224 protein-coding genes, 5 pseudogenes and 1 riboswitch (1 of these 230 running past the window's edge) are annotated in these 230,686 nt (G+C 29.7%); of the genes and pseudogenes, 171 read left to right on the forward strand and 58 right to left on the reverse strand.

Annotation, left to right across the window (positions count from 1 at the left end):
* Window positions 1-150: 150 nt before the first annotated feature.
* The 3 genes and pseudogenes from DR024_RS09195 to DR024_RS09205 all read left to right on the forward strand — a co-directional run bounded on the left by DR024_RS09195 (window position 151) and on the right by DR024_RS09205 (window position 1,383).
* Window positions 151-822 (forward strand): annotated as a pseudogene (locus tag DR024_RS09195) (manganese catalase family protein).
* A gap of 38 nt (window positions 823-860) precedes the next feature.
* A complete protein-coding gene (locus tag DR024_RS09200; RefSeq protein ID WP_027099686.1) occupies window positions 861-1,076 on the forward strand; it encodes a hypothetical protein in 216 nt (71 codons plus the stop codon).
* A 4-nt stretch (window positions 1,077-1,080) separates the two neighbouring features.
* Window positions 1,081-1,383, forward strand: a complete 303-nt coding sequence (locus DR024_RS09205) for a spore coat protein (RefSeq protein WP_111918590.1) — start codon at window positions 1,081-1,083, stop codon at window positions 1,381-1,383.
* Between the two features lie 97 nt (window positions 1,384-1,480).
* Here the strand turns inward: DR024_RS09205 and DR024_RS09210 are convergent, their stop codons facing one another.
* Together DR024_RS09210 and pflB are read right to left on the reverse strand one after the other, a co-directional pair.
* Window positions 1,481-1,687 (reverse strand): alpha/beta-type small acid-soluble spore protein, encoded by a 207-nt coding sequence (locus tag DR024_RS09210; protein WP_027099688.1) that lies wholly within the window; start codon window positions 1,685-1,687, stop codon window positions 1,481-1,483.
* A 474-nt stretch (window positions 1,688-2,161) separates the two neighbouring features.
* Complete coding sequence (pflB, locus tag DR024_RS09215; RefSeq protein WP_034867045.1) at window positions 2,162-4,396, reverse strand: formate C-acetyltransferase; 2,235 nt, start codon at window positions 4,394-4,396, stop codon at window positions 2,162-2,164.
* A 235-nt stretch (window positions 4,397-4,631) separates the two neighbouring features.
* Here pflB and DR024_RS09220 point away from each other — a divergent pair, with 235 nt between their 5' ends.
* From DR024_RS09220 to DR024_RS09370, 32 genes and pseudogenes are all read left to right on the forward strand, one after another.
* Complete coding sequence (locus tag DR024_RS09220; protein WP_242829744.1) at window positions 4,632-5,393, forward strand: DeoR/GlpR family DNA-binding transcription regulator; 762 nt, start codon at window positions 4,632-4,634, stop codon at window positions 5,391-5,393.
* Window positions 5,394-5,395: 2 nt separating this feature from the next.
* Window positions 5,396-6,298: a 1-phosphofructokinase gene (pfkB, locus tag DR024_RS09225; RefSeq protein WP_027099691.1), complete on the forward strand. Its 903-nt coding sequence runs from the start codon at window positions 5,396-5,398 to the stop codon at window positions 6,296-6,298.
* A gap of 18 nt (window positions 6,299-6,316) precedes the next feature.
* Window positions 6,317-8,200, forward strand: a complete 1,884-nt coding sequence (locus tag DR024_RS09230) for a PTS fructose transporter subunit IIABC (RefSeq protein WP_027099692.1) — start codon at window positions 6,317-6,319, stop codon at window positions 8,198-8,200.
* Window positions 8,201-8,489: 289 nt separating this feature from the next.
* Window positions 8,490-8,981, forward strand: coding sequence for an LURP-one-related/scramblase family protein (locus DR024_RS09235; RefSeq protein ID WP_027099693.1), 492 nt, complete (start codon window positions 8,490-8,492; stop codon window positions 8,979-8,981).
* Window positions 8,982-9,168: 187 nt separating this feature from the next.
* A riboswitch (molybdenum cofactor riboswitch) is annotated at window positions 9,169-9,310 on the forward strand.
* A 98-nt stretch (window positions 9,311-9,408) separates the two neighbouring features.
* A complete protein-coding gene (locus DR024_RS09240; protein ID WP_034867048.1) occupies window positions 9,409-10,611 on the forward strand; it encodes a molybdopterin molybdotransferase MoeA in 1,203 nt (400 codons plus the stop codon).
* Window positions 10,612-10,634: 23 nt separating this feature from the next.
* A pseudogene (locus DR024_RS18000) lies at window positions 10,635-11,102 on the forward strand (molybdenum cofactor guanylyltransferase); the annotation flags it as partial.
* A gap of 120 nt (window positions 11,103-11,222) precedes the next feature.
* A complete protein-coding gene (gene mobB, locus DR024_RS18005; protein WP_027099695.1) occupies window positions 11,223-11,702 on the forward strand; it encodes a molybdopterin-guanine dinucleotide biosynthesis protein B in 480 nt (159 codons plus the stop codon).
* Window positions 11,703-11,715: 13 nt separating this feature from the next.
* Window positions 11,716-12,207, forward strand: a complete 492-nt coding sequence (locus DR024_RS09250; protein WP_027099696.1) for a MogA/MoaB family molybdenum cofactor biosynthesis protein — start codon at window positions 11,716-11,718, stop codon at window positions 12,205-12,207.
* Window positions 12,208-12,229: 22 nt separating this feature from the next.
* Window positions 12,230-12,982, forward strand: coding sequence for a molybdate ABC transporter substrate-binding protein (gene modA, locus DR024_RS09255; RefSeq protein WP_051196076.1), 753 nt, complete (start codon window positions 12,230-12,232; stop codon window positions 12,980-12,982).
* A 5-nt stretch (window positions 12,983-12,987) separates the two neighbouring features.
* On the forward strand, window positions 12,988-13,644 hold the full coding sequence (gene modB / locus DR024_RS09260; RefSeq protein WP_027099697.1) for a molybdate ABC transporter permease subunit: 657 nt from the start codon (window positions 12,988-12,990) through the stop codon (window positions 13,642-13,644).
* A gap of 13 nt (window positions 13,645-13,657) precedes the next feature.
* Window positions 13,658-14,671, forward strand: a complete 1,014-nt coding sequence (locus tag DR024_RS09265; RefSeq protein ID WP_111918594.1) for a molybdopterin-binding protein — start codon at window positions 13,658-13,660, stop codon at window positions 14,669-14,671.
* An 11-nt stretch (window positions 14,672-14,682) separates the two neighbouring features.
* Window positions 14,683-15,156: a cyclic pyranopterin monophosphate synthase MoaC gene (gene moaC / locus DR024_RS09270; protein WP_027099699.1), complete on the forward strand. Its 474-nt coding sequence runs from the start codon at window positions 14,683-14,685 to the stop codon at window positions 15,154-15,156.
* A gap of 18 nt (window positions 15,157-15,174) precedes the next feature.
* On the forward strand, window positions 15,175-16,137 hold the full coding sequence (gene moaA, locus DR024_RS09275) for a GTP 3',8-cyclase MoaA (RefSeq protein WP_027099700.1): 963 nt from the start codon (window positions 15,175-15,177) through the stop codon (window positions 16,135-16,137).
* A 4-nt stretch (window positions 16,138-16,141) separates the two neighbouring features.
* Entirely contained in the window at window positions 16,142-16,576 is a 435-nt protein-coding gene (locus DR024_RS09280) for an MOSC domain-containing protein (protein WP_027099701.1), read from the forward strand.
* A gap of 81 nt (window positions 16,577-16,657) precedes the next feature.
* Window positions 16,658-17,455, forward strand: coding sequence for a Tim44 domain-containing protein (locus DR024_RS09285; protein ID WP_051196077.1), 798 nt, complete (start codon window positions 16,658-16,660; stop codon window positions 17,453-17,455).
* 68 nt (window positions 17,456-17,523) lie between these two features.
* Complete coding sequence (locus DR024_RS09290; RefSeq protein ID WP_034867051.1) at window positions 17,524-18,099, forward strand: TetR/AcrR family transcriptional regulator; 576 nt, start codon at window positions 17,524-17,526, stop codon at window positions 18,097-18,099.
* 431 nt (window positions 18,100-18,530) lie between these two features.
* Window positions 18,531-20,603: a molybdopterin oxidoreductase family protein gene (locus DR024_RS09295; protein ID WP_027099703.1), complete on the forward strand. Its 2,073-nt coding sequence runs from the start codon at window positions 18,531-18,533 to the stop codon at window positions 20,601-20,603.
* Window positions 20,604-20,617: 14 nt separating this feature from the next.
* Window positions 20,618-21,034: a 4Fe-4S dicluster domain-containing protein gene (locus tag DR024_RS09300; RefSeq protein WP_027099704.1), complete on the forward strand. Its 417-nt coding sequence runs from the start codon at window positions 20,618-20,620 to the stop codon at window positions 21,032-21,034.
* A gap of 4 nt (window positions 21,035-21,038) precedes the next feature.
* Complete coding sequence (locus DR024_RS09305; protein WP_055183570.1) at window positions 21,039-22,271, forward strand: NAD(P)/FAD-dependent oxidoreductase; 1,233 nt, start codon at window positions 21,039-21,041, stop codon at window positions 22,269-22,271.
* 12 nt (window positions 22,272-22,283) lie between these two features.
* Window positions 22,284-23,234, forward strand: a complete 951-nt coding sequence (locus DR024_RS09310) for a TDT family transporter (RefSeq protein WP_027099706.1) — start codon at window positions 22,284-22,286, stop codon at window positions 23,232-23,234.
* A 126-nt stretch (window positions 23,235-23,360) separates the two neighbouring features.
* Window positions 23,361-25,379, forward strand: a complete 2,019-nt coding sequence (locus tag DR024_RS09315; protein ID WP_027099707.1) for a methyl-accepting chemotaxis protein — start codon at window positions 23,361-23,363, stop codon at window positions 25,377-25,379.
* 143 nt (window positions 25,380-25,522) lie between these two features.
* A complete protein-coding gene (locus tag DR024_RS09320; RefSeq protein WP_027099708.1) occupies window positions 25,523-25,846 on the forward strand; it encodes a DUF6572 domain-containing protein in 324 nt (107 codons plus the stop codon).
* Window positions 25,847-26,011: 165 nt separating this feature from the next.
* Entirely contained in the window at window positions 26,012-26,932 is a 921-nt protein-coding gene (yhfZ, locus tag DR024_RS09325) for a GntR family transcriptional regulator YhfZ (RefSeq protein ID WP_111918598.1), read from the forward strand.
* Window positions 26,933-26,980: 48 nt separating this feature from the next.
* Window positions 26,981-27,331: a PRD domain-containing protein gene (locus tag DR024_RS09330; protein WP_027099710.1), complete on the forward strand. Its 351-nt coding sequence runs from the start codon at window positions 26,981-26,983 to the stop codon at window positions 27,329-27,331.
* 19 nt (window positions 27,332-27,350) lie between these two features.
* On the forward strand, window positions 27,351-27,707 hold the full coding sequence (locus DR024_RS09335) for a DUF2620 domain-containing protein (protein WP_027099711.1): 357 nt from the start codon (window positions 27,351-27,353) through the stop codon (window positions 27,705-27,707).
* 34 nt (window positions 27,708-27,741) lie between these two features.
* Window positions 27,742-29,478: a serine hydrolase gene (locus DR024_RS09340; RefSeq protein WP_111918600.1), complete on the forward strand. Its 1,737-nt coding sequence runs from the start codon at window positions 27,742-27,744 to the stop codon at window positions 29,476-29,478.
* Between the two features lie 70 nt (window positions 29,479-29,548).
* Complete coding sequence (locus DR024_RS09345) at window positions 29,549-30,835, forward strand: YhfT family protein (protein WP_049179693.1); 1,287 nt, start codon at window positions 29,549-29,551, stop codon at window positions 30,833-30,835.
* Window positions 30,836-30,961: 126 nt separating this feature from the next.
* Entirely contained in the window at window positions 30,962-31,840 is an 879-nt protein-coding gene (locus DR024_RS09350; RefSeq protein ID WP_172458934.1) for a phosphotriesterase family protein, read from the forward strand.
* Between the two features lie 14 nt (window positions 31,841-31,854).
* Window positions 31,855-32,961 (forward strand): aminotransferase class V-fold PLP-dependent enzyme, encoded by a 1,107-nt coding sequence (locus DR024_RS09355; protein ID WP_027099714.1) that lies wholly within the window; start codon window positions 31,855-31,857, stop codon window positions 32,959-32,961.
* Window positions 32,962-32,975: 14 nt separating this feature from the next.
* Entirely contained in the window at window positions 32,976-34,136 is a 1,161-nt protein-coding gene (locus tag DR024_RS09360) for a YhfX family PLP-dependent enzyme (RefSeq protein WP_049179696.1), read from the forward strand.
* Between the two features lie 16 nt (window positions 34,137-34,152).
* Window positions 34,153-35,364, forward strand: coding sequence for a phosphopentomutase (locus DR024_RS09365; RefSeq protein ID WP_055183567.1), 1,212 nt, complete (start codon window positions 34,153-34,155; stop codon window positions 35,362-35,364).
* A gap of 50 nt (window positions 35,365-35,414) precedes the next feature.
* Window positions 35,415-36,485, forward strand: a complete 1,071-nt coding sequence (locus DR024_RS09370; RefSeq protein ID WP_051196078.1) for an amidase family protein — start codon at window positions 35,415-35,417, stop codon at window positions 36,483-36,485.
* Between the two features lie 56 nt (window positions 36,486-36,541).
* On the opposite strand, the gene DR024_RS09375 is transcribed toward DR024_RS09370, so the two are convergent.
* From DR024_RS09375 to DR024_RS09390, 4 genes are all read right to left on the reverse strand, one after another.
* Window positions 36,542-37,045 (reverse strand): hypothetical protein, encoded by a 504-nt coding sequence (locus DR024_RS09375; RefSeq protein ID WP_055253647.1) that lies wholly within the window; start codon window positions 37,043-37,045, stop codon window positions 36,542-36,544.
* A gap of 158 nt (window positions 37,046-37,203) precedes the next feature.
* On the reverse strand, window positions 37,204-38,316 hold the full coding sequence (locus DR024_RS09380) for a hypothetical protein (protein ID WP_099327746.1): 1,113 nt from the start codon (window positions 38,314-38,316) through the stop codon (window positions 37,204-37,206).
* A gap of 10 nt (window positions 38,317-38,326) precedes the next feature.
* Window positions 38,327-39,883: an MBOAT family O-acyltransferase gene (locus DR024_RS09385; RefSeq protein ID WP_055183566.1), complete on the reverse strand. Its 1,557-nt coding sequence runs from the start codon at window positions 39,881-39,883 to the stop codon at window positions 38,327-38,329.
* Window positions 39,884-40,012: 129 nt separating this feature from the next.
* A complete protein-coding gene (locus tag DR024_RS09390) occupies window positions 40,013-40,681 on the reverse strand; it encodes a helix-turn-helix transcriptional regulator (RefSeq protein WP_027099721.1) in 669 nt (222 codons plus the stop codon).
* Window positions 40,682-40,797: 116 nt separating this feature from the next.
* On the opposite strand from DR024_RS09390, the gene DR024_RS09395 reads away from it, so the two are divergent.
* Window positions 40,798-42,132 carry an MATE family efflux transporter gene (locus DR024_RS09395; protein ID WP_242983101.1) on the forward strand — a complete coding sequence of 445 codons (1,335 nt, stop codon included), beginning with the start codon at window positions 40,798-40,800 and terminating at the stop codon, window positions 42,130-42,132.
* Window positions 42,122-43,975, forward strand: coding sequence for a glycoside hydrolase family 13 protein (locus tag DR024_RS09400; protein ID WP_242829746.1), 1,854 nt, complete (start codon window positions 42,122-42,124; stop codon window positions 43,973-43,975). The genes DR024_RS09395 and DR024_RS09400 overlap by 11 nt, the downstream gene beginning before the upstream one ends.
* Before the next feature lie 82 nt (window positions 43,976-44,057).
* On the opposite strand, the gene DR024_RS09405 is transcribed toward DR024_RS09400, so the two are convergent.
* On the reverse strand, window positions 44,058-44,507 hold the full coding sequence (locus DR024_RS09405) for a hypothetical protein (protein ID WP_141668618.1): 450 nt from the start codon (window positions 44,505-44,507) through the stop codon (window positions 44,058-44,060).
* A gap of 155 nt (window positions 44,508-44,662) precedes the next feature.
* Here DR024_RS09405 and DR024_RS09410 point away from each other — a divergent pair, with 155 nt between their 5' ends.
* Both DR024_RS09410 and DR024_RS09415 read left to right on the forward strand, forming a co-directional pair.
* Window positions 44,663-45,019, forward strand: coding sequence for a nucleotidyltransferase family protein (locus DR024_RS09410; protein WP_027099725.1), 357 nt, complete (start codon window positions 44,663-44,665; stop codon window positions 45,017-45,019).
* Window positions 45,020-45,021: 2 nt separating this feature from the next.
* Window positions 45,022-45,417, forward strand: a complete 396-nt coding sequence (locus DR024_RS09415) for a HEPN domain-containing protein (protein WP_049179712.1) — start codon at window positions 45,022-45,024, stop codon at window positions 45,415-45,417.
* A gap of 135 nt (window positions 45,418-45,552) precedes the next feature.
* Here the strand turns inward: DR024_RS09415 and DR024_RS09420 are convergent, their stop codons facing one another.
* Entirely contained in the window at window positions 45,553-46,332 is a 780-nt protein-coding gene (locus DR024_RS09420; RefSeq protein ID WP_027099727.1) for a histidinol-phosphatase, read from the reverse strand.
* A gap of 191 nt (window positions 46,333-46,523) precedes the next feature.
* A complete protein-coding gene (locus tag DR024_RS09425; protein WP_055183565.1) occupies window positions 46,524-47,021 on the reverse strand; it encodes a hypothetical protein in 498 nt (165 codons plus the stop codon).
* A gap of 183 nt (window positions 47,022-47,204) precedes the next feature.
* Here DR024_RS09425 and DR024_RS09430 point away from each other — a divergent pair, with 183 nt between their 5' ends.
* Window positions 47,205-47,744, forward strand: a complete 540-nt coding sequence (locus DR024_RS09430) for a hypothetical protein (protein ID WP_055183564.1) — start codon at window positions 47,205-47,207, stop codon at window positions 47,742-47,744.
* Window positions 47,745-48,127: 383 nt separating this feature from the next.
* Window positions 48,128-48,502 (forward strand): hypothetical protein, encoded by a 375-nt coding sequence (locus tag DR024_RS09435; protein ID WP_055183563.1) that lies wholly within the window; start codon window positions 48,128-48,130, stop codon window positions 48,500-48,502.
* 285 nt (window positions 48,503-48,787) lie between these two features.
* On the opposite strand, the pseudogene DR024_RS18285 reads toward DR024_RS09435, so the two are convergent.
* Window positions 48,788-48,901 (reverse strand): annotated as a pseudogene (locus DR024_RS18285) (IS30 family transposase); the annotation flags it as partial.
* Between the two features lie 73 nt (window positions 48,902-48,974).
* Window positions 48,975-49,859 carry an NAD-dependent epimerase/dehydratase family protein gene (locus tag DR024_RS09440; protein WP_027099729.1) on the reverse strand — a complete coding sequence of 295 codons (885 nt, stop codon included), beginning with the start codon at window positions 49,857-49,859 and terminating at the stop codon, window positions 48,975-48,977.
* Between the two features lie 491 nt (window positions 49,860-50,350).
* Between DR024_RS09440 and DR024_RS09445 the strand changes: the two genes are divergently transcribed.
* The 6 genes from DR024_RS09445 to DR024_RS17705 all read left to right on the forward strand — a co-directional run bounded on the left by DR024_RS09445 (window position 50,351) and on the right by DR024_RS17705 (window position 54,419).
* Window positions 50,351-51,046: a response regulator transcription factor gene (locus tag DR024_RS09445; protein ID WP_055183562.1), complete on the forward strand. Its 696-nt coding sequence runs from the start codon at window positions 50,351-50,353 to the stop codon at window positions 51,044-51,046.
* Entirely contained in the window at window positions 51,046-51,981 is a 936-nt protein-coding gene (locus DR024_RS09450) for a sensor histidine kinase (RefSeq protein WP_055183561.1), read from the forward strand. The genes DR024_RS09445 and DR024_RS09450 overlap by 1 nt, the downstream gene beginning before the upstream one ends.
* Before the next feature lie 80 nt (window positions 51,982-52,061).
* The gene (locus DR024_RS09455; RefSeq protein ID WP_111918602.1) at window positions 52,062-52,970 is read left to right on the forward strand and encodes an ABC transporter ATP-binding protein; all 909 of its coding nucleotides are present in this window, start codon (window positions 52,062-52,064) and stop codon (window positions 52,968-52,970) included.
* Window positions 52,971-53,657, forward strand: coding sequence for an ABC transporter permease (locus DR024_RS09460; RefSeq protein WP_055183560.1), 687 nt, complete (start codon window positions 52,971-52,973; stop codon window positions 53,655-53,657).
* 10 nt (window positions 53,658-53,667) lie between these two features.
* Window positions 53,668-54,063, forward strand: a complete 396-nt coding sequence (locus DR024_RS09465; RefSeq protein ID WP_055183559.1) for a hypothetical protein — start codon at window positions 53,668-53,670, stop codon at window positions 54,061-54,063.
* A gap of 215 nt (window positions 54,064-54,278) precedes the next feature.
* Window positions 54,279-54,419 carry a hypothetical protein gene (locus DR024_RS17705; protein WP_155849331.1) on the forward strand — a complete coding sequence of 47 codons (141 nt, stop codon included), beginning with the start codon at window positions 54,279-54,281 and terminating at the stop codon, window positions 54,417-54,419.
* Window positions 54,420-54,668: 249 nt separating this feature from the next.
* Here the strand turns inward: DR024_RS17705 and DR024_RS09470 are convergent, their stop codons facing one another.
* On the reverse strand, window positions 54,669-55,541 hold the full coding sequence (locus DR024_RS09470; RefSeq protein WP_051196079.1) for a diacylglycerol/lipid kinase family protein: 873 nt from the start codon (window positions 55,539-55,541) through the stop codon (window positions 54,669-54,671).
* A gap of 186 nt (window positions 55,542-55,727) precedes the next feature.
* Between DR024_RS09470 and DR024_RS09475 the strand changes: the two genes are divergently transcribed.
* From DR024_RS09475 to DR024_RS09590, 24 genes are all read left to right on the forward strand, one after another.
* Entirely contained in the window at window positions 55,728-56,339 is a 612-nt protein-coding gene (locus DR024_RS09475) for a hypothetical protein (protein WP_027099735.1), read from the forward strand.
* 81 nt (window positions 56,340-56,420) lie between these two features.
* A complete protein-coding gene (locus tag DR024_RS09480) occupies window positions 56,421-57,899 on the forward strand; it encodes a glycoside hydrolase family 1 protein (RefSeq protein ID WP_055183558.1) in 1,479 nt (492 codons plus the stop codon).
* 85 nt (window positions 57,900-57,984) lie between these two features.
* Window positions 57,985-58,713, forward strand: coding sequence for a MurR/RpiR family transcriptional regulator (locus DR024_RS09485; RefSeq protein WP_027099737.1), 729 nt, complete (start codon window positions 57,985-57,987; stop codon window positions 58,711-58,713).
* 107 nt (window positions 58,714-58,820) lie between these two features.
* The gene (locus tag DR024_RS09490; protein WP_027099738.1) at window positions 58,821-59,675 is read left to right on the forward strand and encodes an alpha/beta hydrolase; all 855 of its coding nucleotides are present in this window, start codon (window positions 58,821-58,823) and stop codon (window positions 59,673-59,675) included.
* 326 nt (window positions 59,676-60,001) lie between these two features.
* The gene (locus DR024_RS09495; protein ID WP_027099739.1) at window positions 60,002-61,294 is read left to right on the forward strand and encodes a PTS sugar transporter subunit IIC; all 1,293 of its coding nucleotides are present in this window, start codon (window positions 60,002-60,004) and stop codon (window positions 61,292-61,294) included.
* 86 nt (window positions 61,295-61,380) lie between these two features.
* Window positions 61,381-62,796, forward strand: a complete 1,416-nt coding sequence (locus DR024_RS09500; RefSeq protein ID WP_027099740.1) for an L-fucose/L-arabinose isomerase family protein — start codon at window positions 61,381-61,383, stop codon at window positions 62,794-62,796.
* A gap of 3 nt (window positions 62,797-62,799) precedes the next feature.
* Window positions 62,800-64,077 (forward strand): glycoside hydrolase family 140 protein, encoded by a 1,278-nt coding sequence (locus DR024_RS09505; protein ID WP_027099741.1) that lies wholly within the window; start codon window positions 62,800-62,802, stop codon window positions 64,075-64,077.
* Between the two features lie 143 nt (window positions 64,078-64,220).
* Window positions 64,221-65,225: a LacI family DNA-binding transcriptional regulator gene (locus DR024_RS09510; protein WP_027099742.1), complete on the forward strand. Its 1,005-nt coding sequence runs from the start codon at window positions 64,221-64,223 to the stop codon at window positions 65,223-65,225.
* A gap of 155 nt (window positions 65,226-65,380) precedes the next feature.
* A complete protein-coding gene (locus DR024_RS09515; RefSeq protein WP_027099743.1) occupies window positions 65,381-66,199 on the forward strand; it encodes a transketolase in 819 nt (272 codons plus the stop codon).
* Window positions 66,200-66,211: 12 nt separating this feature from the next.
* Window positions 66,212-67,150 (forward strand): transketolase family protein, encoded by a 939-nt coding sequence (locus DR024_RS09520; RefSeq protein ID WP_034867065.1) that lies wholly within the window; start codon window positions 66,212-66,214, stop codon window positions 67,148-67,150.
* Window positions 67,151-67,164: 14 nt separating this feature from the next.
* A complete protein-coding gene (gene glpK, locus DR024_RS09525; protein ID WP_027099745.1) occupies window positions 67,165-68,664 on the forward strand; it encodes a glycerol kinase GlpK in 1,500 nt (499 codons plus the stop codon).
* A gap of 17 nt (window positions 68,665-68,681) precedes the next feature.
* Window positions 68,682-69,506, forward strand: coding sequence for a transketolase (locus DR024_RS09530; protein ID WP_055184866.1), 825 nt, complete (start codon window positions 68,682-68,684; stop codon window positions 69,504-69,506).
* Window positions 69,506-70,447, forward strand: a complete 942-nt coding sequence (locus DR024_RS09535; RefSeq protein WP_111918604.1) for a transketolase family protein — start codon at window positions 69,506-69,508, stop codon at window positions 70,445-70,447. Before DR024_RS09530 ends, DR024_RS09535 begins: the two co-directional genes overlap by 1 nt.
* A gap of 14 nt (window positions 70,448-70,461) precedes the next feature.
* Window positions 70,462-71,106 (forward strand): fructose-6-phosphate aldolase, encoded by a 645-nt coding sequence (gene fsa, locus DR024_RS09540; protein ID WP_027099090.1) that lies wholly within the window; start codon window positions 70,462-70,464, stop codon window positions 71,104-71,106.
* Window positions 71,107-71,213: 107 nt separating this feature from the next.
* A complete protein-coding gene (locus DR024_RS09545; protein ID WP_027099089.1) occupies window positions 71,214-71,552 on the forward strand; it encodes a hypothetical protein in 339 nt (112 codons plus the stop codon).
* Window positions 71,553-71,852: 300 nt separating this feature from the next.
* A complete protein-coding gene (locus DR024_RS09550; RefSeq protein WP_055254989.1) occupies window positions 71,853-74,687 on the forward strand; it encodes a sigma-54-dependent transcriptional regulator in 2,835 nt (944 codons plus the stop codon).
* Between the two features lie 145 nt (window positions 74,688-74,832).
* Window positions 74,833-75,255 (forward strand): PTS sugar transporter subunit IIA, encoded by a 423-nt coding sequence (locus tag DR024_RS09555; RefSeq protein ID WP_027099087.1) that lies wholly within the window; start codon window positions 74,833-74,835, stop codon window positions 75,253-75,255.
* Between the two features lies 1 nt (window position 75,256).
* Window positions 75,257-75,730 carry a PTS sugar transporter subunit IIB gene (locus DR024_RS09560; protein ID WP_027099086.1) on the forward strand — a complete coding sequence of 158 codons (474 nt, stop codon included), beginning with the start codon at window positions 75,257-75,259 and terminating at the stop codon, window positions 75,728-75,730.
* Between the two features lie 13 nt (window positions 75,731-75,743).
* The gene (locus DR024_RS09565; RefSeq protein ID WP_055254991.1) at window positions 75,744-76,538 is read left to right on the forward strand and encodes a PTS mannose/fructose/sorbose/N-acetylgalactosamine transporter subunit IIC; all 795 of its coding nucleotides are present in this window, start codon (window positions 75,744-75,746) and stop codon (window positions 76,536-76,538) included.
* The gene (locus DR024_RS09570) at window positions 76,538-77,338 is read left to right on the forward strand and encodes a PTS system mannose/fructose/sorbose family transporter subunit IID (RefSeq protein WP_027099084.1); all 801 of its coding nucleotides are present in this window, start codon (window positions 76,538-76,540) and stop codon (window positions 77,336-77,338) included. Before DR024_RS09565 ends, DR024_RS09570 begins: the two co-directional genes overlap by 1 nt.
* A gap of 18 nt (window positions 77,339-77,356) precedes the next feature.
* Complete coding sequence (locus DR024_RS09575) at window positions 77,357-78,622, forward strand: neutral/alkaline non-lysosomal ceramidase N-terminal domain-containing protein (RefSeq protein ID WP_055254992.1); 1,266 nt, start codon at window positions 77,357-77,359, stop codon at window positions 78,620-78,622.
* 13 nt (window positions 78,623-78,635) lie between these two features.
* Window positions 78,636-79,319, forward strand: coding sequence for an N-acetylmannosamine-6-phosphate 2-epimerase (locus tag DR024_RS09580; RefSeq protein ID WP_034866772.1), 684 nt, complete (start codon window positions 78,636-78,638; stop codon window positions 79,317-79,319).
* An 8-nt stretch (window positions 79,320-79,327) separates the two neighbouring features.
* Window positions 79,328-80,056 carry an SIS domain-containing protein gene (locus DR024_RS09585; protein ID WP_055254994.1) on the forward strand — a complete coding sequence of 243 codons (729 nt, stop codon included), beginning with the start codon at window positions 79,328-79,330 and terminating at the stop codon, window positions 80,054-80,056.
* Between the two features lie 290 nt (window positions 80,057-80,346).
* Window positions 80,347-82,809 carry a CoA-disulfide reductase gene (locus DR024_RS09590; protein WP_111918606.1) on the forward strand — a complete coding sequence of 821 codons (2,463 nt, stop codon included), beginning with the start codon at window positions 80,347-80,349 and terminating at the stop codon, window positions 82,807-82,809.
* Between the two features lie 70 nt (window positions 82,810-82,879).
* Here DR024_RS09590 and DR024_RS09595 read toward each other — a convergent pair whose 3' ends face one another.
* On the reverse strand, window positions 82,880-83,206 hold the full coding sequence (locus DR024_RS09595; RefSeq protein ID WP_055254996.1) for a hypothetical protein: 327 nt from the start codon (window positions 83,204-83,206) through the stop codon (window positions 82,880-82,882).
* A 340-nt stretch (window positions 83,207-83,546) separates the two neighbouring features.
* On the opposite strand from DR024_RS09595, the gene DR024_RS09600 reads away from it, so the two are divergent.
* From DR024_RS09600 to DR024_RS09610, 3 genes are all read left to right on the forward strand, one after another.
* Window positions 83,547-84,107, forward strand: coding sequence for a hypothetical protein (locus tag DR024_RS09600; protein ID WP_055183662.1), 561 nt, complete (start codon window positions 83,547-83,549; stop codon window positions 84,105-84,107).
* Between the two features lie 172 nt (window positions 84,108-84,279).
* Window positions 84,280-84,498: a hypothetical protein gene (locus DR024_RS09605; RefSeq protein ID WP_111918608.1), complete on the forward strand. Its 219-nt coding sequence runs from the start codon at window positions 84,280-84,282 to the stop codon at window positions 84,496-84,498.
* A 122-nt stretch (window positions 84,499-84,620) separates the two neighbouring features.
* Window positions 84,621-85,382, forward strand: coding sequence for an SDR family NAD(P)-dependent oxidoreductase (locus DR024_RS09610; RefSeq protein ID WP_027099077.1), 762 nt, complete (start codon window positions 84,621-84,623; stop codon window positions 85,380-85,382).
* A 51-nt stretch (window positions 85,383-85,433) separates the two neighbouring features.
* Here the strand turns inward: DR024_RS09610 and DR024_RS09615 are convergent, their stop codons facing one another.
* Complete coding sequence (locus tag DR024_RS09615) at window positions 85,434-86,180, reverse strand: MurR/RpiR family transcriptional regulator (protein WP_027099076.1); 747 nt, start codon at window positions 86,178-86,180, stop codon at window positions 85,434-85,436.
* Between the two features lie 237 nt (window positions 86,181-86,417).
* Here DR024_RS09615 and DR024_RS09620 point away from each other — a divergent pair, with 237 nt between their 5' ends.
* From DR024_RS09620 to DR024_RS09635, 4 genes are all read left to right on the forward strand, one after another.
* Window positions 86,418-88,010: a PTS transporter subunit EIIC gene (locus DR024_RS09620; RefSeq protein WP_055183664.1), complete on the forward strand. Its 1,593-nt coding sequence runs from the start codon at window positions 86,418-86,420 to the stop codon at window positions 88,008-88,010.
* Window positions 88,011-88,048: 38 nt separating this feature from the next.
* Window positions 88,049-89,377 carry a 6-phospho-alpha-glucosidase gene (locus DR024_RS09625; protein WP_027099074.1) on the forward strand — a complete coding sequence of 443 codons (1,329 nt, stop codon included), beginning with the start codon at window positions 88,049-88,051 and terminating at the stop codon, window positions 89,375-89,377.
* Window positions 89,378-89,441: 64 nt separating this feature from the next.
* Window positions 89,442-90,173 (forward strand): carbohydrate deacetylase, encoded by a 732-nt coding sequence (locus tag DR024_RS09630; RefSeq protein WP_111918610.1) that lies wholly within the window; start codon window positions 89,442-89,444, stop codon window positions 90,171-90,173.
* A gap of 5 nt (window positions 90,174-90,178) precedes the next feature.
* Window positions 90,179-91,318: a glycerate kinase family protein gene (locus DR024_RS09635; RefSeq protein WP_055183667.1), complete on the forward strand. Its 1,140-nt coding sequence runs from the start codon at window positions 90,179-90,181 to the stop codon at window positions 91,316-91,318.
* On the opposite strand, the gene DR024_RS09640 is transcribed toward DR024_RS09635, so the two are convergent.
* Complete coding sequence (locus DR024_RS09640) at window positions 91,315-91,713, reverse strand: (deoxy)nucleoside triphosphate pyrophosphohydrolase (RefSeq protein ID WP_055255002.1); 399 nt, start codon at window positions 91,711-91,713, stop codon at window positions 91,315-91,317. The two genes, DR024_RS09635 and DR024_RS09640, sit on opposite strands and share 4 nt — an antisense overlap.
* Before the next feature lie 161 nt (window positions 91,714-91,874).
* Between DR024_RS09640 and DR024_RS09645 the strand changes: the two genes are divergently transcribed.
* The 9 genes from DR024_RS09645 to DR024_RS09680 all read left to right on the forward strand — a co-directional run bounded on the left by DR024_RS09645 (window position 91,875) and on the right by DR024_RS09680 (window position 107,136).
* Entirely contained in the window at window positions 91,875-92,321 is a 447-nt protein-coding gene (locus DR024_RS09645; protein WP_027099070.1) for a GNAT family N-acetyltransferase, read from the forward strand.
* Between the two features lie 107 nt (window positions 92,322-92,428).
* Window positions 92,429-92,929, forward strand: a complete 501-nt coding sequence (locus DR024_RS09650) for a GNAT family N-acetyltransferase (protein ID WP_172458935.1) — start codon at window positions 92,429-92,431, stop codon at window positions 92,927-92,929.
* A 68-nt stretch (window positions 92,930-92,997) separates the two neighbouring features.
* Entirely contained in the window at window positions 92,998-93,420 is a 423-nt protein-coding gene (locus DR024_RS09655; RefSeq protein WP_111918614.1) for a hypothetical protein, read from the forward strand.
* A 19-nt stretch (window positions 93,421-93,439) separates the two neighbouring features.
* Entirely contained in the window at window positions 93,440-93,619 is a 180-nt protein-coding gene (locus DR024_RS09660; RefSeq protein ID WP_027099068.1) for a hypothetical protein, read from the forward strand.
* Window positions 93,620-93,977: 358 nt separating this feature from the next.
* The gene (locus DR024_RS09665) at window positions 93,978-98,852 is read left to right on the forward strand and encodes an NACHT domain-containing protein (RefSeq protein ID WP_111918616.1); all 4,875 of its coding nucleotides are present in this window, start codon (window positions 93,978-93,980) and stop codon (window positions 98,850-98,852) included.
* Window positions 98,853-99,475: 623 nt separating this feature from the next.
* Window positions 99,476-100,969: a hypothetical protein gene (locus DR024_RS09670; protein WP_111918618.1), complete on the forward strand. Its 1,494-nt coding sequence runs from the start codon at window positions 99,476-99,478 to the stop codon at window positions 100,967-100,969.
* Window positions 100,970-101,322: 353 nt separating this feature from the next.
* Window positions 101,323-101,487, forward strand: coding sequence for a hypothetical protein (locus tag DR024_RS17710; RefSeq protein ID WP_167539564.1), 165 nt, complete (start codon window positions 101,323-101,325; stop codon window positions 101,485-101,487).
* A 1-nt stretch (window position 101,488) separates the two neighbouring features.
* Window positions 101,489-102,055, forward strand: coding sequence for an ATPase (locus tag DR024_RS09675; protein WP_111918620.1), 567 nt, complete (start codon window positions 101,489-101,491; stop codon window positions 102,053-102,055).
* 479 nt (window positions 102,056-102,534) lie between these two features.
* Entirely contained in the window at window positions 102,535-107,136 is a 4,602-nt protein-coding gene (locus DR024_RS09680; RefSeq protein WP_111918622.1) for a dockerin type I domain-containing protein, read from the forward strand.
* Between the two features lie 209 nt (window positions 107,137-107,345).
* Here DR024_RS09680 and DR024_RS09685 read toward each other — a convergent pair whose 3' ends face one another.
* A complete protein-coding gene (locus DR024_RS09685) occupies window positions 107,346-107,741 on the reverse strand; it encodes an RrF2 family transcriptional regulator (protein ID WP_027099065.1) in 396 nt (131 codons plus the stop codon).
* 229 nt (window positions 107,742-107,970) lie between these two features.
* On the opposite strand from DR024_RS09685, the gene DR024_RS09690 reads away from it, so the two are divergent.
* Window positions 107,971-108,411, forward strand: a complete 441-nt coding sequence (locus tag DR024_RS09690; RefSeq protein WP_027099064.1) for a globin domain-containing protein — start codon at window positions 107,971-107,973, stop codon at window positions 108,409-108,411.
* A 520-nt stretch (window positions 108,412-108,931) separates the two neighbouring features.
* On the opposite strand, the gene DR024_RS09695 is transcribed toward DR024_RS09690, so the two are convergent.
* The 4 genes from DR024_RS09695 to DR024_RS09710 are packed head-to-tail and all read right to left on the reverse strand — an operon-like array spanning window position 108,932 to window position 113,923.
* Window positions 108,932-109,690 (reverse strand): ABC transporter ATP-binding protein, encoded by a 759-nt coding sequence (locus DR024_RS09695; protein ID WP_055183690.1) that lies wholly within the window; start codon window positions 109,688-109,690, stop codon window positions 108,932-108,934.
* A 4-nt stretch (window positions 109,691-109,694) separates the two neighbouring features.
* Window positions 109,695-112,013: an ABC transporter permease gene (locus tag DR024_RS09700; protein ID WP_111918624.1), complete on the reverse strand. Its 2,319-nt coding sequence runs from the start codon at window positions 112,011-112,013 to the stop codon at window positions 109,695-109,697.
* Window positions 112,006-113,289 carry an MFS transporter gene (locus DR024_RS09705; protein ID WP_111918626.1) on the reverse strand — a complete coding sequence of 428 codons (1,284 nt, stop codon included), beginning with the start codon at window positions 113,287-113,289 and terminating at the stop codon, window positions 112,006-112,008. Before DR024_RS09705 ends, DR024_RS09700 begins: the two co-directional genes overlap by 8 nt.
* Before the next feature lie 13 nt (window positions 113,290-113,302).
* On the reverse strand, window positions 113,303-113,923 hold the full coding sequence (locus DR024_RS09710; RefSeq protein ID WP_027099060.1) for a TetR/AcrR family transcriptional regulator: 621 nt from the start codon (window positions 113,921-113,923) through the stop codon (window positions 113,303-113,305).
* Window positions 113,924-114,165: 242 nt separating this feature from the next.
* Between DR024_RS09710 and DR024_RS09715 the strand changes: the two genes are divergently transcribed.
* The 23 genes and pseudogenes from DR024_RS09715 (at window position 114,166) to DR024_RS09830 (ending at window position 138,378) form a co-directional block, all read left to right on the forward strand.
* Window positions 114,166-114,741: a YeeE/YedE thiosulfate transporter family protein gene (locus DR024_RS09715; protein ID WP_055183692.1), complete on the forward strand. Its 576-nt coding sequence runs from the start codon at window positions 114,166-114,168 to the stop codon at window positions 114,739-114,741.
* A 13-nt stretch (window positions 114,742-114,754) separates the two neighbouring features.
* Window positions 114,755-115,315: a YeeE/YedE thiosulfate transporter family protein gene (locus DR024_RS09720; protein WP_111918628.1), complete on the forward strand. Its 561-nt coding sequence runs from the start codon at window positions 114,755-114,757 to the stop codon at window positions 115,313-115,315.
* Between the two features lie 596 nt (window positions 115,316-115,911).
* Window positions 115,912-117,289 (forward strand): annotated as a pseudogene (locus DR024_RS09725) (FAD-dependent oxidoreductase).
* A gap of 32 nt (window positions 117,290-117,321) precedes the next feature.
* Complete coding sequence (locus tag DR024_RS09730) at window positions 117,322-117,648, forward strand: winged helix-turn-helix transcriptional regulator (RefSeq protein WP_055183694.1); 327 nt, start codon at window positions 117,322-117,324, stop codon at window positions 117,646-117,648.
* 409 nt (window positions 117,649-118,057) lie between these two features.
* Window positions 118,058-118,945 (forward strand): PHP domain-containing protein, encoded by an 888-nt coding sequence (locus DR024_RS09735; protein WP_111918630.1) that lies wholly within the window; start codon window positions 118,058-118,060, stop codon window positions 118,943-118,945.
* An 88-nt stretch (window positions 118,946-119,033) separates the two neighbouring features.
* Entirely contained in the window at window positions 119,034-119,456 is a 423-nt protein-coding gene (locus DR024_RS09740) for a DUF3788 domain-containing protein (protein ID WP_027099057.1), read from the forward strand.
* Between the two features lie 108 nt (window positions 119,457-119,564).
* Entirely contained in the window at window positions 119,565-119,711 is a 147-nt protein-coding gene (locus DR024_RS09745) for a helix-turn-helix domain-containing protein (RefSeq protein ID WP_111918632.1), read from the forward strand.
* 165 nt (window positions 119,712-119,876) lie between these two features.
* Window positions 119,877-121,190: an ABC transporter permease gene (locus DR024_RS09750; RefSeq protein WP_055253390.1), complete on the forward strand. Its 1,314-nt coding sequence runs from the start codon at window positions 119,877-119,879 to the stop codon at window positions 121,188-121,190.
* A gap of 12 nt (window positions 121,191-121,202) precedes the next feature.
* Window positions 121,203-121,853 (forward strand): ABC transporter ATP-binding protein, encoded by a 651-nt coding sequence (locus DR024_RS09755; protein ID WP_008790772.1) that lies wholly within the window; start codon window positions 121,203-121,205, stop codon window positions 121,851-121,853.
* A gap of 23 nt (window positions 121,854-121,876) precedes the next feature.
* Window positions 121,877-123,253 (forward strand): ABC transporter permease, encoded by a 1,377-nt coding sequence (locus tag DR024_RS09760; protein WP_008790771.1) that lies wholly within the window; start codon window positions 121,877-121,879, stop codon window positions 123,251-123,253.
* 46 nt (window positions 123,254-123,299) lie between these two features.
* The gene (locus DR024_RS09765) at window positions 123,300-123,956 is read left to right on the forward strand and encodes a response regulator transcription factor (RefSeq protein WP_055253392.1); all 657 of its coding nucleotides are present in this window, start codon (window positions 123,300-123,302) and stop codon (window positions 123,954-123,956) included.
* Complete coding sequence (locus DR024_RS09770) at window positions 123,953-125,281, forward strand: HAMP domain-containing sensor histidine kinase (RefSeq protein WP_055253394.1); 1,329 nt, start codon at window positions 123,953-123,955, stop codon at window positions 125,279-125,281. The genes DR024_RS09765 and DR024_RS09770 overlap by 4 nt, the downstream gene beginning before the upstream one ends.
* Before the next feature lie 614 nt (window positions 125,282-125,895).
* Window positions 125,896-127,062, forward strand: a complete 1,167-nt coding sequence (locus tag DR024_RS09775; RefSeq protein WP_111918634.1) for a replication initiation factor domain-containing protein — start codon at window positions 125,896-125,898, stop codon at window positions 127,060-127,062.
* Window positions 127,063-127,717: 655 nt separating this feature from the next.
* Window positions 127,718-127,945, forward strand: coding sequence for a hypothetical protein (locus DR024_RS09790; RefSeq protein WP_027096702.1), 228 nt, complete (start codon window positions 127,718-127,720; stop codon window positions 127,943-127,945).
* A gap of 111 nt (window positions 127,946-128,056) precedes the next feature.
* Entirely contained in the window at window positions 128,057-129,670 is a 1,614-nt protein-coding gene (locus DR024_RS09795) for a recombinase family protein (RefSeq protein ID WP_111918638.1), read from the forward strand.
* Between the two features lie 94 nt (window positions 129,671-129,764).
* The gene (locus tag DR024_RS09800) at window positions 129,765-130,073 is read left to right on the forward strand and encodes a hypothetical protein (RefSeq protein ID WP_111918640.1); all 309 of its coding nucleotides are present in this window, start codon (window positions 129,765-129,767) and stop codon (window positions 130,071-130,073) included.
* 294 nt (window positions 130,074-130,367) lie between these two features.
* Entirely contained in the window at window positions 130,368-131,045 is a 678-nt protein-coding gene (locus tag DR024_RS09805) for an ABC transporter ATP-binding protein (protein WP_111918642.1), read from the forward strand.
* Window positions 131,045-133,552: an ABC transporter permease gene (locus tag DR024_RS09810; protein WP_111918644.1), complete on the forward strand. Its 2,508-nt coding sequence runs from the start codon at window positions 131,045-131,047 to the stop codon at window positions 133,550-133,552. The genes DR024_RS09805 and DR024_RS09810 overlap by 1 nt, the downstream gene beginning before the upstream one ends.
* Window positions 133,553-133,620: 68 nt before the next feature.
* Window positions 133,621-134,292: a response regulator transcription factor gene (locus tag DR024_RS09815; protein WP_111918646.1), complete on the forward strand. Its 672-nt coding sequence runs from the start codon at window positions 133,621-133,623 to the stop codon at window positions 134,290-134,292.
* A gap of 4 nt (window positions 134,293-134,296) precedes the next feature.
* Window positions 134,297-135,316 carry a sensor histidine kinase gene (locus DR024_RS09820; protein ID WP_111918648.1) on the forward strand — a complete coding sequence of 340 codons (1,020 nt, stop codon included), beginning with the start codon at window positions 134,297-134,299 and terminating at the stop codon, window positions 135,314-135,316.
* A gap of 364 nt (window positions 135,317-135,680) precedes the next feature.
* The gene (locus tag DR024_RS17715) at window positions 135,681-135,827 is read left to right on the forward strand and encodes a hypothetical protein (protein ID WP_156333954.1); all 147 of its coding nucleotides are present in this window, start codon (window positions 135,681-135,683) and stop codon (window positions 135,825-135,827) included.
* Between the two features lie 47 nt (window positions 135,828-135,874).
* Window positions 135,875-136,567 carry a DUF1287 domain-containing protein gene (locus DR024_RS09825; RefSeq protein WP_111918650.1) on the forward strand — a complete coding sequence of 231 codons (693 nt, stop codon included), beginning with the start codon at window positions 135,875-135,877 and terminating at the stop codon, window positions 136,565-136,567.
* A 14-nt stretch (window positions 136,568-136,581) separates the two neighbouring features.
* A complete protein-coding gene (locus tag DR024_RS09830) occupies window positions 136,582-138,378 on the forward strand; it encodes a hypothetical protein (RefSeq protein ID WP_111918652.1) in 1,797 nt (598 codons plus the stop codon).
* A 73-nt stretch (window positions 138,379-138,451) separates the two neighbouring features.
* Here the strand turns inward: DR024_RS09830 and DR024_RS09835 are convergent, their stop codons facing one another.
* Complete coding sequence (locus tag DR024_RS09835) at window positions 138,452-140,134, reverse strand: GH3 auxin-responsive promoter family protein (protein WP_111918654.1); 1,683 nt, start codon at window positions 140,132-140,134, stop codon at window positions 138,452-138,454.
* A 537-nt stretch (window positions 140,135-140,671) separates the two neighbouring features.
* On the opposite strand from DR024_RS09835, the gene trkA reads away from it, so the two are divergent.
* Together trkA and DR024_RS09845 are read left to right on the forward strand one after the other, a co-directional pair.
* Window positions 140,672-142,027 (forward strand): Trk system potassium transporter TrkA, encoded by a 1,356-nt coding sequence (gene trkA / locus DR024_RS09840; protein ID WP_027099051.1) that lies wholly within the window; start codon window positions 140,672-140,674, stop codon window positions 142,025-142,027.
* 5 nt (window positions 142,028-142,032) lie between these two features.
* Window positions 142,033-143,481 (forward strand): TrkH family potassium uptake protein, encoded by a 1,449-nt coding sequence (locus DR024_RS09845; protein ID WP_055183701.1) that lies wholly within the window; start codon window positions 142,033-142,035, stop codon window positions 143,479-143,481.
* A 51-nt stretch (window positions 143,482-143,532) separates the two neighbouring features.
* Here DR024_RS09845 and DR024_RS09850 read toward each other — a convergent pair whose 3' ends face one another.
* Entirely contained in the window at window positions 143,533-144,279 is a 747-nt protein-coding gene (locus DR024_RS09850; protein WP_111918656.1) for an EFR1 family ferrodoxin, read from the reverse strand.
* Window positions 144,280-144,447: 168 nt separating this feature from the next.
* Here DR024_RS09850 and DR024_RS09855 point away from each other — a divergent pair, with 168 nt between their 5' ends.
* Complete coding sequence (locus DR024_RS09855) at window positions 144,448-145,224, forward strand: nitroreductase family protein (RefSeq protein ID WP_111918658.1); 777 nt, start codon at window positions 144,448-144,450, stop codon at window positions 145,222-145,224.
* Between the two features lie 15 nt (window positions 145,225-145,239).
* Complete coding sequence (locus tag DR024_RS09860) at window positions 145,240-145,605, forward strand: ArsR/SmtB family transcription factor (protein WP_111918660.1); 366 nt, start codon at window positions 145,240-145,242, stop codon at window positions 145,603-145,605.
* Between the two features lie 47 nt (window positions 145,606-145,652).
* Here DR024_RS09860 and DR024_RS09865 read toward each other — a convergent pair whose 3' ends face one another.
* A complete protein-coding gene (locus DR024_RS09865; RefSeq protein ID WP_111918662.1) occupies window positions 145,653-147,599 on the reverse strand; it encodes an oxidoreductase in 1,947 nt (648 codons plus the stop codon).
* A gap of 156 nt (window positions 147,600-147,755) precedes the next feature.
* Window positions 147,756-148,823 (reverse strand): helix-turn-helix transcriptional regulator, encoded by a 1,068-nt coding sequence (locus DR024_RS09870; protein WP_027099046.1) that lies wholly within the window; start codon window positions 148,821-148,823, stop codon window positions 147,756-147,758.
* A 208-nt stretch (window positions 148,824-149,031) separates the two neighbouring features.
* On the opposite strand from DR024_RS09870, the gene DR024_RS09875 reads away from it, so the two are divergent.
* The 4 genes from DR024_RS09875 to DR024_RS09890 all read left to right on the forward strand — a co-directional run bounded on the left by DR024_RS09875 (window position 149,032) and on the right by DR024_RS09890 (window position 153,783).
* Window positions 149,032-149,850: a hypothetical protein gene (locus DR024_RS09875; RefSeq protein WP_242983102.1), complete on the forward strand. Its 819-nt coding sequence runs from the start codon at window positions 149,032-149,034 to the stop codon at window positions 149,848-149,850.
* 171 nt (window positions 149,851-150,021) lie between these two features.
* Entirely contained in the window at window positions 150,022-150,174 is a 153-nt protein-coding gene (locus tag DR024_RS09880) for a zinc-ribbon domain-containing protein (RefSeq protein WP_027099044.1), read from the forward strand.
* 475 nt (window positions 150,175-150,649) lie between these two features.
* Window positions 150,650-152,002 carry a PTS sugar transporter subunit IIC gene (locus DR024_RS09885; protein WP_111918666.1) on the forward strand — a complete coding sequence of 451 codons (1,353 nt, stop codon included), beginning with the start codon at window positions 150,650-150,652 and terminating at the stop codon, window positions 152,000-152,002.
* Entirely contained in the window at window positions 152,002-153,783 is a 1,782-nt protein-coding gene (locus DR024_RS09890; RefSeq protein WP_111918668.1) for a glycoside hydrolase family 35 protein, read from the forward strand. Before DR024_RS09885 ends, DR024_RS09890 begins: the two co-directional genes overlap by 1 nt.
* A gap of 149 nt (window positions 153,784-153,932) precedes the next feature.
* On the opposite strand, the gene DR024_RS09895 is transcribed toward DR024_RS09890, so the two are convergent.
* Both DR024_RS09895 and DR024_RS09900 read right to left on the reverse strand, forming a co-directional pair.
* A complete protein-coding gene (locus DR024_RS09895; RefSeq protein WP_055183708.1) occupies window positions 153,933-154,310 on the reverse strand; it encodes a hypothetical protein in 378 nt (125 codons plus the stop codon).
* Between the two features lie 138 nt (window positions 154,311-154,448).
* Window positions 154,449-154,682 carry a PF20097 family protein gene (locus tag DR024_RS09900; protein ID WP_055183709.1) on the reverse strand — a complete coding sequence of 78 codons (234 nt, stop codon included), beginning with the start codon at window positions 154,680-154,682 and terminating at the stop codon, window positions 154,449-154,451.
* A 257-nt stretch (window positions 154,683-154,939) separates the two neighbouring features.
* On the opposite strand from DR024_RS09900, the gene DR024_RS09905 reads away from it, so the two are divergent.
* Together DR024_RS09905 and brnQ are read left to right on the forward strand one after the other, a co-directional pair.
* On the forward strand, window positions 154,940-155,248 hold the full coding sequence (locus tag DR024_RS09905) for a hypothetical protein (protein ID WP_034866857.1): 309 nt from the start codon (window positions 154,940-154,942) through the stop codon (window positions 155,246-155,248).
* 347 nt (window positions 155,249-155,595) lie between these two features.
* Window positions 155,596-156,879: a branched-chain amino acid transport system II carrier protein gene (gene brnQ, locus DR024_RS09910; protein WP_055183710.1), complete on the forward strand. Its 1,284-nt coding sequence runs from the start codon at window positions 155,596-155,598 to the stop codon at window positions 156,877-156,879.
* A 26-nt stretch (window positions 156,880-156,905) separates the two neighbouring features.
* On the opposite strand, the gene DR024_RS09915 is transcribed toward brnQ, so the two are convergent.
* A complete protein-coding gene (locus DR024_RS09915; RefSeq protein ID WP_111918670.1) occupies window positions 156,906-157,343 on the reverse strand; it encodes a helix-turn-helix transcriptional regulator in 438 nt (145 codons plus the stop codon).
* Between the two features lie 197 nt (window positions 157,344-157,540).
* Between DR024_RS09915 and DR024_RS09920 the strand changes: the two genes are divergently transcribed.
* The 12 genes from DR024_RS09920 to DR024_RS09965 all read left to right on the forward strand — a co-directional run bounded on the left by DR024_RS09920 (window position 157,541) and on the right by DR024_RS09965 (window position 169,327).
* The gene (locus tag DR024_RS09920; protein ID WP_055183711.1) at window positions 157,541-157,738 is read left to right on the forward strand and encodes a helix-turn-helix domain-containing protein; all 198 of its coding nucleotides are present in this window, start codon (window positions 157,541-157,543) and stop codon (window positions 157,736-157,738) included.
* Window positions 157,739-157,752: 14 nt separating this feature from the next.
* Window positions 157,753-158,679, forward strand: a complete 927-nt coding sequence (locus tag DR024_RS09925) for a phage replisome organizer N-terminal domain-containing protein (protein WP_242868041.1) — start codon at window positions 157,753-157,755, stop codon at window positions 158,677-158,679.
* Window positions 158,624-159,355, forward strand: a complete 732-nt coding sequence (locus tag DR024_RS09930; RefSeq protein WP_242868042.1) for an ATP-binding protein — start codon at window positions 158,624-158,626, stop codon at window positions 159,353-159,355. The genes DR024_RS09925 and DR024_RS09930 overlap by 56 nt, the downstream gene beginning before the upstream one ends.
* 189 nt (window positions 159,356-159,544) lie before the next feature.
* The gene (locus DR024_RS17720) at window positions 159,545-159,712 is read left to right on the forward strand and encodes a hypothetical protein (protein ID WP_156333956.1); all 168 of its coding nucleotides are present in this window, start codon (window positions 159,545-159,547) and stop codon (window positions 159,710-159,712) included.
* A gap of 199 nt (window positions 159,713-159,911) precedes the next feature.
* Window positions 159,912-160,844, forward strand: coding sequence for an aminoglycoside phosphotransferase family protein (locus tag DR024_RS09935; RefSeq protein ID WP_242859671.1), 933 nt, complete (start codon window positions 159,912-159,914; stop codon window positions 160,842-160,844).
* A gap of 475 nt (window positions 160,845-161,319) precedes the next feature.
* Entirely contained in the window at window positions 161,320-163,146 is a 1,827-nt protein-coding gene (locus DR024_RS09940; protein ID WP_111918672.1) for a glycosyl hydrolase family 18 protein, read from the forward strand.
* A gap of 31 nt (window positions 163,147-163,177) precedes the next feature.
* The gene (locus DR024_RS09945) at window positions 163,178-165,049 is read left to right on the forward strand and encodes a glycoside hydrolase family 18 protein (RefSeq protein WP_111918674.1); all 1,872 of its coding nucleotides are present in this window, start codon (window positions 163,178-163,180) and stop codon (window positions 165,047-165,049) included.
* 818 nt (window positions 165,050-165,867) lie between these two features.
* Window positions 165,868-166,011: a DUF6440 family protein gene (locus DR024_RS17725; protein WP_167539555.1), complete on the forward strand. Its 144-nt coding sequence runs from the start codon at window positions 165,868-165,870 to the stop codon at window positions 166,009-166,011.
* Between the two features lie 49 nt (window positions 166,012-166,060).
* The gene (locus tag DR024_RS09950; protein ID WP_027098087.1) at window positions 166,061-166,639 is read left to right on the forward strand and encodes a hypothetical protein; all 579 of its coding nucleotides are present in this window, start codon (window positions 166,061-166,063) and stop codon (window positions 166,637-166,639) included.
* A 431-nt stretch (window positions 166,640-167,070) separates the two neighbouring features.
* Window positions 167,071-168,249, forward strand: a complete 1,179-nt coding sequence (locus DR024_RS09955; RefSeq protein WP_111918676.1) for a TraB/GumN family protein — start codon at window positions 167,071-167,073, stop codon at window positions 168,247-168,249.
* A 255-nt stretch (window positions 168,250-168,504) separates the two neighbouring features.
* A complete protein-coding gene (locus tag DR024_RS09960) occupies window positions 168,505-168,846 on the forward strand; it encodes a hypothetical protein (protein ID WP_055183716.1) in 342 nt (113 codons plus the stop codon).
* Between the two features lie 160 nt (window positions 168,847-169,006).
* A complete protein-coding gene (locus DR024_RS09965) occupies window positions 169,007-169,327 on the forward strand; it encodes a hypothetical protein (RefSeq protein ID WP_055255047.1) in 321 nt (106 codons plus the stop codon).
* Window positions 169,328-169,550: 223 nt separating this feature from the next.
* Here DR024_RS09965 and DR024_RS18145 read toward each other — a convergent pair whose 3' ends face one another.
* From DR024_RS18145 to DR024_RS09985, 4 genes are all read right to left on the reverse strand, one after another.
* Window positions 169,551-170,270 carry a GntR family transcriptional regulator gene (locus DR024_RS18145; protein ID WP_027098082.1) on the reverse strand — a complete coding sequence of 240 codons (720 nt, stop codon included), beginning with the start codon at window positions 170,268-170,270 and terminating at the stop codon, window positions 169,551-169,553.
* Window positions 170,271-170,364: 94 nt separating this feature from the next.
* Complete coding sequence (locus tag DR024_RS09975; protein ID WP_027098081.1) at window positions 170,365-171,675, reverse strand: PTS sugar transporter subunit IIC; 1,311 nt, start codon at window positions 171,673-171,675, stop codon at window positions 170,365-170,367.
* 16 nt (window positions 171,676-171,691) lie between these two features.
* Entirely contained in the window at window positions 171,692-172,618 is a 927-nt protein-coding gene (locus DR024_RS09980; protein ID WP_027098080.1) for a DUF7916 family protein, read from the reverse strand.
* 69 nt (window positions 172,619-172,687) lie between these two features.
* Entirely contained in the window at window positions 172,688-173,005 is a 318-nt protein-coding gene (locus DR024_RS09985; protein ID WP_027098079.1) for a PTS sugar transporter subunit IIB, read from the reverse strand.
* Between the two features lie 296 nt (window positions 173,006-173,301).
* Between DR024_RS09985 and DR024_RS09990 the strand changes: the two genes are divergently transcribed.
* The 6 genes from DR024_RS09990 (at window position 173,302) to DR024_RS17730 (ending at window position 177,276) form a co-directional block, all read left to right on the forward strand.
* Window positions 173,302-173,736, forward strand: a complete 435-nt coding sequence (locus tag DR024_RS09990) for a hypothetical protein (RefSeq protein WP_027098078.1) — start codon at window positions 173,302-173,304, stop codon at window positions 173,734-173,736.
* A 333-nt stretch (window positions 173,737-174,069) separates the two neighbouring features.
* The gene (locus DR024_RS09995; RefSeq protein ID WP_027098077.1) at window positions 174,070-174,579 is read left to right on the forward strand and encodes a hypothetical protein; all 510 of its coding nucleotides are present in this window, start codon (window positions 174,070-174,072) and stop codon (window positions 174,577-174,579) included.
* Window positions 174,580-175,155: 576 nt separating this feature from the next.
* The gene (locus DR024_RS10000) at window positions 175,156-176,187 is read left to right on the forward strand and encodes a helix-turn-helix domain-containing protein (protein ID WP_027098076.1); all 1,032 of its coding nucleotides are present in this window, start codon (window positions 175,156-175,158) and stop codon (window positions 176,185-176,187) included.
* 291 nt (window positions 176,188-176,478) lie between these two features.
* Window positions 176,479-176,685, forward strand: a complete 207-nt coding sequence (locus tag DR024_RS10005) for a hypothetical protein (RefSeq protein ID WP_027098075.1) — start codon at window positions 176,479-176,481, stop codon at window positions 176,683-176,685.
* Window positions 176,675-176,890, forward strand: a complete 216-nt coding sequence (locus DR024_RS10010) for a helix-turn-helix transcriptional regulator (protein ID WP_027098074.1) — start codon at window positions 176,675-176,677, stop codon at window positions 176,888-176,890. The genes DR024_RS10005 and DR024_RS10010 overlap by 11 nt, the downstream gene beginning before the upstream one ends.
* A 212-nt stretch (window positions 176,891-177,102) precedes the next feature.
* A complete protein-coding gene (locus tag DR024_RS17730; RefSeq protein ID WP_155849294.1) occupies window positions 177,103-177,276 on the forward strand; it encodes a hypothetical protein in 174 nt (57 codons plus the stop codon).
* Window positions 177,277-177,480: 204 nt separating this feature from the next.
* Here the strand turns inward: DR024_RS17730 and DR024_RS10015 are convergent, their stop codons facing one another.
* The 4 genes from DR024_RS10015 to DR024_RS10035 all read right to left on the reverse strand — a co-directional run bounded on the left by DR024_RS10015 (window position 177,481) and on the right by DR024_RS10035 (window position 180,093).
* The gene (locus tag DR024_RS10015) at window positions 177,481-178,698 is read right to left on the reverse strand and encodes a tyrosine-type recombinase/integrase (protein ID WP_001291561.1); all 1,218 of its coding nucleotides are present in this window, start codon (window positions 178,696-178,698) and stop codon (window positions 177,481-177,483) included.
* A gap of 81 nt (window positions 178,699-178,779) precedes the next feature.
* Complete coding sequence (locus tag DR024_RS10020) at window positions 178,780-178,983, reverse strand: excisionase (RefSeq protein ID WP_000814511.1); 204 nt, start codon at window positions 178,981-178,983, stop codon at window positions 178,780-178,782.
* Window positions 178,984-179,443: 460 nt separating this feature from the next.
* A complete protein-coding gene (locus tag DR024_RS10030) occupies window positions 179,444-179,674 on the reverse strand; it encodes a helix-turn-helix domain-containing protein (protein ID WP_000857133.1) in 231 nt (76 codons plus the stop codon).
* Window positions 179,671-180,093 (reverse strand): sigma-70 family RNA polymerase sigma factor, encoded by a 423-nt coding sequence (locus tag DR024_RS10035; RefSeq protein WP_000804885.1) that lies wholly within the window; start codon window positions 180,091-180,093, stop codon window positions 179,671-179,673. Before DR024_RS10035 ends, DR024_RS10030 begins: the two co-directional genes overlap by 4 nt.
* A 504-nt stretch (window positions 180,094-180,597) precedes the next feature.
* On the opposite strand from DR024_RS10035, the gene DR024_RS10045 reads away from it, so the two are divergent.
* On the forward strand, window positions 180,598-180,951 hold the full coding sequence (locus DR024_RS10045; RefSeq protein WP_001227347.1) for a helix-turn-helix transcriptional regulator: 354 nt from the start codon (window positions 180,598-180,600) through the stop codon (window positions 180,949-180,951).
* Window positions 180,952-181,010: 59 nt separating this feature from the next.
* Here DR024_RS10045 and DR024_RS10050 read toward each other — a convergent pair whose 3' ends face one another.
* From DR024_RS10050 to DR024_RS10130, 15 genes and pseudogenes are all read right to left on the reverse strand, one after another.
* Window positions 181,011-181,199: a cysteine-rich KTR domain-containing protein gene (locus tag DR024_RS10050; protein WP_012962334.1), complete on the reverse strand. Its 189-nt coding sequence runs from the start codon at window positions 181,197-181,199 to the stop codon at window positions 181,011-181,013.
* Window positions 181,200-181,296: 97 nt separating this feature from the next.
* The gene (tet(M), locus tag DR024_RS10055) at window positions 181,297-183,216 is read right to left on the reverse strand and encodes a tetracycline resistance ribosomal protection protein Tet(M) (protein ID WP_058948175.1); all 1,920 of its coding nucleotides are present in this window, start codon (window positions 183,214-183,216) and stop codon (window positions 181,297-181,299) included.
* Between the two features lie 15 nt (window positions 183,217-183,231).
* Window positions 183,232-183,279: pseudogene (locus DR024_RS18305) on the reverse strand (hypothetical protein); the annotation flags it as partial.
* Between the two features lie 313 nt (window positions 183,280-183,592).
* A complete protein-coding gene (locus tag DR024_RS10065) occupies window positions 183,593-184,525 on the reverse strand; it encodes a conjugal transfer protein (RefSeq protein WP_001224318.1) in 933 nt (310 codons plus the stop codon).
* A complete protein-coding gene (locus DR024_RS10070) occupies window positions 184,522-185,523 on the reverse strand; it encodes a bifunctional lytic transglycosylase/C40 family peptidase (RefSeq protein WP_000769868.1) in 1,002 nt (333 codons plus the stop codon). Before DR024_RS10070 ends, DR024_RS10065 begins: the two co-directional genes overlap by 4 nt.
* Complete coding sequence (locus tag DR024_RS10075) at window positions 185,520-187,685, reverse strand: CD3337/EF1877 family mobilome membrane protein (protein ID WP_430516984.1); 2,166 nt, start codon at window positions 187,683-187,685, stop codon at window positions 185,520-185,522. Before DR024_RS10075 ends, DR024_RS10070 begins: the two co-directional genes overlap by 4 nt.
* 14 nt (window positions 187,686-187,699) lie before the next feature.
* Complete coding sequence (tcpF, locus tag DR024_RS10080; protein WP_000331160.1) at window positions 187,700-190,147, reverse strand: conjugal transfer ATPase TcpF; 2,448 nt, start codon at window positions 190,145-190,147, stop codon at window positions 187,700-187,702.
* A complete protein-coding gene (locus DR024_RS10085) occupies window positions 190,131-190,637 on the reverse strand; it encodes a conjugal transfer protein (protein WP_000506270.1) in 507 nt (168 codons plus the stop codon). The genes tcpF and DR024_RS10085 overlap by 17 nt, the downstream gene beginning before the upstream one ends.
* On the reverse strand, window positions 190,612-191,109 hold the full coding sequence (locus DR024_RS10090; protein ID WP_000342539.1) for an antirestriction protein ArdA: 498 nt from the start codon (window positions 191,107-191,109) through the stop codon (window positions 190,612-190,614). Before DR024_RS10090 ends, DR024_RS10085 begins: the two co-directional genes overlap by 26 nt.
* A 116-nt stretch (window positions 191,110-191,225) precedes the next feature.
* The gene (locus DR024_RS10095) at window positions 191,226-191,447 is read right to left on the reverse strand and encodes a hypothetical protein (RefSeq protein ID WP_001009056.1); all 222 of its coding nucleotides are present in this window, start codon (window positions 191,445-191,447) and stop codon (window positions 191,226-191,228) included.
* Between the two features lie 42 nt (window positions 191,448-191,489).
* The gene (mobT, locus tag DR024_RS10100) at window positions 191,490-192,680 is read right to left on the reverse strand and encodes a MobT family relaxase (protein ID WP_191619837.1); all 1,191 of its coding nucleotides are present in this window, start codon (window positions 192,678-192,680) and stop codon (window positions 191,490-191,492) included.
* Window positions 192,681-192,872: 192 nt separating this feature from the next.
* Window positions 192,873-194,258 carry an FtsK/SpoIIIE domain-containing protein gene (locus tag DR024_RS10110; protein ID WP_000813488.1) on the reverse strand — a complete coding sequence of 462 codons (1,386 nt, stop codon included), beginning with the start codon at window positions 194,256-194,258 and terminating at the stop codon, window positions 192,873-192,875.
* Between the two features lie 28 nt (window positions 194,259-194,286).
* A complete protein-coding gene (locus tag DR024_RS10115) occupies window positions 194,287-194,670 on the reverse strand; it encodes a YdcP family protein (RefSeq protein ID WP_001234286.1) in 384 nt (127 codons plus the stop codon).
* A gap of 18 nt (window positions 194,671-194,688) precedes the next feature.
* The gene (locus tag DR024_RS10120; RefSeq protein ID WP_000420682.1) at window positions 194,689-195,003 is read right to left on the reverse strand and encodes a YdcP family protein; all 315 of its coding nucleotides are present in this window, start codon (window positions 195,001-195,003) and stop codon (window positions 194,689-194,691) included.
* A gap of 508 nt (window positions 195,004-195,511) precedes the next feature.
* On the reverse strand, window positions 195,512-196,987 hold the full coding sequence (locus DR024_RS10130) for a S41 family peptidase (protein WP_027098073.1): 1,476 nt from the start codon (window positions 196,985-196,987) through the stop codon (window positions 195,512-195,514).
* A gap of 438 nt (window positions 196,988-197,425) precedes the next feature.
* Between DR024_RS10130 and DR024_RS10135 the strand changes: the two genes are divergently transcribed.
* From DR024_RS10135 to bilS, 3 genes are all read left to right on the forward strand, one after another.
* The gene (locus DR024_RS10135; RefSeq protein ID WP_027098072.1) at window positions 197,426-197,620 is read left to right on the forward strand and encodes a helix-turn-helix transcriptional regulator; all 195 of its coding nucleotides are present in this window, start codon (window positions 197,426-197,428) and stop codon (window positions 197,618-197,620) included.
* 2 nt (window positions 197,621-197,622) lie between these two features.
* A complete protein-coding gene (locus tag DR024_RS10140; RefSeq protein WP_055255048.1) occupies window positions 197,623-198,108 on the forward strand; it encodes a DUF6773 family protein in 486 nt (161 codons plus the stop codon).
* 136 nt (window positions 198,109-198,244) lie between these two features.
* The gene (gene bilS, locus DR024_RS10145; RefSeq protein WP_027098070.1) at window positions 198,245-198,745 is read left to right on the forward strand and encodes a flavodoxin family protein BilS; all 501 of its coding nucleotides are present in this window, start codon (window positions 198,245-198,247) and stop codon (window positions 198,743-198,745) included.
* Between the two features lie 52 nt (window positions 198,746-198,797).
* On the opposite strand, the gene DR024_RS10150 is transcribed toward bilS, so the two are convergent.
* Window positions 198,798-200,843, reverse strand: coding sequence for a family 16 glycosylhydrolase (locus DR024_RS10150; RefSeq protein ID WP_111918678.1), 2,046 nt, complete (start codon window positions 200,841-200,843; stop codon window positions 198,798-198,800).
* A gap of 317 nt (window positions 200,844-201,160) precedes the next feature.
* Between DR024_RS10150 and DR024_RS10155 the strand changes: the two genes are divergently transcribed.
* Together DR024_RS10155 and DR024_RS10160 are read left to right on the forward strand one after the other, a co-directional pair.
* Window positions 201,161-201,382, forward strand: coding sequence for a hypothetical protein (locus DR024_RS10155; protein WP_027098069.1), 222 nt, complete (start codon window positions 201,161-201,163; stop codon window positions 201,380-201,382).
* A 165-nt stretch (window positions 201,383-201,547) separates the two neighbouring features.
* On the forward strand, window positions 201,548-201,748 hold the full coding sequence (locus tag DR024_RS10160) for a hypothetical protein (protein ID WP_027098068.1): 201 nt from the start codon (window positions 201,548-201,550) through the stop codon (window positions 201,746-201,748).
* A 77-nt stretch (window positions 201,749-201,825) separates the two neighbouring features.
* On the opposite strand, the gene DR024_RS10165 is transcribed toward DR024_RS10160, so the two are convergent.
* Window positions 201,826-202,665: an AraC family transcriptional regulator gene (locus tag DR024_RS10165; protein ID WP_111918680.1), complete on the reverse strand. Its 840-nt coding sequence runs from the start codon at window positions 202,663-202,665 to the stop codon at window positions 201,826-201,828.
* Window positions 202,666-202,847: 182 nt separating this feature from the next.
* On the opposite strand from DR024_RS10165, the gene DR024_RS10170 reads away from it, so the two are divergent.
* Genes DR024_RS10170 through DR024_RS10190 form a run of 5 tightly spaced genes read left to right on the forward strand, consistent with a single transcriptional unit; the run spans window position 202,848 to window position 209,183 of the window.
* Entirely contained in the window at window positions 202,848-205,871 is a 3,024-nt protein-coding gene (locus DR024_RS10170; protein ID WP_242966624.1) for a glycoside hydrolase family 2 TIM barrel-domain containing protein, read from the forward strand.
* Window positions 205,872-205,885: 14 nt separating this feature from the next.
* Window positions 205,886-206,983 (forward strand): DUF871 domain-containing protein, encoded by a 1,098-nt coding sequence (locus DR024_RS10175; protein WP_027098066.1) that lies wholly within the window; start codon window positions 205,886-205,888, stop codon window positions 206,981-206,983.
* 18 nt (window positions 206,984-207,001) lie between these two features.
* Window positions 207,002-207,322 (forward strand): PTS sugar transporter subunit IIB, encoded by a 321-nt coding sequence (locus tag DR024_RS10180; protein WP_027098065.1) that lies wholly within the window; start codon window positions 207,002-207,004, stop codon window positions 207,320-207,322.
* Window positions 207,323-207,341: 19 nt separating this feature from the next.
* Window positions 207,342-208,670: a PTS cellobiose transporter subunit IIC gene (celB, locus tag DR024_RS10185; RefSeq protein ID WP_027098064.1), complete on the forward strand. Its 1,329-nt coding sequence runs from the start codon at window positions 207,342-207,344 to the stop codon at window positions 208,668-208,670.
* A 15-nt stretch (window positions 208,671-208,685) separates the two neighbouring features.
* Complete coding sequence (locus tag DR024_RS10190; protein WP_111918682.1) at window positions 208,686-209,183, forward strand: GrdB-related putative oxidoreductase; 498 nt, start codon at window positions 208,686-208,688, stop codon at window positions 209,181-209,183.
* 138 nt (window positions 209,184-209,321) lie between these two features.
* On the opposite strand, the gene DR024_RS10195 is transcribed toward DR024_RS10190, so the two are convergent.
* Complete coding sequence (locus tag DR024_RS10195; protein WP_055183723.1) at window positions 209,322-209,540, reverse strand: DUF2922 domain-containing protein; 219 nt, start codon at window positions 209,538-209,540, stop codon at window positions 209,322-209,324.
* A gap of 43 nt (window positions 209,541-209,583) precedes the next feature.
* Window positions 209,584-209,814, reverse strand: coding sequence for a DUF1659 domain-containing protein (locus DR024_RS10200; protein WP_027098061.1), 231 nt, complete (start codon window positions 209,812-209,814; stop codon window positions 209,584-209,586).
* A gap of 153 nt (window positions 209,815-209,967) precedes the next feature.
* On the opposite strand from DR024_RS10200, the gene DR024_RS10205 reads away from it, so the two are divergent.
* Both DR024_RS10205 and DR024_RS17735 read left to right on the forward strand, forming a co-directional pair.
* The gene (locus tag DR024_RS10205) at window positions 209,968-210,369 is read left to right on the forward strand and encodes a DUF1259 domain-containing protein (RefSeq protein WP_027098060.1); all 402 of its coding nucleotides are present in this window, start codon (window positions 209,968-209,970) and stop codon (window positions 210,367-210,369) included.
* A 277-nt stretch (window positions 210,370-210,646) separates the two neighbouring features.
* On the forward strand, window positions 210,647-210,823 hold the full coding sequence (locus DR024_RS17735; protein WP_172458936.1) for a hypothetical protein: 177 nt from the start codon (window positions 210,647-210,649) through the stop codon (window positions 210,821-210,823).
* 103 nt (window positions 210,824-210,926) lie between these two features.
* Here DR024_RS17735 and DR024_RS10210 read toward each other — a convergent pair whose 3' ends face one another.
* A complete protein-coding gene (locus tag DR024_RS10210; RefSeq protein WP_065254719.1) occupies window positions 210,927-211,352 on the reverse strand; it encodes a hypothetical protein in 426 nt (141 codons plus the stop codon).
* Window positions 211,353-212,069: 717 nt separating this feature from the next.
* Here DR024_RS10210 and DR024_RS10220 point away from each other — a divergent pair.
* The 5 genes from DR024_RS10220 to DR024_RS10240 all read left to right on the forward strand — a co-directional run bounded on the left by DR024_RS10220 (window position 212,070) and on the right by DR024_RS10240 (window position 216,123).
* Complete coding sequence (locus DR024_RS10220; protein WP_111918684.1) at window positions 212,070-212,747, forward strand: hypothetical protein; 678 nt, start codon at window positions 212,070-212,072, stop codon at window positions 212,745-212,747.
* A 231-nt stretch (window positions 212,748-212,978) separates the two neighbouring features.
* Complete coding sequence (locus DR024_RS10225) at window positions 212,979-214,211, forward strand: sensor histidine kinase (protein ID WP_172458937.1); 1,233 nt, start codon at window positions 212,979-212,981, stop codon at window positions 214,209-214,211.
* On the forward strand, window positions 214,208-214,945 hold the full coding sequence (locus tag DR024_RS10230) for a LytR/AlgR family response regulator transcription factor (protein WP_027098056.1): 738 nt from the start codon (window positions 214,208-214,210) through the stop codon (window positions 214,943-214,945). Before DR024_RS10225 ends, DR024_RS10230 begins: the two co-directional genes overlap by 4 nt.
* Window positions 214,946-215,237: 292 nt before the next feature.
* Window positions 215,238-215,570, forward strand: a complete 333-nt coding sequence (locus DR024_RS10235; RefSeq protein ID WP_027098055.1) for a putative quinol monooxygenase — start codon at window positions 215,238-215,240, stop codon at window positions 215,568-215,570.
* 67 nt (window positions 215,571-215,637) lie between these two features.
* Entirely contained in the window at window positions 215,638-216,123 is a 486-nt protein-coding gene (locus tag DR024_RS10240; RefSeq protein WP_055183730.1) for a hypothetical protein, read from the forward strand.
* A gap of 130 nt (window positions 216,124-216,253) precedes the next feature.
* On the opposite strand, the gene DR024_RS10245 is transcribed toward DR024_RS10240, so the two are convergent.
* A complete protein-coding gene (locus DR024_RS10245) occupies window positions 216,254-216,517 on the reverse strand; it encodes a hypothetical protein (protein WP_027098053.1) in 264 nt (87 codons plus the stop codon).
* A 61-nt stretch (window positions 216,518-216,578) separates the two neighbouring features.
* Here DR024_RS10245 and DR024_RS10250 point away from each other — a divergent pair, with 61 nt between their 5' ends.
* Window positions 216,579-216,917 (forward strand): hypothetical protein, encoded by a 339-nt coding sequence (locus DR024_RS10250; RefSeq protein WP_027098052.1) that lies wholly within the window; start codon window positions 216,579-216,581, stop codon window positions 216,915-216,917.
* Window positions 216,918-216,999: 82 nt separating this feature from the next.
* On the opposite strand, the gene DR024_RS10255 is transcribed toward DR024_RS10250, so the two are convergent.
* Window positions 217,000-217,188 carry a YvrJ family protein gene (locus DR024_RS10255; RefSeq protein ID WP_027098051.1) on the reverse strand — a complete coding sequence of 63 codons (189 nt, stop codon included), beginning with the start codon at window positions 217,186-217,188 and terminating at the stop codon, window positions 217,000-217,002.
* Between the two features lie 188 nt (window positions 217,189-217,376).
* On the opposite strand from DR024_RS10255, the gene DR024_RS10260 reads away from it, so the two are divergent.
* From DR024_RS10260 to DR024_RS10270, 3 genes are all read left to right on the forward strand, one after another.
* Window positions 217,377-217,559 (forward strand): hypothetical protein, encoded by a 183-nt coding sequence (locus DR024_RS10260; protein WP_027098049.1) that lies wholly within the window; start codon window positions 217,377-217,379, stop codon window positions 217,557-217,559.
* 139 nt (window positions 217,560-217,698) lie between these two features.
* Entirely contained in the window at window positions 217,699-218,067 is a 369-nt protein-coding gene (locus tag DR024_RS10265) for a hypothetical protein (protein ID WP_111918688.1), read from the forward strand.
* Window positions 218,068-218,311: 244 nt separating this feature from the next.
* The gene (locus DR024_RS10270; RefSeq protein ID WP_027098047.1) at window positions 218,312-219,481 is read left to right on the forward strand and encodes a hypothetical protein; all 1,170 of its coding nucleotides are present in this window, start codon (window positions 218,312-218,314) and stop codon (window positions 219,479-219,481) included.
* 41 nt (window positions 219,482-219,522) lie between these two features.
* Here DR024_RS10270 and DR024_RS10275 read toward each other — a convergent pair whose 3' ends face one another.
* Window positions 219,523-220,092, reverse strand: coding sequence for a hypothetical protein (locus DR024_RS10275; protein ID WP_055183732.1), 570 nt, complete (start codon window positions 220,090-220,092; stop codon window positions 219,523-219,525).
* Window positions 220,093-220,219: 127 nt separating this feature from the next.
* On the opposite strand from DR024_RS10275, the gene DR024_RS10280 reads away from it, so the two are divergent.
* The 10 genes from DR024_RS10280 to DR024_RS10325 form a co-directional block, all read left to right on the forward strand.
* Window positions 220,220-223,225, forward strand: coding sequence for a hypothetical protein (locus DR024_RS10280; protein WP_111918690.1), 3,006 nt, complete (start codon window positions 220,220-220,222; stop codon window positions 223,223-223,225).
* Between the two features lie 265 nt (window positions 223,226-223,490).
* A complete protein-coding gene (locus DR024_RS10285; RefSeq protein WP_027098044.1) occupies window positions 223,491-224,003 on the forward strand; it encodes a flavodoxin family protein in 513 nt (170 codons plus the stop codon).
* Window positions 223,991-224,593: an NADPH-dependent FMN reductase family protein gene (locus DR024_RS10290; protein ID WP_027098043.1), complete on the forward strand. Its 603-nt coding sequence runs from the start codon at window positions 223,991-223,993 to the stop codon at window positions 224,591-224,593. Before DR024_RS10285 ends, DR024_RS10290 begins: the two co-directional genes overlap by 13 nt.
* A 42-nt stretch (window positions 224,594-224,635) precedes the next feature.
* Entirely contained in the window at window positions 224,636-225,220 is a 585-nt protein-coding gene (locus DR024_RS10295) for a sugar O-acetyltransferase (protein WP_027098042.1), read from the forward strand.
* 71 nt (window positions 225,221-225,291) lie between these two features.
* Window positions 225,292-225,792 carry a kinase gene (locus tag DR024_RS10300; RefSeq protein WP_027098041.1) on the forward strand — a complete coding sequence of 167 codons (501 nt, stop codon included), beginning with the start codon at window positions 225,292-225,294 and terminating at the stop codon, window positions 225,790-225,792.
* Window positions 225,793-225,945: 153 nt separating this feature from the next.
* Entirely contained in the window at window positions 225,946-227,274 is a 1,329-nt protein-coding gene (locus DR024_RS10305) for a S41 family peptidase (protein ID WP_027098040.1), read from the forward strand.
* A gap of 245 nt (window positions 227,275-227,519) precedes the next feature.
* On the forward strand, window positions 227,520-227,900 hold the full coding sequence (locus DR024_RS10310) for a hypothetical protein (RefSeq protein ID WP_055183734.1): 381 nt from the start codon (window positions 227,520-227,522) through the stop codon (window positions 227,898-227,900).
* A 91-nt stretch (window positions 227,901-227,991) separates the two neighbouring features.
* Window positions 227,992-228,744 carry an N-acetylmuramoyl-L-alanine amidase gene (locus tag DR024_RS10315; protein ID WP_055183735.1) on the forward strand — a complete coding sequence of 251 codons (753 nt, stop codon included), beginning with the start codon at window positions 227,992-227,994 and terminating at the stop codon, window positions 228,742-228,744.
* A gap of 344 nt (window positions 228,745-229,088) precedes the next feature.
* Window positions 229,089-229,928 carry a BglG family transcription antiterminator LicT gene (gene licT, locus DR024_RS10320; protein WP_027098037.1) on the forward strand — a complete coding sequence of 280 codons (840 nt, stop codon included), beginning with the start codon at window positions 229,089-229,091 and terminating at the stop codon, window positions 229,926-229,928.
* Between the two features lie 152 nt (window positions 229,929-230,080).
* Window positions 230,081-230,686 carry the start of a beta-glucoside-specific PTS transporter subunit IIABC gene (locus DR024_RS10325; protein ID WP_027098036.1) on the forward strand. 1,293 nt of this gene lie beyond the right edge of the window, so only the first 606 of its 1,899 coding nucleotides appear in the window; it begins with the start codon at window positions 230,081-230,083; the stop codon falls past the right edge of the window.

Below are 230,686 nucleotides of genomic sequence, written 5' to 3' on the forward strand. Positions count from 1 at the left end.
CTTTTTAATTATTATTAGATTATAAGAATAATTCTTTTACTATATTTAATTAATTTATATGTAAAATATTCGGAGAATATGAATTTATTGAATAAATCTAATTTGGTAGGAAACAATAAGCTAGAAAAATAAAAAATAGAGGTGATAATAATGTTTGAACATAAAAAACAATTATTACATGAAGTGAAAGTAGAAAGACCTAATCCACAATATGCAGTGTTAATGCAAGAGCAACTAGGAGGAGGCAATGGAGAACTTAAGGCGGCAATGCAATATATTTCTCAAAGTTTTAGAATAAAGAACCCTGAAATTAAAGATTTATTTCTAGATATTGGAGCTGAAGAATTAAGTCATATGGAAATGGTCGCGCAAACTATAAATTTACTGAATGGACATGATGTGAATAATAGCGAAGTTACCAATGGTGAAATTCAAACACATGTACAATGTGGATTATCTCCAGTACTAATTAATTCATCTGGAGCACCATGGACAGCAGATTATGTAACCGTTACTGGCGATTTGGTTGCTGATTTATTATCTAATATAGCCTCAGAGTAAAGAGCTAAGGTGGTTTATGAATATTTATATCGTCAGATAGATGATAAGGAAGTAAGAGCAACTATAGATTTTCTTCTTAATAGAGAAGAAGCGCATAATGCTTTATTTAGAGAAGCACTTAATAAAGTTCAAAAAACAGGTTCTAATAAAGATTTTGGAGTAACAGAGGATTCTAAATTATATTTCAATTTATCAAATCCAGGGCCAGAACATAGTGCACCAAATCCAACACCACCATCTTTTGAAAATCCAAGACAATAATTTAGTTCAAAATAAAATATATAAAGGTAGGTATAAAAATGAGAAAACTTTCAGAAATTGAAAAAATATCTTTAGCAGCAGCTTTAAAAATGGAAACTGATGGATTAATTATGCAAAGAGCAATAAATTCTTTAATTTCAGATGAAGATTTAAGAAGACAATCAGAAACCAGTATTTTAGCAGCAGAAGGAAGAATTAAAGGTATACAACAATTTATTAATGAAAATAATATATTAGATATTAAAGGGGAATAATGATATGAAGAATATGATAGGAAATTTAATAAAAAATAATGTTGATCTAAAGGATTCTATTATAGTGGCAAGTATGCTTTCAGCAGCTAAAGAAGCAGCAGACATGTATCTTAATTCTACATTAACAAGTAGTACACCTGAGCTAAGAGCTATATATTCAGCATCAATGGGACAAATCGTTGAAGGTCATACAGCACTTACAGAACTAAGTATCAGTAAGAACTGGATTAAACCATATAGTGCACCTGTTGAACAATTAACTTGTTCTTATGATGAATCAAAAAAAGTTATTGGTAACAATAAGTAGTATCATAAGTAATAAGATAAATAAAACACTGTGTTTTGGTATAAAAAAATAATTAGTAGAGCATAAAATTCTCTACTAATTATTTTTAGGACATTAATTATTTAAGTCCATTTTCATATTGTTCTACCATTCTTTTAACCATTTCTCCACCAACACTTCCATTTTGTTTAGAAGTAAGGTTTCCTTTATCGGTATTTTCATAATCTTGTAGTCCAAAGCTTGAAGCTATTTCATTTCTTAATGAATTTAGTCCTTTCTTTGCTTCTGGAACTAAGTTTCTGTTACCACTATTGTTTGAAGACATATCTGCATCCTCCTTATAATTTAATATACTTGCACAAATATTGTACAATCTTATATTAACCAAATATGAAAAAAGTAAACTGGAAATAAATATCTATTATGTAAATATAAATCTATAATTCCTAATTTAATTATTATATAGAAAAATTGTAGATTAATTAAAGTATTGATTTTAATAATTAATTTATTTATATTAAGAATTAATATGGAGGGAGTTTTTATAAAAAAATTAAATCATTGAACTATATGCTAGACAGAAATAATAGTTAGATAGTATAATAAAAATGTGTCTTAAATTGCTAATTAAGTAAAAATACAGCAGGTTGATATAAATGTACTTGCTGTATTTTTTTGTTTAATGTATAAGAAAGTATAAAATTTTAATTAGATATAACTCAAAGATATTGTGGACTAAATAAAAAGCTAGCAGGTAGAAATAAATCTACTTACTAGCTTTTACTTTCTTATAATAAAACTACATTTTTTCGTGGAATGTTCTGTTTATTACATCAAGTTGTTGTTCTCTTGTTAACTTGATGAAGTTAACTGCATATCCTGAAACTCTAATAGTTAATTGAGGATATAATTCTGGATGTTCCATAGCATCAAGTAATGTTTCTCTATTAAATACATTAACATTTAGATGGTGAGCATCTTGTCCAAAATATCCATCCATCATGCAACTTAAGTTGTTTATTCTATCTTCAGGAGTCTTTCCTAAAGCATCTGGCACGATTGAGAATGTGTTAGAGATACCATCTTGAGAATGTTCATATGGAAGCTTAGCAACTGAGTTTAAAGATGCTAATGATCCTGAATTATCTCTTCCGTGCATTGGGTTAGCACCTGGAGCAAATGGTTCTCCCTTCTTTCTACCACATGGAGTAGTTCCTGTCTTCTTACCATAGACAACATTTGAAGTTATAGTTAAGATAGATTGAGTGTGGTATGCATTTCTGTAAGTCTTGTTTTGTCTGATTTTGTTCATCATGTTTTCAACAAGGTATACAGCTATATCATCAACTCTATCATCATCGTTTCCGTATTTAGGGAAGTCGCCTTCAACTTCAAAGTCTACAGCAATTCCATTTTCATCTCTTATAGGCTTAACCTTAGCGTATTTAATAGCAGAAAGTGAGTCAGCACATACTGAAAGTCCTGCTATACCACAAGCCATTGTTCTAAATACATCTCTATCATGTAAAGCCATTTGTAAGCTTTCATAAGAGTATTTATCGTGCATATAGTGGATAACATTTAATGTGTTAACATAAAGGTTAGCTAACCAATCTGTCATTTGTTCAAATCTATCCATTACTTCATCATATTCTAAGTATTCAGAAGTTATTGGAGCTAATTTAGGTCCAACTTGCATTCCTAGCTTTTCATCTTTACCACCGTTTATAGCATAAAGAAGAGTCTTAGCTAAGTTAACTCTAGCACCGAAGAATTGCATTTGCTTACCAACTTTCATTGCAGATACGCAACAAGCTATAGCATAGTCATCTCCCCAGTAAGTAGTCATTAAATCATCGTTTTCGTATTGAACAGAGCTTGTATCAATAGAAACCTTTGAACAGAAGTCCTTAAATGCTTTAGGAAGTCTTGTTGACCATAGAACTGTTAAGTTTGGTTCTGGTGAAGGTCCTAAAGTGTAAAGTGTATTAAGTATTCTAAATGAGTTCTTAGTAACTAAAGATCTTCCGTCTAATCCCATACCAGCAATTGATTCAGTTACCCAAGTTGGATCTCCTGAGAATAAATCGTTATATTCAGGAGTTCTTAAGAATTTAACTAATCTTAACTTCATTACGAAGTGATCCATTAATTCTTGAGCTTCTTTTTCTGTTATAACACCATTTCTTAAATCTCTTTCTATGTATATATCTAAGAAAGTAGAAGTTCTACCAAGTGACATTGCAGCACCATTTTGTTGTTTTATAGCTGCAAGGTAACCAAAGTATAACCATTGGATAGCTTCTTGAGCATTAGCAGCTGGTCTAGATATATCATATCCATATGAAGCAGCCATTTCTTTTAATTCTTTAAGTGCAACTATTTGATCAGATATTTCTTCTCTTAATCTAATTATATCTTCATCAATAGTTCCTACTTCAAGGCTTAATTTTTGTTCGTTTTTATCTTCTATAAGTCTATCAACACCGTATAAAGCAACTCTTCTATAGTCACCTATGATTCTTCCTCTACCATAAGCATCTGGAAGTCCTGTAACTATACCAGCTTTTCTAGCTAATCTCATATCTGTAGTATAAGCATCGAAAACACCTTGGTTATGAGTTTTTCTATACTTTGTAAATATTTCAGTTATTAAAGGGTCTATTTCATATCCATAAGCTTTAGCTGCATTTTCAGCCATTCTTATACCACCTTCTGGCATAACAGCTCTCTTAAGTGGTGCATCAGTTTGTACACCAACTATTTTTTCTAAAGCTTCATTTATATATCCAGGTTTGTAAGCGTTGATTTTAGATATAGTCTTTGTATCGATATCTAACATTCCGCCATTTTCTCTTTCTTGTTTGCTTAATTCGCAAACTACATCCCATAATTTAGTTGTTTCTTCTGTAGCACCTTCAAGGAAACTAGCATCACCTGTATATTCAGTGTAGTTAGTTTGGATGAAGTTTCTAACATCGATATGTTTTGTCCAACGACCTTCGTTGAAGCTTGTCCATTGTTCTTTAATCATTTAGTCCACCTCATTGTCTTTTTGTAAACGTTAGATAATTAGATTGTAAATTATTTAACAAGTTGAATATATCATAGAAGTATATATAAAGACAATAGAAAATTCTAGAGTTTAAATATTCTAAATATTTGAAAGAGTGAGATTAGGTAAGAATATTAAAAGTATTTCATAAATATTCATGGATGGTTTTGAATGAAAGTGATTGACTTTGAATTATTTGAGGGGTAATATTTAGATGAAGGAAGTGTTGAAAATGTTAACAGAAGAAAGATTTCAAAAAATTTTAGGGGTTTTAAATGAGAAAAAAGCAGTTACAGTCAGTGAACTGGTAAACTTGTTAAATACCTCTGAATCAACAATAAGAAGGGATTTAAATGCCTTATCAAATTTGGGTAAGTTAAATAAGGTTCATGGTGGAGCAGTAGGTATTGATAAAAATTTAACAACGGAAGAAAAAGACGTCAAAACCAAGCATGATTTAAATAGAGAAGATAAGACAAGTATTGCAAAATTTTCTGCTTCCTTAATAGAAAAAGGAGACTTTGTATATATTGATGCGGGAACTACTACTGAAATTTTAGCTGAATGCATTGAAGAAAAGGAAGCAACTTATGTTACTAATGGTATTGTGCATGCTAAAAAACTTATTGAAAAGGGATGTACAGTTTATATATTAGGGGGAGAACTTAAGTTATCAACAGAGGCAATTATAGGGGTAGAAGCTATAAAAAGTTTAAAAAAGTATAATTTTACCAAAGCCTTCTTTGGATCTAATGGAGTAAGTATAGAATCAGGATTTACTACACCAGATGTTAAAGAGGGGCTTGTTAAGGAAGAGGCTATAAATAGAAGTAAAGTATCTTACGTATTAGTTGATAATAGTAAGTTTAATAAGATATTTCCAATAACATTTGCAGAAATAAATAGAGCAAAAATAATAACTAAGGAAATAGGAGAGAATAAATTTAAAGATTATACAGAAATATTGGAGGTATAAAAATGATATACACAGTGACTTTTAATCCCTCACTGGATTATGTAGTTAAAGTTAATGATTTAAAGTTGGGGAGAGTTAATAGGACAGAAGAAGAAGATGTGTATCCAGGTGGAAAAGGCATAAATGTATCTATAGTATTAAAGAACTTAGGGTATGATAGTTCTGCTTTAGGTTTTATAGCTGGCTTTACTGGGGATGAAATTGAAAGAAGAGTAACAGAATTTGGCTGTAAATCAGACTTTATTAAGTTAAATGATGGATTGTCTAGAATAAATGTAAAGATTAAGTCTAAGGAAGAAAGTGAGATTAATGGTGGAGGGCCACATATTAATGAAGATGCACTAAATTCTTTATATAACATTCTAGATAACTTAAATAATGATGACATATTAGTCTTAGCAGGAAGTATACCTAAGTCTCTTCCAGAAGACATATATGAAAAAATTATGGAAAGACTACAAAAGAAAGAAATTAAAATTATAGTAGATGCAACAAAAGACTTATTAGTAAATGTACTAAAGTATAAACCATTTTTAATTAAGCCTAATAATCATGAGCTTGGAGAAATATTTAATGTAGAGTTAAAAACTGATGAAGAAATAATTGAATATGCTAAAAAGCTACAGAATAAAGGAGCAAGAAATGTACTTATATCCATGGCTGGAGATGGAGCAATTTTCATATCAGAAAGTGGAGAAATTATAAAGAGTGGGGTGCCAAAGGGAAAAGTTAAAAATTCTGTTGGTGCAGGAGATTCAATGGTAGCTGGATTTATTGCAGGATATTTAAAGAATTATAATTTTAATGAAGCCTTTAAAATGGGAGTAGCCACTGGCAGTGCTACAGCCTTTTCAGAAGGATTAGCAACAAAAGATGAAGTACTAAAATTATTAAATAAAATTTAGTTTTTAGGAGGAGTAAAAATGCGTATTACTGATTTGTTAAGTAGTAATTCAATAGAGTTAGATGTAAAAGTATCAAACAAACAAGAGGCTATTGATAAGCTTGTTGAATTAATGAATAATTCAGGGAAGTTAAATGACAAAGAAGAGTATAAAAAGGCCGTTTTATCAAGAGAAGAATTAAGTACAACAGGAATAGGGGATGGAATAGCTATTCCTCATGCTAAAACAACAGCAGTTAAAAATGCGGGATTAAGTTCTATGGTAGTTAGGGATGGAGTAGATTATGATTCTTTAGATGGTGAACCAGCTCATCTTTTCTTTATGATTGCAGCTCCAGATGGTGAAAATAATCTTCATTTAGAGGTGTTAGCAAGACTATCTACTATTTTAATGGATGAAGAATTTAGGAAAAAACTTATAAATGCTGAAAGCAAGGAAGAGTTTTTAAAGCTTATAGATCAAAAGGAAACAGAAAAGTTTGATGAACCAGTAGAAGATAAAAAGGAAGATAAAAATGGATATAGAGTCTTAGCAGTAACAGCATGTCCTACTGGAATAGCACATACTTATATGGCAGCAGAAAGCTTAGAAAATAAAGCTAAAGATATGGGGATTTCTATAAAGGTTGAAACAAATGGTTCTGGTGGAGCTAAAAATGTTTTAACAGATGAAGAGATAAAAAATGCAGATTGTATAATAATTGCTGCTGATAAAAATGTTTATATGGATAGATTTAATGGGAAAAGAGTAATTCAGACTAAAGTGGCAAATGGAATTCACAAGGCAGAGGAACTTATAAATGAAGCAGTTAGTGGGAAGGCGCCTATATATCATGCCTCAGGTGAAAAGTCTGAAGGTGGAGCGTCTGATATAGAGAAAGAAGGAATAGGACATAAAGTTTATAAGCACTTAATGAATGGTGTTTCTCATATGTTACCATTTGTAATAGGTGGAGGTATTCTTATAGCATTATCATTTTTAGTTGACTCAAGAGCAGCAGGAACTCCACAATTTGGAACAAGTACAGAATTCGCAGCTTTCTTTAACTCAGTAGGAAATTTAGCATTTGGGTTTATGTTACCTATACTTGCTGGATATATTGCAATGTCTATTGGTGATAGACCAGCATTAGCAGTAGGTTTTGTTGGGGGAGTTATAGCTAAAGATGGTGGCTCTGGTTTCTTAGGTGCATTACTTGCAGGATTTATAGCTGGTTATTTAGTTGTGGGATTAAAGAAAATATTTGATAAGTTACCAGATAGCTTAGAGGGATTAAAACCAGTTTTATTATATCCTTTCTTTGGAATATTGCTTATTGGAGCTATACTAATATTTATTGTAAACCCACCAGTGGCTGCTCTTAATGGTGGTATAACTAATTTATTAAATAGCATGGGATCTACAAGTAAGGTTCTTTTAGGATTAGTTTTAGGTGGTATGATGGCTATAGATATGGGGGGGCCATTTAATAAGGCAGCATATGTATTTGGAACAGCTTCCTTAGCAACTGGCAATAACGACATTATGGCTGCTGTTATGATAGGTGGTATGGTTCCACCATTAGCAATAGCTTTAGCTACAACTTTCTTTAAGAATAAATTTACATCAAGAGAAAGGCAATCAGGTATAACAAATTATATAATGGGAATTTCCTTTATTACAGAAGGTGCAATACCTTTTGCAGCAGCGGATCCATTAAGAGTAATACCTTCATGTGTAATAGGGTCAGCTGTAGCTGGAGGACTATCAATGTTCTTTGGATGTCAAACATTAGCACCGCATGGTGGTTTATTTGTAGTACCAGTTATGACAAATCCATTTATGTTTGTTGTATCCCTTATAATTGGGGCTTTGGTAGGAATGGTTCTATTAGGAGTATTAAAAAAACCATTAGATAGATAATCATTAGAAATAGTTATTGTAAATTTTATTTTGCAATAACTATTTCTTTTTTACTGTCTAGTAAATTATAAAATTTCAATTAGCTATAAATCAAAGGTATTATTACATTTTCATATTAAAAAATATAAAATAAAGGATAGTAATTTTATAATTTCCTTACCTTAAGTACGAAGGGAATAAATATCTATTCTTAAAATAAACTTAAAAGTTAAGAGTTATATTGCTTTTTGTTATATAGTATAATATACTGCATATAAAGATAAAAAATATTATATAAGGGGAGATTATTATGTCAAAAAACTACTTTATTAAGGAAAGACTATTAGCTTTTGGAGCTAAATTCGATGTTTATGATGAAAATAGAAACGAAGCATTTTTAGTAGAGGCTGATAAATTTGATATAGGGAAGAATATAAATATCTATACACCAGATAAAACAAGTAAATTAATGTATTTTAGGCAACAGCTAAGAATTGGCGCACATAAATATAAGGTATATGATTCAAATGGTATGGAAATAGCAACAATAGAAAAGGAATTTATGGTGCCTAGATATAATATATCAGGGAGTCTTGGTAGATTTGTAATGAGTTGTGATTCTGCAATTTTAGGTAGAAATTATACAGTTGAAAAAGATGGATTTAAAATTGGTGAAATAAATAAAGAGTGGACATTTGGAAGAGATAGATATACTTTAAAGGTAATAGATGAAGATTATACTGTATTTTTAGTTGGGTTATTAATTATGGTAGATATGGTAAGGTTTCATTCAGATAACTAGAAGAAAGGGTGATTATTAATAATCATCCTTTTTTAAATACAAAATTTATATAATTAAAAAATATTATAAAAACATCTAATCTATTGTCAAATAATATCTAATAGTGTTAAAATAATAACATTAATAAAGTGACTAAATCATTTTATTAAGTGGAATATTTATATAGAGAGTATTAATAAGAATATAAAGAATATAAGATTTCCAGAGCATAACACTCCTAAGGAAGAAATTCTAAGGGATTATGCCTGAATTACATTGTTAATTCGCAGGGTAATATTCGAAAGGGTATTATCTCCACGTTTTTGGGAAGGAAATAAGTTTTTGATTTTAAATAGAAATATTTAAAGCTTATTACTTATGCCCCAAAATGCATTAAGTAATAAGCTTTTTTTAGATACTAGGAAATTAAAAAATTAGGAGTGAGAGTATGATTACCTTAGAAGAGGCTCAAGGGCTTTTGTTAAAAGAAACAAAGGTAAATGATATAGAAGAAGTAAATATTTTTAATAGTCTTGGAAGGGTTTTAGCAGAGGATATTTTATCACCTATAGATAGTCCTCCTTTTAATAAATCGCCTCTTGATGGATATGCTGTTATAGCTAAAAGTTTAGAGGGAGTATCAAAGGAAAATCCAAGAATTTTAAAGGTAATAGATAAAGTGTTTGCAGGAGAGGTATCTTGTAAGAAGGTTGGAGATGGTGAAGCTATTAGGATAATGACAGGAGCTAAAATTCCAAAGGGAGCAGACTGTATAGTAAAGCAAGAAGATACAGAGGCTTTAAACGAAAATGAAGTGAGAATTTTTGTATCACATAAAGCTTATGACAATTTTATTTATCAAGGTGAAGATTTCAAAAGAGGAATTAAGATAATAAATAAAGATAAGTTCTTAGCTTCATCAATAATAACTGCCATTGCCTCTTTGGGTATCAGTAAGGTTAAAGTTTATAAGAAGCCTATAGTTGGAATAATTACAACAGGTGATGAACTACAAGAACCAGGTGAAGAACTTAAAGAAGGAAAGATATTTAATAGCAATAAAGCCTTTCTTTATACAAGATTGTTAGAACTTGGAGCAGAACCGAGGATTTTTGATATTGCCAAGGATTCTATTGAAGGAATAGTAAGTGTAGTAGAAAAGGCAGAAAAGGAATGCCAAATAATTATTTCTACTGGAGGAGTTTCTGTTGGAGAAAAAGATTTGGTTTTAAGGGCAGTAGAGTCCATAGGATATAGAAGATTATTCTGGAAGATTTCTATGAAGCCAGGTTCTCCTATGTTTAGTGCAGTAAAGAATGGAGTTATATATATAGGTCTTTCTGGTACTCCAGTAGCAGCAGCAACTACCTTTGAGCTAACAGCTAGAAGAGTAATTGCAAAGATGTTAAACTGCAAGGATATTGATATAAGGAAAGTAGAAGGTATTCTTCAAGATGAGTTTAAGAAAAAGTCTCCTAAGAGAAGATTTTTAAGAGTAAGAGTTAGTGAAGACCTTGAAAACAAGGTTTATATAAATAACATTTATCAAAGTCCAGGACAAATAAACACAATGATTAAAAGTAATGCTTTATTAGAAGTTGAAGAAAACAAAACTTTAGAAATTGGAGAAAAGGTTTGGGTTATTAAATAATAAAACTAAGGGATGAAAAAGAGATGAAAGTAAAAACAAGTGCTGTGATTTTAAGTGGTGGTAAAAATTCTAGAATGAATTATAATACAAAGGCCTTTTTATCATTGGATAATGAAAGGTTTATAGAAAGGATAATTAAAAGATTAAATTTAATAGATGATATTATTATCTCTTGTAATAATTTATCCTTGTACCAAGAGTTTTTAGATATATGCAGGTTAGTAGAGGATGAAATTAAAGATATTGGACCAATTGGAGGAATATATTCTACTTTAAAATCTATAAAAAATGATAAAGCATTAATTATTGCTGCAGATATGCCATTTATAAGTGAGTATGTAATCAATTCGCTAATAAATATTGATTTTAAAGGAGATGCACTTATACCTGTAGTAGATGGGAAAGAGCAGCCTTTATGTGGAGTGTATAGAAAGTCAGCTTTAGATAAGATAAAAGAGAACATAGACAATAAGAATTATAAGCTAAAGAGTTTAACAAAAAGCTTAGATGTAACCTACATTTTAATGAATGATGAGCGTGCAATGACAAATGTAAATACTCCTGAGGAATATAGGGAGATACTAAAGGATAGTAAAAAAGGAAGTACAATAATTAATATAGTAGCAAGCTGTTCAAATGTAGGAAAAACAACCTTAATTGAAGGGCTTATAAAGGAACTAAGAAAAAGAGGATACTCCGTTTCAACAATTAAACATGATGTTCATGGATTTGATATGGACAAAGAGGGGAAAGATACTTGGAGACATAGAAAAGCTGGAGCGGAACAGGTATGTATTTCTTCAAAAAATAGATTTGCCATGATAAAAGAAGTGGAAGAAGAATTAGCACTAGATAGTATTATTAATGATATAAGTGAAACTGATTTTATAATTGTAGAAGGTTATAAAAAGAGTAATTTGAGAAAAATTGAAGTGGCAAGAGAAGAAAAAGGAAGAGATATAATTACTCCAAGGGATAAACTTATAGCTGTAGCAAGTGATTTCAATCCATTAATTAATGGAATAGAGTGGGTTGATATAAATAATTACGAGAAATTAGCAGACATAGTTGAAAAAGAAAGATACTTATAAAGGAAGTGTATTTATGTATACAGTAGCAATAGTAACAAGCAGTGATAAAGGCTCAAAAGGTGAAAGAGAGGATAAAAGTGGAGCAGTAATTAGAGAAATAGTTGAAAAATCAGGGTTTCAAGTTAAAAGATACGTTATTTTACCAGATGAAAAAGAACTTTTAAAGGAAGAGTTTATATATTTAGCTGATGAATTAGGAGTTAATTTAGTATTAAGTACAGGGGGAACAGGGTTTTCTCCAAGAGATATAACTCCAGAGGCTACTAAAGAAATAGTTGAAAGAGAAACACCTGGTATTTCAGAAGCTATAAGAATGTTTAGTTTAAACATAACTAAGAGGGCAATGCTTTCAAGAGCTGTATCTGGTATAAGAAAGAAAACTCTTATAGTAAATTTACCAGGAAGTCCAAAGGCATGCAAAGAAGCATTAGATTTTGTTCTTGAAGATATAAAACATGGAATTGACATTTTAAATGAAACAGCTAAGGAATGTGCTAGAAAATAATTTGTTAAAGGATTGAAAAGAAATGAAAAAGGTTTTAAGTATATTTCTTTCACTAGGATTACTTTTTACATTTGTAGGATGTGGAAGTGACAATAAGGAGGCTAAGGAAATTACCATTAGTGCGGCAGCTTCTTTAGAAGATCCAATGAACGAGATAATAAAAAAATATGAAGCTGAAAATTCTAACATAAAGATAAATACAAATTACGGTAGTTCAAGAAGCTTAAGAAAACAAATACAAGAGGGAGGAAAGGTAGATTTGTTTTTATCTGCTAGTAAAGATGAAACAGATGAACTTATATCTATTGGAAGTGTTAAAGAGGATGAAGTTAAAGAATTCTTAACTAATGGTTTAATGCTTGTAAAGAGCGGTGGAAGTAAGGAAGATATAAATTCAATAAAAGACTTACCATCAATAACTGGAAAAATTGCATTAGGTGCAGAAGGAGTACCTATAGGAGATTATTCAAGGGAAGCCCTAAAAAATAGAGGTGTATGGGATAAGATTCAAAGTAATATTGTCTTTTGTAAAGATGCAAAACTAGTATTAAACTATGTGAAAAGTGGAGATGTTGATTATGCTATAGTTTATGCTAATGAAATAAATAACTTAGGTGATGCAAAGCTAGTAGAAAAAATAGATGGAAGTCTTCACGACCCAACTATATATACATTTGCTAATATCAATGTAGAGAATAAAGATGTACAAAACTTTAAAGATTTTATAAACGAAAATATAGATATATTTGAAAAATATAATTTTGAGAGGAAATAAACTTTATGTATGAAGGACCAATAATAATTTCACTAAAAACTTCAATAGTTTCAACTATAATAGTAAGCATTTTAGGAATATTGTTAGCTAATTTGCTATTAAGAAGAGAAGGGAAACTAAAGAATTTTTTTGAAAGTGCAATTATGCTTCCTTTATTTATGCCTCCATCATTAATAGGATATATTTTATTGATGATAATAGGAAAGAGAAGCTTTATTGGATCCTTTTTATATGAGTATTTTGATTTTACATTTATATTTACATGGTATGGAGCAGTAATAGCAGCAGTTATTACCTCCCTGCCAATAATGTATGGAAGTGCAAAAGGTGCTTTATTATCCATAGATGATACTTATAAAGAGGTAGCAGCTGATTTAGGAGCAACTAAATTTCAAACATTTTATAAGGTAACACTTCCATTAGCTTCTAAAGGAATTTTAAGTGGAATGGTTTTAAGCTATGCAAGGTGTTTTGGTGAATTTGGTGCAACAATGATGATAGCTGGTAATATACCAGGGAAAACACAAAATATACCTATGGCAATTTATTATGCTGTAGAAAGAGGGGATTCCTCAAATGCAAATTTTTTTGCTGTGGTAGTGATAATTATAAGCACAACATTAATATTTATATACAACAGGTTATTAAAAGAAAATAAGTAGGTGAGTTTTTGATATGAAAAAAATAAAAACTGTTGATGCAGTAGGTAGAGTACTTTTACATGATATTACTAAAATTGTTCCAGGTGAATTTAAAGGAAGAGCTTTTAAAAAAGGTCATGTAATAAAGGAAGAGGATATAGATGTTTTACTTTCTCTAGGGAAGGATAATATATATGTTTGGGAAGAGACAGAAGGATTAGTTCATGAAAATGATGCAGCTATAATTCTTAAGGATATCTCCTGTGGAGATGGATTAGAATTTGGTGAAATAAAAGAAGGTAAAATAGATTTCTTTGCTTCTTATGATGGGGTATTAAAAATTGATAAAGATGCTCTTTTAGAGCTTAACATGATAGATGATATTATGATGGCAACAATACATAATAATACACCAGTTAAAAAAGGTGAAAAGCTTGGTGGAACAAGAGTTATTCCATTAATGGTTGAAGAAGAAAAACTTAATGAAGCAAAAAAAATAATAGAAAAGCCATTTATAAGTGTTGAAAAGTTTAAAAAGAAAAAAGTTGGTATAGTTACTACAGGAAATGAAGTGTTCTATGGAAGAATTAAGGATGCCTTTGGACCAGTTGTTAAGAGTAAGTTTGAATATTATGGTTCAGAGATACTAGGGCAAGTAATACTGCCTGATGATAAAGAAAAAATTACAGAAGCAATAAAAATGTGGATTGATAAAGGTGCTGATATAGTGGTGTGCAGTGGAGGCATGTCTGTTGATCCAGATGATGTTACGCCATCAGCTATAAAGGATTGTGGAGGAGAAGTAGTAACTTATGGTTCTCCAGTATTACCAGGAGCAATGTTTTTACTTGCTTACCTTGGAGATACTCCTATAATGGGGCTTCCAGGATGTGTAATGTATTCAAAAAGAACAGTATTTGATTTAGTTTTACCTAGAATTTTAATAGATGAAAAATTAACAAAAAGAGATATTGCTTTATACGGTCAAGGTGGATTATGTTTAGACTGCAAAGTTTGTACATTCCCATATTGTTCATTTGGTAAGTAGGAGGAAAATATATGTCAGGTTTAAACCATTTTGATGAAAAAGGAAATGCAGTAATGGTGGATGTTTCAGAAAAGAGTGAAACTAAGAGAGTTGCTGTAGCTAAAGGAAGCATAAAGGTTAGTAAAGAAATAATGAATCTTATAAAAACAGGAAATATAAAAAAAGGTGATGTTCTTGGTGTTTCAAGAGTTGCTGGTATTATGGCAAGTAAACAAACTAGTAATTTAATACCTATGTGTCATCCTTTAATGATAAATGGAGCTAATATAGACTTTGAATTAGATGAAGAAAACAGCAGAGTTATAATATATGGCAGTGTTAAGACAACTGGGAAAACAGGAGTTGAAATGGAAGCACTTACAGCAGTTTCAGTTGCTGCATTAACTATATATGATATGTGTAAAGCGGTAGATAAGAGAATGGTTATTGAAAATATACATCTTGTATCAAAGACAGGTGGTAAAAACGGAGAGTTCCATTTTTAAATAAGAGGTGAATTTTACTTGAAAGATAAGTTTAATAGAGAGATAGATTATTTAAGAATTTCTCTAACAGAGGCATGCAACTTAAGATGTGTATATTGTATGCCTGAGGGAGATGTTTGCTTTAAAAATGATAATGGATTAACAGATGATGAAATAAAGTATTTAATTGATATATTTGGAGATATTGGATTGAAAAAAATTAGATTTACAGGTGGAGAGCCTCTTCTTCGAAAGAATATAGTAGAGTTAGTTTCAAAGGCAAAAGAGAAGGAAATAGGAAAAATTGCATTAACAACTAATGGAGTTCTATTGCCTAAGTACCTTGATGGATTAATTAATGCTGGATTAAATGAAATAAATATAAGTTTAGACTCTTTAAAAGAAGATGTATTTAAGAAAATTACCAGAGGTGGCAACTTAATTAGTGTAGTAGAATCAATAAAAAAAGCTGTAAATAAAGGAATTAAGGTAAAGATAAATGCGGTAATTGTTAAAGGAATAAATGATAATGAGTTTTTAGACTTATGTAAGTTAAGTGTCCACCATAAGCTAGATATAAGATTTATAGAATTAATGCCTATAGGGGAAGGTACTAAATACACTGGAGTAAGTGGTAAAGATTTAGAGAAAATATTAAAGAAAAACTTCAATATAAAAGAAGCAAAAAGTGATAAGGATAATGGACCAGCTTTTTATTATAGAATTGAGGGGGCAGAAGGAAGAGTTGGATTTATATCTGCTTTATCAAATCATTTTTGTGAAAGCTGCAATAGAATAAGAATTACCCCAGATGGTGTACTTAAGCAATGCTTACATTTTAAGAGTGGACTAGATCTTAAAAATATTTTAAGAGAAGATACTACAAGGGAAGAGATTAAAGAAAGAATAAAAGAAACAATATATAATAAGCCCAAAGGACATAGATTTATAGAAGATAGAAAAACAGAAGATGATAGATTCATGTTTCAAATAGGAGGATAATAAAATGGCTAATATAGTTGCAATATGTATAAGTGAGAAAAAAGGTGTAGGTAAGACTCAAATAGAAGAGATTAATTTAATTGAAGAATTTGGTTTGGAAAATGATGCTCACGGTGGAAAATGGCACAGACAAGTTTCTTTATTAGAGAAGGAAAAGATAGAAGATTTTATAGCTAGAGGTGGCAAGGTTAAGTATGGAGATTTTGGTGAAAATTTTGTTACTGAAGGGCTAGATTTAGAAAAAATCCAAGTTGGTGATAAGATTACTATAGGAGATTCACTTTTAGAAATAACTCAAAAGGGTAAACAATGTCATGTTAAGTGTAATATATTTAAGATGGTAGGAGATTGTATAATGCCAAAGAACGGTGTATTTGCAAGGGTTCTTAAGGGTGGTCATGTGAAAATTGGAGAAGAGATACAACTAATAAATGAATAGAAATATATATTAGGAAAACTTTGCTAATGGCAAAGTTTTTTTGTTAATTATTATGATATAATTCATATGGGGGGGATTATAGTGAGAATAAAAAGAGGAATATTTGTAATTATAATTGCGCTTGTATTTTTAATTTCAACTCCAATAGTTTCGTCAGCTAGAGCTGGTGGAGGAGGCGGAGGAGGAAGTTCAGGAGGGGGCGGCGGCGGTGGAAGTCACAGTTCTTCAAGTAGTGGTAATGGAAATAGCAGTAGTCCAATTTCTTCTATTGTAACAATTTCTATATTTGCTTTAGCTTCAAGTGGAGGAATTATTGCATATAAGGTAAGAATCTATAAAAAGAATAGAGTTAGTAAGAAACTAATAAGAGAGTTAGAAAGAATAGATAAAGATTGGAATTATAGTGAATTGAAAAACAGGGTAGAAGAATCCTTTTATAAGATTCAAGAAGCCTGGAGTAAAAGAGATATAGATATAGCAGAAAATTATATTAGTAAAGATTTATATGAACTTCACAGAAGTAAAATTGAATGGATGAAAGTAAGGCATGAGATTAACGTACTTAAGGGCATAAAGTTAATTAGTACACTTCCAATTGGAGTTATTGATTTGGAAGATGAAAGTGAAGATTTAATATGGTTTTATGTAAAAGGAGCTATGGTTGATTATTACATTGATGATAGGAACGGAAGGTATATAAAAGGAAGCAGGAGAAGAGAAAGTTTCGAGGAATACTGGAAGTTTGTAAGAAGCTGGGATACCTGGGTTCTTGATGAAATTAGACAAATTGAGGATGTAGATGAAAGTTTCTTCGAAGCTATAACAGATGGCTCCCAATATGGCTTCAAAAAAGAGGAAGACAATCAAAAGAAATTGTGATGTGACAAAGTTAATAAATATGGGGATAAGTATTTAACTTATAAAAATTGGGAAGTGTGGGATATTTGTTGAATGATATAAGAAAAGTTGATAAAAAAGAAGATTTTATATTGGATAAGTCATTAAGGTTATTTGTAAAAAAAGGATTATTAAATGTAACTTTAGAAAATATAAGTGAAGAGTGTGGATATACTCTAAAAGAAATAAAAAAATATTATAGTGATATTAGTTTGATTATTGATGAGCTTATAAAGAGGGCAACAACAACTAGTAATGAAAGTACTATAGGAGTATTAAATGCTAGAGTACCAACAAAAGTTAAATTTAAAATATTAGTTGAAGGTACTATGGACGGTATAAATAAGAACTATGGGTTAAAGGAAGAGTTTGCTTTCATGCTTATGATTCAAATGGTTGAAGGACAGAACTCTAGAGTTAATTCATATTCTTCAACACCTAATATGGTATTAGCTAAGATAATTGAAGATGGGCAAAGAGAGAATATTTTTATAGATGGAAATCCAAGGCACCTATCTGCAATGTTTTGGAAGTTTTTTCAGGCAATGTGTGTAAACTTAGTAAGATTTGAAGGTGACATTGAAATGCCATCATCAGAAAATATTTGTAGAATACTATTAAAGTAAAAGGAAGCTATTAAAGGTAGCTTCTTTTTTTAATGTCTAGGAAAGTATAAAATTTCAATTGGCTATAACTCAAAGGTATTATTATAATTTCATATTAAAAAAATATAAAATCAAGGATAGTAATTTTATAATTTCCTTACCTTTAGTACGCGTGGGGTGGATATTTGTTTTGAGGTGACTTGGAGCGTAGCGACGGAACAAACAAAATAAATATCCACTCCACCTTTTTTATATAAATTAAATCTATATAGACAAAAAAGTGTGAAACTGTGATAAATATCACAGTAATATATATAAAAATTAATTATATTAGTGATAGATGAAAAAAGAAGGTATTTCTATGCATATAATTGTTAAAAAAATATCGTAAATGAGAAGATTTTAACAATTAAAATGAATTTTACCTAAGCAAAAGAGAAAAGAGGGAAAGTATGAAAAAGGTTCAATCTACTTGTAACTATTGTGCGTTAGACTGTAATTTAGATTTTTATGTGGAAGATGAAAAGATAGTAAAAGTTATTCCAACAAAGGGATATCCAGTTAATAATGGATTCTCATGTATTAAAGGACTTTCGTTAGATAAACAACAAACAGTTGTTAAAACATCTAGTTTACCAAAGATAAAGCAGGATGATGGAACATTTAAGAGGGTTTCATGGGAAGAAGGATATAAATATGTAGCTGATAAGTTCTTATCAATCCAAGAAAAATATGGGCAAGAATCAGTTGCAGGTATTAGTACAGGACAATTAACCCTTGAAGAGTTTGCAATATATGGACATGTAATGAGAAATTTTTTAAAGGCAAATGTTGATGGTAATACAAGACTTTGTATGGCAACTTCAGTTGTAGCTCATAAACAAAGCTTTGGATTTGATGCTCCTCCATATACATTAAAGGATGTAGAATTATCTGATACAGTTATATTAATTGGGTCAAATCCAGTGGTAGCTCATCCTATATTATGGGATAGAATAAGATCTAATAAGAATAAGAAGTTAATAGTAATAGATCCAAGAAAATCAGAAACTGCAAAGCATGCAGACTATTGGTATGGAATAAAAGGTAAGTCAGACTTAATTTTATTATATACAGTAGCTAATATTCTAATAGAAAAAGACTACTTAAATCATGAATATATAGAAAAGTACACTGAAGGATTTGAAGAATTTAAGGGATTTGTTAAAAAGTATACTATAGAAAAGGCTGTAGAAGCTACTGGAATAGAAGCTGAAAGAATTTTAGAATTAGTAGAACTGATTAATAAAGGTGAAAGAGTATCTATTTGGTGGACAATGGGAGTTAACCAAGGATATGAAGCTGTAAGAACTGCACAAGCTATAATAAATATTGCACTAATGACAGGAAATATAGGTAGACCAGGAACTGGAGCTAACTCATTAACTGGACAATGTAATGCTATGGGGTCCCGTGCATACAGCAATACAGCAGGATTATTTGGTGGTGGAGATTTTGACAACCCAGTAAGACGTAAGAGAATAGCAGAAGTTTTAGGTGTTGAAGATGAAGTTTTAGCAACAAAACCAACTAAGCCTTATAACGTAATAGTTGAAGAAATAAATTCAGGAAAAATAAAGGCGTTATGGGTAATTTGTACAAATCCACGTCATTCTTGGACTAACAATAAGACCTTCCAAGAAGCTGTAGATAAGTTAGAGTTATTTGTAGTACAAGATATTTATGATGATACAGATAGTGCAAAGGAATGTGATGTATATCTTCCAGTAGTTCCTGGAATAAAGAAGGAAGGAAGCTATATAAATACAGAAAGAAGAATTTCTGCAATGAGACCAGCTCTTACTAAGGGAGAGGATGAACGAACAGATTTTGAAGTTATATATGGAATAGGTAAAGCCCTTGGTATGGGAAGTTTACTAGATAAGTGGAAAACGCCAAGAGATGTATTTAACTTAATGAAGGAATGTTCTAGAAATATGCCTTGCGATATGACTGGAGTGGATTATGATGGATTAGTTGATTCAAAAGGAATTCAATGGCCATTTAAAGAGGGAGAAGTATTAAAGGAAGATGAAAGACGTTTATATGAAGATAACCTATTCTACACTCCATCAAAGAAAGCAAAGTTTATGTTTGAAGATGTTCGTGAGAATCCACTACAAACTACAGAGGAATATCCTTATGTTCTAAACACGGGAAGGGGAACAGTAGGACAATGGCATACTCAAACTAGAACAAGAGAAGTAAGATTTATAGAGGATGTATCTTCTGAAAAAGCTTATATTTATATAAATATGGCACTGGCAAAGGAATTGGGAATTAAAGAAAATGATATGATTAAGGTTTCATCTATTAATGGACAATCTTCTGAATTTATGGCTAAGCCTACAGAAGATGTAGGATATGGTGAATTATATGCTCCAATGCATTATATAGAGTGTAATAATTTAACTCCATCTCTTTATGATCCATATTCAAAAGAACCTTCATATAAGACTACACCAGTAAACATTTCTAGACTTTAGGAGGAATAAGACAAATGAAGAGAATAATAATAGATAGAAGTAAGTGTATAGGATGTTTAACATGTGTTACTGCTTGTGTTGTAAGTCATGAAAGTCCAGATTCAAGAAATAGAGTAACTATTGATAGTGAAACAAAGGCAGCTCCAATATTCTGTCGTCATTGTGATAAACCTGAATGTGTCTATACTTGTATGACTGGTGCAATGTCTAAAAATAAGAAAAATGGATTTGTAGAATATGATAAAGAGCGCTGTGCAAGCTGTTATATGTGCATTATGGCATGTCCTTATGGAGTTTTAAAGAGCGACAGATTAAAGCATAAAGAAATTATGAAATGTGATATGTGTACAAGTTGTAGTGAAAAAGATGGAAGTAAGCCAATGTGCGTAGAAAAATGTCCAATGGGTGCTATTACATTAGGGGAGGTATAATCTTATGAAATATGTTGTATTAGGTGCTTCAGCAGCAGGAATTAATGGGGTAAGACAACTTAGAGCTTTAGACAGCAATGCTCAAATCACTTTAATATCTAAGGATGATAAGATTTATTCAAGATGTATACTTCATCACTATATGGAAGGCATTAGAGATGTTAAAAAGTTAGAGTTTGTTGAAGATAATTTCATAGAAGAAAATAAAATAGAGTGGATTAAAGGAATTGGAGCAGCTTCTTTAAATGCTAGAGAAAAAGAGGTTGTATTAGAAGATGGAAGAAAGGTTTCATTTGATAAGTTACTTATAGCAACTGGTGCTAACACATTCTTCCCGCCAATACCACATTTAAGAGAGGCTAAAAATGCTATTGGTTTCCGTAATTTTGATGATTGTGAAAAGATTATGGAAATGTCAAAGGTATGTAATAATATAGTTGTAATGGGAGCAGGTCTTGTTGGAATAGATGTTATCTCAGGGCTAATACATACTGGAAAGAATATTTCTTTAGTAGAAATGAAAGGTCATATGTTATCCATACAGCTTGATAAAAAAGCAGCATCAGCCTATGAAGAAGGATTTAAAAAACATGGTGTAAATCAATATTATGAAAAAGGAATTAAAGAATTAATAGTTAACGAGAATGGAGAAATAATAGAAATAATATTAACTAGTGGAGAGGTTATTCCTTGTGATTTGTTAATAGTTGCTGCAGGTGTTCGTTCAAATGTAGCCTTTTTAGAGGGAAGTGGAGTAGAAGTAGATAGATTTGGATTGGTTATAGATGAACTTGGGAGAACAAATGTGGAAGATATTTATGGTGCAGGAGATGTAACAGGAAGAAATCCAATTTGGCCAACTGCAGCAAAGGAAGGGATAATTGCAGCAAGTAATATGACAGGTGTAAAGGCTGAAATGACTGACTTTTTTGCAAGTAAATCAACCATGAACTTTTTAGGAATTCCAACTATGTCATTAGGAATAAATGAACCTGAAGATGATAGCTATACAGTTGTAATGGAAAATGATGATGAGGGGAATTATAAAAAGATAATCCATAAGGATGGAAAGATATATGGAGCAATTATTCAAGGTGATTTATCATATTCAGGAATACTTACTCAATTAATTAAGAATAATATAGATGTATCAAAGATTAAAAAGTCATTATTTAAGATAGATTATTCTGATTTCTTTAATATGAAAGATAACTTTGAATTTACATATGATAATTAAGGGGAGAAACAAATGAAAAACAATAGTTTTGTAGATAAGTTTAAAAACATACCAGTACCATTACTTCCAACAATGGTTGGTGCAGCAACACTATCAAATGTATATTTAACACTGGGATATACATGGATTAGACATATAACAATGATGTTATCAGCAATAATTTTAATAGCTTATATAATAAAGATTGTAACTAATTTTAATGTAGTTAAAAATGAATATTCTAATACAGTTCCAGCAAGTTTATATGCAGGATTTACAATGATTACTATGATCTTAGGAAGTTATGTATTTGACTTTAGCCCTACAATTGGTAAAGCAATGTGGTTTGTTGGGTTAATATTACATGCAATTCATATAGTTATATTTACATATAGAAACGTAATTAAGGGAGTAAATATAGATACTTTTCTTCCAAGTTGGTTTGTTACTTATAATGGAATAATGGTTTCAACTGTAGTTGGTGGTGTGATGAATGAACCAACAATAGGAAAGATAGTTGTTTATTATGGTATAGCAGTTTTAATTATTATAATGCCTTTTATGTTATATAGGCTAGCAACAACTGATATTAAAGATGCAGTACATCATACTCAAGCAATACTGTTGGCACCATCAAGTCTTTGTTTAGTAAGTTATTTAAACTTTATTAAGGAACCTAATAAGTTTGTAGTATATGCATTATATGCTTTAGTTTTCTGTACATTATTATTTATAATTGTAAAGCTACCAAGGTTTTTCTCATTTGATTTTCATCCGGGATTTGCTGGAATGACATTCCCTATGGCAATAGGTATTGTTGCTTCAATAAAAATGTCGGGATTTTTAAAAGGTCAAGGATATGATGTTTTAAGTAATATGGTTAAAGAAATAAGTGGTATACAAATATACTTAACAACTGCAATTGTTTCAATAGTTGTATTTGGAATTTTAAGAATAGTAATTAGAAAATTTAAAGAAAAATAAATATAAAATGTATCTTGAAAAAAATCAAGATGCATTTTTTTAACTTTTTTAAAAATTATTATTAATTTTTTTTAAAATCCTCCGATATTATTAATTGTACAGGAGAAAAAAGGAGGATAGTAGCAAATGAAGAAAAAAATATTTAATAGAAAGAGTATAGGGTTTAAGATTTTTAAAGTAATTATTCCTATAATTATGATTACTACTATATTATTAGCATCACTAACTTATTTAAAGTCAAAGGAAGCGATACTTAAATTATCTAAAGACCTTTTATCACAGGTGGCAAAGGATACATCACAATTAGTACAGAAGGAGATTCGTGGTAATGCACAACTTTCTGAAGATATGGCAAAACTTATAACATTAAAGAATATAACATCTAAAGATGAGATAATGAAGCTATTAGGAGAGGAAAAAGAAAAATCATCATTTAAGACCCTTGCTTTTGCAGATAAGGAAGGAAATTATACTGATACCAATGGAAAAATAACGAATATAAAAGAAACATCACATTTTAAAATGGCTATAGGGGGAACAAGAGCAGCCTCTGAACTATACATATCAAAAATTGATGGCAAATTAGAAGTAGCATATTGTGCTCCTATTAAATCTGGAGAGGAAATAATAGGTGTAGTAGTTGCTACAAAAGATGGATTAGAATACAGTAATATTGTAAACTCTTTAGAAATAGGATATGAAGGACAAGCATTTATACTAGATAGAGAAACTAAGCAAATTCTTGCATTCCCAGATAATGAGATAGTTGAGAAGTTAACATTATTACCTGATTTAGTAAATGGTGACAGCGACTATAAGGACTTTGGTAGAGCTGCAGAAGAAATGATGGAAAATATAAACGGTGTTACATCTTATAAGGTAGATGGAAAGAACTATATAACAGTTTATACAGGAATTCTTTCAGATTATTGGGTTCTTGGAGTAACTGTAAGCGAAAGTGAAATATTAAAGGGTGCTAAAGAAATAGGAGTTTTCTTAATAGCAATAGGATTATTATTGATTATTGTATCATCAATAATAGTAATTTTAATTTCAAGAAATATTTCAAATGGTGTAGTTAAGTTAAAAGAGTCAATTGGTAAAATAGCTGATGGAGATTTTGCTAGTGAAATAGAAGAAAGCTTAATAAATAGAAATGATGAGTTTGGAGAAATAGCTATTGATGTAGAAAAAATAAATATTAGTATGTCAAGTATTATAGAGAAGTTAAAGATAGTATCAGCTAAGGTGGATTCTACTTCTGGAGAGTTACATTCTTTATTCCAAACAATAAATACTAATAATGAAAATATATCTATATCATTAAATGATATAGCAGGAGGTACATCAACTCAAACGGATAATCTTTCTAGTATCACTTTAAAACTAGATAACTTTAATTATATATTAAATGATATGAACTCATGCATACAAGCTATAAGCCAAGTAGCTGAAGATATAAATAAAAATGCTAAAAATAGTAATACTGATATGATAAGTGTAACAAATTCTATTAAGGATCTTACTTGTAAATTTGAAGATTTTATTAACATGATAAATAGAATGGGAAGTAAATTCGATGGAATAACTAATATAACATCATTGATTCAACAAATATCTGAAAATACAAACTTACTTTCTCTAAATGCAGCAATAGAATCTGCAAGAGCTGGGGAAGCAGGAAAAGGATTTAGTGTTGTTGCAGAAGAGATAAGAAAGCTTGCAGTTGAAAGTAGTACTTCAACAAAGAAAATTAATGAGGCTGTAGGCGAGATACTACAAGAAATGAATGTTTTAATTTTAGAATCTAAGGGGATGAGTGAGTATATAAATGGACAAAGTCAATCAATAAATAAAGCAATATCAAGCTTTGAAAATATATCTAAGTCTATTGATAACATACATCCAATGATTAGTGAAGTTATAGATAAATCAAACAAAGTGAATGATGAAAAGAAAGATATTTTATCAAGTATAGATGAATTACTTGCAATATCAGAAGAGGTTACAGCATCTTCTGAAGAAATTGCATCATCTTCAAAGGAAGTAACATTATTAAGCAATGATGCAGTTAAGGAATCTGACTCTTTAGTAGAACAAACTTCTAATATGAAATGTGAATTAGAAAAATTTAAAACACGATAGAATATTTACATTGATTTTTAGGAAGAAACGCTATTTATTATAGTGTTTCTTTTCTTTTATGAAAGTATATGTTTAAACATACACATCTTAAGAATCTTTAAATATATTATTAATATATTACTAGAATTAAAGGAAGGAAAGTAATGAGTATAGTTGATAGAGAAAAGATTGATAGTATAGGTATAGATAATAAATTTGGAAATGTCATTTTAACAATAAATGATGATTCATCATGGAGAGATGAATATCAACATTTAACTATTTTACAGGATAAAATTAATTCATACTTAGAGTTTATTGATAATGGAGAGTTATATAAGAATTATCCCAATGCAGAAGGAAAGAGAATAGAAATATTAATTAATTTCAAAAATGGAATTACACCAAAATGTGAAGCATATTTAAATAGGATAAGAAATAAACTTGTAATTTTAGGGATAAATGTTGTTTATAAAATTGAAGATTAAAAGGGAGATTGTATAACAATTTCCCTTTTTAACATTTTAAATACAAAATGGTACTAAGTAGTAATAAAAATAAAATTTAAAAAATTATTAAAAAAGTGTTGAAAACGAAAACACGATATGCTATATTATGAATATACAAAATAATGTATATTGAAAGGGAGAAATATGGAGATTAAAAGTAAATTGATGCAGAAGATTGGTATCATGTCAGCAAACCTTTCAAATGAATTTATTCAACTGGATGTAGATGATAGAATTCCAACAGTTGCATTTTTATCTGAAAAGTATGAAACTGCAAGAGGTACAGTTCAAAGTTCTCTTAAGTTATTACAGGATTATGGTGCAATAAAGTTAGAATCTAGAGGACATTTAGGTACATTTATTACTTATATAGATTATCTGAAATTATTAGAAGTAGCAGGGATAAATTCATTAGTTGGAGTTATGCCATTACCATACTCAAAAAGATATGAAGGTTTAGCTACAGGGATATTCAATACATTAAACGATAGACACCTATCAGTAAATTTAGCCTTTATGAGGGGTGCAAATCATAGATTAAAAGCCTTGTTAGATGGAAGATATGATTTTGCAGTTACTTCAAGATTAACAGCAGATTATTATTTAAAAAATAATGAACCTATAGAAATAGTGGCAGCATTTGGCGATTATTCTTACGTAAATGAGCATGTTCTTGTTGTAAGAAATGATAATGATGGTGTTATAAGAAATAATATGAAGGTTGGTATAGATAGGTCTTCAATAGACCAATCATCACTAACGTTATCATATTTTAATGATTTTAATGTAGAGTATGTTGATATGTATTACAGTTCTCTTAAAAATGCCATAAAGAACAAAGAAGTAGATGCGGCAATATGGAATAAAGATGATATTGATGGCGATGAAGTAAAGGTATTAAAGCTTGGAAGAGAGAATTTGGGAATATCAGATACAGAAGCAGTAATTATTACATCAAAGAAGAACGCAATATTACCAAAGTTATTCTCTAAAAATTTAGATAGAAAAGAAGTTTTAAGATATCAAAGAGAAGTATTAGAAGGTTTAATCATGCCTAATTATTAGGCTTGATTTTAAGTTAATATACAAAATTTTGTACATTGAGGTGGAAAGATGGATTTAACAATAAGATTAAACATTCTTAGGGATGCAGGTCAAATTACAGAAAAAACTTATAACCAAATACTTAAGGTAATAGCATTTTTTAAAGAAAAACTAGGAATTGAATTAAAGGAAGAAAATGGAGCAATGTTTATAACTCATTTATCTTCAGCATTAACTAGAATAGAGCAAAACAAATTAGTTGAAAATATAGATGAATTTATATTTGAACAAGTAAAGTCTGATATTAATTATAAAAGGGCTGTGGAGGTTACAAATTATTTAGAGGAAATATTAGGAGAGTTACCAAGACAAGAAAGAGATTTTATTGAGATGCATATTTGCACTCTATTAAATAAATAAGATTTAGGAGGAGAATTTCATGAAAAGAATAGTTATTGGTGGACAAATAGACAAGCAAAAAGTGGCTGATATAACAGCAAAGGTAGCAGGAGATAGAGCAACGATTGAAATCAAGAGTGATATAGAGGCAGCTATGGCAATAAAAACAGGTATGGCTGATATATATCTTGGTGCATGCAACACTGGTGGAGGTGGTGCATTAGCTATGGCAATAGCGCTACTAGGAATGGGAGAATGTGCAACAATATCAATGCCTGGACATATTAAAAGTGAGGAGGAAATAAAGGCAGAAGTTGAAGCAGGTAAAAAAGCGTACGGTTTTACAGCTCAACATGCTGAGGAAGTAGTTCCAATAATTTTAAAATACTTACTATAAGTTAGTATTAAATTATAAAAGGGGATGTATAGTTATGAAAAGAAAGCTTGTTGTAAAAATATTGGTAGGAGCAGTTTTATTTGGTCAATCAATATCGATAGCTAGTCCTGTAATTGTAAATGCAAAGGAGGTAAATAGTACTTATAGTATCAATTATATGCAAAAAGATAATGCTAGTATAGTTAATATTGATAAGAATGATTTAAGTAAAATTGACGATTTAGTAAATGAGAATATTAAAAATGGAACTTTCCCAGGGGGAGTAGTTTTAGTTGCTAAAGATGGGAAGATAGTATATGAAAAGGCTTTTGGAGATTCTCAAAAATATGATATGGGAAAAGAATTAGAAAAGCCAAGAAAGACATCTGTAGAAACTATATATGATTTAGCATCAGTAACAAAGGTAATGGCTACAACACAAGCAATAATGAAACTATCATATGAGGGAAAGTTAGATGTCAATGATAAGGTTATAAAGCACATTCCTGAGTTTGGGAAAAATGGTAAAGAGAATGTGAAAATAAAAGATTTACTTACTCATACATCTGGATTAACACCATGGAAACCAACTTTTTATTATGCATCTACTCCGGAAGAAGAATTAAAATTTATATGTGACTTACCACTTGAATACGAAACTGGAACAGATAGAAAATATAGTGATTTTAGTTTTATGACTTTAGGTTTTATTGTTGAAGCAGTAACAGGTGAAAAGCTAGATGAATATGTAGAAAATGAAATATATAAGCCTTTAGGAATGGATGACACAATGTATGTACCTTTAAATAAAAATGCTTCATTAAAGGATAGAATAGCAGCAACTTCATGGGGAAATCCATACGAATATAAGATGGTTGACGATGATAATTTTGGATATGTATGTGAAGAAGAAGCAGAAGACTTCAAAGGATGGAGAGATTATACATTAATTGGTGAAGTTAATGATGGTAATGCATGGTATGCAAATAAAGGTGTAGCTGGTCATGCAGGAGTTTTTTCTACAGCTAGTGACTTATCTAAATTAGGGCAACTTATATTAAATGGTGGAACATACAATGGAGTAACATTATATGATCAAGCAACAGTAGATGAGTTTACATCAATCCAAAGTAAATTTGGTCATGGATATGGTTGGGAAATAAATAGAGGTGGAGAAAATAGCGGCTACATGGGTAAATATGCTAACGATAATGTGTTTGGCCATACAGGATTTTCAGGTACACAAGTAATATTTGATAAAGAAAATGACTTACAGATTATTTCGTTAACTAACAAACAAAATAATGGAGTGAATGAGTCAGGTAGTTATCCTAGTACTTTTAAATTTAGTAGAGAGTTATGTAATATCGTATATGAATCTATAATGCCAGAAATAAATATTACTGGAGTTGAGAATGGAAAAGTTTATTCTAAATCAGTAAAAGCAGAAATAGCAGTTGGAGAAAATGATACTTTATTAGAAGTATTACTTGATGGAAAAGAATATAAAAATGAAGAGATATCAGAAGTTGGAGAGCATACATTATTGGTTAAAGCTCAAGGTAGATATGGTAAGGAAACTGTAAAAGAAATTAAATTTGTTATAGAAAAGAATTCTGCTACAAATCCGTCTGATAAAGATGAAACTGATAAAAATGAGTCAGAAAATGATAATGATAAGATTGAAAGTAGCCAACCTGTAAAAACTGGAGATAGTGCTGGTAATATAGGAATGCTAGTGGTTGGAGCAATAAGTTCTTTAGGAGTTATATTTAAATTATTAAAAAAATAGTTAATGTTATTAAATTAAGATAGAGCTTTATAGAAATATTTAAGAACTAATTAGATAAGGAGAGATATTAATGCAATATTTAGTAATAGCACTTCTAGGTGCATTATCAGCAATTTTAGTTAACCAAGGAATAGCAGTTTTTAACGATGGTTTTAGAGCAATTGTTCCAGAATTTTTAGAAGGTAGAATGAATAGAAAAGCCTTAGCAGCAACTTCTTTTGCAATTAGTTTTGGACTTGTTATAGGTTTTGGTATTCCTGTATCAATAGCAGCATCAATTATTTTAGTGCATAGTATATTACTTGGTACAGATATCATTGGAACTTTCTGTCCTAGTGGAAAGAAGGGAATTGTATTATCAGGAGTTGTTGGGGCTATATATGGAATAGGTATCGTTTATGGACTTCAATTTGTTGTAGATTTATTTGCTAAATTACCAGTAAATTTCTTAGAACCATTAAAAATGGTTGGAACTCCGATTACAGTGGCTTTTGCGGTTTTTCCAGCACTAGTTGTAGCATATCAATTTGGATATAAAAAAGGATTAATTACAGGAATTATAGCATTATTAGTTAGACAAATTACAGTTATGTATGGAACATTTAAAATTGGAGAAAACACAATTAAGCTAGATCAAGAAGGTATGGCATTACTTGCAGGTATGATTATTATGATAGCTTTTGCAATGAAAGAAAAGCCAGATGAAAACGCAACCAAAGTAGATTTAACAGCAATATTTGCAGAAAGAGTAAAGAGAATAAAAAAGAATTTACCTATATTAGCAGTAATGGGAGGATTAATTTCAGCAGCTACAAGTCTTTGTTTGTTAGCAGGAGATCCTATAAGTTTAAATCTTTTAGCTGAAGGTAAAAATGTTGAAGCTGCTATGACAGCATTTGCTAGAGGTATAGGGTTTATTCCACTAGTAGCTACAACAGCTATTTCAACAGGTGTATATGCACCAGCAGGTATGACGTTTGTATTTGTTGTTGGATTATTAATATCTAATCCTTTAATTGCATTTATAGCTGGAGCAGCAGTAATGGCTATTGAGATTTTATTATTAGATGTATTAGCTAAGCTAATGGACAAGTTCCCAGGTGTAAGAAAATGTGGTGATAATATAAGAACAGCAATGAGTAAGGTGTTAGAAGTAGCATTACTTGTTGGAGGAATGATGGCTGCTCAAGCTATGGCTCCAGGATTTGGATTATTTATGGTAGTAGGCTTATATGTTTTAAATAAGACTTCAAAGAAGCCAATAGTAGATATGGCTGTTGGACCAGTTGGAGCAATTGGAGTAGGTATATTAATTAATATTTTATATTTAATAGGATTATATCAAATACCAGCTTAAATTTAACAATTATAAAGTAAAAGATTATGTTTTGATATTTTGATAAAGTAATTGGGTGGAATCTAATCTATGATTGGATTTCACCCATAAGTATCAATAAATTATTATTAGTTAGGATGGATATTTATGAATATAAATAAAGAAATAATTTATGCTCATGAACATACTACTATAGATTTGTCAGGAATAAAAAAAGATAAAGATTGTCATTTAGATAATAAGGAGCAAACGATTGAAGAGTTTAGAAATTTAGTTTCTAAAGGAGTATCAACAATAATTGACATGACTAATAGAGGTATGGGTAGAGATTTACAATATGTAAATGAAGTAAGTAAAGAAAGTGGGATTAAGATATTAAGTGCAACGGGATATTATAAAGAACCATTTTTGCCACAAGAGGTTTACAATCTAGATGAAGTAGAATTATCTAAAATTATGATTAATGAAATATTATATGGGATAGAAGATACAGGGATTAAGGCTTCGGTTATTGGTGAGATAGGAACAAGTTTAAATAGAATTGAAGATATGGAGCATAAGGTTCTAAATGCAGGATGTAGGGCTCATATTGAAACAGGATGTCCAATAGTAACTCATACAACATTGGGAAAGTTAGGACATGAACAAGTTGATGTATTTAAGAAATATAATGTTGATTTAAATAAAGTGATTTTAAGTCATATTGACTTGAGTGGGGATTTAGAATATATGAAATCTCTTTTAGATAAAGGTGTAAATATAGCATTTGATACTATTGGTAAAAATAATTATCAACCAGATGAAAATAGAGTTAAATGGTTAAGAGAATTATGTTTATCAGGTTATTCAAATCAAATAGTTATGTCTGTTGATATAACTAGAAAATCTCATTTTAAAGAAAATGGTGGAATAGGTTATTCATATTTGATAGATACATTTGTACCAATGTTACTTAAATCAGAAATCAAAGATAAATATATTGAAAATATGTTAGTTAATAATATAAAAAGAATTTATCAATTATAGTAGGGGGAAGAGGTATGAAGACATTTCCGTTAAACTCAATTTCATTACAAGAAGCTATGGAATTACAATTTAAAATTATAGATACAGTAACAAAATATTTTGATGGAAGAGAAGTTCTTGCCCTAGGAGATTTAGGTGTAGTAAAAGGCTTAAATAAGCCAACTTATACACAAAAGGTTGAAAAAGTATTTGCAGACGTATTTGATGCAGAGGCATCAATTTTGGTAAGAGGTGCAGGGACAGGTGCAATAAGATGGGGCCTTATAAGTTTTATGAAGTCTGGAGAAAAGATTTTAGTACATGAAGCACCAATATATCCTACGTCAAAAGTAACAATAGAAACTATGGGTCTTAAGGTTGTAAAAGCTAACTTTAATAACATTAATGATATAAAAAGAGTTATAAATGAGAATCCTGACATAAAGGGGGCATTAGTGCAAAATACAAGGCAGCAGATAGAGGATTGTTATGAATTACAAGAGGTAATTCATACTATAAAAAATGAAAATCCAAATATAAGAATTATAACTGATGATAATTATGCTGCATTAAAGATTAAGAAGATAGGAAATCAATGTGGAGCAGATCTTGGAAGTTTTTCATGTTTCAAAATATTAGGACCAGAAGGTGTTGGTGTACTTATCGGAAAGAAAGAACTTATTGATAAAGTATATTCATTAAATTATTCTGGTGGAAGTCAAGTTCAAGGATTTGAAGCAATGGAAGCTTTAAGAGGTTTAGTGTATGCACCTGTGTCATTAGCAATACAGTCACAAGTTAATGAGGAATTAGTTGAAAGATTGAAAGCAGGTGAAATACCTGAAATAAAGGATGCATTTTTAGTTAATGCTCAATCAAAAGTATTAATTGTTGAACTAAAAGAAAATATAGCAGAAAAGGTTCTTGAAATAACACCTAAATATGGTGCTGCATCTCATCCAGTAGGATCTGAATCTAAGTATGAGTTTGCTCCAATGATGTATAGAGTTTCAGGAACATTTAGAGCTGCTGATCCAACATTAGAAAAGAGAATGATAAGAATTAATCCGATGAGAAGTGGAGCAGATACTATAATTAGAATATTAAATAGTGCAATTAAAGAAGCAATGAATGAAGCATAAAAGGAGGGAGTAAGGTGTTTCTAGAAAAGACGGTCGAAAAAAATAAAGAATTAATAAATGTAGCCTTTGAACTCCATAAAAAAGGTGTAATTGAGCCTGATACTTATGTAATTGATTTAGATAGAACTATTGAGAATGCAAGAAGAATTAAAGAAGAAGCTGATAAGTATAATGTTAAATTATATTTCATGTCTAAACAAATTGGTAGAAATCCTTTAGTATGTAAGGAACTTATGAAATTGGGTTATGAAGGTGCAGTTGTAGTAGATTTTAGAGAAGCAGAAGTTATGATAAATAATGGAATAAAGATAGGTCATGTTGGACATCTTGTTCAAATTCCAACTTCATTATTAAAAAAGATAGTTTCAAGTAAACCAGATTATATAACAGTTTATTCTATAGAGAAAGCAAAACAAATAGACCTAGTTTGTAAGGAGCTAGGCATAACTCAGAAGATAATGCTAAGAGTATTAGATGAAAATGATAGCCTTTATTCAGGACAGTATGGTGGTTTTTTCTTGAGTGAGTTAGAGGAGAAGGTTAGTGAACTAATTAGTTTAAAAAATGTAAGGATAGCTGGAATAGCATCTTTTCCATGTTTTTTATATAAAGAATCAGAAAATAAAATTGAGGCAACAAATAATATAAAAACTATTAAAAAAGCAAAAGAAATACTTGAAGAAAAATTTGATTTGAAAATTGATCAATTAAATATGCCTTCAGCTACATGCACAGAAAGCGTTAAGCTAATAAGTGAAAATGGAGGTACTCATGGAGAGCCAGGGCATGGGTTAACTGGTACAACTCCTTTCCATAAATATAATAATACAGCAGAAATCCCAGCTTTAATTTATGTATCGGAAGTATCGCATAATTTACAAGAAAAGTCTTATTGTTATGGTGGAGGACACTATAGAAGATCACATGTAGAAAAAGCTTTAGTAGGAAAGTCATTAGAGGATTCTAAGAAGGTTAAGGTGATTCCACCAACAGATGAAAGTATAGATTATCATTTTGAACTAAGTGAAAATTCAAAAGTTGGAGATACAGTTATTATGGCTTTTAGAAGTCAAATATTTGTTACTAGAAGCAATGTAGCGGTCGTGAAAGGAATTTCAACTAATAAACCTGAGGTAGTTGGATTGTACAATTCACTAGGTATGGAAATTAAATAGTTTTGGAAGTGATAGTATGAAAAAGTTTATAGTTGTTGTGTTAGATGGATTTGGAATTGGTGAAATGGATGATGTAAGCAAGTGTAGACCTACAGACATTGGTTCTAATACATGTTTACATATTTTAGAACAGAGAAAAGATTTAATACTCAACAATCTAGAAAAAATAGGATTAATGAATGTATTATCCAAAGAAGTGAATGGTATGAAGTTCAGTAATACTGCAACATGGGGAAAAGGGAAGTTAACTCATTTTGGTGCTGATACATTCTTTGGACATCAGGAAATAATGGGTACAAGACCTAAAAAGCCATTTACTGAACCTTTAAAGGTTAAGATTGATGAAATATATAAAGTATTGGTGAAAGCAGGATACAAGGTAAGATACTCAGAAGGATTTAGTGAGAAATTATTAATTGTAGAAGAAGCCTTAACTGTGGCAGATAATATAGAGTGCGATTTAGGACAGGCTATAAATATTACATCAGCATTGGATATAATACCTTTTAAAGAAGTTTTAAAAATAGGAAAATTAGTTAGAGAAGTTGTAAAAGTTCCAAGAGTTATTACTTTTGGAGGCAAAGGAATTACTTTAGATAATATATTAAATGCTATTGAAGAAAAAGATGGTGGATTTATTGGAGTGAATGCGCCAAAGTCAGGTGTGTATGATGATGGATATGAGTGTATTCATTTGGGATATGGTGTAGATCCTCAAACACAAGTAACTACTATTTTATCTGAAAATAATATACCTGTATATTTACTTGGAAAAGTTGCAGATGTAGTTATCAATGAAAGAGGAAGAAGTATTTCAATGGTAGATACTAAATCTGTTCTAGAAAGAACTATTGAAATAGCTAAAGAGATAAATAATGGGTTTATTTGTTGTAATGTGCAAGAAACAGATCTAGCTGGACATAGTGAAAATGTAGATAGATATGCAGAAAAACTAAAGATTGCAGATAGTCTTATAGGAGAACTTATTAATACTTTAAAAGAAGAAGATATTCTTATAGTTATGGCTGATCATGGGAATGATCCTACAATAGGACATTCAAAACATACTAGAGAGATGGTCCCATTAATGATAACAGGGAAGAATATAAAAACAGGTGTAAATATAGGAGAAAGAGAAACTCTTTCTGATGTAGGTGCTACTGTTGCAGAATATTTTAATGTTGCTTCACCTGAAAATGGAACTAGTTTTTTGAGTAAAATAATATAGAATAGATAATCTCAGTAAATTTTTACTGAGATTATTTTATAGGAGGCCTTATGAGAAAGATTGATAAAGCTATCGTTTTAGCTAAAGATAATTTAAATAAATCTGTAATGGAAATTAATCCTAATATTTTAGAAGAAGTTAAAGAGAAAGATGAAGAATATTTAACTTTTGGAGTTAAAAACACAGGGGATATTCCTAGAAGCTTAATAGATAACATTAGAAATAATAAAAAGTTTTTATGGACAACTATAGATAGGATGTCTCATTTAGGAAGAAGTATAGATACAGAGTTAATAAATCCATTAACTTATAGAGCAATGACAGGATCTTCTTCAGGAACTGCAATAAATGTTTTTAAAGGGATAAATGATTTTGGCATAGGAACAGATGGAGGAGGATCTGTTTTAGCACCAGCACTAAGTTTAAACTTATTTTCATTCTTAGGAAAAGGTGCAGGGTTAGAAATAAGTAAAAAAGGAGTTTCAACAGATAACATTGCTTTTAAGCCAGGAATAGGATTGATTTCAAAAGATCTTCCTACTCTTAAATGTGTAGTTAATGAGTTGATGTCGCTAGAGGAATATTCTTTAAAAGAAGTGAGGGTTGTTATATCTAAGAAGAATACATGTAAAACAATAGAGGGGGAAGATATTTATAATAAAGTTATTAATATTTTAAATAAAATAAAGAGCTATCATAAATTAACTATAGTGGAATATAGATTTCAGGATATATATAATAGGGAAAGTTCCATTAAAGATATTAATAATATTTTTAGTAATGATATTGGTGATATTATCATTAATTTTGAGGGGCCTATAGATTTATATGGATATGATGAAACAATTCAAAAGAGCTTTTTGGGTAATGGGGCAAAAGAAATAACTAAAAATGGAGGAAAAGCATTAGTAAAATCAGCTAATATATGTAGATGTTCGGCTATTACATTACCAGTAAATGAAATTGCATCTGGAATAGTCTTGTGTTCAAAGGAAGGAAAAGAAAAAATACATGGATTATTTGCTTTAGCAGAAGAAATAAATGAGGTTATAAAAAGACCAGATATATATGAAAAATATTTTATTAGAAAAGAAAAGTTCGTTAATTCATTAGATTTTTAAATATAACAAATCATGAAGTTATAGAGAAAGTTAAGAGGCTGTCTTAAGACAGCCTCTTAATATATAAATTCTATATTTTCATTTAATAAAGGCTTTAAGCTTTCAATAAGTTTTTCTCTTCCGTTACTATAAATAGTTTCTACATAGGTTGATTTTCCTTGAGTAATAAGTAAGGAAAACTTATTAGGTCTTTTTGTAGGTTTAATTTCTATCTTAGATATATCACTAAGTTTTATAGTGGTATTACTTGAGATAATTCTATCCTTAAAAAAATATATAGTGGTATCAGATAGCAAAAATAGGATGTATTGTGGTAAATACATAAAAGCAAATAAATAATAAAAATTAAATGTGCTGAAATTCATTATTTCATTTATTAGAAGTAAGATTATTATTGCTGAAAATACTAAGAAAAATATTGAAGTCCTTGAGGAGCATCTTACTTTACATATAAGTGATTCTTTATTTGTTTTAGCATAATAAATTGATGAGTTTTTATAAATATAGTAAGTAAGAATTAAAATTAGTAGAATAAAAAGTAAGGCAAAGATAAGTTTCATTATAAAAACCTCCCACACAGCTATAGTAAAATTATACCATATGCTTAGAGTCGGCAGGTTAATATTTTTCTTAAATAAACAATAAGAAGTTATTAGTGAATTTTATTTAGAAGATTAAAAAGAGAAATCGCTATGGGATTTCTCTTTTTTACCTTTAGTTACCTTTTAGAGTATTCTCTTATTTCTTTTAATGTAGCATTTTGCAATTGATTTGATAGATTTTCAATCTTTTGAAGATAGTTATCATCTGTAAGCAAATCAGTCTTTGTTGCCATTCTTTCAATTAGTTTGTCACATACTTCCTTTGAGTAGTGAGAACTATCTTTGTAATATTCAAGGTTAAAAGTTATTTGCTTTACATCTTGGAAATCATATATTTCAACATTAGGGTATTCTCTAAGGGTTTCATACATATATTGCTTAAATCTTAATAATCTTAGGTGCTGATCACCACCAACTGTTCTGTTCCAATATAGGATTGAATTTGGTGGGTAGTATAACTTAAAGTTTACATCAGGATTATCCTTTATTATTGAAAGAAGGTTAGCTTCAAAGTTTTTTTGCATAAGGATATAGTGTTCATTGTCTTTAGGGAAGCTTAACATTCTCTTAAAATCATTCTCTAAAGTATTATCTCTTATGTCAGAATAAATTGGAACCTCATAACCATCTAACACTCTGTCATAAGAATAGATTGTATTAGGATTATCTAAATAAAGATTATTTATATCAAACCCTTCAGGAGTTGATTTATTATTAGTATATAATTGTACTGCATCCTTAAAAATAACAAGATTTAAAAGGTATCTTAAGTCATTAAAAGGATTGTTATCATATAAGTATTCAGGGTATGGAGTTCTATGAAAATCTATTTCATTCTTATACATATAACCATCTACACAAACTATTGCATTTTTTACTTTTCCAGTAGAGATTGCTTTTTTTAACACATTTTTTATCTCATAAGGGGTTCCTCCAGAGATAGAAAGCTTAGCTGATTTTGTGTCAAAAGCTTCATCCATTTTGTTAACAGTCATGTTTTCACTCATAGAGCTTCCAACTAAAATAGTTTCATAATCCAAGTTCTTTGCAAATCCAGCAGCTAGATATCTTTGAATATATAAAGACCTGGATTCCATAAATTCTTTTGATGGATTGTTAAAGTTATATATTTGATAAGGGTCTATAGAGTATATTGCAAATCCCATTGTAAATAAGCTTACTAGCATTATACCTAAAAAACCTATACACCATTTTTTATGCTTATTCATTTTGCACCTCCTAAAAGCTCTTGTAAATAAAGTCACTAACTTTATCAAAGTTTAATGTTGAAATGAAAGTAAGTAATGAAGCTAGTACTAAATTTACAAAAGTAGGATTAAAGTCCTCAGTTGAAATAATATTTTTAAAGTCTACACATATAAGTATAAAACCTATAATTGCAATCTTTAGAGCCATAACAAAATCAGAACCAAAGTCTAAGTTTGCTAGAGCATCTTTTAAGAAATTAAAGTTTCCATTTATAAAGAAATCTGCTCCAAATAATATAATTAATATGGAAAGAGATATTTTTATTATCAATTTATTGTTAATCTTATTAAGTTTATTTATCTTACTTAAAGTAACTAGAAGGACTGCAATTATTAATATTGTAGTTATAACCTTAAAGTTATCCTTAAATAAAGGAAGTATTTCTGGGATAAATGAGAAGTCAAACATTGCTTTTAAAACTTTAAATGCAGACTTTAAATCAGTTGCTCTAAAAAATACCCAAGCAATATTTACAAAGTTAAATGTAATAAATATAGATAAATATTTATTTACATGTATTTTTTTATCTATAAATATTTGATTAATTACACGTGCAATTCCGTGTAAGATACCCCATATAATAAATCCCAAGCCTGTACCATGCCATATTCCACTTATTAAGAAGATAATAAATAAGTTTAAGTATGTTCGTGCTTGTCCTTTTCTATTTCCTCCTAAAGGAATATAAAGATATCTAGTAAAGAAGGTACCTAAAGTTATATGCCAACGCTGCCAAAATTCCTTTATAGACCTAGATTTGTAAGGAGTATTAAAGTTCATTGGTAAATTTATATTGAACAGTGCAGCTATTCCTATTGCCATATCACTATATCCGCTAAAGTCAAAATATATTTGAAGAGTATAGCTTAATGCTGTAATCCACCCCTCAAGAAAATTTAAATTTGAACTTAGATCAAATCCATTAGTAACTATTAGTGCAATTGTATCTGCAATAATTACCTTTTTAAATAATCCAATGGAAAATAGGAATATTCCTTTAGAAATACTAGCATAATTTACTTCACTTTTACTGCTTTTATCTAGCTCTTCAGTTAATGAATTATAGTTAACTAAAGGGCCTGAAATAACCTTAGGGAAAAATGTTATGTAAAATAGATAATTTAAAAATGAAAAATCATTAACATTTCCTTTATAGCTATCATAAAGTAATGATATTTGCTGGAATGTAATAAAGCTTATTCCTAGCGGGAATACAATATTTTTAAAGTTAAAGTATTTAAAGAAACATAAAAATAATATGTTTAAAGTAATTCCTAAAATTAAGAAGCTTTTGGTGAGGCTTGTATTATTTTTAGATAAAATTACTTTGGTAAATATATAATTAGTTATTATAGATAAGAAAAATATAAGAATAACTTTTGGGTTATTAGCTCCATAAAAGAAAAGGGAGGCTAGACATAACCAAAATACAAGAGATTTCTTATTATTTAACTTATGTAAACCATAATATCCAATTAAGGATATTGGTAAAAAGAAAATTAAAAATTCATAAGAGTTAAAGCTCATAATTTATCCTCCATAAAATAAGATGTCATGAAATATTATATCTTATTTTATCAATATTTTTCCAAAAAATAAGGGAATCTTAAGAAAATATTTTAATATTTGTAAGATTAGGGGGATACAAATAGAAACTTAAAAACCATTATTATTTCTATAAGATATAGGTGATAGCCCTTCCTTTTCTTTAAATTTCTTAGAAAAATGACTTGAATCTGAATATCCAAGCTGTTGAGCTATTTCAATCATAGTTTTAGAGGTGGTTTTTAAGAGAATTTTAGCTCTATTTATCTTAACTTCATGTACATATTCATTAATGGATATACCCATAGTTTTTTTGAATAATGTACTAATATATGAAGCAGAAACGTTAAGTTCATTAGCCATTTTATTTAAGGAAAAGTAGTTTTCTATATGCATGTGTATATATCTTAAGGAACGGTTAACAGTTAAGCTATTTGTAACCTCCATATTAGATATAATTCTAGTAATATATTGTTTAAATATCTCTATTTCTAGCTCCTGCAAATCTTTTAGTGAAGTACATTTTAGTATTTCTAAATAAAATTTATTATAAATATCGTGAAGAGCTGTTTTTATTATCCTATCCTTAATTACTTCCTTTGATAAAAAAGCATTCCAAATAATAAGGTCATGTTTTTTTTCTAAGATATCCTTATCTATTGAATTTTCATATTCATGTTTCTTTTTTAATCTCTCTAAAATTTGAGGAAAGTTATTTGTCTTTATCAAAATAAAGAAGTCAGTATAAAAGAAATCGTCATCTCCAATAAACTTATCCATATCATCACTCCTAATATATTATATAAAAATTATACAAAAAAACTAAAAAATATAAAAGCTATAAAGTTGTATGGTGCTATAATTCAAGTGAATTTAATAATTTGAGAGGTATTTATATGAAAGAGATAAAAAGCAAGCTTCTTTCAATAACTTGGCCAATAATGATAGAGCTTATACTAATGTATTTATTAGGTAGTATTGATATATTCATGCTTGGTAAATATTCAGATGAAGCAGTAGCAATAGTTGGAGTATCTAACCAAATAATATGGATGGTAAACCTTATGTTTGTAGTAATTACATCTGGGACAACCATTTTATTAACTCAATACTTTGGCTCCAATAAGGATGAAAAAAATATAGTTGAAATTTGTGGCTTATCAATAGGAGTAAATGGAGTTCTTGGTATAGTTTTAAGTATAGTAATAATTCTTGGTGGGGAGTTTATGTTTAAATTGTTAAACACTCCAAGTGAATTAATTTCTATGGGTAATACTTATATGGGGATTGTTGGTGGAGCAAGTTTTGTTGCAGCAATAATGATGACATTTACAGCAATATTAAGAGCATATGGACTTACAAAAACCTGTATGAAGATAACTATATTAATGAATGTAGTAAATGTAATAGGGAATTATATATTGATATTTGGTAATTTTGGATTTCTACAGCTAGGGATTGCAGGTGCAGCTATATCAACTACATTAAGTAAGGTTATAGCTTGTATTTTTTTAGGATATAGAGTTTATAAGGTGGTTATGAATAAGTTTAAATTGGATTTATTTAAAATATTTCCTGTTAATCATTTAAAAAATATAGTTTCAATAGGACTTCCAACATTAGGAGAACAACTTTCATATAACTTAAGCCAATTAGTTATAACAAGCATAATAAATACCATAGGTATAGCCAGTATGGCTACAAAAACTTATGTTGGAAATATTGCTTTTTTAGCCTATCTTTTTGCACAAGGGGTTGCCCAAGGGGGAAGTATTTTAATAGGAAGGCTTATTGGTGAAGGTGAAAAAGATAAAGCATTTAACTTATTTAAATACTGTGTTACTAGATCTCTAATTGTAACAATTAGTATGAGTATTTTACTTGCTATAGTTGGAAAGTATATATTGGCAATATTTACAACTAATGAAGAGATATTATCCTTAGGAAGTCAGGTTTTATTTGTAAATATATTTCTTGAGTTTGGAAGGACAACGAATCTTATAGGTATTAATGGTTTAAGAGCAACTGGAGATGTAAAGTTTCCTGTATATATAGCAATATTTTCAATGTGGACTTTTGCTGTTGGAATTTCTTATGTTTTAGGTATAGGGCTAGGACTTGGGTTAATTGGAGTATGGATAGGATTTGCATTAGATGAAATCATAAGAGGAGTTTTAGTGGCATTAAGGTGGAAATCAAGAAAGTGGGAAGAAAAATCATTTGTTAGATAGAGAAGGAGAGGATAAAATGTGTGGCAGAATAACAAGAGAAGGAATTTTTCATCTTCCAAAGAGTAATTATTCTTATGGATATGATAGTGAAACCTTACATTTAAGGATTAGGACCAAAAAAGGAGAAGTAAAAAAAGCTTATTTAAGAATTGGAGATCCTTATATATGGGAAGTTGGGGGAGCAGATGGTGGTAACTTAGGTGCTGGAGGTACAGGATGGAAAGCTGAAACTCTTCCTATGAAAAAAGAGGTTGAAACAGAGTATTTTGATTATTGGATAGGAGAATATAAGCCAGAAAAAAAGAGGTCGAGATATGCATTTATATTAGAAGGGAAAGAGGAAAAAATCCTTTTTACTGAAAAGAAGATATATGAATTAGGAAAAAATGATGATATCTATATATTAAGCAAAGTCTCTGATTTCTTTTGTTTCCCTTATTTGAATAATATAGATGTTCCTAAATCACCAGAATGGGCAAAAGATATGATTTGGTATCAAATATTTCCTGATAGATTTAATAATGGAGATCCATCTATAAATCCTGAAGGAGTGGAGCCTTGGGGAACAGAGCCAACAGGTAAAAACTTCATGGGAGGGGACTTAAGAGGAATAATAGAGAAACTTGATTATTTAGAGGATTTGGGAATTACAGGATTATATCTATGTCCTATTTTTAAAGCAACATCTAATCATAGATATGAAACAATCGATTATTTCCAAATTGATCCAGCCTTAGGAGATAAAGAAACTTTCAAAGAATTAGTTGATGAGTTGCATAAAAGAAATATGAAAATATTATTAGATGGTGTGTTTAATCATATGGGATATTTTTCACCTCAATGGCAGGATGTAATTAAAAATGGTGAAAAATCTAAATTTAAGGATTGGTTTCATATAAATAAGTTCCCAGCAGTAGATAGGCCACTAGAAAAATTAGATGGTAGAAACCTAAATTATGAAACCTTTGGAAGAACCCCTAAAATGCCAAAATTAAATACAGAAAATCCAGATGTTGTTGAGTACTTACTAAAGGTTGGGGAGTACTGGTCTGGTGAAATGAATATTGATGGTTGGAGATTAGATGTAAGTAATGAAATTGATCATGTGTTTTGGAGAAAGTTTAAGGAAAGAATATTAGCAGTAAATCCTAACAGTTATATAGTAGGAGAGATATGGCATGATTCTTTACCTTGGCTTATGGGGGATCAATTTAATGGTGTTATGAATTATCCATTAGGAGATGGGATTAAAGACTTCTTTTGCTATGATTGTGCTAATGGAGAAGAGTTTAAATACATGATTAATAAAGTAAATGTAAGCTATCCAAAGCAAGTAAATGAAGTGATGTTTAATCTTTTAGATAGCCATGATACTCCTAGAATTCTTACATTAGCTAAAGGTAGTAAAGAGAAGGTAAAGTTAGCATTATTATTTATGTTTACTCAAGCTGGTTCTCCTTGCATTTATTATGGTACAGAAATAGGCATGGAAGGTAATCAAGGTAATGGGCAAGAGTTTCATAGAAGATGTATGGCTTGGGATAAAGAAAAACAAGACAAGGATATGTTAGATTTTACTAAAAAATTAATAAATATGAGAAAAGTAAATCCACAGCTTAAAGCACTAGAAAATAAGTGGGTGATAGCAGGAAAAAATACTCCTGTTTTGATATATAAAAAGGAAGATATAACGGTAATAATTAATAATTCAAAGGAGGAAATAGTTATACCTTTCATGGATGAACTAAAAAATAGAAAAGCATTTGATGTATTTAATGAAGAGAATATAGATCTTAAGGAGTCTATAAAATTAAAGGGATATGAATTTAAAGTACTATTATAATTGAAATATAAATTCTTAAATAATGTTATTTACAAATAAAAAAGACTAGAAAATGGATATAAAACATTTTCTAGTCTTTTTATCATGTATTTAAGCAATTAAATACCTCAGGTAAATTTCTTGAAAGATAATTAGCTACTTCATCTTTATATAAGTGATTAATGTTTTCTGATAGGGTAGTATTATCAAATTCTATTTGTAATTTAAATAATGTTTTTCTTTTGGTATCTAATATTTTAACTTTTTTTATTGATGAATACTCAATGAACTTACCATGCATAAATAGACCATTATCAAAGAAATATAGATATTTATTAACATAGTATTCAATAATTTCGTTTATACCATCTAAAATGATTATTAAAAAAAGAATAGTAGCTATAGAAGTTTTAATCAGAATAATTAAGGTGATAATTGTTAATGATACTGTGAAATAAGTAGTTAAATTAGAATTAAGTTTAACTTTATAGATAGGATCTGTTTTATGCTTTTTAATATAATGAGTGGCTGATCTGAAGTATGATACCACCATTCCAATAGCATAGAGAAATAAAATGATTAAGTAATAATGTATATTAGTATTATTTTACAATATAAAGAAAGGGGTGAGAAGTTCAATATATGTATTATTGTAATAGATAAGGTTAAATAATATAATATAGCTATGAGTCATAAGTGGAGGATAATATGAGATTTGATGTGGATTATAATTTAGATATATGCTTAAAGAATGAAATAATAAAAATAAAAGAATGCATATTAGGAATCCTTAAGGTTACTGATATATATCTTTTTGGATCAATTTCGAAAGGAATGTATTCTAAGTATAGCGATATAGATATATTAGCTTTAATTGATGAAGATAAATCAATTAGAGAATTAAAAGAGTTAAGACATTTTTTGGAAGATAAGATAGAAGAGCTTGGAATAGAAAGAGACGTGGATTTAAAGTTATATACTAAAAGGAGATTTTTAGAATTATCATTAAGCCCATCATTTGAACAAGCAATTACTAAGGATTTAATAGATATAAGGAGATGGTAACATTGGTAAAGAGAGATATGTTTTATTTTGCAGATATAGATGAAAAATTTATTTATAATACAAAGAATATAGAGGGGTTAGAAGATGGAGTGTTAGTACACTGTCAACAATGTATAGAAAAAAACTTAAAAGGTATAATTACTAAAAAGTATGGAGTGGTAAATAGGGAACATAATCTTGTGAAATTATTAGAAACTTTATATTTGAGTGATTTTCCAAAGCTTAAAGAATATAAGGGACTTTGCAGAGAATTAAAGGATTTTTATTTTAGTCGTAGATATGCATCAGATGATTATGAAATATTAGATCATAATGAATATGAGGAATATTTGGAAAGATTTTTTGAGTTACTCAATGAATTAAAAGAAATTAGAAAATCAATGGAGCTGCCGCAATAGAGAAAATTTGTTTTTCTATTGCGACGCTTTTTTTATATGAAAAAATATAGCTTCTTAAGTTCTTAAAAAGTTAAGAACTTAAGAAGTTATAGTAAAAATGCGGTGTTGAATTGATTTTTGTGAGATAAATTCTAATTAGAATATATCATATACTATATTTAAATCTAACTTATTTGCAAATTCGTAGGCTTTATCCATATTTTCATCCCATAAGTCTTTAGGATTATGGCAGTCAGAATTTATAATTACTCTTAAATTATTTTTACTAACCTTTTTCCAAAAGTTTTCATGAGGATAATGATACCTTTTTCCATCACAGAATTCATTTATTCCACGTCTTACACCATTTCCATTAATCTCAAGGATCATGTTATATTTCTTTGCACCTTGGATTATAATATCACATGCCTTTTCGCAATTATCATCCCAAGGAAAGTCATTTAAAAATATTAAGTCAGGATGGCAAAGAAATTTAAAGAATCCTGTGCTAAATGCTTCAACTATGCTATTAGCATAAGATATGTATTCATCAGTACTAGTTAATTCAAATGAGTTGCAAAAATTCCCCTTATGAGTAAATACATGTTGACCTAAAGCTAAGTAATCTAGATGTAGTTCATTTAATAAGTATTTATAGTAATCATAAGAATTTGGGTCGTATTCAATTTCTAGACCACAATATAATTTGATTTTGTCTTTATATTTTTCTTTTAGTTTTTCTACTGTAGAAATATATTCAGGAAGTTCTTTATATTCCATTCTAAAACCTAGTCTATCATCAGGATATGGTCCATGGTCACTCATACCTAAGGTAGTAAGGTTTTGATTTATAGCTTCAATTACATAATCTTCTTCATTTCCAACTGCATGTTTACATCTATATGTATGTGTGTGAAAGTTAACTTTGTTCTTCATAAAATCCTCCTTAGTAGTTTTATACTATTATAATTGTAATACAAAGGAGGACGTAATAAAAGGGATAAGAAGGATGAGGAAAAATTTAAAGAGTCAGTGAAAGGAACACTGACTCAGAAAGGTTTTGAGGAAGTTTGTGCAATGATGGTACCATATTTAGAATAATGAAAAAGGTGGAGTGGATATTTATTCTAATTTTTCGTGGTTGTCTGCTTCACTAAATTTATCCATCTATTTCTAAAAACAAGATTATCATATTTTTTTGTATATTCATCTATTTGTAATTTAGAATTACTACAAAACTCATGTATTTCATTAAGTGTATTAATTTCTTCTTCTGATAAGTAGACATTTTGTTTATCATTTAAAATTGAATTAAACTTTGATTGAAGAGTTGAAAGGTAGGATAAGGATATTTCATCATTTGCTCTATATGCTATTTCTGATAAGTCTCCATAGTTTTTTATAACATCCTGAAATGCCATAAATATAGATTCTAACTTAGAACGTTCAATATGTTTATCAGAAGGAAAGTTTAAATCTATATATTCACATTGTGCACTGATAGTAGTTAAATTGTTACTTAAATAATAATTTAGAGATTTATTATAAAAAATAAGAGTTTTTATAACAAATAAAAATATTATTATGAAAATTAGAGAACAGGTTATAAATATTTTTTTATTCAAAATGTAAGCCCCCTTAATTAAAATATAATTGGAAAATTCATTATAACAAGATTTTATTACTATTCATTAGTTTTTTGTAATACATGATTAATTTTATATAAATGTGAAATAAAAATATATTACTATTTTTTGAAATTCAGTGTATAATATTGGTAATAAATTATTATTGCTAGGAGGGACATTATGGTTTATAAATACAGTTCAAGCGATAAACTATATTTAAATGATATTGATAATTTTATAAACAATAATTTAACTATCAAGAAGTTAGTAAATAAAAATAAAACTAATTTTATTTGCTATCTATTTATTCTTTTAGTAGTCTGCTATTTATTATTGTTACTTTCTACAAAAATGTTATGGAAGGATTCATATATTAAACCTTTTTTAACTTGGGCTATTTTAACTATAACTTCATTTTTTCTATTTCCAAAGCTATCGTTACATGGATTAAAAAAATCTATTATTTCTAGTGGCGAACAAATGATTGAAAAAATAGATACTTCATATTATTATTCAAATAATACAAAAAGTATAAAACTAACAAAAAATCCTGATATAACAATACTAGAAATTGTAAAATTAAATGAAATCACTTTTATTTTAATATCACCAAAAAAATCTCCAAAGTTTGTAAAAGCTCTATATCCTATTCTGATTCCAAATAATCTTTTCAATTCTGAAGAGCAATATAAAAACTTTATTGAAAACATTACTAATTAGATTATGACCTCGTTAAAAATATCTTTAATGAATAAAAAAGTCTAAAGCTCTGTAAGCCTTGGACTTTATCTCTTATACTATATTAAAGGTGTATATTAGTAGTTTATTTCCCACAGTACTCTTTTATTGTATCAATTATCGTATATGTACAGTAAAGTACAGTACATCTATAATTAATTTCCTAAATAACCCCATAACTAAAAAATAAATCTACACAAATTATACCATATTTTTCTATATAACACTTTTAACTTCGCTAAATGCAATTTTTGCGAAGTTAAAGATCTTAACGGTTTTATGCCATTTGTAAGGCATTAAATTTTATAAAATTAAAAGCTTGCGTTTCTATAATATTATATATGTATAATAATGGAGTGATTATTATGAGTAAATTATTTAACTATCAAAATTTAAAATTTAATAAATTACTAAGCATAATATTAATTATTGCAACTATATCTAATGGTATTGGGTCACTTTTGTTATTAACACCAATTATAAATCCATTACTATTAAAGAAAATTCCTTATACCTTTAATGAAATTATTTGTTATTTTATTCTATCATTAATATCTTTTGCCTCATTTATTTTAATCCTTAGAAAAAATAAAATAGGAGTATTTATAATATATCTATTAGTTTTAATAGATTGTACTTATTTGTTAATTATTGGAGATTTGACAACTTTGATACCAAGGCTATTCTTATGGCTATTTCTTGCATATCTACTTTACAAAGATAAAAATCTCTTTAAATAATGAAATATGACTTTTAAAAACTTCTCAAAAATTAATATTTAAAATAATTTAGTATAGGAGGTGATATTATGAAATGTCCATATTGCTCTAATACCATGATAGCTGGAAACTTAATTGGTGATCGTTATGCAAATACTTAGGAATCTGATGATCCTAATTCTAAAGCTAGCTATATATACCTAAAAAGAGGTAGCTATTTTAAATGGAAAATCATTCAAAATCAAGCCTTTGTATGTCCTACTTGTAATAAAATGATTATTTATCTTGAAGTTGATAAAAATCGTTCTAAATATTAGTGAAAAATAACTCTTCTGGAGTTTTATATTTCAGTATTCTTCTTGGAAGAGTTTTCATCCAATCTTCTACAAAAGCAATATCATAACATGGATAATTTACTATGGATTTTTTATTAGTTCAGTTTTATTTTACAATTAGTCAAGATAAAATTTATATAAATCAGATTTGGGTTTTCTTATGACTGAAAGAATTTTGTAATACATATATCTGTATAGTATTCAAGCAGATTGAATATATATTCTTTAATATTATTAAATTTAAAACCTAGACTTTCTACTCTAGATATGTCCAAATTAGAATCAAAGATTCCATTATACTTTCCATTTATTCCATCACTACTTATTATCATTTTTTTACCTGTAGATTTTTCAATATATTCTATAATTTCTTTAATGGTTATAGATCCATAACTTGCAGCATTTATTGGACCCACATAATCAACATTACTTAACCAAGCTAAGAAATCACCTGCTTCTTTATCACTAATAAAACTTAAATTCGAATCAATATTATTAATATTTGTACTTTTGTTTAATATATTATTTTCTACATATGAATAAAGTCTTTTTGTATAATCATCTTTAGAAAGTACTACTGGAAACCTAACAGCTACAGTTTTAATATTATAATTTTGAAATACTACTGCCTCTGATAGTCTTTTTCCCTCTGCATAAGAAAAATCATTTCTATCTCCATAAATAACTTTATAAATATATGGATTAAATTCTTCCTCTTTTATATTTTTATTAAATTTATAGACAGCTGAACTTGATATTATTATGTATCTATCTGTTTTATCCTCAATTACATCACATAAGTCTCTTGCTGAATTAGGAGAATAACATAAATTATCATATATAATATCAAAATACTTTCCTTCTAAAGCTTTTTCAATACTTTTTTTATTTTCTCTATCTATAATTATCCTAGTTACCAAATCTCCATAACTATCTTGAGTTAAACCTCTTGTAGCTATAGTTACATTATGTCCACGCTCAATTAAATTTCTAACTAATACTTTCCCAAAAAGTCTAGTGCCACCTAAAATTAAAATATTCATTTCTACATCTCCTTTTTAACACATCTCTTATAACATTATAAAACTATAGTTGAATATTTATCTATAATTAGTTAGATTTTACATATAAAAATATGCCATAACATGTTAATAACCTATGCTACAGTATATTAATCTCTTATATCTTAACTAGTATATTGCCTTCTTATCTATTTTTAATAGAATATTAAGATACACTATAACAGATGATTTAAAGAAGATTGATGAAATAGTAAAGAGAGATAATTTTTGTTTGGCTTCTCCAATTAATCTAGCAACAAGATCATATCAATCATCTTTGTTTTCCCTTACTGCTATAACTGGCACTCTTTTATGCCTTTTATATCACTTAAGATTAAAAATAGATGTTCTATGACTTAAATATACATTATATATATTTTTATTTAAACTCCTCCTATTTCTTTTCTTAATTTGACTTTAAATATGAAGTTGCTACACTTTTTGGTAAAATATATAAAGGAGGGGTGGTTTTTATGAAGAGAATTTTGTTAGTTGAAGATGAAAAAGAGATTTCTTTAATGGTTAAGAATTATTTAACTAAGGAAGGGTATATAGTTGATACTGCTTTTAATGGTGAAGAGGGGCTATTTCAATTTAGGCAGAAGGATTATTCCTTAGTTATCTTAGATATAATGATGCCAAAGATGGATGGTATTGACCTTATAAAAAGAATAAGAGAAAAGAGTAATGTGCCAGCAATTATTTTATCAGCAAAGGATGGAGAAATAGATAAGGCTTTAGGGCTAGGATTTGGTGCTGATGATTATGTAGCCAAGCCTTTTTCAATGGTTGAGTTATCTGCAAGGGTTAAGGCAGCAATAAGAAGAGCTACTGAGTATTCTAATGAAGAAGTAAAGCAAAATAAGGTAATTAAAGTAGATGATTTAACAATAGATATAAATAATTATTCAGTAAAAAGAGGAGATGAGGATTTAAAGTTAACAAATAAGGAGTTTGAAATATTTAAGCTTTTCTTAACTAATCCTAATATAGTTTTTACCAAGGAACAGATTTATAGACAAGTATGGGAAGATGAGTTTATGGGAGATGACAATATAATAAATGTTCATATAAGAAGATTAAGGGAAAAGGTAGAGAGAGATCCATCAAAACCTAAATATATAAAAACTCTATGGGGAATAGGGTACAAGTATGAGAGGAAAGAGTAATGAAATTAGTTTTGTGGGTAGTAATAATAATTCTCCTATCTGTAACTATTTATGATAAATATAGGTTAAGAAGAATAACAAAGGACATTAAGTTTATTTCAGATGAGCTTAATAAGTTTAATGAAGATGAGATGTGTAAAACTTTATTGCTTCCTACTGATAAATTAGAGCTAAGAAGGTTATTAGTTGGTATAAATGATTTAATCAACTTTAATAGGAGGGAAAATACCTTAAGAATAAATAAGGAAACTACTATAAATAATATGCTTTCTAATGTATCTCATGATTTAAAGACTCCTTTAACAGTAATTATGGGGTATATAGAAATTTTAATTAAGGATTCTACTATTTCAGAAGATGAAAGAAATGAGATTTTAAATAAGATAAATACTCGTTCTAAGGAGGTATTAGAATTAGTAAATAAATTTTTTACCCTTGCAAAACTTGAAAGTGGAGATAAGAAAATAGACCTTGAAAAAATTGATTTAAGAGAGATTTCCAGGGAAATTATATTATCTTATTATGATATTTTATCCAATGAAGAATTTCAGGTTAATATTAATATGCCAGAGGAATCAGCTTATGTTTTAGGAAATAAGGAAGGGGTTGAGAGAGTAATTAATAATCTTATCAACAATGCATACAAGTATGGGGGAAGTGGTAAGTATTTAGGTTTCAACATAATTAAGGATGAGGAAAATACATTTATAGAAGTAATTGATAGAGGTAGAGGTATTTCAAAGGAAGAGCAGAAGAAAGTGTTTGAAAGAAGCTATATAGGAGAGTCATCAAGAAATAAAGAAGCTTCAGGAAGTGGACTAGGCCTTGCTATAAGTAAAAAGCTAGTTGAAAATATGGAGGGGGCTATAGAAGTGGAAAGTGAACAGGGGAAGGAAACTGTATTTAGGGTTGCTCTTAAGAACTTCACTGTTTAACTTAAGAACTATGTAAGAAATAAGAGATAAAATAGTTAAAAGTTAATTTTAGAATTAAGCCATAGGAAGGAGGAAGTTTTGTGGATAGGGTTTCTTTTAATAATGTTACAAAGGAATTTAAAAATAAAACTGTATTAAAAGGTGTTTCTTTTAATATAGAAGCAGGAGATATCTATGGTTTAATTGGTGAAAATGGAGCAGGTAAAACCACTCTTTTAAAGCTTATAGTTAATTTGTTAAAGCCAACAAGTGGAAATATACAAGTACTAGGAAAAGAGATTAAGAAAGATAGTTATGATTATTTAAGAAATATTGGAGCTTTAATAGATGAGCCTGTATTTTATAAAAAGTTAACTCTTTATGAAAACTTTAAGGTACATTGTGAATACTTAGGGTTTTATGATGAGGAAAAGTTAGAAAGTGTATTGAAAAGGGTAGGTCTTCATAATAAGAAGGATAGGAAAATTAAAGAATTATCCTTTGGAGAAAAGCAAAGACTAGCTATTGCTTATGCACTTATAACAGAACCAGAGCTTTTAATCTTAGATGAGCCAACTAACGGACTAGATACTATTGCAATAGTTGAACTAAGAGAGATTTTATTAAAACTTAACAGAGAGTTTAATACTACAATAATAATATCAAGTCATGCTATTAATGAACTTGAAACACTAGTGAATAAGGTAATGTTTTTAAAGAATGGAGAAATAGTTGAAGATGGATTACTAGAAGAGGTAAAGGAAAAGTGTTCAGTTTATATTGAAATTGAAGTTGAGGATTATTCAAAGGCTTTAGCTATTTTGGAAAAAGAATTAAATATAATAAATATGAAGCTTATAAATAAGGGTACTATTATAGTTTATGAAGCTTTAGAGGAAAGAAAAAAGATATTAAGCACTTTGGTAAAAAGTGATGTAGAGGTATTATCCTTTAATATGGTTCAAATCTCCCTAGAGGAATATTTCATAAAAAAGGTAAGGGGGATTTAAATGTTTAATTTAATGAAGATAGAATTTAAGAAGAACAAAATAAAGAGTGATATTTTTGGAGTGATTTTAGCCAATATTGCTATATTTATTGCATCAACAATTACTGCTATATTAGTTGGTTTTAAAGATGTTTCCCAAGAAAATGTGATCTACTATCATATAGAACAAATTGTACAGGTAACAGTAGTTATATTTTCTGTTTATGGTGCAATACTAGTGGGTAACTTAGTAGGTGATGAATTTAATGATGGCACAGTAAAAACACTATTTTTATATCCTCAAGCTAGAGGAAGAATATTATTAGCTAAGGTTTGTACTGTTATAGCCTTTGTTGTTTTAAGTATAATATTTACCTTAGGATTGCAACTAATTTTATTCTTAGTAAGTAATAGGGTATTTAGTTTTTATGTAGGCTTAGGATACAACTATATTGTAAGCAGGCCAATTATTTATCTTATGGGAATAATATCAGCTATAGGCTTTGTGCTTTTAGCTACATTTATATCCTATAAGAGCAAGTCAACATTGTTAACAGTGTTAGTTATACTTTTAGTATCTGGAAAGAGTTATGCTGATAGGCTTGGAACAACAAGCACTTTAAATACTGTTTTTCCAATTATTATATTTATCATAGGAATTTTATCTTATATATATGTAGCTAAAAATCTTAATGAGATAGATGTGTAGGAGGAAAAATATGAGACACTTTAATAGAAAATATTTATTTTTCATAATAAGCTTCATTTTTATATTAGGATTTTTAGCTGTTAAATATATGGCATCTCTTACACTGAAGTGTGTAGCTAACTTTGACAAGTCAATTACACTAAATTCTCATTATATATTAACTAATACCTCTACAAAAGAATATAAAGTAATTACAAAGGAAACTTCAGAGGTAGTTATTTCTGAATATATTAATTCATATAAAATAAGTGGATATAATATCTATTTAAAACAAACACCTAGAGATGGCACTAAAACAAACTATTGGGTTATATGTGATGATAAAATTATAGGTCCTATGGATAATGCTGCACTTTACTCTAAATATAAGGTTGATTCTAATACTTTTGAAAAAATAACACCTTAAGAGTTATCAAAGTATATTTAATTATCGTCTTTATTCCAAACTTATGTGGCTAGTATTTTTTTATTTAGAGAAGTAATAATAATTTATTCTTTATTAGTTAATCCTATTAATAAATGATTAAGAAAAAAATCTCTTGTTGCTAGGTTTTTAAAATGATGATAAAATTAACTTGAGGGCAAGAGAAAACGTTATCATAAATATGGGAGGGACATAATATGAAGAAAGATGAAAAGTTAAATGAACAAGTATTAAATGGTGAAGTAAACGAAGGTGTACAAAGTCAAGGAGTAGTAGATGACGGGGTAAAGGACCAAGCTACTATATTAAAGGAATATGAGGATACTTTAGGATATTAATTAGGGTAATAAGGTATAAAGATAGAGAAATTGCAAAGCAATTTCTCTTTTTTACTGTCTAGGAAAGTATAAAATTTCAATTAGCTATAAATCAAAGGTATTATTACATTTTCATATTAAAAAATATAAAAAAGGATAGTAATTTTATAATTTCCTTACCTTTAATACGTGTGGGGTGAATATTTGTTTCCATGTGACTTGGAGCTTGCGACGGAACAAGGGAAATAAATATCCGCCACACCTTTTTTATTAATTTACTGATAAAAATTGTTCTGTAAGTTCCTTATTATTGTAAAGTGTTATTGCATTTTGTATAATCTGAACATTAAAATTTCTAGCTATTAATTGTTCACCATCAACATTACATACAATATCTTCATCAGTTTTTATTATTAATGAATCACTTTTTCCTTTATGTATAATTGGTGATTTTTCATGACTACCTTTAATTAGTTTTAAGAAAAGGCTAGGAATTCTTAATTTTGATATTTTTTTAGCAAAGTAAATATCAAAAAGACCATCACTAAGTTCTGCATTTGGTGCAATCTTGTAACCTCCACCATAATATTTTCCATTACATATGGCTAGCAAGGTGAACTTGTCCTTTATTTGAGAGTTATTTAAGTTAAACTCAAGGTCCTTATATTTATACTTAAAGAAAGTATAAAGAATACTTATGTTATAAATTTGAGATGCTGGAATTTTAGTCTTTTTCATTATGCTTACATTGTTAGCAACATCAGCATCAATTCCAATACAAGCTATATTTATAAAATATCTATCATTAATTTTTCCTATATCAATAGTTGGAGAAATCTCATCCATAGCCATAAGTACTCTATGAAAATCATTTCCGCTACCAGCTGGAAGAATCCCAAAAAGATTCTTAGAGCCAACAATACCATTTAATACTTCGTTCATAGTACCATCTCCACCAACACTATAGATTATACCTCCTAAGTTTTCATATTCTCTTGCTATTTTTGTGGCATCATTAGGAGCTTTGGTAAACCTTACAATGTAGTCTATATTTTCTTTATTGCATACTTCTTTTATCTTATTAAGTATTTTTAAACTTTTTCCTCCACCAGCAAATGGATTTACAATAAATACATGTGTCATAAAGTCCCCCTTATTTAAAAAGCTGTATATATTAAGTATATCATTATTGGTTATGTAGTATATATACAATAATGATAAAAATGAAGAGTATAAGTGGTAGATGAATACATTGACTGGACTTTTATAAGAATATACAATTTAAGTATAAAATGCAATATTATGGGATGTAGAAGGGGGGATAATAGAATGAGCACATTTAATAATAGTGATAGAATAAATCCAATATATACATGGCCAGTAATAATTATAGCAATTATACTATTTTGGCCGGTTGGTATTTACTTGATTTATAAACGTACACAGATAAATAGAAAGACAATTTTAACTACTGGAAAAGGAGTAAGAATTGCTTCATACGTATGTTTCTTTATGATTTTTTGTGGGATTGTATCCTTTGTTGATAGAGGGTGGGATTTATCTGATATAGTTTTAGCGCTATTCTTTTTAGTAGCTGGAGTAGTTCTATTTATGACGTCAAAAAAACTTTCAGTAAAAGCAGAAAAATATAGAAAGTATATTGCTATAGTAATAAATGGAGGAGAATGTAATTTAGTAAGAATTGCTGAAATAGCAAACTTAACTGTTAGAGAAGTAAGGGAAGATATAGATGATATGATAAGTTCAGGATATTTTCAAGGAGCTTATATTGATGAAAGGGAAAATGAATTAGTAATTCCATCACAAAAACCTAATAATGAGTACTATAAACCTAATGTTGTTGTTTGTAAGTGTTGTGGTGCTAGGAATATAGTTAAGGGTAGTGTAGGAAGATGTGAATACTGTGATTCTCCAATATAAAAAGTACACGTCATTTTTTGACGGTAAAATCTCTAACTTTTAGTGATAGACTAAAAATATAAAATAAAAGGAGGAGATATTATGGCTTTTTCAAAAGACTTTTTATGGGGGGGAGCTACAGCAGCAAACCAATTTGAAGGTGGATGGAACAAAGGTGGTAAAGGATTATCTACTGATGATGTTATTACAAATGGAACACATACTTCACCTAGATTAGTAACTTATAAATTACAAGATGGAACAACAGGCGGTGTGCCTATGTTTAACATAAAAGATATTCCAGAAGGGGCAGAGCTTTGTTGTCTTGATGATAAATTATATCCAAATCATGATGGAATAGACTTCTATAGTAATTATAAAGAAGATATAGCTTTATTTGCAAAGATGGGATTTAAATGTTTTAGATTATCAATAGCATGGTCAAGAATATTCCCACTTGGATATGAAGAAACACCAAATGAAGAGGGATTAAAATTCTATGATAATGTTTTTGATGAATTATTAAAATATGGAATAGAACCTATAGTAACAATATCTCACTATGAAACACCTCTTGGATTAACTAAGAAGTGGAATTCATGGGCAGATAGAAGAACTATAGATTGTTATGTAAGATACTGTGAAACTATTTTTAATAGATATAAAAATAAGGTTAAGTATTGGATGACATTTAATGAAATAAACTGTATAGAACTTGGAAGTTATATGGCAGGTGGTGTTATTGCTAGAGATAAGCAAACTACTATGCAAGCTGCTCACCATCAATTTGTTGCAAGTGCAAAAGCTGTAATTCTTGGACATAAAATTAATCCTGAATTTAAAATAGGTTGTATGCTTGCATATATGTTAAATTATCCATACAGTTGTAATCCAGATGATGTTTTTCTAGCTTGGCAAAAATCAAGTAGTAACTATTTCTACACAGATGTTCAATGTAGGGGATATTATCCTTCTTATAAGCTAAAAGAGTTTGAAAGAGAAGGTATAAATATAAAAATGGAAGATGGAGATAAGGAAATATTAAGGGAAGGAAAGGTTGATTACTTAGCCTTTAGTTATTATATGTCCTTAACTGTATCAGCTAACCCAGAGGATGGAACTAAAAAATCATCTGGTAACTTAATGGGTGGTATTAAGAACCCTTACTTAGAAGAGTCTGATTGGGGATGGGCAATAGATCCAACAGGAATGAGAGTTGCTTTAAATTATCTATATGATAGATATCAAATTCCATTATTTATAGTAGAAAATGGACTTGGTGCATTTGATAAGGTTGAGGAAGATGGTAGTATAAACGATGATTATAGAATAGATTATTTAAGAAAGCATATAAAGGCTATGGATGATGCTATAAACGTTGATGGAGTTGATTTAATGGGATACACACCATGGGGATGTATAGATTTAGTTAGTGCATCAACTGGAGAAATGGCAAAGCGTTATGGTTTTATTTATGTTGATAAATATGATGATGGTACTGGTAATTATAGCAGAAAGGAAAAGAAGTCCTTTAACTGGTATAAGAAAGTAATTGCATCTAATGGAACAGATTTAGATTAGAATATACTCTACAATAGTCCTTCAATTGTTTTTTTGATGTTTAGATGATATAATGTCAAAAGAATTTATTGGAGGATTATTTTTTATGGAATATATTTTAATGGTTTTATTTCAATATATTAGGGAACACTCAGATAATGATACTAATATCATTATTGCAAAGAAACTTATTAATAATATAGATAAAGTAAAGGATATGAATTTAGAGAGGTTTTCGGAATTATGTGCTTGTTCACCATCAACTGCAACAAGATTTTTTAGAGAAATTGGGTTGAAGAATTTCACAAATGTAAAGGCAATTCTAGAAATGCCTAGTGAAGTTTATAAATATGAGGACTTTAGTCAGGAAGGCTATTATGAAAAGATAATAAATGGACTAATGGTTACAAGAAATAATTTATCTAATGATATTATAGAAAGATCAATTAAGTTAATAAAGGATGCCAAAAGAGTTATTATTTTTGGGTTTGAAAACAACCTAGCTATAACATTAGAATTTCAATGTAGAATGATGATGAAGGGAAAATACGTTGAAGTATTACCTATAAGTTCTGTAGATGAAGAAGTTTTGAAGTTAACCAATAAAGATTTAGCAATTTTTATTTCTTTTAAGGGAAATTATTTTACAATTGAAGATAATCAGAACATGGTATCTGAAATGAAGGGAAAAACTATTCTTATTACAGAAAATGAGAAAAATGAATTTACTAAGTATTTTGATTTAATACTTTTATGTGGGGATAATTCATTATATGGGGAAGGAATGTATTCTTTGTTATATATATTAAATACATTATGTGCCAACTATAAATAAATACAGGTCAAAATTTAACGTCTAAAGTTTAGCATATTTGTGCTAAACTTTTTTTGATGATAAAAATATTTTACTAAATATTTAGTGAAAATAAGGAGGAGTATAAAATGAATAATGAGAGAATTAAAATTAATGAAACAGCCTATTTAGACACATATATTCTTCATAACTCACAAGAATATAATGTTGGTAAGAAAAGACCATTAGTGGTTGTTTGTCCTGGTGGAGGATATGCATTTACAAGTGACAGAGAAGCAGAGCCAATAGCATTAAAGTTTAATAGTGTTGGATTGCATAGTGTTGTACTTTGGTATACTACTGGAGATGTAAATAAAAATACACCAGAACATGCTTTAATAGAGCTTGCAAAATGTATGAAGATAGTAAAGGAAAATGCAGATAAGTGGCTTGTAGATACTGAAAAAGTTATAGTATGTGGTTTCTCTGCAGGTGGGCATTTAGCTGCAAATTTAAGTGTAAATACGGTAAATCAAGAACTTGCAGATAAAGCGGGTGTTACCCTAGAAGATTTAAGGTTATGTGCATCTATTTTATGTTATACAGCAATTGAAGCGAATCCTACAGAACCAGGAGAGAAGGGATTTGGTAGCAAAATATTTGACTTAAAATATAGCCAAAATGAAAGATTTTTTGGAGTTGACAACCCAACTGAAGAGGATTTAAATAAATTTAATCTAGTAAACAAAGTAAGCAAAGATGTACCACCAACTTTTATGTGGCATACATTTGAAGATGTGTTGGTTGATGTATCTGGAATAATTAAGTATTCATTAGCTTTAAGAGAAAACAATGTTCCTTTTGAGCTTCATATTTTTGAAAAGGGTGAGCATGGACTTGCTTTGTGTGATAGAACAACAGCTAGAAAGGACAGTCATTTTAATAATCATGTAATACGTTGGTTTGATTTGTGTATGGAGTGGCTTTCAGATTATATAGATTAATAAATATTTATAGAAAAAGAGTGTTATTACATAAGGGAATAGCACTCTTTTTTATATATAAATACATATAAGGGGAGTTTATACAATATTTACTAAATATTAAGTTGATAAGAAAGCTTATATTAGTACTAAAATGTAGTTTTTTTCTAGTTAAAAGAGAATAATAGAAGAAAAAAGCATAAATTTAATAAAATTTAGTTTAAATTTAGTAAATATTTATTTATAAAAAGGTTTACAAATTTAGAAATACCATTTATAATTAGTATTGTAATAATTGATCAATTAAATAATTAGAAGAACTCATTTATAAATTTGGAGGGGTTAAGATGAAAGACAAAGAACAAATTATGGACAAGGTTATGCTATTTGCTGAAAAGGTAAAAACTAACAACTATCTTTCTGCAATATCAAATGGGTTAATGATGTTGATGCCTTTATTAATGATTGGATCAATCGCTTTATTGTTAGCTGTATTGCCTATCGATGCATGGAAACAATTTTTAACTGATACAGGTATAAGAACTTATTTAATGGCGGCTTCAACACTAACAACTAGTCTTATTGCCTTATATGCATCTTTTACTGTGGCTTACTGTTTAGCTGAAAATTTAGGACAAAAAGCTATAGGTGCTGGATGTATATCGGCATTCTGCTTCTTAATTATTACTCCATTAGCTAACTTTGAAACTGGTAGCTATTTAGATATTGGTTGGCTTGGTGCTAAGGGATTATTTGGAGCTATGATAGTAGCTTTAATTGCAGGTAGATTATATTGCTTGTTCCTTGATAAGAAAATAATAATTAAAATGCCAGAAAGTGTACCACCTGTAGTGTCAAATACTTTTGCGGGGTTATTCCCAGCAATTATAGTAGGGTTCTTATTTGTATTTGTTGCTTTTGGATTCTCTTTAACTAAGTATGGTTCTTTTGCGGATTTTGTATATGGGATAATCGCAGCACCACTACAAAACCTATCTGGATCAATATGGTCATTATTATTTATTATATTAATTCAAATGGTGCTTTGGATATTTGGTCTACATGGTTCTTTAGTTGTAGGAAGTTTTATAAGTGCTTTATACTTACCAATGGATACAATGAATATGGAAGCTGTTATGGCAGGAGTTGCAAATTCTGATTTACCTAATATAATGGGTAAAACTTTCTATGGATTATTTGCAGGTATTGGTGGTGCTGGTGGTACTTTATCTCTTATATTTGTAATGCTTATATTTGCAAAAGCTAAACAACATAAGGCGATTGCTAAATTAACTGTTGGTCCTGGATGTTTTACAATTAATGAGCCTATAGTATTTGGGTTGCCTTTAATATTAAATCCAATTATGGCAATACCATTTATAACTGTTCCATTAATTCAAACTTTAGTAGCTTACTTAGCGATTGCAGCTAATATAGTGCCAAGATTAAATGGAGTTCAAGTTCCTTTTGGTATGCCTATATTAGTAAATGGTGTACTTGCAGGTGGTTGGAAAGTAGCAGTTCTTCAAGTTGTCTTAATAGCTATAGGTATGTTAGTTTATTTCCCATTCTTCAAAGTATTAGATAAACAAGCTTTAAAGAGTGAAGAAGTTTCATCTGAAGAAACATTAGTGCAATAGTGTTCAAAATATAAAATAATAGAAAATAAGAGTTTGAGGCTGTCTTTAGCTGAAAACTCTTATTAATTATAGAGGAGAGGTAATTTATGGAGTATAAAATTAGATTAGGTGTTGTAGGAACAAGAAGAAATATTTTTAGTAGAGAAGATGCTATAAAATACAATGATATTATATTAGATAAATTAAAATCTATGAATATTGATATTGTAGATATTAAAGATATAAATGAAGAGGGGTTATTATTTGATGAAAGTCATGTTCAACCTATAGTTGATAAACTAACAAGTGAAAAGGTTGATGCTTTATTTTTTCCACATTGTAACTTTGGAACAGAAGATTTAGTAGCGAAGGTAGCTAAAAACTTTAATCTTCCAGTTCTTTTATGGGGACCTAAGGATGAAAGCCCTTTAGAAAATGGAGCAAGACTTAGAGATTCTCAATGTGGTCTTTTTGCAACAGGAAAGATATTAAGAAGATTTAGAGTTAAGTTTTCTTATTTAACAATGTGTGATGTAGAAGATAAGCAATTTGAAGATGGAATTAATAGATTTATTGCAACTAGTAATATTGTAAAGGAAATTAGAAACTTAACAGTATTACAAATTTCAACTAGACCAGCTGGATTCTGGACAATGATGGTTAATGAGGGAGAGTTGTTAGAAAAGTTTAATATTAAGGTTCATCCTGTAACTATGGTGGATGTTCAAAAAGAAATGAACAGATTAGTAGAAGAAAATGGACAAGAATTACAAGATGTAGTTAATTATATGAAAGAAAAAATGATAATTAATGTAAGTGAGGATGGAGTAAGAAAAACAGCTGCTTTAAAAATAGCTATGAAAAACTTTGCTAACAAGTATGGATGTAAAGCTGTTGCAATTCAATGCTGGAACTCAATGCAAGATGCATTAGGAATATTCCCTTGCGTTGCAAACTCACTATTAAGTGATGAGGGAATTCCTGTAGCTTGTGAAACAGATATTCATGGTGCTATTACATCGGTAATAGCTCAAGCAGCTACTATGGGAAAAGTTAAACCTTTCTTTGCAGATTGGACAGTTCCTCATCCAACAAATCCAAATGGAGAACTTTTACAACATTGTGGCCCATGGCCTGTTTCGTTAATGAAGGGAAAACCAAGCTTTGGAGCACCATTTGCATTTAATCACTCTCATCCAGGAGCATTACATGGAGAGCTTATTGGTGGAGATATGTCTATAATTAGATTTGATGGTGATAATGGAGAATATTCATTATTAATGGGACATGCTAAAGGTATAGAAGGACCATTTAATCAAGGAACTTATGTATGGATTGAAGTGGAAAACTTAAAGAGATTAGAAGAAAAGTTGGTTTGTGGTCCATATGTCCATCATTGTGTGGGAATTCATGCAGATATACTTCCTCAAATATACGAAGCATGTAAGTATCTAGGATATTTAACTCCTGATTTTTATGATAATATAGAAGAAAAAGTAAAAGAGCAATTAAGAGGTGAATAAAATATGGCTGTAAAGGTAAGTGACAACCAAAGAACCTTTATAAAGGATGGAAAGAAGTTTTTTTATTTAGCAGATACATGTTGGAGTGCATTTACAAATATAACAATTGAAGAGTGGGAATATTATTTAAACCTAAGAAAGATGCAAGGGTTTAACGTTTTACAAATAAATATTATGCCACAGTGGGATGCTAGTGGTACAGATCTTAATTACTATCCTCTTCCTACAAAGGATAAAAAGACTTTTGAATTTACTGATTTTAATATGGAATATTTTGAACGTGCAAAAACTATGTGCAAAATGGCTAAAGATAAAGGGTTTGAATTAGCATTAGTAGTTTTATGGTGCAATTATGTCCCTGGAACATGGGCAAGCAATATGAATAGTTCAAATATAATGCCATATGATTTTATTGATAAATATGTAGAAGTGGTACATGGTACTTTCTCAGATTTAGAACCTATGTATGTAATTAGTGGAGATACTGATTTTGATACAGAGGATACTAAAAAGTATTATATGAAGGCATCAAATTTATTAAGAGAGCTTGCACCAAACTTGTTGCAAACACTTCATATAAAAGGAAGGTTAGATGAAATTCCAGAAGAGTTTATTGATAAAATAGATTTTTATATGTACCAATCTGGTCATAATGCGCAAAACTTAGCTATGCCATATTTATTAGCAGAAACTCTATACAAAAAGTATCCAGCAAAGCCTTTACTAAATTCTGAACCATGTTATGAACAAATGGGATTTAGTAGAAGAATGTACGGAAGATTTTATAGATACGATGTTAGAAGAGCAGCTTGGATGAGCATACTTTCTGGTGCATCAGCAGGGGTGACTTATGGAGCTCATGGTATTTATAGCTGGCATAAAATAAATAAAAATTTTGGACTTGGAATAGGTGAAGGTTTTGATGCCCCTAATCCTTGGAACGATGCAGTTAAGTATCCAGGAGCTTGGGATTATGGCTATATAAAGTATATTTTTGAAATGTATAATATAGGAGAGCTTGTTCCTATGGATAAAATATTAAACGAAGTTAAAGATATTAGAATGGCTGGTACATTAGAAAAAGATAAAATATTTATCTATGTTCCAGTTAATACAACTGTTAAAGTTGATTTAGACTTATCGGATTATAACATTAAAATTATGGATTTAGAAGATAAGAATATTTGTATACCTAACTATGAAGTTGTAGATGGAAAAACAACTATTCACATGCATAATTTTGAACAGGATGGATTAATAATATTAGAAAAAGAGATTTAACATTTGTTAAATCTCTTTATTTCTCTAAAAAAATACATGAAAGTGATAAATATTTAGTAAATATGTTTGTTTTTATTTAAAAATAGGATATACTTATAATAGTGAATAAAAAGAAATTAGCATAAGAAGGTAAGGAGAAAAAGATGAAGACAATAATGCAAGATATTGCAAAATTAGCACAAGTATCTCCTGGAACAGTTTCTAATGCCCTTAATAACAGAAAAGGAGTAGGGAAAGAAACGAAGGAGAGAATACTGAAGATAGCAGAAGAATTAGGATACTTCAAAACTCAAAAAAAGAGTGAAGATAAAATAATTAGAATGATAAAATTCAAAAAACATGGATATATATTATCAGATACTCCATTCTTTTCAAAGTTAATTGAATCTTGTGAAAGAACTTGCAGAAATAGTGGGTATGAACTTTTAATTACTCAAGTTGAAGCTGGAAAAGATACTAAGGAAGATATACAAAAAATATTTACTCAAAAGAGAGTAGATGGAATATTGCTTTTAGGAACTGAGATGGAAGAAGAAGATTTTAGTGAGTTTGAAAATCTAAATATTCCAATGGTAGTTGTAGATACTTATTTTAAAGCTAAGGATTGTGATTTTGTTCTTATTAATAACGATAGAGGAGCATATTTAGCTACTAAATATATAATTGATAGAGGTATTAAGGATATTGGTTATATAGGTAGTACTGTAGATATTAGCAACTTTAAGTGTCGTAAAGAAGGATTCTTTCAGTCAATGAAAGAGCATAACCTAGAGGTTCATGAAGAGAATATGTATAAGGTAGAACCAACTACAGATGGAGCCTATAGAGATTTTAAAGAGATATTATCAAATGAAAATATAAAACTTCCAAAAGCATTGTTTGCATTTAATGATATTATTGCATTAGGTGCAATAAAAGCTATGAATGAAAAAGGAATTAAAATTCCTGAAGATGTGTCCATAGTTGGATTTGATGATATTCCATTTAGTGATATGATAAATCCTCCAATGACTACTGTAAGAGTAGATGTTGAAAGATTAGGCAAGGTTTCTATTAATAGACTAATAGAAAAGATAGAAGAAGAGGATGAAGGAAAACTAAAAGTACAAATATCTACTGATATTGTTGAAAGAAAAAGTGTTATATAAAAGGTTTTAAGAGCTGATTTAATAAAGTCAGCTCTTTTTTGTTTGCCTGAACTAAAAATTTATTTAAAAATACTAAAATATTTACTAAATTTATTGAAAAATATGTACTAAATATTTATAATAAGGGTAAAGGATAAAATATGGGAGGGAAAGTAATGAATAATTTAGTATTAGAGTTAAATGAAAAAGCTAGAGAAATTAGAAAAGATGTAGTTAATTTAGTTTACAGCGCAAAAGCTGGACATGTAGGAGGTTCACTTTCTAGTGCAGATATAGTAACTACACTTTATTATTCAGTTATGAATGTTAATCCAAAAGATCCTAAAAATGAAGATAGAGATAGATTTATAATGAGCAAAGGTCATGCAGCAGAGTTATTATATTGTGTTCTTGCTGATAAAGGATATTTTTCAAAAGAGAAATTGGAGAGTTATAGTAAGTTTGGTTCAACTTTAATTGGACATCCAAATAACAAAAATGCAGGAGTTGAAATTAATACAGGGGCATTAGGTCATGGACTTTCAGCATCTGTAGGAATGGCACTTGGTGCCAAAAGAGATGAAAAAGATTATAGAGTGTTTACATTATTAGGAGATGGAGAACTAGCAGAAGGTTCTGTATGGGAAGCAGCTATGGCAGCAGCTCACTATAAGCTAGATAACTTAACTGCAATTATAGATAGAAATGGACTTCAAATATCAGGAAGTACAGAAGATGTTATGGCTTTAAATTCTCTTGAAGATAAATGGAGAAGTTTTGGTTGGAATGTAATTGTTTTAAATGGTCATGATATAGAAGCATTATTAAAAGCATTTTCAAAAGATTCAATTCAAAAGGACAAGCCTACTATGATAATAGCTAATACAGTAAAGGGAAAAGGTGTATCATACATGGAAAATGTTGCAAAGTGGCATCATGGAGTACCTACTGAAGAAGAATATAAGATTGCAATGAAAGAACTTAATAGTTTATAGGAGGGATTAATAATGAATAAGATAGCTAATCGTCAAGTAATTTGTGATACATTAATGGAACTAGCAAAGGATGATAAAGATATATATGTTTTAACAAGTGACTCTAGAGGTTCTGCATCAATGACAAACTTTGCAAATGAATATCCTAAGCAATTTGTTGAAGTTGGAATAGCAGAACAAAACCTAGTTGGAATAGCAGCAGGACTTGCAACTACAGGAAAGAAGTGCTTTGCAGCATCACCTGCTTGTTTCTTAACAATGAGAAGTATAGAACAAGTTAAGGTAGATGTTGCATATTCAAATACTAATGTAAAGTTAATAGGAATAAGTGGAGGAGTAAGCTATGGTGCATTAGGAATGTCCCATCATTCACTTCAAGATATTGCTGTAATGAGAGCTATTCCTAATATGGATATATTTTTACCAGCAGATAGGTTTGAAACAGAAAAACTTGTAAGAGAATTAGTTAAATATGATAAACCAGCTTATATAAGAATAGGAAGAAATCCTGTAGATGATGTTTATGAATCAACTGATTTTGACTTTCAAATTGGTAAAGCTAATGTTATGAGAGAAGGAAAAGATATAACAATTATTGCAACAGGAGAAACAGTAAAACCAGCAATTGAAGCATCAGATGAACTTAAAGAATTAGGAATTAAATGTAGAGTGTTAAATATGAATACTATTAAGCCTCTTGATAAAGAAGCTATTATAAAAGCAGCTAAGGAAACAGGGCACATTATTACTGTGGAAGAACATAGCATTTATGGTGGACTTGGAGCTGCTGTATCAGAAGTAGTTGTACAAAATGCACCAGTTCCAATGAAAATTGTTGGCATTAAGGACGAAGCAGCAATTACAGGAACAAGTAAAGAAATATTTAATTACTATGGCTTAAGTAAAGAAAATTTAGTAAAGTTAGCTAAAGAATTAATTGGAAAAAACTAGACGGGTATAAGACTATGAAGAAGTATATTATTGCAATAGATCAAAGTACAGCAGGTTCTAAAGCTCTTTTAGTAAATAAGGAAGGAAAAATTCTTTATAAATGTAGTAAAAAACATAATCAAATATATCCTAAGAGAGATTATGTTGAACATAATCCTATTGAGATATATGAAAATGTAATTTCTTTACTAAAGGAGTTAATAGAGAAAAACAGTTTAAAGGGGGAAGAGATATCTTCCCTATCTATTACCAATCAAAGAGAAACGGTAGTTGTATGGGACAAAGTAACTGGGAAACCAGTTCATAATGCTATAGTATGGCAGTGTAGAAGAACTACTAAGATTTGTGAGGAGATAAAAGATTTAGGGTTAGAAGAGAAGATAAAGGAAAAAACAGGACTTGTATTAGATCCTTATTTTTCAGCAACAAAAGTTAAATGGATTCTTGATAATGTTGAAGGTGCAAAAGAGAAGGTTGAAAAAGGAGAACTATTACTTGGAACAATTGAAAGCTGGTTAATATGGAAGCTTACTTATGGAAAAGCTCATGTGTCAGATTACACTAACGCAAGTAGGACAATGTTATTAAATATAAATAGCTTATCTTGGGATAAAGAACTTATGAAAATATTTAACATTACCCAGGAAATGTTGCCTAAGCTTAAAAATTGTGACGATATTTTTGGATATACAAATATTGAGGGTGTAGTTGATGTAGAAATTCCTATATGTGGTGTTATAGGAGATTCTCAAGGGGCATTATTTGGACAAAGAGCCTTTGAAAAAGGAATGGTTAAGGCAACCTTTGGAACAGGATGTTCTGTTCTTATGAATACTGGAAGTAAGTTAATGAAATCTGAAAATGGATTGGTTTCAGCTTTAGGATGGAAGACAAAGGATGGAGCAAACTATGCTTTAGAGGGAATAATTCATAGTAATGGAGATACTTTAAATTGGCTTAAGGATAATTTAAACATGTTTTCTAATTTTAGTGAATTTCAAGAGGGGATAGAATCTTTAGATAGCAATGAAGGAGTATACCTAGTACCAGCCTTTTTTGGTTTGGGATACCCATACTGGAGTCATAATGCAAAAGCTTCAATTGTAGGATTATCAAGAAGTTCAGATAAGAGACATATAATGAGGGCTGCATTAGAAAGTATAGCTTATCAAATTAATGCTGTAGTAAGAGAAATGAGCAAAGAAAGCCAGATTGAAATAAAAGAGTTAAAGGGTGATGGTGGCGCTACAACTAATAAGTTTTTAATGCAATTTTTATGCGATTTATTAGATATAAAGGTTATAAGATCTTCAGTTGAAGAACTATCAGCTATGGGGGCAGTTTACTTAGGTGGATTAGGAACAGGCTTTTGGGAGTCTATAGATGAAATAAAGAATTTAGATAGAGGGGAAGATGAATTCCTTTCTAAAATAGATGAAGCAAATAGAAAAGAGTTATGTAAAGGTTGGGATAACGCAGTTGAAAGTGTGTTATTTATGTACAAAAGTAATTAAACAAATAGAGGTGTATCATGAAAAAAAACAAAGAGGAATTAATCCAAATTTCTAAGCAAATTAGAAAAGACATAGTAGAAATGTTAACAGAATCAGCATCAGGTCATCCAGGTGGTTCACTTTCAGCAGCAGATATAGTTACTACACTATTTTTTAATGAACTAAATATTAATCCTGAAAATCCGAAGGATGAAAATAGAGATAGATTTGTTTTATCAAAAGGTCATGCAGCTCCAGTACTATATAGTGCATTAGCAAGAAGAGGATTCTTTGATCCTAAAGAATTAATGACATTAAGAAAGATTGGTTCAGATCTACAAGGGCATCCTAACATGAATGATCTACCAGGAATAGATATGTCAACTGGTTCATTAGGTCAAGGTATTTCAGCAGCAGTAGGAATGGCTTTAGCAGGTAAAGTAGATAAAAAAGACTATAGAGTATATGCATTACTTGGAGATGGAGAATTAGAAGAAGGTCAAGTGTGGGAAGCTAGTATGTGTGCAGCTCATTATAACTTAGACAATTTAACTATATTTATAGATTTTAATGGATTACAAATAGATGGAGATATAACTAAGGTTATGAGTCCATGTCCAATAGATAAGAAATTTGAAGCTTTTGGTTGGAACGTATTAGTTATAGATGGACATAACTATGATGAAATTTTAGGTGCTATAGAAAAAGCAAAAAACCATAAAGGTGAGCCAACAGCAATAATTTGTAACACAGTTAAAGGAAAGGGAGTTTCATTTATGGAAAATGAGGCTTCATGGCATGGAACAGCTCCAAGCAAGGAACAATGTGAAGTAGCAGTTAAGGAATTAGGAGGAGAAATATAATGAGTAAGAAGATTGCAACTAGAGAAGCTTATGGTAAAGCATTAGCAGCATTAGCTAATACAAATGAGAACGTAGTAGTATTAGATGCAGACCTTTCAAAGTCAACAAAGACTGCAGATTTTAAGGTAGTAGCTCCTGAAAGATTCTTTAATATGGGAATAGCAGAAGGAAACATGATGGGAGTTGCAGCAGGACTTTCAACTTGTGGTAAGGTACCTTTTGTAAGTACTTTTGCAATGTTTGCAGCAGGAAGAGCTTTTGAACAAATAAGAAACTCAATATGTTATCCTAAATTAAATGTAAAGGTATGTGCAACTCATGCTGGTTTAACAGTTGGAGAAGATGGAGCATCTCACCAAGCTATTGAAGATATATCTTTAATGAGAAGTGTACCTAATATGGTAGTTATAAATCCAGCAGACGATATAGAAACAGAAGCTGCAATAAAGGCAGTTGCAGAAATGGAAGGACCTTGCTATGTAAGACTTGGTAGAATGGCAGTTTCAAGAGTTAATGATGAAACAAACTATAACTTTGTAATAGGTAAGGGAATAACTTTAGCTGAAGGAAATGATGTAGCAATAATAGCAACAGGAATAATGGTTGAAGCTGCATTAGAAGCAAAAGAAGAATTAGCTAAAGAAGGAATAAATGCAAGGGTTATTAACATACATACTATTAAGCCGATAGATGAAGAATTAATAATAAAAGCTGCAAAGGAAACTGGAGTTATAGTGACAGCTGAAGAGCATAGTATAATAGGTGGACTAGGATCAGCAGTAGCAGAAGTTGTTTCAGAAAAGTGTCCAGTACCTGTTTTAAGAGTTGGTGTTAAGGATACATTTGGGGAAAGTGGAAAGCCAAATGAGTTATTAGAAAAGTACGGATTAACTTCGAATAATATAGTTAATAAAGTAAAAGAAGTAATAAAGTTAAAATAAAGGGGGAATTAAAAATGAAAATATTTTTAGATACAGCAAATATTGAGGATATAAAAGAAATTAACTCTTTAGGAGTTATACATGGAATAACAACAAATCCATCCCTAATTGCAAAAGAAAAGAGAGACTTAAAGGAAACATTAAAGGAAATAGCATCTATAGTAGATGGTCCAATTAGTGGGGAAGTTATAAGTTTGGACTATGAAAATATGATAAAGGAAGCAGAAGAGCTTGCAAGTATTCACAAGAACATAGTTGTAAAAATTCCTATGACATATGATGGATTAAAAGCAGTTTCATATCTATCAAAGAAGGGAATACGTACAAATGTTACTTTAATATTCTCAGCAGCACAAGCATTACTAGCAGCAAGGGCAGGAGCAAGCTATGTATCTCCATTCTTAGGAAGATTAGATGATATAGGATCAAATGGGTTAATACTTATAGAAGATATAAGTGAAATATTTAATGTTCATAATATCCAAACAGAAATAATAGCAGCATCTATAAGAAATCCAATTCATGTGATAGAGGCCGCAAAGCTTGGTGCAAACATTGGAACTCTTCCACCAAGTGTTATTAGAGCTCTAATTAATCATCCATTAACAGATGCAGGCATTAAAAAATTTAAAGAAGATTGGGAAAAGGCTAATTTATAATAAAGTAAAATAAAAAACAAGTAAATTTGGACTATTTTAATATTTTAATTATCTAATTCTTTATGATATAATGATTTCCGCACAAAAGATAAAGAAGGAGATATAGCATGAGAATTAACTTAACTGAATTAGTAGCACAAATACAATTATCATCAGAAGATATGAAGTATTATTATAATAAAGAAACTGGAGAATTCGTACTGTATGATGAGCAAGAATATGGATATTTAGAGGATTTAGATAGTTTAGATATAATTTTTCACCCAGAGTGGGATGAGGAAGTATTAAAAAGCTTAATAGATATTAGAGATAATGAAGAAAATTATATAGAAGTTCCTTATTGCAATGTATCAAGAGGATTAGGGGATAGAGAAAGAGAAATAGAATATTTAAAGGTAGCACTAGATTGGTGCAGCAAGAATGATATTCTTCCTGTAAATGAGTAAAATTGAGTAGATATTTATTTTTCTTGTTCCGTAACAAGGTTCCAAGTCACAGAAAAACAAATATCTACTCTACTCACTGTTAAAGGTATGTATTAGAAAGCTTCAAGAAATGTATTAAGTTTCTTGGGGCTTTTTATTATTTAGGAAATTATAATACCGATTAAATTATGAACAATTTAATAGTTTAATGGTACTAAAGTTTATTTGCATATGAAATAATTATTTTTTCTTTGAAAATTTATAAGGTATAATTGTAAGTAAGTATATTTCTAAATAAAAAAATTAGAGGTAGGTAATCATATGAAGAGGATTGAAAGGATACGAGATAGGTTAGAAAGGTTGTCTTATACAATAACTAAGGAGGATATTCTAAAAAACAGAACAATTGGGTTTACAGCAAATGAAGTTGGTAGTGAACTTGGAGTAGTTAGAAATAATGCAGCCTCTGATTTGAATGAGTTGGTAAAACTAGGATTCGCATTGAAGATTACAGGTAAACCTGTAAGGTTTTTATCGAGAAAAGAGATTGAAAGAATTATAGGAAATAAAATAAATGGACATATTTTTAATGCTCCAAAAGAATTACTTGAATTAGAAAACAAGACAAGCTATCAAATGAGTAATAAGAAAATAAGAAAAAAAGACTGCTTTATTGATTTAGTTGGATATAATAAAAGTTTGAAAATGTGTGTTAATCAAGGTAAGGCGGCTGTTTGTTATCCTCCACACGGATTAAATACATTAATAGTTGGAGAAACTGGTGTTGGAAAAAGCTTGTTTGCTGAAAAGATGTTTGAATATGGAAAAAGTGAAGGGGTTTTTTGTGAAGATTCAAAGTTTGTAACATTTAACTGCGCAGACTATGCAAATAATCCTCAATTATTATTAGCTGAAATATTTGGGAGCAAAAAAGGTGCATATACAGGCGCGTTAGAAGATAGAAAAGGAGTGCTTGAAGAAGCTGATGGTGGTGTTTTATTTTTAGATGAAATACATAGACTTCCTCCAGAAGGACAAGAAATGTTATTTTTCTTTATGGATAAAGAAAAATATAGACGACTTGGGGAATCAAAAAATGATAGAAATGCTCGTGTAATGATAATAGGAGCAACAACTGAAGGAATTGAATCGAGTTTATTGAGAACGTTCACACGAAGAATTCCAGTAAGTATAAGTATTCCACCATTAAGGGAAAGAAGTATTAAAGAAAGATTATCAATTTTAAAAACATTATTTTCCCTAGAGTCAAAAAGAATTGGTCAGAAAATATGCGTCCATAAAGATGTAATGACTTCTTTGTTAATATATAAACCAACAGGAAATATAGGGCAGTTAAGAAGTGATATACAAATTACAGTAGCACGTGCATTTTTAGAGTATAGAAGTAATTACAAAGATTTTATAGAAGTTATTGTTGATTTTTTACCTTCTTATGTTAGGGATTCTTGCTTAGAGGTAGATGAAAATCTTAGATATAAAATAGATAGATTAGCTTATGATAATTATTTTGAGTATTCAGGAAGTGAGAAGAGCAATTTAGATATTGAGGTTCCTAAGTATGATTTTGAAAAGTATTTCAATGATTTAAGAAAAAAGATTAATAGTGATTCTATAAATTTAACTAAAGTATATGATGATTTTACACAAGCTGTAGTAAAGGATATGTATTCAAACTATAAGTATGCAAATATCATTAATGATGAAATTATTGAGATTGTAAGTACTATATCAGAAATTGTATATGAAGACCTACAGTTAGTTTTTGATAAAGAAGTTTACTATAGCCTAGCGTTCCATTTTAAAAATATATCTGAATTTAACTATATTGAACCGTTAAATGAAGAATATAAACATTATATTAAAATTATAAATTCTAAAGAATTCTCTGTGGCTATAAAAGTAGTGAAAAGGATAGAAAAAGAATTTAATATAAAGTGTTCTAAGTATGAGCCGTATCTTTTGGCAACAATATTCTTTGTTTTATCAAGCAATAAGAAGCATGATTTTATAGATATTATAGTAATAGCACATGGAGATTTAATCGCAGAAAAATTAGCAGAGACAGCAAACTTATTATTAGGAATAGATCATATAAAATATATAAATATGCCACTTACGATGAAACCAGAAATTGTTTTAGATGAAGCGCTAGAAATGGTTAAGAGTAGCAAGAATAATAAAGGAACACTGATAATGGTTGACATGGGATCTCTAGTATTTATAGGGGAAAAAATACAAGAAAGAACTGGACTTAAGGTGAAAGTTATTGAAAATACCAACATACTATCTTTAATTGAGGCATCAAGGAGGGCTATAATGCCTAATGCTAATATTGATGAAATTATGTATAGTTTGGTTAAGCTTCAAAAGAATCTTTATGAAAAACAAAAAAGAAGATTAGACGAAGAAATGGGAAATAGCAAGAAAGTAATATTTACAATTTGCAATACAGGTCAAGGAACAGCAACATATATTGAGGAGTCTATAAAAAAGATACTAAAGAAAAATAATATTTATGATATCAATGTAATACCTATAAGCGTAAGTAATAAAAAAGAGGCAGAAAGGATTATAGATTTAGCAATTCATGAAGAAAAGAAATATATAATAGCAATAGTTGGAGCAGTGGAATTTATATATAACAATATTCCTTATATATCATTGCAAGAAATGTTAACGTATTCTGGAATTAAAAAATTAGTTAATCTCATTGATGAAAAGATTAATATAGAAAATGATGAGAGCCTTATTATTGATGTTAATAGAGATATGGTTCTTGGGGCTGCTGCTGATGTAACATCTAAATATCTTCAATGTTTAGATGTTGAAAAAGTACATCCTTATTTAGTAGATTTTATTTCCTGCATAGAGCATAGTAATATTTTTAAGTTAGCTTTAAATGAGATAGCAAGCACATATGTACATGTATGTTGTATGATAGAGAGAATTTTACTATGTAATAATATTCTTAAGTCAGATGAAAATTTAGAAGAGGTAAAAGCTAAGTTATTTACTGAATTTAATTTTATAAAGAGAGCATTAAGGAATATAGAAGTTGGATTTTCTATAGAGATACCTGATGATGAAATATATTATCTATTACTTATATTTATTGAAAAGAAGCAATGCACTTAATTTAAAGTGCATTGCTTCTTTTTGGTTAAAGCGTATTAATGTGCATTATAAAGCATATAAATATGAAATTTTAATAGTTTAAGAGCATTGGCATAAGAATTGCTATAAATAATATTGAGAAAATAAAGAAAGGAAGAAATGGTTTATGACAGATATAGCATTTATACTTGCAAGTCATGGATATTTTGCACAAGAGGCTTTAAAAAGTGCTGAAATGATTGTAGGAGAACAAAGTAAAAATAAAGTTAGAGCCTTATCAATGACATTAGGGATAGACCTAAATCAGTTTAAAGAAAAGATACAAAAAGTAGTAGATGAGTTTGGTGTTGAAAGAAATATTTTAATTCTAACTGACTTAATGGGTGGAACACCCAATAATGCATCAGTTTATAGTTTGATATCAAATAATAATGTACAAGTAATCAGTGGATTAAATTTACCTGTATTGATAGAAGCATTTACTAATGAACATATGAATTTAAATGAACTAAAAGAACATTTAATAGAGGTTGGTAAATCATCATTTATTGATATGGAGAAGTACATAAATAAGAATGGAGGAATGTAAAATGGCAATAGATTTTGTAAGAATAGATGATAGGTTAGTGCATGGACAAGTAGCTACTACTTGGATAAAAAAGTATGAAATTGAGCAGGTAATAGTGATAAATGATTTATTAGCTAATGATCCAGTTCAAAAGTCTGTATTAGAAATGACAGCACCACAAGGAATAAGAATTTTACTTTTTGGTGTAGATAAGTTTACAGAGGTATATAAGAATAATCCTATTAAAAGAAAAACAATGTTAATTTATACGAATCCAGAAGATGTGTATAGGAATCTCAAAGCTGGAGTTAAAATACCGTATCTAAATGTAGGAGGAATGAAGCATGTATTAAATAAAGAAAAGTTAACTAAGGCAGTAGCAGTAGATGAAAAAGATAAAATGGATTTTAAAGAAATAATGAATTTAGGAGTAAATGTTGAAATACAAATGATTCCTGCTGATAAAGTTACAAATATGAAAGAATTTATAAAATAAGGAGTGATTAATAATGTTAATTCAAGCAACACTATTAGCAATTTGGGCTGCTATATGTACATTTGATTTATTTTCATTTCAAACATCATTATATAGGCCATTAATTGCAGGATCTATTACTGGACTTATATTAGGTGATTTTAATCAGGGGCTTATAATTGGAGCAACTTTAGAACTTATGTGGTTAGGTGTAACTGGAATAGGGGCGTATGTACCACCAGATGTTATTTCTGGATCAATAATAGGAACAGCAGTAGGAATAATATCTGGAGAGGGATCAGTAGCGGGGATAGCTATTGCAGTACCAGTAGCAGTTGTGTGTCAACAACTTGATATGTTAGCAAGAACTTTTGCAATATCTTTTACACATAAAGCTGATAAATTAGCAGAAGAAGGCGACATTGATGGAATAGATAAATGGCAACTTATAGGATTTCCAATGTATGCATTAACAAGGGCTGTACCAGTATTTTTGGCAGTTTACTTTGGAGCAGATTTTGTACAAAACTTATTTGGATATATTCCAGAGTTTATTATGAAGGGATTAACTGTAGCAGGGGGAATATTACCTGCATTAGGGTTTGGTATGTTACTATCATTAATGCTAAATAAAAAATTATGGGTATTTTTATTAGTTGGATTTATTTGTACTATATATGGAAATATACCAACTATAGGGTTAGCTATGATTGGTATTATATTTGCAGTATTATACGATATATTTACTAATAGTAAAAAGGATTCAGCATCAACAGTTGAAGCAAGTGCAAATACACAAGTAAATGATGAGGGAGGTTATGATTTATAATGGAGAAGTTAACCAAGAAAGATATAAGAAAAGTATTTTGGAGATCTAATCTCTTAATGGGATCTTGGAACTATGAGAGAATGCAATCTTTAGGTTTTTTATATAGTATAAAACCAGTATTAAAGAAGTTATATGGAGATAAGCCAAAAGAAGAAAGATCAAAAGCTATGAAGAGGCATCTAGAATTTTTTAATACAATGCCAACTTTTGCATCACCTATTTTAGGTGTAACAGCGGCACTTGAGGAAAAGGAAGGAAATAAAGCTGATAGAACTATATCAGGAATAAAAGTGGGATTAATGGGACCATTAGCTGGGCTTGGAGATAGTATAGTATTTTTAACATGGTTACCTATATGTATGAGTATTGGTGCATCCTTTGCTAAGGAAGGAAATCCATTCGGATTAGTAATTGCTTTACTTATGTTTAATGCTTTAAATATGGGGATTAAGTTCTACGGAATTAACTATGGATATAGGGAAGGAATCAAATTTTTAGATAAAGCTAAGGATAGTGGGGTAGTTCAAAGATTTACTACAATGGCCACTATATTAGGATTAATTCTTGTAGGTGGTTTAATACCACAATTAGTAAATATAAATATTCCAACAGTGTTTAACATTGGAGAACTGGAACTTGGAATTCAAGCAACATTAGATAGTATTTTACCTAAATTAATTCCACTATTAACTACTTTAGGTTGTTATAAGTTATTAAAGAAAGGAAAGAGCTCTATCCTTATATTATTTGGAATAATTGCATTGTCAATAGTAGGAGTTTTATGTGGATTTTTAGGATAATAATTAAGGAGAATTATCATGAGTAATTATAAAGTTGGATATAAGGAAGAAATAATAACTCCTAAGTTAGGATGTTTATTAGCAGGGTATGACGTAATTAGAAAAGCAGAGGAAATTCATGATGAATTAAAAGCAAGAGTATTAACTTTAAGAGGAAAGGATAATTATCTAATTGTTCAATTGGATCTTGTAGGGGTTGATTACCATTTTGTGGGTTTAGTGAAGAATTCTGTGAGTTCATTAAACTTTAATGAAAAAAACATTTTTGTATCAACATCTCATACTCATTCAGGGCCAACTGGAACAATGAATACTAATGAAGGATATCAAAAAGGCCTAAAACAAGTATTTGGAGAATATGATGCAGAATATGTAGATTATATTGTAAACAAAATTAAGCAAGCTGTAGTTGATGCTATAAGCAATGAAGATAGTGCTAAATTATCAGTAAGTAGAAAGATGGTAAATAATATTTGCAGTAATAGAAATAATAAAGACTGGTTTTATGATAATGAACTTATTAGTATTAATTTGTTAAGAAAGGATGGAAAAAAAGTTTTATTATATAACTTATCATGTCATCCAACTGTAATGAGTAGTGATAATTTGTCTATTACAGGTGATTTTCCTAATAAAACTGAGGAAATGCTTAATGAATATGATTTGGTAATGTTTTTAAATGGAAGCTGTGGTGATATAAGTACAAGATTTACAAGGAATGCATCAACTTTTGAAGAGGTAGATAGAATTGGAACTCAAGTTTCACTAGAAATAAGAAATATGCCAGAAGTAAACAGCTATGAAGATATAGAAAAAGTAAATTCTATAGAATTAGAGATACCATTATTGGTCAAGGAATTTGACTCAGTAGAGCATGCTAAAGAAAAGGTTAAAGAGAAGGCTAGAGAGGTAGAAATAGCAAAAAGTAAAAACATGGATTCAAAATCTTTGAGATTGTTGGAATCAAAGTTAGAAGGATTAACGAATAATTATAAGATGGCTTTAGGATTTTCTGATGTTAAAGAAATAGTTGCAAAGGTTAAGATACTAAAAGTTAATAACTATAACATTATATATATACCTGGTGAGCTTTTTTCAAGCTTAGGAAAAAGAATTAAAGATAATAATAGTAAGAACAATATTGTTATAGGATATGGAAATGGTTATATAGGATATATTCCAGATAAATTTGCATATGAAGTTAAAACTTATGAGACTTTTTCATCACCATTTAAAGAGGGTGAAGGTGAAAGGTTAGTTGAAGAAATATTACTTAATATTTAAAGGAGAAGATAAGATGAAGATATTAGATGATTTAAAAGGTACATTATTAGTATCATGTCAAGCTTATCCAGATGAACCATTGCATGGTGAAATGTTTATGGCGAAGATGGCTTTGGCGGCTAAAATAGGGGGCGCAAAGGGATTAAGAGGTTGTGGTCCTTTGGACATAAAAGCAATGAAGCAAGAGGTTGATTTACCTATTGTAGGAATTAATAAGAAGTTCACAGAAGGGTGTGAGGTTATTATTACTCCTGATATTGAAAGTGCAGAAGAGATTTTGAAAGTAGGAGCAGATATTATAGCTATAGATTGTACATTTAGAAAGAACTATAAAGGAGTATATTCCTATGATTATATTCCAGAATTTAAAAGTAAATATCCAAATGTTCCTGTAATGGCTGATATATCTACTTTAGAAGAAGGTATAAATGCTTATAAATTAGGAGCAGATATTATATCTACAACTTTATCAGGATTTACTGATTATAGTCCAAGACAGGAAGAGCCAGATTTTAAGCTTATAAAAGATATAAGGGATGCTTTAGGCGATAAAGTTTATATAAATGCAGAAGGTAGAATTTCAACTAAAGAAGATGTTAAAAAAGCTCTTTTAATGGGTGCGGACTTTGTTACTGTTGGAACTGCAATAACAAGACCTCAATGGATTACTGAGCAAATAACAAAATATATTGGATAGGTGAGAATATGATAACAATAGATTATTTGGATTTTATAATAGACAAGCTAAATGAAGTAAAGGCTAGTCAAATTAAAAATATAGAAAAAGCAGCAAGATTAGTTGCAGATACATGTAAAAATGGAGGGAGATTTTATATATTTGGAACAGGTCATTCTCACATAATTGCTGAAGAGGTTTTTCAAAGAGCTGGTGGTTTAGCATTAGTAAATGCAATATTAGAGCCAGAAATATTGCTTAATCAAAAGCCTAATAAAAGTACATTGATTGAAAGATTAGAAGGCTATTCAAAAATAGTTTTTGGTTTAAATAAGATACAAAAGGGAGATACTATTCTTGTTGTATCAAATTCAGGAAGAAATGCTGCAACAGTAGAAATGTGTTTAGAGGCAAAAAGTCAACAGGTTAATATTATTACTATGTGTTCTCTAAAGCATTCAAAGAATATAGATTCAAGACATTCAAGCGGTAAGAAAATCTATGAGTTATCAGATGTTAATATTGATAATTGTGCAGAGTATGGAGATGCTGCCTTCAAAGTTAAAGGGTTAGATACACCTGTAGGAGCAACTTCTGATGCAACAGGTGTTGCCATTGTACAAGCACTTGTAACAACAGCAATAGATATGATGATAAAAGATGGTTTTGTTCCACCCGTATTTAAAAGTTCTAATGTAGATGGAGCAGATGAATATAATAAAGAAATATTTGATAAATTCTATAATTCTATAAGATAGTTATAATAAAAAAAGCTTCAAGAAATAGATTCATTTTCTTGAGGTTTTTTTTATTAATAATAAGATTCAAATTATTTGATAAGAATAATTGAGAAGGTATAGTTTTATATTTTCTTTTTAACGGCTAGGAAAGTATAAAATTTTAATTAGATATAAATTAAAGGTGTTATTTACCTTTAGTACAAAGGGAATAAATATCCCCCATAAGTTATGTGACAAAGTCACAGAAGAAAATGAAAGGGAACGCTATAATAGAGTATATTGAAAAAAGTATTAAAGGAGATAGAGTTATGAAGAAGAAAGTTTTAATAGTTGGAGGAGTAGCAGGAGGTGCTTCAGCTGCAGCTAGACTTAGAAGACTTGATGAAGACGCAGAAATAATTATGTTTGAAAAGGGAGAATATATATCCTTTGCTAACTGTGGTCTTCCTTATTATATAGGGGATGTGATTCCGACAAGAGAAGCGTTAATAGTTCAAACAGTTGAACAAATGAGCAGAAAATTTAATTTAGACATAAGAAATCTAAGTGAAGTTATCTCCATAAATAAAGAAGAAAAAAAGATAAGTGTTAAAAATTATAGAACTGGTGAAGTATATGAAGAAAGCTATGATACTCTAGTTTTATCACCAGGAGCAAAGCCAATAAAACCACCTATAGCTGGAATAGAAGATTGTAAAAACCTTTTTACTCTTAGAAACATTCCAGATATGGATAATATAAAAAGCTTTTTAGAAGAAGAGAAGCCAAAGAGAGCTATTGTAATTGGTGGAGGTTTTATAGGGCTTGAAATGGCAGAAAATCTTCATGAAAAAGGAGTTAATGTTACCTTAGTTGAAGGAAGTAACCAAGTAATGGGGCCATTAGATATAGAAATGGCAAGTATTATACATTCTCATTTAATTGATAATGGAGTGGATTTAATTTTAAATGATGGTGTTGAAGAGTTTAAGAATAATGGTAAGAAGGTTATTTTAAAAAGTGGAAAAGAAATATATGGTGACATGATAATCCTATCTATAGGTGTTAGACCTGAAACGACTATAGCAAAGGAAGCAGGGCTAAAGTTAAATGAAAGAGGGGCAATTATAGTTGATGAATATATGAAAACTTCAGATCCTAATATTTATGCTTTAGGTGATGCTGTTGAAATAATGGACTTTGTAAATAAAAAGCCAACAATGATTCCTCTTGCATGGCCAGCAAATAGACAAGGAAGATTAGTAGCAGATAATATTTCAGGTAAAGAGGTTAAATATAAGGGGACTTTAGGGTCATCAGTAGCAAAAGTATTTGACTATACTGTTGCATCTACAGGAAATAATGAGAAAACACTAAAAAGATTAGGAATTGAATATAAAGCTATTCATATTCACCCAGGTTCTCATGCAGGATATTACCCAGGAGCTTTTCCAATAGCTTATAAGATGTTATTTAATCCAAAGACAGGGCAAATTTATGGAGCTCAAGGTGTAGGAATGGCTGGAGTAGAAAAGAGAATTGATATAATTGCTACTGCAATTAAGGGAGGCCTTAAGGTAGAAGACCTTCAAGATGTGGAACCTTGTTATGCACCACCATATAATTCAGCGAAGGACCCTGTTAATATGATGGGATATTATGCTTCTAATATTATGGATGGGGATGTAAAAACAATTCAATGGAGTGAAGTTGATAATATAAACTTAGATGATTCAATAATTCTAGATGTTAGAGAAGAAATGGAGTTAATGACAGGAACAATACCAAATTCAATTAATATTCCATTAGGACAGTTAAGGGATAGATTTGACCAGCTAGATAAGAGTAAGAAGATATATGTAACTTGCCAAGTTGGTTTAAGAGGATATATAGCTTCTAGGATTTTATCTCAACATGGATATAATTCTTTCAATATAGATGGTGGAGTAAAGACATATTTACAAGTTAAGAGAGCCTTAGAAAGTCATAATGAGGATAATAATGTTAAGGAAGAGGTTGCAACTATGTCACTAGAAAAAGGTTTAGATATAGCAGAGGTAAATGCAAAGGTTACTTTAAATGCATGTGGATTACAATGCCCAGGACCTATAAAAAGAGTATTTGAAGAAACAAAATCTTTAAATGAAGGGGAAGTATTAAAGGTAATTGCAAGTGACCCTGGTTTTAAGAAGGATATAAGCTCATGGTGTGAAAAGACAGGAAATACTTTAGTGAAAACAGATAAAGATGAAAAGAAGAATTTTGTGGCTTATATAAAGAAGGGTAAAGAAGGAGATAAGGAGGTTACATGTAGCACAGTAAAGGATGGAGCAACTTTAGTTGTATTTAGTGGAGACTTAGATAAGGCTATAGCTTCATTTATAATAGCTACAGGTGCAGCTTCCATGGGTAAAAAAGTTACTATGTTCTTTACATTCTGGGGGCTTAATATTCTTAAGAGTAAGGATAAACCTAAGGTTGAAAAGAAAACTGTAGAAAAGATGTTTGATTGTATGCTTCCAAGTCACCCAGGTAAGTTACCTTTATCTCAAATGAATATGATGGGTATGGGACCTGCCATGATTAAAAAGATTATGAAGGATAATAATGTAGATTCTTTAGAAGAACTTATAAAGAATGCAATTGATATGGGAGTTAATGTAGTTGCTTGTTCTATGAGTATGGATCTTATGGGAATTAAGAAGGAAGAGTTTATTGAAGGTGTAGAAATTGGTGGAGTAGCTTCTTATTTAGGAGCAACTGAAGATTCAGGATTAAATCTATTTATATAATAGTAAAAAAATCCTTAAGAGTAGTTATATTCTTAGGGATTTTTTTATTGTTATTAATAATTTAATACCATTAAGGGTTCTGATGATCCTTATTATCAGTTTTAAAAGTATTTTCTAATTCTCTAAAACACACTAAGTTAAATGCTATTATAATTCCTAAAATTAAGCCAGTAACAAAAAAGTTTATGTTATTAGTTAGGCAAAATAAACCTATTATTATTAATAATATATTAGTAAATACATTTAAATTACGTTTCTTTTTTTCATTTAAAGTATCTATCTTTCTTTGTATTGATTTAAATAATCCTAATTTACTATTGTTTAACCAATAGAATAAGCAAGAGAATATAGTACCTGATAAGGTTGATGATGCTAATATTATTATAAAATCTTTCATTTAAAGTTCACCTTCCTTTTGGATATTTGTTTCCATGTAACTTGGAGTGTAGCGATGGAACAAACAAAATAAATATCCAATCCACCTTTTTTATTTTATTATATACAAATAATGGGAGGGGTTAAATATATCTAATATTATATTTTTAATTTTTTAACAATATCTTTAGGTTTTTCTGCAGAGTCATAATTTACGTATCTGTGATAGAAATATTTCCACAAGTTCAAAAATCTTTAACATTAACGTAACAATCAAAATAAATATCCCATCCTAATCTTTATTGAAAAATAATCAAAAGAATATTAATATGGAAATAAGTTGAAGGAAAGGAAATGGGATTATGAGAGAGGTTTTCTATAATGAATTACAAGGTGATGAACAAATACTTTGGAGTGGAAAAGGAAAATATAAATTTTTTGAAAAGGGTAGCCTATTTCAATTATTATTTATGATTGTATGGTTAAGCTTTGCACTTTATTGGGAGTACACTGCATATAAAGGTGGAGCAGGTTTAGTTATGCTTCTATTTGGAGGCGTTTTTGTTTTTGTTGGATTAAACATGGTTTTTGGATTACCAATAAGAAGAGCTATTGCTATAAAGAATAGAGTATATGCTGTAACTAACAAGAGAGTTTTATTTTGTAATATGGGTAAGAATATATCATTTCAATATTTAGATCTTAAGGATGCAGAGATTGTAAATAAGTATAAAGAGAGAAGCGGAAGAGGAAGTATTGAATTTAACATGGGATATACAAACTATGATATGTATAATGACAATGGATATGATAACAGAAGAAATAGGGGAAGAGTAATGCCAAACAGATTTATGTTTTATAATATTGAGAAGGTAGATGAGGTATCTAATATTATAAGGATGGCAAAGGAAAGCTTAATATAAAAGGAATATTTATATAAATATAAAAAGATATAAATATATGAATATGGTTTTATGAGAAGGGAAATTTATGAATGCTTTAGTGGAAATTCAAGGAGAAAAATATAATTATAAGATTTGATATAGAGATGATGAATTATTGAGAAGGAGTTTTAAACTAATAATGTTTTACTGCATGGATTTCTTAAAGGATAGGATTTATTACATTAAGGATTTAAATGTGATAGCTATTTGTGATTACAATGGAGATGAAGTACTTATTACTCCAAAGGATACATCATCTTATAAAGAGAGTATATTACATGAAGAGGATACTACCCTTTTTATAAGAAGTAAAAAGGAAACTCCATTTGATAGAGAGAGAATAATGTTTCCAATGTTGTCACACACTTAAAATTGGTAAAATGTGTTGTAAATGTATACAATAAGTAATATACTTTTCTATAAGGTCTTCACATTAAGAATTGGACTAGTCTAAATATAGGCCTGAATTTATATATGGGATGGAGGGTTTTTATGAAAGAGTTAAATGAGAAAGTAGCTATTATTACAGGTGCAGGACAAGGTATTGGTAAGGGGATAGCACTTCACCTTGGAAAACGTGGAGTTAAGGTTGTTTGTGTAGGACGTCGTCTAGATCCAATAGTCCAAACAGTGAAAGAGGTAGAAGAAGCAGGTGGACAAGGCTTTGCCATAACTTGTGATGTTGGAAATCGTGAAGATGTTAAAAAAGTAGTAAAAGCTACAGTTGAGAAGTATGGAACCGTTGATGTTGTTGTAAATAATGCTCAAAGTTTACCAGGTTCAGCTAAGGTTGAAGATACAACTTATGAACAAATGCTTACAGCTTGGCAATCAGGAACCATAGGATCATTAAATATGATGCAAGAATGCTTCCCTTATATGAAAGACCAAAATGAAGGAAGAATAATAAACTTTGCTTCTGCAACAGGTATGTTTGGATATGCAGGGCAATTAGCTTATGGATGTAACAAGGAATCTATACGTGGACTTACTAAAATTGCAGCTAAGGAATGGGCTCAATACAATATTATTGTAAACTGTGTTCTTCCAGGTGCAGAAAGTCCAGCTGCTAAAGTATGGGCAGAAAAGTTCCCTGAGAAATATAAAGAAATAATGGAAGCTCAACCAATGAAGAGGTTTGGAGATGGAGAAGATGATATTGGACGTGTTATAGCATTTTTAGCAGGTCCAGATAGCAAATACTATACTGGTCAATGCTTATTAGTGGATGGTGGATACTCAATAGCTCCTTAAGTAATAAATCTCATAAATTGCAAGGTTATTCTTGCAGTTTATGAGATTTTTTTATTGTGAATAAAGTTTACTGAACTCTTCAAATATTAAATCTAGTACTATATTAAAACCAAGTCTTGAAGTTAAATCATGATTATTTAATTGATAGTCCTTTAAGTAAGCAAATAATGATAAATCACTTAAGTTAGATAAGAAGTTTTGAGAAAGTCCAGTTAATGAAATTGTATATATGTTTTTTGTTTTAACAATGCCTGTAATTTTCTTTATTATATCTGTTGATCCAGAAGAGCTAATAATAAAAGCTAGATCGTCATCCTTTAAGTTGTTAGCAAACAATTTATTTTCATCTCTATCCTCTGGAACTAAGCACATTTTATTAAAGTACTGAAGTTTTTTACAAAATGATAAAGCAGGGTATTGAGACAATCCTAAAGAAAAAATAACAACTCTATTTGAATTATATATTTTAGTTGCAGCAGTACATATATCATCTGGTTTATTAAGAGAAAGAGTTTTTACTACAGAGTTATGTATAGAAATATGACTAGAATCTAAATCAATTTCATTATTTGATTTATTTGCATTTACAATATTATATTTTAATTCTGAAAAACCTGAATAACCAAGCTTTTTACATAATCTAATTATTGTATTAGATGATAGATATAGATCATTTGCCATATCTGTAATTTTTATATTTGAAAAAGAATGTGATTTTTCTAATATATATTCTACAATACGTTTCTCGGTATTATTTAAAGTAATATTTTCTTTAGAAATTACATCTAAAAATTTCATCTTAAGAAAGTACCTCCTATGAGTAATTAGTTTTAGTATACAATATTTAACATATATTTTAAAGGAAAATCCTTAGTATATGGGATTTGTGAAAAATATTACAGAATGTAAAAATATATAGGAATGTATAAAAAGTATAAGATGCTTTGTAAACGTTGTTACGAGGTGGTTAACTTGCTATACTAAAATCATGAAACATGCATGTGACAAATTTATGTAGCAACACGGAGGGTTTTTATGAAGAGCTTTATGCAAAAATTCGGAAAGTCATTACTTTTACCTATTTCTACTATAGCTGCTGCAGGTATATTTTTAGGACTAGCAGCTGCACTTCAAAATAGTTCAATAGTTGGAGAAGCCTTTGTAAATTTGCAAGGGGTACAAGATTTTATAGGATTTATTAGAAAACTAGCAGGGTTAGTTTTTGGTAATTTACCAGTATTTTTTGCAATTTCAATTGCTTTAGGAATGGCAAAAGAAGAGAAAGCTACAGCGGCATTTGCTTCTTTAATTGGTTTCTTAGTATTACATCTTACACTAAATTATTTGTTAGGATTAGATGGTATAACAGCAGAAACAACTTCGGTTAAGTATTTAATGGAGAATAACGGATTGTCTCAAATTGATGCCAGTATCGTAAATGCAAAGTATGAGACAGTTTTGGGATATTTTACTTATAGAATGAATGTGTTTGCAGGAATTATAGTAGGTCTTACAGTAACATTTTTACACAATAAATTTTATAAGATACAATTACCAAGTTCAATTAACTTCTTCGGTGGAAAAAGATTTGTACCACTTATAACTCTTATTGTAATACCAGTGGTAGCATTTATATCTTATTATGCTTGGCCAATTGTAGATACAGTAATATCAGGTTTTGGAAAGGGAATTGAGGGTGCAGGAGCATTTGGACCTTATTTATACGGATCGTTAAATAGATTGCTTATACCAACAGGACTTCATCATATATTAAATCAAATCGTAAGATTTACTCCTATTGGTGGTACTGCAGTAATAGATGGAGAACCAGTTGTAGGTGCGCTAAATATATTTAATGCAGCTATAGCATCTACAACAGGAGTTGGAAATGATATTGTAGCAATTGGTAGTAGATATGTTGGACAAGGACATATGCTTTCAGTAATGTTTGGTTTACCTGCAGCTGGTTTAGCTATGATACATTGTGCTAAAGATAAAAATAGAAATAAGGTTAAGGCATTAATTGTTGCTGGAATAGCAGCATCTATTTTAACAGGAATTACTGAACCATTAGAGTTTACTTTTATGTTCATATCACCAATTTTATTCTTATTCCATGTTATTGTTTATGGATTTGGATTTATGATAATGGATTTACTAGGAGTAGCTGTAGGAGGAGTTCAAGCTGGATTAATTGATTTTACTGTTTTTGGACTACTTAGAGGAATGGATACAAAATGGTACTTAATTATCATAGTAGGAATAATAATAGCTTTAGTTTACTATTTTGGATTTAGATATATTATTACAAAATTTAATATAATGACTCCTGGTAGAGAAGATGATGTTGAAGATGAAGATGGGATACCAGCAGTAATAAGTGATGATAAATTATCTAGCACAATTGTTGATGCTTTAGGCGGAAAAATAAATATTGTTAGTATTGAAAATTGTATGACTAGATTAAGAGTTGTAGTAGATAATCCTAATTTAATTAATGAAAAGGTGTTAAAAGATACAGGTGCATCAGGATTTGTAAGACCTACAAAAGAGAATATACAAATTGTATATGGATTAAAGGTTGATCAAATAGCAAGTGATGTAAAAGCATATTTAAAGAGTATATAAATCACATTAATAAAGGTAGCATGTATGGAGGCGTAAATATGAATAAAAATAAAACAAAGATAACAATAGTTGGAGGGGGCTCTACTTGGACCCCTGGAATTTTAAAGGCACTTACAAGATATAAAGAATCTCTATCTCTAAAAGAACTAGTACTATTTGATACAAATGCAGAAAGACAAAAACATATAGGAGAGTTTGGAAAGTTATTATTTAAGGAAGTTTGTCCGGAGGTAGTGTTCAAGTATACTACAGATAAAGAAGAGGCGTATAGGGATGTTGATTATATATTCTGCCAAATAAGAACGGGTGGATATCCTATGAGAGAATTAGATGAAAAAATCCCACTAGAAGAAGGTGTAGTAGGACAAGAGACTTGTGGTGCAGGTGGTTTTGCTTATGGAATCAGATCTCTAAAAGATATGATTGAAATGGTAAAAGATATAAGAAATTTCAGCAAGGATGCTTGGATATTAAATTATACTAATCCAGCAGCAATAGTTGCTTATGGATTAACTAAGGAATTTAAGGACGATAAGAGAATTTTAAATATATGTGATCAGCCTATTAATATGTTAGTTTCCATGGCTAAAATATTAGGTGTAGATGCACAAACTTTAGTTCCAGAATATTTTGGACTAAATCATTTTGGATGGTTTACAAAGTTATATAATAGGGAAGGTAAGGACTTATTACCAGAGCTAAAAGAAAAAATACTAGAACATGGATTTGCTCCAAAAGATGCAGAGCAAAGAGATAAATCATGGTTAGACACATATGCATTAGTTGAGGATATGGTAAGAGATTTCCCAGAGTATGTTCCAAGTACCTATGTTCAATATTACCTATATCCTGAATATAAGACAAGCAAGTTAGATCCAACTTTTACAAGAGCAAATGAAGTAATGAATGGTAGAGAGAAAAGAGTATTTTCTGAATGTGATGATGCAGTGGCACAAGGAACTACTTTAGGTCACAATGTAGTTCATAATGATGCTCATGGCGAAATGATAGTAGAAATTGCAGATACAATTCATAACAATAAGGAAAAGACATACATTGTTATGGTTGAAAATAACGGTATAATACCTAACTTGCCAGAAGATGCTATTGTTGAAGTTGCCTGTGTTTTAGGAAATAGAGGTGCAGTACCTTTCCATGTAGGAGAAATAGATACATTCTATAAGGGATTGCTAGAAAACCAATATGCATATGAAAGATTAACTGTAGAGGCATTCTTTGAAGGTAGCTATACTAAGGCACTTCAGGCACTAACATTAAATAGAACAATTGTAGATGCAAAGAAAGCAAGAAGAATATTAGATAGACTTATAGAAGCTAATAAAGGATATTGGCCAGAATTAAAGTAAATTAAAAAAATCAGTGGTGCTATCATCACTGATTTTTTGAAAATAATAAGAGGAGAGATGAGAGATGACAAAAATTATTTTTAATGCAGATGATTTTGGATATAGTAATGGAATAAATTATGGAATAATTGATACTTTTAAATATGGAGTGTTAACTTCAACAACATTAATGGTTACAATGCCAGGAACAGAACATGCGGTAAAACTTATGAAAGAAAATGAGGGCTTAGGAGTTGGGCTTCACTTTAATATTTCTTTAGGAAAACCAATTACAAAAGGTAAAACCTTAGTAGGAGAGAACAATAAGTTTATCAAACCAGATAATTTGCCAGAAGGATTTAAATATGATGAAAATGAATTAAGGGAAGAGCTAAGAGCTCAATATAATAAATTTATAGAGTTAGTAGGGAAAAAGCCAACTCATGTAGATTCTCATTTATTTAGTAGTGATAAAGTTCCTGAAATGAGAAAGCTATGTGCAGAAATAGCAAAAGAAGAACAAATTCCTATGAGAAATTTTGATTTGGATTTTGTACCACATGTTCAATTTGTACAACATAGATCCCATAATGCTGGACCAGGACTAGAATATGTTAAAGATAATTTCAATGATATATTAAAAAATGAATATGTAGAAATCATGGCACATCCAGGTTATATTGACAGTTATCTTATGAATAATTCTTCGTATAATATGAAAAGGTTAGAAGAGTTGGATTTCTTATTATCAGAAGATGTGAAGAATATGCTTGTAAGTAATAATGTAGAATTAATTAATTATAGTAACTTGGAGTAGATTGTATGAAAATAGTGTTAGCACCAGATTCTTTTAAAGAAAGTATGACAGCAAAAGAAGTTTGTATTGCTATGGAAAAGGGTATAAGAAATGTAAGAAGTGATGTTGAAATAGTACATTCTCCAATGGGAGATGGTGGTGAGGGAACGTTAGAAGCTTTAGTAGATGCTACAGATGGAAGTATGCATACATTGGAAGTTACATCTCCACTTGGAGATAAAGTTATTGGTAGATTTGGAATTTTAGGTGACAATAAAACTGCTGTTATTGAAATAGCAGAAGCTAGTGGTTTGCATTTAGTAAATAAAGAAAAAAGGAACCCGTTAATAGCAACTAGTTATGGTACAGGAGAATTAATAAAGGAAGCTTTAGATAAAGGTGTTAGTAAGATAATAATAGGACTAGGTGGAAGTGCAACTAATGATGGTGGCGTTGGTATGTTGCAAGCATTAGGGGTAAGCTTTAAGGACTGTAACAACAATGAGATACCTTTTGGTGGAGGAAATATAAATAAAATAGAAGATATAGATATTTCAAATTTCGACAAAAGAATATTTAAAGTAAAAATAGAAGTGGCTTGCGATGTTAATAATCCTCTTACAGGAAAAAATGGAGCTAGTGAAGTATTTGCAAGGCAAAAAGGTGCTGACAGTAACATGGTTAAAGTGTTAGATGAAAATTTAGTGCATCTAGCAAAAAAAGTAAAAGATATCTTAGATAAAGATATCAATAATGTACCAGGTGCTGGAGCAGCTGGTGGTATAGGAGCAGCACTTGTAGGATTTTGTAATGGAGAGATAAAAAGTGGAATAGATACAGTTATTAAATATTCTAAACTTGAGGATAAGATAAAGGATGCAGATTATGTATTTACTGGTGAAGGAAGTATAGATTTTCAAACAAAGTATGGTAAGACTCCAATTGGGGTAGCAAAAATAGCTAAAAAGTATGAAGTTCCAGTAATAGCTTTTGCAGGAAAAGTAGGAAAGGGAATTGAAGAATTATATGAAATGGGTATTACTTCTGTAATTGGCATTTTACCTGGAATTGTAACTATTGAAGAGGCTTTAAAAAGTGGAAAATTGAATCTAGAAAGAAGTATACAAAATGTTTCTAGATTATTATTTAAAATGCAGAGTGATTAACACTCTGCATTTTTTAATTCCTCCACAGCAGGAATATCTGCAGGAGCCCATTTTAGTGAATCAAGATTTTCTCTTTTAAGCCATATAAGTTTAGAATGTTCACTTGCAGTTGGGATTCCTTCTATAAGCTTACACTTAACTGTAATAAGGTTAACTATAACATTATCGTATTCATGAGTATTATCATTAAAGTCTTCTATGTATTTCACCTTGCAGGATAATTCTTCTCTAATTTCTCTTTCAATAGCTTGTCCGTTGCTTTCACCCTTCTCTATCTTTCCACCAGGAAACTCCCAAAGGTTTGGCATACTCATCTTTGGAGATCTTAAGGCACAAAGAATTTCTGAATTAGAGTTTTCTATTATAGCTCCTACAACTTTTATAGTCTTTTTCATTGTAACCACCTCTAGGATAAGTTTAACATATTGTATGGTGAAGTGTATTTGTGGAGAGGAAAAATTAGAAATAATTTATAAGATATTTGATAATGCCTTGTGATATAATTGTATTGGTAAATTATTGTAAAATGTAGCAGGATAAATAGGGGATGGGAAGAGTGAATATTAGAAAAGCAACAAAAAAAGATTTATCAAGAATAGCAGAAATATATGTTTTTAATAATCGAATGAATTATTGGCCAATTTTTAAGGATGATGGATTTTCTTTTGGAGAATTGCAGGTAGTTACTATGATTGATAATTATTTTGGAAAAGATGAAATATTAAAAAATATATTAGTTTATGATGATGGTTTAATAAAAGGATTTGTTCAATTGAAAGAAAGAGAGATTTGTAAAATATATGTAGATACTTTTTTTCAAAGTAAAGGAATTGGAAAAGAGCTCATAGAATATGCAATTAATGAGTATGGTGCTAATAATCTTTGGGCATTAGAAAAAAATGAAAGGGCAATTTCTTTTTATATAAAACATGGGTTTAATCTAACTGGTGAAAAGAAATTTGAAGAAGATACTATTGAATATTTAGTTCATTTAACGAGGTGAATTCTAGTTTATTCATTAGAGTATAAAGGATAAGGTTAATGAATTTAAAAAGATTCTGTAAATATTATATTGTTAAAAAGATACTTGCTATATATGGAGGGGAAGTTATGAGAGTCGAAACAGAGAGACTTGTTATTAGGGATTTTCGAGAAAAAGATTATAAAGATGCATTTGAATATCTTTCAGACATTGCAGTAATGGAGTATATAGAGCCTGTTTTAACAATTTCACAGACTAAAGAGTTCATTCAGAAATATGGAATTGAGGAAAAAATGATATTTGCAGTAGAAGAAAAACAGTTAGGTAAAGTAATAGGACATATAATATTTCATGAATTTAATAAACCTTCAGAATATGAATTAGGATGGATTTTTAATGAAAAATTCCAAAGGAATGGATATGCAAGGGAAGCAAGTTTTGCATTATTTGAGTATGGTTTTAATAAATTGCATCTTGAGAGCATTGTGGCTGAAACAGTTTTAAATAATAAAAAATCAATTTCAACAATCACGTCTTTAGGAATGAAAATTAGTGAAACTCATGAAGAAGACTTACTTGTTTGGATTATAACTAAAAATGACTATCAAAATAAAAAAGAATATACATAATTATATAAATGGACTCTTATTAAGTAAGAATTCTCTGGAAAAACTATTATTGATATGGAGGTTATTATATGAAGATATTTATTTTGTTTTGCAACATTATTGTTCCAGTAATTATGATTTGTATAGGGGTATTATATAATAGACATTCCAACAAAAGAATAAATAGAATATTAGATTTATTTATGCCTATTGCTATGATTGGTAGCGGATTAGGGAATGTAGATAATAGTGATTTTTTAAAGGGTAAAAAATCACTACAATCTTCTAATAAAAAGTGTGGGATGATTTGGCTTTTATCAGGATTAGTTACATTTATAATAACTGCTATAGTATTAATAATAAACAAATCAGATATTTTAAATGCTACAAGCTTTTTAGATACTACTAATGTTAGTGTTATTATGTTAGAAGTTGAATTTGCAATAGTAGTGATGGCTTTTATAAGTGTAGAGTTTGTTTTAAAGAAGTATTTTTATAAGAAAAATGATTAATTTTATGGGGGAGATTTATATGAAACGGTATGAATACAGAGTTGAGCAAATTCAAATTGAACTAAAGAGTGTGTTTAAAGCAGATAAAAGTAAATATAACAAAGAGATTAGTGAAAAGCTAAATGTACTTGGAAATGAAGGATGGGAATTAGCAGGGGTAGATGGTACATGGTTTTATTTCAAAAGGGAAATAGTGTAAACTAATGGGAAGTAGTTGTCTAGTCTATTGCAATTATTAGCACCTCTAGGATGAATTTAGCATAATGAATGGTGAATCGTATCTGTGGAGAACCAAAATTATTAGAAGATTTAATTAAAAATATAGTGCATTAAATTTTAAAGGAACAGCTGAACTTATTTCAGTTGTTTTTATTATATATAGAAAAAATATGTTTTCAACTTTTAGTATACAAATTTTTAGGATAGTAAATAAAAAAATATAAATTTAAGTGAGATAAATTAAGTCAATGATGAAAAAAGCATCAGTGGATTATGATATAATTATTTTAGTAAGTTATTGGAAAATATAAGAAACTAGGGTTTTAGGAGGGATGAGTATGGATTTTATTATTAAACCAAATTGGGATATCTTTAAAGCAAAGTTTAGTGAGAATCCACAGAGCAACTTTGAGTGGGTTTGTTATTTACTTTTCTGCAAAGAATATAAGCAAGAAAAGGGAATATTTAGATATAAAAATCAGTCTGCTATTGAAACAAACACCATATCAGTAGGGGATGAAATTATAGGATGGCAAGCAAAATTTTATGATACTACTTTATCAAGTAATAAGAGTAAGTTAATAGAAACATTGGAATTGGCAAAGAGGAATTATAAAGGCATAAATAAGTTAATCTTTTATACTAATCAAGAGTGGGGGCAATGTCATGATAAGAATGCCCCAAAAGAGAATGATACTAAAGCTAAGAAAGAAGTTGAAGATAAGGCTAAAGAATTAGGAATTGATTTACTGTGGCGTACAGCTAGTTTTTTTGAGTCACCATTTGTAGTCGAAGGTAATAAAGAAATAGCAAAGCATTTTTTTACATTAGAAGAAAGTATTATAGATAGATTAAATAAGAAAATTATACCTAGAGTAAGTGAGCTAAATGAACAGTATAAGAATACTTTTAGAGGAATAAAAGGAACTTTTATAAATAGACCAGAAATTGATAAATGTATTGAAGAAATTGAACAAAATAATTCACTTATTATACATGGTAAGGCTGGACAGGGAAAGAGTGGATGTACTCAAGGGGTAATAGAGTACTGTGAAACAGAAGATATACCATATATTGCAATTAAATTAGATGATAGAATGCCAGAACAAAATGCAGATAAGTGGGGAGAAGATTTAGGTTTAACAACATCAATTCCTATGGCTTTGAATATGCTTTGCGAAAACAAAAGAGGAGTTATTATACTAGATCAATTAGATGCATTACGTTGGACTAATGCGCATTCAAGGCAAGCTTTAATTACATGTACAGAAGTAATAAAGAGAGTAGAAGAAATTAATTTTAATAGAGATAATAAGATATCAATTATTTTTGTATGTAGAACTTATGATTATGAGAATGATTCTAATATTAATTCACTATTTAAAAGTAATGATAAAGAAAAAAATGGTATAGTTTGGAATGAAGTTATACCTGAAGAGTTATCAGAAGAAGTTGTTAGGATGAGTGTTGGAGCTATAATTGAAGATATTAAACAAGATAAATCAGTTATTATACATGGTAAGAATGAGCAAGCAAAGAGTAGATGTACTAAAGGGGTGATTGAGTACTGTAAAACACAAGGAATTCATTATGTTACTATTAAATCAGATGATATAAGGTCAGATCAAGATATAGATAAATACAAAGAAAATCTAGATTTAAGAGCAGCAATTCCTATGGTTTTGGATATACTTTGTGAAAATAAAAGAGGAGTTGTTATACTAGATGAATTACTTTTGATGAATGTAGATTCAAGTCGAGATTTAATTATATGTACAGAAGTAATAAATAAAGTAGAAGAAATTAATTTAAGTAGAGATAATAAGTTATCTATTATTTTTGTATGTAGAAGTGATGATTACGAGAATAATCCTATTATTAAAGAACTAATTAATAGTAATAATAAGCAAAAATGCATAGCATGGAAAAAAGTTATAGTTGAAGAGTTGGCGGAAGAGACTGTTAGAGAGGTTGTTGGAGCTAAATATGACAATTTGTCTTTAAAAATGAAAAAAGTACTTAGTTTTGCTAGTAATCTTTACATATGGACACAATTGGAGGAGGATAGAATGTACGATGACTATTCAACTACAAATCAATTAGTTCAAAAATGGTGGGAGCAAATAAAGAAAAATTGCATAGATAATCAAATTGATGAAGTAGAAGTTGAAGATGCTAAATCTGCACTTATAAATAAGATTAATACTTTAGGAAAATTACATATAAGTATTAAACTTTTAAGTGCTTTAGGAGTAACAGAAAGAAGTTTAACATATCTAAGCTCAAATGGTTTCATAGTTGGGAATAGTAATAGCATTTCATTTGCACACCAGAGTATTTCAGATTACTTTTTGGCACAGGAAATGTTTAAGAGATTTTTTGAAGGGGAAGATATTATAAGTATAATTGGAGATAAAGATAAACAAACTCCCCAAAAAAGGTACCAAATTCAGATGTTATTACAGGATATACAGACGGAAGATGAAGAAGTGTTTATTAAGGTTGGAATACAAATTATGAAATCAAATCAGATTAGGTTTTATGTCAAATATGTATTTTTTGAAGTTATTGGACAAGCTATTACTATAAGTGATGCTACTAGAAAATTTATTTTAAAATACTATGATGATTATGAGTATGGCAATCATATTATAGATGGAATAATTGTAGGACACGCAATATTTGTACAGCTATTAATTGATAATGGCATTTTGGATAAATGGATGTCTTTAGATGACAAAAAAGATATAGCTATAAAGTTAGTGCAAAGTATAAGCCCTAAATATAGAAATGAGGATATAGAGTTTATAAAAAGACATTTATTTAAATCAAAGGATAATGACGAAAAATTTAGTAGATGCTTCTCTTTTAATATTTATGAAGATATAGATGAAATGTTTGAATTAAGGTTGGCATTCTATGAGAAGTATCCGAAATTTATTGATAGGTATATCGATTTTAAAGAATTATTTATTAGATGTGAATTAAGAGCTTTGAGAATATTTGAATTCGTGTTGAAGAATGAATTGAAAGAGCGTGGGATATATCAGGAGGATGACAATTTTTTAGATAATGATAATGAGGTATTAATAGAGAATGTAGAGTTGATATTGGATACATTATTAGTATATATTCCACAGGAGGAAGAAGGATGGTATTCTAAATGGAATGCTAGAGAGTCTTATAACCAAGGAATGGAGCGAACTTGTGTTGAAATAATAAAAAAGGCAAATAGGGTTTTAATAAAAAGAAATCCAGAAGAATTCATTTATAGATATAAGCAATATTTTAATAAAGGATATAATGTGTATAATGAAATTATATTAGATGGATTAAAGAAATTTCCTACAGAGTTAAGTAATTTAGTAATCAATTGTTTATATGATAATTTCGATAATATTATTTTTGATAAAAGTAGTTCTACAAAAAATAAGCTTGATATGGTAAAGGATGTTATAGAAGTACATTCTAGATGGTGTGATAATGAAACATACTTAAAACTGGAAGAAGAAATTATATACTATATAGACCCGAGAGCAAAAGAGTGGTATAAAAGACGGATAGAGTTTAATAGAGATAAAAGCAATAATACAAAGGTATACTGGAGTTTTTGGGGAGACTTACAAATAATGCTTCTTCCTGCATTACCTAAAGAGAGAATATCATTAAAAGCAAAAAAATTATTAGATGTTCTTAAACGACGTAATATTAGTTTTGTAGATAGTAATATATATAATAAAAACGGTGGACAATCAGGAAGTGTTTATTCACCTATAGCAGGGAAAAGGTTGAGTAATAAACAGTGGGTACAAATTTTAACTAATACTAAAATAAAGGATAAAGATAGAAGGTCTAGATGGGTAGAAGTGAAAGGCGGATTTGTTGAAAGTTCAATAGAAGAATTTGCAAGTGAATTAAGAGATGCTGTAAGTAAAGAGCCGGAAAGATTTATAAATTTGATATTAGATAACAGCTTTAGCATAAATGATGTTTATGTAGATGCGCTTTTTAGTGGGATTACCTATAGTGAAAATTTGGAAGAGGTTAACAATAAAATATTAGAAAGATTGATATTAACATATAAATATGATTATGAGGGATATAGGGCAAAATATATTTGTGATATGGTACGTAAGAAGGATAGTGGAGAATGGTCGTACGAGATACTAGATATACTTAAGGATATTGCTTTAAATCATATTAACCCTAAAATTGATAAACCTAATGTGACATCACCAGATGATAATGAAATGAAATCATTTAATATGTTAAGTAGTAATGCGTTAAATTGTGTTAGAGGAAGTGCAGCATCAGCTATAGGAAAACTTTTATGGGATCACAAAACATTATTTGAGTATTTTGAGGATAGTATTATACAACTATGCCAAGATGAGAATCCTGCAGTAAGGTTAGCAACATTAGATATTTTATTTCCTGTATATAATATTAATAGAGGATGGGCGATAGAAAAAATAATAAACATACTAAAAAGTGACTATAGGCTTGCTGGGTATAGAGGCATGAAGCAAATGTTTTTTTTAACTCATAATGATAAGCAAGATGAGATAGAAAATATCATACTAAAATGTTTTTATGAAGAGGATAAAGATTTATTAAAGATGGGGGCATATACTTTAGCTGAAATGTACATTGTTAAAAATAGATTTACAGAGGTAGTAGAAAATGTGGAAAGCTTAAATCAAGAACAAGTTAAGCATATACTTGAAATGGTTATAATTTATTTTAATAAGGAAGAATACAATGAATTAGCTAAGGAGCTGATTATGAAGTATGTAAAACTAGACTTGGATTTAGAGTTTCCAATAAGCAAAATTTTTTATGATAATTTAATAGATATAGAACGAGATGAAGAATTTTTAAAAAATCTAGTATCTTTTAAAAGCAGCAAGAAAATAGTAAGTACTTTTGTACGTTATTTAGAAAAGAGTAATCAACCTATTATTGCATATAAAGATGTAATTTTTGCTATGAGTTATAACATAATTGAGAATAATCTTGATTCAGAAGGTTATATTTATGGACTAAATGAAGAAATATCTAAACTCATAATAGGACTATATGATGAAGCATCAGAAGAAAAAAACGAAGAAATGAAAGCTATAGCTAATGAGTGTCTACGTATTTGGGATTTAATGTTTGAAAAAAGAATAGGAGCTGCGAGAGTTTTGACCTTTAAGATGCTAGATAGGTAAAAGATACCTTTAAATTTTTTTCGAGGTATTATACATGAAGAATTAATTTTGTTAAAAAACAATTGTGGTTAATATAATAGATTTTCAACTTTTAGGTGTAGAAAATATAAATCTAAAATTGAATATTAATAAAATGATCTTATAGAGATAAACTTTTGATAAGATAGTTTTAGTTAATAAAATGATTTAACTAAAGCTATCTTATTTTATAATAAAAAATATAATTGAAACTTGAATTTGAAATTATATTAATTATATTGTATATGGGAAAGTTTAAACTTTTTTTCTTACGGTAAGATGAAGCATATCTATGGAGAAGCAAAATTTATAAAGGAAAATAGAAAAATAATAATTAAAAAAGATCGTGTTTTTTTCATCAAATTTTATTATCTTTTTTTATTTTTATTGTATTAAAAATAAGTTTTGTCTGGAATGAAAAGAGGATCATTATAGAAAATAATGATTTAATTGTAAAATTATATAGTATAATAGATATAAATATTTTAGTTGATGCAAGGGTAAATAAAAGCCTTTGAATGAAATTTATTAAGATGGGATTAATTTTTTGGGGAGGAGAGGTATACAACTAAATATATTTTCTATAAGGAAAACTGGAGATAAATATGGTTAATTATAAAAAAATTAGAGAAGAAATAAGAAATTTAAAAAATATAAATGATGTAGTTAGTTTTGCTAAAGTACATTATAGTAAATTAACAAGGCAAGATAGAGCTAAAATCTTTAATGAAGTTATACAAGATAGACAAATTGATTTGGAAAAATTTAAATTTTCTTTAAGGCTATCTATAGAGTTAAGTTTCATATTTATATCATATAATAATAAATTTATGGGAATATTTAGGAAGCGTAAATTCAGTTTAGGGGAAGAAAAAGAAGTATTTATAATTATAGTAGAAAAAATCTATGAACTGACTTGGTCAAAAAACTTAGAGAATAATGAGTTTGAAAAAAAAGATTTAAGAAGATATTTAAGTTATAAGTATGATTATCCATCTATTAACATATATGAGTATTATAAATTGTTCAAATATTTTGATGAATTATCTGAAGATATATATGGTTTGTCAATATATAGAAATTTTTACAAGCTAATTATTTTAGCAGCATCAAAAGAAAATTTATATATTGAAAATAAAATCTTAAAAAAAGAATTTGGAAGTATAAAAAACTTGGGGAATTTATTTTTAGATAATTATAAGATAAAAAACAAGTTATTTATTGAAAATAATTTAAGAACAGTATTCAAAGGAAAATTAGGAATAAAGTTTTCTGATGGACTATATGTACCACGGGCTTATCATATATTTGAAAATATTTTTAAAGGAATTATAGACAATGAACAGTCTAAGGATAAAAAAGGAGACATTTTAGAGGTATATTCAAAAGATATTATTGGAATGTTTTTCGATAATATCCATCATACTTCATATGATAATAATAGAAATGAGCAAGACTTGATAATAGAATTTGAAGATAAAATTTTGTTTGTAGAATGTAAATCTCAGAATTTTAAAAATATCTTTATAGAAGGAAATGATGCAGCAAAAATAAGAGAGAAGCACTTTGAAGAGGTTATTGTAAAAGCTTGCGAACAGTGTCAAAGGGGAAAGGAATATTTGATAAACAATAAGACTGCTATTTATTATAATTCTAATAAGAAAAAAGGAAGAAGTAAAGTATTAGAAGTTAATAATACAAGTAGTAAAAAAATATTTAAAATTGTAGTTGTGTTGGATGAATACTTAGATTTAGCAGAGCTATCTAGCAGGTATTTAGAGGAAAAGTATAAAGATACATGGATAGTTAATATTTTTGCACTGAATAAAATACTGTGGACTTCCAATAGAATCAATGGAGTAAGTACTTTTTTTGAGTATTTAGAATATAGAACTCAAAATTATTTAGGGATAGAATCAATACATTGTGATGAATTAGCACAGTTTGGTTATTGGATTTCACCAAATTATAATATTTACCCACAATTAGGTATGAATATTAATATTGTTTTAAATGATAGTTTTACGAATATATTTGATGAGTATGATTCTTATTTTTATAAAGAATTAATCAATGAATTAGTAGTTGCTGAAAAATGAAAATATGCAATTTACTAGAAAGGCGAATATAATATTTTTAAAGGTATAAAATACGAATACTATCATTAGATTGTGTAATAATTATATTTAGTAAGATATTTAAATTATAAGTAATTTGGAAATGCAAACAGCAGGATAGGCTTTAAAAGCCTATCTTTTTTAATAAAAATATATGATTAAACCTTGAATTTGAAATTCTATTAATTATATTGTATATGGGGAAGTCTAAGCTTTTTTACATACGGTGAGGTGAAACGTATCTGTGGAGAACCAAAATAAAAAGAGAGTAGGTTTATAATATATTAAGTTTGGTATATAATATTCATATAAATGCTTTTTTAGGAGGAAATTTAATGGTAAATAAGGATATTAATTTATATGATATTTTTATAAATTATTCATATAGTCAATTAAAGCAATTATTTAAAAATGCAAAAACAAAAGAAGAGCAAGATTTTTATATGACCTTATCTAATTTAGTATTACAAAAAGAGCAAGCTAAGGTTATAGGTGAATAGAATGCCAACATTTACAATTTTTGCAGGTGTTAATGGAGCAGGTAAAACCTCAATATACAAATCTATTTATTATAATGAAAATAAAAATGAAAAAAGAATTAATACTGATGAAATGGTAGCTAGAATTGGTTCTTGGAAAGACAATAATCTTCAAATGAGATGTGCAAGAGAGGCTGTTAAGTTAATAAAACAATACATTTTGGAGGGGATACCCTTTAATCAAGAAACAACACTATCTGGCAGAAGCATAGTAAAGAATATAAAGTTTGCAAAAGAGAATGGTTTTTATATTGTTATGAATTATATAGGGTTAGAAAATCCAGAACTTGCTAAGAAAAGAGTTAAAATTAGAGTAAGCAAAGGTGGACATGGAATACCTGATAAAGATATAGAAAGAAGATACTATGATTCATTAAAAAATCTAAATGATGTAATTGAAATATGTGATGAAGTAAATATATATGATAATACAGAAGTATTAAGAGAAGTTATATATTTTAAAGAAGGTAAGGTAATATGGAGAGATAAAAAAATACCTAATTGGGCAAATAATATACTACAAAAGTAGCTAGTAAAATTATATAAGTTTTATTAGCTATTTTTATATACAAATATAGTTGAAACTTGAAATTGAAATATTATTAATTATATAAGGAAACTTGACTCCTTGCAGTCGCTGAGTAAGTTCGAAGCACTAAATCAAAGATTTAGATTCTCACTTATGGGGTAATCTAATCTTTTTTACTTACGGTATGGTGAAGCGTATCTGTGGAGAACCAAAATTAAAGTGAGCAAATTTATAAAGATGATTGGTATTTATAGATGGAATTTTGATATAATTGAAAAAAATTGGTGAAGATGATATAATTTTCTCAAAAAATCATATCGTAAAACAGATAAAAAGATAATTCTTAGGAATAGCTTTGAACTGCTTTAGTTATGATTTTTTTGTTGTACTAATTTGTAGAAGATCATAAGATTTGAGAAATGATAATATTCATTTGCCTTTATATTAGTATTGGATTTTAATGTGAAAGGAGTAGTAAGATGCGAAAGAGAATTATATCCGCTGTATTAGTGATAGGACTTGTTATTGGTTACATTCCATTTCAAAGTTTTGCTGCGGAAATTGGAGATAATGGAAAGGTTATCAATGGAGACTATGTGATTGCAGTAAATACAAATGCAGACCCCAATAATAAACAGAGTAGTGGGACATTAGTATTTGATAGCATGGGAGGAAGAGGGACAACTTCTTTAGAAAATGAACTAAATCAAGAGGCAGAAGATATAGATTTTATTGTAGATGGAAGCGATACCAAAGTAGAGAATAAAAACTTATTCTCAAGACTTTTAGGAGTAGGAGACATATATTCTATAGGAGATGAGAAAAAATTTTATCAAGGAAGGACATATGTTTGCATAGGAGTTTATGATAAGAGTTACATATGGATGGAAAAAAGCATGAAGAATGATTATGATGCTGTTGGAAAGACAAATGATGCAGCAGAAGATATGCGTTCGACTTATGAAAGTAAGCCTTATGAAGTTCTTATGAAATTGAGTGATAATAAATTCCCCTATAATGATGGGTCTGGAAAATTATCTATTCTTTTAGAACAGACTAGTAATGGGTCATCAGGGTTTTATGCAGGTGAAAGTGGAATTACAGCTATACATATTAATATACCGAAAGCAGCAGAGTATACAAAAGGACGTCTTTCGTCTACAAATGGGCTGCTTGTACATGAAGGGCAACATGCAATATTTAGAAATTTGACTTGTGGAGGGGATGCTCAACTGGCATCAAAGTATCGTTGGTTAGATGAGGGACTAGCAGTAGCTAGCATGGACTATACATGGGGTGGAAGTGATCCTTCAGGCTGGTTTGATTATATTAAAGGAAATCCTCAGATTAGGAATGGTTCTGCACTTGTATATAGTTCTTATAGAAATTCTTCTGCACAAGATTATGCAATGCCAGATTTATTTGTCAGATATCTGGCAAATCAGAAGGCGAAAGGATATAAACCAATGGAGTTTTTCCAAGGTATTTATAGAGTGACGGCAACTGGTAAAGACACAAAAACTTTCATGAATGATGTTTTTAAAGCAGCAGGACTTAAAGATGAAAATGGTAATGTACTTACATTTGACAAGTCTTTGGTACAGTTCTATGCAGCGATTATTGCTCAAGATAAAGGAGTTTATGGTTTTTATGGTGATCCGGTAGTTTTAAATAAGCTTAATGATTATCCTATTTATATGGGGGAAAGCGGAAAACCAGTTATGCTTTCTGGAACAGCGGCTATTGTTCTGAAAACTGAAAATGGAGAATTTAAAGTACCGTCAGATGGTGGAAAAGACATTCGATATATTGCAGTAAATAGATCGGATACGGTATCTAAGCCTTCTAAAGGATCAGGTACAGCAGCAGATCCTTATAAGATTGAGAAAGCTTCAGACCTTCTTTATATAGCAAGTAATCAGAGTTGCCATTTTATTTTGACAAGTGATCTGGATTTAACAGGAAGTACTTATATTAGTGCAGGATGGTTTGGTGGAAGCCTTGATGGTAGAGGATATACAATAAAAGGTCTTAAACAGCCATTAATAGAAAGAAACAAAGGTACAATTAAAAACTTGAATATTGAAGCGGATTTTAAAAGTGATTATCAGGCCTATACTGGAGCACTTGCCAACATTAATGAAGGAAAGATATTAAACAGTAGTGTTAAAGGAAACTTCGATATACAGATGACAGGAACCGGGTATGGGGTTGTTCAGACATTTGGAGGGCTTGTTGGAAGAAATGAAGTATCAGGTGTTATACGAGAGTCTTTTGTTGATGCAAATATAAATGTGAAATTTGGATTTAGTCATGGATCAGCAGGGGCATTAGTTGGAAAAAATTCAGGTGCTATAGAAAACTCTTATGCACGTGGTTACTTGAATGTGATACAGGATAATAGAGGGGATTACAAATTTTATGTTGGAGGTATCACTGGAGAACTGACTAGAGATATGGGGTTAGGTGCAACACTGAAAAATTGTTATAGTACAACCCAGATAAGCACAAGAGCAGTTAGTGATTCAAATAAGCAAGCAATAGGTAGACTTTATGGTCAAGATCAAAATATTTCAGTAAATAGTGTAAGTCAATCTTATGCTTTGGATGGTATGGATGCAGTTGGTAAAACCACATCTGGAATTGATTGGGAAATTTATTCGAAAACTTCAGATCAACTTAAGAAAGTTGCAACTTATGTAAATTGGTCATTTAATAGTATTTGGAAAATACAAGAAGGAAAAGATTATCCGGTATTTATAGAAGCATCAGATATTAAAACTATTTCGGTTTCAGTACCACAAATAGAAAAAGAACGTTATGTAGGAGAAGAACTTTTACTTTATTCTGCAAAATTAATTGTAAATGGTACGGCAGTTCCCCTTACAAATGATATGATTAATGGTTTTGACAGTAGTACTGAGGGAGTGAAAACAGTAACTGGTAACTATAAGAATAAGGTATTTCAATTCGATGTTACAGTAAAAGCTCCTAAGTCAGTAGATAAACTTGAGATTTCAAAAGCTGGTAAAACTTCTTATGTTCAAGGTGAAGAATATAGTAGTGCAGGTGTTGTATTGATGGCAACATTAGATGGTACACCATATCATTATATAAAAAGTGGATTTACAAGTGATTTAGATGGTATTCTATTGGATAATCAAAATAGGGTAACATTTAGTTACTATGATGGCAAAGTTAGTCAAGAGATTACTGTGAAAAAGGATGAGCCAAAAGCATTGACTGTTGTTAATCCTATGAATAAAGTAGATTATTATTCAGAAGACAAATTAGACTTTTCAGGTATGGGTATTCAGATTACATATGCTTCTGGAAAGAAATCTTCGGTTTTAAGATTTGATGAACTTAAAGGGAATGGAATACGCTTAGTATTGGATAATAACGGTAAATTTACTACTGTGGATTCTGATACAGTATTAACAGAAAAAGAGAATGGTACTAATATATATGCTTGCTTTGGAGACAAAAATCCAAACGAGTTTGGTTCAATATTTGCAAGATTAGCCCAAATTACTGTAAAGCCAAAATTGCATTTAGATAGTCAAATTTTCTTATTAGGTCAGAATGTTACAAGATTTGATTTATTTACAGATATGGTTGTAGGAGGAGAAGGAAATTATAAGTTTGAGATTGTTGAAGGAAAATTACCAAAGGGAATCAGAGAAGTTAAGAATATGCATGGAAGTACTAGAATACTTTTTGAGGGAACACCTACAGAGGTTGGAGAGACAAGAGTTGTTTATAAAATTTCAGATTCTGCAGGAAATACTACTTTAACAGATATTATTTTTGTAGTGAATCCTCCATCAAGTGTAGCTGAGGTAGAATCATTTAGTATAACGAATGCTAGAGAATCTTATCCAGCTGTCATTAAAGGTACAACAATTGAACTTATTGTACCAGCAGATATACAGTTGAGTTCATATTGGGCGTCTGTGAAATTATCAGATGGAAGTAACTATTATCCAGATCCTAATATGCCACCTATAGTAAAAGAGGGAATACAAACATTAGCTATTATTGCTCAGGATAAAAAGACAATTAAAGAGTATACAGTGTTAATTAAGAGGGCAACACAAAATATGCAGCCTTTAGATAAACCTAAAAATCTAGTTTGGGATTCCAATACTAATACTTTAAGTTGGGATTCTGTGAATAATGCAGAAAGTTATATTGTTAATATAGCTCCTGAAGGTGAAGTTTCTTACATGGTAAGTACTTCAGAAAATAAACTTAATCTGAAAGATGTAGTTCAGAAATCAGGAAATATTGGTCTAAGTGTATTTGCTATTGGTGATAATATAAATACATATACTGGTAAGTCTTCTGAAATAACTGTTTCTTATGTAGCACCACCACAGATAAAGTATATTAGTGTTAATCCAAAGAAAATAGAAGCATTTAAAGGTCATAATACACAATTTAAAGTAACGATTTCAGCAAATAGTAATGCAGATAAAAGTGTAACATGGTCTATTGAAGGAGCTTCAAGTGCTAGTACTTCAATTGATTCAAAAGGTGTGCTTACAATAGGGGATGATGAGACTTCATCAGAAGTACAGGTAATTGCAACATCTAATCATGATCCAAGTAAAAAAGCAAGGGCAGTTGCTACGATTAAAGAGTTACCAAAACTAAATATTCCATCAGGTCTTATTTGGAAGGGACAAGTTGCTACATGGAATGCTGTTGATAATGCAAATGGTTATAGTGTTGAGCTATATAAGGATGGTATCAAGGTAGGAGAAAGTCAAGAAACTAATAATACACAGTTTGATTTTACCAATAAAATGAAAGAAGCTGGGATATACAAATTCCGTGTTATTGCTTTAGGTGATGGAAAAACTATAGCAAATAGTGATGAAGCAGAAAGTCTAGAATATAATTATATAGTTGATATCAATCATGATGGGAAGGTAGATATGCTAGATTTAGCAATAGTATCAGAAAAGTATAATTTGAAAAGTACTGATGTTGGATATATCAAAGACTGTGATTTAAATAATGATGGGATAATAGATATATATGATATTGTTATGGTAGCAAATAAAATAAAATAAATGTTTAGAGGTTAAGTGAAAAGTTAAGCTGTTATATATTTTTTTTTAATAAAGTTCCTACAACATTAAGCATAATATGTTTATTGTTTAAGTAGGAACTTTATTGATTTCCTCAATAAAATTTTAATAGTGGTAAGTTTATATTAAGGAGTTGCAATTAGTATTGATTATAATGTAGATAGAAAAATTTAAGAAGATATACTATAAGATTACAGTATATCTTCTAGAGTATATTGAGATAGCTCATTAACAAAACTCTGTAATGATTTAGAGAAAATACCTTTAAGCTTACAACCACTAGTCATTAGAGGGCAAAGTTTAGGATTATTCATACATTCAACTAAGTTTAAGTTTTCTTCAGTTGATATTAAAACTTTACCAAGGTTTATTTCAATTGGTTCTACACCTAATTTTAATCCACCATTTCTACCCTTAGTTGATATTATATATTCTGTTTTGGCAAGTTTATGTATAACCTTTTTCATGTGGTGCTCTGATACTTCTAGATGTTCAGCAAGTTTATCAATAGTAGTATTTTCAGCTCTATTTCTAGCTAGATATATTAACGCTCTAAAAGCATAGTCTGTAAATTTTGATATCTGCATAATTCTTCTCCTTTGAGATTTAAATATAGTATATTATAACAAAATAAATGATTATTATAATAGTTACATACAAATATTTATATTACTATTTTCAGAATCAAGACAGAGTAAATTTGAGGGAATAATGTGTATTTTACTTGCACATTTTAAATTTTTGTGTTATATTTAATATATCAACAGATAATTATTATTAAATAATATATATTAAAGATTACAGGAGAGATTATATATGTTAGATCAGAGAACAATAGAAATAATTAAAAGTACAGTACCAGCATTAAAGGAGCATGGAGTAGAAATTACAAAAACTTTTTATAAAAATATGTTTGAAAACAATCCAGAGGTTAAGCCATTATTTAATATGGATAGACAAGCTTCAGGAGAGCAACCAAAAGCATTAGCTATGACAGTATTAGCAGCTGCTCAAAATATAGACAACTTGGAAGCTTTATTACCAGCGGTAAAGACAATAGGAGAAAGACACTGTGATGCTCAAATTAAAGAAGAACATTACCCAATAGTTGGAGCTAACCTTTTAGGGGCAATCAAAGAGGTTTTAGGTGATGCGGCAACAGATGATATTATTGATGCTTGGGAAAAGGCTTATAGAGTTATAGCTAAGGTGTTTATAGATGTAGAAAAAGAAATTTACGAATCAAGAAGCAAATAATAAATATGTTTAGCCATATTCATGATAGAAGTGAATATGGCATTTTTTACTGACTAGTAAAGTATAAAATTTCAATTAGCTATGAATCAAAGGTATATTACATTTTTATATCAAAAATATAAAATAAAGGATAGTAATTTTATAAAGTAGTACAGTGGATATTTGTTTCCATTTGACTTGGAGCTTGAGACGGAACAAGTTTGATATTTTTTGTTGTAATAAATGTTTGAATGGAAAGAAATGAGTTGAAAATATATATTTTATTTATACCTTTATAGGCATAGTATTTTATATCTTTTTAATAGTACTAATAAAGGTTATATATTAAGTCTAAATAAGTAGTAGAATTTTAGTAGGTTTTAATACTTATTTTTTATAAAAACATAGTTGAACTTGAATTTGAAATTCTATTAATATTTGGGTAGCAGAACTTATACAGAGTGAAAGTAAGTGAGGTTTATAGCCTTATGCGTTAATATAACTAGCATAAGGCTATTTTTATAGTTAAAAATGATGCTAACTATATCCCAATATTCTTCATTTCCCCAAGTATCTTTTCCATTCTCTCATCAATATTCTTACCATCATATTTTGAAAGTTTTAACTCACTTTGTATTTTCCCATCAGACATAAACATAATACGTTCTGTTTTTGATGCAACCTTTGGATCATGAGTTACAAGCACTATTGTAGTGCCCTTATTATTAATATGTCTTAATAAATCCATTATTTCTTCCGCTGATTTAGAATTAAGTGCCCCTGTAGGCTCATCACCAAATATTATCTTAGGGTCATTCATTAAACTACGACATATTCCAGCTCTTTGAAGTTGACCTCCAGAAACTTCATTAATATTACGATTCTTTAAGTTCTCTATTCCTGTCATTTTCATAAGATTATCTGCCTTTATCAAAATGTCTTTAATATTTTTTCTATTAGAGCGTACAGAAGTAAGAATAATATTATCACCTATATTTAAATTCTTTAGCAAGCTTGGTTGTTGAAATATAAATCCCATTTTTGTTCTTCTTATTTCTGCTAAATCTTTTTCTTTTATAACAGCTAAATCATCACCATCAAAAGTAACGTTTCCTCCCTCTGGAACATCCATACCGCTTAATACATACATAAGTGTAGACTTTCCAGATCCTGATGGCCCCATTATTGAAATAAACTCACCTGTTTTAATAGATACTGAAACATTATCTAATACCACTTGTTTTTCATTTCCTTCACCATAGGATTTTCTTATATTTTTTCCAATTAATAATTCACTCATCTTCTTACTCCTTTATATTATCTGAAATTTTAATTTTTCCTAAATTTGCAGTAACTATTATAGAAGATACTATTACAGTTAAAATAAGTATAACTGGGGAAAGTATATAAGCTACTATAGGGTTTACCATAAATTTAAATGTTGTTGCTCCAAGAGAGGCAAGTATAGAACCTGCAAGTAATTCTCCAAGAGTATTAGCTAAAATAGTACCTAAAACAATTCCTAAAATTGAAACTACTACAGCTCTTACAATGTATTGAACTGTAACATCATTATTAGTAAATCCAAGGGACTTCATTATTGCAATAGGATATTTATCCTTTGAGATGAGCATCTTTATAAATAATAATGTAACTAAGGCTACTATTATAATAGAAACTATCATTGCAGCAGTAGATGCTAATTTTATAGAATCCTTTATGGAACCAAAAGTTTGACTAATATACTCATCAATGTGTGATACTTTTCCATAAGTAAAGTCTTTTGAATATTTATTAAAAATACTATCTAAATTGGACTTATCGGTAGCTTTTACATAGATGATTGAATACATAATGTCATTTAAATCACTATTAAATGTAGCCTTGGCTGTTTTCCCTCCATTAGTAATATCAGAGTAAATCCCACATACAGTTAATTTTTTATCTTGTCCGTTAATATTAAGAACTATAGTATCTCCAACTGTTTTATTGACTTCCTCACTATTAGTTACTGAAAGAGCAATTTCATTATTTGATGCTGGTGAACTTCCTTTTGAATATTTTACTGGAAAGGAATTATGATCTCCAAGCTCAACCTTAATGTTGTCACTACTACCATCAGCATTTTTCAATTTAAAAGATTTTGTGTAGAAAAGGGCATATTTACTGATGTTCTTGTCATTTTTCATAGCTTTTACTATGCTTTCAGATTTATTTTTAATATCACTTTTTTGTTGAATATCTATTCTAATATCACAATCTCCAACACCCATATATGTGACAAAGCTCTTTGAAGAAATAGTATTATATAGATTTTGAGGAACAATCATTATAAATGTAGCTAATATAAGTACAATTAACATTGTTATATAAAGCTTTTTCCTTGAAAGAACATCCTTTATTCCAAGAAAAATATTACTACTAAATAAGCTGCAAGATTTAATACTAAAATAATTTGTATTTGATGTTTTATCTGAAGATAAATTATTACTTAAAGCCCTTGATGGAGATATTTTCTTAAAAGCTTTAAGAACTCTATTTACATAGCATATAATCAAAAGAAATATTAGTATTACTCCAAATAATGAACCTACTAAAGATATTGCATTATTTCCTCCATTACCAAAATATAATCTTATATTCTTTAAAAGCATATTTTTAAAAGGAAAAGATATTATTAAACCAAGTAATGATCCAACTCCAGCAATAAAGGCATACTTTGTAAGATATATTTTCTTAATATCAGAAATAGAAAGACCTATTGCTTTCATTACTCCGATTTCTCTATAATCATCCTCCCTTTTTGCAATTAGAGTAAAGCGAATACACATAAAAGCAATTAATAAAATAAGTACACTAACAAGTATGATTACTCCTATCATAAGACCTTCTGACATTGCATTAATCATCTTAAATAATGGGTAAGTTATAGTTGGTCCATTTGCTTCAAGATTAGCATTTACATACTGATTTTCAAATTTATTAATATCTGATAAGTTTTTTAATCTAAATTGAATTAAATATTCCATGCCTCCAAGACTTTTAATATTTTCAAAATCATTTTTACTAATTAAATATCTTTTAGAAGAAGCCATAGAAGAATTCATTTGGGAATCACGTAAAAATCCTGCCACTGTAAACTTCTTGCCATATACATACACTGAATCATTTATCTTAGCTTGCTTTTCTTTCATAAATGTTACTGGGAGATATATTTCACCATCTAAAACCTCAACGTTTTTGCCATCTAAATCAAAAAGATAATCAAAATTCTTACTTTGAATAGAAAAACCATTATCAATAACACTATCTCCAAGAGATTTTCCATTAACAATAATTTCTGACCCTTCTACATTAAGAAAGGGCACTACTTGATATTCATGAACTAAATTATTAGATTTAGCGAATTTATCTATATTACTTAAATTAATATCACCTGAATGCATTTGCATAAAGTGAGGTGTTTTAGCTTGTATCATAAGTGTATCTATTGAGCCTAATAAGTTAACTGCAAGAGTTATAGCTAGCGAAAGTAATACTGATGATGCAGTAACTATTAGCAATGTGGTTAAGGTTACAAATTTACTTCTTTTTATATCATTAATAATTAATCTTTTAAACATATTGATCCTCCAGTTTTCTAATTGACTTAATAGAGTAGAGGATTATTGCTGTTATAGAAAGAATTATCCCAGCAATAATAATTAATAAGCCTGTACCCCTACCAGTACCAGTTCCAATAATTTTACCAATATTATTTGCAAGTATGCCTCCTTCAGTAAGCATAGGATTGAAAATATTATCAGAAATAATTCCTACAAATCCAAAAGCAATAACATATCCTAACTGCGATATAAGTCCAATAAGCCCCCAAGCTCTTCCCTGAACTTCATTAGGTATGTTTGATCTAATTAAAACATCAATACTTGTATTTGCAAAAGGAAGGGTAGCAAAAAATAAAAAACCTGCTATAGAAATTAAAATTATATTTTCTCTTAATCCAAAAATAGCCATGAAAGTTCCAGTCATAAACAATGAAATAGATAATATTTTTGAATAGCCCTTTTTAATTGATATCATCCCAATAATTACGCTTGAGACAAGCATTCCTGTGCCACAAATAGTTTCACATACTCCTAAAGTAGTAGCATTGGAAAAGGATAGTATCATTGGTGTTGCAAGGGTTTGTATTATTCCTAAACATAAAGTGAGAATAGAGCCTAAAATTACTAAAGTAAATATTCCTTTATTACTTGTAATTGCCTTCCATCCTTCTTTAAATTCAGAAGTTAAGGATTCTTTTTTTTCAATTGCTTTAGATTGAAGTCCCTTTCTAACAATAAGTGTAGCTGTTACAGTTACAAAGAAAGTACATATATCAATAATTAGCAAAAGCTTTATATTTGAAAAACTTAATAAAAATCCAGCAAGAATAGGGGAGATTAAGAATTTAGATGAACCTGCCATTTGAACAAGTCCACTTGCTTTAGAAAATTCCTCTTTAGTTAATAGATCTGTAATAGTTGCTTTATATGCAGGTTCAAGAAGTGATGAAAATATTGAACTTATGGTTACTCCAATAGCTATTTGATAAAGTGTAGCATCACCATTTATCATACATATTAATATATAAATGAGTCCTAGGGCGGATAAGCTATCTCCTAAAATCATGAGTAGCCTTCTATCATATCTATCTGCAAGTACTCCAGCTATTGGACTTAACAATAGTGATGGTAAAAAAGCTAATAAAGTAATTAGAGCAGTAGAAGATACCCGTCCTGTTTGCTGATATACATAAATTCCAAGACCAAAGGAAGTCAATCCACTTCCAATGGCAGAAATAAGTTCACCTGACCATAATAATAAGAACTTTTTAAAGGATTTATTTAAACCTTCCATTAAACCTTACCTCCTAATTAAATACTTGTTTTATAAAATCAAAGCTTCCTTTTTCAGCACCCAATAAACGTTCTAAATTAACAATAAAAGCTGAAATTTTTCTTAAAGTTTCTTCCATAGATAGGTTGTTATTACTATCAAAGACAGTTTGGGTATAAATTAAAATCATCTCAACTGTTTCTAGAGGATAATCAGTATTAAATATTCCTTTTTCAATTCCTTCACAAATAACCTTTGTAAGAATTGGAACTACGTTATCAATAATAGAATCAAATTGTTTTTGATGCATAAGAAGATTTTGTGGATTATGAATATTATTTACAATTTTCTTTTCCTTATCATCTTCTATATTAAGTGACATTACCACACCAAGGATTTTTTCCTGAACTGAAAGTGAAGGGTCCTTAGAAATTTCTTGTGCCTTATAAAATATTTTTTCTGAAATTCTATCTATAATAGCATCTAAAATTTCTTCTTTAGACGTGAAATAGTAGTATAGTGTACCTTTGGCAATTCCTACTTTTTCAAGAATATTAACAATACTAGTATTTTCATATCCTTTTTCTATAAATAATTCCTTAGCTATATCAAGTATCTCATGTTTTCTTTCTTCACCATTTTTTATAACTTTCATAAGAATTCCTCTTTTCCCTCAACCGACCGATAGTCGGTTTGTAGGTATATAATATCATTCAATACATTAAATGTAAATAAAAAGTTGGGAATTTTTTGAATTAATATTTAAATAGAAGGTCTGTTACATAGTAGGAAGGAAAAGTTAGTAAAATCAATTTATGTGACTTTGTCACATAAAAAAAAATAAAAATTATGTATAGTGTAAACAAACCGATGATAAAAGTTTAAGGAGGAAAAGAAATGAATAAAAATAATTGGATAAAAGGTGCTGTAGTGTTAGGTTTCTCATTCTTTATAGCTATCTTACTTGTTAAACCAATAGGAGTTTCAACTCAATTTTCAGTGTTATCAGGAATAGTACATACTGTAGTAGATAGTGATGTAATAGTTGAAGATTCAAGTAGAGAAACTGGATATAAAAGTTCAAATGCATATTATGATAAATCAGAGGGGAAATTAGCCAAGTCTATAAAGAATCCATTAAATTATGATTTTATTTTTGTATTATCAATTCCAGTAGGTGGATATTTAGGATATTTGTTATTTAGCAGAAAGAAGAAAAATGAAGAAGATAATAATGTGGAATCATGTGTATTAGATGATAATAAAAAAAGTTTTATAAGAAAGTATGTACCTAGTTTTATTGGAGGATTTTTACTACTATATGGAGCAAGAATGGCTGATGGATGTACTAGTGGTCATATGATGAGTGGAATGATGCAAGGTAGTATAAGTGGCTATGTATTTGCAATATCTGTTTTTGCTACTGCCATACCAACAGCTATAATTGTTAAAAAGATTAAAAAAGCAAACTAAGGAGGAAAAATATATGAAAATTTTATTGGCAATTTTACTTGGGGGCTTCTTTGGATTTGCACTAGCATATGTAGGAGCTACAGGTTTTAAAAATATACTAAAAATGTTGAGATTAGAGGACTTATCTTTGGCTAAGATAATTTTATTTGCAATAGGCTTTTCAAGTGTATTACTTTCTATTTCAAGTTTATTTGGAATATTTGATACATCTCATTTAAGTGTTAAGACTATGAATTTAGGGGGTATAATTGGCGGATTATTATTTGGAGTTGCATTTGGTGCTGTGGGAACATGTCCAGGTACTTGTATTGGTGCAGTTGGAAGTAACGGCGTTAAAAGAGCTGTTGCAGCTATATTAGGTGGATTAGTTGGAGCTTTTGCATTTTCAATGTCCTATGGATATTTTAATGAACTTGGATTATTTGCAGCATTAAATATGGGTAAGTTAACTTTATTTAATATTTCTGATAAGTATCCATCAGTTTTTAATGTGGGATTTGTTGGACTATTAATTGTTGGGATATTGTTTATGGGTGCAGCATACATTCTTCCTAAAAGAATATTAAAGGATTAAAGCAAAGAAAATATTTATATATTTATATATTGTTATAAATATATAAAGAAACAAATATAAAAATATATAGTAAACATAGGAGGTTGAAGGATCTTCTTTAGATAGGTTTTAAAGTTAAGAAACTAAATCCAGCAATGTGTAAGTTGCTGGATTTTATTTTGTGCTAATTTAGATATATATTAACCTAATAGAGAGTTAAGAATTTAATAAGTTAAGACAAATGAAAATAATATTAAGAATAATAATAAGTACAATATCGTTATTTATGATATTTATGGTTCTTAATGTAATTAATGAATTAGGAAAGGAAAACATGAGGAAATCTTGTTAAATCCTAAAGAAAAGAGAACAAAGGAATTTTAATCAAATGTTAAGTTTGTTTAAGCGTTTTTATAAGTAACGTTTGAATTACTGGGTAACTTAAAAGTGCCTAATTGTTTAAATATGATCAATTATATAAAATAAAATCAAGTTAAGATAAGAGGATAAATTAGTATAGTAAAAGTGATTTAGATGAAAATCCTAATTTATCTTAGTAAAATAATATAAGTTATAAAATAATATAGCTTGAATTTTCAATAGAAGGAGAGAATAATATGAGTAAATATGATTCTATAATAATTGGTTTTGGAAAAGGTGGAAAAACACTTGCAGGATTTTTGGGGAAGCAAGGAAAAAAAGGTAGCTTTAATTGAAAGATCAGATAAGATGTATGGGGGAACATGCATTAACATTGGGTGTATTCCAACAAAAACATTAGGACATAAATCTAAGCTTTCTTTATATAAAAATTTAAATAGTTTTGAAGAAAAAGCAAATGAGTATAGAATAGGGGCAGAAGAAAAACAAAACTTAATTAAAATGCTAAGAGAAAAAAATTATAAAATGTTAGATAGTATTGATAATATTCATATATATAATGGGACAGCTTCTTTTGTATCAAGTACAGAAGTTGAAATTGATAGTAAAGATGGTAAATTAATTTTAGAAGGTGAAAACATATTTATAAATACCGGAGCATCTACTATAATACCCAATATTCCTGGAATAAATGATAGTAAAAAAATATATACAAGTACTACAATAATGGATTTAAAAGAACTACCTAAACATTTAATAATAGTTGGTGGAGGATATATTGGACTTGAGTTTTCATCAATATATGCAAACTTTGGATCAAAGGTAACTGTCATAGAAGCAGGAGATAGACTTGCAGCAAGAGAAGATAAAGATATATCTAATAATATAAAAGAAATATTAGAAAATAAAGGTATTTCCTTTGTATTAAATTCAAAAGTGAAGTCATTTAAAGAAGAGGGAAATGAAATTACAGTTACATATTTAGATACTTTAACTAATTTAGAAACAGAAGTTAAGGGGGACGTAGTTTTAATTGCTACAGGTAGAAAACCTAACACAGAAGGGTTAAACCTAGAAGCAGCAGGAGTGAAAACTACAGATAGGGGAGCAGTAGTAGTTGATAATAGATTAAGAACGAATATACCTAATATATGGGCTATTGGAGATGTAAATGGTGGATTACAATTTACGTATATTTCTTTAGATGATTTTAGAATTATAAAAGACAACTTATTTGGTGAAGGTAAAAGAACAACTGATGATAGGGGAGCTATCCCATATTCAGTATTTATTGAACCAAGCTTAGCTAGGGTTGGCTTAAGTGAAACAGAAGCAATAGAAAAAGGATTTGAAATTAAGGTGGCAAAATTATCAGTAGCAGCGATTCCAAGAGCAAGAGTTATAAATGAAATAGAAGGTGTGATGAAGGCTGTAGTTGATGCGAAGACTAATAAAATACTTGGTTGCACATTATTATGTACAGAAGCTAGTGAGATAATTAATATAGTAAGTACTGCTATTAATACTGGTCAAGATTATACATTCTTAAGAGATAATATATTTACTCATCCTACTATGAGTGAAGCATTAAATGATTTATTTTCATTGTTATAAACTATAAAAATTGTATCTAGTGAAAATATTATTTGTATAGTGTAGAGGAAATTATATATGACTGCCCTGTAGAAGCCTTATCGAATATATTAGGAAAAAAGTGGGTCGCTGCAATAATATGGAGTATTCAAGATAAAAAGGTTAGATTTGGAGAGTTGCGAAGAGAGTTGGATGGTTGTAGCAAAAAGATGCTAACACAACAATTAGATTTATTAATTAGTAATAATGTTATAATTAATGATAAAAAGATAATTAGTAATAGAGTTGAATCTACCTATTATTTAAGTGATTCAGGATTGTTGTTATTACCTATTATGGAAAAGATGATAAACTGGAGTAATAATAACTTATCATGTTAAAAGTAGAGTTAGTTAATATATATTTGACCTAAAAGAATATTAAAGGATTAGAACAAAGAAAATAGTAATATATTTATATATTGTTTTAAATATATAAAGAAACAAATATATAAATATAAAAATATATAGTAAACATAGGGGGTTGAGGGGACATTCTTAAGAAAAATTTTAAAGTTAAGAAACTAAATCCAGCAATGTATAAGTTGCTGGATTTTATTTTTTCTAATTTAGATATTCATTTATATTTGAAGCAAATATTCATTTGCTTTTATGAGGAGACCTTGAATTTTCAAAAGAGATGATATAGAATTTTTGGTAATAATATAGATGCTTAAAATTGGATACTAAGTAGTGAAGGGTAAGGGGAATTTTGACTTCTATAAATAGATTTTAGAGGAGAGGAAAAGAGATGAGTTATATAGATTTGCATATGCATTCAAATTATAGTGATGATGGGGAGTTTACGCCTAAAGAGTTAGCAGACCTTTGTATAGAAAGAGGGGTAAAATATTTTGCAATAGCTGATCATAATTCTGTTAGAGGAATAGAAGAGGGGAAAGAATATATTAAAGATAAAGATATTACAATAATTCCAGCCATTGAATTAGATTGTAGTATTGATGGTGTAAACCTACATGTTTTAGGATATGGAATAGATTATAAAAGTGATATTTTTGAAGAAATAGAAGCCAATATAATAAAACAAGAGCAAGTTGCTTCAAAAGAAAGAATGAGATTAGTTAGGGAACTAGGAATAAATTTTGAGGATGAAATGATAAAAAAGCTATCTAAAAATGGAGTGGTTAATGGTGAAATGATAGCTGAAGCAGCAATGAGCTTTGATAAAAATCAAGAAAATCCACTACTTAAACCTTACTATAAAAATGGGTCAAGAAGTGATAATCCATTTGTAAATTTCTATTGGGATTTTTGTGCTCAAGGAAAACCTACATATGTTGAGGTGAAGTTTATCTCATTAGAAAAGGCTGTAAAAGTTATTTTAGACAATGGTGGAGTTCCAATATTAGCTCATCCAGGTAATAATGTAAAGGAAGATTTAAATCTATTAGAAAAAATAATTGCTAGAGGAGTTAAGGGATTAGAAGTGTATAGCAGTTATCATAATGAAGAACAAATAGCTTTTTATAGGGATTTTGCTTATAGAAATAATTTACTTTTAACTTGTGGCAGTGATTTTCATGGAAAAACAAAGCCAAATATAATTTTAGGTGGAGTAAGTTGTAATAATAGTGAAGAGGAAATAATTAAAGAACTTGATATTAAATTAGGCCAATGATATTAAAAATGATCATTGGCTTATGTTACAATTGGAATGGTAAATTATTGTAAGAAGTGGATAGGTATTTGAAAGGAATAAGAATACTATGATAGATATTAAAAATTATAATTATTGTCCAGACATAGGTGAAATAAGTGAATATATTAGAAATTCATTATTTAATGATTTCTGTGCAGAGATAGTTAAAGAATATAATGCAAAATATAAAGTAGAGTTTAGTAAATGTTCATGGGAGTCAGGATGGAATATTAAATTTAAAAAGTCTGGGAAAACACTATGCACAGTATATCCAAGAGAAAATTATTTCACTGTATTGGTGGTAGTTGGAGTGAAAGAAAAGGAAGCTGTGGAAGAATTGTTATTTAATTTATCTCCAGTAATTCAGAGGATATATAATGAAACCAAAGAGGGAATGGGGCAACGTTGGTTAATGATAGATTTAGAAGATAAGGATGAAATATTTAGTGATGTACTAAAACTTATTGATGTACGCGCAAAATTTAGGTAAAGTTCATATTTAAATTGTCATGTTCTACATTAACTCTACCAATTCTACCTGTGGTAGGTTTAGATTTAATGCCATTGAAATTATAATGATATTAAAGGTGGTGTAATTATGGATACAAAAAAAATAGGAGTATTTATAGCAGATGCTAGAAAAAAGAAAAAACTTACACAGGCAGAACTAGGAGAACATCTAAATGTAACTGATAAAGCAGTTTCTAAATGGGAATGTGGAGTTTCCCAAACAAAAGGATATTAAGAAATAACCTGTGTTTTCCTGCTTGCAAATAGAAATACAGTAAAAAGATACTTCACATTAGAATAGAGGTATCTTTTTTTTGCTTTATAAAAAATAAAAAGAAATAAAAAATAAGATTTCATAAATATTTCATAAAAGCAATTTATACTATAGATGATAGGAGGTATGAAAAAGGATATGCTAAGAAATTCATTATTGTATATTAAAAGAAAGAAGAAAAAATCTATAATTGTATTATTTATACTAACAGCAATTTTAATAAGTCTTTATACATGTTTATCTATAAATAAGTTTAGTAATAATGTGGAGAGTATTATTTATAGAGCAGCCAATTCTTCATTTATTCTAAAGAGTAAAAACAGCCAAGAGTTGATTGATACAAAGGAAGTTGAAGGTATAAAGAACTTAGATAGAATTAATGAGTATAATCTTGAATATGAAACACTTGCACAATTAAAAGGTGATGATGTTTTTGGTGGCGAGCAAAAAGTTGAAATATCAAATTTAAATTCTGAATATGAAAATCTTTTAAAGATTTATGGAGTAAGAGATTCTAGTTTAAGTAATGATTTTACAAGTGAAGTATTTAAAATAGTAGAAGGAAGACATATAGGAAAAGATGATAAAAATAAGATAATAGTTCATGAGGAGTTAGCTAAACAAAATCAATATGAATTAGGTGATAAAGTTTCAATAAAACAAATTAAACAATACGATCCTGATGATGAAGATATTAACTCTAATATTGGATTAGAAAATGAGTATGAAATAGTTGGTATTTTTTCTGGGAAGAAACAAGAAAGTTATACTGGATTTTCTTCCGATTACAGTGAAAATATGGCCTTTATTGACTATAGTTCAAGTCAAAAAATATCTGGTATAGATTCTAATTATGAAAAACTAAATCAAGCAACGTATTTTGTGAATAGTCCAGAAAATATGGACAAGGTAATTTCGAGTATAAAAAATATGAATATTAATTGGTCCAATATTGATCTTGAAAAGAATACAAAGATCTTTGATGATATATCAACTACTGTAGGATCAATTAAAGGAATAATACAAATAATTACATATTCAATTATAGTAGGAGGTTGTATAGTGCTTTCTTTAATATTGATACTATGGCTAAGAGAGAGAATTTATGAAATAGGAATATTATTATCAATAGGAATAGGAAAGCGTGAAATTATAGGGCAATTTATATTGGAGTTAGTTTTTATATCTATCCCAAGTTTATTTATTTCAACTTTAATAGGAAATTTAGTAACAAGAAAAATATTAAGTGAAATTATATTAAAAGAAAAAATTATAAGTACTTTAAGTAATGCATCTAATAAGATATTTGGAAGTGAAAATATTTTTATTATTTGTCAAAGCTATGGGTTATTAATTTTAATAATATTATTATCAGTTTTAATCACTTCAGGAATAATATTGATGAAAAAGCCAAAAGAAATTTTATCAAAAATGAGTTAAGGAGTAAAAAAAATGAGTATATTAAATATGAAAAATGTTAGTTATAATTATAAAAATTCAAAAGAGAAAATCTTAAGAGATGTAAATGCAAATTTTGAATTAGGGAAATTTTATGCCATAGTAGGAAAATCTGGAGTAGGAAAATCCACTTTTTTATCACTATTAGCAGGGTTGGATGTTCCGGTAAAGGGGGAAATACAATTTGAAGGTGTCGATATATCTAAAAAGGGATATAGTCATCACAGAAGAAAACAGGTTTCTTTAGTATTTCAGAACTATAATTTAATTGACTATTTAACACCTATGGAAAATGTTAGGTTGGTAAATAAAAAAGCTAATAAAGAAATATTACTAGAATTAGGATTAGATGAAAGTCAAATTAATAGAAATGTAATGAAGTTGTCTGGAGGACAGCAACAAAGAGTTGCGATAGCAAGGGCGCTTGTATCTGAAGCACCTATAATTTTAGCAGATGAGCCAACAGGAAATCTTGATGAAAGTACAGCACTTGAAATAATTGAAATGCTTAATAAATTAGCAAAATCAAGAAATAAATGTGTAATAGTAGTAACTCATAGTAAAGAAGTAGCAAAGGCAGCAGATTATATTTTAGAAATAAAAAATAAAAATTTAAAAGAAGTTAATTTTAAGAAAAATAGTTAGTTTAATAAAGGAGATAATAATAAATGTTAAAAAATGCATTATCATATATAACAAGAAAAAAACTTAAGTCAATAATTATTTTTGCAATTATATTAATAATGGCAACACTTAGTTTAGTAAGTATATCTATAAAGAATGCAACTAATAACGCATCAAAAGAGACGTTTAAAAATATAACAAATAGTTTTTCAATGCAGATAAATAGAAGGGTTAACCCTGGAACAGCAAGAGGTGCAGGAAATGTAAAAGGGAAAGACATTAAAAAGATAGCTGATTCAAAAGAGATAGAAGGTTATATTAAAAGAATAAATGGTGTTGGAGATCTTGTAGATCATGATATAATTGAAACAGAAGAAACAAAGAGAAACCAAAGTGCTGAAAGAAAAAAAAGTTTTAAAAATGCAGTAATGGTTACAGGAGTTAATGATTCATCTAAAGAAGATAAATTTGTATCAGGTGCCTTTAAGCTTGTAGAAGGAAATCATTTAAAAACGGGTGATAAAGGAAAAATTTTAATACATAAAGATTTAGCTACGAAAAATAATCTAAAAGTTGGAGATAAGATGAAGATAAAATCAAATCTTTTTGACGCAGATAATGAAAAACAAGCTAATGAAACTATAGAAGTAGAAATAATTGGATTATTTGAAGGAAAGAATAAATCAGGTGTTTATTATTCACAAGAATTTTACGAAAATAATGTAGTTACAGATATTGATACTGCTGCTAGGTTATATGGGAATACTGAAGATACAGCTATTTATCAGGACGCAACTTTCTTTGTAAAAGGAGATATAGATCTAGATGCTGTAATAAAAAAGATGAAGAGTTTAGATATTGATTGGAAATCATACGATTTAATAAAGAGCTCAAGTAATTATCCAGCATTACAACAATCTATTTCTGGTATATATAAAGTAGCAGATAAATTATTTTTAGGTAGTTTAATTTTTGCAGGAGTAGTCTTAAGTTTACTATTATTATTGTGGATAAATGCAAGAAAAAAGGAAATAGGAATTATGTTAGCATTGGGAATAACAAAGGCTAAAATAATGGGACAATTCATTATGGAATTAATGATAATAGGATCCTTTGCATTTGCTGGATCATTCTTCTTGGCTAGCTATACAGGCAAAACAATTGCAAATAAAGTACTAAACAGTGTTACATCAGATATTGCAAAAAAAATGGCATCAGATGCATCTTCAGCAAATCTTGGAGCCGGAGTTGAAGTTGATGGATTTAATAAAACTCTAACAAGCCTTAATATAAATATAAATTCTTTAGATATGGTTTATGTAGTTATATTTGGTGTAGGAATAATGTTAATAGCACTTCTTATAGCATCTAATAAAATGCTAAGAAAACATCCAAAAGAATTATTAACAGATATTGAATAGAAATACAGATTTAGCTGTTTTATATTGTAGAAAGGAAAGTTAAAAGATGAATATACTAGTAGTAGAGGATGAGGATATGATTCTAGAAGGGATATGTGAATATTTAGGTGAACATGAATATTATTGTATTGCTGCATCAGATGGACAAAAAGCGATAGAAAAATTTAAAAACAATGAAATTCACTTGGTTTTATTAGATATTATGTTACCTAAATTAAATGGAATAGAAGTTTTACAATATATACGGAAAACTAGTAAAATTCCAGTTTTGATGTTAACAGCTTTTAATGATGATGATTATAAAATTAAAGCTTTTTCAGGACTTTGTGATGGATATATTGAAAAACCTTTTTCACTTTCTTTGCTTGAAACAAGAATTAATGCCTTGTTGAAAAGACATTATTCCAATTATTCAATTTTCAACTACAAAGATTGTCAAGTTAATTTTACAAGTTATAAGGCAACATATAAGGGAGAAGATGTATCTGTTAATGCAAAAGAACTTAAAATACTGGAGCTTCTTTTAAAGAATGAAAATATAGTGTTAACGAGAAATCAGATTATAGATGGCGTTTGGAAGGAAGATGAATCGATTCCATATGATAGAGTAGTAGATGTTTATATAAAAGAACTTAGAAAAAAATTAGGATTGGATTGTATAAAAACTATAAGAAATGTAGGGTATAAGATAACGATAAAATGAAAAAGATAAAATTATTTCCTAAGATATTTTTATATACATTTGCTATTATGTCATTTTTAATAATAATTAGTCACCTTCTAATTTATTTTATATTTCCAATTACATATTTGGAGAATAGAAAAGATAGTATAAAAAATACTGCAGATATTTTAGCGGAAAGTATAGATGGATTAGATAAGTCTTTTATTAATAAATATTTAGAACTGTTTTCTAAAAATAATGAAGTTAAAGTTTTTATTAAAAATGGAGCTATAGACAATGAAGTAAATTTAGAAAACAAAATAGATATAAATCTTGATAGTGAAAATAATTCAGTTATTATAGAAGAGAGAAGTGTAAAAACTAGAGAAGATGAAAATTTAGTTTTATATTTTGTAACTTCAAAGGATATGAAAAGGGAGGCTAAAAATATTAGCTTATCATTTTTACCATATACTTTAATTGTTAGTTTTATTTTTTCTATTGCTATTTCATATTTTTATACAAAAATAATAGTATCTCCAATAGTTGAAATAACAAAAGTAACAAATAATATGATGAAACTAGAAAAAGATGCATTACTAAAAGTAAAATCTTATGATGAAATAGGAAGTTTAAAAAATCAAATTAACACATTATATATTAGATTGCTAGGGGTTATAGATGATCTAGACAAAAAGAATAAAGAAATTATAGAACTTGAAAAAATGAAAGTTGAATTTCTAAGAAGTACATCACATGAACTTAAAACACCTCTTGCAAGTTTAAGAATTATTTTAGAGAATATGAAATATAATGTTGGTAAGTATAAAGATAGAGATAAATATCTTAGTGTATCTATTGAAACTATTGATAAATTGACAAAAATGACAGTTGAAATATTGAAAGTATCTTCTTTCCAAGAGTTAAAAGACGATAAAGAACTTTTAAATATCAATCAAGAGGTTAAAACTATTTTAGAAGATTATATGGTTTTATCAAACAATAAAAATATTGAAATAAATAACTTTTTAGATGAAGAAGAAATTTATATGTCTAAACTTGCACTAAGAAAGGTTTTAGCAAACTTAGTTAGTAATGCAGTAAAGTATTCGTATGCAAATGGTAAGATAAATATAGGAGTAAAAAATAATTATTTTTTTATAGAAAACTCATGTGAACCTTTAAATGAAAAACAGATAAAAGAATCATTTGATTTATTTTCTGGAGTTGAAGATAAGAGTAGTAATGGATTAGGCCTTTTTATTGTAAAAAATATATTACTTAACTATGGAATCAATTATAAATTCGAGAAAAGTGATATAGGCATGATTTTCTATTTTAAATTACCTAATATATATTCATAAAAATGAAATAGGCTTTTTAAAGATTTACTTAAAATTCAAAAAGTTGTATATATTTATTACTTTCGACTGGGATATAGAACTTCCAAATATATATTGAAAGGTATCAAGAAATCCGGAGTTTTGACGATAATGTATTGAATAACAATTACGATTCGTTTGCAGTAACAAAAGAAAGAAGTTGAAAATATGAAGACAGAATTTTTATCAAGCTATATTACATTATTCAGTAGTCTAAATTCCAGTTTATACGGAAGATAAACTTAAAATATCACAAATAGACGAAGTGATCCAGACACGGTGGCGGTCGAAGACATAGAGCCACGCCAGCTATGCTGGCGAGTGTATGGATTACTTCGGAGGTAGGCGAGCTTTAGCGAGCCGATATAAAAGCCCCCGTTATCTAACAGGGGGGTACTCTTACAAAAGACAAGAGCAAAAACAAATACAAAACTGCTGATATGCAACGATTTATAAGGTTATAAGAACTTATTTCACTTCACACCCTATTCTTTCTACCCGACAGGTCTAAAACAGCATATCAATAGCAAATAATTATAAGATACAAGGTGTATGCTCCTATGAGTATATGCCTTTTTTGATTGGAGGAATAAAGCATGAATGATATGAAATTTATTGAAACATTAAAGCAAAAGAGAAAAGCCTGTGATTATTCGCAATCACGACTGGCACAGGAACTACAAATCAGCAGGCAGAACTTAAATGAAATTGAAAACGGAAAAACAAAAGCCGGTAAAGAAATGAAGCATATACGTTTACATTATCTTGATTATTGTAATTGTACTCAGCCTTTCACTTTAACGATTGACTACCTGCGTGTTCGTTTTCCCACCACAGACGCATTGGAAATTATAAAAAATGTACTGGCAATGAAGAGCGAATATTTTATTCATGAAGATTACGGAATGTATGGCTATGAAGAACAGTATGTCTATGGGGATATTAGTGTAAATGTTTCTAAAGATAGTTCTATGGGTGTTTTATTGGAATTAAGAGGTATGGGGTGTCGGAACTTGGAATATGTTTTACAGGCAAGAGGGATAGACTGGTATTCCTTTTTAAGCTGTTGTATAGATTGTCAAGGTGTTTTTAAACGCATAGATTTAGCGGTCAATGATATGGGCGGATTGCTGGATATAGAAATTCTAAGGGAACGCTATTATGCCAACAAGGTATGGAAACGTTCAAGAACCCATGAAGCAGTAGACAGCGGGAAATTATCGGGTACACATGGAGATACTGCAAAAACTTTTTATATCGGTTCAAAGAATAGTTCTATTTACTTTTGCCTGTATGAAAAAGAAAAGGAACAAAAAAGCAAAGGCATAAAAACAGACATTAAGAACCGCTTTGAAATTCGGCTAAAAAATGAAAAAGCAGGACAAACGATAGAACAACTTGTTTTTTCAAGAAATCCCGAACAGACCATAGCAAGCCTTATCCTCACACAGATAGATTTTCCCGATTATATTTTATGGGATATATTTTTGGATAATGTAACTACCTCACTTCCTTTTATTATGACGCCTGTTGCTGTCAATATGGATAAAACAAAACGCTGGTTAGAAAGACAGGTCATGCCCTCTTTATTGATGATAAAAGAGATTGAAAAGAAAACAGGAGCAAATTATCTGGAAGAAATCGACAGACATACAAAACTAACAGAAAAGCAGGAATTAAAAATTAAACAAATGACAACAGACATAGCAAATATGATTGAGAAAGATACCACTGTTCCTCAAGGGAATGACGGTATTTTTTAATTTCTTTAAAAAATCTGCAACAAAACGGCTACTTGCGTACAGATATGGTGCGAGGAAAGGAAATCTGACTTTTTTTGAAAACAGGTCATCAAATCGGTGGTTGCTGTCCCTATATGATGTGAAAGAAGAAACGTTTTTCAATTTCAACTTAACAATCCGTAGTTGCCGTTCCCTATATGGAGCAAAGAAAATCTTTTATTCAACAGTTGGCAGTTACGGCGTTGCATGGGTAGTTAGGGGGGGGGGGAAAGAAAATCAGATTTTTTCATCATCAACTTAGCAGAATGACACTTTCTTTCCCTATATGGTACAGGAAAAGAAAAAAGTTTTGAAGATTGGTTACGCTTCTGCTCTTTTCCAACGCGGTATATAGGAAAGATGATTTTCTTCTTTCGTGTTCTTTGACAACTGAATAAAGCAGTTCAATACGTTTGACAGACAGCGAGCCGTTGAAACAGATACGCCATGACCTTTTCCCTGCTAAAGCGAGCGAACCTTATCTGTGTTCCTGTAAGAAACTTGTCCTTTCCTACCGCCATGACCTGTCCTGTCTGATAATGATACTCCCGTACAGCCACAGCTTGAGCGTTCAGAGCGTCGCACGCAATGGGTACGGCTACATAAGAACTATGCAGAGGTGGAACTCCTGTGGGCTATGACAAAAGCCGTTGAATTGCTTAGAAAAGATTTTTACAGAAAGGGGGTATGTGTTATTGCTGATATTGTAAAAACAAGGCAGGTAAAGACGAATAATAAGCGTGGCATTGGCAACAGAGGAAAAACAAAAATTGTTGTAAAAGAGCATTTTTCCGAAAAGGGAAAGACAATGGGAGAACTTCTGACAGATGTTATGCTGGAAAAAGCAAAGCAGACAATCGCATAAAATCGGTGCAGTTGTAAGAAATAGATTGAATGACAAAAAGTACCCGTGTTATACTTTACTTGCAAGCAGGTATTGTAAACACGGGTTAGTTATAAAGGAGGATAACTGACAATGAAACAACAGATTTACAATACTGCACTTTATCTTAGGTTAAGCCGAGATGATGAATTACAGGGCGAAAGTTCCAGCATTACCACACAAAGAAGTATGTTGCGTCTATATGCAAAAGAACATCATTTGAATGTGATTGATGAGTATATTGATGACGGCTGGTCGGGAACAAATTTTGAAAGACCGAGTTTCCAGAGAATGATTGAAGATATAGAGGCAGGAAAAATCAACTGTGTTGTAACGAAAGACCTTTCCCGACTTGGCAGAAATTATATTATGACAGGACAATATACAGAATTGTATTTTCCCAGCCATAATGTCCGTTACATAGCGATTGACGACGGTGTAGACAGCGAAAAAGGCGAAAGTGAGATTGCACCATTTAAGAATATCATCAATGAATGGGTGGCAAGAGATACAAGCCGTAAAGTGAAATCGGCATTTAAGACAAAATTTGCAGAGGGTGCGTATTATGGGGCTTATGCTCCGTTAGGATATAAGAAACACCCCGACATCAAAGGAAAACTGCTGGTTGATGAGGAAACAAAATGGATTGTTGAAAAAATCTTCTCCCTAGCCTATCAAGGTTACGGTAGTGCCAAAATCACAAAGGTACTGCGAGAAGAAAAAGTTCCGACAGCGTCTTGGCTGAATTTCACAAGGTACGGTACTTTTGCACACATCTTTGAGGGAAAGCCCGACAGCAAGCGTTATGAGTGGACGATTGCTCATGTTAAGGCAATTTTAAAAAGTGAAGTCTATATCGGAAACAGCGTTCATAATCGACAATCAACAGTTTCATTCAAGAGCAAGAAAAAAGTGCGTAAGCCCGAAAGTGAATGGTTTCGAGTAGAAAATACCCACGAACCGATTATTGACAAAGAAGTGTTCTATCGTGTGCAGGAACAGATAAAATCAAGGCGTAGACAGACAAAGGAAAAAGCAACGCCGATATTTGCAGGGCTTGTCAAGTGTGCGGATTGTGGCTGGTCTATGCGGTTTGCGACAAATAAGGCAAATAAAACGCCATACAGTTATTATGCTTGCAGTTACTACGGGCAGTTTGGCAAAGGTACTTGTTCTATGCACTATATCCGTTATGATGTGTTGTATCAAGCCGTATTGGAACGATTGCAGTATTGGGCTAAGGCAGTACAGCAGGACGAAGAAAATGTGTTGAATAAGATACAAAAGGCTGGCAATGCAGAGCGAATACGGGAAAAGAAGAAAAAGGCAAGTGCTTTGAAGAAAGCCGAGAACCGTCAAAATGAAATTGACCGCTTGTTTGCGAAAATGTACGAAGATAGAGCCTGTGAGAAGATAACGGAACGAAACTTCATCATGCTGTCGGGAAAATATCAGAAAGAACAGATAGAACTGGAACAGCAGATAACCAACCTAAGAGAAGAATTAAGTAAAATGGAACAGGATATGATAGGTGCTGAAAAGTGGATTGAGTTAATCAAGGAGTATTCCGTACCAAAGGAACTGACAGCACCGTTATTAAATGCAATGATAGAAAAAATCCTTATTCATGAAGCAACAACGAATGAGGACAATGAAAGAATACAAGAAATAGAGATATACTACCGATTTATTGGAAAAGTAGACTGATAAAGAGGGTTCATATCTTTAACTAAGGGAAACTGGTAAGTGCCTACCTGATAGTTCATTATTTGAAGATATAAGTAAGGTGTTGGGTGTATCTATGAGTGAATTATTAAAGGGTGAATATATTGAAGAAGAAAATGTAGAGGTAGAAAGTAATAAAACTATAAATTCATTACTAAGTGAGATTAAAAAGTTAAAAAGAAATGAATCATTAATTGGAGCTTTATGTGCAATATTAATATCATTTATTACAGCAATTTATTCACTTATATGGCAACCTGGTGAAAAAGCTTATGAACAATTTTTCTCAGGATTTATTGAGGCAATAAGTGCTGGATGCCTTATTATAGGAATAATCCTTATATTCTATACATGGGTAAAGTACTCTCAAAAAAACTTAAATTAAATTACTTTTCAATGACTAAGCTAAATTGCTTGGTCTTTTTTTAATATATAGGAAAATGTAAAATTTTAATTTGCTATAAATCAAAGGTATTATTATAATTTCCTTACCTTTAGTATGAGTGGGGGGATATTTGTTTCCATGTGACTTGGAGCCTAGCGACAGAACTAACAAAATAAATATCCACCCCACCTTTTTTTTGTATAAGCTATAGAAAAATTAATTATGTAAGAAAATCGTAAGAAGTTCTGTTTAAAATACAAATTATAGTAGAAAAATATTATGAGGTGATACAAAATGAGTATTTTAAAAACAGAAAATTTAGTGAAAATTTATGGAGAAGGGCCTAATAAAATTAAGGCTTTAGATAATGTAAGTATAGAAGTAAATGATGGAGAATTTGTTGCTATTATAGGAACATCAGGTAGTGGAAAATCTACTTTGTTAAATATGTTAGGGGGATTAGACACACCAACAAGTGGAGAAACAATTATAAATGGAAAAAAGATTGGAAGTATGAAAGATGAAGAACTTACAGTCTTTAGAAGAAGAAATATAGGTTTCATATTTCAAAATTATAATTTAGTACCAATATTAAATGTATATGAAAACATAGTACTTTCAATAGAATTAGATGGAGTAAAAATAGATAAAGAATATGTGGATTCAATAATTAACACACTAGGGTTAAGAGAAAAGCTAACTAATATGCCTAATAATTTATCAGGAGGACAACAACAAAGGGTTGCAATAGCAAGGGCATTAGCTACAAAGCCAAGTATTATTTTAGCTGATGAACCAACAGGTAATCTTGATAGTAAAACTAGTATGGATGTTATAGGGCTTTTAAAAACAACTAGTAAAAAGTTTAACCAAACAATGATTATGATAACTCATAATGAAGAAATTGCTCAACTTGCAGATAGAATTATAAGAATTGAAGATGGAAAAGTTTTTGTAAGAGGTGGCAAGTAATGAAGTTTGAAAATAATAATAAGGAGATTATAAAAAGAATAACTAATCGTTCATTAAGAACAAATAAAGTAAGAAATATATTTGCAATACTTGCTATAATATTAACAACTTTTATGATGTCATCAGTTTTTAGTATTGGAATAAGTTTTGTTAAAAACTATGGAATAATGAAGACTCGTTTAGCAGGAACAACAGCTAATATTTCGCTTCAAAATCCAACAGAAGAACAAATAGCAAAAATTAAGACTTTAGACATATTTAAAAATACAGGATCAAAGATAAGTGTTGGAAATGTAAGTTTAGATATTTTAAGTGAAAATAAGACAAGTATACAATTAGAATATCATGATAAAGATAGCTATGAAAAGCAATTAATACCTGCATTAGATGATATAAAAGGGAATTATCCAACTAATGCAAATGATATTATGATTTCAAGATTAGCATTAGAACTACTTAAGAAAAGTGATGCAAATATTGGAGATAAAATAAGTATTCCATGCAAAATAAATAATGAAATTATTGATAAAGAGTTTACTATAAGTGGCATATTTACCTCTTATGGATTAGCAGAAGATACAGGCTATATTTATGTTTCTGAAAGTTTTATTAAAGAAAATAATTTATCACTAAAAAATAATGGATTGTTTTCAATGACTGTAAAAAAGAATTATAAATATTCAGCAGAGGATATATTAAAGAGTGAAGTTAAGCTTGAAAAAAATCAAAAGTTTAATTATTCATATGTGGTAGAAGATTCTTCAGATATTGCTATTAGTACTGCTATTACAGTTTTTGTGATTGCTGCATTTATAATTTTAAGTAGCTACCTATTAATTTATAACGTTTTATATATAGCTGTAACTAAGGATATTAATTTTTATGGAAGATTAAAAACTTTAGGAGCATCTCCAAAGCAGATTAAAAAGATAGTTAAAGGACAAGCTTTGAAGCTTTCTATAATTGGAATTCCAATAGGATTAGCATTAGGAGCAATAGTTTCATTTGGTGTAGTACCGGTAGTTTTAAGTATGTTTTTTTCTGGAGCCTTTGCAACAGCAATGCCAAGTGATGTATCATTTAGCCCAGTAATATTTATATTAGCAGCATTATTTTCTTTAACAATAGTACTAATAAGTTGTAGAAAACCAGCTAAAATAGCTAGTAGCATTTCTCCAATTGAAGCTATGAAATATACAGGGAGTACACCAAAAAAGCAAAAGAAAAATAGAAATACAACTAATGGTGGTAAGCTTTATAAAATGGCTTGGTATAATGTTTTTAGAGATAAAAAAAGAGCTATACTAGTATTTTTATCATTATTTATGGGGATAGTTACTTTCTTAAGTGTTAATACATTTATTGATAGTATAAAGGTTGAAAATTATATAAATAAGTATGTTCCTAATAATTTTGAACTTCAAAATATAGGTGCAGTAAAAGGAAAAATGGATAATGATATTTTGAATAATATTAGCAATATAACTGGTGTGGAAAGTATAGATACATTTAAATTAAGTACTCTTAGATTAACTATGAATGATGAAGTAGTGCTACCTGCCCTAAAAGAAAGTTATAGTAAGGTTGGGTTAAGTGATGAAGAACTTAATAGTTTTATTGAAAATTCAAAGATAAATCCAGAATTTATGAATGCTAATATTATTGGAATTAGTAATAGTACTATTGAAAAAATATATAGGGAAAACAAAGAAAAATTTGATTTACAAGCTTTTAAGGAAGGTAAATTGGTTATTATAGATAACTGGTATTATGGAAATGATTATAAAAATATAAAAGGGAAGCTTAAAATTACTAATCCAAGTACTAATAAATCATTAGAATATAATACTAAAGTAGTGAATTTAGATACAAAGATACCATCAGGATTATCAGCTCCATTAGGTATACCAACAATTTGTATGAGTGAATCAGCTTTAGAAAATTTAGATAGTAATCCTGCTAATTATCTTTCATATATAAATGTAGAAGAAAAGTATGAATCTAAAATTAAAGCTTATTTAGAAGATTTAGCAAAGAGCCAAGGCTTAAGTTTAGAAGCTAAAACAACTAAAACTGAAGAGTTTAATAAAACATCAATGGTAGAAAGAGTTCTTGGTGGAGGAGTATCTTTAATTTTAATATTAATAGGGGTATTAAATTTTGTTAATGTTATGATAACAGGAATTAATATAAGATTAAAAGAGCTTGCTATAATGGAAAGTATAGGAATGACTAAGAATCAAATTAAAAAGATGCTTGTGTTTGAAGGAGTATATTACGCAGGAATAACAACATTATTAATTTGTACATTAGGAACTGGCATTATATTTGGAATATCAGTATTAGCTCAAAATATAGCAGATTATGCAGTATTCTCATTTCCAACAGTACCACTTATATTTTTAACAATTGTAATATTTATTATATGTTTAGTAACTCCATCAATAGTATTTAAAGCATGTTCAAAGCAAAGTGTAACTGAAAGAATTAGAGAAATAGAAGAATAAAGGAGATGTGGCAAGTAGTATGGCTTGCCACATTTTGCTATAATGAAAAATAAGGGGGAAGATAAAATATGGCAAAAGTTTTAATAATTGAAGATGATAAAGCACTTAATAAAGGAGTAGCTTTTGCTTTAAAAAGGGAAGGTTATGAAATTTTATCTGCTTATAATAAAGCTGAAGGAAAGCAAATGATATTAAATAATAAAATAGATTTTTTACTTTTAGACATAAACTTACCAGATGGAAATGGGCTAGATTTATGCAAGGAAATTAGAGAATATGTGAAGTTTCCTATAGTATTTTTTACTGCAAATGATACAGAAGAGGATATGGTAAAGGGGTATGAAGTTGGTTGTGATGATTATATATCCAAGCCATTTTCAGTAGAGTTATTAAAGTATAAGATAAATGCTATTCTTAAAATAAATAGCAATAATAAAAATACTTTTCAGCATAAAGGATTAATTATAGATTTTGATAAGATGATTGTTTCTATAAATGATAATAAAATTAACTTAACAGTAACAGAATATAAGCTATTAGAGATACTTGTTAAAAATAGAGGTAAAGTTGTAACAAAGGAAATCCTTTTAGAAAAACTTTGGGATAGCAATGGAAACTTTGTTGATGAAAATACTTTAAGTGTGAATATAAGAAGGCTTAGAAAGAAGATTGAGGAAGATCCTAAAAATCCACAATATATAGAGACTGTATTTGGTATTGGATATACCTTAGGAGAATAATTTTATGAGGATTAAGTTTGATAAAGTAAATAGTATATTAAGTAAAATTATTATAGTATTAGCAATTATATTTAATGTATATATATATGTGATATCAGAAAGTATAGAGGTGTTTTTTGCTACCTTAATATTTTCATTATTTATGATTTTTTCTTTTTTTATTTATAAAATAGTTTATAAAAAGCATATGGAGAATATATTTATACAACTATCTGACATGCTACAAACCATTATAGATATGAAGGATAAGGAAGTATTCTCAAGCATTGAAGATACCTTGTTTTCTAAGCTTCAATATCAAACTATAAAATTAACTACTATACTAAAGAATAAAAACAGTCAAATTGAAGAGGAAAGAAATGAAATTCAAAAATTGATTTCAGATATAGCACATCAACTAAAAACGCCATTAACTAATTTAAAAATGTATGGTGAGTTTTTACAGGATGAGTCATTAAGTAAAGAAGAAAGAAAAGAATTTTATGACATTGTTATGAGTTCTTTAAATAGGTTAAGCTTTTTGGTTGAAAGCATGATAAAAATGTCTAGACTGGAAAGTGGCGTAATAAATTTAAGGTACACTGTTAGCGAATTAAATGACACCCTATTAATGGCTATAAATGAGATTCAAAGCAAGGCAAAAGCTAAAAATATTGAAATAACATTAGATGAAGTTAATAAAGTTACAATTAATCATGATAAGAATTGGATAAAAGAAGGAATTTTTAATATTTTAGAAAATGCAGTTAAGTATAGTAGTGAAAATGGCAAAATAGATGTAAAGATTGAAAGCTATGAAATGTTTGTTAGAGTTGATATTAAAGATAATGGTATTGGAATAAAAGAAGATGACATGGCTAGAATATTTAGTAGGTTTTATAGAGGGGAAAATGTTGGGGATGCTGAAGGAATAGGAATTGGTTTATATTTAACTAGAGAAATAGTAATTAAACATGGTGGATATATTAAAGTGAAATCACATAATGAGGGCTCTATATTTTCTATCTTTTTACCCAATAAATAATTAATAAGGACTAAGTTAAATATCTTGGTCTTTTTTTAATGCATAGACCAGTTATAAAATTTCAATTAGATATAAGTCAAAGGTATTATTATAATTTCATATTAAAGAATATAAAATAAAGGATAGTAATTTTATAATTTCCTTACCTTAAGTAAGAAGGGAATAGATATTTATTTTTCTGTGACTTGGAGCTTGCGACGGAACACGAAAAATAGATATCTATGGACTATGCGACGGAACAAACAAAATAAATATCCACTCCACATTTTTTTATTTCTTGGGAAATTATGTATATAAAGTGGTAAAATTAAATATAATAACATAGTTTTTTAGCTGTAAAGAAATATTTAATATTGGAGGATTTATGAGAACAATAGATATTGTAATTATGTATGTAAAGGGCTATTTAACTAATGAATATTTAATACAGTGGGTACGTGAGCATGAGGAGGAATTAAGTAAAACTTATTATGGATTATATAATTATGGATATAAAGAAAAAAAGAAGTAAATTATGATGGACAAGAAGGAATGCAAGGTTAGAAGGGGTGGGAATTTATGATAAGTAGGAAAAAGAAAATAATAATAACCTTAATTACAATGTTTGTAGTAACTACAGCAACTGTTTTAGTTCTTAAAAAATTTAAGCCAGAGGTTGCAGAAAAGATTGAACCATTTGTGAATAAGATAGAGGTCCCAGAAGAATACTCAAGAGCTGATAGAAATAATAATGGGGTTCCAGATCCAATTGATATTTCAAATAATTTAGAAGAGCAGCTAGATTCAAATACAAAATATGTGGATGCCTATTATGTAGGGGGATATCCACCAGAGGATGAGGGAGTTTGTACTGATGTTATATGGAGAGCTTTTTCTTCAATAGATATAAACTTAAAGGGCTTAGTAGATAAGGATATTAAAAATAATATAGATGATTATTGGAGAATAGAGGATAAGGCAGATCCTCATATTGATTTTAGAAGAGTACCTAATTTAATGGTGTATTTTGATAAATATTGTGACACCTTAACGAGTGAAGTGATACCAGAGAATGTTGATAATTTAAAACAATGGCAGCCTGGAGATATTATTTTATTTCTTGAGCCTTATCAACATGTTGGCATGGTAACAAAAGAGAGAGATAGCGATGGGGTGCCTTTTGTAGTTCATAATTCTAGACCAAGCATAAAGAAGGGGAAATTAAGCTGGTTTAGCGATTATAAGTTATATCATTATAGGTGGAAGTACTAAAAGGGGGGGAGAAAATGAATAGATTTTCAAATTTATCAGAAGATGAAATTAAAGAGAAGTTCAGACAGTTTAGTGAAGAGCCTAGAGGACCAAAAGTAAGAAAATTTATCTATGATATTTTATTGAAAAATCCAATAAATAGGGAAGAGTTTGATTTTAAGAAAAACTTAAATTTAGATGTAGAGGAAATTAAGACTGCTAACAATTTGGGAAATAAAAATCAGAGCATAGCTTCAGACTTTTTTATTTATGGATTAGTGGCACATATTTTTGGCAATGAAAAAACTTATATAGAACTATTAAGTAGCGACGAGTTTCAAAATGGAATATTTGATACTGATATGAAGAAAAATGAGAAGTGGTGTAAAGAACTTACTAGGTTTTATAGTGTGATTGGATATAGTAGAGTTACTAAGAAAATACATGAAATTATGGTTTTTAAAAAATATGAAAAGCCTATCTATACTGTAGTAACAAGAGATAGAGAAGCTATGAGTAAAAATGAAATAAAAACCTTTAAATGGGATTATTGTAGTATGGATGAATCCATATATTCAGTATTATGTGATTTATACGTAACTAAAAGAGTAGGACGCTATTACAAAAAAAATGATGAGTTTTTGCTAAAGATGTATTATTCATTGTATCTTTACTTGACAGAGGATGAAAATAAGGAAGAATATAAAAAGTTAGCCTTAAATTATGCACAAAAAGCTATTGAAAGTGATTACTTTAATGTGGTTTTTGATTTCATAATGTTAGTAGATTTATCAATAACTTTTCCAGAGGTTTTTGGTGACATCATAGACAAGCCTCATAAAATAGTTAAAGCAGATGAAAGTCTTTTAGATTTTAATAAGGTAAAAGCAGTAACTACATTATCTAATGAGGAGAAAGATTTAATTAAAAACCTAAAGGATGAAGACATTAGAATTCTTATGGAAAAGCCTAAGAAATTAAAAAATAAGAAAGACTTTATAAACAACCTAGTGGTATTAAAGCATAATGCAGAAATTTATCTTTCTAAAAATAGAGAAAAGATAGAGAGGGCAGATGACTTTTCACAGTATTTATCAGAGTTAAATACTTTATTCTATATTCAATATGAGTTAAAAAATGATGATAAGCTTAAAGAAATATTAGAGGATTCAGAAAAGATAGCATTGCAATTTAGAGAATTTGTTGAGAAAAAAACAAGCGAATATGATGAGGATGAAGAAGAAATTGGTTTCCTTACATTAGGATATAGATTATTTGAGCTTGCTCTTATGTTTAGTTTAATGGAAGAGGATGGAAAGTCTAAATATTATTTTAAAGAAAGTTCTATATATCTTAAGGGGGAGGTAGAAGAAAAGTATTTTGAAACTCCAAGAGAAAGTGATGGATGTTCAAATAGTTTCCTGAAAAATGCCTATGCTCATATAATGACTGGAGATATAAATAACTTTAAAGCTGCTTTATATATAAATCCTGATATTGACTATATTGAAGATGATGAGGAACTTTTAGAATATGAGGTAACAGACCCAATGGTACTTTCAGTATATGAGGATACAAATATAAAAGAACTTCTTAAAACTGTAAAGGACATGTTAAGAGTGGACAAAGCCTACGGAAGAGAAGTAAGTAGACAAAAGGAAATATGTGAAGTATTAAATAAGATAGTAAAACTTGAAAAGTCTAAAGATAAAGAAAAAGCCAAAGAAGCAATAAACAAGAAACTAGATAAAGTATATAACTCAATAGCGTCAATAAATAGCTATCTTGAGGTGTATCCTATGTATTTAGGGCTAAAAAGTTTGTATAGTTAATTAAAATATTGTTTCAAGATATAAAGATAGCTAGTGAAACTATAAAAGTTTTACTAGCTATTCTTATATAAAATTATAAATTAATTATTTCATTTTTAATTATATTTTTAATTCTTTCATTAGTTGTTATAACCCTAGGAACTTTAATTTGATTTTTAGATACACCTTTATTTTGTAAAAACTCTTTTATTTTATAGAAAGTTTTTGGCTTTACAATTATTACTTTTAGATTTGCTAAACGATTATTACTTCTAAATCTTCCATAAGCTAAATTTGATTTTCTAAGTTCTTTATCTAATAATTGTTCAATTTTATTTTTTAGTGGTAAGGATGCTTGTTCTTGTATCTCTATATAGAAAACATATCTACCAGGAGAGCGTGTATTGTCAGCTAATGTAGTATAGTCTAATAAGCTTAAGTTCAAAGCTTTCATAGTATTTTTTATACTATTAGTTAGGTGATCCTCTGTTGTTTTTTCAGAAACCATATTTAATATTTGATTTCTTCTATAGAGAAATTCAATTTTAGGAGAATTATTATAATATCCAACTACTTTAACAACATCACCTAGTCTATATCTATAAAGTCCAGAATAATTTGTAAGAACAATTTCATATATTTCTCCAATCTTTACTTCATTAATGTTATAAGTTGAAGGTGATACTTCATTACAGTGTTCTAAAGGTATGAATTCAAAGAAAACTGTATCAGGTGTAACTACATAACTAATATTTTCAGCATAGGGATTTATGCCAATCATTCCTTCAGTTGCAGCATAGGCAGGTGAGTAAATAGGAATATAATCAGTATAGTAATTCACCTTATCATCATAAACTGAGAAATTTGCACCTGTTACTGTAGCTATATAAATAAGTTTTGGCCAAATTCTTTTACATATTCCTTGAAGTCCCTTTGAGAATTCCTTTTCTAAAAAATCAGCTCTAGCTGCATCAGGTTTTAATAGCTTGTTTAAATTTTCTTTAACTTTAGAGTCTATTTTTACTGAATAATTTATTGAGCCAGTTCTAATATCCTTAATTAGTTTCTTGTAATTATCTTCAAGAAATCTTAGAAGATCTAAAATGCTAGATATAAATACAGCACTTATATACATTAAGTTTTTCTCTTTTAAAGCAAATAATAGGTGAAGATATAAAGATGTTTCTCTATCCTTTATTTCCATAACTTCTATTGGGGAGGTGTACATTAGTGAAAGTATTGGTTTAATACTTTTCATTCCTCCTGAAGTGGCAGAACAAATAGGGGTACCTCCCTTGGTATAGGTAGTCATAACTATGTCAGAAATCATTAAGCCACGTCCATAAGTATATCCATATTTAAAGTTGTTATAAGAAAACTTAGGAACTAAAAGTGCCATATATTTAGCTGCAAATTTTTGAGATTTTTTTGTTACAGGAATTAATTTTTGACTTCCAGTAGTGCCAGAGGTGTGTCCAAAATAACTAATTGGATAGTTTACCAATATATTTTTTTCCCCATTAGCCATCTTATCAATATATTTTTCGTAATCTGTATAAGTTGTAATAGGTACAGTGTTTTTATACTCTTCAGCAGAGTGAATTTTTTTGAAGTTATATTTTAAGCCATATTCGCTTGAACTATTTAGAGATAGAATGTTAAGAAGGGTATTAGAATTAACCTTATCTGAGTTTTTAGTAAACTTATCAAAAGTATATTCAACCACTTTACCAGATATAATAAGTGTCTTATAAACTATTTTGTTTGATATTGTCATATTAATACATCCTATATTGTTTTATGTATCAATATATGAATATTAAAGAAAGATAGTGAATATAAATGTTACTTTAAAGAGCTAGGAGCTGATTTCTGTATTGCACAGGGGTCAGCTTTTTTACTGTCTAGTAAATTATCAAATTTCAATTGGCTATAACTCAAAGGTATTATTATAATTTCATATTAAAAAATACAAAATAAAGGATAGTAATTTTATAATTTCCTTACCTTTAGTATGCGTGGGGTGAATATTTGTTTCCATGTGACTTGGAGCTTGCGACGGAACAAGGGAAATAAATATCCGCCACACCTTTTTAATTGATTTACTTATATTTCACAAGTTATCTAAAGTGGCAGAAAACATAGAAAAACTATATTATAACAATAAAAACTTCAAATCGAAACAATAGGCATTTTTACATAAATAATTTATCTTTATTTTTTAATTATTTTATAGATAGAATAAATAATCTTTGTGTTGTATAATGGATTTATTGTTCAACAGATTAGTATTGGAAGTATAAGGAGATATGAAATGAACGTTATTATAGTTGGTGCAGGTAAAGTAGGCTATACTTTAGCTCAATATCTATCTATTGATGGGGATAATATAACTATTATAGATAAGAAAGATTGTGCTTTAGAGCATGTAAATAATAATCTTGATGTAATGTGTGTTAAAGGTAATGCAACTAGCTTAAAGGTTCTTGAAGAAGCTGGAGTTAGGGAGGCAGACTTATTAATATCTGTTACAGATAGTGATGAATTAAATATGCTTTGTTCACTTGCAGCAAAAAAATTAGGTGCTAAATATACAGTAGCGAGAGTAAGAAATCCAAGCTATGATGAAGAGATAACTCTTCTAACAGAAGCTGTTGGTATAGATTTAGTTATAAATCCAGAAAAGGCTGCAGCAATAGAAATAGCTAAACTTATTAAGTATCCATCAGTATGTAGTATAGATAATTTTTCTGATGGTAAGGTAAATTTAGTTGGATTTAAGGCTGAAGATACAGCTCTTGAAGGAAAGAAGATAAGCGAAATTCGCTTTATAAGAGGAAATGTACTTTTCTGCGGTGTGGAAAGAAATGATGAATTTATCATGCCAAAGGGAGACTATGTTTTTAACAAAGATGATAAGGTTTATGTAATAGGTGAGCACAAGGATATTCAAAACCTATTTAATAAGCTTGGGAAATATAAGAAAAAAGTTAAGAGAGCTATGATAGTTGGTGGAGGTAAGATTGCATATTACCTTGCTAAAATAGTAAATGAAGTTGGAGTTAAATGCAAGATAATAGAGAAGGATTTAGCTATTTGTGAAGAGCTTACTGAACTTTTACCAAACTCAATAATAATAAATGGGGATGGTATGGATGAGGAGCTTTTATTATCTGAAAATCTTTTAGAAGTTGAAAGTTTCATTACTTTAACAGGAAGAGATGAGGATAATATAATAGCTTCTATTTTAGCTTACAATAAGTCTGTAAGTAATGTAATTACTAAAATTACAAGAGATAATTATAGAGATATTGGAAAAGCTGTAGGAATAAATACTATGGTAAATCCAAAGTCAGTTACTGCCTATAAAATATTGAGATATGCAAGATCTTTAAAGAATAAGAAAAAGAGTTTTATAGAGAATATATATAGAATTTGTAATGATAAAGCTGAAGCTGTAGAGTTTATAATTGGCAATGATACAACTAATATAGGTGAAAAATTTAAAGATTTGGAGTTTAATGAAAATGCATTAGTAGTAACAATTGTTAGAAACAATAAGATTATAATTCCAACTGGTGATGATTGCCTAAAGGTAAATGATAGAGTAATTATTGTGTCTAAAGATAAGAAGTTATTACAAGTTGATGATATATTTTATAGGTGGTAGTCAAAATGAATTATAGAATGATGTTAAGATTTATTGGGAATGTACTATTATATGAATTATTGCTTATGATAATTCCACTTGGTGTAGCCTTATATTATGGAGATGGGGATGCTAGGGCATTTCTTTTTACTATAATTTTAATGTTACCTTTAGCCTTGATATTACGTTGTGTTAAGGTTAGGGATAAAGAAATGTATGAGAAGGAAGGATTCCTTACAGTAGGATTATCATGGATTGTAATAGCAGCTTTTGGAGCACTACCATTTGTTATAAGTGGTGCAATACCATCTTTTGTAGATTCATTTTTTGAAACAGTATCAGGTTTTACAACTACAGGAGCAACAATACTTACAGAGATTGAGTCTTTGCCTAGAGGAATATTATTTTGGAGAAGTTTTACCCACTGGATAGGTGGAATGGGATTCTTAATATTTATTTTAGCAATAGCACCTTCTTTAGGTTCTAATACAATATATTTATTAAGGGCAGAAAGTCCAGGACCTAATCCAGGTAAAATAGTTCCAAGGTTAAAAGAAACCGCAAAGATATTGTACATAATATATTTTGTATTAACTATAATACAAACAGTACTGTTAATGGTTGCAGGGCTTTCCTTTTATGATGCTATAATTCATGCTTTAGGAACAGCTGGAACAGGAGGATTCTCCAATATGAATTCAAGTGTTGCAGCCTTTAACAATCCAGCTGTTGAGTGGATAATTACAATATTTATGATACTATTTGGAGTGAATTTTGCTTTATATTTCCAAGCTTTAAGGGGAAGTATTAAAAGTTTCTTTAAAAGTGAAGAATTAAGGTATTATTTATTAATGATTGGATTTGCAATAGTATTTATTACTATTAATATATTAGGATTTAATGGTGGTAGAATAGGAGAGTCAATTAGGCAATCATCTTTCCAAGTAGCTTCTATAATTACAACTACTGGTTATGCTACAGTAGATTTTAATTTATGGCCCACTTTAAGTAAGATGATTATATTAATTCTTATGATATCAGGGGCTATGGCTGGGTCTACAGGTGGTGGAGTAAAAACTACTAGAATAGTAATAATGCTAAAAAGCATAAGGCGTGCAATAGATAAGATACTTCATCCAAAGATAGTGAAAAGTGTGAAAATGGATGGTAAAGTTGTAGATGAAGAAATAATATCAGGTGTGTTTTTGTTTTTAGGAGCCTATGCTGTAATAGCACTTATTGGAATGATAATTGTTTCCTTTGATGGTTTTGATTTAATTACAACATCAACGGCTGTATTAACTTCAATAAGTAATGTAGGGCCAGGCTTTGAGATGGTTGGACCTACAGGGAATTTTTCAGCATTTTCAGATTTAAGTAAACTTGTATTATCATTTTGTATGCTTGCTGGTAGATTAGAAATTTATCCAATGCTTATTATGTTTAGTAAATCTATTTGGAAGAGAACCTATTAGTAGAGAAAGAGCATATGACTTTAGTGAAAAAGTCATATGCTCTTTATATTTTTATTTAGGACAAGTATACCTTGATATATCCTTACTATGTTTACCATATTCAATAGCCTCTTTTGGACATCGACAAATACATGCCATACAATGAGTACAATTTTCTCCCCAATTTGGTTTCCCATTTTGAAGTTTAATATTTCCCAATGGACAGATATTTTCACATTTTCCACATGAAATACAATCCTCTGTTACATAGAATTTTTTTGAATGAACAAACATTGGATAAAAAATTGTATTTATAAAACTACTGTTAAGTTTATCCTTAAATGTTATTTCAGGTTCTGGAAATGATAGATCACTTCTAATGTATTCTATTGTATTTAATATGCTTTGTTGGGCTTGTTCTATTATTTTAAGGGCTTCATTTTTATCAGGTGTCTTGAAAAGTGCAATATAATTTTCAGGCATTATTATAGAAGTACATCCCTTATAATTCATCCCTTTATCTAGGCATAGTTTATTTAAATATTTACCTGAATCACCATTAGAGCCTCCACAGGTCATTACAAAATAAATATCCTTATTTCCATGTAGTTCTGTTTTTATTAGCCATTCATGTACAATGCGAGGAATACGCCAAGCATAAGTTGGTACAACGATAATCCATGGGTTATGAGAGGTTAAAGAAGAATAATCATTATTTCGGATTTTTTTAAATAGGTTTAATGATTCACTCTTAATCTCTTTTTCAATTCTTTTAGCTACATATTCACTGTTACCCGTACCTGAAAAATACAAAATCATAAATTTAAATCCTCCCTTAGGAATTGTTATTATTAATGTTTGCTACCAATTATAGCAGATAAAATAAAAAAAATAGTATTGGTAAAGAGATTCTTTACCAATGAAATTTTAAGAAATTTAAATGATATAATAGTTTAAACCTATAAACGAAAGGGGAATGAATATATTATGAAAGAACAACACATAATTGAAGTTAATAAGGATATTTGTATTGGGTGTGGCCTTTGCGAAAATGATTGTCCAGTAAATAATATAACTATTAAAGATAAAAAGTCTGTAATTAAAAATCAAGACTGTATAAAGTGCGGTCATTGTTCAGCAATATGTCCAACAGCAGCTATTACCCTAACAGGATTTGATGATGAGCCAATTGAAATTAAGAATGAAACTACTGTAGATTCAAATGAATTATTAATGGCAATTAAATCTAGAAGAACTATTCGTAAGTTTAAAAATAAAGAAGTTCATTCAGAAATTATACAGCAAATTATTGAGGCAGGGAGATTTACACCTAGTGCTAAAAATTCACAAGATGTATCATATATTGTTTTAGATGAGAACAAGAGTAAATATGAGGAAATAGCAGTGAAGTTTTTTAGAAGAATAAAACCTATTGTAAGTCTTTTTATGAAAAGTGCAAAAGAAGTTACAATTGATGAAAATTTCTTTTTCAAAGGGGCTCCTGTTGCAATAATGCTATTAACTAAAGATAAGATTAGTGGTTCACTTGCAGCTTCAAATATGGCATTAATGTCTGAGTCCTATGGCTTGGGTGTATTATATAGTGGATTTTTTACAACTGTAGCAAATAATTCGAGGAAATTAAGAAAAAGTTTAAATTTAAAGCACAATGATTATGTGGTTACAACCTTAGTTCTTGGATATCCAGACGTGAAATACAGACGTACTGCACAAAAAGAGAGGGCTAATGTAAGATACTTATAAGCGTGAGGTGGTTTTATGGAAAAAGAATGTAGGGAAAGATTAGATGATATAGCATCAAAGTTTAAAATATGCCGTAAGGCCATTTCTGCCATAGGTGATGAAACAAGACAGTTAATTTTACTTGCACTACTAGAAAGTGATTTTAATGGAATTCGAGTGGGAGAACTTACAGAGAAAACACATCTTTCACGCCCAGCTGTATCTCATCATCTTAAAATACTTAAAGAAGCAGAAATTGTGAATGTACGACGAGAAGGAACAAAAAACTTTTATTATCTTGATTCGAAGAAATCACAATGGGAAAACTTAACAGAGCTAATGAATCTTATATTTGAGGGAATACAGCATATTAGTGAAGATGATAGTAGAAAAGAGGAGTAAATTAAAAGAGCATATGACTTTAGTTAAAAAGTCATATGCTCTTTATATTACAATTCTTTAGCAAGAGCATATCCTGCGTGGATAGCGTCTTGTATTGTTCCAACACTATTTGCATCTCCAATAGTGTGATAGGTTATTTTAAGTTCATTTAAGGTGTCAGCTAATGCTTTGTCTGGACGATAACCTACTGCAAAGATAAGTGTATCAGCATCAGAAATGCAGTGAGTTTCACCATTTATGCTGTAGTAGATTTTATCTTCTTCTACCTTTTCAACCTTAGCGTTACAAATTAGTTCTATTCCTTTTTTCATCATACGTTGTACAAGTAAGCTTCTACCTGGACCTGATTCAGTAGCCATAACTTCTGGAGCCATTTCAATTACAGTAACTTTTCTATCTCTAGGTAGACGGTCATAAACTAGAGGTGCTAGATAATCTGCAGTTTCACAGCCTACAGAGCCACCACCAATAACCACAATTCTACGGCCAGGGAAGGCTTTTCCACCTAGAATATCATCAGCAGTTGCCCAATGTTTAAATGTTGTAAATGGCTGTATAACAACAGGGGAAGCACCATTGCTCATAACCACTTCATAATCAGCAAATTCATTTTGTAACATATCTTTATTAACTTCACAGTTTAAATGAATTTCAACTCCAGCTTCTTCAAGCTTTCTAACCATATATTGTGTAACCTTTGCAAGATCTTGTTTAGCAATTGGTACAGAAGCTAACTTCATAAGTCCACCAAGCTCTTCATTTTTATCACAAAGAACTACATCATGACCTCTTTTCTTTGCAACATAAGCTGCTTCCATACCAGCAGGTCCACCACCAATAACAAGTATTTTTTTCTTTGTGTTTGATGGTTTAATAGTATCTTCATTTTCAATTTCAAGAGAAGGGTTGATTGTACAAGCAACACGCTTTCCAAACATAATACCATTTAAGCAACGAAGACAACCTATGCATGGACGTATATCCTTGTCCATACCTTTTTCAGCCTTATTAGCAAATTCAGGATCACATAAATTAGCTCTTCCAATCATGCATATATCTGCCTTACCATTAGCAATTAACTCATCAGCAATCCAAGGCTCAGTTATTCTTCCAACAGTAGCTATTGGAATTGATGTGTGTTTCTTAATTTCTTCTGCTAGTTTAGCATGAGAACCTTGTTTTGTACCAGGTGCTGGTATTGAACTACCACGCATTATAGTAGTACCTCCAGATACATGAATCATATCAGATCCAGCTTTCTCTAACTGTTTGGCAATATATATTCCATCGTTAAGGTTTAACCCTCCATCACAGTATTCATCACCAGAAATTCTTACATCAATAATGAAGTCTTTTCCACAAATTTTACGAACTTCTTCAATAACTTCTAGGGTTAATTTTAAACGGCCATTGATATCACCGCCATACTCATCAGTTCTTTTATTATATAGTGGAGATAGGAAACCTCCTAGTAAACCATGGGCATGAGCAGCGTGAATTTCAACACCATCTCCACCAGCTTTTTTAATTCTTAAAGCTGCTTCACCAAACTGTTTTATGATAACCTTTAACTCTGGTATAGTTACTGGTCTTGGTGCTTCCTTTGCATATGCAGGTCCAACATTTGATGGTGCAATTAAACGTGGAGTTCCTGGAATAGGAAAAGCCATATAAGCAGGGTGGAATAATTGAGGAAGAATTTTTGCACCATACTTATGTACTGCATCAGTAAGCTTCTTCCAACCTGGAATATAGGAATCATCACATATGGACATATCTCCAGGTAGATATGTATAAACAGGTTCAACAGTAGTTACTTCAGTGACAATAAGACCAACGCCACCTTTTGCTCTTGCAGCGTAATGTTCAACTAAAGTATCTGTTACATAACCCTTATCTGCTAGATTTGTAGATATTGGTGGCATAAAAATACGGTTTTTAACTGTTGTTTCACCAATTTTAATAGGTGAAAATAAATGACTATATTTTTGCATAGTATCATCTCCTTTTCTTTGATGGTACCATATTGCTTAACCAGTATCCTTGTCCTAGATTGATGTTAAAGGTTAAAATATGTCATTATATTTTTAGATTAAGGCAAAAAACTGCCTATAATATAAAGCCATAAGGTGGATTAAAAATCATTAGTTTTAAACACTAGCAATATCTATAACAATCTCATCATTGCAATGGGATATAGTACTATTCACATATTTATCACATTGAATGGAACAAATGATATGTTTTTCTTCAACTTTGATTTTTACACCAGCATCCTCATAAATGGTGTTTTCAATACCTTCTAACAGAGGCTGAAGTAGCTGTTTTTGGTTATTATCTAAAGACATTAGCTGTTCTTTCTTATCATCATTAATCTTCATATTATTGATGAACTTTTTACGATAATGGCTAGGAACAATTCCATAAAGTTCTTTGAAAGCTTTAGTATAAGCTTTAGAATTTGGCATTCCACAGTCTGCAGCAATTTGCTCAATAGATTTTTTTCCTTCTAATAAATCTTCTATAGATTCACGAATTCTTACTAATGCAACATATTTTACAAATAAAATACCTGTATACCTTTTAAATAGCTTTGAGGTATAAGAAACACTAAACATTAGAGTGTTTGCCACATCAGTTAAACGCAAATCTTCCTTATAATGCTTGTCTATGTACTGAATAGCCTTCATATAATTTTCTCTATGAATAGATTGAGTAGGCAAGCGTTCAATAGGATATTGCATGTGATTAGAAGTTGTATAAATTATCTCCATCATACTTGTATTTAGTTCAAATAAATTATTGCTATCACTTAATAGAATTCTAAATAACTTACCTATTTGAATTTTTAATTTTTTTAATAAATGTAAGTTTTTCTTGTTGGTACAAACAATTGATTCATAGGCTTGTCCTATTTCTCCTACCATTGCTGGGGGAAATAAAGAAAAATCAATATGTATGGTTAATATTACATTCTCTTCGTTAGAATGTTGGCGAATTATATGAATATCATTAGGTGCAATGATTACTAGTTCATGTTCCTTAATTATATGAGAGAAATTTTCTGTAATAACCTCATATTCTCCCTTTAAAACATAGGTTATTTCTAGACTGTTATGACGAGAAAATATTTCTCTACTAAAACTATTAATACTTAAGCTTAAGGGATAGCCAAATCTTTGGCCTGAAAAGTCATAATAATATTTCATATTTTGCATAAAAAACCTCCATTTATCTTGGTGTAGATTTAATGTGTTTTATCTTTAGGTGTTAAAATATAATAATATAATAGAATGTTTTACAATAATAAACAAGTTTTTCCTCTTAAATATGTAAATTCATAAGGTGTATCTTCACAGTAGATTAATTCACATGCTAAAATAGAAGGAATAGAATGAATTTAGGTGAGGATGTGTTTAAATAAGTATGCAAAAATATGATCAAGAAAATCCAAAGCTTATTAATTCTATGGTATGTACTATAGATATATTAGGATTTTCACAAATGATAGTAGACTCTTGTAGTAAGGGATATGGAAATAAACTTCTCAATGAGATTAGCTCTCTTATAAATAAGAACAAGCAGTGTATAATTCCAAATAAGTATAGTCAGGGGAAGATAAAAATATATACTGATAATATGATTGTTGGATACCCTATAAAAGATGATGGGGAAGAAGAATTAGATGAAATACTTGATAATGTATCAGAATATCAATTTAACTTGGCACTAGAAGGTCTCTTTGTTAGAGGAGGAGTAAGTGTTGGTGAATTTTACATAAATGAAGATATTGTTTTTGGTCCAGCTCTTTTGGATGCACATAATACTGAGAGTAATTTAGCTTGCTATCCAAGAATTGTATTAGATGATAATACGGTGGGCAGATTACAAAAATATATAAATAATTATGATGATGTTGCTCCACAACATAAGAAAATACTTATTGGTAGTGATGGACAGTGGTTTTTAAATTATTTAAATACTATATTTAAATATTATACAGAATGTAATAATGAATATGAGTTTGAAAAAGTACAAATAGAATTACTTCTTAAACATAAAGCTAAAATTGAAGAAATGCTAAGCTTCAGTAAAAAGAATATAAGAACATGGGACAAGTATGTATGGACAGCTAATTACCATAATTACTTCTGTGATTTAAATTTTCCAAAAGAGAAGCAGTTAAGGATATCAAGAAAGAGTTTACTTTCATGGCCTAGAGAAATTTCAAATAATGATTTTTAATATATAAGAATATTTATATTATTTCAATAAATGTCTTGTAATAATATTAAAGCTGTGTTATTATAAGAGAGTAGCAAAAAGCTAACAAAAAAGTTTCATTTAGGTAAATAGTTTCTTAAAAATTAGAGATTATATATCGATTTAGAATCTTTAATTTTAGGAGGAATATTTATGACAGATAAGACATTAGTATGTAGAGATTGTGGAAGTGAATTCGTATTTTCAGTAGGAGAACAAGAATTCTACCAAGAAAAAGGATTTACAAATGAGCCTACAAGATGTATCGCTTGTAGAAGAGCTAAGAAAGAACAAAATAGAAGATAATTTTAGATTGTTAGAGGTTGTAGTTTAAACTACAACCTTTTTTGCTGTCTAGAAAAATATAAAATTTTAATTTTTTTATAAATCAAAGGTATTATTACAATTTCATATTAAAAGATATAAATAAATAGCCGCTCTACTTTTTTGTATTATAGTATTCCCTCAAGAATAAAAAAATTATATTGACAAATTATTTTTGGTAAATTATACTTTTTTTAAATTAATAATAATAAATTATTATTAATAATTAGGATTTAAAAGGGATATATATAATATAAATAATTATTTATAATTAATAAAAGGGAAGGAGGGGCGACTTTTAGTTTAACTAATAAGTATAATCTCTTTTAAGGAATTAATCGTAAGTTTAAGTTAATTATAGAGAACTTATTAATAGCTGTAATCTACGCTTAAAGAAAACGATTAACTATTATTTTTATTTTGCAAAAAGAAAAATATAATTGTAAGGAGAGATACAATGAATAAAATTATGGAATCCATTGAAAGGTATTTACTACCTATTGCCTCAAAAATAGCTAATCAAAAATTCTTAATAGCTCTTAGAGACTCATTTATAGGTACTATGCCTGTTGTTATGACAGGGTCTATTGCACTTTTGTTAAATGCATTTTTAGTAGATGTACCTGGACAATTTGGAAATACTTTTATTCCAGAAACATTCAGTTGGTTTGTAGATATAAATAATTTAATATTTAAAGGAAGTTTAGCTATAGTATCGTTATTATTTATTTTTTCTTTGGGTGTAAATATAGCTAAGATTTATAATACAGACACACTATCATCTGGTATAGTTGCACTTTCAGCTTTTATAATAGCTATTGGCAATTCAATTACTAAAACTATTCAATTACCTGATGCTGATAGACAAGTATTATCAGGACTTTTTGAAGGTATTAAAGATATAGTTGTTGAAGGAAATAGTCTTTCTGTTACAGTTAGTGGTCTTATTTCAGGAAATCAGATTAATTCAAATGGATATTTTACTGCAATTCTTGTTGGGTTTATAGCTTGTGTTATTTATAGTAAATTAATGAAGAAGAATTGGACAATTAAATTACCTGATACAGTTCCACCGGCTATTGCAAAACCTTTTTTATCAATAATTCCTGGTTTTGTTGCATTATATGTTGTAGCTATATTAGTATATATATTTAATAGAATTACTGGAGAATTATTAATTGATTGGATATATAAAGTACTTCAAACTCCATTGTTAGGCCTATCACAAAGCTTTGTTGCAGTTATTCTTATAGCATTCTTAACGCAATTATTCTGGTTTTTTGGTATTCATGGTGGAAACGTTATGGCACCGATTATGGAAGGATTATTTGGAGTTACATTATTAGCTAATATGGAAGCTTTCCAAAACAATCAACCAATTCCATATTTATGGACAAGTGTATCATATGGATCGTTTGTATGGTATGGAACATTAGGTTTATTAATAGCAATATTCTGGCAATCTAGAAATAGTCACTATAGGGAGGTGGCAAAACTCGGAATAGCTCCGGTTCTATTTAATATAGGAGAACCTGTTATGTATGGGTTACCTACAGTAATGAACCCAATTTTATTTATACCATTTATATTATCGCCTACATTAATGGCAACAGTTTCATATTTGGCTACAAGCTTTGGATGGGTAGCACCAGTTACTCAGAATGTTACATGGGTTATGCCACCTGTATTATATGGTTTCTTCTCAACAGGCTTTGACTGGAGAGCAATTATATTATCATTAGTAAATTTAGCAATTTCTATAGTAGTTTACTTACCTTTTGTTAAAATGGCTAATAAGGAGAATGTTTAATGGCTAAGTTTCAAATAAGAGAAGAATTTTATTTAGATGATGTTAAATTTAAAATTCTATCTGGCGCTGTTCATTATTTTAGAATACATTATTCTCAATGGGAAGATACACTATTTAACTTAAAAGCACTTGGATTTAATACAGTTGAAACGTACATTCCTTGGAATATTCATGAACCATATGAAGGGAAATTTGATTTTCAAGGAATTAAAGATATAGAGAAGTTTATACAAACTGCTGAAAAGATAGGCTTATATGTTATTTTAAGGCCTACGCCATATATATGTGCTGAATGGGAATTTGGTGGACTTCCAGCATGGCTTTTAAAGGATAAGGAAATAAAGCTTAGAAGTTCAGATGATAGGTTTATTAATAAAGTAAGAAATTATTATAATGAATTACTGCCTAGATTAGTTAAGTATCAAGTAACTAAAGGCGGCCCTGTTTTAATGATGCAAGTTGAAAATGAATATGGTTCTTATGGTAATGAAAAGGAATATTTAAGAATTATAGCATCAATTATGAGGGAAAATGGTATAGATGTTCCGTTTTTTACTTCTGATGGTACATGGATTGAGGCATTAGAATCTGGATCATTAATTGAAGATGATATTTTTGTATCTGGAAATTTTGGATCTAAATCAAAAGAGAACTGTGAAGTGCTAAAGGATTATATGAGAGAAAATGGCAAAAGATGGCCTGTAATGTGTATGGAATATTGGGATGGATGGTTTAATAGATGGGGAGAAGATATCATACGAAGAGATGCAATTGATCTAGCTGAGGATGTAAAGGAAATGCTTGAAATAGGAAGTATTAATCTTTACATGTTTAGAGGTGGGACAAACTTTGGATTTATGAACGGGTGTTCTGCAAGAGGAAATAATGATTTACCACAAGTTACTTCTTATGATTATGATGCTATATTAACAGAGTGGGGAAATCCAAGTGATAAGTATTATGAATTGCAAAAAGTTATGAAATCTATATATCCTAATATAGAACTATTACCTCCAAGGGAAAGAGCATTAAAGAATTTTGGTAGTTATAAAGTAGATGGGGCAGCTAATCTTATGGCTATTGCTTCTGAAATATCAAAAGAAGTAAAGACAGCTTATCCTAAGGGAATGGAAGAGTTAGATTGTAACTATGGATATATGCTGTATAGAAGTAAAATAAAAAATTATCATCATGATGAAAAGATAAAGGTTATAGATGCTTCTGATAGATGCCATATATATATTGATGAAAAACTTATTGCTACTCAATATAAGGAGGAAATAGGAACAGAAATTGAATTTAGCAGTGAAAATGAAGTTATAAATATTGATATATTGGTTGAAAATTTAGGTAGAGTAAATTATGGACATAAGCTAAACAGCCCTACTCAAAGAAAAGGGATAAAGGGAGGGGTTATGATAAATAACCATTTCCATAGTGGTTGGGAACAGTATCCATTACTTTTTGATGAAGAAATGATTTCTAAAATTAAATTTAAGAAAAGTAATATAAATAAAGTAGATACACCAATGTTTTATCATTTTACAGTTGAGTTAGATAATATTTATGATACTTTTATAGATTGCTCCAAATATGGTAAAGGATGTATATTAATAAATGGTTTTAATATTGGAAGGTACTGGAGTAAGGGGCCTATACAATATTTATATGTGCCATCTGGTTTACTAAATGAGAAAAATGATATTGTTGTATTTGAAAGTGAAAATGTATTAATTAATACTCTTGAGTTTAGCCATAAGCCTATTTTTTGTGATAAATAAAAATTTTATGGAGCTGTATCACAATAATGAATTATTTTGATACAGCTCATTTAGTTATTTATTAAAATTATTTCAAACGAAATAATGAATAAGTGTTCAGTAAGACTATAGTGTTAAAAAGTAGTTTTATAGATCAATATTATTAGTAATTATTTAAATAATGCTCTATCTTTATAAATAAGATACCCTAAGAAAAACATAAAAATTAGACTTAAAATACTTCCTCTATAATCGGAGGCAGAAAAACCGTATATTGTAGAAAATATGCAAGTTATTCCGTATATAACTACACCTATTTTTTTACATTTAAGAATCAGTGCAAAAGAAAAAAGAATTATTATTGTTGAAATAGATGAAATAAATATTTCTAATTTAGAATAACCAATGATGGTATGGATATCACTATTAATAATTAGTGCTAATGGTGATATTAATAGCGTAATTATATAAATAACAATATAAAAAATTAAGACCCCACGTAATAATCCATTTAATTTTTTAACTTCTAAAGATTTGTTTTCTTTCATTATAGCCTCCTGATAATATGATTAACAACTATACAATATATTTCCATATAACAAAAAAAAATCCTCTTTTTAAAAATATAATTTTGAGAAAAAATAGAAAATAAGTTTACATAAATATATAAATGATCCTTAATAGTATTAATATTTAGAACGATTTTTATCAGCTTCAAATTCAAGATCAATAATCATTTTATTACAAGTAGGACATACAAAGGCTTGATTTTTAATACTTTTCCATTTAAAATAGCTATCTCTTTTTAAGTATATATAGCTAGGTTTAGAATTAGGATGATTTGATTCCCAAGTATTTGCATAACGATAACCAATTAAAGATCCATCTACCATAGGATTAGTGCAATATGGACATTTCATAATATCACCTCATATAATCAATTATTTAAAAAACGCAAAAACACAGTAAATGAAGATAATTTATTTCATTAAAGTTGAATACGTTAAATATATTTTCGTAATAAAAATATACTTTGATTAGATTGAATCTCAGATATATTAGTCTTAAAATTATCTTTACTTATAGTAGAAATTAGAAAGCTAGTATAAGGATAATGATACATATTGTGTTAAAATAAAATAAGATAGTTTATTTAATCTAATTTGAAGGTGATTATATGGGAAAAGCAAGATTTATAAGAAAAATGAATTGTACTCATTTACCTAATAAATATTTAATATTTGAAAATAATAAAAAGATATTATTAGAGGATGGTGTGACAGAAGTTGAATTAAGACCTGGATATCATACTGTATATGTTAAGGAACGTAAGCTATGCAGTCCTTTAATAGAATTTGAAATAATGGAAGATGAGACTATTGAATTTGAAGTAGGATATACTATTAGTGACTTAAGAGTATTATTTGATATATGGGCAGCTATATTTAAAAGACATAACTATATGTATATAAAAAAGAGGGTTTAGAATTTTGTTTATAGTTGACTCTATGGAAGAAAATAGGTATAATTTAAAAAGCAATAATATTTTTACAGAAGGAAGAAAACAAAATGACTAATAATATAAACTTAACTAATACAGTAAAAGTAAATAAGTATTATTTTAGCTATTATAGTTAGGTTTGTATTTGTGATAGATATTAATATTCATCATAGATACAGGCCGAATTGTTTGTATCTATGATGGCTAATTTTTGTTGTTTTTAAGCCACATAGATGATTACTATGTGGCTTTTTCAATCCTAAAAAGTAAGAAGCCATGTAGTGTATGCTATGTGGCTTTTCTGTATATAAACAAAAGAAAGAGGGATTGTAATGAGAAAAAGAATGGATGTTTTAATTATAGGATTTATGCTATTTGCTAACTTTTTTGGGGCAGGAAATTTAATATTTCCACCATTTTTAGGAGCAACTTCAGGTAGTAATTGGTTAACTAGTTTTGTAGGATTTATTGTGGCAGATATAGGAATAATACTTTTATCTATTTATGCCATTGCAAAGGCAGGATCATACCAAAATATCGCTAGTCGTGCAGGTAAAAGGTTTGGTATTTCAATTGAACTTATTATGATGCTTTGTTTAGGACCAATACTTGTTATTCCTAGAACTAGCGCTACAACTTTTGAGCTAAGTATAGCACCTATATTTGGTGATTTTAATAAAGTTATATTTTCAATTATTTTCTTTACTCTAGTATTTTTACTAACAATGAGACCATCTAAGACTGTAAACATTATTGGAAAATACTTAACTCCAGTACTTTTAGTTACATTATTTGTTCTAATTGTGAAGGGTATAATTTCTCCACTTGGAGATATAAAAACAGATATAAATTCAGAAAGTTTATTTGCCCATGGACTTACACAAGGATATCAAACAATGGATGCCTTAGGAATGGGTGGAGTAGTTGCCTTTATAATAGCCTCATTTAAAAGTAGGGGATACAGTGATAAAAAGGAAGTGGCTAGTCTTACTATTAAGGCTTCTTTAATAGCTGGAATTGGATTAATAATTGTATATGGTGGACTAGCGTTCTTAGGAGCAACTATGTCTAATAGTTACAATGGATTAATGTCTCAAACAGAGCTATTATCTAGTATAACTAGAGGTTTATTAGGAAACTTAGGAACTATATTATTAGGTATAATTGTTGCCTGTGCATGTTTTACAACTGCAGCAAGTTTAACATCAATTACCGCTAAATACTTTTCAGATTTAACAAAGAATAAAATTAAATATGAGTATTTAGTAATGGGGATATGCATATACAGTACAATAATGTCCAACCTAGGGGTTGATAGGATAATAGCTATTGCAGTGCCAATACTTACAGTTTTATATCCTGTTGCTATCATTTTAGTTTTACTTAGTTCTATGCCAAAAATATTTACTACTGATAGCATGTTCAAGGGAGCAGCTTATACCACACTTGTTATTAGTACATTAACTGTTATAGATAGCTTTGGTATTAGTATAGGTTTTATACACAAGCTTCCTTTTAATAATCTAGGGTTTAATTGGATTATACCTGCATTAATTGGTGCATTTATAGCTAAGCTAATATCAAATATAACTTCTAAGGTTATATATAATGATTAAAGGAGGTGATTATTTCACCTCCTTTATTAATCTTCAAAAATTTGTATGTAACCCATCTTAAACATTTCAAATTGATAAAATTCTTTACTAGCTTCATAAAGTTTCAATAATTTCATATCCTCCATAGATTCTACAGGATAACCTAAAGAGCTTAATAATTCCCTAAAAAGTTTATAACTAATATGATCAGCTGACTTTTTAGTATTAACTTGATATTCATATAAATTACTTTTTTTTAATAAGTTAGAGTCTGATGCTGAAATTGAATAATCTTTATCAATTATGTCACTAAGACTTACATTAAATTCTTTACAAATCTTTTGAGCTACAGTCATGGAAGGCATTCTAGTACCTTTTTCATAATTAGATAAAGAGGGTCTAGATATACCTATTCTATCTGCAAATTCTTGTTGGGTTAAATTTAACTCAAATCTAAGTTTTCTTATTTTGTTATTAATATCCATAAAAACACCTCACAATTGGAATTATATACAAAATGTGTAAAAAAGTAAACGATAAGTAGAGATAAATAACAAAATAGTTAATAAATTTTACAAATTGTAAAATAATGGTTGACAACTAGTGTTATTAGTAGATATACTTTTTGTAAAGAATATTAACAAAATATGTAAAAACTATTAACTTTTATAAGGAGGGAATGATGAATTTAAAGGTTGCAAGGGTCATTAAAGGGTTTACTCAAGAGAGATTGGCAGAAAAGTCTGGGGTATGTCGAACAATTATTTCAAGGCTTGAACAAAATAAGGGGGATAACATAAAAAATGATACTAAAAATAAAATTGCAGATGCTCTGAATTTTACTGTTGATGAATTATTTAATAAAGATGATGAGGGATAATCAGAGGGGGAGGAATGAATTTCAAAATTCTACAATCTTATATAAATTTCTGTGAAGTAAAGAAATTAGATGCATCTTGGGAAGGCTTAATTGAATTTAAAAATAAATTTTTTGAGGGAGTAAGGCTTACCATGGATTTAAAATGGATAAAGTTAAGTACAAGTATATTTCATGATGAAAAGATGAGGCTAATAGAAGCAATGCAAGAAAATGATACTATAATTTGCATTTGGATTAGGTTACTGATTCAAGCAGCAAGGACTAATGCTAGTGGTTTAATTTTTTTATCAGAAGGAAAACCTTACACAGAAGAAATGTTAGCTATTATATTTAATAGACCAATAAGCTCAGTTAGGTTAGGTGTGGGGACGCTGAGAAACTTAGGTATGATAGATATTGACAAAAATAATATTATAAGAATTGTTAACTGGGAAAAATATCAAAATATAGAGGGCATGGAGAGAGTTAGAGAGCAAACTAGAAAAAGGGTAGCAAAATGTAGAACTAAAAAGAAAAATGAAGAGAGTATAAATGACCTAATGGAAAGTAACGTTACAGTAACTAAAGAGAAAGAAGAAGAAGATAATAGATATATAAATATATCTATTAAGAAGAAGAATGAAGATATAGATAGGAAAAGTATAGAATTAGTGTCTTACTATGAAAAGCTTTTAGGGAAAGTTGGAGTTCTAAATTTATCATCAATAAGATTAGCTTTAAACATGTATGATTTTAAATATGTGAAAATGGCAATTGATAAGGCTATTGAAGCAGATAAGATTACTATGGGGTATATAAATGGTATTCTTAAAAACTGGGCAAGAGAAGGGTACCCAAAGGAGAAGAGAGTTAGTGATGGAGGGGAGTTTAGTGGATTTAAACCAAATGAGCCAGAAGTTTTGTCAGAGAATGAGAGAGGAAGAGCAGAAGACCTTATATAAGTGTGAAAAGTGTCATGATAGAGGGTGGATTATAATTCCTAGGGAACATGCCCAAGCCTTGTTTGTGAGATGTGAATGTCAAAATGTTAATAAGGTAAAGGGACAGTGGAAGGAATCAGGAATTAAAGTTGACATGTGCAAGTATACATTTAGTAACTATAAGGTGTGGAATGATTTTTCTAGAAAAGCTAAGGATAGTGCATCTTCATATTATGTAAAATTTGAGGTTATAAGATATTCAAGGCATAACAGCATTATATTTTGTGGTCAAGTAGGCTCTGGAAAAACTCATTTAGCTGTTGCACTAAGCTTGAATCTCCTTGAGAGTGGGTTAAATGTTGTGTATTTGCCTTACAGAGATGTGGTTACTTCAATAAAGCAGAATATGTTAGATGGAGATTATTATGCAAATATTATTAATAGATATCAGGTTTGTGATGTACTTCTTATAGATGATCTCTTTAAAGGGAAGATAAATGAGAGTGATATTAACATAATGTTTGAGATTATAAACTACAGGTATTATAACTGTTTGCCAATTATAGTTTCTACGGAGTTTACTGTAGACAAGCTCCTATCTGTTGATGAAGGGGTTGGCTCTAGAATATATGAAATGTGTAAGAGGTATGTGGTGGAGATACCTAAAAAGATTGAGAATAACTATAGGTTGAGATAGGTAAGAAGAGTTAATAAAGATAAAAAAGGGAAGAAGGGACAAGCAGTGCTTCGCACAGTTTAGGTAAGAAGGTAAAAAGGGGTGGACAAGCAGTGGGGATAATAAGTGGAACGTGTGGCTAAGCTTGGGATATACTAATGAACTTAGAGTTTAGTGAGGCCAAGCATTGAGTATAAGGATGTGGTAAGTTTGAATGGAGAGGATGAGAAGAGGATTAAGAGGTTGGAGATTGCCCTTAGTGGATATGCTAATAGGAATTTGATTTTGGCTATGGAGAATAAGAAGTTAATGGAAGAGAATTATGGGCTTAAGAAAGTGCTTAGGATATTTGAAGAGAGGGTTATTGAGAATGGGTGAAGAAGCTCTATGTAGGGCTTCTTTTTTGATGAGACTTGGAGCATAGTGACGGAACAAGCAAAATAAATATCCACCATACCTTTTTGTTTTTGAGATAATATGTGGAAAGTACGACATAAATCAGCTTTGAAAACTAAATAATATAGTATTGGAAAAGATGATATAATAGTATTAAGTTACAGACAGATAAATTAGAATTTTGGGAGGTGCAGAAATGTTTGAGGATATAAAGAATAGCAGTAATTGGGAAACTATTGAAAAGGTCTCAAGGGGGTGGTCAAGTGATAGTAAATATTTGATTAAAACAAAAGAAGGAAAGTTATTATTGCTTAGAATATCCGATGTAGAACAGTATAATGTAAAGAAAAAAGAATATGAGATTATAGCAAAATATTCAAAACTTGGCTTTTCCATGTCCTTACCAATTGATTTCGGAATTTGCAATAACGGAAAAAATGTATATATGTTACTTACTTGGATTGAAGGCAAAGATTTAGAAGAAGTATTATCTGACTTGACAGAAAACGAACAGTATCAGCTTGGCAGAGAGGCAGGAAAGATTTTGAAAAAAATACATTCAATAGAGGTTAATGTAGATGACATACCAAAAGATACAAAGAAAACAAAGAAATTGTTACAGTTATCACGATATGAGGAGTCACAAGTTCGAATTGATGGTGATGAGATTGCAATTAACTATGTAAAGGAAAACATTGACCTAATATGGAAACAGAAACCTGTATATATGCATGGGGACTATCATCCAGGAAATCTTATTTATACAAATGATGGTTCAATTGGTGTGATTGATTTTAATCGTTGGGAAATCGGAGACCCTTATGAAGAATTCTATAAGCTTGAAAGTTTTGGAATTGAAAATAGCATTCCGTATTGTATTGGACAAATAGATGCTTATTTTGATGACCGAATTCCTGAGGATTTTTGGATTACACTTGCAGTTTATGTTGCGCATGCTTCTTTATATTCTATTAAGTGGGCAGAGAAATTTGGGCAAGAAGAAATCAATGGAATGGTAGCGAGATGTCGTATGGCATTTGATGACTACGCCGATTTTCAGATGTACCTACCAAAGTGGTATACAGATAAGTATAAAAATAGTAGTCAGTTATAACTTGACGATAAATACGTAACTGGTTTAAGTAAGCAAAAAAGGTATTTGGCAGATTAACAAATTCCAGTTTGTTGATTAGCATATTGAAGAGATAAATAGAAAAAGCCGAAAATATAATAAAGATACTGTATTATTCAAAAATGAATTTACAGTATTTTTTTATGTCGCAATTCTAAGAAAGTGCAATCTATGTAGAAATTACGAATTAATTGGAAAGTTTATAAAATCTAGTAAAAGAATATTTTTATAAGTTTTTCAGGGTTTAGAGAAAATAGACACTCTGAATAGAGTAGATTTGAACCTATTTTAATAGTTATATTTTGTATTAAGTCAAGTTTATGGATAATAAAATACAGAAAGCATCAAAAAAGTTATTTTTTCACAAATATTACAGAAAATAATTGAATAAAAATTCTGAATATTGTAAAATTAAGGTGAATATTAAGTTCAAAAATACTTAAAAGGGGGACCCAAAATGAAAATCAAACAAATTTTATCGGCACTTTTAGTAATTGCATTAACATCTACTGGTGTTACAGTAGGAGTAAATGCAATTGAAAGTAAGTATGATGGAAAACACCAGCTTAACGTTACAAATGAAAAAAACTCAGATGAACTTAAGAGAAAAATAGTAGGATACTTTCCAGAATGGGCTTATTCAAGTGAAGCTCAAGGATACTTTAATGCAACAGACCTACAGTGGGACTCTATAACTCATATCCAATATTCCTTTGCAATGGTTGATCCATCCACTAATAAAATTACATTAGGGGACAAGCATGCTGCAATTGAAGAGGATTTTGCAGGATATGACCTAAGCTATAAGGGGAAGAAAGTAGAATTAGATACTTCCTTACCTTATAAAGGACATTTTAATGTTTTACAAACTATGAAGAAAAGTTATCCAGACGTAGATCTATTAATTTCTGTTGGTGGTTGGGCAGGAACAAGAGGTTTTTATACTATGCTAGATACAGATGCAGGAATAAACACCTTTGCTGATTCATGTGTTGAATTCATAAGACAATATGGATTTGATGGAGTAGATATTGATTTTGAATATCCTTCAGCTACAAGCCAATCAGGAAATCCAGATGATTTTGATCTTTCAGAACCAAGAAGATCAAAGCTTAACGAAAGATATAATATCTTAATAAAAACTTTAAGAGAAAAGATAGATGAAGCAGCTAAAGCAGATGGAAAAGATTATTTGTTAACTGCTGCTGTTACAGCATCTCCTTGGGTATTAGGTGGTGTAAGTGATAATTCTTATGCAAAATACCTAGATTTCTTAAGTGTAATGTCTTATGACTATCATGGTGGTTGGAATGAGTTTGTTGAGCACTTAGCTGGTATATATCCAAATGCAGAAGATAGAGAAACAGTAGCTCAAATAATGCCAACCTTATGTATGGATTGGGCATACAGATACTACAGAGGCGTTTTACCTTCTGAAAAAATCTTAATGGGTATTCCATACTACACAAGAGGATGGGAAAATGTTCAAGGTGGTACTAATGGCCTTCATGGAACAAGTAAAACTCCAGCATCAGGAAAATACAATATATGGGGAGATGACCTTGATGGTGATGGTAATTTAGAACCAGCAGGAGCAAATCCATTATGGCACGTATTAAATCTTATGGAAAATGATCCCGATTTAAAAGTATATTGGGATGATACTTCTAAGGTGCCATATGTTTGGCAAAATAATGAAAAGGTATTCTTATCCTTTGAAAACGAAAAATCTATAGATGCAAGATTAGATTATATTAAAGACAAAAATCTTGGTGGAGCATTAATTTGGGTAATGAATGGTGACTATGGCTTAAATCCAAATTATGTAGAAGGTTCAACAGATGTTAATGAAGGAAAGTATACATTTGGTGATACCTTAACAAAGAGGTTAAGTGAAGGATTAACAAAGATGGGTGACTGTGCAAAATCACCTGAAGATTCTAATTCATCTCTAGAACCTATTAATGTAGATGTTAATCTTACAGGTAATTATGATCATCCAAACTACACTTATTCTTTAAATATAACTAATCATACTGGTGAAGAAATTAAGGGAGGATGGACTGTATCCTTTGATTTACCAAAGTCTGCAGTATATAAGTCTTCATGGGGAGGCACATATAGTGTTAAAGATAATGGTGATTTTAACACTATTACATTAACTTCAGGAGCTTGGCAAAACATTTCCCCAGGGGCAACAGTTACAATACAAGGTATGATTGGATTATGTTTCTCAGGGGTAAGAAATATTACGTTTAATGGAATGAATCCTGTAGGAATTTAATAATTAAAAAATAATTATGGGGGGAGAAAATATGGTGAAAAGAAAGTTAAAAAAGAACTTAAAAACTTTTGTTGCATTTAGTGCTATTACTGCTTTATTGTTAACTAATGGTATTCCAACTAATGCATTAGCTAAGTATTCCGATACAACTGAGGTTACTTCACAAGCTACTACAGGGTTACGTAATGTAATGTATTATGGTGATTGGTCTATTTGGGGAGGACAAGGTAATTTCTATCCAAAGGATATACCAGCAGATAAATTAACACATTTAAATTTTGCTTTTATGGATTTTAATGCTTCAGGTGAGTTGATTTATTGTGATAAAGATGCAGCTATAGGACATCCATTAGGAAACGCAGGTGTAACTTATGGTGATGTTAATGGTGGTATCTTAAATGCATTCCAAGTATTAAGAGCAGAAAATCCTAACTTAAAGATAGGTGTATCTTTAGGTGGATGGTCTAAGTCTGGAGACTTCTCAACAATAGCTGCAAATGCTTCAACAAGAGCTAAGTTTGTAGAAAACGTTATGAAGTTTATTAAATATACAAATATGGATTTTGTTGATTTAGACTGGGAGTATCCTGGTGACTATAGAGAGCCTGATAAGACTGATAATACAAACGATGAAGGAACACCAAATGCAAGTCCACAAGACAAGGATAATTACATCTTGTTATTACAAGATTTAAAGAATGCCTTAAATAAACAAGGTAAAGAGCTTGGAAAAACTTATGAATTATCTGTAGCATTACCAGCAGGAGTATCTAAAATAGAGGTTGGTATAGATGTTGATAAGTTATTTGATATAGTAGATTTTGCTAATATAATGACTTATGATATGGCAGGAGCTTGGAGTACAACAAGCGGTCATCAAACTGCATTATATGCTAATCCTAATGCACCAGAAGAGTATAAAGGATTATCAGTAAATGAATGTGTTAATTATTATATATCTCAAGGTGCAGAAAGACAAAAAATAGTTATTGGAGCAGCATATTATACACGTGGATGGGAACAAGTTTCAGATAAGGGCGTTGACCCAAATAATCCAGGACTTTTTGGAGAAGCTGCAGTAGTTAATAAGAATGCAGACCTTACACCAACACCAGGAGCACTTAATGAAGCTCCATTGAAGAATGGTGAAGGTGGAAGAGCTGGTGGAGTATGGGGATACAATGCCCTAGATAAGTTAAAGGCTAAGTACACTGGATTAAAAGAGTACTGGGATGATAGTGCTAAGGCTCCATATTTATATAACCCAGAAACAGGTGCATTCTTTACTTACGATAATGTAAGGTCAATTCAAGAAAAAGCTAAGTATGTTAAAGAAAATAATCTTGGTGGTATGATTGCTTGGATGGCATCACAAGATGCAACTACAACTTCTACTAAGAGAGATGAATTAACAAATGCTACTAAGGAAGCTCTGTTTGGAAAAGAAGATTTACCTAAGTATGAAGTAAAATATAATAATAATGATATAAGTTGTACAGTAACTCCAGGAACTCAATCATGGGGAACAGGAGGCGTTTTAAAGATGTCTATAACTAATAATGAAAAGCTAAGTGAGTCAGGTGAAGTATTGTCAAGTGTAGAAGTAGCAGCAAAAACGGTTAAGAATATGAAAGTTTATATTAAGACTGATGGGGTAGCTATTACAGGGTCACAATATCCAGCAGGACCAGTTTCAAAAGTAGGAGATTATTATGTTGTAGATTTTGGAGAAGTATATGATGGTAAGCTTATGAAACCAGGTACAACTTTTAATTTTGAGTTGAATCTTGATAAAGCTATTGAAGATACTAGTAGCATTATAAGTGTTGAAGTATCGCAAAGAATGTATCAAACATCTCCTGAAATTATGAGACAAACAATTTGGGAGAACACAAATTTATAATAGTACAGTATTAATCTAAAAAAGGTAGTGAGTTGATTCACTATCTTTTTTAAAATTATTAAAAAGATAAAATATAAAAGTGAAAGCATCTATTAGCTGTATTATTAATTTGCGCAGCATTTTTAGTATATTTCATTGTAATAAATCCATTTGGCGAACATGATATAATGCTTGCACTAGCTGTTACAGCAGGTTTTATTGCATTGGGAGATAATAAAGTTGGAAAAGATAAATCCTAGTTTTTTTAAAAATGTATAGATCAGTTATAAAATTTAAATTAGCCATAACTTAAAGGTATTGTTATAATTTCATATTAAAAAATATAAAGTCAAGGATAATAATTTTATAATTTCCTTATCTTTAGTATGAGTGGGGGGATATTTGTTTCCATGTGACTTGGAGCGTAGCGATGGAACAAATAAAATAAATATCCACTCCACCTTTTTTATTTCAAGCAGTTGAATAGTCTGAATAGCCTTTTGGAAAAACTGATGTAAAAATAACACTACTTAATGATAGAAAGAAAAAGTAGAAACTTTAATGCAGGAGATATTTATAAATTATTATTAATATTCTATTTTTAGTATATTATTATATCTGAAATGGAGGTTTGATTTATATGAAGCATAAATTTTTGGGACAAGTAACTAATTTTTTTGTATTTATATTAGGGGTAATTTTATTATTGACTTTATAAATTAATAAGTATTTAAAAATTAGTGTTTATATAAAGTCTTAAAGGACCATATAAGTAAGTAGATTGTTAGAAAGAGCTTAGGAGATTCTAATCTTTTTTATTTTAGATAAAATCTAATAATATGGGAGATAGTTGTAATAAAGAAGAACAGTCATTAGGTTTTTGCGTTTGTGTATTATATATTGTTGTTAATACTCAGATAGGTGTTAATTACTTAATAAGTGTTGGAAATAGCGTTAAAGCAATGACTCCATTATTAGATTAAGAGGGGAAGTAGTAGTTGATAGATAAATAAGAATTTGGGAGGAAATTTTATGAAATTATATCATTATTCAGTAGATTCGTATAATGGTGATAAAAGTTTAAAAAATGATTTTGCAGGACATTATAGGTTTGTGGAACCTTTTATTTTGGCTCTAAGAGAAAATATTTCAGTATTTAAAGCAACTTATTATGCATGTATGTATTTTTCTCGTGAACTTTGTGATTTAAAATTGAGAAAACATGAGAACTTTAGAAAAGATGCTGTTGAAGCAATATTTGAATATGTAAGACAAACAGAGTTTGCTGAACATTCATGTAGCAGATTAAACTGTGTTTATTATTGTGATTCCAAACAAGAGGCTATCCAATATGCACTTGATGATTGCATCAACTGTGGTGATTTTACTAAGGAACAAGTAAAACTATTAGAAGTTGAAGTTCAAGAAAATAGGATATTTCGCTATGACCAGAATATCTATAATAGGGCAATAAACGTTATGAAAGAAAATGATTTTGAAGGAGTATTTGCTTTGGCTAGAGCTTACTTTAAGTTTGAAAGAACTGAAGAATCACTTATAGAAATTCTTTGTGATAGCCAAAACACCGTGTTGCAGATTATTGAGTATTAAAACACATAGTTTGAGTAGCATACAAATTCAGCTTATTATCTGATTGTAAGTAAGAAGGCTAGTAGCCATAATACGAATAAACTAAAATTGTAAATTCCATTAGATTTTGAGTAAGAATCCTTAATATATTACTAAGATAAAATTAAATATAAATTAGTAAGAATACCGTACTATTCAAATTGAATATGCGGTATTTTTATATACAAATACTAAGATGGTACAAGCTATTTATATATTGTGAACTAAACGATATTTGAAAATTGAATAATACAGTACTTACAAAAAATGTTATTATATATGTGTATTTAATTAGCTAATAATAGTATTAAAATTAAAGTTCAGGGGTGAAATTTTTACACTTACTGATTTTGAAGTGTGAATTATTTTGTGAGTCAAATAAATAGTAGGTAAATATTATGGAGGAGCAGAAAATGAAAAAGAAAGTGAACGTTTTATTTGTTATTGCAATTTCTATTTTAATTTGCATAGTAATTTCATTTATACCAAAAGTAAAAATGTATTCACATAGATACAAATGTAAACAAGAGTTATATAAAGTTAAGACAACAATAGATACAACTGATGTTACTTTTAAAGCATTAGAACTATTTGAAAGTGATCTTGAGAATAATGAAATTTTTATTGCTGGAGAATCGCATGGTTCTGTAAAATCTATTGATATGAATCTATATCTATTGAAATATTTTGTAGAAAGAGGAAATATTAAATATATATTATATGAAGATGGTTATGCTAGTGCGCAGTATTTAAATATTTACTTAGATACTGGAGATGAATCAATACTGGAAGATTTATTTTATAAAATAAGAGGAACTATGAGTTACACCATGGAAAACTATAATTTTTTGAAAGGTGTCTATGAGTATAATGTAACATTAGAAGAAGAAAAAAAATTAAGGTTTATTGGTATAGATAAAGAAAATCCACTTGTAGCAATAAAGTACATTAGGTCATTACTTCCAACAGCTGAACCTACAGACGATATAACAGAAGAATTTATTTCTGTAATAAAAGAGCTTTCTAAAAGTACCTATATTGATAAATCAAAAGAATCAATTCAGTTATTAAGTGATGGAGAAAAGGAAATAGAAAAATACTTAGGGAAACACTATTTTGACTTGACATTTACATTGAAAAATTTAGCTGTTAGTGAAGGTCAATTAGATAGAGAAGAATTGTTGATTAATAATTTTATTGAATTATATGAGTACTTGCCTAAAGGAAAATTCTTTGGTCAATTTGGAGGTGCCCATACTAATCTAAGTCCTAATACAAAATCATTAGCAGCATATTTACAAAATAATTATGAAAAAACAAAGGATAAGGTTATTAGTATAAACTATGAATATAACAATAGTCATAGTTACATACCACAAGGATTGAATGTAGACTCTAAATTAACTGAGCGTATAGATTCATATTTCTTTCCAGATGATAAGTCCACTGTTTTATTAAAATTAAACTATGAAGATAGCATTTATAATAAAAAGGATATATATTTAAATGATAACAATCCACAAATAAAATATTTTCAATACATAATATTAATTAGTGATTCTCAAGCTGCTAATAAGTATTATATGAATTAAATATTAATTATTTTAAATATCGCAGTATTCAAATTGAATATGCGATATTTTTTGTAGATAATATGTAGAAAGTGAGAGCTAAGTGTTCTTTGAAAATTGAATAGTACGGTATTTACAAAATATGCTATAATAGACTCATAAGTATGATTTGATCTGGATAAATTGGAGTTTAAAGGAAAGATATATATGAAAAAAATATTATTAATTATATCTATTTTTATACTGTGTCTGCTAATATTAACAGGTTGCTTAAACATGAAATCTCAACCAGCTACAGATAAATCTTCAAATGATCTACCTGAATTAAATGGAGATTACGCATATTTGCGTGTGGAAGTAATTTCAAAAGATCCTGAAACCAAAATGATTCAAGTTAAAATTGTTGATTTTGGTTCTGTTTCTGGTGTAAACATAGGGGATGTTCCAGTAGGCTCAGAAGGTAAATTAGATTGCTTAGGTTTATTCACAATTGGAGGAATTAAAGAAGGTGCTGAATGGATTATCTCATATAAAGATGAAAAACAAAGCAATTTGCCTTTGTATATATACTCCATAGAAAATATAGATTATTTTAATGAACGGTTATTGAAAAAATAAAGTACCTAGTAGAATTCTCATAAATATATCTTCATTATTAATCGGAATCCTATGGATTGATATAAGAAAAACTTAAATTAAACTGAAATTTGAAGCTCATTATATGGTATAATTGATTTGTAATTGACTATGCTGTTTAACAATATAAAGGAGAGTTATTATGATTTTATTGTTTTCTCTTGGGTGTATTATTGCAACGATATTTATTGTTTACAACATTATGTGCTACAAAAATAAAAAAACTATTTATATGTTAAGTGATAAGTATGCTATTCTAAATTCTCATTATTATACTATACAATTAATTTTGGGATTATGTAATTCATTCTTATTACTTATTTTTTACATTACATGGTATATATTTAGTAAAAATGAATTCTTATTTATTATTTTGACTCCAATAATTTTTTGGGGATTAAACTACATTTTAGAATTTTATTCTAGAAAAAAAGGATATATAGGTGATAAAGAAGAATCATAATAATTAAGAAAATAAAAATATATTTATAGAAATACCGTATTATTTAATGTTGAATATGCGGTATTTTTTAGTGTGCTATTCTAAGATAATACGAAGTATTTAAATAACAAGATCCAGTGCTCCATAGCACTGGATCTTGTTATTTACTAAAGATACTTTTTAATAAAAAAGAGTTTATTCTTCAGAATCTATTTTTTATCTCGAAACATTAAGTTTCTTAAAATTAGTTCTTAATAAAGTTGGTATAAGTATATCTTTCTGTTACAATATGCTTTATAGAAATAAGTATAATTTCGTTATTTGAATCATAAAACTTTTTTTTAACACATAATAAGGGATGATTAATTTCTATATCTAATTTATTACTTAATTCTTGTGATGCAGACTCGATTATATAATTTTCTTCTACTCTATTTATCTTTATCTCCATTTTATCTAGCAGATCATCAATACTATTAACTTCTAAAGAACTTTTATCAATACTATTAAATTTATTATCTAAAAAGTAATAATCTACTAAAATTGATTTTTTATCGTTTATTATTACTAAGTATTGCATAAGTAAAGCTTTCATTTCTTCAGCTAAACTTGTTATATCTTTATCAAAAATTGACGTCATCCCAAACATAATTAATATATATTCATATAAATTATAATATAGCTTTTCTAATATGTTTCTCTCATCAACTTCAATAAATGAATTTGAGGATACTTTTTTTAAATCTGATACAAAAGATCCTTTTCCTTGTAATCGATATATAAAGCCGTCTTTTTCTAATTCAGCCATTGCAAGCCTCACTGTTGTTCTGCTAACAGAGTACATATCACAAATTTCTTTTTCTGATGGTATTTTATCATTTTCCTTCATATTTTCTTTAATTTGTTTTTTTAAAGTTTTAACTAATTGAAGATATAAAGGAAGTTTATTTTCACTACTAAGCAAACTCAGCACCTCTACTTAATTTATTATAATATCAATATTATTTGTTTGTATATTTAAAATGAGGGGATAAATAATCCCCCCCATTTATTATAGCTTATAAATCTATATCATCCAAATTAAAACTATCTACATCATTAGTTTTATTTTGTTCCATTAAAAGTTTAGATCTATCGTCTATTTTAAAGAATGGATAGTAAATTAATACATCTATTGCTATGGTTATGATTTGTATTATTGCACCACTTATGGAACCCCCTGTTGCCAAATATCCTGCGATAATTGGAGGGGTAGTCCATGGAATTACAGCTCCAATTGGTTTGTGTACAAATCCAAAATCCATTGCAAAATACGTAATAATAGCTGTAATAACAGGTGCTAAGATAAAAGGTATAACCATTTTTAAGTTCATTATAATAGGATTACCAAATAATACTGGTTCGGCAATTTGAAAACTTACTGGAGCTAAGGACATTTTCCCTAATGCTTTATTTTCTTTACTCTTTGACTTAAAGAATAGCAATAGTGCTAAAGCAAAAAGACATCCAGCCCCTCCCATAAATACAAAGTTATATAAAAATTCATATGTTATAATATTTGGTAATTCTTGTCCAGCCTGATATGCTATACGATTAATATCAGAATTCTGAAGAAGTAGAGGTTCTATTATAGGCGCAGTAACTTGAGCTCCATGAATACCAAACATCCAGAAAAAACACTGTACAAATATAACAAATATTATTCCTGGAAGTGTACTACCTAATACACCTAATAATGCTCCAATTGTATCTGCTATTAAATCATGAATATTATCAATTCCAAATGCATTAAGCCCTAATAATACTAGTAACCAAAAAACTATAACTGCTAATCCTGGTATAATGGATGAAAATGCTTTACTTACATTTGGTGGAACTGAGTCTGGCATTTTGATCATAATATTACGAACAACAAACCATCTGAAAACTTCTGTACTTATTATTGCAACAAATATTCCAACGAAAAGCCCTGAACTTCCCAAGTATTTTATTGGGAATCCTGTCCCAGATTCACCTGTTATAACTGGTGTTAATAATATAAATGAAGAAAGAGATATTAATCCTGCTGATATTGTATTTAATTTATAATAGTTTGCTAAATTATAAGCAGCTGTAAAAGTTACGGCAAATCCCAATATTCCAAAAGTAGCATCACTAGCCTTATTTAAAATTGCCTGTAAACCTATTGAGTTTAAAAAATCAGTAAATGGTTTATATGGAAATTGTGCAATTAACATAAATATAGAACCAATTATAATTAATGGCATAACGGTAGTCATAGCATCTCTTAATGCAATCAAATGTCTTTGCGACGTAAATTTACCAGCAAAAATTTGGATTTTACTTTCAAAACTGGCTTTATTCCTCATTAATCTCACCTCATAATCAACGAATATTAGACCTGGATAACATTATTAGTTGATGTCTTCTTCCTCTGATAGCTTGTCCTAATGCAAATATGTTTTCTGGTAAACATATCCCATTAAATGAATCTCCTATATGTTGTAAATCAGCTCCACAAGCTTTTGATACTAAACCAATTTTTTTAATTGTTTCAATATCAGCAGAATCTTGACTAGTACCATTAGCAGTCATAACTAAAATTTTATCTTCAATTGATTTGCCTTTATTAAATTCTTTTACTAAAGTTACAATTTCATATAAATCTTTTTCTCTAAAATATGGAACTGTATATGGTGCTGGAACTAGTAGTATATCGATTCCTTCGTTTATAAATTCCTTAGCAATATCAACATTCATAACTGGTTCATCAACACCTGCTCCATGCATTTTACCTGCAATAATTAATCCGCTATAATATTTTTTTGCCATTTTTATAGACTCTTTAATTGCTGAGTTAGATACTCCTGTTCCTGGATTTCCTGTCAAGCATATAAAACTAAAACCATACTTATCTGCTAGTTCTAACGTCTTAGGGGATACTATACGACCAATTGAAATTTCTGAACGATTTTCATTCATTTTTGCATTATAGTCAACTGGTTCTAGATTAATACCAATAGGTCTTGCTATTGCTTGTTTTACCCAAGTAATTTGTTCATCTGTTTTTATATTATTAGGTACACCTGCTATTTTAGGTTCAAATAAATCTAAGGCATTGAACATTATTAAATCAGCTCCAGCAGCTCTTTCAATTTCAGCGTTAGTAACTCCATTTAGAAAGCATCCTCCAGTTGGAACGTTTTCTGCCATTATAGTTCTTCCTTCTGATGCTAAAATACTTTGTTTTAAATCAATTGGAGATACATTTAAAAAATCTTGTCCTCCATAATCTAGTAGTCTTTTTTTCATTTTATCACTCCTAATAAATACTATAATTATAAAAATGTTTAAACAAATACCTATTTTATTTAATGTCATCTATTTATTACTTTGTTTATATAAAGAGATTGCAGACTTTAATACCTTTTCTCCATCCATTTTTCCATAATCAATCATGTTAATAGCCATAATTGGTATTGGACTATATTTCTTTATAGTTTCATCTAATAAATATCTAACTTGTGGACCAAGCAGTATACAATCTGGATTTTCAGTTTTTACAATATCATCCATAACAGATATTGAAAAAGCTTTAATTTCAACTTTTAAGTTATTTTCATTGGCGCAATTTTGCATCTTTTTTGCAAGCATACTTGTGGACATACCTGCACTACAAAACAAGTAAAATTTTTTCATTTTTTATCTTCCTTTCTAATGTATATATTTGAACTTGTTATAACAAGTTCGGATTTATATTTTTTATTATAATCGTTTTCAGGTCTTTGTCAACGAATTTTTTGTTAAATTATTATATTTTATTACAAATATATCAAGTTTGTTTGTAGAAATCCTTCTACTTGTTATAACAATAATGCTATAAAAATGGAAGGGATATTAAGTGATTATATCAAGGAAATATAAAAAATATAGCTTTAAAATATTCAAATTACAGGTTAGTTTGTTTATAATTACCAGGTAGAGGGGGTGATATATTGAAGAATAAGTCCAAACTTATTTTGATGGGAATAGTATTCATAATTCTATTTGGATATATTTTTTATCAGAATTATAAAATTAATAATTATAAAGAAAACTTATCAAGAATTACAAGACAGCATATTCAAAAGTTTGCTACTACTGCTGGAAATATAGAAAATGATAAAAACTATTTGCAAGAGTATGCAAGTATTGTTACTGCACAAGAGGCATATATTGCATTAAATGAATATAAAGGTGTTCCTTCAGATGAGTGGCCTACAAGTATTGAATATTTATTTATTCAGATAAAGGAAGTTATGCTTAATAATAAAGAAAAATTAAAAAAAGTATTTAAAGAAGAAAATGGATCTGAATTGATGTTTAGGATATCAAATAACTTTAAAGATAAAGATTCTATTAAGAAAGTAATTGAGTTATTAAATAATTAAGTTTAGCGTTAAGTTTATTATAGATTTATATAATGGGAGAGTTAAAATGATATTTTGTGTGTTACTTATTGGTATTATATGTATAGTACTTTTGGTGAATAATGTGATTTCTATTCTATATAAGATTAGAGATAATAAGAATAATACATCAGCAAATATATTTATTTGTTGTATAGCATTAATATACCTATGGCTTAGTATAATATTTTTATCAAGTATATAATCTACATATGAGATAAGAAAAGAAAGAGTATAATTTTACAAAGGTATAAAATTAGAAATTTAATAAATAATTTTAGGAAGTTAATAGGTGTTGAAGGGAGCTCTGCTAATATGAAAAAGATAAAAAAAGTTTTAATTGTTATATTATTAATTAGTATAGGAATATTAGCATTTTATTTTATTCCCGTGAGAATAACACCAAAGGTTCCATTAACAAGTGAAGATATTAGTATAAAAGTTGAAAGAACTAGCGGAAATACTGGGCCAGTTTTTAAAGTAGATAAAGATAAAAATAGACTAAAGAATATATTAAAAGAAAAGTATCCTGATAAACATATAGAACCATATTATATTGAATTAATAGGGAACTTGCCATACGGAGTAGTAAATGACCCAATATTATTGGGGGACTTTGTAGTGCATGGTAGGATTATTTCTCCAGATGGAGGAGAGGAAAAAAGTACAATAATTGATGTTAAATACACAGATGCAAGAATTTCAAGATTTTTTAGAGATGACTTACAAAATAGTGGAGAATATGCAACACTAACAGTAGTTATTGCATTTATAGTTGCATTAGCATCTGCAATTATGTTAATTATTATATTTATAAATCCTTAAGACTTAATGAAAGTTTATTATAGCAAATTTAAGTTTATAGAGTAGATAAATAAGTATGAAATTAATTTGAGTTTGAAGGGGGAGCTATGAGAAAATGTTTAATTTGATAAAACAGAGAAAATAGAATAGCAAATAAGAATAAGAGGCTTGAATTAATAAGTCTCTTTTCTAATTTTATAAGTAAAACAAAAACTATCAACAGCATCTTTTGATATCATAAAATCTTTTTTATTCTAGCAATTTCAAATTTCTAAATTGTTTTTTTAGAAATTTTATCTGCATAAATGTATATTTAAGTATTGTTTTAAATAGTTAATTAATGTGAGCAGAATATTTTAGGTAGTGGTTTAGAATAATTAATGATGAACCATACCATAAATAAGTGAGGTGATTTTTGTAAGTGAAAAAAATATATAATAAGCAAGAGTGTAGTATCTTTGTTGGAATATTAAAATAACTAACAGTTATTTTTTGTGAAAAAAATATGAAAACACTTCAATTGTTTAAAATAGATAGCTTTGATATTATTTAATTAACAAATTCAAACTTAATGGATGATATAAATAGGGGGCTATTATGAAAATAAATGAAGTAATTAGATATTATAGGAAAAAGGAAAATCTTACTCAAGAGCAAGTCGCTAATTATCTAAATATAAGTGCACCAGCAGTTAATAAATGGGAGAATGGAATATCATATCCAGATATAACTTTACTATCTTCTCTTGCACGCGTATTAAAAATTGATGTTAATACTTTATTGGAATTTAATAAGGAGTTAACAGACACAGAAGTGAAAGAAATTACAAAAGAGATAGGTGAAATAATATCCAAGGAAGGGTTTAAAAAAGGATTTGAAAGAAGCTGTGCTTTAATTAAACAATATCCCAATTGTGATGAGCTAACAATTGGGATATCAACAGTGTTAAGAATATATTTATTAGAACCTAGTATTGAGGATAAATATAAATATGAAACTAAAATTATTGAGTGGCTTGAACTTGTAGCATCAAGCAATAAAGAAAAAATAGCTTCTATGGCTAAACTAGACCTATCGGCAATATATAGAGAGAAAAAAGAATATAAGAAGGCTCAAGAAATATTAGATAAGATTCCAGAGATAGATATAGATAAAAAAATTCAGCAGGCATTATTATTTGAAAGTAGTGGAGAATATGAGAAAGCCTATAGCATTTATGAAAGTAAGTTATGGAAAGATTCTCATGAAGTATTTGGAATTTTATCTTTTATAATAAACCTATTATATAAAGAAAATAAATTTAACGAAGCAGAAGAGTATGTTGAGTTTTGTAAAAAGATTATTGAAGTATTTGAGTTTGGTGAATACTATAAATATCAATTAGACTTATCCTTAGCAAAAGAAAAACGTGATAAAGATAAAACTATAGAAATGATTATAAAAATAGTCAGTGAAGCAAATAGTATGAATAATTCTATGAAGTCAAAATTATATAGACATATGAAGTTTAATGTAAATTCAAGCATTAGTAAAGATAAATACGAGAAAATGGTGAAAGAGGCAATTAAGAAAGATAAGACTCTTGATTTTGTAAAAAATGATTCTAGGATAAAATCTATCTTATTATAAGTCCAAAGTTTATATGATTTTATAAATATAAAAAAAGATAAACGAGAAGTTTGTAAGTGGCGCTAATATACTATGAATTATAGAAACTAATAATAGTCGTTAACAAGTATACTTGGTATGATATGTTATAAATATAAAGTGCACTTGTAAAGGAGGATGATTATAGATAAAAATCAAATTTTAGAAAAGAGTAGAAAAGAAAATTTTCTAGGAGATGAGCGTCAAAAAAATACAGATAGACTAGCTATTGAATGAGGATATATAACTGGAACAATAGGATTTATATTTGTTATGTGTCTTTCCTTTCTTAAATCATATGATACATCTTCTGCAAAAGTAGTTTTAATAAGTATGGTAATAGGTAAATGTTTATACAGCTTTATAAAAAGTGATAGAAAACAATCATCTTTTGAAAAAGTAGCTATGATTTTAGTAATTCTAGAAAGAATTATTATGATTATAGTTTTTGTAGGAGATGCTCTTAGCAATGGAACGTAATCATAACTTAGAACTTAACAACAATTTAAAATCTATAAGAGCTGAAAAAGGTATGACACAGACTGATTTAGCAAATCGTGTTGGAGTTTCTAGGAATACAATAAGTTCTATTGAGACTGAGCAATTCAATCCAACAGCAAAGTTAGCATTAATATTATGTATTGCATTAGATAAAAAGTTTGAAGAAGTTTTTTATTTTGAATAGGAATCAATAAAATTTAGTTTATAGATAATTAAATTATGAAGTGAAAAATAAATGTTATGTTTAAAAATCGCAATGTTCAAATTGAATATGCGGTATTTTTTTGAAGTAATATGTGAAAAGTGGGACGGAAATGATCTTTGAAAATTGAACAGTACGGTATTTACAAAATATGTTATAATGAATTCGTAATGATAATAAAGGGAGAGATAATTATGGCAAAAAAAATTATTTATCCATTACTGATTGGTGCTGGAGTTGGGTTAATAGGATCATTTTTGTATGGAGATTTTACAACACCAATAAAAATAGGTGGTGTTGTTTTATCACTGTGTATATTAATTAGCGGAATGATTTTTAATTATAGAAGTAATCATGAAAATAAATAATAGAATTAAAAATAATATTATTTGTATATTAAACAAAGTATAAATTTCTAATTATCTTTTTATATTTTCTTAAATGCTCGTAAAGCCTTATTCTATGTGCTTTCGAGTATTTTTACTGTAGGAAGATACTTCACGTTTCTTTGCATATTTCCTCATGTCTTAGCTGTCAGAAGTGGTAAATAAGTAGTAAATTCATTTGTACTACTAAGCAACAAGACGCTCCTGTTGCTTCTCTTTATTCAAGCGTTTCATTTCTGCCATTGCAGAATCGAATGTTGCATGTGCGTAATAGTTCAGCGTCATGGCTATATTAGCATGTCCCATAATGTACTGTAATGCCTTTGGATTCATTCCTGCATTTGCATAGTTGGTACAGAATGTATGTCGCAAACTATGTGGAGTGATGTGTGGCAATTTATCCTCGTTATACTTATTGTATTTCTTAACAAGACCTTTCATCATGCCGTTGTAATCACTTGCCACTTTTGGATAGTTCTTTCTATTAAGAAAGAGGAAATCACTATATCCATCAATCTCAACACGCTTATCATTCTTTCGATTCGCTAACACTCGCTTAAATGCTTGATAGGCTTCTTCAACCATAGGAACTTGACGTTCGCCACTTTTGGTCTTTGGTGTTTCAATGTAGTACCCAATTTCAGTATCTCTCAATAGCTGATGGTCTATATTGACAAGACGATTCTCAAAATCTAAATCTGGAAGTGTCAAACCACCAAACTCTGAAATACGAAGACCTGTTTTTAAGAGTATCAGAATTTCATCATAATTTTTGCTGTAGGTTTTATCAGCTTTTGCAAAGGCTAACAGTTTTTCTTCCTGTTCTTCTGTTAGTACGGTCTTAGGGACAGTATCATCATCAAGAACTGCTTTCAGTTGAAAGTCAAATGGATTCTTCCGAACACAATCATCTTGTATAGCAATATAGAATGAAGCCTTTAAAGAACGTTTGTAGTTATTGATGGTTTGATAAGCATAACCATTTTCACTCATTCTAATAGCCCATTCTTTAGCGTCTGATGGCTTAATACTGTCAATACTTCTTACACCTAACTTGTCTTTCTTCAAAATATCCATAAGATATTTGCGTCCAGTTTCAGTGTTTTTTCTAACCTTTGGTCTTTGAGCGTTCTGTTTTGCGTAAAGCTGGCAGAGTGTCATTTTCTTTCCTACAACATCAATACCATCATGAATGTCTTTCTGTAACTCTGCGATTTTCTCTCTAAGTGAGATACAATCACGCTTTCCTGCTGGTACTCGGTCTGTAGCCACAAGTTTCCACGAGTAAACAAATTGCGGTTCTCCAAATGAATCTATATATTTGTATAAGTATCTTCCGTCTTTTCGTTGGCTCTCTCCAGTCTTTAAGATTCGACCTTTATTGTCACGTCTTTTTTCTGACATGGCATTTGCTCCTTTCCTTTATGGAAAGAGCCTTGATACGACTTAATACTATTTTATCATATACAAGACCCTTTGGCGACGCTAGATTGCGTCCAATGTATCTATAATTTTTTCAAATTGTTTTCGTTTAATCTGAATACGATTGCCATTCATAATCAGCCAATTTGCATTTTTATTTTCCTCTGCCAAGCGTCGTAGCTTGTTTTCGCCAATACGAAAATATTTTGACGCTTCTTCAATGGTTAGGGTATAACGTTCCCAAATAGGAATGTCAGTCTGCTTCATAAAATCCTCCTTTCCAAATCACTTATTTGGATTTCATAAAAGTTGTTTTACCAGCAATCGAACAGCTTTAGCAAAGCTCACGGGAGTTCCACCCCTGCATGGTTCTCATGTAGCCATACTCATTGCCTGCGACGGTTTTATCACGCTCGGACTATTGACTGTATGGGAGTATCATTATCACGATAAGAATGTCGTTGCAGGCAATCCTGCTAAAGATTGCTTCTCGGATCACTAACATGAATCGCTCGCTATCTTTATAAGATAGGTCATGGCGGTTAGTTCCGTTGGCTCTTTTCTTATCGAAACGTATTCGATTACTTTTATTCAGTTTTCAAAGAACAATGGCTCGTTAGCCTATCAAAACACATTGAAAGCTCAATATGCTTTGGTGGAATAACAAACCTCCCTGTTCGGGAAGCGTGGAATGGTTTAGCACGCTTCCACGAAAGGAGAGAGGATATTACTTAATTTCAAATGACAAAATCTTTGTAATCAGTCTGGTTTCCATTCTTCCACGTAAGACTTCATCAACGACCATACTTTGATTGCCATATTCATCTTTCATAAGTCGTAGGGAACGCTTCGTTATGTACCCTCTGTAATGATGTAGAATCTGGTTAATCGCTTCGGTATCGCCATCTGTTGCCTTTACAATGAGAGGAAAGGGAATCATAGGATATTGTGTTTTCATTCTTCAAATTCCTCCATAAACTTTTTAATTAAGGCTAGTCCACTGGTTCTATGCCGATAGACAGTAGAACGGTTCAATTTCAACAGGTCTGCAATTTCTGAATCGCTCATGTCCATAAAGTAAAACAGCAGTAGAATTTCACGTTTCTTGTCTGGCAACTCACGTAATGCTTCACTCAACAAATCATTTTCAACGCCTACTGATAACCCATTGAGTGTAAAAATCTGAAAGTCAGTTGAATAGTTATCTGTTGTCGCAAACTGGCTAACAAGATAATCGCCAACATCCGAAAAGGACACCTCACGCTTTGCAATCCTTGAAAGATAAAGCATATAATTCTTTCGCTCGTCTTCCATAGCACGTTTACAGATATAGTCAAACTGATTTTCTATTGTGGTCTGAAAAGAAGATGGTTTCATGTTTCTCACCCCCTTTCTGTCTAGGAAAGGAAGTGAGCCTTGCTCGTTTATCTCCTTTCACTCTTAGTCCCAATGTGAAAGGGGGATTTGTTGCATTACTGATAAATAAACTTTGTAAAAAAGTTCTGAATAGCCAAAAAAGCATATAAACAGATTTATTTCTCTGTTTACATGCTTCTGTTATTCTATCTATATGATTTATAAAACCACATTGGTGGACGTACTTATCTATTGCAGATAGACGACTTTTTTTGACAAGAACCCAATGTAAGGAAATTTATTGTATATGATGTACTTCATGGCGACGTTGACCTCCAACAAACCGCCATTTGGAAGTAATATACAATATTTTAACAGCGTAAATAGCACTACCATATAACGGTTTTTTTTATTGGCGTTTAGTAGTGCTTTTTATTAAATATAAACCTATAAACCATATAACACGTTTTTCTATACCTGTTTTTAATTCAGTAGGAACAATAAAATGTATAGAGGTGGTCTACTATGCGTAAAAAAGAAGATAAATATGATTTTAGAGCCTTTGGTTTAGCCATTAAAGAAGCTCGATTGAAACGAGGTTTAACTCGTGAACAAGTGGGAGCATTGATTGAAATTGACCCACGGTACTTAACTAATATTGAAAATAAAGGGCAACACCCCAGCATACAAGTTCTTTATGACCTTGTATCGTTACTTCATGTTTCCGTTGATGAATTTTTCTTACCTGCTAATAACTTGGTAAAAAGCACCCGACGATTACAGATAGAGAAATACATGGATAGCTTTACAGACAAAGAACTATCCTTAATGGAATCTTTAGCCAGCGGTATCAACGAAGCAAGAAACATCGAAGACTAATTAAAAGAATCCATACATAACGGAAAGAGCCGATAAAATGAGATTGTATTAATCTCATTTTATCGGCTCTGCGTCTTTGCGTCTGGCTCTGTAATCACAGTTACTTTGAACTGCTTTATTTCAATTAAATTTTCTTGTCTGCATTTCGGACAATAGAGGGGGAATTTTTTTAATTCAGTATCTTCCCTTATCTTTAATCGTGTTTTATTTCCACATACAGGACACAATATCCACTTGTAGTTTATAATAACTATCTCCTCCTTTACACTTTAATTCAAATCTTTATTAAAAAATATTTCATCTTATTTAACAAGAAACCATATTTATATAACAACATAAAATACACTAAGTTATTTTATTGAACATATATCGTACTTTATCTATCCGACTATTTGGACGACGGGGCTGGCAAACAGGTTCACCGGTAGTAACATGGTACCCTTTTAACTCTGTTAAACAAACACTACGTCCATTTGTAAAGAAAGTTAAATCACTACGATATTCTTGAATACACCGAGCAGGGATTTCTCCACTAAGAATGACCTCATTATTTTTCAATTGAGTGTCTACGATGTTCGCACAATATTTAGGAGCATCGTTGTATGCTCGTGAAAGATATTCCTGTGGCGCATAAATTTTAAAACTAAGATATGGCTCTAACAATTCTGTTCCAGCTTTTTTTAAGACTTGTTCCAATACAATAGGAGCAAGCATCCGAAAATCTGCTGGGGTACTAACAGGGCTATAGTATAAGCCATACTTAAAACAGATTTTACAGTCCGTCACATTCCAACCATACAATCCTTGTTCACAGCCATAGCGTATCCCCTCCATAACTGCATTTTGAAACGATTGATTTAAGTATCCAAGAGAAACCGAGCTCTCATACTGTACTCCGCTCCCTAATGGAAGCTGTGCTACAGATAGACCAATGGAAGCCCAGAAAGGATTCGGTGGAACTTCGATGTGAATGGTATACTCTGCTTTTTTTAACGGTCTTTCCATATAAATGACTGTAGGCTCTTTTATTTCTATCTCCACATGATACTTTTCTTGCAGCAGAGCACAAGTCACTTCCATTTGTACTTTCCCTAAGAAAGAAAGTATGATTTCATGTGTCGCAGAATCCACATAATATCGCAGAAGCGGGTCACTGTCGGAGATTTCTAAAAGTGCATCAAGTAACATTTCCCTTTGTTGAGGTTTGCTCGGTTCAACAGTCGTTTGCAGCAGAGGGAGGGGATTTTCAATTCTCTCTCTCTGTGGCAATAGCTTTGTATCTCCAAGAACACTATTTAACTTCAAAAACTCATTCTGCAAAATAACAATTTCCCCGGAATAAGCCTTATCGATTTTACATAATTCACCATTTATTGAAGTATACATTTCTGTAATTTTTATTTTTTCCTTTTCCGATATTCTAACCGAATCTCGCAAATGCAGTACGCCACTATAAAGACGTATATATGCAAGACGCTGTCTTTTTTCCGAATACTCAATTTTGAAAACTTTTCCGCAAAGTTCAGACTGACCTCGATGTGTTGATGAATAAAATTTATTCGTAATCACTTCTATAAGGTTATCAATCCCTATATTGTTTTTTGCACTTCCGTGATAAACAGGGAACAGGGAACAATTATGAAATCTTATGCTTTCCTCTTGTTCGAGTTCTAATGCTTCCAATAATTTCCCAGACGTATATTTCTCCAAAAGGTAATCATTTCCTTCTATTACCATATCCCATTGTTCAGATTCGGTAAAGTTCATTACACGCATATTAGGATGCAGTTCTACCTTCTGTTTGATTACAATTTCCGCAGAAAGTTTCTCTTTAATATCCTGATAAACCGTTGATAAATCAATTCCATTTTGGTCAATCTTATTGATAAAAAAGATTGTGGGAATACCTATTTTCCTAAGTGCATGAAACAATATACGAGTTTGTGCTTGTACGCCATCTTTTGCAGAAATCAGTAGAATTGCCCCATCTAATACTGATAATGAACGATATACTTCTGCTAAAAAATCCATATGTCCTGGCGTGTCTATGATGTTCACCTTAGTATTTTTCCACTGAAAAGAGGTTATCGCCGTCTGAATTGTAATTCCTCTCTGACGTTCTAAAAGCGTATTATCCGTTTTCGTTGTACCTCTGTCCACGCTTCCTAATTCTGTAATCGCTCCACTGTTATATAATAAGCTTTCTGTTAAGGTAGTTTTTCCCGCATCAACATGAGCTAAAACTCCAATATTAATAATTTTCATGTGATTTTCCTCCATTCAAAAGCCCAAAAGGGCATAAAAATCCCAGTGATAAATACTCTTATCACTGGGATTTTTATGCATAACCATAGGCATACAAAGCATACAGATATTCTCCGGATACTTTAGAATCACATGATAAAGGTATTCTTAAACTGGGTACAAAAAACTAAGCCCTCCTAAAAAAGGACATCCAATTATTTGTTCCCACTATCAAATTGACAGTTTATTTAAGAATACCTTGCCGCATATTTATTAACTCCTTTTAAATAGATACTTAAATAATAGCACGTAAGAGCATATTTGTAAAGGAATCTCCAATTTTTTATCAAAGAGAGTACGTGATTACAAAATAGCTGTAATAATGTACCAATATTTGTTATTCTATAATCTTCCAATTACTCCCGTTCTTTTCAAGTACCAAATCAAATTGAGATACCTGCGTTGCTTTGGTCTGCTGGTCGATATACTCCACTGTCAGCGATACCGTGACTTGATTATCCTTACGATTGTGAATAGGATTTACCAGTTCTTGAAAGATGTACTCTTTTCCGATTGGTTTTAATATCCCGTCATTCACATAGTAGGAAAGTTCACTGGCTGTCGCTGTAGGATAGAGCTTGAAGAACGTCGTTAAAAACTCATTGATTTCATTGGTTGTAATGGAATCAACCGTCCCCTCACTTTCAATGGCTTTTGGTTTATAACTTGATTTCTTAGGTATGTTGGTAATGGTCGGATTCTTAACCAGTACCATATTTCCAGAACCATCTACATAGACACTCACTATATAAGCAGAGTGGACGGTCTTTGTATTTTCTCCCTCTGTAATGAGCTGGTCTACACTGTAGGTTACATTAAACTCATTGTCGCCAGTTGGCTCTACCGTCCATATCTGAAATCCTCTTACAGAAGACGATACAGGAATATCTTTGCGTACTGTATCAACATTGAGAGCTTGAAGTTCATCTGTCAGATAGCCTTTTAGACTTTCCATTCGATTATCAATGGACTTATCGGATTGCTCCCATGAATAGTAGACTTTCGCAAAGTTCTCTACAAAATTTTCTACATGATGAGTATCAACGTATTCCTTTTCTATGATAGTTGTTTCGTGAATAGTATGAGTATCTATAGCTGTAAAGTGCTTGAATATCGCAAAGCTGAAACTAAGCCCTAAAAGTACCCACAAGGCAATCACAACCTTTTTATGAGGATTGACCTTATAGACACGAGGTTTCTTTTCCTTTGGTATCTGTTTTTCTTTATTCTGATTTTTTCTAAATTTCATCATTAAATCTTCCTTTCTCATTGTTTGATTCGTCCTGCTCCCACTAAATGCTGTTGCCAGTAGGGGCTTGTTAAGTCGGCATAACCGATTGGGTCGCCTGCATGAAACATACGGTTATTGCCAAGGTATATCCCAACATGAGTAATATAAGAGCCAGCGTTATAGGTAGAATGAAAGAAAACCAAATCGCCAGCTTGTGCTTCCGATAGTGGGATATGCTGGGTCACATCATATTGCTGTTGTGCGGTTCGTGGTAAGTTAATTCCAGCTTTTCCATACGTCCATTGTGTCAGTCCGCTACAATCAAAAGAAGTAGTCGGGGAAGCTCCACCGTAAACGTATCGCCAGCCCTCATATTTCAGTGCTTCGTCCATGATGGCTTGTACCGTATCATCATCAAACTCTGTTGTGACAAGATACTGCGTTACCAGTTGCACATAAAACATATTGCCATAGTTGTATCGCCAGCCCCCATTGATAGGTATGGCTATGGGATTGGGGTAAGACACTTTTTCGCCACCTGAATACTCTTTTGAGAAACTTTGAGCCAGTTCAAAGGTATATTTATTTCCACGATTAGCCACATACCCTAAGAAACCACCACCATAATTGTAGGACTGGATAACCGATTCTAAATCTACACTGAGCCTTTCGCTACTGGCTAATAATTCACTGAAATACTTCACACCTTGCTTAATGGATTCTTCTGTACTCAATGAATTAGGTGGAAGACCGAGGGATTCCGAGGACTGCATAACATCTTCCGCAGTACCGCCCGATTCCACCTGTATAATCGCAAGAAGTATGTTGACATATTCTTCAACGCCATATTCTTTGGCATATTTTTCTACCATAGGCTTATGAGCCAGCACTTCTGCGGAAACATTCACACCTCCATAATGAATATTGGAAATTCCGCTGTCCTGTTCATCTGAAAATAAAATGGCAACAAACAGAAGCAGTGAGAAGACCATCAAGAATAATCCAGAACCACCAATCACTAAAGTTTTCAACTTCATGGTTTCTTACCGACTTTCTTAATGGTGGCGGTTTTGATTGGTGGTCTACTTCTTGTATTTTGTAGTGGTACTCTTTGAACAGTAGACGGACGTTCTTTTGTGATTGGACGTTGTGAAGTTCTATCTGCTGTAGTGGTTGAAGTTGCTGGCTTTTGAACGGTTTTTTCTTGAACGGTATTGCCTTGGCGTTCCACTTTTGGACTTGAAAAATCGGACTTAACTGCTGGACGCTCTTGTTTGGCTTGTTGAGATTCCTTATATGAAGTCTGAATATTAGACTGTTTTGAGGTCTGTTCATCATGATATTGTTCTTGTCTTGTAGTCGGTCTTTCATGAACAGAAGAAGCAGGCTGTTTTTTCTGTTTGACCTGTTCCATTTCAGAGCGACGCTTCGCAATGGTTTTTCGCCTTTGTTCCTGCTGTTCCTTGCGTCCACTGGCTCTGTCCGCTTTGGTTTGAGAAATACTACTGGTTAAATCACGGACATTCTCTTTTACTTTGGATTTTCCTTGATATACTGCATATCTTGCATTGGTCGGCAAATCTTTAACCTGTTCTTTCAAACCACTAGCAGTGTCTACCATTCTGTCTTTGGTATCAGCTACTGTACCGATGGTTTGACCGATACGTTTTCCAAGTGTTGATTTTTCCTTTCCGTCTGGTCGGGAGTGATCTGCTTGTGTCCTTGCAGAACTCCCCGAACCCGACTGTCCTTTTTTACCTGTAACAATGGCAGACCCAGCCCCTAGAGTAGTCATGGAACGTCCAAGTTTCCGCTGTAGACGGTGCATGTGAGCGTGCATAAGCATACGAGGTTTTCTCATCACACGACTTCCCACACTTTGAGAATCGTTACTCTGTAGAGAAAACATACTCATTAAATCGCCCAGCTTGAAGTAGATTCCTGCAAAGGTCACAATCTGTAGAAAAGCAATCAAAAAGAACGGATAACCAGCCGATAAGGTATAGAGCATGGTTGAAATACTAAATGCTGTCGTAATAATCAATGTGATTCCAGCTCGTGTCAAAATGGTATTAAAGAGCTTTGTTATGGCTCGTTTTGACATACCATCAAATGATGGAATCATGCTTAAAATAAAGCTCACAGGCAGAAACATAGCATAGATGATAAAAAGTACCTGCGAGAAAATCATGATTCCTGTTAATAGGAATACAAATATGGAAATCCCAATATTGAAGACAAATAGGAAGAAGACTGTACCTAAACGGTTAATGGTCTTTGTAATGGTTAGATTGGTATTGCTTCTGTCTTCAATTTCTTCCGCAACAATTTTTTCTCTGTCTTCGCCATTGTTGGAATCTGGGCTGGTGGAGAGCAGGCTTTCCACACGGTCAATACCGATACTTTCAATGTCTGAACTGTTGTATTGAAGCAGTAGCCACGGTTGCTGAACCTGTATGGAAAACAGGCTATCTCTGATTAAGTCCACGCTGTCCTTGCCTTGACTATCGGAATGGGGCATGACAATCTTCGTGCCAAGTGATAAACTGGCATTACTGATGTCTGATGAAAAGTCATTGATTTTTTTAATGTAGTCGGGAGCGTAGGCAATAAAGGAAGCCGATAGGATAAACACCAGCACAAAATTCATAATGGCATGAATTGCCTTTGTGGTTTCTCTCTTTATCAGTCCCGTATAGGCAACATAAACCCCAAGAACCAAAATCAAGAGTAAGAGGAATCCAACATAGAAACCCTCTGTTGAAAATCCGTTTGCACTCACACCAGCTAAGGTCTGCATATTCTTACCAATGGAATCTGCTGTAGCGGAAATGAAGTCTAAGGAATAGGCTTCCTGTACTAAGTAACCTGTCGCATTGGAAACATACAAACTGATTGTCCAAATAAAATTGGTAATGGCATATAGTCCATACATGACCTGTTTTCCAATCCCGTCCGACCAGTTCCACGGAAGCCAGCCCCAGCTATTATCCACATAAAAATCCAGTTGATAGTTTTCAAGTGGGTATCGGCTGTATTCATTTGCCACATTGACCGTATCATCTACCAAGCCCGCAGCTTGAACCACCGTTCCCAGCATGGCTAAAAGAAAAATGGCAATCACAAGTGTGAAAGCCACTGTCATTGCCACTTTACCTAGACGTTTCAGCGTCCAGTTTGATTTTATTCTGTTTACTATTGATGGTTTCACATTTACACCTCTTTTCGCACAGGTGGTCTGGTATCAAAGGCATGGAGCAGTTCTTCAAATACAGGGTGGAACTGTATCACACCGACACGACCATATAAATCACTGATAAGGCATTGCCCGTTTTCCAAATCACGCAATCGCTTCTGATTGTTTTCGTCCTCTGGGTCTACACCAAAAAAGGCTAAGGTCTTTTTAATCTCGTTAAGGTCAGTGGAACGAAATGCAAATTTTAAGCCGAGGTTATTTTTCAGTTTTTCATCTAAGAGGTCGTCTGTATTTTGGGTCACGAAATATACCCCAGCGTTCATAGCACGACCAGCCCGAACCAGCTTCATAGATAGTGTTTTTCCTTGTGCTACCTGTAAAAAGCTCCATGCTTCGTCTAAATCTACAATCTTGAAAATGCTTCGGTCTGTATGGATAAAGTCTAAAGCAAAGGTACTAATGACAATCAGCATAGCAACGGATAAAAGCTCCATAGTGGTATATTCCTCAAAGGAAGTTTCCTTGTCGGGAAGTACCAAGTCCGCAACCTGTATAATGTTCAGTTGTTTTTCTAAGCTGATAGACTGCTCCACATAACCATTACTGAATAATAAATGTGCAAAGTCATAGTCTGTAAAACTTTCGATATGGTCGGCTATACTGGTACTTAGTGGCGTATTCTCAACCCGTAATTCCTCAATCACTTTCATCAACCCTCGTACTTCACTATTGGTTACTGCACGAATGGCTTTTCTAAGGATTGGGAAGCGTTCCCCATCACGAGAGGAAATCCCCGTAAGGAATGTCAGAATATCAATAGCCAGTGATTCAGAATCTTTGGGATTTTTCATAATCACATAAGGGTCAAGTAAGCCTTTGTTTTTCTCATCAGAAGTCAGAGTGACGATATTGATTTCATGGGAAATCTCTGGCAAGGTTTCTTTCCATCTGCCACGTTCTGCTTTTGGGTCTACAATCACTGCTTGTGCCCCATAAAGCACCGCATAATAGACGATAAGGTTATTCGCAAAGGATTTACCACCACCCAGCGAACCAACAAAAGCCGACGCTAACGCATTGGTTACTGAACCCTTAACCCCTTGACTGGCAAGAGCAGGTTTCAGATAGACATTGCGTCCAGTATCTAAGCTGTAGCCAACATAAATCCCCTCATTTTCCCCCAGCATTTGAGTAGCACCAAAACCTAAACCAGCGAGGAAATCAGAGGTCACGTATTGAATATAATCATTCATATAACGCTTGCTGGCAGGTAAAAATTCTTCATGTAAGCCGAGCATATCCCCAAATGGTCGTACCAGTTTTACGCTTAAATCGTCATAAAAATCTTTCACTTCATTACAACGACGTTTGAGTTCGTCAAGATCATTTGCTGATACCCTTACCACATAAGACAGCTTGTACATAGATTCCTTGCTTTGGTCTAAATTGGTTTCCAGCTCATTCACACTTTCCAGAGCTTCCGCCACATTGGAGCTGGTTTCATTATCACTTTGCCAAGCGTGGTTATCCAAGTCTTTCAGTTCTTTCTTTTTATTGCGGACAGTAGATAGGGCTTTACGATTCGCTACAATTTCCACATTCATTGACGTATCAATCGGGAATGTAAATTGCTGTTGCTGGTAGTAGAAGATTTCAGAGGACGGGAAGTCCAGTTCTCCGACAATGCTGTTAATGGTAAAGTAAGCTACATAGACGGTTTCATCTTCCTGCTGGATTTTCAAATATCGCTGTTTTTCTTCCACCAAACAGCGAGTAGGCTTAATCAAGTCATAGTATTTAATCAGCGTTTCATTATCCAGCTTTTTCTTTGATAGATGGTACTCATACTCTTCATAGGCAGTGCCTGTCTGTCCGTAAAGGTGTTCAATCAGATAGCCGAAGTCGTCCTTATCTAACCTGCGGATTTTGAAACGACGAGAGATTTTATTTTCTAAGAGCTTTTCCATCTTCTGAAAACGCAGGATTTCATCATTACTCATACTAACAAAATCGCCCATCAGCTTATGGTTCACATCATAGACAAAATCAGACAAAGCATTTTTTGCTTCAACGGTAAGACTTTTCATAGAAAACTCCTGATCGTTGAGAAGCAACTTAAAGCCGATAAAGAAACGGTAGTTCACTTGATTTTCGCCAATCATGGATATTAAAGCGTCTGTCTGTTGGTCGATTTTGTCATAGGCAACCGCTTTGAGCTTGCCAGTGACTTCATTTTTGGAACGCTCTTGTGCAGAACGTATGCTGGATTCTGTACTGATTTGTAAAGCATGAATTTTGCCATCACGATTTTGTGCGATAAGCTGTCTGAAAGAATCATGCACTTGTATTTTCTGTTCTGGACTTAGAAATGAGTAATTGTAAGGAACAAGCTCATAGTAAGCATAACATTCCCCGTCTTTATTCCAGACGAGATTGTTTTCAATGTATTTAATTGGATATGCCATAAAATTCACTCCTAACTGCTGTAATGGCTTCTTGTGGCTGGTTTCTGCCAAGCGTTACTTTTTTTCCTGCATAGGTCAGCTTTGGTCGCAGTGCATAAGCAATGACAGACTTCAAAAATCCATAAGGCTTTTTACCATCAAAAGTTTTTGTAGACATAAACCATGTGAAAGCCACAGGAATCCCAAAGTATTTGAGAAATGCTCCCTCTATCATGGAAAGAGGGGGCAAGTTGCCAAGTATCATCACTGCAAAGAGTGACACGACAAACCATGTCATTTGCGTAAAGGTTATGGGAAACGGAAGTCTAAAATCATTGATAGAATACAGTACCTTTTCCACAGACCAGATACTGGTATAGCTTCGTATTTTCTTCATGTAATCAATCCTTTCATAAAAAATAGGGGTAGCTGATTGAGCCACCCCGTAAAATAGAAAATCTGCCAGTAGTAATGTACCGACAGATTTAATAGACGATTTCAAAAATCCCATGATTGGTTGAGATAAACGTTCCTGAAAGGTCTAAATCCCGACCATAGGCTTGATAATCAATATAGTTTTGAAGACTAGCTGGTACTTCGCCTAAAGCACCCGTTTCTTCAATGTAGTAGCGTGCCACGTCATACATATCATCACAATCGGAATGAATGATAATATCCTCTTGATGTTCGCTTAGTTCTTCAATGCTTGAAAAATGAGTGAGCAGAGCAGATAGCTCCGATTGTAATTCTTCGGGTAATTCCGATACCATTTCCCATAGTCGATTGAGTTCGCCAATGGAAGTGTATTCGTCAACCGTAAAGGGTAACTCGTAGTCATGAATGGCGTATTCCTCATATTCATCATTCAAGCCGATTTTCTCTTTGACTTCCTCAAAGTCAATGGGAAAGGTAAACCACGCACCGACCAATTCGCCCTCATTGTATTTGCCTAAATTCGCAATATAGACTTGCATATCGTCCATATATTCACGTCCTTTCTTTGTAGAGATTCAAAAATCCCTACCGCACTTCGTTTGGTGTACCATTCCTTTGCGGAACATAAGAAAACCACTTATATTCCACAAAAGAACGGTTTTATTTAAGCACCAATAATGCGATTGAATAGCTCTAGTAAAATGTCTTTTACTCCAGCAGCGTTGAAGACTAAGCCAACCGCAATAATCGCAATAATTAAAAAGCCAATCAGTTTGCTAAACTCACGCTTGAAGCCAAGATACAAGCCAATCACAACGATTGCTAAAAGCACCAGTGATTGAGCGTTTGATAGAAACCAGTTATAAAGGTTTTGTCCAAAATTCATAAAAATGTTCTCCTCTCTATATTCAATGAATTTGTATTTGAGTTATTTTTTTGTTGTTATCACGTCCTGTTCTTTTACTGACTGTTGCTTCAAAATCTGCTTGTGTCGGTCTGTCAGTTTCGCATGGTCGAGAATGTCTTTTACAACCTGCGTCTGGTTGATTTCATCAAGTTTAATCGCAACCTTTAAGGTCGGGGCAACTTGATGAGATAGCCAGTTCAGCGTCCTTTGGAAGGAGTAAGGCTCTGGTTTTGTGGTTAGTTTTAATCGTTCACGATTGTTCCCAATAAACCAAGCCCATTCTTCATTCAGTTTCCAATCAGAACGAGGTTTGGAATCGTCTTTATCTACAAAACGGATATACCGATTGATAATTTTAAAGGCGGTATGCTCTGGATTGTCATAGACGAGTAAATCACGGACTGCATAATAGGCACGCTCATTTTTCAATCGAATCTCAAAACGGTTTTTTACTTCTGCGTCTTCAATGGGAATATCATTTTTCTTGTACTGCTCGTAGTCCTTTTCATAGATACAGAAATAAACTTCACTTTGTAATGAACCGATATAGAGGGTGTTTCCCATACATTCCTTTTCCTCTTTGCGTACCAGTTCGCCACTGCGATAGCTTTTAAAACTGCGGAAGACGGAGATACATTCTTCCTGTTGGCACTTTTCAGTGAGTACAGGGATATTTAAAATCCCTGTCTTATCGTTAATGGCAAGGTCAAGGCGTTTCATCACACCGCCAGCCACCAAAACGTCCATAAAGAACTCATACCAGCTTCTTTGTTGTGCCAGAAGATAGCTTTCAAATTGTCTGCACCCACGACCTTTCAATTCCACCAGAACTCCTTTGTCCAGTTCATGGGAGCAAAGGACGAATATGTCGCCTAAAGCATAATGCTCTGAATAAGAATAGAAACCATAGTCCTCATGAAGAAAATAGGACAGTTTCAGTTGTAAGATGTTTTCGACCACCTGCTGTACGTCTGTTGTCGGAAAGCGAATTCTTACATAATCAAACAGCATTTCAAGGGGAGCGTCGGGATTGAAGCGTTCCAGAGCTTCCCAAAGGGACTGCTGTAAATCCTCTGATGGCTTGACTTTTCCTGTTTCAATATCGCTTAGATACTGCCTTGTAATACCAGTCGCAACAGCTAAACGGTTTTGAGATAGTCCATAAGCCAAGCGTTTTTCTTTTAAATGCTGTAACCAAGTTTGTTCATTCAGTAAAAATCCCTCCAATCAAAAAGGCGTATGTCAACTTTTAAAGCCCATTTGACATACGCTGAAATTTTGTAAATCCCTTGTAACCAAAGGATTTTCTAATGTTTTTTTGACTGTTTCCTGTCGATTTGTACCCCCCTGTTAGATACGGGGGGTTAAGTGCTGGCGTGGCTATTGCCACACCAGCCAGCAAGATCAGTCCACACCTGCGACTTCCGCTTCGCACGTCGCCTGCGTGGACTGTCTGCTGTTGGATAACTTTTTAATTTCCTCCAAGAAATCATATCCTTTTGGTACAAGGGGAGTATAAAACTCTGATATGACACTTGTTCCTACATCAACATAGCCACGACCTTTGATTCGCTTTAAGAAGAAATCCTTTTGTACGTCACTGCCAAACATCATGCCATAGCCCATTTCAGACATACGACCTAAAGCCACTCTGAAATTAAACTGATCACGGATTCCGTCGCCTAAATATTTTGCGTCTGGACGTTGACAAGCCAGTATTAGAAAGAAGCCAGCTTGACGACCTAACATGACAATCTGTTTCAGCTTATTCATAACTGCGGTGTTTTCTTTTGTTCCCAGCATTTCCATGAAAGCGACGTATTCATCAAAGATTAAGAAGTGTGCCGGGAGACCTAAGTAAGCATAATTTTTGCCAGTCTTATAGTTCTTCATCTGCTTCATTTCCTCACTACGTTTCATCATTTCTTCATAGAATGTTTCAATGCAAGAAAGCAAGTCTTCTTTTCTATAGTAGACATTTGCCATCACAGAACCTAAGTCCGCAAGATCAGCATTTTTCGGGTCAAGAATATACAGTTTTGAATCTGTATGAAGCAAGGCTTCAATCAGTGTCAGTATAAAGTAAGTTTTACCGCCACCTGTACCACCAGCAATCAACATATGAGGGAGCTTATCATATTCCCACCATACGTTTTTCATTAAGCGAAGTTTACCATCTTTAGCTTCTACTTCATCAATAGAAATACGACTGGCTATGGTGTCATAGAGCAAAGTATATTCCACATAGGAATCCTTTAACTCTTTATCCGTCAGCTCACAGTACAAGCCACTCTCTAATTTCTTTTCCAAGTGTAAGAGTTGGTCTTGATATTTTCCCAGCGTGATTTCCACCCGTATCTGTATCAAGCCATTTTTAAGTCGATAATACATTTTAGGGAAGTAGGTTATCTTTTCCTTTGTACGACCAGCACTATCTTTAAAGAAACCCTCTGTTTTGACCTGTTCAGATTCATACCACTTGTTTTCAAGTATCATCTTTGCCAGTTTTTGACGGTGGTAAAGTTGTTTAACCGTATCATAGCGAACCCGTTTGAATACAAACGCTACCAGCAAGCAGATAAGAATTGCGACACTGAAACTGATAATTAAATAGGGAATGTCAATCTTATCTGCTTGTGATAGGTTAAAATCCTGCCAGTTGATCTGCTGGATTGTCTTCACATGAAACAGTCCGACAACCAGCAGGAAAACAGGCAGGAGTGACGCTATCGTAAAATGAAAGACTAAATCTTTACCAGATGGGCGAATCCTTTTACCACGCTGTTTCATGCGAAAAAGTCTCCTTTCTACCTAGCGACTATTTGTCTTGTGTCGGTTCTTTCTTTGCTTGTGGTTGAGCTTTGAATGAACTAGAATCCTTTGTCAGCACAATATCGTCTGCCTTGATATACCAGTCAACATCTGCTCCTTGATAGGTGGCAGTAGCAACGGTGTCCGCAATGGGATTGATAAGTTCCACCCGTGCGTTATAATCAAACTCTTTCAAAGGCACGCTGGCAGGAATACTTACTTGAATCATGCGTCCTTGTCCTTTGGATTTTAAGTCATAGGTACGTTCCTTGATTTCATCTGAAACCGACCCGTCTTCATTTTGGATTCTCACTTCACGACGTAGAGCAGAGAATTTCAATTCTCCAAAAGTCGTGTCTTTATCTAATACAATGCCATTTGCTAATCTCATCATTTTTCCTCTCTTTCTTTATTCTTTTATCATGTCGTCAGCATGTAAAAGGTAATTTGTAAAACCACGAGTGCCGATTTTGTAGCCCTCTGCGGTAATACGTGGATTGACTAACTTCACACGTTCCTCAAAGCCGAAATGTTTTTCGCCAGCTTCAGCAGGAAGCACCACCACAATATCATCTGCTCTTTGAACATCAGAATAGAGATTATAGCTTCTTGATAAGACAGTTAGCCGTCCGTTGATTCTTCGCTGAACGACTTTATCCTCGCCAGCAAATTCTAAATTGCCGAATGTTTTTTCCATGTTGGGAATCACAAATTTAAGTTCCATATTTTTACCTATCCTTTCTTTTTTATTGGCTGAATGAATGTTTGATGGTCTTAAAGAGTGGGGAACGACCTTTTGATTCTTGATTTTTTGTTTTCATAAGTTCACTTCCTTTCAAAATCGGGTAAAAAAATAGACACCTCATTTTTTGAAGTGTCTACCTATTAAATATTCAAATTTTATTGGAAGTATCTTTATATCTTCACTTTTCAAGGATAAATCGTCGTATCAAAGCTCATTCATAAGTAGTAAATTAGTAGTAAATTGAGTGGTTTTGACCTTGATAAAGTGTGATAAGTCCAGTTTTTATGCGGATAACTAGATTTTTATGCTATTTTTTTATATACAAAAAGTTAAAATTTGAATTCATGAAATACCGTATTATTTAAAAAAATATACGGTATTTTTTAGTGCACAATTCTAAGAAATGTTGTAGTAATCTGATAAAAGAAGAGGCTTCCATTAGCAAGCCTCTTACTTCTGCTATCTCCAATAATTTTACATCTAAAACTTATTTTAAAGTTTTAGCAAATTTATATGTTCTATCTAGAATATCTTCTGTTCCAAGCCATATATCTGGTTCTAAGCCTTTACCTTCTTCTATTTCAAATGAACTATAATTATAGGCCTTTGTGCCAAAAGCACATACTATTTTAGTATTAGGCAATAAAAAACCAAGTTTGTCCATAATCTTTGTGGTTCCTGAAGAGTTAGTACCTATAAAAATTACATTTTTTACTGTTCTAAGATAAATTAATAAGCTTTCAGCAGAAGATGGAACAGTATTATCAACTAAAACTAATAGATAGTTATCATTATCTAGAATCTCATCTACTTCAGTGTATGGGACAATACTATTCATCTTTTCTTTAGAGTAGAAATCAGATATTCTCTTAACTTCATTACTATATTCTTCTTCTGAACACAAACCAAGATCATATGTTGTTTTTATTTCATTTAGATACATCTCTTTTATAAATTCAGTATACTTAAAGAAAATAGTACCATTTATTCCTATTTTATAATTAAAATAAGTTTCAAACCACTTACGTGCCTCAAGATCACTACCTCCTGAGCATCCTCTTAGATCTAAAATATTTACTCTATTATTCTTAATAGACTTTGTTTTGTTTAAAATATCATCCGATATTTTTTTCATACTATTTAGTTTTATATAGCCAATACTGCTATCTTTTATACTAGCATTTTTAACTGTGTTACTAGACTGTTCCAAATTAATAGAGATTGTTTTCTTATGGTTATTGTTAGAAATCAGAACCTCTAGCTGTTTATTCTCTAAAGATAAAATTCCTAATTCATAAGATAGTACTCCATTTTTATTTAAAGTATAGCGAATGTAATTTTCAATATTTTTGTCTTTATTTATACTTTCTATCTTATATTTTTTATTCTCAAAGTTCATGTAATATTCTTGGCCATCTTTTATTATAGGGTGGTCATTATAATAATAAGTATATTTTTCTTTAAATACAGGATTTTCATTAATTCTAAAGTGGTTGTCTTTTATAAAACTTAAGTTATTTATCAAAATAGTTTCTAAATCTTTTACAAGCAAATTATCATGATTATTAATTTCTTTTAGAATGTTATTTTTAGCTTTAGTGAATATTTCATCGCCACCAAATATTTCATAACCACCATAGCCAAACTTAAGTGCCTTAAAAAGTAAGTTTATATCTTCTTTGGCATCCTTTTTTAATACTACATTATTATCATAGTTATAATAATTTCTTGCTATATTCATATTATCTTTTGTTATAAATAAAGAATACATCTCTTCTTGAGACATATTACAAGAAGGCAATTTTATGGATTCATAAATAGTGTTCTTTGCCTCTTTAGCTTCTAACAATCTCTCACTATTAACTTGCTGAACAAATTCATGATTCTTGTTACCTTTATAATTTAAAATAACAAATAAAAACAAAGTAACTATTAAAGCAAATAACATTGTTTTTTTATTCATCAACTACATCTCCTTATCTTATAAGATTATTATACTATTTTTAGAACTAACAATTTAAATATCTTAATTTAGATTTCATTTGTACTTATTACTTTAAGTAGGGAATATGAAATTGAGACTATAGGAATGTGACTTCGGATACAAAAACAGGAGAATAAGTTACTATATAAATAGACTGGAAAATTTGTAAAGATTAGATTTTCCTTATTAGAAAATTTATATAAGGGGTGTGTTTATGGAACTAAAAAAAGTGTGGGCACAAGAGCATAGTTTTGATGTGGACAATCAAAATAAATATTCACTCCACTTTTTTGCCTCTAATACTAAAAAAGTGTAAGGAAAAGATGGGCATAAAAAATAAAATCACACAATAAATGCAACATATAGTTTACATTTGATAATATATATATTACAATATGCAATATAAGGAGGGTGTATATGAAAAATAAGAGAATGAAAATAGCACGTATAGAGTGTGATATGAAACAAGAAGATTTAGCAAAGGCTGTAGGTGTAACAAGACAAACTATTGGATTAATTGAATCAGGAGATTATAACCCTACACTTAATCTTTGTGTATCAATATGTAAAGCACTTGGAAAAACATTAAATGATTTATTTTGGGAGGAATAGTAATGAAGAAAGAAATAGTTCAAGATGAAAGAGTTTTATCACAAAAAAGAAAGATTGGAAATGATGCCTTTCAAATAATTTTTTTAGGCTTATTTTTATCTATTTTTGTGCAATCATATATATTTAATGCTGATTTTTCACAATATGCAGTAGAGGTGATCCTACTTATAGTGGGTGCCTTGTATGTTATAGTAAGAAATATAACAGTTGGAAACAATATTTTTGAGTCTAATAACGTAAATCAAAGATTTGTAATTATAAATAGCATTATTTGTGGAATCATAGTAGTTGTTATAAATACCACTCTTAATTATATTAAATTTAAAGATTTATTTAAAAATGAGATGGGTGATATGTTAATTGCATCACTAATTACTTTTCTGTGTGCAACAGCTTCCACATTTGTAGTTCTTCAAGGATTATACTTTATAAATAAGAAAAAACAAATGAAAATAGATTCAAAGTTAGATGATGAAGAGGAGAAATAGTTAAATGAAAATTGAATAAAGCTATGCTAATTTAGATATGGAAAGTGTGGTTATAGGGGTGTATAATTGCATTATTATATAAGCTATATGTTTACTAAGTTACTAAATAAATTAGAATGTGTGGAGGAGAAGACGTATGAAAATAGCAATTATCTATGATAGCATAACAGGAAATACAAAGAAGATAGCTGAAGAGATAAAAAAAGAAATAGATGAATCAAATCTTGTTTATTTTGGAGAACCAGAAAAAGAAATTGAAGCAGACTTGTATATTGTAGGTTCCTGGACAGATAAAGGAATGTGTTCAAAAAAGATTACAGAATTTTTAAAGCAATTAAAAAATAAAAAAATTGCTTATTTTGGAACAGCTGGCTTTGGAGGTTCAATTGAATATTATGAAAAACTATATAATCGTGTAAAAGAAATAATAGACAGTAGCAATACTATACTAGGATATTTTTATTGCCAAGGTAAAATGCCAATGAGTATTCGTGATAGATATGTGAAGCTAATTACTGAAAATCCTGAAGATAAGAATATACAAGTATCTATAGAAAATTTTGATGAAGCGCTAATGCATCCAAATTATGAGGATATAATTAACGTTAAAAAGTGGATAGAAGGTATAATAAATTAATATAAAAAAGCATTTTCTAAAACCTTAGAAAATGCTTTTTATTTTTAAGTATCTATTCTATTATTTTCTTTTTAGCTTTTTTACTAAATGAAAATATTGCTAATCCTCCAGATGCAACTAATATATAAAATAATAAATTTGTCTTAGAAGTATCCCCTGTTTTAGGAATATCAGGAGTTTCAGTACCTGATCCATTATTAGTGTTGTTGTTATCATTATTTGGCTTGTCAGAAATTACAGGATCAGCAGGCTTAATAGGGGTAAGTGGAATTTCTTCATTTGAATTACGTTCTTTAATTGTTAAGTTTACAGCCTTCCTATCAAACTTATATTCTTCACTTGCTAATGGAACCATTGGACTATTTGGATCTTCTGGGTTTGAGCTTTCTAACTGCATGTTCTTTGGTAAAGCAGTATAATATAATGTATATTCACCAGCTGGTAACTTAGCTAAAGAATCTAAATCATTTTTTCCTGTACATAATAAGTCTACACTTGTAAGAGGATTATTAGATGTTGCAGTTTGCTCTTTTTTATTAAATTGTGGTTGGTCAGTTATTGAAAAGTCTACATCTCCATTTTCAGCAACTACATTTTCTAATATAGCATCTGTTTCACCTTCATAAATTGTTAAGTCTTTATATCCACTTAATCTAGGAGCATCTTTATAATATGCTTCTGCATCAGCTTTTTGTTGTGGTGTTTGAGCATAGTATACATAATCAATTGCAAATTTAGTACCAGCTAAGCCTTCTGAAATTTCTCCTGGCCAAGCTCCTCCCATTGCTAAATTAAATTGAATATATTGTGGTCTATCTAAACATTTTCTTGCAATTTCATCATTTGAATAATCAATTGATGAAACTATTTTATCATCAACATAGAAATCTAACTTTCCTTTTGACCAATCAATTCCAAAGATATGATAGTCATCATAAAAGTCTTCATCTATTGTATAGCTTGTCCCTAAAAGTTTATGGTCAGTATTTGAATCTGGTTTATTTGATGTATGAATAGTTTGATATACAGTTTTGTTACCAGCTTGATTTTCTTCAGAACCTATTAGTTCCATGATGTCTATTTCTCCACAACGTGCCCATCCATATCCTTGCTTAGAACTTACGTCACCATCTAATGTAAAATCAGATCCAAGTGTCCAAAAGGCAGGGAACACAGATTTACCTTTAGGAAGTTTAGCTTTCATTTCAATACGTCCATATAAAAATTCTTGCTTACCATGAGTTCTAACACTTCCAGAATCATAAATTACTTTTCTATCATTATTTCTAGGGTTATTATATTGTAATTCTTTAGGTCTGTCTGTTGCTTTTAAAACTAATTCTCCATTGTCTCCGTTCTTTCTTATAGAAACATTTTCTGGATCATTAACATAATGTTGTTGCTCAATTCCTCTAATAGAACCTAATTCATATTCCCAATTAGATAAATTTAAATTTTCATCATTAAAGTCATCAGCCCATACAAAATCATAATTTTCTTTATCAATAGAAGTCTTATATTCAACGCTTACATCATCAATATATGCTTCTGAATCTTTTAATGAAGCTGAAGCGTTATCTTCCCAACGTCCAATACCTACTGCATATTTTGTTGTTGAATCTGTTGTAAATTCTAAAGAAACTTCTTGCCATTCATTATTTATTGCTGTTACTTTTTTATCTATAAAATACTTAGCTTCAGAACTTCCTCCTTTTTTTACATCTAAAGTTACATAGCTATTTTTATCATCACTTAAAACCTTAACTTTTGCTTTTAATATATATGTTGTATTTGGTTTTAATGTAACGTCTTGCCATATATGTCCATTAGCATGAGGATCTGTAGTTTTTCCTAGTTTTCCATATTTGTTATTATCCTTGTCTGTTATAACAGAACTATTTTGTCCTACTATATTCCAATAGTTATTTTCTTCTTGAAAATTACCATTCTTAATGAAGTTACTATTTTGTAAGTCTGCTAGTTCATATTGATGTTTTACTGTTGATGCTGATACTTCTTTAAGTGGTATATTTGTAATTAATCCTCCAACAATACCTGATAGAACTAATAAAGATAATGCTTTTTTATGTTTCTTCATAGTTAATCTCCTTTAAGCCATAGAATTTGTTAATATTGTAGTAAAAGTATCTTTTTATTAATAATATTTTATAATTTTTATTAATAAAATTCATTAAAAAACGCGTTAATTAATTATTTTATATAACCAATTATAAAGTATGAATGGTTATATGTAAACCTATTCTTTTAAAAAATATGTTAATTTTTATAAAAAAGCATTAATATTTGCTTTATCAGTGGGAAACAGTGACTAGAATATGCAATAGAAAAATAGCATAGATAAAGAAGAGGTTTTAATAAAATGAAAAAGATAAAAAAGTTTCAATTATTATTTTATTGATTAGTATAGGGATATTAGCATTTTATTTCATTCCAATAAGAATAACGCCAAAGGTTTCTTTAACAAGTGAAGATATTAGTATAAAAGTTGAAAGGACTAGTGGAAATACAGGACCAGTTTTTAAAGTTGGTGAATATGAAACAATAACTATATTTATTGCATTCATAGCTGCATTAGCATCTGCATTTATGTTAATTATTATATTCCTAGATAGATGAGTAAGAAAAATTATTAAAGCAATTAAGAATTAATTAAAGCTATTTTATAGCAAGTTTAAATTTGTTGAGTAGATAAAATAAACATGAAGTTAAGTATTCTTGCGTTTAGGACTGTGGTATAATTACTCAAAAGTAACCAATTAATTCAAGTTTGGAGGGTTAGCTATGAGGAAATGTTTAAGATGTGGTGAAACAATGAGTGAAGGTTATATGTTAAAGACAGAGAATATTACTGCACAAGCATCAGTTATGTTAGGTAAAGGAACTGGAATTTTTTCTGATACAAAGGGAAAAGTGAAGGCTGCTGTATGTAGTAATTGTGGAGAAATATCTCTTTATTTTGATAAAGTAGAGAAGATAGAATAGGAGATAAGAAAAAGAGGATTGCAATAAGTTGCGATCCTCTTTTTTATATAGTCATTTAAAACCTATAAATTATGATTTTAACATTTTTTATTTTTTTGATGACTTTTTCTATATTTTGAGGCTGACATAGAAAAGTGTTTAGAAAAAATTTTAGAAAACAATAAGGGATCACTGTAGCCAACCTTATTTGCAATTTCTGCTATAGATAAACTGGTTTCTTTTAATAATATGGATGACTTATACATTCTAATATTAATTAAATAACTTTGAGTAGATTCACCAAGATGTTTAATAAACATCTTATATAAATAACTTCTACTTAAGTTTACATGATCAGCTACCTCTTGTACTGTTATTGGATTCATATAATTATTATTTATAAATGTAGTAGCCTCTTGGATATAAGTATGAGTTAGATTGTTATTATATTTAAAAGCCTTAGGAAATTCTGATGATATATAATATAAAAGTAGATGTAATTTACTTAATAGTAGTATATCATCAGAGGACGTTTGATCATATTCCTTTGAAATATTACACATATCAATTATCAGATTGGGAATTTTAGATTTTTTACTAAAGTTAATAACGCATGAATCTATAATTGAAGTTCTTTTTAGATATTCATTTAAACTTTGTCCGCTAAATCCTATCCAATAATACTTCCAAGGATCATCAATAGAAGGGATATATTCTACATTCATATCTTTTAATAGAATAAAACCATCCCCCTTTTTTAATGTATAAATTTTATCATTAATCTTAAAGGTTCCGCTACCTTTTGAAATATAATGTATAACAGCATTTTTTTCTACTTTATAATTATAACCAGCTCCAGGGGTGCCTTGTTCAATTCCACATTCATCTAAATTTGCTTCAAAGTTATTACTTTTATATTTATTCCATAAAATTTGCATCTTTTTACCTCTGTCAGATATTTTGGAAACATTATAACATATTTTAGCGCTATAATTCTATGTAAACGTAAATATTTATCAATTATAATATAAATGTATTTAAGTAAGCGCTTTCTTAAAACAAAAATATATGTTTATGATGACTTTTCATAATCTATATATTTGAAGAAAGGTGGGTAAAGGTGTTATTAAATTCATATCATGAAAATATTTCTTTTTTACATGTAAATATGATGCCTAGACGAAGTTATTATGTTCCATTTGAAAGTGTTAATGAAGCACTTAAAGAGATTAGTAGAGATAATCAAAAGAGTTTTAAATCACTAAATGGTACTTGGAAGTTTAAGTACTTCAATAGCTTAGGAAATATTAATATTGATAATCTTTTAAATAATAAAAATGAAAGTTTTGACTTAATAAAAGTTCCTTCTCTTTGGCAAATGGAGGGGTATGATAATCATCAGTATACAAATGTTAAATATCCTATCGGTTTTAATCCGCCATTTGTGCCAAGCAATAATCCATGTGGGTTTTATATAAGGGATTTTGAAATAGATGATTTCTCTAAGGATAAGGATTACCACTTGAACTTTGAAGGAGTAGATTCATGCTTTTATATTTGGTTAAATGGTAAGTTTATTGGATATAGCCAGATTTCTCATAGTATTTCAGAGTTTGATATAACACAAGAAATATTAGAAGGAAAAAATACAATAGCAGTACTTGTTTTAAAGTGGTGTGATGGTACTTATTTTGAGGATCAGGACAAGTTTAGAATGTCTGGTATTTTTAGAGATGTATATATTTTGGAGAGAGCTAAGTCAAGAATTGTAGATTATAAAATAGATACTGATATTAACTTAGAAAATAAAATAGGATTTTTAAATTTCAAAGTTACAGACAAGGTAAATAATCCTAATATTACTTATAGTTTATTAAATCCTAAAGGTGAAGTTATTCAGTCAGGCCTTATAAATAATGATTCTGTTACTTTAAAAATAGAGGATGTTGAACTTTGGAATCCTGAAGAACCATTATTATACACTTTATTAATTAAGACAGAGGATGAAGTTATTAAAGAAAAAGTTGGAATGAGAGTAATTTCAGTTGAAGATAGTGTTTTAAAGCTAAATGGAGTAAATGTGAAATTACGTGGTGTAAATCATCATGATAGCCATCCTTTAAATGGATATGTTATGACAGAAGAGGATTTACTTTTAGATTTAAGGCTAATGAAACAATATAACTTTAATTCAATTAGAACAGCTCATTATCCCAAATCACCAATTTTTTATGAAATGTGCGATGAGTATGGATTCCTAGTTATCAGTGAAGCAGATATTGAAACTCATGGTGTAGTTGAATTATATGGCCTTGGATATCTTGAAAACTATAATATGATAGCAAATGATCCTATTTATGAAAAAGTTATAGAAGATAGAATTGAGGCTTCTATTATTCCTTATAAAAATAGACCATGTATTTTTATGTGGTCAGTTGGTAATGAATCAGGTTTTGGGTGTAATTTTGAGAAAGGGTTAATAAGAGCTAGAGAGTTAGATAACACTAGGTTATTACATTATGAAGGTGCATTTTATGCTGATAAAAATAGAGAAAATGACTTTAGCAATATAGATGTTATAAGTAGAATGTATCCTAGCATTGATGAAATAAAGGAGTATTTCAACAAGGGGATAGATAAGCCATTTATATTATGTGAATATGCACATGCAATGGGAAATGGTCCTGGTGGATTAAAAGAATATGATGAATTAATTCAAGATCATAAAGAATTTGCAGGGGTCTATGTATGGGAATGGTGCGATCATGCTATAGATATGGGAAAAAGTAAAGATGGCAAAACAATGTATGGCTATGGTGGTGATTTTGGAGAAATATCTCATGATGGAAACTTCTGTGTTGATGGATTGGTATATCCAAATCGTGTTCCTCATACAGGACTTTTGGAATATCAAAACATTAATAGACCAATAAGGCTAATTGAGGTAGATGAAGTTAATAAAAAAGTTAAGCTTAAAAATACGATGGATTTCAAGGATATAGGTAACTTTTTAAAGGTTAAATATAAGCTTTTTTCTGATGGAAATGTTATTAGTGACAAAGAATTGCTTATTGATACTTTAAAATCTAAGGAAGAAAAATGGTATTCTTTAGATTTGCCAGAAATACCAAATACAATTGTAACTATATTATTTGAATACATTGTAAAAGCTGATTTTCTATTATATAAAGAAGGCTTGAAATTAGGACATGACCAAATAGTTTGGTCAAATAATGTGAAAAGTCTTAAATCTTTTGAAAGTATTACAGAAGTAAAAAGTTGTGAAGAAGTATTTATAGTGAATGAAAGTGCAGAAGAAATAAATATAGTCAATGGAGATTTTAACTATATTTATGATAGAAACACTGCATTATTCAAATTAATAGAAAATAAAAAATGTAGATTTATTGAAGATTCTATGAAGTTTAAAGTATGGCGTGCTCCTACTGACAATGATAGGAAAATAAAATTTCAGTGGATAGAAGCTGGCTTTAATAACTTAGAGTCAAGAGTATACAAAACTACAATAGAAAATAAAGAAAGTTCTATAACAATTACCAGTCATTTGAGTTTGATTCCTATATACCGTGAGAAAGTATTAGATATTGTAATTAAGTGGATTATATTACCAAATGGTTTGATAAAATCTGAGATTGATGCAGTTAAAAATGTTAATTCACCTTTCTTACCAAGGTTTGGAGTTGAAATTAAATTAGATAAATCTTATGAGAATTTAAGTTATTTTGGGTTAGGACCTTATGAGAATTATCAAGATAAACATTATGCTAGTTATTTAGGAAGATTTAATTCAAGTGTTTCAAAAATCCATGAAGACTATATTCGTCCACAGGAAAATGGAAGCAGAAGTTTATGTAAAGAAGTTGAAATCTATAATGAAAATTCAAGTATTTATGTAGCGTCACAGGATGATTTCAGTTTTAATGTATCTCATTTTTCAACTGAAGAATTAACAAATAAAAAGCATAACTTTGAATTAGTTGAAGATGATGCAACCTATTTAATAATTGACTACAAACAAAGTGGAATTGGGTCTAATAGCTGTGGTCCAGAATTAGATCATAAATACAGATTAAATGAAAAATCTATGAAGTTTAATTTCTATTTAAAGTTTGAAGAAAGGTAACAGGAGGGATTTAAATGGCACGACTTGGAATTTCTATATATCCAGAACATTCAACAAAGGAAAAGGATATTGAATACATTCGTTTAGCTGGAAAATATGGATTTAAAAGAGTTTTTACATGTCTATTAAGTATAGGAAAAAAGACAAGAGAAGAGCTTATAGATGAATTTAGAGAATTAATTGATGTTGCACATGAAGAGGGCATGGAAGTAATTCTTGATGTTAATCCAGTAGTTTTTAAAGATCTTGGTGTATCTTATGATGATTTATCTTTATTTAGTGAGATACATGCAGATGGAATAAGATTAGATGAAGGTTTTGATGGAGTAAAAGAAAGTCTTATGACATATAACCAAGGTGGTTTAAAAATAGAGCTAAATGCAAGTGGGGGTAGTGGGTACTTAGATAATGTAATGAGTAATTTTCCAAACAAAGATAAGGTTATTACTTGTCACAATTTTTACCCACAAAGATATACAGGTTTAAGTTTAGAGCACTTTAATAATTGTAATAAAGCAATGAAAGAGTATGGGTTACATACAGCAGCTTTTGTATCTAGTAATAATAATGATACATTTGGGCCTTGGCCAGTAAGGGAAGGGTTATGTACTTTAGAAATGCATCGTGATTTGCCTATAGATTTACAAGTAAGACATCTATTTGCTACTAGAATGATTGATGATGTTATGATAGGAAATGCTTATGCTTCAGAAGAAGAATTAGAAGCATGTTCAAAAATTAATCCTGGAATTTTAACATTTGGAATTGAGTTAGATAAAGAATTAACTGAAGTAGAATATGAAATTTTATATTACAAGGAAAATCATGCAAATAGAGGAGACGTTAGTGAATATATGGCTCGTTCTAGTGCTCCAAGAGGAACATTTGCTAATGAATCTATTCAAAAAGCAAATGCTGTGGATATGAAAAGAGGAGACGTTGTTATATTAAATGATGAATATTCAAGATATAAAGGTGAGCTTCACATTGTACTAAAAGATATGCCTAATGATGGAAGAAAGAATGTAATTGGGCATATACCAAAGGAAGAATTATTTTTACTTAATTATATGGAACCTAGAAAAATATTTACATTCAAGAAAAACTTATAAAGAAAGTGAGAGGGTAGAATGAAAAAAATATATTTATTTTGTAGTGCAGGAATGTCAACTAGTATGTTAGCTAATAATATGCAAAAGGTGGCTAATGAGCATAAGCTTCCACTAGAAATAAAAGCTTTTCCAGATGGGAAGATAGATGAAGTTGTTGAAGAAAAACATCCAGATGTAATTTTATTAGGTCCTCAAGTAAAGTATAGATATAAGGAAATTTCAAAACGTTATGAAAATAGTGGGATTCCAATTGAAGTAATTAATTCTGATGATTATGGAATGATGAATGGAGAAAAAATATTAAAACATGCTATAAAGCTTATAAAAAGTAATAAATAAAAAAGTGAGGTGATTATTAATGTTAGATAAATTAGAATCAATTTTTATGCCACTTGCTGAAAAGATTGGGAAAAATAAATACTTAATTTCTATTAGAGATGGATTTTTACTTACAACACCATTATTAATTATAGGATCATTCTTCTTACTTATTGCAAACTTCCCAATTAATAATTGGACAGAATTTTGGGCAAGATTTTTTGGAGAAAATTGGACAGCCTATATGGCTAAACCAACAAGTGCAACATTTGATATTATGGCTATCTTAGCTGTAGTTGGAATTGCATATTCTTTTTCAAGAGAATTAAATGTAGATAAATTATCAGGAGCTGCTGTAGCTGTAGTATCATGGTTTATATTAATGCCATATAAAGTTACAGATGGAAGTGTAACATTAAATGGAATTCCATTAGATTGGGTTGGTTCTAAAGGAATATTCATAGGAATAATAACTGCATTTGTATCAGTTCATATATACGCATGGGTAATTAAAAAAGGATGGATAATTAAAATGCCTAAAGGTGTTCCACCAGCAGTTACTCAATCATTTGCAGCGTTAGTTCCTTCAGCAGTAGTACTTGGAGTATTCTTTTTAGCTAATAGTTTAATAGCAATTACACCATATGATAACGCATTTAATTTTATATTTAAATTTTTACAACAACCACTTCTAGTGTTAGGAAATACATTAGGTGCAGTATTAGTTGCAATGGGATTCCAACATTTCTTCTGGTTCTTTGGAATAAATGGAGGTTCTATTGTTGGTAGTATAATGCAGCCTATATTAACACCGCTTTCAATGGAAAATTTATCAGCATTCCAAGCAGGAACTGCACTTCCAAATGTAATAAATCAACAGTTCTATGACTTGTTCACTACATTTGGAGGAGCTGGATCAACATTATCTATGTTAATTGCAATGATTATTGTATGTAGATCACAACGTATTAAAAACTTAAGTAAGATTTCAATTGTACCTGCATTATTTGGAATAAATGAACCTGTTATATTTGGATTACCTGTAGTATTAAATCCAACAATTTTAATTCCATTTTTATTAACACCACTTATAAATATTTTAATATCATATTTTTCAATGGTTAGTGGACTAGTTCCATTTACTAGCGGAGTAAGTATGCCATGGACAACTCCTGTTATTATATCTGGATTTTTAACAACTGGCTGGAGAGGAGCACTTCTTCAATTAATTCTTGTAATTTTAGGTGTATTCATTTATATGCCATTTGTAAAGATGATGGATAAGCAATATAAAAAGGAAGAATTACAGGCAAGTGAAAGCTCAGATGATGATATCTCTCTTGATGATTTATCATTTGACGATTTATAGGATGGGAAGTTAATTATGAAAGTTATAATGATATTAGATCAAGTTCAATCTGGATATGGAACAAAAAATGATAAAATGATTCCTCTTACTGGAACAAAGGAGATAATTGGACCAGGGGTAATTATGAAGCCTTATTTAAAAGAAATAGATGGTAATATAGTTGCAACACTTTATTGTGGAACTGGAACATATCTTGAAAATCCAGAGGAGGTTAGTCGTAAACTTTGTGGAATGGTTAAAAGGTTAAATCCGGATGTTGTAATATGTGGACCTTCATTAAGTTATGCAGATTCTGCTTCTATGTGTACAAAAGTAGCTTATGATATTGTAACAACAACTAGTACAAAAGCTTTAGCAGCAATTTCAGAAGATCGCTCAGAAGTAATTGATATGTATAATGATAAAATTACAATTATTAAGACACCTAATAAGGGAGAAAGTGGACTTAGAGAAGCTTTTAAGAATATTTGTAGTGTTGCAAAAAGATTAGTATATAGTAATGAAATAGAATAGATATAGAAAAAATAGGCTTGCAGTTACTTGCAAGCCTATTTTCCTTACCTTAAGTAGGAAGGGGATAGAATTTTATTTTTCTGTGAATTTGAGCTTGCGATGGAACAAGGAAAATAAATATCTATCCCATATTTTTTATTAAGCTACATTAAACTTGGTAACTTGTTTTTGTACTAACTGAGCTGAATACTTGCCAGTTAATGTACCATTCTTAGTAAGGAAAATATCTTTTTCTATGATGGTATCCATTAAAGTTGAAGCTTCAGCTTGAGTTAAGTTTTCCTTAACTCCTTCAATAGAGATAGTAGATTTATCTCCATTAGAAGTAGTGAAAGTCATTGATAAAGTAAACTCCATAACCTAGTTCCTCCCTTTCTTTAAGATTTAGAAATTACCCCTATTACTCTTGGTCGTTGTCAAGCAAGTTAGAGTCATTTAGGTAGTAGTTTCTAGTTGGATTCTTCATTACTGCTTTCACAGCATCTGCAACAGCATATACATTTTCAACAGCAGCATTTCCCTTAACTCCAGCAAAAGATTTCTTTCTATAAGTTGGAGCTCCGTTTTTGTCTGATCCATTTTCTACTTCAATAACTAAAGCAGAACTAGCTAAAACCTTAGTAATTGCCATAATAAATTCCTCCTTTCAAAGTATTCATAAATGATATATGCAGAAGTTAAAAAAGTAATATGTAAAGTAATACAAGAATGATTAACCAAATTGTACATAACTTCATATTATGTATATTACAGATAAGATTTTTATAATTTGGAGGGAAATTTTATGTCAAATTTTTGTAGAACTTGTGATAGATTTGCTGAAATACTTGGAGCTAAGGTTTTAAGTAGGGATAATGATGTATGTACAGTAATGTTTATGAGAAATATAAGAGCTGAAATATTAGGAAGAAGAACACAATCACCATTAGCTTTACCAGCAATGTTCTCTTTTGAGTGTCCTGATAATAATGGTAGAACTCTTAATTTAGGTGAAACAGTTATACTTCAAGACGAGATAAATAATTTTATAACTGAACTAAGAAAAAGGGGCATATTAGTAACTGCTTTTCATAATCACTGGTTATTTGATAATCCAAGACTTATGTATATTCATTTTGAGTCTATTGATAGGCCATTAGACTTTGCTATAAAAGTGGCAGAAGCTTTTAGAGTATTAAGAAGATAAGATAAACAATTTTTCAGCTATTTATACTTTACTAATCATATCTTTTAAAAAGGTAAAATGTAAAAGAATCCTAATGATAGGGTTCTTTTTTTATGCCTATGAAATTATAAAATTTTGATTAATTGTGAATATGTAGAGATTGACAATTGATTAATAAAATGTTCTTTGAAAATTGAATAGTACGGATATAAAATAATATGCAAATCAAAAGGACTTTAATGTATAATATGTAATATATTAATAATTATGGGGTTGGTATTCTATAAGGAGGTTTAAAATGATTTTATTAGTATTATGTATTGGTATCATATGTATAATACTTCTTGTTAATAATGTTATATCCATTATGCATAAAGTTAGAGATAGAGAAGAAGGTACAATTAAAAATACATTTGTTTGTTGTATAACATTAATATATTTATGGTTAAGTATAATATTTTTATCTGGCATATAATTAAAAGCGAATTTCTAAATACCGTATTATTCAAAAAGAATATGCGATATTTTTTGTTCGCAATATTAAGAAATTGTGACATAAAACTTGAGAGGTGCTACACTCAAGTTTTTTTCATTACATGATTATAATAAAAGCAGATAGCACTATCAATAATAGTATTCATATAGATATTGTAGTCAGTGCTTGTGCCTTTAATTTGATTAAGCTTTATTAGTGTAGATTTTCTAAAAGAATAAGATCTACGGACTTCAAAATACTCTCCATCTATAGGTGGCGTAATACCATTGGGGTGAGCTTTATGTCTCTTATCTTCAATAGATGGGGAAGTAAAGTTGATTTGAGTGACAGGTTGAGTCTCTTTTTTTTCAAAAACTGCATTCTCTTCTTTAGCTTCATCAGTAAAACAAAAGCTAGCAACAACATCTTTAGATGGTGGTACATAATCTGTAAAACAGATTTCATCAATTGGTTCTTCGTAACATAAATCATCTTTAGACATTGTAAATTCTTTTTTTCTTCTTGCCATTTCAAACCTCCAAATTGTTTTTCTATAAATTTTATATGCAAAAAGATAAGTTCTTAAATTTTTAACAAGTTAAGAACTTAAGAAGAAAAGAACTTAAGAAGTTATAGTAAAAATGCTGGCTTGAAGGGGTTTTTATGAGATGAATTCTAAAAATACATATATTTTATTTGAAAATAATTTTTGGAGGTATTTATCATAGAAGATAAAATTAAATTGAGGGCTGAAGAGTTTGAGAGTTTGATCGCTACGATAAGAAGGAGATAACTTTAGCTATAAGGAATTCAACCTTGGATTACGAAATGGAGTGTTCATTATTAAATGAGAATATTATTTCTGATTGTAAGAACTACAATTTGTAATCTATTTGTGAGAAAATTGATAGGATAACTGATGAGTATATTGAAGAAACAAGAAAGGTTATTGGGAGTTTTAAAGTTTAATTAGAAAAGACTTGAAGTTAACTTTAGAATAATGAATAGTGAAACGTATCATAAGTAATAATCAATTAACAAAATATGTTATAATAAAAGAAGAAAATAATTCTTTAGTGATAGGCAAATAATAATTTGCCTGATTGAATAAAACTTGTATAAATTTAACATTTTAGTACAAATAACCTATATTTTATTACTTTTTTAATGAAATATAGGTTATTTGTATTTAGAATAAAGTTATGAAGTTAATTAAATATATATTCTAAATATGGAGGGATATAAAATGAAAGAAAATTCAAAAATATCAATTTTACAAATTCTCAAAGAGTCACTTAGAAAGTTTAAAAATATGGAAATTTTAATTGTAACTATGACTTTTATATTAGTAGGAACATTTGTGTCTACAATTTGTAGTGCTGGTGATAATCTTACAATTAAAGAGTTTGTCTTTGATGTTCTTGGTGACTTTATAAGTTTAATTGGATATATGACAATAATTAAGATAGTAGAGAAAAAATATAAAAAAGAAGAAGTTTATGTGAAGAATATTATTAAGGAAGTGATTCCGAGAAGTTTTCCTGCTTTAGTGCTATATTTAACAGTGGTTATTTTAACCCTTATTGGAACATTATTAGTAATCATACCAGGAGTGCTATTCTGCATATTTACAGCATTTTATCTTCAAGTTTTTACCCTTGATAATAATGGGATAATTGATTCTATAGGTAACAGTATTAGTTTTAGTGAAGGTTTTAGAGGATGCATTTTTAAAATGTCCATAATTGAAATAATTATATATTTAATTAATGATTATACAATATTATGGTTATTAACCCACCTATTTAATTCAACTATATCATCGGGAGTAGGTATAATTATATCATCTGTCATTACTTCAATTATGACAATAGGCTACACAAGTTTATATTTGAAGATAAGAGAAATTAAAACTATAGAATAAATAGTTAATTATACTAAAATTACAATTAATTGGACATGTTTTATATAAATCACCTATAATTTTATATATAATATGTTTGATTCAAAGTTTTTTTATGGAGTTGATGCTGGAATGATTTATATATTGGAAATATGCTCTTGTCTAGCAAGTATATATTTTATTTACTTTCTGGGATTATTCAAATTTCAAGTTAAAAAATGTTTAACCATAAGCATAAGCGTTCTTAGTTCTATGATTATATTTTTTGTATTTGAGGATAAATTAAAAGACATTAGCTACATTTTAGATTCAAAGCTTATTTTAAGTGTAAGTTTAGTTATAGCTTTTTCTTTAGCTTATTATAAAGAAAAATATAAATGTCTAGAAAAATCACTATTTTCAGTATTTATAATATCTATAGTTAACAGATTTGCAGTAAATTTAGTTAAAATAATTTTTATCAGTGTTTATAATTATGATAAGCTAATTGATAATATTAATTTTATGCTTATATCAACCCTTGTAAGTTATCTATATACAATAGCTATAATATTTTTAATAAAAAAGTATAGTAAACTCAATAATTATAACATTAAGGATATATTTAAAAATAACTTTTTATACTACAGCATAATATCTTTGTTTTCGTTTACTTTAGTTATTGATAGATTTATATTATATATGATTTCAATTATAGAATTTAACAAAAGTATTTTTAATGCATTACTAATTTTAAGTGAAATTACCATTGTTGTTGTCTTTGCAATAATTTTGGCTTTCATATATTTAAGTAAAAAACATGAAGAAATATTATTTAGACAATTAGAAATTGAAAAACTCACAGAATATACCAGAAATATAGAAGTTTTAAATCAAGATACTAGAGCTTTTAAGCATGATTTTGTAAATATACTGTCTTGTATAAGAGGATATTTAGATACAGATAATTTTAGTGAATTGAAAAGTTTTTTCTTTAATAAAATATTACCAATTAATGATGATTTGAATAAGGATTCTTTAAAACTACATTTACTTTCAAATATAAAAATTCCAGAACTAAAAGGACTTATTTCTTCAAAGGTTTTAAAAGCAAAGGCAGAGGGATTAGATATATTTATAGATATAGCTGAACCTATTGAGGATATAAAGATGGATACTATTGATTTGTGCAGAGTTTTAGGTATTCTACTAGATAATGCTATTGAAGCAGCAGTTTTATGTGCTAATCCAATTTTGAAGCTAGGGGTTATTAAGAAAGAAAAGTCTATTGATTTTATAGTAATTAACTCATTTGAAGGAAAAACACCTAAAATACACGAAATATTTATAAGAGGATTTTCAACTAAGGGGAGTGGGAGAGGAATAGGACTTGCTAATTTAAAAAGTATACTTAGCAATTACTACAATACTATTCTTGATACTACTATAGAAGATAATTTATTCACTCAAAATATTAAGATTATAAGTAGGAGAATAACTCTATGATTAAAATATATATTTGTGAAGATATTGAAGAGCAAAGGAATAGGATAAGAAGTTTAGTTAAAGATATTATATTAGAAGAAAAATTAGATATGACAATTGAGATAGCATCTCCTAATCCTATGGAGATACTAAATAAGGCAAAAGAAAATGATAAGGATATTTCATTGTACTTTTTCGATGTAGATTTAAATTCTAATATTAATGGTATAGACTTAGCTAGTAAAATTAGAGAGTTTGACCAGAGGGGATTTATAGTATTTATAACTACTCATGGGGAAATGAGTTATTTGACTTTCACCTACAAGGTTGAAGCTATGGATTATATAATTAAAGATGATTATTCAAATATGGCTGAAAGAATAAAGGAATGCATTTTAGAAGCTAAAAAGAGATATTTAAAGAGTGATGAAGAAGAAGGTAAAGTTTTCACTATAAGAAAAGAAGATAAAGTTATAAATGTAAAGTATAAGGACATGCTTTTCTTTGAAACATCTGATACAATTCATAAGATAATATTACACGCAATTAATAGACAAGTTGAGTTTTATGGCAAAATGAAAGATATAGAAGAAACTTTAGATGAAAGTTTTGTAAGATTTCATAGAGCATATTTGGTTAATAAGAATAATATTTCGGAAATAGATAGGAAAAATCGCATAATTCATATGATAAATGGAGAGATATGTTATAGTTCGGCTAAGAATCTAGAGAAATTTTATAAGGGGAAGTTTTAATAACTTTAGGGCCTAGTATCAGTACACTTTCTATAAAAGTGGCAGAAGCTTTTAGAGTATTAAGAAGATAGAATAAACAAATTTTCAGCTATTTATACTCTATAACTCATATATGTAAAAGAATCCTTATGATAGGGTTCTTTTTTGATGCCTAGGAGATTATAAAATGTGAATGTGTAGAAAGTATAACATAAATCTTCCTTTATAACTGAATAATATAGTATTGGAAAAAGATGATATAATAAGTATTAAGTTTAAATAGATAAAGTGGAATTTGAGGAGGTAAATTAAAATGGCGATTACTGTAAATATTTATTATACTGGTAAAAATGGGAATGCTAAAAAATTTGCAGAAGAGATGATTTCTAGTGGAGTTGTAAATGATATTCGTACTGAAAATGGAAATATACAATACGAATATTTTTTTTCTATGGATGACGAGGAAACCGTACTTTTAATTGATAGTTGGAAGGACCAACAGTCTCTTGATTTACATCATGATTCACCGATGATGGCGAAAATTATTCAACTTAGAGAAAAATATGATTTGCATATGAAAGTAAAACGATACATTGATGATGAAGTAGGGTGCGATTCTAAAGACAAAAAATTTATTAGGAATTAAACAAATAAATTCCAGTTTGTTGGTTAGCTTATTGAAGAGATAAAAATAAACAAGGGAGGAAAATAAAATGAAGAGATGTATAAAATCAGTTTTTTTGATTTTATTAGTATTTACTACCTTTATTGGTTGTTCATCAAAAAACAGCAACAAAGATGATATCACACTTATACCTACTGAAAATGATGAATTAATATGTGAGGAAACTATATCTCCCAATAAGGAATATGTAACCTCAGATGAGGATATTGTTAATTATACAATACAAATTTATCAAAATACAAAGAATAATATTATTGTTAATGCAGATTCTAATTCTGGCTTTTTTGAAAAAACACAATATGTATTAGATTATGATAAACCAATTTCTAAATCAGATGTAAATGTAGAATGGACTACTTTAATGGGAAATCCAAAATATACGGAAAAAGATCAATTGGCAGTTGCAAATGTATCAATTTCTTCAAATAATGAAGTGTTCAGCAAGCGAAAAATAAACTTCTTTAGTAAAGGAATTGAAATTATTGTTGATACAATAAACCAAAACAAAAAATAAAGATTAAGGTAGGATATTGTTTTAATTTAAGAAAAAGAGGCTTGTATATGCAGGCCTCTTTCTTTCAGAAGTTGAAGGATTAAATTAAAATGAGTAAGAACACCATATCATAAGCATCTTATTAATATATTTAATAGTTAAAATGTATAGATACATGATTTTTTATAAGCTTTTCTTCTAGCTCCTGTGCAAAATTTATAGAGTTTTCAAAGTAATTAGATACTCCAAAATTATAGATAGAAGGACCTTTCTTGTAATTTATTATTACATTATCATTTTTTATTAAAACTTCATTTATTTCATTAAAATCAATAATTATTTCTGAAAAAGATTTTTCTTGATCTATTAGTTTTTCTATTTCAGGTTTTAATAACTTTTTAGTTAATGGACTCATTTTTAGAAATGAATTATAATAATTTTTTAGTATAAGTAAATAATATAATTGAGGTGATTTTATGAAAAAGAAAGTTTTAACTTGTCTGTCAATAATATTATTATGCTTAGCAATATCAAATTCTAAAGTAAAAGCAGATGAAGAAATTTATCCTATTAATAATACATATAAACCAGGTATCTATATCTTGAATAAAAATGACAAAAATTCTTACAATTTAACTTATGAATTTGTAAATAAGGGACAAAAATCTGCTATTATTATTTTAGATGAGAATTATGATATTACTTATAAAAATGTTAATTGTAATAGAAGATGTAATGGTGGGACTATAACTAATAAAAACACTATAATAGTAGTGGGTGGAGAGATTGCTTTTTATTTTGAAAAAAATAGTTAATATAAAAAATACCGTATTATTCAAAAGAATATACGGTATTTTTTTAGTTTTACTTCACTTTTTATGTGTAGTATTTTCTGAATTACGAGGATATATTATCTTTTTCAGTTTGGATTACAACACCTAATTTTGTTGATATTATGGTATTTAGCTTGTTTATAGAAGAGGTAAGTGTGGTTATCTGTTTTTCTAATCTTATTAATAGATAAGCACTAACTGCAACAGGGAAACCAACATTACCAATTAAATTTACAAGTTCATTTAGTTCCATAGAAAATCACCTCCTATTAGTCATATATGCAAGGAAGGACATTGTATCTTTTTAATATAATATAGATATTTCAAACTAAGTAATCTTTAAAAATTTAATAGTACGTGCTTGAAAAAGGTGTTATAATTAACCTATAATTGTAAAAATGTCCAGATATAAATGAAATAAGCTCAAAAGGAGAGTATTAAATGGGGTTAATTACTATAGGAATAATTTTAGTAGCTATATTTATGGTTATATTCTATATACCAACTAAGTTAAAAGAACAAGAAGAAAAACAATCGTTATATGTTAAGGAACTATATATAAGAATAAATAGACTTGAATCTAAGATAGATAAAATACTAGATTCAAAGAAAAATGAACTTTAAAATAATGATTTAAATATATTAATAACAATATTAAATCAATGGTAACACCGTATTATTTATTTTGTATGATATAATCCAAGTTTGTAATTAGAATTAAGTATCAATTTATTAAAAGATAGATACATGGGGTGCTAGAAGTATGAAAAAAGTTATATTGAAAATTATTGCTACAATATTTACTATTTTAGGTATGTTTATTATTTGGTTTATATATGTTACTGAATTTAAAGTTACATATGTTTCGCAACATGTAAACCCAATTAATAATTATACTATTTTATTTCAGGAAGTTGGAGAGCCTGAATGGCCCTTTGGAAAAACTCATGTCAAAATAACACTACTTAATGATAAAAAGAAAAAAGTAGAAAAAATTCCTACTTATATTCAAAATGATGGATCAGTTGCGGGAGAAGAAAATATTTTAGTTGAATGGTTTGAAGATTATGCCGAGGTTACATTATTAGGCAGTGAACAAGAGGATGAAGTTCATAAAATATATTATAATTAATAGTTTGATAAAATTGAATTTATTGGGTAAATTATATGAATAATATTAAGAAGATAAAAACAAATATTAAATTGGGAAAATATCGTATTATTCCAAAAAATATGCGATATTTTTTTATTCGCAATTCTAAGAAAGTGTACAACAAAAGATACATAAATTACTAAACTTGTAAAGTAAAAGGAGGATATTTATAAGAAAATATTGAATATAACAAATATAAAATTAAATTATGGGGGTATAAAGGGTGTATAAGAAAATAATTTGTGGGTTTTTTATTATTTGCTTATCGTTATTTACAATAGGTTGTACAGGCAAGCATAGTGATACTAATAATGGTGATGGTAATTATAGTTTAGGAAATGTGTCTATAAGCGAAAATACACCATGGAATGAGAGTACAAATTTATCAAAAGATGAAAAAAGCTTCTTAGAAGAAGTTAAAAAGGAGATAAATCATGATATTAAATTATATAGCGAAGGAAATATAAATACATTCCTAAATAAAACTATTTCAGGAATGGGAATTTTTAATTCTACTAGTAATACATTTTTTGAAGATAGTAATTTTGATAAATATGTTGCAAATAAAACAGATATTAAAGTAATAGATATTCAAACTGTAGACAATAATAATGCTAAGATTTTGTTGAATATTAAATATCCAGATATGAGACTTCCTCTTTATAAGTCTATAAAAAATAATGAACTAAAAAATGATGAGGATATAACTTTACAGTTTATAAAAGATACTTTTGAAAAAAATCCAGTATATAAAGAAGGAACTTATATTTTAAATTATAAAAAAGCTGAAGATAATAATGAAGTAATATATATATGTAATAATAATATCAGAAAGGCATTAACAGGTAGTTTGATAAATCCTGGTATAAGAAAAATAGATTCTGATGAAGATAAATGTGAACAAGTAAATAAATATTTAAATGATTGCCTTAAATTATTAAAGGACGATGATTTAAACAATTACTACTCAATGGTGTCTTCATGGAAAATAGAGAATATAAGAAAAGAAGTTTTAGAAAATGAAGCTTTTAAAACCATAAGATATTATTTTGTTGATAATATAAAGATTGAAATAATAGAAGGAAAAGAATCATTTCGAGCTATAGTTAGATATCCAGATTTTAATAAAATATTTTTACCCTTATTACAAGAAAAAAAGAATACTAATGAAATTATAAATGAGATAAATAAAAGCATAGTTGATGGTAAGGTAGAAATAGTAGAAGATACACTAGAAGGGGAAATTTATATTGATGGAGAGATAAAGGGAATTCTCGATGATTATAGCTGGCTATTTTCTAATTTAGGAATTGATAGCATTGACATGATAATGAGTAATTTTCAAGAACCATATAATTTTAACATATCTACAGAAATTGAAGGATTAAATTAAAATAAGTAGACCTCGATAGAATCGAGGTCTTATTTATATATTTAGTAATTAAAATGTACGGATGAATGATTTCTTATAAGCTTTTCTTTTAGCTCATGTGCAAAATCTATAGAGTTTTCAAAGTAATTAGATACTCCAAAATTATAGATAGAAGGACCTTTCTTGTAATTTATTATTACATTATTATTTTTTATTAAAACTTCACTTATTTCATTAAAATCAATAATTATTTCCGAAAAAGATTTTCCTACATAATTGTTACTTGATGTGCAAACAGCTACCTTCATTATGCCTCTAAATTCTATTGAATTATCTAATATAATGGCTTCTAAAGATTTTCCTTCATTTATTAATTTATCTATTTCAGGTTTTAATAATTTTTTTGTTAATGGACTCATTCTTTTTGGAATTAAAAGTTCAAATAATATAAGTAATAAAAAAATAGTAGACATAAACAAAACTACAAGATATAGATTTTTATCATTACCAGTTTTGTTTTTTAAATTTAAGAATACAAAAATAATAATTATTAGTAACAATGGAATAAATACAAAATCCATTAATGAAGGCTTTTTAGTTTTTTTATAAAGATTTTCATTAAATTTGTACACAAAACCACCCCTACCATAACATCAACAATATATATAAAATATAACACATATTGAAAAAAATGTAAAACAATATTATAATTTAAAGGAATGAAAGGTAAAAGGTAAAAAATTTTTTGAGGGGGATTTTATGAAGAAAAAGGTAAAAGTAATTCGTATTATTAGCATGCTTGTATTAAGTTTATTTATTTTGGACTTAATACCATCTAAGGTACATGCTACTGAAGGTAGAGATACTGAAACAAAAGAATGGAGTGAATATGGAATACTATCAGTATCAGATAAAGATATGGTACTTAATGTAGGGGATTTAGAAATTTCTTCTGATGTTCATTCTAATGGAAACATAAAGTCAAATTCTACTAAGCTAAGTGTTAATGGAGTACTAGAGGCATCTAAAAAAGTAGATATAGTAGCAAGTGAAGAAAATATTAATATACGAGAGAATACAAATAAGATAGAAACTGATGATGTATATGAAGATATATTAAATGAAACTAAGGATAATAGAAAAGAAATTAATGGGTTAAATTTTTTGAATGGGGCATCTATAGATGTAAACAATAATTATAATTCAACAGGTAATACAATAGTAAATGCTTCACAAGTTAACTTTCAAAAAAGTTTATTGTCAGATGGGGAAATATCACTTAATTCTTCAATTGTAAATAGTGGAGAATATAAAAGCTTTATAGCATCAAGAAACAGCAATATAACAGTTAATGCTGCCAACTTTAATTTTAAAGGTATAATTTATGCTCCAAATGGAGTTGTAAATATACAAGGTTCAGATATAAATATAGAAGGTAGAATAATTGCTAATGAGATAATCATAAATGGTAGTAAAGCAAAAATTAAACAAAATGATGATGATTTTGATTTTATTAAAGATGAAGTTAAACCAGATTTAAGTATATTGTCACCAAGCTATGAAAATGATTATCTAGTTACACAAGATGTAGATATAGATATAACAGGTATAGCTAAAGATAATAAGAAAGTAGAAAAAGTTGAATATCAAATTGTTTCAGAAGAATCAAATAATAAAATTAGTGGACAAGCTACTGGAATTGAGAATTGGGCAGTAGAAGACATACCGCTAGAATTAGGAATGAATTATTTAAAAGTTATAGCTTACGATACAAGTAATAATTCTGTTGAAAAAGTAATTAATATTAAAAGAATGAACACAGAAATTAATTTTAGTGATGATGTTGTATACGCTACAGAAAATGATGCAGCTAAATTGAAAGATCAATTTATAAATCAAAAATTAGATCAAAATAAGACTGATGGATATACAGCAGATGATAGAATAATATTGAAGCTAACAAAAAATAATATATTGTTAGATGCTATAAACAAGGGGAATTTTGGAGTAAATAAAATTCTTTATTTTGATCCTTGTGATGTTCTTCCGTCAGGATTTAGTGGTAAATTAGAAAGCTATAATGAAGTATCAGATGGTATAGAGTTTAGATTTAAAAAAGCTGAATTTAATGAAATGATAAATGATTATGTAAGCTTTGATTTAGACAATAATATAGATTTTCAAAATGATATAGCATATATTTTAGCTCCTGATGGAACTAGAGTTGATAAACCTATTCAGAAATCCAAGCTAAGAGCAAGTGAAGAAGTTAAGAAAGGCGTTCAGTTAAATGAATTAGTAAGATTTCTTGTTCCTAAATTTGATGGTTCATCCTTAAGGTTTGGTGATGCTAAAGATGGTCTAGTAATATATGATGAGGATGGTTTAAGAGAAACCAAAGGAGACCAAGTTGTGTTAAAAGCAGAACAAAAGTATTCTAATTTTCAAATTGATTCAGCTTTTGACTGGAATATGAAGATTAGTGATGTATTACCAAAGCAAATACGATTCAAGTTTTCATATGACGATACAAAAACAAATGGAGTAACATTTAATAAATACTCTAAAGATTTAGAGGAAGTAGTAGATGATATACAAAGTTTAACTAATTCAAGTTTTGAAAATAAAATAGAATTCTTAAATTTCTTTGATATAGAAGGTGTTAAACTAGATGATACTATTGTCTTGGGTTGCGTAGGGGTAAGAACAAACGCAGGTACATCTATAAGCCTTATTCCTAAATATACATTAGATGGATTGGCAGAATCGTCATCAGGAAGGTTGGACCCTATTATATCATTGATGATTGTAATGGATATGAGTGGAGAGATTTCACTTAAGGCTTCTATAGAATCAAATACTAGTTCTTATGTTGAGAAAGGATTTAATATACAAAAAGAGGGCTATGTTGGCAAAGGTGGTAGCGTTGAAGATAATAAGGGGCAAAAAACTTATGATCTAGCTTTTGATAGAGTTGCTGATGTATATGATAGAGAATGTAATTCTAGATATGAATTAGATAAGGAGCCAGTTACAACTTTAAAAGGTTCTTTAGAAGGTAAAGCATCAGTAGATTTTGGATTAGGAGTTGGAATAGGATGTTTTACTATGGGAATAATGCCTGGAATGGTAAGAGCTTCAGGATATGCAAAATTTGATTCTAACTTAAAGGGGGATTTCTTAATAAGTAGCGAAAATTCTGATATAGGTTTTGAAGGAAAATTTGGTGCAGAGTTAGGTATAAGAGTTAGAGTAGATGGTAGAGTAGCAACCGACTTAGGAGTGTTAGAATTTAAGTATGTAAAACCTTGGGTATTATGGAGCAAAGGAATAGGAACTAGTGATGATTTAAAGATAGTTTTGACATGGAGCGATTTACCAAGAGATTTAGATTCACATTTATATACGTCTAAGGGTAATCACATTTACTATAGTAATAAGTATGAGTATGGATATGATGATTCTAATGAATATAAGAAGTTCATAGATTTAGATATTGATGATACTAGTGGATGGGGACCTGAAACTACTACTATTTACGAATATACACCAGGAGTATATACATTTAAAGTTAATGACTATACAAATCGATGGGATAGTAATTCATATGAACTATCTCAATCACGTGCAGTAGTTATAGTTTATAAAGGAGATCAAGAATTACAAACATTTGTAGTACCAACAGAGAAAAAAGGAACTGTATGGAATGTTTTTTCTTATGATACAAGAACAGATACAATTACATCAATAAATACTATTAATTAAGTTAGAGAATAGGCTTATATATTTAAGCCTATTCTTTTTGTTTTTAGGTTATTAAGATATTTCATCTTTGTAAGGAAGAGTGAAGTGAGTTAAATTATACCTTAAATAAAATGCATGTTGCAGTGAGTATGAATAGTTAAGAATATGTAGTTAAGGTGAATTAAATGATCTTTGAAAATTGAATGATACAGTATTAAAATATGTTATTATTATAATAAAATTAATAATATATTATTTAAATTTTGATTAGTTAGGAGATAATAGTATGAATTTACTAATTACAGATATTTCTTTAGATATCAATTTTATTCAATCTGAGAATTCTAGATATGTAGATATATCTAAATTAAATATAGCTAATTGTTTAGGGTGTTTTAGTTGTTGGACAAGAACACCTGGTAAGTGCATAATACGAGATGATGCAATTTCAGTTTATCCATTAATTGCAAAAAGTAAGAACTTAATTTATGTAACTAAAATTAAATTTGGATCGTATGATACACCAATGAAAGTTTTGCTTGAACGTTCCCTACCAATACAGAAGGCGTTTATTAGACTTTATCAAGGAGAAGCTCATCATGTTCAACGAAATGTCGAAGAGAAAAATGCGATAATTGTTGCATATGGGAATGCTTCAGAAGAGGAAAAAGATTTATTTAGAAGACTTGTTGCTAGGAATTCACATAATATGCTATTTAAAAATTATAAAATAGTATTTACTCAAAAAGAAAATTTGAATGATTTTATTAAGAAAGAGGTTTCATTATGGGAAAATTAATTATTATAAATGGAAGTCCTAGAGCTAAAAAGTCTAATTCTAGAAAATATGCAGAAGTCTTTAAATTACATTATGAAGGTGAAATTTTAGAGTATGATGTTATCTCGAAAAAACATAAAAGTTTATGTGAAAAAATAGAGGCATATTCTGATATTCTTTTTATATTTCCACTATATGTAGATAGTATTCCTGCAGTATTAATGGATTTTTTGAAAGTATTAGAACAATATAAAATAGAAAACAAACCTACAATAAATGTATTAATTAATTGCGGTTTTATCGAACCAGAACAAAATTTTGTGGCTGTTGAAATAATAAAGCTTTTTTCTAAACAAAATGGATATCCTTTCGGATCAGTATTATGTATTGGTGGTGGAGAAGCTATAATGGAAACACCATTTGCTTTTATAGCAAAAAGTAAAATTAAAAAGTTTGCTAGAGCTATTAATAAGAATAGAGGTTCTTTCTATACAGTAACTATGCCATTAACTAAGAGACTATATATAAAAGCTTCTACAAACTATTGGATTAGTTATGGTAAAAGAAATGGAATAACGAAGGAACAAATGGAAACTATGGAAATTGAGTAGGCTTAAATTATTATTGTCAAATTAGGAGTTATGGAGGCATTTATGACAGAAAGAGAAAAGATGTTAGCAGGAGAACTTTATGATTGTGGTGATGCAGAATTATTAAAACAATGGCATAAAGCAAAAGATTTAGTACGAGATTATAATAATATAGATTCTGCAAATGCAGTGGAAAAAGAAAAGATTTTAAATGAGCTATTAGGAGGCAAAGGGAAAAATCTTTGGATCACAGCACCTTTCTTTGTTGATTATGGTAATAATATTTATTTTGGTAATAATTGTGAAGTAAACATGAATTGTACTTTTTTAGATGATAATATTATTCGTATTGGAAACAATGCACTTATTGCTCCCAATGTTCAAATATACACAGCATTTCATCCAACAAATGCTATTGATCGATTTGGAGAAGCGAAGGAAGATGGATTCTTTGAGTTTTGCAAAACGCAAACGGCTCCAGTTACGATTGGTAACAATGTTTGGATTGGTGGAGGAGCTATTATTATGCCAGGTGTTACTATTGGTGATAATGTTGTAATCGGAGCAGGAAGTATTGTAACAAAAGATATTCCCGATAATACCATAGCGTATGGGAATCCTTGTCAAGTGATAAGAGAAAATAAATAATTCTAATATATAAAATTGATTCATCCAAGATATAAAGAAAAGATAAATAGGGATTTATGGGAGCAATTGATATGGCAGAGCTGATTATTATTAGAGGAAATTCTGGTAGTGGAAAGACTACTCTTGCAAGAAACTTACAAAGAAAATTTGGAAGAAATACTATGGTGATTTCGCAAGATGTTATTCGAAGAGATATGCTTATGGAAAGAGATGGTTTTGATACAAAAGCATTACCACTTTTAATTGAGTTATTAAAGTATGGAAGGCGAAATTGTGAAGTTACCATTTTAGAGGGGATTCTGAATTCACAATGGTATAAACCACTGTTTGAAACAGCAATTTTAGAATATGGTTCCAATATTCATGCTTATTATTATGATATTCCTTTTGAAGAGACAGTTCAGAGACATAAAACGAAGTCTAATTGTAATGAGTTTGGTGAAGATTCCATGAGGATATGGTGGAAAGAAAAAGATTATATAAAGATTATTGATGAGATTAAATTTACTTCCGATGTAAGTGTGGAGAAAGCAATTGAAATTATCTCAGATAATCTTGTAAACACCATATAACTTTGAAGATAAAGATTCTATTAAGAAAGTAATTGAGCTATTGAGTAATTAGGTTTAGCATTAAAAAATGCTAATGAAATTTAACATAGGTTTGATGATTCATGCTACTCAGCAGAGTCAATGATTAATGAAAATGTTTAAGGGGGAATATTTTTGAAAAAGAGAATACCTAAAATACTATGGGGAGTTGGATTTTGTTTAATTATTTTAGTTATAGGAATTTTTACGTATTTATATTTTAATCATGTAATAAGAATATCTGAGGGAAAAGAATTTAAAAATCAAGGTAGTCCAGTACTAGAAAGTCGGCTATCTAAAGATGATGTGAAAGAAGATATTGACTATATAATTGATATTATGGAAAACACTCATCCTATATTTTTAGAGGATATACCAGAAAGTTATTATGCAGCAAAGGATGAACTTTTAGCTGCAAGTAATGAAGAGATGACTGTTGGTGAATTACAGTATAAAGTATCAAGATATCTATCATCAATAAATGATGGACATACTGCACTTTGGTGGACAGAAAATATGTTTTTAGATATAGATTGGAAATACTTAGACGGTAATTTATATTTACTTGATTCTAATAAGAAATTAACTGATAAGGTTGTAACTAAAATTGGAGATATAGAAATAGAGAAGATTATAGAAAGCATCAGGGCTCATTTTCCAGCAGAGAACTATGTAGCAGAAGCAAAAAATATAGAAAGTTTTTTAAAGGGTAAATTAGTTTTAGAAAATGTAGGAGTGGATTGTGCTAAAGATATTTTAGTTACTTTAAGTAATGGAGAAGAAGATAAGATTTTAGAGGTTGAATTTATAAGTGGGCCAGAGTATCGAAGTGTAAATAACGGTATTTATAGCAAAGTAATTGATAAAAATGTTGCATACATTAGATTAGGAACTTGTGATGTTAATTCAACATTGAAAAGTGTAGTAGAGAATATAGAAAAGTATAAGAATGAAGGAATTAAAGATTATATAATTGATGTTATAGATAATCCTGGTGGGGTTTCAAATGCTTGCTCAATGCTTCTAGAAGCGCTTAATATGAAGGGTGGAACATATGGTGGAATGTTAAGATTTTCCCCTTTAGCACAAGAGCAACTTGGTTATCTAAGAAAAAGTGGACATATAGAATATAAAAGTAATAATAATGCAGTTAAAAATAATGACATTAATTTGTATATTCTTACAAATGAGAATACTTTTAGTTCGGCACAGATGCTTGCTGTATGGGTTAGTGATGGTAACTTAGGGAAAATAATCGGTAGACCAAGTAGTAATATGCCTTCAAATTATGGAGACGTATTAAAGTTTCAGATGAAAAACTCAAAGTTAATAGGTCAAATATCTCATAAGAAATTTATACGACCTGATATACGTAAGGATAAGGAAAAGATATTAGAACCTGATATCTATGTTGAATATGGTGATGATATTTTAGAGACAGCAATAGATTATATAAATAAATAGGAACTTGAATTAGAGAGGAATAGTTTTTATAAGAAGAAAAAAAGTTGAGAAAGGTTACTCTAAACTTTTTTCTTTATATGTAAAACAGATTTCATCTATTAGTTCTTAGTAACATAAATTACTCTTTAGAGATTACCAATTCTTTCTTATAGATAGTGAAACTTAAGAGGTAATTAAGAGAAGGAGGGGGTAAGGTTGGAGTATGTTGAGAAAAAAGTTAGAGCAAAAAAATACAGTTGTAAAAATTGTGGGAAGAATTTTTATTCACTGAGAATTCAAGAAAACAAATATATTTAAATTGTTTTGATAATGAAGAGTTTATAGACGAAATAGAAAAAATAATATTTAAGTTTTTTCCTGGTATCAGTAAAGTTGAAGAGAGCAGAATATTTGATATGATATTAGGAAAGTGTTGTGATGAGGTAGGTGGAGAAAGATTAGTTTCTGAAGCAGATGAAGAAGTTTGTGAAGTTTGCTTAAGTAATGATGTTATTCATATTAATCATAGTGATGAATTATTAGAAGTTAAATTACCTTGTGTCACACATAAGCAATGGGATAGCTATAATTCTATTGAAAAGAAAAATATTGTTAGTAAAGAATTAAAATTAAAGAAGCTATTATGAAAATAGACCTGGCTATAGTCCAGATCTTAAATGTTAGCCATAAATATCACCTCCTTAAACCATGCATATATCACATTTGGAGGTGTTTTTTATGAATTTAAAGTGTATTGGAATTGATATTGGTCATAACTTAAGGTGTGATGTTGGAGCTGTGGCGATAAGAAGGGAAGATGAGCTTAATTTATTGGTTGGCAAATCTCTTATAAAAAGGTTTAGGGCAAAGGGAATTAAGGTGGTAGAATGGTTACCTCCTTCAGCTAGTAGTTATAGGGATAGCTTAAGTAAAAGATGTAGGGCTGCTAATTATGGGAAGGTGGATATTTTTATTTCTATTCATCATAATGCTTGTCCTGGTGGATATGGAAGTGAGTGTTTGTGCATTAAGGGTGGGCAACAGAATGCTTTATCTGAAAAGTTGAGTAAGGTTATTTTAGAAGAGATATGTAAGCTTGGATTTAGAAATAGGGGAGTTAAAGATAGAAGAGATCTTTATGTGATAAATAATACAACTATGCCGGCTATAATTGTGGAGTGTGCTTTTGTTGATTCTGCTAGGGATATGAATGGGTATGATAGTGAAAAGATGGCTGAAGCTATATTTAGGGGAGTATGTAGGTTTTATGAAATAAGTGTAAGTGTTGACCAAGGAGAACTTGGTGGGACAAGCTCTCCTAAGTATCACGTTGTACAGAAGGGGGATACTCTTTGGGGAATTAGTAGAAAGTACGGAGTTAGTGTTGAAAGATTGATTGAGATTAACGGAATTAAGGATAGAAATAGTATTTATGTGGGGCAGAAGGTTTTAGTTAGATTTAGAATAATGTATAGTGAACTATATCACTAATATGGTGATTATTTACATGGGTTAAAAACTAGTGATTTATATATGTTCATCTATTGCTCTAATTATAGCGCTTTTAATATTTGTAATGAGTGTATTTAAGAGTAAAATAAAGAATAACGGGCTTTAGATTGTTGATAAAATTAACATTTAAGATAAATAAAAGAAGAAATAATACAAATTTATTGACAATACGGTAAAGATAATATAATATATAAGTATGAAAACGATATACATGAGATGGATAGTGATTGTTTAAGTACAAGCTAGACCTATTTGTACGGATTTATTTTTGTAAATTCTGCAGGTGGGTCTTTTTTTATTCAAAAGAATCTAGGGAGGATATTATGGTTATTTCAAAGATACTAAATAATAATGTTATTGTTAGTTGCGACTCAAATGGTAATGAAATTATTGCTATGGGGAAGGGAATCGCTTATAAGAAAAAATGTGGAGAAGTTATTGAAGATGGACTTATAGATAAAGTTTATACTTTATCTAATAAAGATATTTCAAATAAGTTCCAAGAGTTGTTATCAAATATTCCAATAGAGTATTTGAATATTTCAAATGAAATAATTGAATATGCAAAAGTAACCCTAGGAAAGAACTTAAATGATAGCATTTATATTTCATTGACTGACCACTTAGGAACTTCTATAGAAAGAGCTAAAAATAAAATTTTTGTTAGAAATGCAATGCTTTGGGAAATAAAAAGGTTTTATAAGGAAGAATATAAAATTGGTTTAAAAGTATTGGACAAGATTAAAGAGAAGTTTGATATAGAGCTTCCAGAAGATGAAGCAGGTTTTATTGCACTACATATAGTAAATGCTCAATTAGATGAAACTATATCAGTGGTATATGATATTACTAAGGTTATGCAAGAAGTAGCTAATATAGTTAAGTACCATTTTGGAATAACATTTGATGAGAACTCAGTTTATTATTATCGTTTTATAACTCATTTAAAATTCTTTGCTCAAAGATTGTTTAACAAAAATGAGTATAAGGGACAAGATAATGATAGCTTAATGGAGCTAATAAAGAGTAAGTATGAAGATGCATATGCTTGTGTTCAAAAGGTAACAGACTTTATTAAGAATAAGTATTCATATGACTTATCAGAGGATGAGCAATTATACCTTACAATTCACATTGCAAGAATTGTAGAAGAAACAAAATAGAAATAGTTAAGAATTAAGAATTAGGCTCTAGTTCTTAATTATATATAAACATTAATAAGGAAGGAGGATATATAAAAAATTTTGGATGGTGACATTAAGTTGGCCAAACCTTCATGATTCAAAAAATTAAATGAAAAATGGAGGAATAAAAAATGAGAAAGTATGAAGATTTAGCAAAAGCCATAATTAGTAATGTTGGTGGGAAGGAAAACGTAAATAGCTTAACACATTGTATAACTCGTTTACGTTTCAAATTAAAGGATGAAAATAAGGCAAACACTGAAGCATTAAAAAATATGGAAGGTGTTGTAACTGTAATGAGAAGTGGAGGCCAATACCAAGTTGTTATTGGAAATCATGTTCCCCAGGTATTTGAAGTAGTTATGGAATTAGGTAATTTCAAAAGTGATCAACCAGGTCAAGAAGAATCAGGAGAAAAGCAAAGCTTATTTAATAAGTTTATTGATATTATCTCAGGAATATTTGCTCCAACACTAGGAGTACTTGCAGCTACAGGAATGTTAAAAGGTTTTAATGCGTTATTTTTAGCATTAGGATGGTTAACACAAGAATCAGGAACTTATCAAATATTAAATGCTATAGGGGATGGATTATTTTACTTTTTCCCAATATTCTTAGGATATAACGCTTCTAAGAAATTTAAAACAAGTCAGTTCTTAGGTATGTGTATTGGTGCAGCATTGGTGTATCCAAATATTGTTGGATTAACACAAGCAGAACCGCTATATACATTATTC

The sequence above is a fragment of the Clostridium paraputrificum genome (genome assembly GCF_900447045.1).
GTDB classification, from domain to species: Bacteria; Bacillota; Clostridia; order Clostridiales; family Clostridiaceae; genus Clostridium; species Clostridium paraputrificum.

Bases quoted from the DNA above. Each gene is read 5' to 3' on its own strand.
- DR024_RS09850 (WP_111918656.1), bottom strand. From the start codon at position 144,279: ATGATTTTGTATTTTTCAGGTACGGGTAACAGTGAATATGTAGCTAAA.
- DR024_RS10315 (WP_055183735.1), top strand. From the start codon at position 227,992: ATGAATTTAAAGTGTATTGGAATTGATATTGGTCATAACTTAAGGTGT.
- DR024_RS10030 (WP_000857133.1), bottom strand. From the start codon at position 179,674: ATGAAAACACAATATCCTATGATTCCCTTTCCTCTCATTGTAAAGGCA.
- DR024_RS10190 (WP_111918682.1), top strand. From the start codon at position 208,686: ATGAAAGTTATAATGATATTAGATCAAGTTCAATCTGGATATGGAACA.
- DR024_RS10070 (WP_000769868.1), bottom strand. From the start codon at position 185,523: ATGAAGTTGAAAACTTTAGTGATTGGTGGTTCTGGATTATTCTTGATG.
- DR024_RS17725 (WP_167539555.1), top strand. From the start codon at position 165,868: ATGGGAGATAGTTGTAATAAAGAAGAACAGTCATTAGGTTTTTGCGTT.
- DR024_RS09335 (WP_027099711.1), top strand. From the start codon at position 27,351: ATGAAAAGAATAGTTATTGGTGGACAAATAGACAAGCAAAAAGTGGCT.
- DR024_RS09940 (WP_111918672.1), top strand. From the start codon at position 161,320: ATGAAAATCAAACAAATTTTATCGGCACTTTTAGTAATTGCATTAACA.
- DR024_RS09500 (WP_027099740.1), top strand. From the start codon at position 61,381: ATGGAGTATAAAATTAGATTAGGTGTTGTAGGAACAAGAAGAAATATT.
- DR024_RS10130 (WP_027098073.1), bottom strand. From the start codon at position 196,987: ATGAATAAAAAAACAATGTTATTTGCTTTAATAGTTACTTTGTTTTTA.
- DR024_RS09380 (WP_099327746.1), bottom strand. From the start codon at position 38,316: ATGAATAAGCATAAAAAATGGTGTATAGGTTTTTTAGGTATAATGCTA.
- DR024_RS09805 (WP_111918642.1), top strand. From the start codon at position 130,368: ATGAGTATTTTAAAAACAGAAAATTTAGTGAAAATTTATGGAGAAGGG.
- DR024_RS09535 (WP_111918604.1), top strand. From the start codon at position 69,506: ATGAGTAAGAAGATTGCAACTAGAGAAGCTTATGGTAAAGCATTAGCA.
- DR024_RS09230 (WP_027099692.1), top strand. From the start codon at position 6,317: ATGCGTATTACTGATTTGTTAAGTAGTAATTCAATAGAGTTAGATGTA.
- fsa (WP_027099090.1), top strand. From the start codon at position 70,462: ATGAAAATATTTTTAGATACAGCAAATATTGAGGATATAAAAGAAATT.
- DR024_RS09775 (WP_111918634.1), top strand. From the start codon at position 125,896: ATGAATGATATGAAATTTATTGAAACATTAAAGCAAAAGAGAAAAGCC.
- DR024_RS09385 (WP_055183566.1), bottom strand. From the start codon at position 39,883: ATGAGCTTTAACTCTTATGAATTTTTAATTTTCTTTTTACCAATATCC.
- DR024_RS09655 (WP_111918614.1), top strand. From the start codon at position 92,998: ATGAAGATATTTATTTTGTTTTGCAACATTATTGTTCCAGTAATTATG.
- DR024_RS09210 (WP_027099688.1), bottom strand. From the start codon at position 1,687: ATGTCTTCAAACAATAGTGGTAACAGAAACTTAGTTCCAGAAGCAAAG.
- DR024_RS09705 (WP_111918626.1), bottom strand. From the start codon at position 113,289: ATGGAAGGTTTAAATAAATCCTTTAAAAAGTTCTTATTATTATGGTCA.
- DR024_RS09735 (WP_111918630.1), top strand. From the start codon at position 118,058: ATGAGTTATATAGATTTGCATATGCATTCAAATTATAGTGATGATGGG.
- modB (WP_027099697.1), top strand. From the start codon at position 12,988: ATGTATGAAGGACCAATAATAATTTCACTAAAAACTTCAATAGTTTCA.
- bilS (WP_027098070.1), top strand. From the start codon at position 198,245: ATGAAAATAGCAATTATCTATGATAGCATAACAGGAAATACAAAGAAG.
- DR024_RS09695 (WP_055183690.1), bottom strand. From the start codon at position 109,690: ATGAGTGAATTATTAATTGGAAAAAATATAAGAAAATCCTATGGTGAA.
- DR024_RS09715 (WP_055183692.1), top strand. From the start codon at position 114,166: ATGAATAAAAATAATTGGATAAAAGGTGCTGTAGTGTTAGGTTTCTCA.
- DR024_RS09835 (WP_111918654.1), bottom strand. From the start codon at position 140,134: ATGACAATATCAAACAAAATAGTTTATAAGACACTTATTATATCTGGT.
- DR024_RS10245 (WP_027098053.1), bottom strand. From the start codon at position 216,517: ATGAGTCCATTAACTAAAAAGTTATTAAAACCTGAAATAGAAAAACTA.
- DR024_RS10165 (WP_111918680.1), bottom strand. From the start codon at position 202,665: ATGCAAATTTTATGGAATAAATATAAAAGTAATAACTTTGAAGCAAAT.
- DR024_RS10285 (WP_027098044.1), top strand. From the start codon at position 223,491: ATGAATTTACTAATTACAGATATTTCTTTAGATATCAATTTTATTCAA.
- DR024_RS09930 (WP_242868042.1), top strand. From the start codon at position 158,624: ATGAGCCAGAAGTTTTGTCAGAGAATGAGAGAGGAAGAGCAGAAGACC.
- DR024_RS09495 (WP_027099739.1), top strand. From the start codon at position 60,002: ATGAAAGACAAAGAACAAATTATGGACAAGGTTATGCTATTTGCTGAA.
- DR024_RS10295 (WP_027098042.1), top strand. From the start codon at position 224,636: ATGACAGAAAGAGAAAAGATGTTAGCAGGAGAACTTTATGATTGTGGT.
- DR024_RS09250 (WP_027099696.1), top strand. From the start codon at position 11,716: ATGTATACAGTAGCAATAGTAACAAGCAGTGATAAAGGCTCAAAAGGT.
- DR024_RS10020 (WP_000814511.1), bottom strand. From the start codon at position 178,983: ATGAAGCAGACTGACATTCCTATTTGGGAACGTTATACCCTAACCATT.
- DR024_RS09430 (WP_055183564.1), top strand. From the start codon at position 47,205: ATGGTTTATAAATACAGTTCAAGCGATAAACTATATTTAAATGATATT.
- DR024_RS10010 (WP_027098074.1), top strand. From the start codon at position 176,675: ATGGAACGTAATCATAACTTAGAACTTAACAACAATTTAAAATCTATA.
- DR024_RS10090 (WP_000342539.1), bottom strand. From the start codon at position 191,109: ATGGACGATATGCAAGTCTATATTGCGAATTTAGGCAAATACAATGAG.
- DR024_RS09885 (WP_111918666.1), top strand. From the start codon at position 150,650: ATGAATAAAATTATGGAATCCATTGAAAGGTATTTACTACCTATTGCC.
- DR024_RS09300 (WP_027099704.1), top strand. From the start codon at position 20,618: ATGAAGAGAATAATAATAGATAGAAGTAAGTGTATAGGATGTTTAACA.
- DR024_RS09280 (WP_027099701.1), top strand. From the start codon at position 16,142: ATGGCTAATATAGTTGCAATATGTATAAGTGAGAAAAAAGGTGTAGGT.
- DR024_RS10180 (WP_027098065.1), top strand. From the start codon at position 207,002: ATGAAAAAAATATATTTATTTTGTAGTGCAGGAATGTCAACTAGTATG.
- DR024_RS09565 (WP_055254991.1), top strand. From the start codon at position 75,744: ATGTTAATTCAAGCAACACTATTAGCAATTTGGGCTGCTATATGTACA.
- DR024_RS09710 (WP_027099060.1), bottom strand. From the start codon at position 113,923: ATGAAAGTTATAAAAAATGGTGAAGAAAGAAAACATGAGATACTTGAT.
- DR024_RS09505 (WP_027099741.1), top strand. From the start codon at position 62,800: ATGGCTGTAAAGGTAAGTGACAACCAAAGAACCTTTATAAAGGATGGA.
- DR024_RS09295 (WP_027099703.1), top strand. From the start codon at position 18,531: ATGAAAAAGGTTCAATCTACTTGTAACTATTGTGCGTTAGACTGTAAT.
- licT (WP_027098037.1), top strand. From the start codon at position 229,089: ATGGTTATTTCAAAGATACTAAATAATAATGTTATTGTTAGTTGCGAC.
- DR024_RS10220 (WP_111918684.1), top strand. From the start codon at position 212,070: ATGAAAGAAAATTCAAAAATATCAATTTTACAAATTCTCAAAGAGTCA.
- DR024_RS09465 (WP_055183559.1), top strand. From the start codon at position 53,668: ATGAGACACTTTAATAGAAAATATTTATTTTTCATAATAAGCTTCATT.
- DR024_RS09435 (WP_055183563.1), top strand. From the start codon at position 48,128: ATGAGTAAATTATTTAACTATCAAAATTTAAAATTTAATAAATTACTA.
- DR024_RS10200 (WP_027098061.1), bottom strand. From the start codon at position 209,814: ATGGCAATTACTAAGGTTTTAGCTAGTTCTGCTTTAGTTATTGAAGTA.
- tcpF (WP_000331160.1), bottom strand. From the start codon at position 190,147: ATGGCATATCCAATTAAATACATTGAAAACAATCTCGTCTGGAATAAA.
- DR024_RS09960 (WP_055183716.1), top strand. From the start codon at position 168,505: ATGAAATCTCAACCAGCTACAGATAAATCTTCAAATGATCTACCTGAA.
- DR024_RS10085 (WP_000506270.1), bottom strand. From the start codon at position 190,637: ATGGGATTTTTGAAATCGTCTATTAAATCTGTCGGTACATTACTACTG.
- DR024_RS09485 (WP_027099737.1), top strand. From the start codon at position 57,985: ATGGAATATATTTTAATGGTTTTATTTCAATATATTAGGGAACACTCA.
- DR024_RS09570 (WP_027099084.1), top strand. From the start codon at position 76,538: ATGGAGAAGTTAACCAAGAAAGATATAAGAAAAGTATTTTGGAGATCT.
- DR024_RS09240 (WP_034867048.1), top strand. From the start codon at position 9,409: ATGATTACCTTAGAAGAGGCTCAAGGGCTTTTGTTAAAAGAAACAAAG.
- DR024_RS09665 (WP_111918616.1), top strand. From the start codon at position 93,978: ATGGATTTTATTATTAAACCAAATTGGGATATCTTTAAAGCAAAGTTT.
- DR024_RS09450 (WP_055183561.1), top strand. From the start codon at position 51,046: ATGAAATTAGTTTTGTGGGTAGTAATAATAATTCTCCTATCTGTAACT.
- DR024_RS09370 (WP_051196078.1), top strand. From the start codon at position 35,415: ATGAGAAAGATTGATAAAGCTATCGTTTTAGCTAAAGATAATTTAAAT.
- DR024_RS09220 (WP_242829744.1), top strand. From the start codon at position 4,632: ATGAAGGAAGTGTTGAAAATGTTAACAGAAGAAAGATTTCAAAAAATT.
- DR024_RS09880 (WP_027099044.1), top strand. From the start codon at position 150,022: ATGACAGATAAGACATTAGTATGTAGAGATTGTGGAAGTGAATTCGTA.
- DR024_RS09865 (WP_111918662.1), bottom strand. From the start codon at position 147,599: ATGCAAAAATATAGTCATTTATTTTCACCTATTAAAATTGGTGAAACA.
- DR024_RS09510 (WP_027099742.1), top strand. From the start codon at position 64,221: ATGAAGACAATAATGCAAGATATTGCAAAATTAGCACAAGTATCTCCT.
- DR024_RS10225 (WP_172458937.1), top strand. From the start codon at position 212,979: ATGATTATATTTTTTGTATTTGAGGATAAATTAAAAGACATTAGCTAC.
- DR024_RS09965 (WP_055255047.1), top strand. From the start codon at position 169,007: ATGATTTTATTGTTTTCTCTTGGGTGTATTATTGCAACGATATTTATT.
- DR024_RS10260 (WP_027098049.1), top strand. From the start codon at position 217,377: ATGGGGTTAATTACTATAGGAATAATTTTAGTAGCTATATTTATGGTT.
- DR024_RS09680 (WP_111918622.1), top strand. From the start codon at position 102,535: ATGCGAAAGAGAATTATATCCGCTGTATTAGTGATAGGACTTGTTATT.
- DR024_RS09660 (WP_027099068.1), top strand. From the start codon at position 93,440: ATGAAACGGTATGAATACAGAGTTGAGCAAATTCAAATTGAACTAAAG.
- DR024_RS10290 (WP_027098043.1), top strand. From the start codon at position 223,991: ATGGGAAAATTAATTATTATAAATGGAAGTCCTAGAGCTAAAAAGTCT.
- DR024_RS09305 (WP_055183570.1), top strand. From the start codon at position 21,039: ATGAAATATGTTGTATTAGGTGCTTCAGCAGCAGGAATTAATGGGGTA.
- DR024_RS09310 (WP_027099706.1), top strand. From the start codon at position 22,284: ATGAAAAACAATAGTTTTGTAGATAAGTTTAAAAACATACCAGTACCA.
- DR024_RS09920 (WP_055183711.1), top strand. From the start codon at position 157,541: ATGAATTTAAAGGTTGCAAGGGTCATTAAAGGGTTTACTCAAGAGAGA.
- DR024_RS09265 (WP_111918594.1), top strand. From the start codon at position 13,658: ATGAAAAAAATAAAAACTGTTGATGCAGTAGGTAGAGTACTTTTACAT.
- brnQ (WP_055183710.1), top strand. From the start codon at position 155,596: ATGAGAAAAAGAATGGATGTTTTAATTATAGGATTTATGCTATTTGCT.
- DR024_RS09900 (WP_055183709.1), bottom strand. From the start codon at position 154,682: ATGAAATGTCCATATTGCACTAATCCTATGGTAGATGGATCTTTAATT.
- DR024_RS10255 (WP_027098051.1), bottom strand. From the start codon at position 217,188: ATGGAACTAAATGAACTTGTAAATTTAATTGGTAATGTTGGTTTCCCT.
- DR024_RS09650 (WP_172458935.1), top strand. From the start codon at position 92,429: ATGAGAGTCGAAACAGAGAGACTTGTTATTAGGGATTTTCGAGAAAAA.
- moaC (WP_027099699.1), top strand. From the start codon at position 14,683: ATGTCAGGTTTAAACCATTTTGATGAAAAAGGAAATGCAGTAATGGTG.
- DR024_RS09530 (WP_055184866.1), top strand. From the start codon at position 68,682: ATGAAAAAAAACAAAGAGGAATTAATCCAAATTTCTAAGCAAATTAGA.
- DR024_RS17735 (WP_172458936.1), top strand. From the start codon at position 210,647: ATGATTTTATTAGTATTATGTATTGGTATCATATGTATAATACTTCTT.
- DR024_RS09915 (WP_111918670.1), bottom strand. From the start codon at position 157,343: ATGGATATTAATAACAAAATAAGAAAACTTAGATTTGAGTTAAATTTA.
- DR024_RS09690 (WP_027099064.1), top strand. From the start codon at position 107,971: ATGTTAGATCAGAGAACAATAGAAATAATTAAAAGTACAGTACCAGCA.
- yhfZ (WP_111918598.1), top strand. From the start codon at position 26,012: ATGGAGATTAAAAGTAAATTGATGCAGAAGATTGGTATCATGTCAGCA.
- DR024_RS09585 (WP_055254994.1), top strand. From the start codon at position 79,328: ATGATAACAATAGATTATTTGGATTTTATAATAGACAAGCTAAATGAA.
- DR024_RS09520 (WP_034867065.1), top strand. From the start codon at position 66,212: ATGAATAAGATAGCTAATCGTCAAGTAATTTGTGATACATTAATGGAA.
- trkA (WP_027099051.1), top strand. From the start codon at position 140,672: ATGAACGTTATTATAGTTGGTGCAGGTAAAGTAGGCTATACTTTAGCT.
- DR024_RS09235 (WP_027099693.1), top strand. From the start codon at position 8,490: ATGTCAAAAAACTACTTTATTAAGGAAAGACTATTAGCTTTTGGAGCT.
- DR024_RS09625 (WP_027099074.1), top strand. From the start codon at position 88,049: ATGAATAAAAATAAAACAAAGATAACAATAGTTGGAGGGGGCTCTACT.
- DR024_RS10045 (WP_001227347.1), top strand. From the start codon at position 180,598: ATGCGTAAAAAAGAAGATAAATATGATTTTAGAGCCTTTGGTTTAGCC.
- DR024_RS10160 (WP_027098068.1), top strand. From the start codon at position 201,548: ATGAGGAAATGTTTAAGATGTGGTGAAACAATGAGTGAAGGTTATATG.
- DR024_RS09515 (WP_027099743.1), top strand. From the start codon at position 65,381: ATGAATAATTTAGTATTAGAGTTAAATGAAAAAGCTAGAGAAATTAGA.
- DR024_RS10230 (WP_027098056.1), top strand. From the start codon at position 214,208: ATGATTAAAATATATATTTGTGAAGATATTGAAGAGCAAAGGAATAGG.
- DR024_RS09460 (WP_055183560.1), top strand. From the start codon at position 52,971: ATGTTTAATTTAATGAAGATAGAATTTAAGAAGAACAAAATAAAGAGT.
- DR024_RS09720 (WP_111918628.1), top strand. From the start codon at position 114,755: ATGAAAATTTTATTGGCAATTTTACTTGGGGGCTTCTTTGGATTTGCA.
- DR024_RS09800 (WP_111918640.1), top strand. From the start codon at position 129,765: ATGAGTGAATTATTAAAGGGTGAATATATTGAAGAAGAAAATGTAGAG.
- DR024_RS10265 (WP_111918688.1), top strand. From the start codon at position 217,699: ATGAAAAAAGTTATATTGAAAATTATTGCTACAATATTTACTATTTTA.
- DR024_RS09575 (WP_055254992.1), top strand. From the start codon at position 77,357: ATGAGTAATTATAAAGTTGGATATAAGGAAGAAATAATAACTCCTAAG.
- DR024_RS10135 (WP_027098072.1), top strand. From the start codon at position 197,426: ATGAAAAATAAGAGAATGAAAATAGCACGTATAGAGTGTGATATGAAA.
- DR024_RS09995 (WP_027098077.1), top strand. From the start codon at position 174,070: ATGAAAAAGATAAAAAAAGTTTTAATTGTTATATTATTAATTAGTATA.
- DR024_RS09555 (WP_027099087.1), top strand. From the start codon at position 74,833: ATGACAGATATAGCATTTATACTTGCAAGTCATGGATATTTTGCACAA.
- DR024_RS09825 (WP_111918650.1), top strand. From the start codon at position 135,875: ATGATAAGTAGGAAAAAGAAAATAATAATAACCTTAATTACAATGTTT.
- DR024_RS09700 (WP_111918624.1), bottom strand. From the start codon at position 112,013: ATGTTTAAAAGATTAATTATTAATGATATAAAAAGAAGTAAATTTGTA.
- DR024_RS09420 (WP_027099727.1), bottom strand. From the start codon at position 46,332: ATGAAGAACAAAGTTAACTTTCACACACATACATATAGATGTAAACAT.
- DR024_RS10205 (WP_027098060.1), top strand. From the start codon at position 209,968: ATGTCAAATTTTTGTAGAACTTGTGATAGATTTGCTGAAATACTTGGA.
- DR024_RS09315 (WP_027099707.1), top strand. From the start codon at position 23,361: ATGAAGAAAAAAATATTTAATAGAAAGAGTATAGGGTTTAAGATTTTT.
- DR024_RS17710 (WP_167539564.1), top strand. From the start codon at position 101,323: ATGGTAAATAAGGATATTAATTTATATGATATTTTTATAAATTATTCA.
- DR024_RS09355 (WP_027099714.1), top strand. From the start codon at position 31,855: ATGAAGACATTTCCGTTAAACTCAATTTCATTACAAGAAGCTATGGAA.
- DR024_RS09440 (WP_027099729.1), bottom strand. From the start codon at position 49,859: ATGAATATTTTAATTTTAGGTGGCACTAGACTTTTTGGGAAAGTATTA.
- DR024_RS09350 (WP_172458934.1), top strand. From the start codon at position 30,962: ATGAATATAAATAAAGAAATAATTTATGCTCATGAACATACTACTATA.
- DR024_RS09560 (WP_027099086.1), top strand. From the start codon at position 75,257: ATGGCAATAGATTTTGTAAGAATAGATGATAGGTTAGTGCATGGACAA.
- DR024_RS09330 (WP_027099710.1), top strand. From the start codon at position 26,981: ATGGATTTAACAATAAGATTAAACATTCTTAGGGATGCAGGTCAAATT.
- DR024_RS09580 (WP_034866772.1), top strand. From the start codon at position 78,636: ATGAAGATATTAGATGATTTAAAAGGTACATTATTAGTATCATGTCAA.
- DR024_RS09830 (WP_111918652.1), top strand. From the start codon at position 136,582: ATGAATAGATTTTCAAATTTATCAGAAGATGAAATTAAAGAGAAGTTC.
- DR024_RS09925 (WP_242868041.1), top strand. From the start codon at position 157,753: ATGAATTTCAAAATTCTACAATCTTATATAAATTTCTGTGAAGTAAAG.
- DR024_RS09955 (WP_111918676.1), top strand. From the start codon at position 167,071: ATGAAAAAGAAAGTGAACGTTTTATTTGTTATTGCAATTTCTATTTTA.
- DR024_RS09890 (WP_111918668.1), top strand. From the start codon at position 152,002: ATGGCTAAGTTTCAAATAAGAGAAGAATTTTATTTAGATGATGTTAAA.
- DR024_RS09605 (WP_111918608.1), top strand. From the start codon at position 84,280: ATGGATTTCTTAAAGGATAGGATTTATTACATTAAGGATTTAAATGTG.
- DR024_RS09545 (WP_027099089.1), top strand. From the start codon at position 71,214: ATGAGAATTAACTTAACTGAATTAGTAGCACAAATACAATTATCATCA.
- DR024_RS09905 (WP_034866857.1), top strand. From the start codon at position 154,940: ATGGGAAAAGCAAGATTTATAAGAAAAATGAATTGTACTCATTTACCT.
- DR024_RS09610 (WP_027099077.1), top strand. From the start codon at position 84,621: ATGAAAGAGTTAAATGAGAAAGTAGCTATTATTACAGGTGCAGGACAA.
- DR024_RS09985 (WP_027098079.1), bottom strand. From the start codon at position 173,005: ATGAAAAAATTTTACTTGTTTTGTAGTGCAGGTATGTCCACAAGTATG.
- DR024_RS09740 (WP_027099057.1), top strand. From the start codon at position 119,034: ATGATAGATATTAAAAATTATAATTATTGTCCAGACATAGGTGAAATA.
- DR024_RS09745 (WP_111918632.1), top strand. From the start codon at position 119,565: ATGGATACAAAAAAAATAGGAGTATTTATAGCAGATGCTAGAAAAAAG.
- DR024_RS10210 (WP_065254719.1), bottom strand. From the start codon at position 211,352: ATGGCAAGAAGAAAAAAAGAATTTACAATGTCTAAAGATGATTTATGT.
- DR024_RS17705 (WP_155849331.1), top strand. From the start codon at position 54,279: ATGAAGAAAGATGAAAAGTTAAATGAACAAGTATTAAATGGTGAAGTA.
- DR024_RS09760 (WP_008790771.1), top strand. From the start codon at position 121,877: ATGTTAAAAAATGCATTATCATATATAACAAGAAAAAAACTTAAGTCA.
- DR024_RS09200 (WP_027099686.1), top strand. From the start codon at position 861: ATGAGAAAACTTTCAGAAATTGAAAAAATATCTTTAGCAGCAGCTTTA.
- DR024_RS09770 (WP_055253394.1), top strand. From the start codon at position 123,953: ATGAAAAAGATAAAATTATTTCCTAAGATATTTTTATATACATTTGCT.
- DR024_RS09410 (WP_027099725.1), top strand. From the start codon at position 44,663: ATGAGATTTGATGTGGATTATAATTTAGATATATGCTTAAAGAATGAA.
- DR024_RS10235 (WP_027098055.1), top strand. From the start codon at position 215,238: ATGGCGATTACTGTAAATATTTATTATACTGGTAAAAATGGGAATGCT.
- pfkB (WP_027099691.1), top strand. From the start codon at position 5,396: ATGATATACACAGTGACTTTTAATCCCTCACTGGATTATGTAGTTAAA.
- DR024_RS09615 (WP_027099076.1), bottom strand. From the start codon at position 86,180: ATGAAATTTTTAGATGTAATTTCTAAAGAAAATATTACTTTAAATAAT.
- DR024_RS17730 (WP_155849294.1), top strand. From the start codon at position 177,103: ATGGCAAAAAAAATTATTTATCCATTACTGATTGGTGCTGGAGTTGGG.
- DR024_RS09685 (WP_027099065.1), bottom strand. From the start codon at position 107,741: ATGCAGATATCAAAATTTACAGACTATGCTTTTAGAGCGTTAATATAT.
- DR024_RS09590 (WP_111918606.1), top strand. From the start codon at position 80,347: ATGAAGAAGAAAGTTTTAATAGTTGGAGGAGTAGCAGGAGGTGCTTCA.
- DR024_RS09945 (WP_111918674.1), top strand. From the start codon at position 163,178: ATGGTGAAAAGAAAGTTAAAAAAGAACTTAAAAACTTTTGTTGCATTT.
- DR024_RS09205 (WP_111918590.1), top strand. From the start codon at position 1,081: ATGAAGAATATGATAGGAAATTTAATAAAAAATAATGTTGATCTAAAG.
- DR024_RS09855 (WP_111918658.1), top strand. From the start codon at position 144,448: ATGAAAGAACAACACATAATTGAAGTTAATAAGGATATTTGTATTGGG.
- celB (WP_027098064.1), top strand. From the start codon at position 207,342: ATGTTAGATAAATTAGAATCAATTTTTATGCCACTTGCTGAAAAGATT.
- DR024_RS09750 (WP_055253390.1), top strand. From the start codon at position 119,877: ATGAAAAAGGATATGCTAAGAAATTCATTATTGTATATTAAAAGAAAG.
- DR024_RS09895 (WP_055183708.1), bottom strand. From the start codon at position 154,310: ATGAAAGAAAACAAATCTTTAGAAGTTAAAAAATTAAATGGATTATTA.
- DR024_RS09980 (WP_027098080.1), bottom strand. From the start codon at position 172,618: ATGAAAAAAAGACTACTAGATTATGGAGGACAAGATTTTTTAAATGTA.
- DR024_RS09595 (WP_055254996.1), bottom strand. From the start codon at position 83,206: ATGAAAGATTTTATAATAATATTAGCATCATCAACCTTATCAGGTACT.
- DR024_RS09790 (WP_027096702.1), top strand. From the start codon at position 127,718: ATGACAAAAGCCGTTGAATTGCTTAGAAAAGATTTTTACAGAAAGGGG.
- DR024_RS09620 (WP_055183664.1), top strand. From the start codon at position 86,418: ATGAAGAGCTTTATGCAAAAATTCGGAAAGTCATTACTTTTACCTATT.
- DR024_RS10000 (WP_027098076.1), top strand. From the start codon at position 175,156: ATGAAAATAAATGAAGTAATTAGATATTATAGGAAAAAGGAAAATCTT.
- modA (WP_051196076.1), top strand. From the start codon at position 12,230: ATGAAAAAGGTTTTAAGTATATTTCTTTCACTAGGATTACTTTTTACA.
- DR024_RS09820 (WP_111918648.1), top strand. From the start codon at position 134,297: ATGAGGATTAAGTTTGATAAAGTAAATAGTATATTAAGTAAAATTATT.
- DR024_RS10300 (WP_027098041.1), top strand. From the start codon at position 225,292: ATGGCAGAGCTGATTATTATTAGAGGAAATTCTGGTAGTGGAAAGACT.
- pflB (WP_034867045.1), bottom strand. From the start codon at position 4,396: ATGATTAAAGAACAATGGACAAGCTTCAACGAAGGTCGTTGGACAAAA.
- DR024_RS09390 (WP_027099721.1), bottom strand. From the start codon at position 40,681: ATGGATAAGTTTATTGGAGATGACGATTTCTTTTATACTGACTTCTTT.
- DR024_RS09870 (WP_027099046.1), bottom strand. From the start codon at position 148,823: ATGCAAAATATGAAATATTATTATGACTTTTCAGGCCAAAGATTTGGC.
- DR024_RS09950 (WP_027098087.1), top strand. From the start codon at position 166,061: ATGAAATTATATCATTATTCAGTAGATTCGTATAATGGTGATAAAAGT.
- DR024_RS09490 (WP_027099738.1), top strand. From the start codon at position 58,821: ATGAATAATGAGAGAATTAAAATTAATGAAACAGCCTATTTAGACACA.
- DR024_RS09795 (WP_111918638.1), top strand. From the start codon at position 128,057: ATGAAACAACAGATTTACAATACTGCACTTTATCTTAGGTTAAGCCGA.
- DR024_RS10240 (WP_055183730.1), top strand. From the start codon at position 215,638: ATGAAGAGATGTATAAAATCAGTTTTTTTGATTTTATTAGTATTTACT.
- DR024_RS09365 (WP_055183567.1), top strand. From the start codon at position 34,153: ATGAAAAAGTTTATAGTTGTTGTGTTAGATGGATTTGGAATTGGTGAA.
- DR024_RS09860 (WP_111918660.1), top strand. From the start codon at position 145,240: ATGGAAAAAGAATGTAGGGAAAGATTAGATGATATAGCATCAAAGTTT.
- DR024_RS09375 (WP_055253647.1), bottom strand. From the start codon at position 37,045: ATGAAACTTATCTTTGCCTTACTTTTTATTCTACTAATTTTAATTCTT.
- DR024_RS10250 (WP_027098052.1), top strand. From the start codon at position 216,579: ATGAAAAAGAAAGTTTTAACTTGTCTGTCAATAATATTATTATGCTTA.
- DR024_RS09320 (WP_027099708.1), top strand. From the start codon at position 25,523: ATGAGTATAGTTGATAGAGAAAAGATTGATAGTATAGGTATAGATAAT.
- DR024_RS10005 (WP_027098075.1), top strand. From the start codon at position 176,479: ATGTGTCTTTCCTTTCTTAAATCATATGATACATCTTCTGCAAAAGTA.
- DR024_RS09405 (WP_141668618.1), bottom strand. From the start codon at position 44,507: ATGGTGGTATCATACTTCAGATCAGCCACTCATTATATTAAAAAGCAT.
- DR024_RS09875 (WP_242983102.1), top strand. From the start codon at position 149,032: ATGCAAAAATATGATCAAGAAAATCCAAAGCTTATTAATTCTATGGTA.
- DR024_RS09765 (WP_055253392.1), top strand. From the start codon at position 123,300: ATGAATATACTAGTAGTAGAGGATGAGGATATGATTCTAGAAGGGATA.
- DR024_RS10140 (WP_055255048.1), top strand. From the start codon at position 197,623: ATGAAGAAAGAAATAGTTCAAGATGAAAGAGTTTTATCACAAAAAAGA.
- DR024_RS09975 (WP_027098081.1), bottom strand. From the start codon at position 171,675: ATGAGGAATAAAGCCAGTTTTGAAAGTAAAATCCAAATTTTTGCTGGT.
- DR024_RS09815 (WP_111918646.1), top strand. From the start codon at position 133,621: ATGGCAAAAGTTTTAATAATTGAAGATGATAAAGCACTTAATAAAGGA.
- DR024_RS09630 (WP_111918610.1), top strand. From the start codon at position 89,442: ATGACAAAAATTATTTTTAATGCAGATGATTTTGGATATAGTAATGGA.
- glpK (WP_027099745.1), top strand. From the start codon at position 67,165: ATGAAGAAGTATATTATTGCAATAGATCAAAGTACAGCAGGTTCTAAA.
- DR024_RS10120 (WP_000420682.1), bottom strand. From the start codon at position 195,003: ATGGAACTTAAATTTGTGATTCCCAACATGGAAAAAACATTCGGCAAT.
- DR024_RS09640 (WP_055255002.1), bottom strand. From the start codon at position 91,713: ATGAAAAAGACTATAAAAGTTGTAGGAGCTATAATAGAAAACTCTAAT.
- DR024_RS09675 (WP_111918620.1), top strand. From the start codon at position 101,489: ATGCCAACATTTACAATTTTTGCAGGTGTTAATGGAGCAGGTAAAACC.
- DR024_RS09845 (WP_055183701.1), top strand. From the start codon at position 142,033: ATGAATTATAGAATGATGTTAAGATTTATTGGGAATGTACTATTATAT.
- DR024_RS09470 (WP_051196079.1), bottom strand. From the start codon at position 55,541: ATGACACATGTATTTATTGTAAATCCATTTGCTGGTGGAGGAAAAAGT.
- DR024_RS09600 (WP_055183662.1), top strand. From the start codon at position 83,547: ATGAGAGAGGTTTTCTATAATGAATTACAAGGTGATGAACAAATACTT.
- DR024_RS10110 (WP_000813488.1), bottom strand. From the start codon at position 194,258: ATGAAACAGCGTGGTAAAAGGATTCGCCCATCTGGTAAAGATTTAGTC.
- DR024_RS09395 (WP_242983101.1), top strand. From the start codon at position 40,798: ATGAAAGAGATAAAAAGCAAGCTTCTTTCAATAACTTGGCCAATAATG.
- DR024_RS17715 (WP_156333954.1), top strand. From the start codon at position 135,681: ATGAGAACAATAGATATTGTAATTATGTATGTAAAGGGCTATTTAACT.
- DR024_RS10195 (WP_055183723.1), bottom strand. From the start codon at position 209,540: ATGGAGTTTACTTTATCAATGACTTTCACTACTTCTAATGGAGATAAA.
- DR024_RS10015 (WP_001291561.1), bottom strand. From the start codon at position 178,698: ATGTCAGAAAAAAGACGTGACAATAAAGGTCGAATCTTAAAGACTGGA.
- DR024_RS09755 (WP_008790772.1), top strand. From the start codon at position 121,203: ATGAGTATATTAAATATGAAAAATGTTAGTTATAATTATAAAAATTCA.
- DR024_RS09635 (WP_055183667.1), top strand. From the start codon at position 90,179: ATGAAAATAGTGTTAGCACCAGATTCTTTTAAAGAAAGTATGACAGCA.
- DR024_RS09670 (WP_111918618.1), top strand. From the start codon at position 99,476: ATGGTTAATTATAAAAAAATTAGAGAAGAAATAAGAAATTTAAAAAAT.
- DR024_RS10150 (WP_111918678.1), bottom strand. From the start codon at position 200,843: ATGAAGAAACATAAAAAAGCATTATCTTTATTAGTTCTATCAGGTATT.
- DR024_RS09480 (WP_055183558.1), top strand. From the start codon at position 56,421: ATGGCTTTTTCAAAAGACTTTTTATGGGGGGGAGCTACAGCAGCAAAC.
- DR024_RS09550 (WP_055254989.1), top strand. From the start codon at position 71,853: ATGAAGAGGATTGAAAGGATACGAGATAGGTTAGAAAGGTTGTCTTAT.
- DR024_RS10175 (WP_027098066.1), top strand. From the start codon at position 205,886: ATGGCACGACTTGGAATTTCTATATATCCAGAACATTCAACAAAGGAA.
- DR024_RS10095 (WP_001009056.1), bottom strand. From the start codon at position 191,447: ATGAATTTTGGACAAAACCTTTATAACTGGTTTCTATCAAACGCTCAA.
- DR024_RS09475 (WP_027099735.1), top strand. From the start codon at position 55,728: ATGAGCACATTTAATAATAGTGATAGAATAAATCCAATATATACATGG.
- DR024_RS10280 (WP_111918690.1), top strand. From the start codon at position 220,220: ATGAAGAAAAAGGTAAAAGTAATTCGTATTATTAGCATGCTTGTATTA.
- DR024_RS09810 (WP_111918644.1), top strand. From the start codon at position 131,045: ATGAAGTTTGAAAATAATAATAAGGAGATTATAAAAAGAATAACTAAT.
- DR024_RS10035 (WP_000804885.1), bottom strand. From the start codon at position 180,093: ATGAAACCATCTTCTTTTCAGACCACAATAGAAAATCAGTTTGACTAT.
- DR024_RS10065 (WP_001224318.1), bottom strand. From the start codon at position 184,525: ATGAGAAAGGAAGATTTAATGATGAAATTTAGAAAAAATCAGAATAAA.
- DR024_RS10115 (WP_001234286.1), bottom strand. From the start codon at position 194,670: ATGAGATTAGCAAATGGCATTGTATTAGATAAAGACACGACTTTTGGA.
- DR024_RS09345 (WP_049179693.1), top strand. From the start codon at position 29,549: ATGCAATATTTAGTAATAGCACTTCTAGGTGCATTATCAGCAATTTTA.
- DR024_RS09445 (WP_055183562.1), top strand. From the start codon at position 50,351: ATGAAGAGAATTTTGTTAGTTGAAGATGAAAAAGAGATTTCTTTAATG.
- DR024_RS09340 (WP_111918600.1), top strand. From the start codon at position 27,742: ATGAAAAGAAAGCTTGTTGTAAAAATATTGGTAGGAGCAGTTTTATTT.